The organism is Streptomyces roseoviridis (genome assembly GCF_039535235.1).
Lineage (GTDB): Bacteria > Actinomycetota > Actinomycetes > Streptomycetales > Streptomycetaceae > Streptomyces > Streptomyces roseoviridis.
Genome location: NZ_BAAAWU010000001.1, coordinates 6,976,672 through 7,207,357, shown reverse-complemented (window position 1 = coordinate 7,207,357; position 230,686 = coordinate 6,976,672). Strand labels below are relative to the sequence as shown.

Below are 230,686 nucleotides of genomic sequence, written 5' to 3'. Positions count from 1 at the left end.
GCGTCCTGGACTGGCTGAACGGTGGTGTGGAGCGGTTCGAGGTGGCCTACGAGGACGACCAGGTCGTGCTGTACAGCCAGGGCGAGGCGATCGCCCGGCTGAACAGCGGTCCGGTGGAGGCGGCCTCCCCTCAGCCTCAGCTGCGCCCGCGCTGGCTGGTCCACTTCCGGGTCCCGGACCTGGAGCGCGCGACCGCCGCGGTGCTCGCGCACGGCGGTTCGCTGGTCCCCGAGGCGGACCACGGCTGGCCGGTCGCGGCGGGCCGGCGTGCGTCGGTGCGCGATCCGCAGGGCGGGCTCTTCACGTTGGACGAGGCGGCGGACGAGCGGGCCTGAGGGGCCGTGCCGGCGGGTCGGTGACCGGGTGCGTGTCCGCCTCCTGTCCGCTCCCTCAGTGCTCCGGCGCCGTGAGGCCCAGTTCTCCGGTGGGCTGCGGGGCGAACCAGCGCTCCGTGGCCCGCTCCGTCACGCCGTCGAGGGTCGGCGGCGACCAGCGCGGGGCGCGGTCCTTGTCGACGACCTGGGCGCGGATGCCCTCGACCAGGTCCGGCGAGGAGAGGGCCGCGCAGGAGAGCCGGAATTCCATGTTCAGGGTCGCTTCGAGGGAGTCCAGGGCCCGGGCGCGGCGCAGCGCGGCCAGGGTGGCCTTCAGGGCCGTGGGCGAGCGGGTGAGCAGGTGGGTCGCCGTCTCCTTGGCCTCGGGGACGCCCGAGTCGGTGAGGCGCCCGATGATCTCCTCCACGGTGCCGGCGGCGTAGCAGGTGTCGATCCAGGACCGCCGGGCGGCCAGCTCGCCGGGCGGCGCGGGGCGGGCGTGGCGGGCGACCGCCTCGGCCGCGGGCAGCCGGGTGAGGTCGTCGGCGAGCGCCGGCAGGGCCGCGGAGGGCACGTAGTGGTCGGCGAGACCGGTGAGGAGGGCGTCGGCGGCGCCCGCCTGCGCGCCGGTGAGGGCGAGGTGGGTGCCGAGTTCGCCGGGGGCGTGGCTCAGCAGCCGGGTGCCGCCGACGTCGGGGACGAAGCCGATGCCGGTCTCGGGCATGGCGATCCGGGAGCGTTCGGTGACGATCCGGACGGAGCCGTGGCCGGAGACGCCGACGCCGCCGCCCATGACGATCCCGTCCATGAACGCCACGTACGGCTTGGGCCAGCGGGCGATCCGGGCGTTGAGCCGGTACTCGTCGCGCCAGAAGGCCACGGACGCGGTGCCGCCGGCGCGGGCGTCGTCGTGGATGGCCCGGATGTCGCCGCCCGCGCACAGGCCGCGCTCGCCCGCGCCGCGCAGGACCACGGTCGTCACCGCCGGGTCGTGCTCCCACCGCGTCAGGGCGTCGTCGATCCGGCGCACCATGGCGTGGGTGAGGGCGTTGATGGCGCGGGGCCGGTTCAGGGTGAGGAAGCCGGCGCGGCCCTCGGTGTGGACGAGGACCTCGGGCTCGTGGGGGCGGGCGGGTGCCGACATGTGCGTCCTTCTCCGATTCCGGGGCGCCTGCGCTTCCGGCGCCGTTCCGGGATGCCGAAACGATCTTCCGTCCACCGTAGCCGCCCGGGCGGTGCCCGCACAGGGCTTCAGGACCTCCGTCGGACGGGCGGGCGTCACCCGGACGGAGGGTCGCCGTCACGCGGGCTCCGTCCGCCTCGACCTCGCGGTCTGACGGCGCCTGCTCCCCGCCCCGTCGCTCTCCGTGGCGGTCCCCCGTTTTCCCTGTCGGTCGCACCGGGGGCAGCATGGAAGGAAGCCCCGGCGAGCAGGGCGGGAAGGAGCGCAGCGTGACGCCAGGCGCGGAGCGGCCCGCCCGTGGATCCGGGGGGGGCGGGCCAGCGGGTTGCGGAGCGTCGCGGGCCAGGTGTTCGCCCTGCAGGCGGTCATCGCGCTGCTGATCGTGGCCGCGGCGGCGCTCGCCCTCGTCCTGCAGGGCCGCTACGACAGCGAACGCAACGCCCGCAACCGCTCGCTGGCCGTCGCGGAGGCATTCGCCCACGCGCCCGGCCTGGTGGAGGCGCTGCGCTCCGACGACCCGACCGCGGTGCTCCAGCCCCGCGCGGAGGCGGCCCGGGTCGGCTCCGGGGTCGACTTCATCGCCGTGCTCGCCCCCAACGGCGCGCGCTACACCGACTCCGACCCGTCCCTCATCGGGCAGCGCGCCCACGGCGACATCGCGCGGGCCGCGGCCGGCGAGTCGTTCACCGAGATCTACCACGGCGCGCCGACCGACGCGGTGCGGGCGGTCGTCCCGGTCCGCGACGAGAACGGGACGGTCGTCGGCATGGTCAGCAGCGGCATCGAGGTCGAGACCGTCGGCAATGCCGTCGAGGGCCGGCTGCCGCTGCTGCTCGGCGCCGCGGCGGGCGGCCTGGCCCTCGCCGTGGGCGGCGCCGGCCTGGTGAGCCACCGGCTGCGGAGACAGACCCACGGCCTCGGCCCGGCGGAGATGACCCGCCTCAAGGAGCATCACGAGGCGGTCCTGCACTCGGTGAAGGAGGGCGTCGTCATCGTCGGCGGCGACGGGCTGCTGCTCCTCGCCAACGACGAGGCGCGCCGCCTGCTGAAGCTGCCGCCGGACGCCGAGCGCCGCCACGTCCGGGAGCTGGGTCTGGAGCCGCGGACGGCCGCGCTGCTGCTGTCCGGACGCCCCGCGACGGACGAGGTGCACCTCGCCGGTGACCGGCTGCTCGCCGTGAACGTGCGCCCCACCGGGGACCGTGCGGGCGGCTGCGTCATGACCTTGCGCGACACGACCGAGCTGTCCGCGCTGACCGGCCGGGCCGAGGTGGCGCGCGGCCGGCTGCGGCTGCTGTACGAGGCGGGCACGCGGATCGGGACGACGCTGGACGTGGTGCGCACGGCGGAGGAGCTGTCGGAGGTGGCGGTGCCGCGGTTCGCCGACTTCGTGACGGTGGAGCTCCTGGACCCGGTGATGCGCGGCGAGGAGCCCTCCGGCGTGCACACGGAGATGCGGCGCACGGCGCTGAGCGGGGTGCGCCCGGAGACGCCGCTGCAACCGGTGGGCGACCTGATCCGCTTCGTGGTGCCGACCACGCCCATGGCCTCGGCCCTCGACGAGGGGCGGGCCGTGCTCCAGGCCGACCTGGCCTCCGCGCAGGGCTGGCGGGCCCAGGACCCGGAGGGCGCGGCGCAGGCGCTGGCCTACGGTCTGCACTCGCTGCTCACCGTGCCGCTGCTGGCCCGCGGGGTGGTGCTCGGGATGGCCAACTTCTGGCGCGGCCGCGACACCCCCGAGCCCTTCGGGGAGGAGGACCTGTCGTTCGCCGAGGAGCTGGCGGCGCGGGCGGCGCTGGCGATCGACAACGCGCGGCGGTTCACGCGCGAGCACTCGATGGCGGTGGCGCTGCAGCGCAGCCTGCTGCCGCGGGTGCTGCCGGAGCAGAACGCGATGCGGGTCGCCTACCGGTACCTGCCCGCGAAGGCGGGGGTGGGCGGCGACTGGTTCGACGTCATCCCGCTGCCGGGGGCGCGCGTGGCGCTCGTCGTCGGGGACGTGGTGGGGCACGGGCTGCACGCGGCGGCCACGATGGGGCGGCTGCGCACGGCGGTGGCGAACTTCTCCACGCTCGATCTGCCGCCGGAGGAGCTCCTGACCCATCTGGACGAGCTGATCGACCGGATCGGCGAGGAGAACGAGCCGGGGAGGGAGGACGACGGGAGCGACGCGGACGGCGACGGCGGCGCGGAGGGCACCGCGGGAGCGACCTGTCTGTACGCGATCTACGATCCGACCACCGGTGTGTGCACGATGGCGAGCGCGGGCCATCCGGGGCCCGCGCTGGTGCGGCCCGACGGGAGCGTGGAGTTCCCCGCGCTGCCGCCCGGACTGCCGCTCGGTCTCGGCCTCGGCGACCGGCCGTTCGCGTCCGCGCGGCTGAAGCTGGAGCCGGACAGCACCCTGGTGCTCTTCACCGACGGCCTCCTGGAGGACCGTCACCGGGACTTCGACACCGGTCTCGGTCTGCTCCGCAGGACGCTGGCGCGGCCCGACCGGACGCCGGAGCAGATCTGCGCGGACGTGCTCGCCGCGCTGCTGTTCCCGGTGCCGTCCGACGACATCGCGCTGCTGGTGGCGAGCGCCCGCCGGATCCCGCAGGACCGGATCGCGGAGTGGGAGGTGCCGTCGGATCCGTCCGCCGTGGCACCGGTGCGCAACGCGGCGGCGGCGCGGCTCGCCGAATGGGGCCTGGAGGACGTCGGATTCACGGCGGAGCTGGTCCTGAGCGAGCTGATCACCAACGCGATCCGGTACGGTCGGCCGCCGGTCAGGGTCCGGCTGGTGTACGACCGGGTGCTGATCTGCGAGGTGTCCGACGGCAGCAGCACGTCGCCGCATCTGCGGCACGCGACGGACACCGACGAGGGCGGCCGGGGGCTGTTCCTGGTGGCCCAGTTCGCGCAGCGCTGGGGCACCCGGTACGCGCGCCGGGGCAAGACGATCTGGGCCGAGCTGCCCGTCTCCCAGGACGGGCCGGGCGCGGGCCCGGCGGTGCCGCTGCTCGATCCGGACGCCCTGGAGGACCTCGCCTGGTGAGTGCGGTGCACTCCGCTCGTAGTACTCTCCCCGGAGTAGTCGTGCCGGCTGACGGGAGTGGTGGACGGTGGCGCGCAGGAACCCGGAGCGCAGGGCGGCGCTGGTCGACGCCGCGATCGAGGTGCTGGCCCGGGAGGGTGCCCGGGGTCTGACCTTCCGGGCCGTGGACACCGAGGCGGGTGTGCCGCCCGGCACCGCCTCCAACTACTTCGCCAACCGGGACGACCTGCTGACCCAGGCGGGCGCCCGCGTCTACGAGCGGCTGCAGCCCGACGAGGAGACGCTGGCCGCGCACCGGACGGCGAGCGCGGACCGCGAGACGTACACGCGCCTGATGCGGGACCTCGTCGGCCGGGTCAGCTCCTTCCGCACCGGCTACCTGGCCCTGCTGGAACTGCGCCTGGAGGCCACCCGGCGCCCGGAGCTGCGCGCCGTCCTGACCGAGCGGGTGCGCGCGGACGTCGAGCAGAACGTGACGTACCACGAGTCGACCCGTCTGCCCGGTGACGCGACGGCGGTCAAGCTGCTGATGCTGACCCTCAACTGGCTGATCGTGGAGCAGCTGACGCTGCCGGAGGTCTTCTCGGAGGAGGAGCGGGACGCCCTGATCGGCGCTGCGGTCGACCGCATCGTCTTCGCCTGAGCCCGGATCGGACACCGAGGCCGACCGGACTCCTGAGCCCGGGTCGGAAACCTGAGCCCGACCGGACACCCGAGCCCGGTCGGACGCCTGGGCCCGGGTCGGACACCCAGGCCGACCGGACGCCCGAGCCCGGGTCGGACACCGAGGCCGACCTGACGCCTGAGCCTGGGTCGGACACCCAGGCCGACCGGGCACCGGAGGCCGACCGGACACCCGAGGCCGACCGGACACCTGAGCCTGGGTCGGACACCGAGGCCGACCGGACGCCCGAGCCCGGGTCGGACTACCGAGGCCGACCGGGCACCCGAGGCCGACCGGACACCTGAGCCCGGCCGGAAACCCGGCCCCTCGGCCGGAGCCCGACCCTTCGCCCGCGCCGGCCTCTTCACCGCGAGCCCGGCCCTTCGCCCGCGCCGGACCCCTTCACCCCGAGCCCGGCCCTTCGCCGTGCCCGGTCCGCGCGCTCACAGCCGTGCGGCGAACCAGTCGGCGGCGAGTTCGCCCACCCGTTCCAGGGCGCCCGGCTCCTCGAAGAGGTGTCCGGCGCCGGGGACGGTGACCAGCCGGTGCTCGCAGCGCAGCCGCCGTTCCGCCCGGCGGTTGAGGTCGAGGACGAGCGGGTCGGCGCCGCCGACGACGAGCAGGGTCGGCGCGGTGACCTCAGGAAGGCGCGCGTCGGCCAGGTCGGGCCGGCCGCCGCGGGAGACGACGGCGGCGACGGTGCTGCCGGGTTCGGCGGCGGCCCACAGCGCCGCGGCCGCGCCCGTACTGGCCCCGAAGTAGCCGGTCGGCAGGCCGCCGGCGCCGGGGCGGGCGGCGAGCCAGTCGGTGGCCCGGCGCAGGCGCGCGGCGAGCAGCGGGGTGTCGAAGACACGGGTCCGGTCGGCGGCCTCGTCGTCGGCGAGCAGGTCGAAGAGGAGCGTGCCGAGCCCGGCGCGGTGCAGGGCTGCGGCGACCGCGAGGTTGCGGGGGCTGTGCCGGCTGCTGCCGCTGCCGTGCGCGAAGAGGACGACGCCGGTCGCGTCAGCGGGGACAGTGAGCCGTCCGCCCGCCTCCGTGGCGCCGAGCGGGATGCGGACCTCGGTGTCCTCGCCGCCGCTGCCTCCCGCGGCGCTTCCGCCTCGCCGCCGTTCGAGCCGGGCCACGACCTCCTCGTCCGGGGTCTGCGAGAAGTCCTGGTAGAACTGGCCGATGGCGTAGAAGGTGACGGGTTCGCGCACGCAGTACGTCTCGTCGGCGAAGCCCGCGACCCGGGCGGTCCAGCCGCGGGGCGCGACCGGCACGGCGAGCGCGATCCGGGCGGCGCCCCGGGCCCGTACCACCTCGCAGGCGGCGAGCGCGGTGGCGCCGGTGGCGAAGCCGTCGTCGACCACGACGACGGTGCGGCCGGTGAGGTCGACCGGTGCGCGGGCGCCCCGGTAGCGGCGGGCCCGTTCCTCGAGCACGGCCCGTTCACGGCGCTCGGTCTCGGCGAGGTCGCGGCCGGACACGCCGGTCCGGGCGATCACCTCGTCGTTGAGGACGCGCACGCCGTCCTCGCCGATCGCTCCCATGGCGAGCTCGGGCTGGGACGGCACGCCCAGCTTCCGTACCAGACAGATGTCCAGGGGCGCGCCGAGCGCGTCGGCGACCTCGGCCGCCACGGGCACTCCCCCGCGCGGCAGCCCGAGGACGGCCGCGTCCCGGTCCCTGAGGCCGAAGAGGCGCTCGGCGAGCTGTCTGCCGGCGTCGGTGCGGTCGGTGAAGTACATGGGTGCGCCTTCCTGGCCCGTGTCCGCCGGACCGCCGCGGACGGGGTCACCCCCGGCTGCGGCACGGCCACGTCGTCGCGGACGTCGCGGGCGTAGCGGACGTACCGCTCGGGCGGGGCCGGGTCGAGGGGACGGGGAAGGATCCGGTCGGTTCCCCGGCCGGGCATGACGTCGCCGCGGAGGAACGGTCCGGTCGGACCGTCGCCGCCCATACACCCAGGCTAGCCCTCCGGGCGTCATGCGTACCGATGATCATGATCGTCCCGGGGAGGGACGCGGCGCGCGGTGCGGAGCGGTGAGGATGGCGGTCCGTGCGCCGGCCGCGCGCGGACGACCGACGAGACGACCGACCAAGGGGGAACCACCTCATGCACTCCACGCGCTCCCCGCGCCCCGAGCACTCCTCTCGCTCCTCTCGCTTAAGGGGCCCGCGCCCGGCCCGGACGACGGCCGTGGTCTCGGCCGCCCTGCTCGCCCTGTCCGTGGGCGTGCTCCCGGCCCAGGCCGCCGACGCCACGGGAGCGGCGCCGATGAGCGCGGTCGCGGAGCGGCACCGGCCCGCGCTGGACCGTGCGGCGCTGCGCGACACGCTCGACGCCTTCCACGCCGCCGGCATGTACGGGGCGTTCGCGGCGGTCCGGGACGGCTCGGCGCGGTGGCGGGGCGCCACGGGCCTCGCCGATCCGGCCGCCGGGCGCCCCATGGCACCGGACTTCGAGCACCGGGTCGGCAGCATCACCAAGACCTTCACGGCCGTGGCGGTGCTCCAGCAGGTGGAACGCGGCCGGATCGACCTGGACGCGCCCGTCGGCCGCTACCTCCCGGACCTCGTCACCGGCGAGCGCGGCGAGAAGGTGACGGTCCGGATGCTGCTCAACCACACGAGCGGCATCGCCGACTACATCCTGCCCGCCTTCCCCGGACTGCTCCAGGACCCGGGCCGGACGCTCGACGAGAACCGGCTCCGGCGCCTCGCTCCGGAGGAGCTGGCCCGGCTCGGTCTGGCCGCCCCGCCGGTGAAGGAGCGCGGGAAGCACTCCTACTCCAACACCAACTACATCCTCGCGGGGCTCATCCTGGAGCGGGTGACGGGCCAGGACCCCGAGGCGTACATCACCCGTCACGTCATACGCCGGGCGGGCCTGCGCCACACCTACTTCCCCGCCTCCCCCTCGATCAAGGGGCCGCACGCGGGGATGTACGAGTCGTTCTTCGGTCTGATCGACCCGCCGCGCGACTACAGCACGTACGACATGTCGTGGGGCGGCACGGCCGGCGCCCTGGTGTCGACGACGGACGACCTCAACACCTTCTACCGCAAGCTCCTGGGCGGCAGGCTGCTCGGGCCGGCCGCGCTGCGCGCGATGAAGACGACGGTCCCGGCGCACGAGACGGAGCCCGGCGAGGAGCCCGCGATGCGCTACGGGCTCGGCCTGTACACGCTGAAGATGCCGAGCGGCGGCTGGTACTGGGGCCATGACGGCGCGGTGTTCGGCGCGGGCACGTGGTCGCTCGCCACGGAGGACGGCCGCCGTCAGGTGACCGTGGCGTGGAACCTGATGAAGTACCAGCGCTTCGACGAGCAGGGCCGTCCGCTGCCCGATCCGGTCACACCGGCGCTGTACGCGTTCGTCGACGGCGCCCTGAGCGGCGGCGCCTCCGCGCCCGCCGAGGGCCTGCGCTCCGCCGTCCCGCCGGTCACGGCCGGCCTGCCGCCGCTGGTCGACCGTCTGCCGGGCGTCCGGCCGTAGGGTCCCGGCCTCCTAGCGACCGGCCCGGGCCGCGCGGCGGATCGTGGCGTCCACCAGGGCGAGCGCGTCCGCCGCGGTACGGCCCGGGGCCCGGTTCCAGGGGCCGATGAGCTCGGTCCAGCCGCGGGAGCGGAGCTCTTCGAGCATCCAGGCCCCGGCCTCGTTCATGGTGGCGGCGCTGCCGTAGCCGAGCCGGTGGGCGGCGAGCATCGCCCCGCAGACGCAGCGCGCGCCGCGCCGGTCGCGGAGCTTGTACGGGGTGTTCTGCCACCCCCAGGTGGTCAGGACCCGCCGGGCGTGGGCGAGGTGGACCGACGGACTCACGTCGGGGCTGCCGATGCGGCGCCAGGCGTGCAGCCGGTCGGGCAGGATCGCGCCGAGGCGTCCGGGCAGCGGCCGTTCGACGGGCTCGGGCGCGGGCCGGGCGTCGAGGGCGGCGAGGGCGTCGGCGACGAGCCGGTCCACCGGGACGGACAGCAGCCGCCGCCAGTCGGCCGCCTCCTCCCGAACGGGCGGGGCCTCGGCCCAGCGGGCCACGATCTCCTGCCAGGCCGCGGTGTCGAGCAGGGCGGCGGCTTCGCGGTCGAGCTCGTCCGGGGTGGTGGGCGTGGCGGCGGGGATGACGGCGGGGTTCGGCATGCGGGCGACTCCACGACTGATTCATACCTCTATCGGTAGAAATGTCGGCTTCGTCGCCCGCTGCCTTGAGCCTCAGGTCCTCAGCACTCCGCCCGCCGTGCCCGTGAGGTGCTCCGGCGTGAGCAGTTCGGCGAGCCGCTCGGGCGGGAGCAGGCCCTTCTCCAGGGTGAGCTCGGCGACCGAGCGGCCCGTGGCCAGGGCCTCCTGGGCGATGGCGGTCGCGGCCGTGTAGCCGAGGTACGGGTTGAGCGCGGTGGCCAGCCCGATGGAGTTCTCGACGCTTCGGCGCAGGGACTCGGTGTTGGCGGTGATGCCGGTGACACAGCGTTCGGCGAGGGTGAGGCAGGCCGCCCTGAGCGAGGTCAGGCTCTTCGACAGGGCGTGGAAGATGACCGGCTCGAAGGCGTTGAGCTGGAGCTGGCCGCCTTCCGCCGCCATCGTGATGGTCATGTCGTTGCCGATCACCTCGAAGGCGACCTGGTTGACGACCTCGGGGATGACCGGGTTGACCTTGCCGGGCATGATGCTCGAACCGGCCTGGACGGGCGGCAGGTTGATCTCGCCGAATCCCGCGCGCGGGCCGGAGGAGAGCAGCCGCAGGTCGTTGCAGGTCTTGGAGAGCTTCACGGCGATCCGCTTGAGGACGCCGGAGAGCTGCACGAAGGCGCCGCAGTCCTGGGTGGCCTCGACCAGGTTGGCGGAGGTCACCAGGGGCAGTCCGGTGATGCCGGCGAGGTGACGGCGGGCGGTCTCGGCGTAGCCGGGGGCGGCGTTGAGACCGGTGCCGATGGCGGTGGCGCCGAGGTTGATCTCGTGGATCAGCTCGATCGCCTCGGCCAGCCGCCCGCGGTCCTCCTCCAGCATCACGGCGTACGTGGAGAACTCCTGGCCCAGCGTCATGGGCACGGCGTCCTGGAGCTGGGTGCGGCCCATCTTGACGACGGTGCCGAACTCGACGGCCTTCTCGGCGAAGGCGTCCTGGAGGACGGCCATCGCGCGCAGCAGGTCGCGGGCGGCGCCGATGGCGGCGATGCGGATGGCGGTCGGGTAGACGTCATTGGTGGACTGGCCGAGGTTGACGTCCTCGTTGGGGTGCAGCAGGTGGTACTCGCCCTTGGCGTGGCCGAGGAGTTCCAGGGCCCGGTTGGCGACGACCTCGTTGGCGTTCATGTTGGTGGAGGTGCCGGCGCCGCCCTGGACGACGTCGACGACGAACTCGCCGTGCAGCGCGCCGCCCCGGATCTCCCGGCAGGCGGCGACGATGGCCGCCGTCTTGCCGGCGGGCAGCAGGCCGAGCTCCTCGTTGGCGAGGGCGGCGGCCTCCTTGACGGCGGCGAGCGCGTCGATCAGCTGCGGGTAGACGGAGATCGGGGTACCGGTGATGGCGAAGTTCTCGGTGGCGCGCAGGGTGTGGATGCCCCAATACGCGTGAGCGGGGACGTCCCGGTCGCCGAGCAGGTCGTGCTCGCGCCGGACGGCGCCCCGGCCGGCGGTGGCATCCGGCTCGACGTCCGGCTCGGGGGCGGCGGGCTCGGGGGCGGTGTGCTGTGGAGCGGGGATCACGGTGACGGTGCCTTACGCGGGGGGAGGAGGACGGCGGAAGGGATGCGGCCCGGAGCGCGGCCGCGAGGGGCCCCGGCGGGCGCACGGTCCGGGGCCCGGCCGCGAGGGGCCCCGGCGGCTCGCGAACGGCTCAGTGCGCGACGGCGAAGGCGGACTCGGCGCGGACCGGGCCTTCGAGGAGGGTGCGGAGCAGGGTGGTGCGGCGCTCGGGCGAGGGCACCTCGGCGAGGAGCGCGGTGAGCAGGGCTATCCGGGCCTGGCCGGGGCGCAGGGTCCCGGCGAGGACCGCGCCGGCGGCGGCCAGGTCGACGGCGCCGCCGCCCGTGTAGACCTCGGCGACGGGACCCGAGGCGACGCGGGTGGACAGGACGACGTGGACGCCCTGGTCGACGGCGCGGGCGACGGCCCCGGCGATCTCCGGGGTGGCGTTGCCGGCACCGGTGCCGACGAGGACGATGCCGCGGGCCCCGGCGGCGACGGCCGCCTCGAAGAGGACCGGGTCGGCGTCGGAGTGGTGCGTGACGATGTCGACGCGGGGCAGCGGCCGGCCCTCTGCGGGCAGCGGCAGCGGCGCGGGGCGCTCGGGCTCGCGCTCGATGTCGACCTGGCCGAAGCCGAGGCGGCCGACGCGCTCGCCGGAGGGGTCGGCGAACGGGTCGGAGGCGAGAGTCTTGGTCTTGACGGTGCCGCGGGCGGCGTGGACGAGACCGTCGAAGACGACGAGGACGCCGAGGCCGTGGACGGTGGCGGCGACCTGGAGCGCGTCGTAGAGGTTGCCGGGGCCGTCGCCGTCGCCCGTGCCGAAGGGGCGCTGGGCGCCGGTGAGGACGACCGGCCGGGGGTCGGCGTGGTGCAGGTCCAGGAAGAAGGCCGACTCCTCCAGGGTGTCGGTGCCGTGGGTGACGACGATGCCGTCGACGCCGGGGTCGGCGAGCGTCTCGTGGACGGTGCGCAGCAGCAGCAGCTGGCGTTCGGTGGTCATCCGGGAGCTGTTGACGTTGAAGAGGTCGATGACCTCCACGTCGACGTTGTCGGGGACCGCGGCCGTGGCCACGACGTCGTCACCCGAGGCGTCGGCGGCGTATCCGCTGCCGGTCCAGCGGCTGGCGATGGTGCCGCCGGTGCTGATGACCACGATGCGGCGCGGCCGGGCGTCGCGCGTCCACTTCATGAGCGTGCTGTCCTTCCCTGGAGGTGTGCGCGGCAACGATAGGCCAACCGTCACGCAATGCGATTGCGAAATGACCCTGGAATCATGAACTCCGTGGTGGATAATTGCGCCATGGACCGAATCGATCTCCATATCTTGCGCGAGCTCCAGCAGGACGGCCGGTTGAGCAACCAGGAGCTGGCCCAGCGGGTCGGCCTCAGCCCCTCCCCCTGCATGCGGCGGGTCCGGCAGCTGGAGCAGGACGGGGTGATCCAGGGCTATCGCGCGGTCATCGACCCGGAGGCGGTCGGGCGGGGCTTCGAGGTGCTGGTCTCGGTGGAGGTGAAGCGCGACCGCGAGACGGTGGAGGCGTTCGAGGAGGCGCTCCAGGACATCCCGGACGTGATCGAGGCGTACCGGCTCTTCGGCAGCCCCGGCTGCCTGCTGCGCATCGCGGTCGCCGACCTCGCGGCGTACGAGCGGCTGTGGATCGAGCGGCTGACGACCCTCGCCGGGGTCACGGAGGTCAATTCGCAGATCATCATGAAGCGGGTCAAGGAGCCCCGCGGACTTCCGGTCGAACGCTGACGCACCCGGCCGGCCGGGCACGCCACCGGCCGGCCCGTGCTACGGATAGGTCCGTACGTCGTCCCGGTAGGCGCGGGCGCGCTCCCGCACCAGATCGGGCAGCTCGCCGCCCGCCAGGTCCGCGAGGGTCGTCGACTCCAGGACCTGGCGCAGGCTGGTGCGCACCGCGCGCCACACGTCCGGCAGCGGGGCCGCCGCGCCCTGGTATTCGAGGCTCGTGAGTTTCAGGTCCCGCACGCTGACGAGCGGTCCGTCCATCGCCCGGATGACGTCGGCGAGGGTGATCGCGTCCGGCGCGCGGGTGAGCGAGTAGCCGCCTTCCGGGCCGCGGACGCTGGCCACCAGGCGGGCCTGGCGCAGTTCGCTGAGCACGACGAAGAGGAAGCGGACCGGGATGTCCTGGCGTCCGGCGATGTCCTCGGCCTTCAGCGGCCGTTCCGGGGAGCGGGCCAGCTCCGCCATGGCCCGGATGGCGTAGTCCGTTCGCGCAGAGATCCTCACCGGCTCAATGTCTCACGAGGGACGCTCCTCCGGCGCGCCTCCGCCGCTCATGAGCCGTCAGAGTCCCCGCTGCGGCGCGCTCTTGGCCAAAACCCGCGTTGCCCGTTCATTTTGTTCATCGACATAGTGAACAACGCTCGTGCCGTGCCCGTGCCGTAGCCGCTCCGACCCGGAGGTGCCCGTGGTGTCCGCCGCAGCCCCGCAGTCCGCCCCGTCCGCCTCCGCCCGACCGACCGTGGCCGTGGTCGGCGCGGGAGCGGCGGGCGCCCTCGTCGCCGTCCAGGTCTGCGAGACGGCGACCCGCCGGCGTACGCCGCTCGACCTGGTCCTCGTCGACCCGGCGCCCGAGGCGGGCCGCGGCACCGCGTACGCCACCGAGGTCCCCGAGCACCGGCTCAACGTGCCGGTCGGCGGGATGAGCTGCTATCCGGACGACCCCGGGCACTTCCGACGCTGGCTCTGCGCGCACGGCGAACCCACCGTCCGGGACGCGGACTTCGCCTCCCGCCACCGCTACGGCTCCTATCTCGCCGACACGCTGGGGCGTGCCATCATCGCGGCGCACGGCACGGTGTCCGTACGGCGGCTGCGGACCCGCGCGACGGGCCTCTCCGACGCGCCCGGAGGGCGGCTGGAGCTCCGCCTCGGGGACGGCGGCACGGTGACGGCGGACGGCGTGGTGCTCGCCACCGGGCCCGCGGCGGGCCGGGCCGACTGGGCCCCGGACGGGCTCACCGGCTCCGACCGGTTCGTCGCCCGCCCCTGGGCGCCCGGAGCGCTCGCCGGCGTGGGCCCCTTCGACGACGTCCTGCTCGTGGGCACCGGTCTGACCGCCGTCGACCTCGCCCTGGTGCTGGACCGGCCCGGCCGGACCGTGCACGCCGTCTCCCGCACCGGGCTGCTGCCGCAGGCGCACGCGCTGGCCCCGCTGCCCGCCGTACCGCCGCCCCCGGACCTGGCGGTGCTGCCGTTCCCGGCGCTGCGCCGGGCGGTGCTGCGGTACGTCGCCGGGACCCGCCGCGCGCACGGCGACTGGCGGCCCGCGTTCGACGGGCTGCGTCCGTGGATCGGGCAGCTCTGGCAGGGCCTCGCCGATGACGAACGGGCGGAGTTCCTGGGTCGGGACGCCACGCCGTGGAACGTCCACCGGCACCGGATGGCCCCCGCCACGGCCGAGGCGGTCGCCCGGGCGCGGGCGGCGCGCAGGCTGCGGGTGCACGCGGGCCGGGTCACCGGCGCGGTGCCGGACGGGGACGGCGGCCTCGCCGTCGCGCTGTCCGGGGGGCGCGAGCTGCGGGTGGCGTGGGTGGTGGACTGCACGGGCCCCGGGCTGCGGGCCGATGCCGACGGCGATCCGCTGTGGAGCGGTCTGCTCACCGGAGGGCTGGCCGTGCCCGGACCGCTGGGCATCGGCGTGGCCACCGACGCGGGGCGGTTGCGGGACGCGCGGGGCGGCACGGGCCGGCCGCTGTTCACCCTGGGCGCGCCGCGCCGGGGCGAGTTGTGGGAGACGACGGCGATCCCGGAGATCCGCGGCCAGGCCAAGGAGGTCGCCGAGGCCCTCCTGGCTCCCCTCGGCCGCAGCACGCGGCGGCCGGCACGGCGGCGGCCCACCGACCAGTTCGGCCTGCCGCTGTCCACGCACGCGGCCGCGGCGGCGGCCTTCCGCTCCGGGCTCGGCCGGGTGATCACCGTACGGGCGAAGGCGGCCGAGGCGTTCGCCCGGGCCACGGAGCTCGATCCCGGTTTCGCGCTCGGGCACGCCGCGCTGGCCCTGCTGGGGCACGAGGGCGGGGCGGACGTCGACGTCGCCCGGGCGCTCGCGGACGCCCGGCGCAGTGTGCGCGAGCGCGGGGACGAACGGGAGCGGTCGTTCGTCGATGTCGTCACGCGCCGCATCCGGGACCACGAGACGACGCCCGGGGCGGGCTGCTCCTCAAACGGCCCTTCGGGCGTCTCGGACGGGGACACGGCGCTGATCGCCCATCTGGAGCGTTTCCCGGGGGACGCGTTCGCGCTGGGGATCGCCGTTCCCACGATCGCCTTCGCCGGGGTGGGCGACCTCGACGGCACGCTGGCCCTGCGCCTGGTGGAGCGCACCGCGTCCGTCTACGACGGCCACTGGTTCCACACCTCGCTCCTGGCCTTCGTCCGCCAGGAGCAGGGCCGGATCGACGAGGCGGGCGAGCTCGCGCGTGCCGCGCTCGCCGAGGAGCCCGCTTCCGGCCACGCGGTGCACGCGCTGGCCCACGTGCACTACGAGTCCGGGGCGCACCGCGTGGGCCGGGAGTGGCTGGACGGCTGGATCGGCGGGCACGGGCGGGGCGCCGTGCACCGGGCGCACTTCTCCTGGCACGTGGCGCTGCACGAGCTGGCACTCGACGACGCCGAGGCCGTGCGCCGCCGCTGGTTCGCCCAGCTCGCCCCGGGCCAGGTGGGCGGGGTGCGGGCGCTCGTCGACTCCGGTTCCCTGCTGTGGCGGGCCCGGATGTGCCGGAACTGGAGCGGGCGGGTGCCCGTCGACGGCGTCCTCGACGCGGTCGAGCGCGACCTGGTCGAGCGCCCGTCGACCGCCTTCACCGCGCTCCACAGCGCCCTCGCCCTCACCGCCGCGGGCGACCTGGCGGCCCTGCGCCGGCTGCGCGGCCACGCGGCCGGGGCGGATGTGGTGCAGCGGGAGGTCGTCGTACCGCTGTGTGCTGCCCTGGAGGCGGTCCTGGAGGAGGAGTGGGCGACGGCGGCGGAGCGGCTGAACGCGCTGCTGCCCTCGCTGCGCCGGGTGGGCGGCAGCGCGGCCCAGCGGGAGGTCGTCGAGGAGACGCTGCTGTACGCGCTGGTCGAGGCGGGCCAGGGCGACCGGGCGCGGCGTCTCCTGGAGGAGCGTCTCGACCGCCGTGACTCGCCCCTCGACCTGCGGCGCCTTGCCGGGCTCGGTGCCTGACCCGGGGCCGTCCCGGTGCCCGGCACGGGGTTGTGCCGTATGTCAGAACGTCACGGAAAAGCCTTCTGACCGTTACACGACAAGCCACCCGCTCGTGCCACTCTCCCGGTGACACCGATTCAACACGCGTAGAACACCGTCCGCTTGAGCCCGGGCGGTGTTCCCGCGCGTGCCGTCCCCGGGAAAGGGCCCCCCATGTCCGTTGTGCAGAGGAGCAAGTGGAGGACCTGGGCGGCGATGTCCGCCGTCCTCGTCGGCCTCACCCTTCCTACGGTCACCGCGACTCCCGCCGGCGCCACGACCGACGCCTACGACAGCACGTACTACCGCAACGCCATCGGCAAGACCGGTTCGAGCCTCAAGTCCTCGCTGCACACCATCATCAGCAGCCAGAACAAGATCTCGTACGACGCGGTCTGGAACGCGCTGAAGGTCACCGACCAGGACCCCAACAACACGAGCAACGTGCTGCTGCTCTACAGCGGCTCCTCGCGCAGCAAGAGCCTCAGCGGCGGCGACGTCGGCGACTGGAACCGCGAGCACGTGTGGGCCCAGTCCCACGGCAGCTTCGGCACCTCCGCCGGCCCCGGCACCGACCTGCACCACCTGCGCGCCTGCGACGTCCAGGTCAACAGCACCCGGGGCAACAAGGACTGGGACAACGGCGGCAGCGCGGTCGGCGGGGCGCCGGGCAGCTACACCGACAGCAACTCCTTCGAGCCGCGCGACGCCGACAAGGGCGACGTGGCCCGCATGATCCTCTACATGGCCGTGCGCTACGAGGGCGACGACTCCTGGCCCGACCTGGAGACCAACGAGTCCAGCACCAACGGCAGCGTCCCCTTCCACGGCCGCCTCGCGATACTCAAGCAGTGGCACCAGCAGGACCCGCCGAGCGCCTTCGAGGAGCGGCGCAACGAGGTCATCTACAACAGCTACCAGCGCAACCGCAATCCGTTCATCGACCATCCGGAGTGGGTCGAGGCGATCTGGTAGCCCCGCCGTGAGCCGCGGGCCGGTCTCCCCCGGTCAGCCGGGGTGGCCCGGCCCGCGGCCCGCATACGGAGGGGGAGGCACGACGTGGGCGCGGAGGCCACGAGCGGCGGGGGTCACCGCACCCGGAGGCGGTGCGGGAGCGGCACGGGCAGCCGCGCCGCCGGACCGCGGCCGCCGGGATCACCGCCCACGACACCCTGTGGCGGGCGCCATCCCGGCGCACGGCGACCGGCGCCCGGCCCGGGACGCGCGCTGCCGCCCCGTCGCCGCCGGCCCCGAGCCCCGCCGATCCGGTCCCGCCCCCGGTCGGCCGCCCTCCCCTCAGCCTCCGAAGAGCAGCCGCAGCGCCACCTCGCGGTAGTACCGCACGTGGTGCAGGGCGAGTTCGGCGGCGGCGTCCGCGGCGCCCGCGCCGATCGCCTCGTACAGCAGGCGGTGTTCGTCCCAGAGCGGCTCCGGATCGTCCACCTGCTGGAACAGCCAGCGGAGCCGGCCCTCCAGGGACTCGAGGGAGGTGACGAGGAGCTCGTTGCGGGACATCCGGACGATCTGGGCGTGGAAGGCGGCGTTGGCGCGGGAGAGCCGTTCGGGACCGCCGGCGCCGGTGGCGGCGCGGGCCTCGTCGAGCAGCCGGGCCAGAGTGGACAGTTCGGCGGGCGTGCGCCGTTCGGCGGCGCGGCGGACGGCGAGGACCTCCAGGGCCTCGCGCATGTCGAAGAGGTTCTCCACGTCCTGCCGGGACATCTCGCGGACGACGATCCGGCGCTGGGAGACGGCCTGCAGGAAGCCCTCGCCGATGAGGATGCGGATCGCCTCGCGCACCGGGACCCGCGAGACGCCGAAGTCCTCGGCCACGTCCCGTTCGACCAGCCGGTCACCGGGCCTGAGGCGCCCGGTGATGATGCGGTCGCGCAGCCCCTCGCAGACCCGGTCGCGGAGCCAGCCTCCCGCGCGGGCGGGCGCGAGGGGGCCGGCCTCCCGTGTCCCGGTCATCTGTCCTCCCGGTGATCGGTCACCTCACGGTAAGCCACCGCGGCGGCCGCTCCCCGTCCCGGGAGGTGCGACCCCCGTCACGTCCGCCCCGCTCTCCGCTCCCCCGCCCCGACCCGTGCTCAGGAGGCGAGCACCCGCCCGGTTTTGGATTGCCGGACGATCATCCCTACGATCCTCCGATGATCACGAGAAAACGGCTGGCGACCGGGGCCTGCGCGCTGCTCGCCGCCCTGACCGTCGGGCTGTTCCCGACCAGCGCCTCCGCCGACGACGGACCGGCGGCCACGGACTCGCCGAAGGAGTCCCCCAAGGTCGAGCTGGTGCTCGACGTCAGCGGCTCGATGCGCGCCCGCGACATCGACGGACAGACCCGCATGGCCGCCGCCAAGCAGGCGTTCAACGAGGTCCTGGACGCGGTGCCGCAGGAGGTACGGCTCGGCATCCGCACCCTCGGCGCGGACTACCCGGGGCAGGACCGGCAACGCGGCTGCAAGGACACCCGGCAGCTGTACCCGGTCGGCCCGCTCGACCGCACCGAGGCCAAGGCCGCCGTCGCCACCCTCGCCCCCACCGGCTGGACCCCGATCGGCCCCGCCCTGCTGGGCGCCGCGGAGGACCTCAAGGGCGGTGAGGCCACCAAGCGGATCGTGCTCATCACGGACGGCGAGGACACCTGCGCCCCGCTCGACCCGTGCGAGGTGGCCCGTGACATCGCCGCCCGGGGCATCCACCTCGTCATCGACACCCTCGGTCTCGTCCCGGACGTCAAGACCCGCCGCCAGCTGATGTGCATCGCCGAGGCGACCGGCGGCACCTACACCTCCGTGCACCGCACCGAGGAGCTCTCCGGCCGGGTACGGCAGCTGGTCGACCGCGCCGCCGACCCGGTGGTCACGCCCGTGGCCACCCGGGGCGCCGAGCGCTGCGCCGACGCCCCGACGCTGGGCCCGGGCCTCTACACCGACCGTCAGGTCATCGGCCGGCACCGGTGGTACCGGGTCGACGTGCTGCCCGGCCAGGAGCTGCGCGCCTCCGTGAGCATCTCCGCCGACCGCGCCGTGAACGAGGACTACGGCGTGCTGCTGCGGGCCGTCACCGCGCACGGCCGGGAGATCGTCCGCGGCTCCGAGGCGGGCGACGGACGCACCGACGTCATCTCGACCGGTCTGCGCTATCCGAAGCGGGCCGACGAGGACGCCCTGGACGACGACACGAAGCCGGCCGCCGAGACGGTCTGTCTCCAGGTCAGCAACTCCTTCTCCGCTCCCCCGTCCGTCCGGACCACCCCCGGCATGCCGGTCGAGCTCGCCATCGACGTCGTCGACGGCCCGGGCTCCGCCTCCGACGTCGCCTCCTTCGGCCTCGGCCGCGGCTGGTGGCTGCTCGGCGTCCTGGTCCTGGCCGGCTTCCTCGGCGGGCTGGTCTGGGGCTGGCTGTCCCGCTGGCGCGTCGCCGTCTGGAGGACCCACTGATGCGCACCCTTTCGAAGCGGCCCCCGCTCGACCCGGCCGCGTCCGCGCGGCCCACGCCGCCGGCCGCGCCCGCACCGGGCACGCGTACGCCGGGCGCCCTCATACCCGGCCTGCGGCGCTCCGCGCGCCGGCTGACCGCGGGCCTCGTGCTCGCGGGTACCGTCCTGCTCGGCCCCGCCGCCCCGGCGGGTCTCGCCGACTCGGCGACGCCGACGCCGAGCGGCAGCGCGAGCGGTGCCGCCGCCGAGGCCGGGCCGACCGAGGCCGGCACGTCCTTCCGTACCGCCGCGTTCTTCCGGCAGGGACAGCAGGCCACCGCGCAGGCGTCCACGGGTGACTACCTGTACTGGGTGTTCCCCGCCGACGCCGGGCAGCGGCCCACGGTCACCGCGACCGTGACCCTGCCGGACACCGCGCTGCGGCACGGCTCCTCCGCCTGGCGGATCGACGTCTACGACGGGCTGCGCCGGCGGCAGCCGTGCACGTACGGCACCCAGTCCCGCGTCGCCGCCAAGGCGGCCGCGACGGTGGAGCTGGCCTGCGCCCTGCGTCCGGTCCGGGCGGCCGCGGACGCCTGGTCGAACGACCCGCTGCCGGGCAGCTACTTCGTCCGGCTGACCGTGACCGGGCTGCCCGAGGAGGACTCGGGCCAGCCGTTCTCGGCACGGGTGGCGGCGAGTTCGCACGACACGGGCGGGGCCTACGCCACGGACGGCGCGCTCGCCGTGCCGCTGGTGCCCGGCGCGACGAGGCCGGAGACGGCGGAGTCCCGGGCGCCCGAGGACGGCTGGGCGTCCGGCTGGTGGTCCGACCGCTGGATCTGGACGGCGGCGGGCGGGGTGCTCGCCGCCCTCGCGGGTGTCGGCGGCTACGTCCTGACGCGCGGCTCGGGCCGCCCGGCGCGGGTGCCGCCCGCGGCCTGACCTGCTTCGCCCGGCCCTCGGCCCCTGCCGTCCTGGACGGCGGGGGCCGTCGCCGCTCGCGGGCGGTGTCCATGGGTTCGGCGAGGGGAGGCGCACGCCGCGCTGGTGGCGGCGGTGGAGGCGGGCGACGCGGAGGAGGCGGCCGGGCTCGCGAGCGCCGAACCGGAGGGCCCGCGCGGGCTCCTGCTCTCCCCCGTCCGGGCCGGGTGACCGGACGAAAGGGCCCTGGAGCCATCGGCACGGTCCGGTCGACGCCGGCCGGATCAGCCGAGGCGGAGCGGAAGCCACGGGCCCGTACGTCCCGGGCGGCCCGGCCCGCATCGGCCTGGCCGCACGTCCGGCGCCGGCGAGCCGCGCCCGCCGTCGGGCGTCCCCGCGGGGAGCTATCGGCGCCGCTCGTAGCGCATCAGGACCACTCCGTTGCCGAAGGTCCGGGACCGTTCCAGGTGCAGGACGGTGGTGGGGGTGTCGAGGGGGCGCAGGAGCGGGGTGCCGCGGCCGACCACGACCGGGTGGACGTAGATCTGGTACGCGTCGATCAGGTCGTGCTCGCGGAAGGCATGGGTGAGCGTCGCGCCGCTGAGGGTCAGGTCGCCGTCCGCCGCGTCGGCGAGGGCCCGGACCTCGGCCGGGTCGACGCGGGGCACGACGGTGGTGTTCCAGTCGGCCTGCCGCAGGGTGGTGGAGTAGACCGTCTTCGGCTTGGTCCGCCAGATCTCGGCGAACTCGCGCATCGCGGGGCTCAGATCGGGGTCCTCGTCGGCGGTCGGCCAGAAGTCCGCCATCAGCTGGTGGGTGCGGCGCCCGCTGAGGAAGCCGCCCATGGCGGCGAGTTCCTCGTTGAAATGGGAGTGCAGCTCCTCGTCGACCTGGTGCCAGCCGATGTCATGGCCCTCTCCCTCGGTGTAGCCGTCGAGGGAGACGCCGGCGAACAGGACGATCTTTCCGGGCATGGCGGACACGCTTCCTCTCGTCACGGAGGCCGCCGCGGTGCGGTGGACGCGGTGCGGGTGCGGTGCGCGCGAAGGACGTACCGGCTCACACCATGCGGCGGGCGCCCTCCTTGATGGCCTCACGGATACGGTTATAGGTTCCGCAGCGGCAGATGTTGCGGATCTGGTCGAGGTCGGCCTCGTCGATCTCCCGTCCGGCTTCGTGGGCGCGCCGTACGGCCGCCACGGCGGTCATGATCTGCCCGGGCTGGCAGTAGCCGCACTGTGCGACGTCGATGTCGAGCCACGCCTCCTGCATCGGGTGCAGTTCCCGGCCGACGGTGGCGGGCAGTCCCTCGATGGTGGTGACCTCGTCGGTGGCGTCGAGGTCCCCGACCGGCACGGAACAGGGCGTGAACGCCCTGCCGTTGAGGTGGCTCGTACACGCCTGGCAGACGCCGACGCCGCAGCCGTACTTGGGTCCGGTGACGCCGAGGACGTCCCGGAGCACCCAGAGCAGCCGGACGTCGTCCTCGACCTCGGCGGTGACGGCCCTGCCGTTGAGGATGAAGGTGTGCTGGGGCACGGTGGCTCCTGTTCTCGATGTGTGCGGGGGGGGCGGTCCGCGCTCAGAGGGCGCGGTCGCGGCCGTCGGTCGGGGAGGCGGGGATCGGCGGGACGGCGGGCGCCGGGGTGAAGGGCAGCGGCGCGGTGTGGTTGACCGGGAAGCTGGTCGGCATGGTGCCGGTGGCCCGGCCGTAGGCGCAGGCGACGGCGGCGCTCGCGGCGGCGACGGCCAGTTCGCCCGCGCCGCCGGGCTCGTCGCCGGTCGACGGCATGACGACGATCTCCAGCTCGGGCGGGGTGTTCCACTGCCGGGTGTAGAAGTAGTTGTCCCAGCTGCTCTCCAGGAAGCGGCCGTCCCTCAGGTGCAGGCTGGAGGTGAGGGTGAGGGCGATGCCGTCCATGATGCCGCCCATCATCTGGGCCTCGAGGCCGCGCGGGTTGACCGCGAGGCCGACGTCGACGGCGCAGACGACCCTGGTGACGCGCGGTCCCGTGCAGGCGTCCCGGATCGTCCGGCCGGTGGTCTCCGGGCTGCAGTCGATCTCGGCGAGGACGGCGACGAAGGCGTGGTACTCGGAGTGGACGGCGATGCCCTGTGCCGTGCCGGGTGCCATGGGCCGTCCCCAGCGGCCGGTCTCGGCGACCTTGTCGAGGACGGCTCGGGCCCGCTCGTCCTTGAGGAAGCGGCGGCGGAAGGCGAGCGGGTCCCGGCTCGTCCGCCGGGCGAGTTCGTCGACGACGAGTTCCTGGGCGCAGCGCACGTTGGGCGAGTAGATGCCGCGCATGGAACCGGTGTTGAAGCCGTGGTCGACCTCGTTCAGGAGCTGGGTGGTCACGCCGAAGTGGTAGGGGCTCGACTGGGTGAGCTGGAACATCGTCTCGGAGAAGGTGAGGTCCGCGACCGGCAGCTGTGCCGCCCGGGAGGTGATGATCTCGCCGACGCCGTGGCCGAAGTCGGTGGCGACGGAGGTGTGCCGCTGCTCGTACGTGAGGACCTCGCCGAGCGCGTACGTGGCGCGGACCCGGGAGATCGCCATGGGATGCGTACGGCCCTGCCGGAAGTCGTCGGTGCGGTGCCACATCAGCCGGACCGGCTTGCCCATCGCCTGCGAGATCTCGGCCGCCTCGGCGGCGGCGTCGTGGAAGAGCTTGCGGCCGAACGAGCCGCCGCCCTCGGTGACGTGGACCTTCACGGCGCTCACCGGAAGCCCGAGCCGGAGCGCGATCTCCTCCTGGGCGACGATCGGGGACTTGAGGCCGGCCCAGATCTCGGCCGACCCGGGCCGTACGTCGGCGACGGCGCAGTTCGTCTCCAGGGCGCCGTTGCTGGCGAAGTGGAAGGTGAAGCGGGCGTCGACGGACTTGGTGAGCAGGTCGAGGGGCGGTACGGCCAGGGGGAGTTCGGCCTGGCGCAGCTTCTGCAGCACGGTCGCGTCGGAGGCGCCTTCGGCGGTGCCGGGCCCCCAGGTGACCTTCAGCGCGCGGACGGCGTCGATGCACTGGCCGAAGGTCCGGCCGCGGACGGCGACGCCGGTGGAGACGGTGACGACATCGGTGATGCCGGGCATGGCCGCGACCTCGGCCCGGTTGTCGACGGAGCGGACGGTGCCGTTGATCGTCGGGGGGCGGCAGACCATGGTGGGCAGCGCGCCGGGGACCTGGACGTCCATGGCGAAGGTCTTGCGTCCGGTGACGGCGGCGAGGGCGTCGATGCGGCGCTGTGCGGTGCCGATGATCCGGAAGTCCGCGCGGTCCTTGAGGGTGACGGCGACCGCGGTGTCGGAGACGGCGGCGGCCTTGACGGCGAGCTCGCCGTAGGTGAGGCGGATGCCGGCGGCGGAGGTGACGACCCCGGCCTTCGTGGTGAGGGTGTCGACGGCGGCGCCGAGTTCCAGGGCGGCGGCGCGCAGCAGCCGGCCGCGGGCGACGGCGGCGGCGACCCGGACGGGCGTGAAGGTGGAGACGGTGGTGTTGGAACCGCCGGTGAGCTGGTTGAAGAGCAGTTCGGGGCGGGCGTCGGCGAGGGTGACCCGGATCCGGTCCAGGGGGAGGTCGAGTTCCTCGGCGATGATCATCGCGGTGGAGGTGGTGATGCCCTGGCCGACCTCGGCTCGGGGCAGCGCGAAGTGGGCGGTGCCGTCGGGGTCGAGGCGGATGGTGATGAGGTTCGCCGTGGGCAGGGCGGCGGCGGTGAGCAGGTCGTTGAGGTCGAGGATCTCGGCCGGTCCCGGCAGGGACGGGACGACGCCCGGGGCCGCGGCGGGTACGGCCGCCGCCGCGGCCCCGGGCGCGAGGGCGTCCCCGCCGATGCGGGCGGCGACGGTGAGCGTCGGTGCCGCCAGCACGTAGCCGAGGAACCGGCGGCGGCCGATGCCGCGCGGCGGCGCGTCCTCCCGCTCGGGGTCTGCGGCGGGCTCGTGGGCTTCCATGGGCGCTGCCCTTTCGACGACGGAACCGAGGCGGGGCTCGGCGTGGCCGGGTGTGGTCAGTGGATCATCACCCGAACGGCCCTGTGCCGGGGCGGAAACGGCACAGCTTTCACGTCGGCCGCGCCGAGCCCTCACGTCGCCGGGAAGGGCCCGCGGTCGGCATCGGGAATGGCCTGCGGCCGGCGCCGGTTGGGCCAAGGGCGTGAACGGACGGCCTCACACCACCCGTTCGCGGACTCGACGACCCGGCAAGCTCGGCATGCGAAAGGCACGGTCATGAAGATCGGCATCATCGGGGCAGGCAACATCGGCGGAAACCTCACCCGTCGCCTCACGGCACTCGGTCACGAGGTGTCCGTCGCCAACTCCCGTGGCCCGCACACCCTCGAGGACCTGGCCGCGGAGACGGGCGCGAGGCCGGTCGCGGTGACGGAGGCCGCGCGGGGCGCGGAGGTCGTGGTGGTGACGGTTCCCCTGAGGGCGGTCCCCTACCTGCCGCCCGGTCTGTTCGACGGGGCGGCGGAGGGCTTCGTCGTCATCGACACCAACAACTACTACCCGCGGGAGCGCGACGGCCGTATCGCGGCCATCGAGGACGAGGGCCTGACCGAGAGCCGCTGGACGGAGCGCCAGCTCGGCCACCCCGTGGTCAAGGCGTTCAACGGCACCTACGCCCAGGACATCCTGGACCGCCCCCGCCCGGCCGGCGACCCCGAGCGGATCGCCCTGCCGGTCGCGGGCGACGACGAGGTGGCGAAGAAGACGGTGCGCGCCCTCATCGACGAGCTCGGCTTCGACACGGTCGACGCGGGCGGCATCGACGACTCCTGGCGCCAGCAGCCCGACACGCCCGTCTACGGCCTGCGGGCGGGCGTGGACGCGGTCCGCAAGGCCCTGTCGGACGCCTCTCCGGAACGCCCGGCGGCGTTCCGGGGCTGACGGGCTGCGGGGCGCCGGGGGCGGGGGGCGGGCGGAGTGCCGCCCGCTCTCGGCGCGGGGTGCGAGCGCCCGGGGGTTGGGGATTCGGCCGGAGGGGGCGGGCGGCGTGCCGCCCGGTTCCAGCCAGCGGCGGTCGATCGCCGGAGCGCCGGGGAATCCGGCCGGGGGTGGGCGGTGTCCCGCCGCCCGGTTCCGGCCGCCGAGAGCGAGCGCCGGTGCGTACCCGGACGGCCCCCATCCGGGTACGCCGTCCCATGCGGCGTCCCTTAGGCGACGCGGCGGCCCGTGAGGCGTACGAGGGGCCTGCGGGCGGCCGAGGAGTCGTGACCTGGCCACGGCGGCAGCCACCCGAGAGGCACCCGCATCACGGCGACCTGGCTCACCACGTGCCCGCTCCCCCTCAGCGCGGCGGCACCGTGCTCGGCGAGCAACTGCGCCCGCCGCTCGGCTACCGGTGGGCGGCCGGCTCGTGCAGGGCGTCAGCGGTCGTCGAGGCCGTCGTCTCGGCCGTCCGGCAGGACGGGGCGCCCACCCGCCGCGCGGAACGGCCCCAGACCCCGCGGGCCGTGGCGACGGCCCGGCCGCCGCAGCCGCGCAGCTGGGCGCGGGAGAGCTTGGCCCGCTGACCGCCGCCCGCGATGAGCGCGTTGACGGAGGCCATCGGGTCGCCGCCCACCGACCGCGCGAGGAGCGCGCCGACCACGACCGGCAGCAACACCACGACGAGCGCCGAACCGGTGGCGGTGGCCGTGGCGGTGACGTGGCGGAGCGGGCGGGCTGCGGTGCGCGGGGTGTCGTCGGTCATGACGACAGTTCATCAGCGGCACCGGGGGCGGGTCATGGGACGTGGTACTCAGTTCGCCGCGGACCCGGTACTCAGTGCCTTGGACGTGTCCGCGCCTACGCCGCGTCACGCGTGCGCGCCGCCGGTGTCCTGGCCCTGCTGACAGGGCGAGGCGACCGGCGGAGGCCGCCAGGTGTGCGGGACCACCCTCCAGGGCGGCGCGAAAAGCTACCCCCGGACCCCCGGAGGGGGATGGAAAGGCCATGGCGCACGCTTGGGGAGAGCCGCCGGAGGCGCGGGGCCCGTCGAGCAGGAGAGCGTGCCCGTGCGGGGCGGCACTGGGCAGGGTGATGGGATGGGGGCGTGTACGCGCCCGCGTGCCGCACGCCGTCCCCGTACCGAGGAGCAGTGCCGTCATGGCCGACTACCGGATCGAGACCCTCCGCACCGGATACCGCACCTGGACCGCCCGCAACGACCGTGGCGCGGAGGTGCGGATCGCGGCGGACGACGACGCGGCGGCGCAGCCGTCGTTCACGCCCGTGGAACTGCTGCTCGCGGCGATGGGTGGCTGCGGCGGGCTGGTCATCGACCGCACGGCGCGGGCCGTCGACCACGACGACCTGCGGATCGTGGTGGAGGGCGTCTCGGGGCCGGAGGACGACGGCCGGATCGGGCGGATCAGGGTGAGTTACGAGTTCGAGCTCCCGGACAACAACCCTCGGGCGGCGGACGTGTTCGCCCGTGGGGTGCGGCTCACGCACGAGAAGTACTGCACGGTGAGCCGCACCGTGGAGCACGGCGCCGAGGTCGAGGCGCTGCTCCCGGACGGGACGACGGGCTTCCGCGCGGGCTGAGCGGACCGCCGCCGAACGGGGGCGGGCCCGGCGACCGGGCAAGACCGGGAGCCGGTTCGGCCGATGCCCTGGCAAGACCGGGAGCCGGTTCGGCCGATGCCCGGACCGGGGGCAGGCCGGCGGCGAACCGGCAGCGGGGCCGGGCGGAGCGCGGACCTGGGCCGTCGGCGACGGCGGGCAGGCCGGACCGGGGCACAGCCGGGGCGCCCTTCCGGTCAGTCCCTACTCCTCGATGGCGCCACCGATCCGCCGCAGGTGTCGGCGGAAGGTGTACTCCGGGTCCTCCGCCCGCCGTCGGAGGTACTCGTCGAAACGCGTCTGCTCCCGCAGGGTCTCCCCCGCCCGGATCCGCGTGGCTTGGTTCCGCTCGGTGCGGAAAATGGTCTCGGCGATGTCGAGTACCGCCTCTGCCCGGTCGGCCGCCACGAACAGGACACCGTCATCGTCGGCGAGGACGACATCGTCGGCGCCGACCGTGTGCTCGCCGAAGCGGGCGGTGCGCAGGGCCTCCGGCCCGCGCGGGTCGAGCCGTACGGGACCGGGCGCGTGGGCCCCGTAGGAGTAGACCGGCATGTCGATCTCGACCAGGTCGGCGGTGTCGCGGTGCAGACCCCACACGACGACGCCCGCGAGGCCGGCCGCCTTGGCTTCCAGGACGGCGAGGTCGCCGATGCACGCCTCGTCCCTGCGGCCCTCGTTGTCGACGACGAGCACGTCACCGGGCACGGCGTGCGTGGTGAAGGCTTCCAGGAAGACGTCGACGCTGCCGTAGTGCCGTACGGGGAGCACCCGTCCGGCGACTCGCCGGCCGGGGACCACCGGCACGACGCCGGCGGGCGCGGCCCGCAGCGGCACCCCGAGCCGTACGCAGGCGTCGGCGACGAGCGGGGTGGAGAGTTCGGCGAACCTCTTGAGCATGGGGCCTGATCCCTTCGGAGGGGCGGTACGTGTCGAGGCTAGCCCGGCCGGTGCGGCAGAAAAGGGCCAATGCCCGGTAGTCGGCCCGGGCCGCGGGCACTTCGGGCGGGGTACGTTCCGCTCCGTGCGGTGAGACCGCCCAGGGGCTGGACCGAGGAGGGGAAGAGCCGTGATCGTGATCGCGCACCTCAGTGACATCCACGTCGACGACGGACCGCGCAGCAGGGAGCGGACGAGGGCCACCATGGAGTTCCTCGACTCGCTCGCGTACGACTTCGACGCGGTGGTCGTGACGGGTGATCTCGCCGACCACGGCACGGAGTCCGAGTACCGCTGGATCCGGGAGACCGTCCTGGCCTCCCGGCACCCGGTGCTCGCCTGCCCCGGCAACCATGACCGCAGGGACGCCTTCCGGCGGGTGCTGCTCGGCGCCGAGCCGCCGTCCCCGGAGGCGCCGGTGAACCAGGTGCTGCGCGCGGACGGTTTCGTCGTGGCGCTCTGCGACTCGTCGGTGCCGGGCAGGGACGAGGGGTTCCTGGAGGACGAGACGCTGGCCTGGCTGGAGGCGGAACTGGCGCGGACCCCGGACGGCACTCCGGTCTTCGTGGGTTTCCACCATCCGCCGGCGACGCTCGGCATTCCGTTCGTGGACGGCATCCGGCAGTTCGGCGAGGACCGTCTCGCCGCCCTGACCCTCCGCCACCCCTCCGTCACCGCCTTCCTCTGCGGCCACTCCCACACCGCCGCGGCCACGACGTTCGCGGGCCGCCCGCTCCTGGTGGCGCCGGGCGTGGTGTCCGCGTCGAAGCTGCCGTGGGAGCAGTCCGGCGGCCCGTCGGACTACGTGTTCCGGGACGAGATGGCCCCGTCGCTCGCCTTCCATCTCCTCTCCGACGACGGCCGCCTGACCACGCACTACCGGAGCGTGCCGCTCGGCGACCGCTCCGGCGCGCGCCGCACCACGGCGTAGGTGGCGGGCTGCTCAGAGCCAGATCTCCCGCACCGCGCGGAGGGGGTCGTCGGCCGTTCCGGGGGGCATGTTCCACAGCTTCGTGGTGCGGGTGGCGGCGGTGTACGCAGGCCAGTCCGCGCCCGGGTCCTGCTCGGTGACGAAGGCGACCCAGGCGCGGTGCACGGCGTCGGCGAGGGCCTGGGGCAGGGTGGTTCCGGCGGCGGCCGCCACGCCTTCGGCGCCGAGGAGGTCGAAGGCGAAGGGCAGGTCGAGACAGTGGAAGGCCCGGCCGCCGACGGGCGAGTTCCATTCGAACTGGTAGAGCCAGGTGGGCCGTCCGCGCTCGGCACGGGCGTCGGCGACGGCGAGGGAGGGGGCGCGGAAGGTCACGTCGGTGAGGGCCTTGCCGAAGAGGCCGGCGGGGGCGGTGTCGGCGTACGCCTCGGTGAAGGCGGCCATCCGGTTCCCGGCGAGGCCGAGTCCGCCGAGCAGGACGGGCAGGGGCGGGCCGTCCGGGCCCGGCGCGGGGGCCATGTCGAACTCGTGGGCGGTGAAGCCCAGCATCAGCGGAACGTCCGCGCCCGCGTCGCCGGTCGTCAGGGCGTCCAGAACCGGTGCGGGGATCAGCTCGCCGTCGGCGAAGGGCCCGAGGGACAGCAGCGGCGGCAGCCCCTCGCGGTCCGGTCCGGGGGCACCCAGCCGTTCCTGGAGGCCGAGGAGTTCGTCGTCGCCGAGGTCCCGGAGCGCGGCGGCGGTGGCCGGCAGGCCGGTGCGGGCGGTGAAGAGCCGCGAGACGGCGCGGGCGACATCGGGCCCGTCGGGCCGCATGACGGCGCCGGAGACGGAGAGGGCGCCGCGGAACAGTCCGCGCGCGGAGGGAACGGCCAGCAGGGTCTGGACGGCGCCGCCGCCCGCCGACTGCCCGGCGACGGTCACCTTGGCCGGGTCCCCGCCGAAGCGCGCGATGTTGTCCCGGACCCATGCGAGGGCGGCGATCCAGTCCCGTACGCCTCGGTTGTCGGGCGCGTCCCGCAGGTGGAGGAAGCCTTCGATGCCGAGCCGGTAGCCGAGGGAGACGAGGACGACGCCGTCGCGGTTGAACGCGGCCCCGTCGTACCAGGGGCTGGCCGCCGAGCCCGCGACGTAGCCGCCGCCGTGGATCCAGACCAGGACCGGACGCCCGGCCTCGGGGTCGGGTCCGGGCGTGAACACGTTGAGGTTGAGCACTCCCGCGCCCGGCACCGAGGGTTCCGGGATGGTGGTCACCTCGGCGAAGGGGCGTCGCTGGGCCGTCGGCCCGTACGCGGTGGCGTCCAGCGGCTCGGTCCACGGCCGGGGCGGGACGGGGGCGGCGAAGCGGAGGTCGCCGACGGGCGGTGCGGCGTAGGGGATGCCGAGGAAGCGGCAGCTTCCGTCGGCCCGCCGTTCGCCGCGCACCGGGCCGAGGGTGGTGGTCACGAGCGGGGACTCCGAGGGCATGGGGGCCTTCCTTACCTGGCCGGTGCGCGAGCGCGGCGGCGCGGTGCTGCGGGCAGCGGGACACACGTCAATTTACACGTGTCAACGAGCTCTCCCAAGGGCTGACGCACCGGGTCACCGCCGGGCCGGGCGCCGCGTCCGGTTCGGCGCGGCCCCGGCGGGGAAGGCAGGCCCTGTGAACGTGAGTCCCGACGCCGTCGGCGTCCTGGTGGTGGTGACCGGTGCCGTCCTCATGGCGGCCGGTGCGCGCTGGAGGGGCCGGGCGGCGCGCCCGCTCGCGCCGCGCCGGGCGCGGGCCCTCGCCTGGCAGGCGTACGTACGGGCGCTGACCCGCTGCGCGGACCTCGCGATCGACTCCGCGCGGGAGGCGGCGGGGCGGGGCGAGCCGACGATCGTCACCGTCGAGGACGTCGTACGGCTCGCCCGTGAGCGTTTCGGTTACGAGGAGGTCGTCCGCGAGCACGCGGCCGCGGCGCTGCGGAACGCCTACGAGCGCGGCCGGTGCGCGGCGGACTGTGTGACGGACGCCTACGGCTCCCTCCGCTAGCGCTCCTCGCACGCTCCTCCAGCGCTCCTCCAGCGCTCCTGGCCGGCCCGGCCGACGTCTTCGGCATACGGCAGCGCCGGCCCAGGCACTGCTCTTCGCGTACGTCGCGCGCGGTCGCCGAGCCCGCCCTCGCACACTGCCCCACGGCCTGCGGTCCCGCACGGACCACGAGGCGCGCGGTGCGGGCCGTGGTCGGGGCGGGCCGTCGACAGCCGGCGGAGGCGGGCGGCCGGTGTCCATCGTGGATCCGATGCGGACGCTGCCGGACGCCGTGGGTGAGGAAAGGCGTCCGAGGGCGCGCACGGTCGCCGGCCGGGCCCCGTGGTCGGCGGAGGCGGCGAACCGGGCCGGAGCTGCCCGGTGTTCGTGCGGCTCGGCGAGGACGTGGTGGATCGTGGGGTGTGCACGGACCGGTGGAGGTACGTGGCGACGGTACTCCCTCCGGGGCCCGACGCCGCGGCCCGACGCCGGGGCACGTGCGAGCGGGCGGGCGGCCTCCGGCGGGAGACGTCGTCGCACGACCGTCGGCCCGCTCGGGTCCTCCCGCTGGGGTCCTCCCGCTCGGGTCCTCCCGCCTCGTTCGGTCCGAGCCCGTCGCCGGCTCCGGTCCGTCCGGTCAGGAGCCGTCGGCCGGCACGGCGTAGGCGCCGAAGCCCATCCAGTCCAGGAGTTCGCAGGGTTCGTCCCCGACCACCCAGGCGTCGTGGCCGGGCTGGACCTCGTAGAAGTCCCCGGGGTTGAGGTCGCCTTCCTCGCCGCCGCCGTCCATGACGACATGGAGCCGGCCGCTGACGACGTATCCGACGTGGTGCGCCTGGCAGCTGTCGGTGCCGGCGATGGGCTTCACGTGCTCGGTCCACCGCCAGCCGGGCTCGAACACGGCCCTGCCGACCGCTCCCTTGTCCGTGTTGAGCAGGTCCAGCCTGCCCTTGCCGTCCTCGAAGGGACGTGTCTCGTCTGCCGAGTCGAAGCTCCTGGAAACGATTGCGGTCATCGTCGTCCGCCTCCCGGCGGTGGAACGTGCGGCCCCCGAGTCCACTTCCAAGGCTACGCCGCGAGGGTCCAGCCGCACCCTCGCCGGCCTTCCCCGCACACCGGCCCCGCCGTCGCACCGCTCCCGCCGTTCCCGAGGCAGCCGCAGCCCGCGCGGGTGCGAGCAAAATCCGTTGCTGCGGGCGATCGGGCGGCGGTAGCATGATCACATGACTGCCGGGTCGGCCATGGGCCGTGATCGAGAGAGGCGCCCGGCCGTGGCGTGAGCGCCCCGGGTCGCCGGGCGCGGGGTCCGCCGCGGTCGCCCGCCCCGTACCGCCGCCGTGCGTACGGGAAGCCGGACGACATCAGCGCCTGCCCCGCGAAAGGACCCCCTGTGGCCGTCGAGCTCAATCACACCGTCATCCACGCCCGCGACAAGCGGGTCTCCGCCGAGTTCCTGGCCGAGGTGCTCGGCCTGGAGGTCGGTGCGCCCTTCGGGCCGTTCCTGCCGGTCGACACCGGCAACGGCGTCACCCTCGACTACTACGACGCCGAGGACTCCTCGTTCACCCCCGGCCACTACGCGTTCCTCGTGCCCGACGAGGAGTTCGACGCGATGATCGACCGCCTGGAGCGGATGCGCGTGACGTACTACGCGGACCCGAGCCACACCGAACCGGGCCGGATCAACCGCCTTTTCGGCGGCCGCGGCGCCTACTTCGACGATCCGTCGGGGCACAACATGGAGATCATCACCCGCCCGTACGCGCGCCCCTGATGGTGCGCCCGGGGGCCGCCCGGGCCCGATCTGAACTTTTGTTGAACGCTCGGCGGATTTGGTGATTCCCCGCATATCCCGTAGGGGTTTTCTGTATGGATCCCTTATCGGACACATCTACACATAAAGGCCAGATAAGAGCACAATGAAACAGCGGTACCCGATGCCGCAAGAGCGGTCAGACGTACCAGACGCCAGAAGGAGGCGAGTCGTATGGCCGACGTCTCTCACCGTCACGGTGATATCAGGGGACACCCCGACGCCCCGGAAATGCGCGACCGTTATGCCCGCATGCTCCAGACACGGGGCGTGGCGGCCGTCGAGGAACTGGTGATCCTCGCCGGAATCTACGCCGCTGTCTCCGCGTGGACGGTCCACTTCTCCGCCGCGAAGCCGGAACTCGCCATCAGCAACCTGGTCGTCGGCATCACCATCGCCGCGCTCGGCCTGTGCATGTCGATGGCCCCGGAGCGGTCACAGGACCTGAACTTCGTGGTGCTGCTGCTCGGTGCGTGGCTGATCGTCTCCCCGTGGGTGGTCTCCCGGGACGCCGGTACCGGCGCGACCCTCAGCAATGTCATCACCGGCGCCTGCGTCTGCCTGTTCGCCCTCACCGCGGGCGGACTGCTGATGAGCAAGAGAAGGACGTAGCGGTCCGTTCCTCATCGGAAGCGGCGTCGCCCCCTCGCAAGAGGAGGCGACGCCGTTCACTTTCGTCCCGCCCAGGTCTGTGAACGGCCACCGCCAGGTAACGAATTGACCCACGCCGTTTCGGCCACATAAGTTCTGCGTAAGCCTTGCTCCACAGGGACAGGCTCCCGTTCTCAACCCAGTCCTTGGGGGGACAAAGTGAACTGGTACCTCGAAGCGTTCAAGAAGTACGCGGTGTTCAGCGGCCGGGCGCGCCGCAAGGAATTCTGGATGTTCCAGCTGTTCAACATCATCGTGTCGATCGTGCTGTCGATCATCGACGCCGCCCTCGGCATTCAGCTGCTCAGCCTGATCTACGTCCTCGTGGTCCTCATCCCGAACCTCGCGATCTCCGTGCGCCGTCTGCACGACACCGGCCGCAGCGGCTGGTGGATCCTCATCGGTCTGATCCCGCTGGTCGGTTTCATCATCCTGCTGGTCTTCTACTGCTCCGAGGGCGACCAGGCGCAGAACGAGCACGGCCCGAACCCGAAGCTGGCCCCGGCCTACTAGAGGCCGGCCGGCGGGTCCGTCTGACGGACCGTACGCCGGAAGCACACCCGCTCCGCCGAGGAGCCCACCGCATCACGCAGCGAAGCCCCCGGAAGGTCCGCCTTCCGGGGCTTTCGCGCGTGCGGGGCGGGCTGAGGGCACGGCGCGGCGCCCGCGGGCCCGGTCCGGGGTCCAGTCGCCCCGCCTGCCGGCCGCGGACCGGGAGCGAGTCGCCCCGCCTGCCCGCCGCGGACCGGGCCTGCGGGGTGCCCCGCCTGCCGGCCGCGGTCGGGAGCGAGTCACCGCGCCTGCCCGCCGGCCCCGCATAGAGCCGCTACGGCGCAATCGCCGCACTCCGCTTGTGCAGGGCGGCGCACGACCGGCCCCCTCCGCCCCGCCTAGCCTCACCGGAACGGAGCGCGACAGCACGAACGAGGGGCGGTACCACCGGTGAACTGGCTCATCCACGACTACCGCGAGAGCGATCTCGCCGCGGTCGTCCACCTGATCGACACCACGGCCGGGCTCGGCCAGGAATCGGTCTTCTCGCTGGCCGAGTGCATCGGCGCCCTCACCTCCCGGCAGCCGGCCGTCGTCGCCGTCCACCAGGGCGCCCCCATCGGTGCCGCGCTCGCCTGCGTCGCCGGCGAACGGGCCTGGGTGATGCGGATCGCGATCTCGTCGGCGTGGCGCGGCCGAGGGCTGGCGAGCGCCCTGCTGGTGGAACTGGAACGGCGGCTGGTGGCCGCGCGGGTCGCCCGGATCGCCTACGTGCTGCCCGAGGAGGAGCTCCTCGGCGAGGGCCTGCTCAACGCCGGATACACCCGGCAGCCGGCGGTCGCCTACTTCGAGAAGGTCGAGCCCCTCCACGGCCCGGCCGCGGGCCTCCTCGACGACCTCGGCGGGCGCGTCCTCCCCACCGACCTGTGGGCCAAGGTCGCCGGCATGGAACGCGAGAAGGACCTGATCGAACGGCGTGTCGTGCTGCCCCTCGCCGAACCCGAGCGCGCCGCACGGCACGGGGTGCGCCCGCCGCGCGCGATCGGCCTGTTCGGGCCGCCCGGCACCGGCAAGACGACGTTCGCCCGGGCCATCGCCTCCCGGCTCGGCTGGCCGTTCGTCGAGATCCTCCCGTCCCGACTCGCCGACGGCGGCAACCTGGCGGCCGCGCTCCGCTCGGCCTTCGCGCGGATCGCCGAGCTCGAGCGGGTGCTCGTCTTCATCGACGAGGTCGAGGAGATCGCGCCCGTACGGGCCGAGCCGGTGCAGCCGGGGGGCATGCACGGCGTGACCAACGAACTGCTCAAGCTCATCCCCCGGTTCAGGGAGCGGGACGAACGGCTCCTGGTCTGCGCCACCAACTCCATCCGGTCCCTCGACCCCGCGTTCCTTCGGCCCGGGCGCTTCGACTACCTCATTCCCATCGGTACGCCGGACAAGGGGGCGCGGGCCGCGATCTGGTCCCGGTACACCGACGCCCGGCCCGATGTCGACGTGGACGCGCTGGTCGCCGCCAGCGACCTTTTCACCCCGGCGGACATCGAGCACGCGGCACGGATCGCGGCCCAGAACTCCTTCGAACGGGACCTGGTGGCGGTCGGCGGCCGCGCCGCGGATCCGTCCGGCGCCGCGCCGGGCGCGACCACGGCGGACTACCTCGACGCGATCGGTCAGTGCCGGCCGACCGTGACTCCGGAACTGATCGAGCAGTTCGAGTCGGACATCACCACCCACGCCCGGCTCTGATCGGGCCCCGTCCGCCCGCCGCCTCTAGGGTGATCACAGGTGTCGGGTGGGCGGTCCGTCGGGTGGGTCAGTCCGTGGGGTGGGCCGGTCCGCCCGGCGAGCCGGTCTGCCGGGCTGTCCGGTGGGGCGGTCCGCCGCGTGAGGCGGTCCGTCGCGGGTGGTCCGCCGCGTGAGGCGGTCCGTCGCGTTGGGCGTCGGGAAGGATGTGCCGGGTGGAGACGATCGAGGGACTCGCGGTCATGGGGTTCGCCGACGGCAGCGAGCTGGAGGCCTGGCTCGAGGAGAACCACGGCGACACGCCGGGCATCTGGCTGCTGCTCGGCCGGCGCGGCTCCGGCCTGCCCTCCCCCACCGCGGAGGAGATCCTGGACGCCACGCTCGCCTTCGGCTGGATCACCGGCAAGCGCAAGGCGCGCAACGAGCGTTGCTACGTGCAGAAGATCACCCCGCGCCGGCCGCGCAGCCTGTGGTCGCAGGTCAACGTGCGCCAGGTCGAGTCGCTCCTCGCGGCGGGCCGGATGCGGGAGCCGGGGCTCGCCGAGGTGCGGGCGGCCCAGGCGGACGGGCGCTGGCAGCAGGCGTATCCCTCGCAGCAGGACGCGACCGTGCCGGACGACCTGGCGGCCGCGCTGGCGGCCCGGCCGCGGGCGGCGGCGGCCTTCGAGGCGCTGGGGAAGACGGACCGGTACCTGATCATCCTGAGCCTGTGGCAGGCCCGTACGGCGAAGACCCGGCAGGCACGGCTCGAACGGGCGGTGGCGGCCCTCGCGGCGGGTGACGGAACGGACTGAGAGCCGGGCGGTGCCGCCCCGTCGGGCCGTGAAGCCGCGGGCGGACGTGGTCGGCCGTGAGCCGGGTGTGCCGCGGTTCCCGTGTGCCGCGGACCAACGGGGTGTCAGCCCCGGTGCCCGCACCGCCGGTACAGCACCTGGTGCGCGTCCCACTCCACGAAGGACTCGGCCTGCCTCATGCCGACGGCCTCCAGGAGGCGCCGGGAGCGGAGGTTCGCCTCCTGCGTGACCGCGACGACCGCCGGCACGTCCTCCAGGGCCCTCTCGACGGCCGCGGCGACGGCCTCGCGGGCGTATCCGTGCCCCCAGTGTTCGGGCAGGAACTGGTACGAGACCTCCGTCTCCCCGTTCCGCGCCTCCCTCTCCACCGCGACCAGGCCGAGCAGCTCGCCGTCAGAGACCCGCTCCACGGCGTGGAAGCCGGGCGCGCCGACGATCCGACGCTGCCGGATGCGGACGACGGAGTCGACCACCGGGCCGCCCAGATGACGCCGCACCTCCGGGTCGGTCCACAGGCGCGTCACGGCCGGGACGTCCCGGGCGCGTACGGGACGGAGCACGAGCCGCTCGGTGACGAGCGGGGCGGCGGCCGGAGCCGCGGGGGCCGACCCGGCAGGGGAGAGCGCCGGGCCCGTCGGGGCGGTCGAAGGGGTGGGAGTGGTCGGCGTGGTCGGGGCCATGCGTCGATGATGTCAGGTGGCCGCGGGTCGACCCGGGCCCAGGGACCTACGACCGACGACGGGCCGGTCCCCGCCCTCCGGCCGAGGTGGCAGGGGGGCGACGCGCCATAGCGTCGGGCCCATGAGAATCGGAATCCTCGGAACGGGTCATGTCGGTCGGGCGCTCGCTGGTGCGTGGAGTGCGGCGGGGCACGAGGTGGTCCTCGGCTCGCGCAAGCCGGACGAGACGGCCGCACACGGCGGGGGCGTCCCCGTGGTGTCGACGGAGGCGGCGGTCGCCGCCGCGGACGTGGTGGTCAACGCGACCCCCGGCACGGCCTCCCTCGCCCTCCTCACCTCCGTCGGGGCTCCGGCCCTGGCGGGCAAGGTGCTGCTGGACGTCGCCGTCGGGTTCACCGACGCCGGCGACCTCTCCCATTTGGGCGAGAGCCTGGGCGAGGAGCTCCAGCGCGCCTTTCCCGAGACTCCCGTCGTCAAGACCCTCTGCACCGTCGACCGTCTCGTCATGATCGCCCCCGATTCCCTGGAGGGCCCCAGCCACGTCTTCCTCTCCGGCGACGACCCGGCCGCCAAGGACACGGTCCGACGTCTCCTGCGCGACCTGGGCTGGTCCTCGGACGCGGTCCTCGACCTGGGCGGCATCGCCACGGCCCGCGGCCAGGAGCACTTCAGTCTGCTGTTCATCCCCGTCGCGGAGGCCATCGGCTCGTACCGCTTCGGCCTGCGGGTGGTGAAGCTGTCCGAGGAGGCGACGCAGTCCTCCGAGTAACCCCCGGCCGGTGTGGAAGCCGAGGCGGGCGCGACGACGTCCTGACGGCGGGGGCGGTACGGGACGGGGCCCGGCCCCTCCCGCCCCCGGACGCAGGAGCTCCGAGGCGGCGGCCCTGCGGCAGCCGTCGGCCGGACACGGGAGGCCACGCCGGCGGACACGTACGAGGCCGACGATCACCCTCGCGGCGAGGAACGCCTCGGCGCGGCACCGCACTTCGGGGAAGTGCGGGACGCGGCGGTGCCGGTGGACCTGGCGGGTTCACCGGCCGTCGGCGGCGGCAGGGGGCGCACGGCCGGGTCGCGGAGAGAGCACTGGGCGGTGGCCAGGCGGTCACCGGCTCACGTTCACCGGCTCAACTTCCGCTGGAGCGCCGCGAGGGCGCCGGCGTGGCGGCCGGGCACGGCGCGGCGCAGTTCGACCAGTGCGGGTCCCAACGCCCGGGCTCTGGCCGGGTCCTGGATCTGCTCCCACTGGTGATGGGCCCGGTCCACCGCGCCCTCGACGTCCGGCTCGTCCGGTCCCTGCCGCATCCCCAGCCGGGCCTGCGCGGCGGCGATCCACAGCTCGCAGCTCCTCGCCGGCTCGCCCGCGAGCCGCGCCAGGTCCGCCCGCACCTCCACCCAGTGCACGGCCTCGCCGGACCGTGGGCCGTACCGCCGCAGCGCATCGCTCTCCCACGCGGCGGCCATCGCCGCCGCCTCCCCGTGCCGCCCGGCCATCGCCGCCGCGAGAATCGCCGGATGCGGATCCGCGTCCGCCGCGGGCCGCGTCTGCCCGGGCGCGTGCGTGGGGCGCGGCGGGATGGAGACGGCACCCTTGGCCGACGGCGCGGGACCGGCGGGCCGGGACCCGCTGGGCGCCACGCGGGGCGCGGCGGAGGCGGTGAGGCCGACCGACGGCGCCGGTGCGGGCGCAACCGGGGCGGCGCCGTTGTCCGACGGCGCGGGGCGGGACTCGGCGGGAGCGGCGGCGCTGCCCGACGGCGCGGGGCGGGACTCGGCGGGAACGATGGCGCTGCCCGACGGCGCGGGGCGGGACTCGGCGGGGCCAGCACCGTTGTCCGAGGGCGGAGGCAACGGTGACGGGCGGGAGCCCGTGGGCAACGGCCCGTCACCCGCGCCACGCGGCGCGGCCTGCGGCTCGACCTCTGCGCCCGCCCCGCCAGGAGCGGCGGCTACGGTGGCGCGGCCCGTCGACGCAGGCGCGGGCTCGACGGAAGCAGTGGCTCCGCCCGGCGAAGCCGGCACGGGGCGGGCTGCGGCCACGAACGAGCGGCCGTCCGCGCCATGTTGTGCGGCCCGCAGCTCGTCGGCTCCGTCCCTCTCGCGGGGCGGGACGGTGTCCGTCGCCCCGGCCGGGGTTGCTTCGGCGCGGGCTGCGGCCGGTGGCGCCGGCACTCCGGTCGCTCCGTCGGATCGCGGCCGTACGACCTCCGCACCCACAGCGGACGCGGCATCGGCCGCCTCGGTGAGTCGGCGGCCCGGTGCGCCGCCGACCGTACGGTCGGCCTGCACGGCGGCGGACGTCTGCGGGCTGCGGGACACCGACGAGTCGTCACCGTCGGCCCCAGCCCCAGCCTCAGCCGCAGTTGTAGTTGCAGTTGCAGTTGCAGTCCGAGTCGCAGTCCCAGCCGCAGTCGCAGTCGCAGTCACCGCTAGGCCGTCCGCCAGCGAAGTCGCCCCCGCCTCAAGTCCACCGAGCGGCGTGCCCGCCGGCGTGTCGGCCTCGGCCGAGTTCTCCGCCACCACCGCTCCGGCCGGGCCACGAACGCCTCCCCGCGACGACGCCTCGCGGTCGACGCCCGCGGACGGCGGGCCGCCGTCGACCCTCGACGCCGCACCCGCGCCGACCGCGGCCCCGGCCGCGACCGGCTCACTCACCGCCGCCCTCGAGCCGGCAGAAACGCCCGGTGAAGGCGGCACGGACAGCCAGCCGCCGTCCAGGTCACCCCGCGGAGTGCCGGCCCCAGCCACCGCGCCGGCCACAGCACCGGTCGCCACCGGCTCATCCGCCGTCGTCCCAACCGTGACCGACGCGTCCGCCCCGGACCCGGCAGCGGCCGTCGGAACGCCCCTGCCAGTCAAGCCAGACGGCGGGCCGTCGAGGACGCCCGGCGGCACCGCCGCCACCGCAGCGGCCGCGGCCGCCACAACCGGCTCACCCGCCGCCTTCCGCAGCACGGCGGCAGGCCGGGCGAGCCCCGCGCCGGTCGACGCGGCGCCGTCACCGTCGGCGGCAGTCTCCGTCGCTCCGCCGGCACGGGGCCCGGTGCTCAGCACAACCGGCTCAGCCACTGCCCCCGGGACGGCGCTCTCCGGAGGCGCGGCGGTGTGCGCCGCGGCGCGCGGAGCCGGCGTCGTGCTCGCGGGTTCCGGGGAACCGAGCGGCACCGGCGGCCCGTCGGCGAGCGGGCGGGAGGGCGCGGCGGTGCCCAGGCGGTGGGTGGGCGGGGACTCCAGGAGGGAGACGGGGGCGGCCTGGGCCGAGGGGGCCGACGGAGAGGGCGGGGCGGCGAAGGGCGGCTGGGGGGCGGGCGGGGACAGGAGGACCGTCTGCGTCTGCGGGGTCGCCTGCGCGGCCGCCGTGGCCGCTTCCGCGTGGAGGACGGGCAGCGGGGGGCGCGCGCCGGTGCGCCAGAGGGTGGCGAAGTGGCGGAGGTAGTCGGGCGTGGTGAGGGCGCCGCGGCGGGGGAAGGGGGTGACCCGGGCGAACAGCGGGACGGCCGGGCCGAGGCCGAGCGCGCCCGGGTCGGCGGCGAGCCGCTGCCAGAGCTCGGGGTCGGCCGCGAGGTCGGCGACGACGGTGGTGGTGCCGGGCCGGCGCGGTGCGAGTTCCGTGGCGAGCCAGTGCCAGGGAAGTCCCGTGTAGCGCAGGGTCGTCGGCGTGCTGCGGGCGAGCGCGAGGTGCGGCAGCCGCTGGCGCCGGTCGGTCTGGAGCTGGCCCGCGAGGTACAGGGCCAGGGGGCCGGGGGCCGCCGCGGCGGCGCGGAGCCGGGTGAGGACGGCCTGCGGGTCGAGGGGGTCCGCCAGTTCGACGACCGTGGCCGTGTCCGTACCGGTGAGCGCGCCGGCCGGCACCGCCGCGAGCGCGGGCAGCACCGACGCCGCGTCCATGGCGCGTCCCCGTCCGGCCGGTGCCGCGGCCAGCAGTAGCGCCGTACCCATTGAGTTCACCTCGTCGCTCACCACAGCAGCACCGTAACCCGTGGCCGTGTGGCCGAATGTCCACTGGTCCCCCTGTGGGCCTTTGACATATGCCAGAAGCACCACCGTATCGAGTGTTGCCAAATGGCTTACGAGGTGAACCGGGCTGTGCCAAAGTCGTACCCGGGCTTCACTTTCCAGACTTGGCCGCGCCACGTCGCCTGCATCGGAGTACGACATGCCGTCCCCTCTCTTCGCGGACCGTCCCGCCCAACCGCCCGAGCCCGGCGCGGTGGACGCGCTCATCTCGCAGACGCGCCGTCTGCGCGGCGAGGTGGACGCGGTGCGCAGGGACGCCGTCACGGACGAGGACGACCCGCAGGGCCGCTGGCAGCGCGCCCTGTGCGATCTGGCCGTCCATCAACTCGACGACCTGCGCGCCCACATGGGCCAGCTGAAGGCGGGGCTGCCCGCGGACCTCGCGGACGCCCCGGCGGCGCCCCAGGACTCCCCCGCGGCCTACGCCGAGCCCGCTCCCCGGCTCACGGGTTCGCTGCTGTCCCGGGTCGGCAGCGCCGAGTGGGACCTGCTCACCGACGACGTGCACTGGTCGGAGGAGCTGTTCCAGATCTTCGGCCGGCCGCAGGAGAGCGGACCGATGTCGCTCGACGAGCTGCCGTCCATGGTGTTCGCCGAGGACCAGCCCGTGCTCCAGGCGATGGTGACGGACTGCCTGATCGACGGGAAGCCGATCGACGGCGAGTTCCGGATCGTCCGCACCGACGGGCGGGTCCGCACGGTGCACATGACGGGCGAGCCGGTGCTGGACGCCGACGGCTGCACGGCTTCCATGTGGGCCGTCTTAAGGGACGTCAGCGAGCTGCGCCGCAGCGAGCGGGCGGTCCGCGAGAGCCGGGACAGCCTCCAGCGCCACCAGCACATCGAGCACACCGAGCGCCGGGTCGCCGTCGAGCTCCAGGAGGCCGTGCTGCCGCCCTGGCGCGGCTCCCTCCGGTTCGCCCACGACGGCCCCGCCCCGCTCGACGTGGCCGGCCACTACCTGCCCGCCGCGAGCACGGGTCTGATCGGCGGCGACTGGTACGACGCGCTGGCACTGCCGGACGGGGACGCGCTGCTGACCGTCGGCGATCTGACCGGTCACGGCGTCGCGGCGACCTCCTCGATGGCGATGCTGCTCGGCGCGCTGCGCGGCATGGCGGTGGCCGGGATCCGGCCGGGCGCCCTGATGGGCCACCTCAACCAGCTCCTGGAGACGTCCGTCCAGCCCGCCCTCGGCAGCGTGCTGTGCTGTCGTTACGATCCGGCCACCCAGACCCTCGCCTGGTCCCAGGCCGGCCATCCCGCCCCGCTGCTGTTCCGCGGCGGAGCGGGACGGGCGCTGACCCGGCCGGAAGGAGTGCTCCTCGGAGCGACGGCCGGTGCGGCGTACGAGGAGGCCGAGACCCGGCTGGTGCCCGGCGACCTGCTGCTGCTGCACACCGACGGCCTGACCCGGACCGACGCCGGCATGGACGACAGCGGTACGGAGCGCCTGCTGGCCCTCGCCCCGCGCCTGGCCGCCGCGCGCGACGCGCAGGAGTGCGTCCGGACGGTGCTGGAGGAGTTCGGCGAGGGGCCGCGCGAGGACGACGCCTGCGTGATGGTGGTCCGGGTCGGAGGCCGGACGACGACCCCGTGACCGGCCAGGCGGACGACCGCGTCACCACCCCGACGGGCGAGCACTGCGGTCGGACGGGCGGCGACGGGGGTCAACGGAGGTCGGGGAGCGACGGGCCGCGGTCCTCGTGGCACGTCGCGCCGTCATCCTGACCACGCCTGGCTCCTCTCACCACGTCTCTCCCGCTCCTCACGCCTCTCACGCCTCCCCGGTCCTGGGGCGGTTCGCTGGCGCCTTCGGGAGGGCGGTCTCGATCTCCTCGCGCAGGTCCTCGATCTTGCTGTAGCCCGCGTACTGCCCGGTCAGCCGGTACATCTCGCGCAGCCGGTCCCAGGTCCGGTGGGATGAGGTGTCGCTCATGGAGACCAGGGCGAGGCGGGCGTAACGGTCCGCCTGTTCCGGGTCGTCGGCGATGAAGAGGGCCGAGGCGAGCGAGATGTGGTCGAAGAGCTTGGAACGGTCGTGCCCGTTGTGGCGCAGGTCGATCGCCAGCTTGGCGTGGCGCTGGGCGGGGACGGCCGCGGCCGGATCGTGTTCGGCGAGGGTGCGGTAGGCGAGCGCCTGCATGCCGTGCAGGTCGGCCTCGTCGAAGTTCTGCATCCAGCTGGGCTTCTCGTCGCCCCGGTCGGACACGAAGAGCTCCTCGGCCTCGCCGAGGGTCCGGCGCATGGCCTGGCCCCGGCCCATCGACGCCTGCGCCCATGCCTCGATGGTGTGGAACATGGCCTGGGTGCGGGGCAGCAGCCGCTCCCCCGCGCCGGACTTGGCCAGCTTCATCAGGTCGAGGGCCTCGTCGGGCCGGCCGAGGTGCACCATCTGGCGGGCGGCGCGGGAGAGCGCCTCGCCGGCGCGGGGGCGGTCGCCGCCCTCGCGGGCCGCGTGCGCGGCGATCACGAAGTACTTCTGGGCGGTGGGCTCCAGGCCGACGTCGTGGGACATCCAGCCGGCCAGGACGGCCAGGTTGGCGGCCACGCCCCACAACCGGCGCTGGAGGTGGTCCGGGTGGTGGTAGGCGAGCATGCCGCCCACCTCGTTGAGCTGGCCGACCACGGCCTTGCGCTGGAGGCCGCCGCCGCGGGAGGCGTCCCAGGCGCGGAAGACCTCGACGGAGCGTTCCAGGGCCTCGATCTCCTCCGACCCGATGGGGGCGGCCTCGTAGCGGTCGTACCCGGCGGGGTCGGCGTGGAGGGGATCGACGGCGCGGGGGGTGGCGCCGGGGCGTGCGGGGTCGGTGTGGAGCCAGTCGTGCATGGCGTTGGTGATTACGGAGCCGGCGGCAAGCGCGGCACCCGCGCCCACCAGGCCGCGTCGGTTGAGCATGAGGTCCATTCCCGTGAATTCGGTGAGGACCGCTGCCGTACGTTCGGGCGCCCAGGGCAGCCCGTCAGGGTTGTCGGTGTTCCTGACGTCCCGCCGTTTGCCGGCGCGCCCGTGTCGTACGAACCCGAGGTCCTCGATGGTCACGACACGGCCGAGTCGCTCGGTGAACAGCGCTGCCAGCACCCGGGGCACGGGATCGCGCGGGGTCTCCCCCATGTCGATCCAGCGCCGCACCCGCGAGGTGTCGGTCGCCAGCTGGGGGTGGCCCATGGCCGCCGCCTGCCGGTTCACGAGTCTCGCGAGTTCGCCCTTGGACCAGCCGGCGAGGCCGAAGAGGTCCGCCAGGCGGGTGTTGGTCTGTCCGGTCACGTCTAAGCCCCCAGGTTCTCGGCTGACTTGACACTAACCCCCTGTCATAGGGCTGGCGACTATTCGCCAGGGTTCGCCAGGGTGCGCCCGATGTTCCGCCACCCGCGGCCGGGTGTCAGGTAGGAACGCGCCACCCCGCCCCGTCGACCGGCCCTCATTTTCCCCAGGGTGCGGATCGGTCGGGCGGGCGGGGCGACGCACGCAACTCGTCGGCGCACGAAGGGATCTGTCTCCTCCATGTACACAGCATCGTCCTCCGTGTCCGCCCCGCCCCGGCCGCTGCACCGCACCATTCCGGCCGGTTCCGGACCGTACCTCGCCCCCGCTCCGACGCAGGGAGCGGCGCGGCCGAGGCGCTGGGCGGGGAGCACCGTCCAGCCGCCCAGCGGGAGGATCGACCTGTCCGGTCCGCAGGGGGCGCAGCTGCGCATGGCCATCGCGTCCGTCCACCGGATCTGCCCGGAGTTCAACCCGGTTCAGGTGCTCCGGCGCAGCGGTCGTTCCGTGCTGATCGTCGGGACGACCGGAAGGACGACGGCGGTCGCGAAGTGTTTACTGGACCACTCCCCCGCGTGGGTCGAGCGGTTCCGTCACGAAATAGCGTCCTACCGCGCGTTCGTCCGGCACCGTCCCCCGGTGCGCGCGCCGCGGCTGATCGCCGCGGACCCGGAGAACTGCACGCTGGTCATCGAGCGGATGCCGGGGCGGGCGGCGGCGTTGAGCCGTCATCCGGTCGAGGCACCGCCCCGCGCGGACGTGCGGGCCGCGCTCGGCGCGATCGCCCGGCTGAACGCCTGGCGGCCGCCGGCCGGGACGTTCGACGCGCCGCTCGACTACGGGGCGCGGATCGCCCGCTACCACGAGCTCGGGCTGTTCACCGACCGGGACCGGGACGACCTGCAGAAGCTGCTGCACGGCCTCGCGCAGGCGGGGGGCCGGCAGGGCATGGGGCAGTTCTGTCACGGTGACGCGCTGTTGTCCAACATGCTGCTCTCGCCGGCCGGTCCGGTGCTCGTCGACTGGGAGCACGCCGGCTGGTACCTGCCGGGCTACGACCTGGCGACGCTGTGGGCGGTGCTCGGTGACGCTCCGCTGGCGCGGCGCCAGATCAGTCAGCTGGCACAGCAGGCGGGGACGGCCTCCAGGGACGCGTTCCTGGTGAACCTGATGATCGTGCTGACCCGGGAGATCCGTACGTACGAGACGGCGGTGCAGCGGACGATCAAGGAGGCGCCGCCGGCCGGTTCGGTCCCGGTGCCCGCCGGGGCGGTCTCGCCCGGCGAGGAGCAGCGGCTGCTGCTGCGGCGGTTGCACGACGACTGCGCCATGGCACGGCGGGCCGTGCGCGCGGCGGTCGGGACGCGCTGAGCGGCTCCGACACGGGACGGGGGTGGGCGCCGCGCGCCCGGTGCCGACACACCGGGCGTGCGGCGCCCTTCGTTCCGCTCCGCGAGGAACACCCCCACAGGTCCACTCCACTGACGCGCCGCAGGCGGGGGCGCCGCCCGCGCGAAACCGCTCTCCGGCCGCTCTGACGTGGGAAATCGCCCGGCATCGAGGGTGATTGACGGATGGTCCGCGAGCCGCTACCCCTGTACGGGTTCGGTTCCGCACGCCCCCGCTTCCCCATCCGTGCCTGGAGGCTGCCTTGCTCCGTTCCACCTCCCTCAGACGGGCCGCGCCCGTCCTGCTGATCCTTCCTCTCCTCTCCGGCGCGCCGTCCGCCGGCGCCGAGGGCCCCGTCGCGGGCTCGCTCCAGGACCAGTTCGCGGCGGCGGCCGAGCGGCACGGCGTCCCGGCCGGTGTGCTGCTGGCCGTGTCGTACCTCCAGTCGCGGTGGGACGCCCACGGCGGCGCGCCGAGCGTGACGGGCGGCTACGGGCCGATGCACCTGACGGACGCGGTGACCGCGCTCGCCGAGGCGCCGCACCACTCGGAGGGCGAGGAGGACGCGCGCGGGGACGAGGCGCGGCCCCCGCGCGTGGGGGCCGGGGCACCGCTGCCGTCGGCGGGTGCGCTGCCGGCGCGGCTGCGGACGCTGGAGCGGGCGGCGGCGCTCACGGGCCGGCCGGCCGAGGAGCTGCGGACCGGTACGGCGGCGAACATCGAGGGCGGCGCGGCGCTGCTGGCCGCGGCACAGCGTGAGGCGGGGCTGCCGGCGAGCGCGGATCCGGCCGACTGGTACGGGGCGGTGGCGCGCTACTCGGGTGCGGAGGACAGCGGCACGGCGGCGGTGTACGCGGACGAGGTGTTCGAGGTGATCCGGGGCGGCGAGTCGCGCCGGACGGACAGCGGGCAGGTGGTGACGCTTCCGGCCGATCCGGACGTGGCACCCGCCAGGGGCCAGCTGGCCGCGCTCGGGCTGCGGGCGCCGGCGAGGGGGCCGGTGGAATGTCCGCCGGAGGTGGCGTGCGAGTGGATCCCGGCGCCCTACGAGGAGTTGGGGGGCGGTGACTACGGCAACCACGACAAGGCGGACCGGCCGGTGTCGCAGTCGGTCGACTACATCGTGATCCACGACACCGAGGCGAGCTGGGACACCACGCTGAAGCTGGTGCAAGATCCGGCGTACGTGTCGTGGCAGTACTCGCTGCGGTCCTCGGACGGGCACATCGCGCAGCACGTGCCGCTGAAGGACGTGGGCTGGCACGCGGGCAACTGGTTCGTGAACGCCAAGTCGGTGGGTCTGGAGCACGAGGGCTTCCTGACGTCGCCGGACTCCTGGTACACGGAGGCGATGTACCGGACGTCGGCGCGTCTGGTGCGCTATCTGGCGAAACGGTACGGCATTCCGCTGGACCGGCAGCACGTGCTCGGCCACGACAACGTGCCGGGGACGGTCGCCTCGACCATCAGGGGCATGCACACCGACCCGGGCCCGTACTGGGACTGGGCGCACTACTTCAAGCTGCTCGGCCGGCCGATCACGCCGAGCGCGGGTCCGGACGCGGGGGTGGTGACCATCCGGCCGGACTACGTCTCGCACCGGCCCCTGTACACGGGGTGCGCGAAGGCGGGGGAGGCGTGCGCGCCGCACGGGAGCGGTGCGGTGCGGCTGCACACCGCTCCGAGCGCCGACGCGCCGCTGGTGAAGGACATCGGTCTGCGGCCGGGCGGGCAGGATTCGACGACCGGGGTCAACGACACGGGCGCGCGCGCCTCGACGGGCCAGAGCTACGCGGTGGCGGAGCGGCGGGGCGACTGGACGGCGGTCTGGTACCTCGGGCAGAAGGCGTGGTTCCACAATCCGCAGGACGGGCCGACGGCGGTGAACGGGCGCGGCCTGGTGCTGACGCCGAGGGAGGGTCTGGCGTCGGTGCCGGTGTACGGGCGGGCGTATCCGGAGGCCGCGGCCTATCCGGCGGGGGTCCCGGTGCAGCCGGTGTCCCCGTTGCCGTACCGGCTGCTCGCCGGTCAGCGGTACGTGGTGGGTGACCGCACCCCGGGCGAGTACTACTACGCACCGGTTTTCGATTCCTCGGGTCACCGGGTCGTCCGGGGCCGGGAGGAGTACTACGAGATCCAGTTCGGCCATCGGGTGGCCTTTGTGAAGGCCGCTGACGTGCGGGTTTCGCAGAGCTGAGGAAGGGGCGGCCGAAACCCGCCCTCCCGTGGGGAAGTGCCGGCGGATCGCGGTCCGGCCGGCACCTCCTCGCGCTCGTATGACTATTGCGGTGTTCGCGTGGGTGCGCGGGCCGAGGGGTAATGCTCGGCCGGACGACCGCACGCGCTCACCGAGAGGCCCCCCTGGCATGGCTCAGCCCTTCGTTCTGCCGGATTTCTACGTCCCGTATCCGGCGCGGCTCAATCCCCATGTCGAGGCGGCCCGCACGCACACGCGGGACTGGGCGCGGGAGATGGGCATGCTGGAGGGCTCCGGCGTCTGGGAGGAGGAGGACCTCCAGGCCCACGACTACGCCCTGTTGTGCTCCTACACCCACCCGGACTGCGACGAGGAGGCCCTGTCCCTCGTCACCGACTGGTACACGTGGGTGTTCTTCTTCGACGACCACTTCCTCGAGGTCTTCAAGCGCACCCAGGACCGGGCCGGCGGCAAGGCGTACCTCGACCGGCTGCCGTCGTTCATGCCCGCCGATCCGGCGGAGGGCATGCCGGAGCCGGCCAACCCGGTGGAGGCTGGTCTGGCGGACCTGTGGCGGCGGACGGTGCCGTCGATGTCGGCGGCCTGGCGCGTGCGCTTCGCGGAGGCGACGGAACACCTGCTGTACGAGTCGCTGTGGGAGCTCGACAACATCAACGAGGGGCGGATCGCCAACCCGGTCGAGTACATCGAGATGCGCCGCAAGGTGGGCGGCGCGCCCTGGTCGGCGGGGCTCGTCGAGTACGCGGCGGGCGCCGAGGTGCCCGAGCGGGTCGCGTACACCCGGCCGCTGCGGGTGCTGCGGGACGCGTTCTCCGACGCGGTCCACCTGCGCAACGACCTCTTCTCGTACCAGCGCGAGGTCGAGGACGAGGGCGAGAACAGCAATGGTGTCCTCGTCCTGGAGAAGTTCCTCGGCTGTACGACGCAGGAAGCGGCCGACGCCGTCAACGACCTGCTGACCTCCCGGCTCCAGCAGTTCGAGAACACCGCGCTGACCGAGGTGCCCGCGCTGTGCGCGGAACACGGGCTCGGGCCGGAGGAGGTGGCGGCCGTCGCCGCCTACACCAAGGGCCTTCAGGACTGGCAGTCCGGCGGTCACGAGTGGCACATGCGCTCCAGCCGGTACATGAACGACGGTATGGTGAGCGGCTCTTCGCGGGCGGACGGGGTGATCGGCACCTCCGCCCTCGACATCCGGAACCTGTTCGGCCGGCCCGCGGCGAGCCGGCTGCGCACGCTCACGCACGTCCCGCACCAGAGGGTGGGGCCGTCGCTGCTGCCGGAGTTCGACCTGCCGTACCCGCTGGCGCTCAGCCCGCACCACGAGGAGGCCAGACGCCGGTCCCTCGACTGGGCGGCGGAGACGGGGCTGCTCGACGACATCTGGGACCGGCCGATGGCCGAGGGCTTCGACCTGGCGCTGTGTTCGGCGGGGCTCGACCCGGACGCCACGGTGGAGGAGCTGGTGCTCAGCGCCGAGTGGCTGACCTGGGGCACCTACGGGGACGACCACTACCCCCTCGTCTTCGGCCGGCCGCGCAACCTGCCGGCCGCCAGGGAGCAGACCGAACGGCTGAAGTCCTGCATGCCGCTGGAGGATCCGGGCGCGGGAGCCGCACTCGCGGTGAACCCGATGGAGCGCTCCCTCGCCGACCTGTGGGCCCGCACGGCCGGCCCGATGGCCCCGGAGGCACGCGCGCAGCTGCGGGCCGCCGTCGACGCGATGCTGGACAGCTGGCTGTGGGAGCTGTACAACCAGGCACAGCACCGCGTCCCGGACCCGGTCGACTACATCGAGATGCGCCGGACCACCTTCGGCTCGGAGCTGACCATGCTGATGTGCCGGCTGCGGCACGCGGAGGCGCTGCCGCCCGAGCTCTACCGCACGGGCACCGTGCGGGCCCTGGAGGGCTCGGTGATGGACTACGCGACCCTGCTCAATGACCTCTTCTCGTACCAGAAGGAGGTCGAGGTCGAGGGCGAGGTGCACAACGGCGTGCTGGTGCTGCAGACGTTCTTCGACTGCGACTATCCGACGGCGGTGGCGATGGTCGACGACCTGATGCGGGGCCGGCTGCGCCAGTACGAGCACCTGAAGAAGCACGAAGTGCCGCTGCTGATCGCCGACTTCGGTCTCGACGAGGCGGGCCGGGCCGCCTTCGCCACGTATCTGCGGGAGTTGGAGGACTGGCTCGCGGGCATCCTCAACTGGCACCGGAGCGTGCGGCGTTACGGGGCCGAGGACGTCCACAGGGGCGCGGGGACGTCCCTGGCGCGGCGGGGGCCGACGGGCCTCGGGACGTCGGCGGCGCGGCTCGCGTCCGCGTACGGTTCGCCGGCGCCGTGACCTCGGCTCCGTGACACGCGAAGGCCGCCCCGTCCTGGACGGGGCGGCCTCGGTGCCGTGGGCCGGGGGGCCGCCGGGCTGTGGTCAGGGGCGCAGTCCGCGGAGCTGGTCGAGCTCGCGGCGGTCCCGCTTGGTGGGACGGCCCGCGCCGCGGTCGCGCACGCCCGCCACGGCGATCTCCTCGCGCGACGGCGGGGGCGGGCTGTTGTCCACGTACGCCTCGGCGGCGACGGACGGGCCGACCCGCTTGGTGAGCAGCTGGCGCACCTCGACGATCCGCTGCCGGCCGCCGTGGAAGACCCGGACCTCGTCGCCCGGCTTCACGGGCTGGGCGGGCTTGGCCCGCTCCCCGTTGACCTTGACGTGCCCGGCCCGGCAGGCCGCGGCGGCCTGGGAACGGGTCTTGGTGAGCCGGACGGCCCAGATCCAGCTGTCGACGCGTGCGCTCATCGGCCCCCGCCTCCCGGTCAGCCCTGCTGGAACAGTTCGGCGGGCAGCGGCTTGAGCAGCGCGTACAGGTCGTCGGTGATGGGGCGGTCCCAACTGGCGATGGTGACCAGGACGTTGTCGCTGCGGTCGAACTGCACGCAGGAGATCCGGCTCTCGGAGAGCTTGAGGCGGCGCACGATGAGCAGGTTGTCGCCCTGCATCACGGGCACGTCCTCCTTGTCGACGACCTCGACCGGCTCGTCGTTCTCCAGGGCGGCGAGCAGCTGCGCCACCTCGAAGGGGACCTGGCCCTCGGCGAGCTCGCGGGCCGGGGAGCCCTCCGGCAGGTTGCCGATGATCATCGCGGGTCCGCGGCCGCCGAACAGGTCGTAGCGGAGGAACACGCCCTGACAGCTGCCGTCGGGGGCCGGGAGCAGGCCGGCGCCGAGATTGCCGGGCCAGTCCCCGGGGTCCATGGCCAGGACGTCGAAGTCCGGGCCCGCGGGTGTGGCGGCGCTGCGGCGGCGGAGGAAGGACATACGGCCATGGTACGTGCCCCGGTGCGGGATGCGGCGCGCCGGGACCCCCCGGCTCGCCGCCTCACGCCGGCCACTGCGGTACGGGGCGGGGCCTGGCGGTGACGGGGAGCGCCTGGCCGGTCGCGGAGGGCGCACCGTACCGGCGGCTGCGGGCGCTGGAGCGGGTGTCGGCGCAGGTGACGACGACGGCGGAGGGTTCGGCGCGCGCGGTGGTGCCCTCCGGGCGCGCGGACGGTCACGGAGCGCCCGTGGAGGTCGGCGCGGGAGAGCCGGTCGGTGGGGCGGGCGAGGCGGCCGGGGGCTTCCCCTCCTGCCGAAGTCCGTGGGGGTGGGTCCGTTCCTCCGGGGTGACGGGGAGGTGGCTGACGGTGGTGGTGTGCTCCGAGAGCTGGGAGGCGTGCTCCAGTTCGACGAGGAGGGCGGCGCGTTCGTCGCGGTCGGGGGGTTCGCGCAGGGCGCGGGCGAGATAGCGGCGGGCGGTGTCGGGTGCGCCCGTCCGCAGGGCCTCCCGCGCGGCGGCGCGCAGATGCCGTACGACCCAGGGGTCGGCGTCCGGATGGGTCTCCACCAGGTGCCGGGCGGCGGCGGTGGAGCCGAGGCCGGTTTCGATGACGCACCAGGCGGCCTGGCCGTGCAGGGCGACGCGGGTGGCGGTGGGGATGGCGTCGTAGACCGCGTCGGCGACGAGCGGGTGGACGAAGGCGAGGGTGCCGGTCCCGTCCCGGCCGGCCCCGTCCTCCTCGCTGCCGTCCCCGTACTCCTCGCTGCCGTCCCCGTCGTGCTCGCTGCCGTCCCCGTCGTCCGCCGCCTCGGCGAGGACGCCGGCGCGGCGCAGCAGTGCCGCGCCCTGGGCGACTTCCTCGTCGGCGAGTCCTGCGACGGCGCCGGCGAGCCGGGGTGAGGTCCCGCTGCCGAGGACGGCGCAGGCCCAGGCGAGGCGGACGGTGGCGGCGCCGAGCCGTTCGATCTTCGTGAGCAGACCGCTGCCCTTGACGGCGGTGGCGAGGTCGGCGGTGGGGTCGAGGCCCCGGTCGCGGATCCGGGCGGCGAGCTGGACGGCATCGAAGGGGTTGCCGGAGGTGACGGCCCAGTACTCGCGGCAGAAGGCGTCGTCGGCGTGGACGCCGATCCGGTCGCGGACGAGCCGGGCGAGGGCGGCGGGGCTGAGCGGCTCCAGGGAGAGGGGCCTGCGGCCGAGTCGCCCGTCCGTGAACTCCGCGCCTTCGGCCGGGAGTTCGTCGGGCCGGTAGGCGACGACCAGCAGGACGGGGAGCTCTTCGGCGCGGGGTGCGAGGGCGGAGAGCCAGTCGAGCGACTCGGGGTCGGCCCTGTGGGCGTCGTCGAGGACGACCACGACGGGGGCGTGGTGCCGGGCGAGGTGGGCGAGGACCCGGTCGAGCCCGTCGCGCACGGCCTCCTGGTCGGGCGGTCCGCCCTCGGCGGGAGCGCCGAGGCCGAGTGCGGGGCCGACGACGTCGTACCGGTCGCCGAGGTGCTTGCGCAGCTCGGTGCGGGCGGCGGCGGAGAGGTGTGGCCGGAGGAGCTGCCGGGCGACGTGGAAGGCGACCCGCTGCTCCTCGTCGCCGCGCGCGGACAGCACCGTGCACCCCCTGGCGGCGGCGCGTCGGCGGATCTCGGCGAGGAGAGTGGTCTTGCCGAGCCCGGCGGGCGCGGCGACGGCGAGCACTCCTCCGCGACGGGCGTCCGTCACGAGGCGTGGGGGGCCGCCGCGCACCACGCGCAGGACCGGCGCCCCGGGCGTGCGCGGAGGCCGGAGGGCACGCACGCCGCCGGCGGCGGACGCATCGACCCGGTCCCGGCCGTGCACCGTCGCGGTCGCGGTCGCGGTCGCGGTCGCGGTCGCGGTCGCCGCAGCATCGCCCTCTCCGCCGCCCACGACGGACGCCGGCTCCGGGTCGAGGCCGGGCACGCTCCCCTGGCGGAGGGGACCGGCGGCGCTCTCGTCGGCCCCCGGCGCGAGACTCCGGCCGGCCGCGACCAGCCGGGCCGTGTACGCGTCCCCCGCGGTGTCTCCGTGTCCGCTCCGGCCCGTGTCCCGCGCGCCGTCCACGGGCGTGCCCGCCGGTGCCGGCCCGCCGCCGTCCGCCGGGCCCACGTCGGCGGCCCGTCCCGCGAGGAGGTTCAACGCCTCCTCGGCAGCCGCGAGTTCGGCCTCGCGCTCGAAGAGACGGAAGCCCTGGCCGGCCGGTCCGCCGGTGTGTGCTGCCATGGTCCACCCCACCCCCACACTGAGGGCGCACGCCCGGCGCACACGGGGGTGCGTCCGGGGCGGTCACCCCGTGAAGTCCCAGCGTACGCCGGGACACACCCCCATCACGAGGGATTGTGGGGGTTGTGTGAAGGGTCTCAGGACCGTCGGGCAAGCGCTTCCAGGACGCCCAAGGCATCGTCCGCTCGGGCGTGTTCGACGAAGAGGTGGTCGTGGTGGTGGCCCGCGACCACGTTGCAGCTCAGACCGGCATCGGCAAGGGCTCCCGCGACGGCGGCGGTCAGTCCTACGGCATCCAGTGCCGAGTGGACGCGCAGGGTGATCCAGCCGGCCACGTAGTCGTAGGCCAGCGAGGCCGCGTCCGCGTCCTCCTGGCGTACGACCATCGTCAGTCCCTCGCGTTCGGCGACGGTGACGACCGGGTCGAGGCCCGCCGGGGCGGGGCCGGCCACCGTGGTGAAGACGTAGCGGCCGGGGTGGAGTTCAGGCCGCATCCCGGCCAGGAGCCGGCCCAGATCGCGCTCAGGGTGCATGGTCGTCACCCTAGGGCCGTCCGGCCGATCGTGCCGGGCTCGCGGCGCCTGTGGCGCGGCCCCGTCCAGGTCGGACGACGTCAGGCCTGGCCTGACCCGGCCGGGTCAGGTCAGGTCAGGTCAGGTCAGGTCAGGTCGAACTCGCCCTCGCGGGCGTTCGCCACGAACGCCCGCCACTCCGCCGGGCCGAAGACGACGGACGGTGCTCCGGGCCTGCGCCCGTTGCGCATCGCGACGAAGCCCTCGACGAAGGCGATCTGCACGTCCCCCACCCCCTGGCTGCCGGGGCGCCAGTCGGCGCCCGTCAGGTCGAGGTCCGGCAGGTCGTGCCCCGGCCCGGCCTGCTGGGGCATGGTGCTGTCCGCCACGTCCGTTCTCCCCTCACGTCGCACGCGTCACGCTGCGCTGTCCGTCCGGGCCTCAGCGTAGCGACCGGTCCGCGGCACGGACAGACCTCAGCCGGTGGGCGGCCGGTCTCCGACCAGCCACATCGAGAAGAACTGCGCGCCCCCTCCGTACGCGTGCCCCAGCGCCGTGCGCGCCCCCTCGACCTGGTGCTCACCGGCCCGGCCGCGGACCTGGAGTGCCGCCTCCGCGAAGCGGATCATGCCGGAGGCCCCGATGGGGTTGCTGGACAGCACCCCGCCGGAGGGGTTCACGGGCAGGTCGCCGCCGAGCTCGGTGACCCCTGCCTCGGTGAGCTTCCAGCCCTCGCCCTCGTCCGCGAAGCCGAGGTTCTCCAGCCACATCGGCTCGTACCAGGAGAAGGGCACGTACATCTCGACCGCGTCGATCTGACGGCGCGGGTCGGTGATCCCGGCCTGCCGGTAGACGTCGGCGGCGCAGTCGCGGCCCGCCCTCGGGGAGACGAAGTCCTTCCCGGCGAAGAGGGTGGGTTCGCTGCGCATCGCGCCGCCGAGCATCCAGGCGGGCGGTCGGGGCGAACGGGCCGCGCCCGCCCGGTCGGTGAGGACCATGGCGCAGGCGCCGTCGGAGGACGGGCAGGTCTCGGAGTAGCGGATGGGGTCCCAGAGCATCGGGGAGGCCTGCACCTTCTCCAGGGTGATGTCGTGCTCGTGGAGATGGGCGTAGGGGTTCTTCAGCGCGTTGCGCCGGTCCTTGTACGCGACGAGGGAGCCGATCGTGTCGGGGGCTCCGGTGCGCCGCATGTAGGCCCGTACGTGCGGGGCGAAGAAGCCACCGGCGCCCGCGAGCAGGGGCTGCTGGAACGGCACGGGCAGCGACAGGCCCCACATGGCGTTGGACTCGGACTGCTTCTCGAAGGCGACGGTCAGGACGGTGCCGTGGATCCGGGCGGCCACCAGGTCGGCGGCCACCAGCGCCGTGGACCCGCCGACCGAGCCGGCGGTGTGGACGCGGAGCATCGGCTTGCCGACGGCGCCGAGGGCGTCGGCGAGGTAGAGCTCCGGCATCATCACGCCCTCGAAGAAGTCGGGGGCCTTGCCGATGACGACGGCGTCGACATCGGACCAGGTCAGCTCGGCGTCCGCCAGGGCGCGCCGGGCGGCCTCGCGGACGAGACCGGCGAGGGAGACGTCCCGGCGGGCGGCGACGTGCTTGGTCTGGCCGATGCCGACGACGGCCACGGGCTCCTTGTGCGTTGCTCGGCTCATCGCGGGTCCCCTTCCAGGACGGCGACCAGGTTCTGCTGGAGGCAGGGCCCGGAGGTGGCGTGGGCGAGGGCGCGGTCGGAGGCGCCGCGGTGGATGCGGGCGGCGGCCTCGCCGAGGCGGATCAGCCCCGCGGCCATCACGGGGTTGGCGGCGAGCGCTCCGCCGGAGGGGTTGACGCGGACGTCGTCGCCGAGGCGGAGCGCCCTGCGCAGGACGACCTCCTGGGCGGTGAAGGGCGCGTGCAGTTCGGCGGTGTCGACGGGCCGGCCGGCGGACGCGTCGAAGGCCCCGGACCGTTCGGCGGCCAAGCGGGTGGAGGGCGAGTCGGTGAGGTCGCGCACGCCGAGGGAGTGGGCCTCCACGCGATGGTCCATGCCGGTGATCCAGGCGGGCCTGGCGCACAGTGCGCGGGCCCGCTCGCCCGCGGCGAGGATCACGGCGGCCGCGCCGTCGCCGACGGGCGGACAGTCGCCGGTGCGCAGCGGGGCCACCACGTAGTCGCCCTGGGGGCGGGCGCCGCGCAGCTGGGCGTGCGGATGGGCGGCGGCGTCCCGGCGGCTGCGGGCGGCGATCGCCGCGAGCGCGGGCTCGTCGGTGTGCCCCGCGTCGATCAGGGCCCGTGCCTGGAGCGCCGCGAGGGCGACGGAATCGGGCCACAGGGGTGCCAGGTAGTAGGGGTCGAGCTGGCGGGTGAGGACGTCGCGTACGGAGCCGGGCGAGGACTTCCCGTAGGCGTACACGAGCGCCGTGTCGGCCTGGCCGGTCAGGAGCTTCACCCATGCCTCGTACAGCGCCCAGGCGCCGTCCGTCTCCACGTGGGACTCGGAGATGGGCGGCCAGGCGCCGACGCCGTCGAGGGCCATGGTGAAGGAGAAGGGCCGTCCGGCGAGGTAGTCGGAGGACCCCGAGCAGGTGAAGCCGATGTCGGAGGCGGTCAGCCCGGTCTCGCTCAGCACCGCGTGGAGGACCGGCATCAGCATCTCGACCTCGGAGAGCTCGTCGGTGCGCCGGGTGTGGTCGGTCTGCGCGAAGGCGACGACGGCGACGTCCCGGCGTGCGGAGGCGGTCACAGGAGCTCCTTGTACGTGTCGTAGTCGGCGTCCGGCTCTCCGCTGGGGCGGTAGTGGTCGGGGTAGCGTCCGTCCTCGCTCCATACGGGTTCCACCCGCAGGCCCATACGTACCTGGTCGTAGGGGATGCCGGCGATCCGGCCGTGGAGGGCGAGCGCGGCACCGTCGAGGGCGATGTGGGCGTAGACGTACGGGACCTCGATGTCGAGGTTCTTGGCCTTGATGTTGACGATGCAGAAGGTGGTGACGGTGCCGCGGGGCCCGACCTCGACCTGCTCGGTGGTGGCGACGCCGCAGGTCGGGCAGGCGCCGCGGGGCGGGACGTAGACCTTGGCGCAGGAGGGGCAGCGTTCGCCGACGGTGCGACGTTCGGCGAGGGCGTGGAGGTAGGCGGTCTGGGCGCGGCCGGGGCTGTAGGTGTAGTCGAGGCGGGCGGGGGCGACGATGCCGGTGACGGGGGCGTCGAACCGGCCGTCGTGGGGGCGGGGCCGAGTCCGCGGCGCGGTGCTCTCGTACGGTTCGAAGCAGGCGATGTCGGTGATGGCGCCGTGCCGTTCGGCGGCCCAGCGGACGCGGACCCGCAGGCCGGTGCGCACGGCGTCGGGGCCGGGTGCGTCGAGGGCGTGCAGCAGGGCGGTGTCGGCGCCGTCGAGGCGGACGAGGACCCAGGCGAAGGGGGTCGCCAGCGGCTGGCCGGGGCGGGGTTCCGGATTCCAGGCCCAGGTGGTGACGGTGCCGGTCGCGTCGACCTCGACGAGGTCGCGGAGCTCGGCGGCGGTCTCGGGGTCGTACTCGACGGGCGGGACGAGCACCCGCCCGGCCTCGGTGCGGACCCCGAGGAGGGTGCGTTCGCGCAGGCCGGTGAGGAAGGCGGACTGGACGGGGCCGAGGGAGCGGGTGAAGGGGAACTCGACGACGAGGGGGGCGCGGAGGGTTTTGGGGACGGCGGTCATGGGAGCTCCAGGGGCGGAGAGGGGCGGGCGGCCGGGGCGGGGCGGCGGGCCGGGGTGGCAGGCCGGACCGGGGTGGCAGGCCGGACCCGGGCGAAGGACCATCGCCGGGGCCCGGCCTACGGGGGGCGGTCGGTGGGCCCGCGCGGGAAGGCCGGGCGGGAAAGCGGGGCGGCCGGTCGGTGGGCCCGCGCGGGAAGGCCGCGCGGGAAGGCAGGGCGGCCGGTCGGTGGGCCCGCGCGGGAGGGCGGGGCGGCCGGTCCCGAGATCCCGGGGCGGCCGGGACGCCGGGGTCACTCCCGGCGGTACACCGGCGGGCGCTTCTCCGCGAAGGCCCTCGCGCCCTCTTTCGCGTCCGCCGTGGCGAAGACCGGCCAGCCGCGCTTCAGTTCCGCGGCCAGACCCTCCTCCTCGGTCATCCCGGCCGTCTCGTAGACGGACGCCTTGACCGCCTCCACGGCGAGCGGACCGCAGGCGTTGACCCGCTCGGCGATCTCCAGGGCGGCCTCCAGGGCGGTCCCGGCCGGGACGACGCGGCCCACGAGGCCGATGCGGGCGGCCTCGTCGGCGGTGTAGGGGCGGCCGGTCAGGAGCATTTCGAGGGCGTGCGTCCGGGCGATCTGGCGGGGCAGGCGGACCGTGGAGCCGCCGATCGGGAAGAGGCCGCGGCGGACCTCGAAGAGACCGAAGGTGGCGGTGTCGCCCGCGACGCGGATGTCGGTGCCCTGGAGGATCTCGGTGCCGCCGGCCACGCACGGTCCCTCGACGGCGGCGATGACGGGTTTGCGGGGCCGGTGGTGGCGCAGCATCGCCTTCCAGTGCAGGTCGGGGTCGGCGGTCATGCGGTCCCGGTACCGCTCGCCCTCCATGCCCTTGCCGGCCAGCGCCTTGAGGTCCATGCCCGCGCAGAAGGATCCGCCGGCGCCGGTGAGGACGACCGAGCGGACGGTGTCGTCGGCGTCGGCGGCGAGCCAGCCGTCGTAGAGGCCGACGAGCATCGGCAGCGAGAGCGCGTTCCTGGCCTCGGGCCGGTTCAGGGTGAGGACGAGTGTGGCACCCTCGCGCCGCACGTCGAGGTGCTCGGTGCTGCCGCCCATGGGCGTCTCCCTCTCCGGTGCCGTCTCCATGTCCGGAACAGGTTGCAGGAGCGGGGAGTTCACTTCAATAGTTTTCTGACGCTCAGTCAGATTATTTTGTGCCTCCCCTTCCCACCTCCGCCCGTCGGCGCTCTAATGACCGCGCCGGTGACCGACGTGCCGGCCCGGGGCAGGATCAGGAGGAACGGTGGAGTACAACCTTGCCGACCTGTTCGAATCGGTCGTCGACGTGGTCCCCGACCGCGAGGCGCTGGTCTACGTCGACCACCCCGGCAGCGGTGCCGAGCGCCGCCTGACCTACGCCGGGATGGACGCCGCGGCCAACCGGCTCGCCCACCACCTCCTGGACGCGGGACTGCGGCCGGGCGAGCACCTCGGCCTGCACCTGTACAACGGCGTCGAGTACCTCCAGACCGTGCTGGCCTGCCTGAAGGCCCGGCTCGTACCGGTGAACGTCAACTACCGGTACGTGGAGGAGGAGCTCGTGTACCTCTACCGGGACGCCGACCTCGCGGCGCTCGTCTTCGACGCCGAGTTCACGGACCGGGTCGCCGGCGCGCTGCCGCGGACGGAGAAGCTGCGGCACCTCGTGCGGGTGGGGACCCCGCCCGGGTCTGCGGCCGGTCCCGTCCCCGGCGGTCCGGCCGGAACCGCGCCGGGAGCCCTGCGCGGGGTCGTGCCCGCGCTCGACTGCGTGGAGTTCGCGGCGGCGGAGGCGGCCGGGTCGCCCGAGCGCGGCTTCGGACCCCGGTCGCCCGACGACCTCTTCATCATCTACACCGGCGGCACCACGGGCATGCCCAAGGGCGTCATGTGGCGCCAGGAGGACCTCTTCTTCGCCGGACTGTTCGGCGGCGACCCGAGCGGGGAGCCGGTGAAGCGCCCCGAGGAGCTGGCCGAACGGGTCGCGGCGGGCGGCGCGGGCATCACCTTCTTCCCCACTCCCCCGCTGATGCACGGCACGTCCACCCTCACCTCGTTCATCGCCTTCAACTACGGGCAGCGGGTGGTGATCCACCGCAAGTACGTGCCCGAGGAGGTGCTGCGCACCATCGAGAAGGAGAAGGTGTCGAGTGTCTCGCTGGTCGGCGACGCGATGCTGCGGCCACTGGTCGACGCCCTCCACGGACCGCTCAAGGGCACGGATCTGTCCTCGCTGTTCAGCCTGTCCTCCTCCGGGGCGATGATGTCGGACACGGTGCGCGACCAGTTCCGGGCGCTCGCGCCGCACGTACTGCTGCTCGACAACTTCGGCTCGTCGGAGTCCGGTTCCAACGGCCGGGCGACGGCCGACTCGGGCCCCGCGAAGGGCTTCCGGCTGCACGTCAACGAACGCACCCGGGTGGTCGACCCGGTCACCCGGGAACCGGTCGCGGCCGGCGAGACCGGCCGGCTCGCCCAGCGCGGCCACGTACCCCTCGGCTACTACAACGACCCGGCGAAGACGGCCGAGACCTTCTTCCGCAAGGGCGACGAGCGCTGGGTGCTCCTCGGCGACATGGCCACGGTCGACGAGGAGGGCGTCGTCACGGTCCTCGGCCGCGGCTCGCAGTGCATCAACACGGGCGGCGAGAAGGTCTACCCCGAGGAGGTCGAGCAGGCCCTGAAGTCCCATCCGGACGTGTACGACGCCCTGGTGACCGGAGTGCCGGACCCGAAGTGGGGAAGTCGCGTGACCGCGGTGGTGCAACTGCGCGCCGGGGCACCGACCTTGGATCTGGCGGCGGTCCAGTCGCACTGCCGCACCCGGCTCGCCGGCTACAAGGTGCCGCGCCGGCTCGTCCTCACCGACCGGATCCAGCGCTCCCCCAGCGGCAAGGCGGACTACCGCTGGGCGAGGAGCGTGGCCGCGCGGGCCGACACCGCCTGACCGTCCGGATCAGACGCCGAACTTCCGCAGCGCCGCCAGGAACTTCTCCGGCCGGTTCTGGTGAACGAGATGTCCGCCCTTGATCGTGACCAGCGCGGTGTCCTGGATCCGCTCCGCCATCCAGGCCTGCTGCTCCTGCGGCAGGTGGCTGCTCCTGCCGCCGGAGACGATCAGGGTGGGCGCGGTGATCCGGGAGAGGTCCGCGCGCCAGGCCGGGTCGGGATCGTTCAGCTCCGCGTCCGTGGCGCCCACCACCGCCCAGTCGAGCCCGACCGGGCCGCTCGGCGGCTCGGCGGGCACACGCGGCGGGTCGAGCGGGAAGAAGACCGGAGCCTCCTCGAGCACCAGCCGGCCGATCAGCTCCGGCTCGCGCTGGGCGAGGAGATACGCCGCCGCGCCGCCCATGGAGTGCCCGATCACGGTCGCACCGGCCAGCCCCAGGGCCTTGATGAAGCCGCCCAGTTCGTCGCGGAACACCCCGAAGCCGTACGTGCCCGGCCAGTCGCTGAGCCCGTGCCCGCGCAGGTCGAGCGCGTACACCCGGCGGTCGGCGGCCAGCTCCCTCGCGAGGTCGGCCCAGCCGGCGCTGTTCTCGCCGCGGCCGTGCACCAGCACCACGGGCGGGGCGTGCTCCGGGCCGTCGACCCGGTAGGCGAGGCGCACGCCGTCGACGGTGACGGTGCGGACCCGCGGGTCCAGGAAGGCGGCGACCGTGCGCCTGAACGCCCCCGGGTCGTCGACCCACGGGAAGTGCCCGGCGGCCGGCTGGACGACGAGTTCGGCGTGCGGGAAGCAGGCGGCGATCTCGGCGGCCCTGGCGGGCGTGGGCCCCCCGTCGTACCCGCCCGCGAGGACGAGGACCGGGGCGGTCAGCTCCCGCAGGGCGCGCCGGGTGGCCGCGGGGTCGAAGGCGCCCTCGCCGTAGAAGGCCTGGGCGGCGGTCCAGTTGGTCTGTTCGTCGAGACCGGCGGCGTGCGCCTGCGCGGCCTCGTCCCAGCGGCCGTACGAGAAGGGCATCGCGAGGGCCGCGAGCCGCGGCATGGGCGTGTCGGGACCCGCCGCCTCCAGGGCGGCCCACGCCTCGGGGTACCAGGGCCGGTCGGCGAAGACCGCGGCGGCCTCGTCCCACTCCTCGTCGCTGGTGCCCAGCCCGACCGCCCGGCCGCGCGTCGTGACCAGGACGAGGGAGCGCACCCGCTCGGGGTGGGCCGCGGCGTAGAGGAGGGCGAGGTTGCCGCCCGCGGAGTGGCCGAGGAGGTCGATCCGGTCGAGACCGAGGTGGGTGCGCAGGGCCTCGACGTCGGCGATCTGGCGGTCGCAGCGGTAGGTCGCGGGGTCGGCGGGGACGTCGCTGCCGCCGGTGCCGCGCGGGTCGAGCACGATCAGGGTGCGGTGGGCGTTCAGTCCCCCGAGGTCACCGAGGTAGGAGGCGTCGCGCATGGGGCCGCCGGGCAGGACGAGTAGGGGTTCTCCCGTCCCGAGGGTGCGGTAGGAGAGGCGGGTTCCGTCGTACGTCCTGAACTGAGGCATGCCGTCGATCATGGACGTCGGCGGAACGGCGCGGCAACGCAGTTCGCGCGGAGCGCGATACGGTGGGACGTCCGCCACCCCTCCTCCCGCCGACGAAGGAACCCGTTTCACCGTGTCCGAGACCCGTCAGACCGAGACCCGTCAGGCCGAGAACCTCCCGGTCGAGATCCTCCCGGTCGAGCTGCGGGGTGACTGCGCGAACTGCTTCGGACTGTGCTGCGTGGCCCTGCCCTTCGCCAAGTCCCACGACTTCGCGGTGGACAAGTCCTCCGGCCAGGCGTGCCGGAACCTCCAGGACGACTTCCGCTGCGGCATCCACACCCGGCTGCGCGACAGCGGCTTTCCCGGCTGCACCGTGTACGACTGCTTCGGCGCCGGCCAGCAGGTCTCCCAGGTCACCTTCGGCGGCGTGTCCTGGCGGGAGGCTCCGGGCAGCGCACGGCAGATGTACGAGGTGTTCCCGGTGATGCGCCAGCTGTACGAGCTGCTGCGCTACCTCGCCGAGGCGCGTGCCCACGCCGCCACCCGCCCGCTGCACCGCGACCTCGACGGGGCCCTGGCCCGGGTGACGGAGCTGACCGGCGGCAGCCCGGCCGACCTGGAGAAGCTGGACGTCGGCCCGGTGCGGGCCGAGGTGAACACGCTGCTCCTCGAAAGCAGCTCCCTGGTCCGCGCGGCGGCCGGCGGCAAGCCGAAGAGCCGGCGGGGCGCCGACCTGATCGGGGCGCGCCTGCGCGGGGCGAAGCTGCGGGGCGCCGACCTGCGCGGCGCCCTCCTCATCGCGGCCGACCTCACCGGCGCGGACCTCTCCCTGACCGACCTGATCGGCGCGGACCTGCGCGACGCCGACCTCTCGGGCGCGGACCTGACCGGCGCCCTCTTCCTCACCCAGCCGCAGCTGAACTCCGCCCGCGGCGACGCGTCCACCCGCCTGCCGGAGGGCTTCGACCGCCCGGGGCACTGGACCCGCTAGCGGCCGGCCCGGGGGCGTGACGGGCCGGAAGGCCCGTCACGACGGTGCGACGCGCCCGCGGCACCGAGGGCGTGGGGACGCGTCCGTGTCCCTCACTCCGTGACCGCACCGACCTCGTACACGTACGGCGTCGTCGTCGTCAGTTCCTCGAACCCCAGCCGCGCCAGGATCGGGCGGCTGGTCGGGGCCGCGTCGACCTGGAGGTAGGGGTAGCCGCGGGCGGCGGCGAGGTGGGCGCGGTGGGTGACGAGGGCGCGGTAGAGGCCGCGGCCGCGCCAGGGTGCGACGGTGCCGCCGCCGTAGAGTCCGGCGAAGTCGGTGCCGGGCTGGAGGTCGAGGCGGGCGGCGCTGACCGGTTCGCCGTGGGCGAGGGCGAGGACGGCGGCGACGGTGCCGGGGGCGTCGGCGAGCTGGTCGAGGAGGCGGTGGCCGATGTGGGAGGAGTCCGTGCCGAAGGCCCGCTCGTGCACCTCGACCACCATCCGTACGCCGGCCTCGTCGGTGACCGGTCGTATCTCCACCCCCTCGGGGAGGCCCTCGTGCGCGGGCAGGGCGGTCGCGTCGGCGACCATCACGGTCTCCTCCTCCTCGGCGGTGAAGCCGGCGGCGAGGAGACGGGCGGCGAGGTCGGCGGGGCCGTCGTGGCCGTACAGCTTCCATTCGAAGGTGCGGCCGGCGGCCCGGAAGTGGCGGATCTGGGCGGCGATGGCCGCGTCGGCGTCGTCGGGGCCGAGCCGGGACCACAGGACGCCGTTCCAGCCGTGCGCGGGCCCGGTCTGGCGGACGACGGGGCCGTCGCGTTCGACCCGGGCGCCGGGGCCGTCGGGGCGGGCGCCGATGCGGAGCTGACGGTCGTAGCGGGTGCGCAGGGAGGTGAGGTCCATGGCGCCCACCCCAGCACCGGCCGGGGCCGTGGCGCCACCGGATTTACCAGGTGACGGGCAGGGTCTCCGGGCCGCGGTTGACCGAGCCGGTCCGCCAGAGGAGCCGTTCGGGCGGGACGGCGAGCGCGAGTTTGGGGAAGCGGGCGAGCAGGGTGGCGAGCATGACCTCGGCCTCCATGCGGGCGAGCCGGGCGCCGGCGCAGTAGTGGGCGCCGTGGCCGAAGGCGAGGTGGGGTGCCTCGTCTCGGGTGAGGTCGAGGCGGTCGGGGTCGGTGTAGACGGCGGGGTCGCGGTTGGCGGCCGGGTAGAAGACGTAGACCGCCTCGCCCTCGCGGATGGTGGCCCCTCCGACGTCCAGGTCGGCGGTGGCGACCCTGGGCAGGCCGACGCCGTCGCGCTGCGGGATGTAGCGGAGCAGTTCGTCGACGGCCCGGGGCAGGCCGTCGGGGGCGGCACGGAGCTTGGCCGTCTGGTCGGGGTGGACGAGGAGCACGTACACCATGGTGGAGACGATGTTCCGGACGGCGTCGAGGCCGTTGAGGGTGAGCATCACCGCCATGGAGACCAGTTCGGCGGTGCTGATCCCGCCGGCGGCGCGGGCGGCGGCGAGTTCGCTGATCAGGTCGTCGGCGGGGTGTGCGGCGCGGTGGCGGGCGAGGTCGGCGAAGTAGCCGGCGATGTCCTTCTTGACGCCGTCGCCGTCGGCTGCGGTGGTGTCGTGGCGCAGGAGGCGGGCGCGCCAGTCCTGGACGCGGTCGAGGTCGGCGGCGGGTACGCCGAGGAGTTCGGCGACCACGCCGGCCGACAGCGGCCCGATGTAGGTCTCGGTGAGGTCGGCGGGCGGGCCGGCTTCGAGGGTGCGCAGGGCGAGGGCGTCGGCGATGCGGGTGGTGCGGGCGCGCAGGGCCTCCGTGCGGCGGCGGCCGAAGGTGGGCGCGATCAGCTTGCGCAGCCGGGTGTGGTCGGGCGGGTCGGCGCGGCCGACGCCGCCGGCCGGGGCGAGGGTGTGCGGGGTCGTGCTGGTGATCGGCCGGCCGACGGTGAGCGCGCGGCTCAGCCGCGGGTCGGAGGCGACCCGCCGGACGTCCTCGTGGCGGGTGACGAGCCAGGCGTGGCCCTCGCCGTGCGGCAGCCGGACGCGGGCGACCGGCTCTTCGTGCAGGAGCCGGTACGGCACGGGGTCGAACTCCGTGGCGGGCAGCGGCACCGCGGCCCAGTCGTGGACGACGGGGCCGGGCCGCTCGGGCGGGGTCATGGGGCGGGTGTCGTCTCCTGGCGTGCTCCGGCGTCGTGCCGGAGGGGGGTGATCTGTTCGATGTCGTAGCGGCGGCGGAGCCGCTCGATGGCGTCGTGGTCGACGGGGCCGCCCGAGCCGAGGATCTCCATGAGCTCCTCGAAGTACCGCTCGTGGTCGGGCGGCGGTGATGCCTGGAAGAGCATGCGGACGGGGTCGCCGGTGGGGTTGGCGAAGGCGTGCGGGCAGCCGGGCGGCACCAGCATGAGGGTGCCGGCGGTGGCGCGGACGGCCCGCTGCCCGGAGGCGGACTCCCACTCGCGCCAGCTGTCGCGGGTGCGGACCAGCGGCTCGAAGGCGAGGACGTCGAGCTCGCCCTCGAGGACGTAGAAGAGCTCCTCGCTGTGCCCGTGGGCGTGGGCGCCGACGTCGAATCCGGGCGGGACGACCACCTCGAAGGTGGAGGCGGTACGGGTGTGCTCGCCGGTCACCTTGAAGGTGACGTGCTGGGCGGCGGTGGTCAGGGTCTTGCCGTGTCCGGGCGGCACGATGAGGCCGCCGCCCGGTCCGATGGCGGTGGCGGTCACGGGGTCGCGGGTCCTCTCACCAGGTGACGGGCAGGGTCTCGGGGCCGCGGATGAGGGCGCCGCGCTGCCAGCGGATCTCCTCCTCGGGGACGGCCAGCCTGAGGTCGGGGAAGCGGGTCCACAGGGAGTCGAGGAGGATCTCGGACTCGATGCGGGCGAGGGCGGAGCCGGGGCAGTAGTGCGGGCCGTGCCCGAAGGCGACGTGCGGGTTGTGGCCGCGGTCGAAGTCGAGCTTCTCCGGGTCGGGGAAGACCGAGGGGTCCCGGTTGGCGGTGAGGTAGGAGACGTAGACCGGGTCGCCCTCGGGGATGGTGACGCCGCCGACCTCGACGTCCTCCAACGCGATCCGGGAGAGGCCGACGGCGTTGCGGTGGGGGATGTAGCGGAGCAGTTCGTCGACGGCCTGCGGGAGGAGTCCGGGTTCGGCGCGCAGTCGGGCCAGGTGCTCGGGGTGGGTGAGCAGGGCGTAGACCATGTTGGCGCTGTTGTTGCGGACGGCGTGGGCGCCGCCGATCTGGATGAGGACGGCGAGCCCGACGGCCTCCTGCTCGTCGAGGGTGGTGTCGTCGACGGCGTCGGCGAGGACGGCGGCGAGGAACTCCTTGCCGGTGCCGTGGCTGCGTCCGATGAGTTCGGTGAAGTAGCGGGCCATCTCGGCCTTGGCCTTCTCGCTGGCCTCGCGTCCGGCGGCGGCGGAGATGATGGTGTCGGACCACCGGGCCATGAGCGGCTGGTCGCCCTCGGGGACGCCCATGAGCTCGCTGACCATGGCGAGCGGGAAGGGCCGGTTGACCATGTCCATGAGGTCGGCGGGCGGGCCGTGTTCCTCCAGCCGGTCGAGGAGCCGGTCCATGACGTCCTGGGCGTGGTCGCGCAGGGAGCGCAGGGCGCGGGCGCTGAAGGCGCGGGCGACGACACGGCGCATCCGGGTGTGGTCGGGCGGGTCGGCGAAGCCCACGGCTCCTTCCATCGGGATGAAGTGGGGCGCGAGCCGGGTGATGGAGCGTCCGTAGACGGCCTGGCGGCTGAACCGGGGGTCGACGGAGACGAACTTGACGTCCTCGTAGCGGGTGACGAGCCAGGCGTGGCCGTCGCCGTGCGGGAGGCGGACGCGGGTGACGGGGTCCTCGTGGAGGAGTCTGGCGAGGAACGGGTCGAAGTCCAGGCCGGTGAGGTCGGGGACGGCCCAGAAGTGGACCTCGGGGTCGGCCGCGTCGCCGGGGGTCTCGGGGTTCGTGGTCGTGGTCATCGGGCCACCGCCGCTGTCGTGCGGAGCGCGCTGTCGGACATGACGGTCCATTCGTCCGGGGGCGGGCAGGGGAAGCCGGACGGCCTCATCGTCGTCCTCTTCCCTGCCCCGGTGCGGGTCGCGCGCTCGGGCGGGCAATGGCACCCGAAGGGATCAGTGCGCCGTGGCGCCGTCTCGCCGCCCCTGCCCGTGTCGAGAAATCCCGCGCCGCCCTCTTGCCAGGACCGGGGGCGTCCCGGTTTAACTGGGCCGGAAAGGATCAACCGAATGATCGGTCGCCTGGACGGGGCCGACGGCGGGACGGAGCGGAGCGGCCATGGACGACCTGCTGGACGCGGGTGAACGGCTCGGGCGCGACGAGCTGGAGGCCCTCCAGCTGGAGCGGCTGCGCGCGACCCTGCGGCACGCGTACGAGAACGTGGCGTTCTACCGGCGCTCCTTCGACGAGGCGGGGGTCCGCCCGGAGGACTGCGGCTCGCTGGCCGACCTGGCCCGCTTCCCCTTCACCGCCAAGGCCGATCTGCGCGAGCACTACCCGTTCGGGATGTTCGCCGTCGACCCGTCACGGATCCGCCGCATCCACGCCTCCAGCGGGACGACCGGGCTGCCGACCGTCGTCGGCTACACCGATCGGGACCTCGACACCTGGGCGGACGTGGTGGCCCGCTCGCTGCGCGCGGCCGGCGTCCGTCCCGGCCACAAGGTCCACGTGGCGTACGGGTACGGGCTCTTCACCGGCGGCCTCGGCGCGCACTACGGCGCCGAGCGGCTCGGCTGCACCGTGATCCCGGCCTCCGGCGGCATGACCGCCCGGCAGGTGCGGCTGATCCAGGACTTCCGGCCCGAGGTCATCATGGTCACGCCCTCCTACATGCTGACCCTGCTCGACGAGTTCGAGCGCCAGGGCATCGATCCGCGCGGCACTTCCCTCGAGGTCGGCGTGTTCGGCGCCGAGCCGTGGACGGAGGAGATGCGCCGGGAGATCGAGGAGCGCTTCGGGATCGACGCCGTCGACATCTACGGACTCTCGGAGGTGATCGGCCCCGGCGTGGCCCAGGAGTGCGTGGAGACCAAGGACGGGCTGCACGTCTGGGAGGACCACTTCTATCCGGAGGTCGTGGACCCGGTCACCGGCGAGGTGCTGCCGGGCGGGCAGGAGGGCGAGCTGGTCCTCACCTCCCTGACCAAGGAGGCCATGCCGGTGGTGCGCTACCGCACCCGGGACCTGACCCGGCTGCTGCCGGGGACGGCGCGGGTGTTCCGGCGCATGGAGAAGGTCACGGGCCGCAGCGACGACATGGTGATCCTGCGCGGGGTGAACCTCTTCCCCACCCAGATCGAGGAGATCGTCCTGCGCACGCCGGCCGTGGCGCCGCACTTCCAGCTGCGGCTGACCCGCGAGGGCCGTCTCGACGCCCTGACGGTACGGGCGGAGGCGCGCCCGGGGGCGACGCCCGAGGAGCGGGCGGCGGCGGCCGGGGCGATCGCGGCTGCGGTGAAGGACGGGATCGGCGTCTCGGTCGCGGTCGAGGTGGTCGACCCGGAGAGCCTGGAGCGGAGCGTGGGCAAGATCCGGCGGATCGTGGACCTGCGGGGCGAGCACTGAGGGGGCGGGCTGCGTAGCCTGGAGACAGGAGGTGGTTGCGATGCTGGCGGACTCCCCCATAGCCGCGATCATTCCGGTCAACGACATGGCGCGCGCCAAGCGCTTCTACACCGAGACCCTCGGTCTCACCCTGACGAAGGAGTCGCCCGAGGACACCAGGCTGGAGACCGGCGGCACGACGATCGGTCTCTACGAGACGCCCTACGGCGGCCAGGCCCAGCACACGCTGGCGAGCTGGAAGGTCGGTGATCTCGACGCCGAGATGTCGGAGCTGCGGTCCAAGGGCGTGACCTTCGAGGACTACGACCTGCCGGACATCAAGACGGTCGACGGTGTCGTGGAGACGGACACGATGCGGGGCTGCTGGTTCAAGGACAGCGAGGGAAACATCCTGTGCATGACGGAGGAGCGCGAGGGCTGAGCGCGTTCATGAGGCGGAACGGCGGTCCCGCAGCTCCCGCTTGAGGATCTTGCCGCTGGCGTTGCGGGGCAGCGACTCCACCAGGAACACCCGCTTCGGCGCCTTGAAGTGGGCGAGGCCGGCGCGGGCGTGGGCGAGGAGTTCGGCCTCCGTGACCTCGCCGCGGGGGACGACGAAGGCGGTGACCGCCTCGATCCAGCGTTCGTCGGGGAGGCCGACGACGGCCGCCTCGGCGACGGCGGGGTGGGTGTAAAGCGCGTCCTCGACCTGCCGGGAGGCGACGAGGACGCCGCCGGAGTTGATGACGTCCTTGACCCGGTCGACGACGGTGAAGTAGCCCTCCGGGTCGCGCACCGCCAGGTCGCCCGAGCGGAACCATCCGTCCCGGAAGGCCGCCTTGGTCTCTTCCGGCTTGTCCCAGTAGCCGGCGCACAACTGCGGGGACCGGTACACGACTTCTCCGGGGGTGCCGTCGGGGACGTCCCGGCCGTCCTCGTCCACGACCTTCGCCTGGACGTGCCGGACGGGACGTCCGCAGGAGTCCAGCCGGCCCTCGTGTTCGTCGGGCCGGAGGACGGTGGCGAGCGGGCCGATCTCCGACTGGCCGAAGCAGTTGTAGAAGCGCAGGCCGGGCAGGCGGGACCGCAGCCCCTCCAGGACCGGTACGGGCATGATCGAGGCACCGTAGTAGGCCTTGCGCAGGGCGGAGAGGTCGCGGGCGGCGAACCCGGGGTGGTTCGCCAGCCCGATCCACACGGTGGGCGGGGCGAACAGGCTGTCGCAACGGCCGGACTCGACCAGGTCGAGGAGGAGCCCGGGGTCGGGCCCGTCGACGAGGGTGTTCTCGGCTCCGACCGCCAGATACGGCAGCAGGAAGACGTGCGTCTGCGCCGAGTGGTACAGCGGCAGCGCGTGCACCGGCCGGTCGTCCTCGTGCAGGTCGAGGGCCTCGATCGCGCTCGCGTACTCGTGGACCAGCGCCCGGTGGGTCATCATCGCGCCCTTGGGCAGGGCGGTGGTGCCCGAGGTGTAGAGGAGCTGGACCAGATCGCGGGCGTCACGGTCGGTGTCGTAGGTGTCGGGGCGGGTGGTGACCTCCGTGAGGAGCGAGCCGGGGGCGTCCCGCAGCGGCTTCACGGTGAAGCGGTCCGGGACCTGCTCCGCGAGGGCCGGGTCGGCGAGGACGAGCGCGCTGCCCGACTGCTCCAGGACGTACGTGAGGTCGTCGCCGGTGAGGTGGTGGTTGACCGGCACGTGGATCAGGCCCGCGCGGGAGCAGGCCAGGAAGGCGAGGAGGTAGGCGTCGGAGTTGTGCCCGTACGTCGCCACGCGGGCGTACTCCTCGAGGCCCCAGCGCTCGCGCAGGACGGCCGCGGCGGTCGTGACGGCGGCGTCGAGTTCGGCGTAGGTCCAGGTCCGGTCCGCATACCGCACGGCGATCCGGTCAGGGACGCGCTGGGCGCTCATGCGCAGCACGCCGTCGACGGTACGGGTGAGCAGTCTGCGCGGTACGCGGTCCATGGCTGGTGATCCTCCGCGGGGCCGGGCGGGCGGTCAAGTACCCGGCCCGTGCCGGGCCGACGCGCGCCGGATCCCGTGCGGGCCCCACGCCGGATCCCGTGCGGGCACCGCGCCGGATCCGTGCGGGCCCCGGATACCGAACGGCATGTTGACAAAGCAAGCGCTCAGCTGAGTGCATGACCCCAACCCGCATGACAGGCTTGCTCGTTGGGAGGCACGTTGCACTTCCGCACCTTCTTCCCCGCCCGGCTGAGGCGGCCGGCGCTCGTCGGCGCCGTCCTCGCCGCGGTCGCCGCCTCGCTGCCGGCCGCGGCCGTGGCGGACCCGGCCGACCGGACCCACCGCCCCTCGGACCGGGGCCTGTCGGCCGTCATCCGGTACACCGAGTACGGCATCCCGCACATCGTCGGCAAGGACTACGCGAGCCTCGGCTTCGGCACCGGCTGGGCGCAGGCCGCCGACCAGGTCTGTGTCCTCGCCGACGGTTTCGTGACGGTGAACGGCGAGCGCTCCCGGCACTTCGGGCCGGACGCGGCACCCGACGGTTCGCTGTCGTCGGCGACGAGGAACCTGTCCAGCGACCTGTTCTTCCGCGGGGTGAAGGAGGCGGGGACGGTCGAGGCGGTGCTCGACCTGCCCGCCCCGGCCGGGCCGAGCCGGCAGCTGAAGGAGCTGATGCGGGGCTGGGCCGCCGGTTACAACGCCTGGCTGCGCAAGAACCGGGTCACCGATCCGGCGTGCCAGGGCGCCGACTGGGTGCGGCCGGTGACGGCGCTGGACGTGGCGCGGCGCGGCTGGGCGGTCTCCGTCCTCGGCGGCCAGGGCCGGGCGGTGGACGGCATCGTCGCGGCCCGTCCGCCGGCCCCCGCCAACCCGGCGGCCCCGGCGGACAGGTCCGGAGCGACCGGCTCCGGAACGGCAGGGTCCGGAGCGGCCGGCTCGGGAGCGGCAGGGTCCGGAGCGGCCGGCTCGGAAACGGCCGGGTCCGGCGGGCCCGACCCGGCCCGTACGGCGGAGGCGGCCCGTGCGCTGCTCGCCGCCGAGAACGCCACCATGGGTTCCAACGCGGTCGCGTTCCAAGGCTCCACCACCGCCAACGGAAGGGGGCTGCTGCTCGGCAACCCGCACTACCCTTGGCACGGCGGCCGGCGCTTCTGGCAGTCGCAGCAGACCATCCCCGGCGAGCTGAACGCCTCTGGTGCCTCGCTGCTCGGCACCACCGTCGTCAACATCGGCTTCAACGACAAGGTCGCCTGGAGCCACACCGTCGCCACCGGCGTCCCGTTCAACCTGCACCAGCTCACCCTCGACCCGGCCGATCCCACCGCGTACCTGGTCGACGGCAGGCCCGAGCGGATGACCCCGCGCACGGTCACGGTCCCGGTCAAGGACGGCGCCCCCGTCACCCGTACCCAGTGGTGGACCCGGTACGGGCCGGTCGTCACCGGGCTCGGCGCGCAGCTGCCGCTGCCGTGGACCGCGACGACGGCCTTCGCGCTGGGCGACCCGAACGCGGTGAACCTGCGCGGCTCCGACACCGCGCTCGGCTTCGCGAAGTCCCGCTCGGTGCGCGACATGGCCGACGCGCTGCGCCGCACCCAGGGCCTGCCGTGGGTGAACACCATCGCCGCCGACTCCACCGGGCACACCCTGTTCACCCAGGCGCAGGTGCTGCCGAGGATCACCGACGAACTGGACCGGCGCTGCTCCACCCCGCTCGGCCGCGCCACCTACCCGGCGTCGGGCATCGCGGTGCTCGACGGCTCGCGCGGCGACTGCGCGCTCGGCTCCGACCCGGACGCCGTGCAGCCGGGGGTGTTCGGGCCCGCGCGGATGCCGGTGCTGCGGGACGCCCCGTACGTGGCGAACTCCAACGACAGCGCCTGGCTCACCCACGCGGACCGGCCGGTCACCGGCTACGAGCGGATCTTCGGCACCATCGGCACCCCGCGGTCGCTGCGCACCCGCGGCGGCATCGAGGACGTGGCGGCCCTGGCCGGGCGGGGCGGGCTGACGGTGGCCGACCTGCAGCGCCAGCAGTTCGCGAACCGCGCGCCGGCCGGTGACATGGCGGCCGCCGACACGGCCCGCGCCTGCGCGGCCGTGCTCGCCGACGACCCGGAGGCGTGCCGGGCCATCGGGGCCTGGGACCGCACGATGGACACCGGCAGCCGGGGCGCGCTGCTCTTCGACCGGTTCTGGCGGAAGTTCACGGCGTCCGTGAAGCCGGCCGACCAGTGGAAGGTGCCGTTCTCCGCGGCCGACCCGGTGCGCACCCCGCGCACCCTGGACACGGGCTCGCCCGCCTTCGCCACGGCCCTGAGGGCCGCGGTGGCGGAGCTCCGGGCGGCCGGGATCGCCCTGGACGCCCCGCTCGGGGAGCACCAGTTCGTGGTGCGGAACGGGGAGCGGATCCCGGTGGGCGGCGGCACCGAGGCGCTGGGCGTCTGGAACAAGACCGAGCCCGTGTGGAACCCGGCGGGCGGCGGCTACACGGAGGTGGCGCACGGCACCAGCCATGTGCAGGCGGTGGGCTGGGACGGCGGCCGCTGCCCGGTGGCCCGCACCCTGCTGACGTACTCCCAGTCCTCGAACCCGAACTCGCCGCACCACGCCGACCAGACGCGTCTGTACGCGGGCGAGCGCTGGGTGACCTCCCGGTTCTGCGAGAAGGACATCCTGCGCTCGCCGGAGCTGCGGGTCGTGGTGGTCCGCGACGGGAACTGACCGCGTACGGGACCGGTCCGTCAGGGACTGAACGACAGGAACACGAAGGCGGCGAAGATCGAGAGGTGGACGCCGCCCTGGAGGAGCGTGGCCCGCCCGGGCACCACGGTCAGGGCGCTCACCGCGGCGGTGAGCACGAGCAGCACCATGTGGAGGGCGCCCAGACCGAGGACCAGGGGGCCGGAGAGCCAGATAGAGGCGAGGGCGATCGAGGGGATCGTGAGGCCGATGCTGGCGATGGCGGAACCGTAGGCCAGGTTCATGCTGGTCTGCATCCGGTCCCTGCGGGCCGCGCGGACGGCGGCGAGGGTCTCGGGCAGCAGCACCATGAGGGCGATGACGACGCCGACGACGGCGTTGGGCAGTCCGGCGGACTCGACGCCGTTCTCGATGGTGGGCGAGACCAGCTTGGCGTTGCCGACGACGGCGACGAGGGCGAGCACGAGCAGGCCGAGGCTGATCCAGGTCTCGCGGGCGGTCGGCGGCTCGGCGTGCTCGTCCTCGGACTCCGCCAGGTTGCCGTCCGCCGCGGCAGGCCGGGGCACCGGCAGGAAGTAGTCGCGGTGGCGGACCGTCTGGACGGCGACGAAGACCCCGTAGAGGCAGAGCGAGGCGACGGCGGCGAAGGCCAGCTGGGCCGGGGAGAACTCGGGGCCGGAGTGGCTGGTGGTGAACGTCGGCAGGACCAGGGTCATGGTCGCGAGGGTGCAGACCGTGGCGAGCGCGCCGCCGGAGCCTTCGGCGTTGAAGACGGCGACGCGGTTGCGCAGCGCGGCGACGAGGAGGGAGAGGCCGACGATGCCGTTGCAGGTGATCATGACGGCGGCGAAGACGGTGTCCCGGGCGTAGGTGGCGACCTTGTCGCCGCCGCCGGCCATCAGGGTGACGATGAGTCCGACCTCGATGACGGTGACGGCCACGGCGAGCACGAGGGATCCGTAGGGTTCGCCGACGCGGTGGGCGACGACCTCGGCGTGGTGGACGGCGGCCAGCACGGCGGCGAAGAGGCAGACCGCGATGAGGCCGACGGCGAAGCCCGGCAGATCGCGGCCCCAGCCGAACGCGAGGCCGACGGCCGCGACGACCGGTCCCCAGGTGGTCCACTGTCGTGTCAGTCCTGCCGCACTCGAACTCATGCCCTGAATCCTGCCATATCGGGAGCAACACCCTTGGTGTGCCGGGCACCGCGTGTGCGCGCCCGCGCCGTCGGAGCGCGGGTGACGGTGCGTCACAGCGGCCGTTCGCGGCCCTCCCAGTACGGGTCGCGCAGGCGGCGCTTGTAGAGCTTGCCGTTGGGGTCGCGGGGCATGTGGGGGACGAAGTCGACGGATCTGGGGCGCTTGTACGAGGCCAGCCGGCCGGCGCAGTGGGCCAGGACGGCGGCGGCGAGCTCGGGGCCGGGCTCGTGGCCCTCGGCCGGTTCGACGACGGCCTTGACCTCCTCGCCCCGGTCGGGGTGCGGGATGCCGAAGGCGGCGGCGTCGGCGACGGCGGGGTGGGCGAGCAGGGCGGCCTCGATCTCGGCGGGGTAGATGTTGACCCCGCCGGAGATGATCATGTCGATCTTGCGGTCGCGGAGGAAGAGGTAGCCGTCCTCGTCGAGGAGGCCGAGGTCGCCGACGGTGAAGAAGTCGCCGATGCGGTTCGAGGCGGTCTTGGCCTCGTCCTTGTGGTAGCGGAACCCTCCGGTGCTCATCTTCATGTAGACGGTGCCGAGGCGGCCGGGCGGCAGCCGGTTGCCGTCGTCGTCGAAGACGGCGAGCTCGCTGATGGGCCAGGCGCGGCCGACGGTGCCGGGCTTCTTCAGCCAGTCCTCGGCGGTGGCGAACGCGCCGCCGCCCTCGCTGGCCGCGTAGTACTCCTCCACACAGTGGCCCCACCACTCGATCATGGCCCGCTTGACGTGCTCGGGGCAGGGCGCGGCGCCGTGGATGGCGTGGCGCAGGGAGGAGACGTCGTAGCGGTTCCTGGTCTCCTCGGGCAGGGCGAGCAGCCGGTGGAACTGGGTGGGCACCATGTGCGTGTGGGTGCAGCGGTGGGTGTCGATGAGCCGCAGCATCTCCTCGGGCGTCCACCTGTCCATGACGACGAGCGGATGCCCGATGTGCAGGGCGGCGGCGGCGAACTGGAGGACGGCCGTGTGGTAGAGCGGCGAGCAGACCAGGTGGACGTTGCCGTCGAAGGGGCGGATGCCGAAGATGCCGAGGAAACCGCCGAGGGGGGTCTCCTCGGGGAGCCTGCCGGGCAGGGGGCGGCGGATGCCGCGGGGCCGGCCGGTGGTGCCGGAGGTGTAGTTCATGACCCAGCCGAGGGTGCGGCCGTCGGGGGCCGAGTCGGGGCGGCCGTCGAGGAGTTCGTCGTACGGGCGGAAGCCGGGGACCCGGGAGCCGGGGAGCTCGCCGACGGCGTAGCGCCGGCTGGGGGCGAGGCCCGCCTCGTCGGCGGCGGCCGTCGCGGCCGCCGCGAAGCGCTCGTGGGCGAGGAGGACCTTGGCGCCGGAGTCGGTCACGATCCAGGCGATCTCGGGGCCCACGAGGTGGTGGTTGACGGGGACGAGGTAGAAGCCGGCCTGGACGGCGGCGAGATAGGCGGTGAGGAAGGCGGTGCCGTTCGGCAGGACGACGGCGAAGGCGTCGCCGCGCTCCAGGCCGGCGGCGCGCAGGCCGTGGACGAGGCGGTTGGCGTCGGCGAGCAGGCGTCCGGCGGTCCACTCCTCGCCGTCGGGTGCGATCAGGACGGTGCGGTTCGGGTCGGCGGCGGCCTGGGCCCAGAAGCCCGTGAGCGCCCCGGTCACCGCGCGCTCCTTCCGGCGATGCGGTTGATCCGGGTGACCGCCCTCTCGAAACCGCGCGTGAGCTCGTCGAAGACCTGCTGGACGCTGCGTTCGGAGTTCATCCGGCCGACGATCTGGCCGACGGGGGTGCCGAGCAGGGGCGCCACCTCGTACTTCTGGATCCGGGAGACGGCCTCGGCGACGAGCAGGCCCTGGAGCGGCATGGGCAGGGGTCCGGGTCCGGCCGGGTCGTCCCAGGCGTCGGTCCACTCGGTGCGCAGTTGGCGGGCGGGTTTGCCGGTCAGGGCGCGGGAGCGGACGGTGTCGCCCGAGCCGGCGGCGAGCAGCTTCTCGGTGAGCGCGCGGGAGTGGAGTTCGGCCTCCGTGGTGGTGAGCCAGAGGGAGCCGAGCCAGACGCCCTGGGCGCCGAGGGCGAGTCCGGCGGCGATCTGCTCGCCGCTGCCGATGCCGCCGGCGGCGAGGACGGGCAGCGGGGAGACGGCCTCGACGACCTCGGGCGTGAGGACCATGGAGGCGATCTCGCCGGTGTGGCCGCCGGCCTCGTAGCCCTGGGCGACGACGACGTCGATTCCGGCGTCGGCGTGGTGGCGGGCGTGCCGGGCGCTTCCGGCGAGGGCGGCGACGAGGACGCCGTGGTCGTGGGCGCGGGCGACGACGTCGGCGGGCGGGGAGCCGAGTGCGTTGGCGAGCAGCTTGACGGGGTAGTCGAAGGCGACGTCGAGCTGGCCGCGGGCGACCTGTTCCATCCAGCCGGTGATGCGCCAGCCGGAGGCCTCGCCGTCGGCGAGTGCGGGGACGTGGTGCTTGGCGAGGGTGGCCCGGACGAACTCGCGGTGTTCCTCGGGGATCATGGCCTCGACGTCGGCCTCGGTCACCCCTTCGACCTTCCTGGCCGGCATGACGACGTCGAGGCCGTAGGGCAGCCCGTCGGTGTGGTCCTGCATCCAGTCGAGGTCGCGGGCGAGGTCGTCGGGGGCGGTGTAGCGCACCGCGCCGAGCACGCCGAACCCGCCGGCCCTGGTGATGGCGGCGGCCACCGCGGGGAAGGGCGTGAAGCCGAAGATGGCGTGTTCGATCCCCAGGGTGCGACTCAGCTCCGTCTTCATGGGCGGCAGGATGCCGCAGCGGTCGTGCCGAGGGAAGAGAATTTCTGATGCAGTGTCAGATTCTTTGCCGTGCCGCGCGCTTCCGCGATCCGCCCCCCTCCAGTAGGAAAGTTTCAGATCTTGCCGGAGCGGCCGAAGTTTTCTTTCAGGGAGCGGTGAGAGGGTGGACATGACGGAGGAGTCGAGGAGCGACGGACGGGGTCTGAGCCGCAGGGTGTTCGGCGGCGGTGTCCTCGCCCTGGGAGGTGCGCTGATGATCGGTGCGGTGCCGGGAGCGAGCGCCCACGGCCCCGGGGAGGGCGGCGCGGACGGCGGCGGTGCGGGCGCGGGTGCCGGTCAGGGCGGCGGGGTGCGGCGGACGACGCTGCGGCACGGCTCGGCCGAGCGGGCCGGACTGCTGCCCGAGCACCTGGACCGCCTTGTCGCCGACGCCGAATCCTTCCTGCGCCCGTCCCCCGTCCATCCCTGGTACGCGGGCGCCGTGCTGCTCGCCGGACGCGGCGGGACCGTGGCGCTGCACCGGCCGATCGGCATGGCCGTGCGCTACGCGGCGTACGACGAGAAGACCGACACCGGCGTCGAACTTCCCGAGGACGAGCGGATCCCGATGCGCGAGGACACCGTCTTCGACCTCGCGTCGGTGTCCAAGCTCTTCACCTCGATCCTGGCGGTGCAGCAGATCGAGCGCGGGGCGCTGGCCCTGGAGGAACGGGTCACGGCGTATCTGCCGGAGTTCGGGGGCGGCGGCAAGCAGGACATCACGGTCCGTCAGCTGCTCACCCACACCTCCGGGTTCCGTTCCTGGATCCCGCTCTACAAGGAGCCGACCCGGGAGGGGCAGCTGCGGCTGCTGTGGAACGAGGTGCCGGCGCACCCGCCCGGCACCGTCTACCTCTACTCCGACCTCAACCTCATCACCCTCCAGCTGATCCTGGAGGAGATCACCGGTCGCACTCTGGATCAGCTACTCCGGACCGAGATCACCGCTCCGCTCGGGATGCACCGCACGCGTTTCAATCCCCCGCTCTCCTGGCGGCCGGACATCGCCGCCACGGAGGACGCCCGCAAGCCGTGGTCGGGCCTTGACCGCGGCATGGTGTGGGGAGAAGTGCACGACGAGAACGCCTACGGCATGGGCGGGGTCGCCGGACACGCCGGGGTGTTCTCCTGCGCCTGGGACCTGGCCGTCCTCGCCCGCACCCTGCTCAACGGCGGGGCGTACGGTGCCGCCCGCATCCTCTCCCCCGCCTCCGTGGAGCTGATGTTCACCGACTTCAACACCGCCTTCCCCGGTGACGAGCACGGCCTCGGCTTCGAGCTCTACCAGCACTGGTACATGGGCGCCCTGGCCACCCCCCGCACCGCCGGGCACACCGGCTTCACCGGCACCAGCCTCGTCCTCGACCCCGGCACCGACGCCTTCCTCGTCGTCCTCGGCAACTCCGTGCACCCCGTGCGAAGCTGGCGCTCCGGCTCCGCGCCCCGCGTCGCCGCCGCCGACGCCCTGGCCCGCGCCGTGCCCGTCCGCCCGGCCCGGGGACGCACCGCCTGGTTCTCCGGCATGGCGAGCGCCACCACCGCCACGCTCACCCTGCCGGACCTCACCGGGGCGGCCCGCCTGGAGTGCGCCCTGTGGTGGGACACCGAACCGGGCGCGGACGGCGCGGCCCTGGAGGTGTCGACGGACGGCGGGGCGAGCTGGACGGCGGTGCCGTTCACGGCCGCCCGCCCCGGCCAGGAGCCCCGGGCGCACCCCTCGGGCACGGCGAGCGGCTGGTCCGGCCGGGCCTGGCACACCGTCCGGGCCGCCCTGCCCCCCGGTCCGGCCGCCGGGCCCGTACGGCTGCGCTGGCGGTACGCGACCGACCGGCGGTACGTGGGCCGGGGCGTGTACGTGGACGCGCTGCGGGTCCTCGACGCGACGGGACGGCCGCTGTTCGACGAGGTGCGGCCCGCGGACGGGGCGCGCGTGGAGGCCAGGGGCTGGGTCCGGTCGGCCGACTGACGCCACGGTGGGAGGTCGGGCCGCACCGCGCGCGGGATGACCCCATGAGGCACGCCCGCCGGGGAGATCTCACCGGGGCTGCGACGGACGCGAAGGCGGGCGTCCGGCACGTCGCCCGTGCGCGGTGACCTTGCCGGCGCCGTCGCCGCTGCCGTATCCGTCGCCGTCACCGTCGCCGCTGCTGTATCCGTCGCCGTCACCGTCGCCGTCGCCGTCACCGTCGCCGTCGAGAACGTGCCTCACCGTGGCGGAGGGCGACGGGAAGCCCCGGCTCGGGTCGATCACGATGGGGCGAGACCGGGGCCGCCGGGATCCGGCGGCCTCAGGCCCCCGACGCGGCCGCGTCCCGCAGCGCGTCGAGGACCGGCCGGATCAGCGGATGGTCCTCGGCTCCGCGCCGGACCGCCGCGAAGACCCGGCGGGTGGGGGCGACGCCGTCCACCGGGCGGACGAACACCCCGGTGAGATCGGTGCCCCGCAGCGCGGAGCGGGGCACCAGGGCCACCCCGGCGCCGGCCGACGCGAGGGCGACGACGGCGCGGAAGTCGTCGGACGCGTGCTCGAGGCGCGGCGCGAAACCGGCGTACTCGCAGGCCAGGACGGTCACGTCGTGGCAGGGGTTGCCGGCGGACTGGCCGATCCACGGGTCCTTGGCGAGGTCCGCGAGCGCGATCCGCTCCCGGGCGGCGAGCGTGTGGTCCGGCGGGAGGACGGCGTCGAAGGGCTCCGCGTAGAGCGGGACCCGGGTGAGCCGGGCGTCGTCCTCGCCGGGCGCACCCCGGTACTCGACGGCGACGGCCATGTCGACCTGCCGGTCCAGCACCATCAGGAGGCTCTCGTCGCCCTCGGCGTCCCGCACGCGGACCCGGATGCCGGGCGCGGTGCGGGCGAGGGCACCGATGGCGGGCGCGACGACGAGGCCGATGCCGGTGGCGAAGGCCGCCACCGTGACCGTGCCGGCCTCGCCCGAGCCGTACGCGGCGAGCTCGGCCTCCGCGCGCTCCAGCTGGGCCAGGACGGCGTTGGCGTGGCTCAGCAGGATCTCGCCCGCGGGGGTGAGCCGGGCCCCGCGCGCGCCGCGCTCCACCAGGCGGTGGCCGGTCTCCTGCTCCAGGGCGGCGAGCTGCTGGGAGACGGCGGACGGGGTGAGATAGAGCGCGGCGGCAGCCGCCGTGACGGTGCGGTGGTCGGCCACCGCCCGGAGGATGTGCAGCCGCCGCGCTTCGATCATGCCCCTAGTCTCGCAGGGCGGCGCGCGCGTCGACGAACGCGTCCACCGCCCGGTTGACGTCGTCCGTGGAGTGCGCGGCGGACAGCTGCACGCGGATGCGGGCCTGGCCCTGCGGCACGACCGGGTACGAGAAGCCGATCACGTACACGCCGCGCTCCAGGAGCAGCTCGGCCATCCGGCCCGCCTCGGCGGCGTCGCCGATCATCACGGGGGCGATGGCGTGGTCGCCGGGGAGGATGTCGAAGCCCTCGTCGGTCATCCGGCGGCGGAACAGCGCCGTGTTGGCGTTCAGCCGCTCGCGCAGGTCACCGGCGGACTCCAGCAGGTCGAGGACCTTGAGGGAGGCGGCGGCGATCACCGGGGCGAGGGTGTTGGAGAAGAGGTACGGGCGCGAGCGCTGGCGCAGCAGGGCGACGATCTCGGCGCGGGCGGCGACGTAGCCGCCGGAGGCGCCGCCGAGGGCCTTGCCGAGGGTGCCGGTGATGATGTCGACGCGGTCCATGACGCCGTGCAGCTCGGGGGTGCCGCGGCCGCCGGGGCCGACGAATCCGACGGCGTGCGAGTCGTCGACCATCACCATGGCGTCGTAGCGCTCGGCCAGGTCGCAGATCTCGTCGAGCGGGGCGACGTAGCCGTCCATGGAGAACACGCCGTCGGTGACGATCAGCTTGCGCCGGGCGCCGCCCTCGGTCGCCTCCTTGAGCTGCTGCTCCAGGTCGGCCATGTCGCGGTTGGCGTAGCGGAAGCGGCGGGCCTTGGAGAGGCGGATGCCGTCGATGATGGAGGCGTGGTTGAGGGCGTCGGAGACGACCGCGTCCTCGGGGCCGAGGAGGGTCTCGAAGACGCCGCCGTTGGCGTCGAAGCAGGAGGAGTAGAGGATCGTGTCCTCCTGGCCGAGGAAGGCCGACAGGCGCGCCTCGAGCTCCTTGTGGACCTCCTGGGTGCCGCAGATGAAGCGGACGGACGCCATGCCGTAGCCCCAGCGGTCCAGGGCCTCGTGGGCGGCGGCGACGACCTCGGGGTGGTCGGCGAGGCCCAGGTAGTTGTTGGCGCAGAAGTTCAGCACCTCGCCGGGACGGCCGCCGGAGGTGACGGCCACGGTCGCGGACTGGGGGGTGCCGATGACCCTCTCGGGCTTGTGCAGCCCGGCCTGCCGGATGTCTTCGAGCGTGGCGCGCAGGTCGTCGCGTACGGAGTCGAACATGAGAGGGGTTCCTTCGGAAGTCGGGCGGGCAGCAGGGCGAGTGAGCCGAAGGGCGCCGCGGGCGTCGAAAGGGAGAACGCGCAAAGGTCCCGAGGAACGGGGGGACCGAGCACGATCGGCCGTCGACGCACGCTGAAGGCGCCCGGAGGGGAACCGAGCCCCTATGCGGCGGTCCAGTCGAGGATGATCTTGCCGCTCTTGCCGGAAGCGGCGTCGTCGAAGGCCGCGTCGAAGTCGCGGTAGTCGTAGCGGCCGGTGATCACCGGGGCGAGGTCGAGGCCGCCTTCCAGGAGCACCGACATGGCGTACCAGGTCTCGAACATCTCGCGGCCGTAGATGCCCTTGATGGTGATCATGGAGGTGACGATCTTCGCCCAGTCGACGGAGAAGTCCTCGCTGGGCAGGCCGAGCATGGCGATCTTGCCGCCGTTGGTCATGTTGGCGACCATGTCGCGCATCGCGTGCGGGTTGCCGGACATCTCCAGGCCGACGTCGAAGCCCTCCTTGAGGCCGAGGATGCGCTGGCCGTCGGCGATGGTCTGCTCGGCGACGTTGAGCGCGAGCGAGACGCCGGTCTTGCGGGCCAGGTCGAGGCGCTCCTCACTGACGTCGGTGATGACGACGTGGCGGGCGCCGGCGTGCTTGGCGACGGCCGCGGCCATGATGCCGATCGGGCCCGCGCCGGTGACGAGGACGTCCTCGCCGACGAGCGGGAAGGAGAGCGCGGTGTGGACGGCGTTGCCGAAGGGGTCGAAGATCGCGGCGACGTCGAGGTCGACGGGGACGCGGTGGACCCACACGTTGGAGGCGGGCAGCACGACGTACTCGGCGAAGGCGCCGTCGCGGCCCACGCCCAGGCCGATGGTGGCGCGGCACAGGTGGCGCCGGCCGGCCAGACAGTTGCGGCACTTGCCGCAGACGAGGTGGCCCTCTCCGCTGACCAGGTCGCCGACGGAGACGTCGGTGACGTCGCGGCCGGTCTCGACGACCTCGCCGACGAACTCGTGGCCGATGGTCAGCGGGGTGCCGATGGTCTTCTGGGCCCAGCCGTCCCAGGAGCGGATGTGCAGGTCGGTGCCGCAGATCCCGGTCCGCTTGACCTTGATCAGGACGTCACCGGGGCCGGTCTCCGGCTCGGGCACGTCCGTGAGCCAGAGTCCCGGCTCCGCCTTCTGCTTGACCAGTGCCTTCAATGTCACGGCTCCCGACGTACGCGTCCTTGTGATGTACGGGTCAGGGCACGGCGAAGCGCCCAAGATCCCTGGAGGAGAATCTTCCGTACGTCGGGCTCCCGGTCCATCGAGGTTTTCTTAAGCGGCCTCGCAGATCAGCTTCACGCCGCTGGCGGGGGGCGGGCGGGGCGTCAACCCGCCGCCCGTTCCAGCACCGACATGGCCGCGTTGTGGCCGGGCACGCCGCTCACCCCGCCGCCCCGTACGGCGCCGGCCCCGCACAGCAGGACGTTGGCGTGCGCGGTCTCGACGCCCCACCGGCCGCCCCCTTCCTCCGCGTAGGGGAAGGAGAGGTCGCGGTGGAAGATGTGGCCGCCGGGCAGACGCAGTTCGCGTTCGAGGTCGAGCGGGCTCTTCGCCTCGACGCAGGGCCGGCCGTCGGCGTCGAGGGCCAGACAGTCGGCGATCGGCTCGGCGAGGCAGGCGTCGAGCTGGGCGAGGGTCGCCTCCAGGAGGGCGTCGCGGGTGCCGTCGGGGTCGGTGGCGAACAGCCGGGCGGGGGCGTGCAGCCCGAAGAGGGTGAGGGTCTGGTAGCCGCGGGCGGCGGCGTCGGGGCCGAGGATGCTCGGGTCGGTGAGGGTGTGGCAGTAGATCTCGGAGGGCGGCGCGGTGGGCAGCCGTCCGGCGGCGGCCTCGGCGTGTGCCGCGGCCAGCTGCCCGTATCCCTCGGCGATGTGGAAGGTGCCGGAGAACGCCTCGCGCGGGTCGACGGCGCGGTCGCGGAGCGCCGGCAGCCGGGTGAGGACCATGTTCACCTTGAGCTGGGCGCCCTCGGCGGCCGGCGGGGCAGCTTCGCCGAGGAGGCCGGCGAGGGCCTGCGGGGAGGCGTTCACGAGGACGTGCTCCGCCGCGACGACGCCCTCGCGGTCGGCGGTGCGGTACGCGACCTCGGCGCGGGTGCCGTCGGTGTCGATCCGGGTGGCCTCGTGGCCGGTGAGGATCGTGGCGCCGGCGGTGCGCGCGGCGTCGGCGAGGGCGTCGGTGAGGGCGCCCATGCCGCCGACGGGGACGTCCCAGTCGCCGGTGCCGCCGCCGATGACGTGGTAGAGGAAGCAGCGGTTCTGGAGCAGGGAGGGGTCGTGGGCGTCGGCGAAGGTGCCGATGAGGGCATCGGTCAGGACGACGCCGCGGACCAGGTCGTCGGCGAAGTGCTTCTCGACGGCGACGCCGAGGGGCTGCTCGAACAGCATCCGCCAGGTCTCGTCGTCGTCGACCCGGGCGCGCAGTCCGGCACGGCTCGGCAGCGGCGCGGTGAGGGTGGGGAAGATGCGGCGCGCGGCCCGCGCGGTGCGGCCGTAGAAGGACTGCCACGCCTCGTACTCGCGGTCGGAGCCGGTGAGCGCGGCGAAGGAGGCGCGGGTGCGGCCGGCGTCGCCGCCGACGAGCAGACCGGAGTCGCCGGAGGGGGCGTGGTAGGGCGTGTACGAGGAGACGGACCGTTTCCGCACGGCGAAGCGCAGCCCGAGGTCGCGGACGATCTTCTCCGGGAGGAGCGAGACGAGGTACGAGTAGCGGGACAGGCGGACGTCCACACCGGCGAAGGGCCGGGTGGAGACGGCCGCCCCGCCGGTGGTGCCGAGCCGTTCGAGGACGAGGACCCGGCGCCCGGCGCGGGCGAGGTAGGCGGCGGCGACGAGGCCGTTGTGTCCGCCGCCGACGATGACGGCGTCGTAGGAGCTCTCCGGTGCGGTCATGCCTCTTGCTAGCACCCCGGCGCCGGTCCCACCAGAGGGCCGGGCGGGCGGGTCGGATGCCTGCGGCGGTGTCGATGGCGCGCGTCCGCGGCGGTGTCGGTGGCGCGCGTCCGCGGTGGTGCCGGTGGGCGCGCCTGAAGGAGTGTCAGTGGTGTGCCCTACCGTCGGGACATGGGGAACCACTACCGGACGCTGGTCGTCCCGGACGTCACGGCGGAGGAGGCGGAGGGGCTCGCCGCGCGCGGCCTCGGCTGGCTCGTCTCGGAGGGGATCGTGCGCGCCGGGCGCAGCGAGGACTGCGTCTTCTTCGCCGCGTACGGGCATCTGCCGGGACCGCGGTGGTCGCGGGCGGCGGAGGATCCGCGCCACGAGGCGGCCGGCGGGGTCGCGGTCCACGTCGGACGGACGGTGTTCCACGGCTGCACGTTCTTCTGCGCGTACGCGGTCTGCCCGCACTGTGCGGCACGGACCCGCTTCTTCGGTGACGACGGGACGGCGGTCGAGGGCGCCTTCGATCCGTTCGCCGCCTCCATCCGGGCATGGGAGCGCACGGGCGCGGCCACGGCCGACTGCGGCACGTGCGGCCGGGCGGGCGACCTGACCGCCTGGGAGTGGGACGAGGACTTCTTCGCCTTCGGCCACCTGGGCTTCGCGTTCTGGGACTGGCCGGCCCCGGCGCCCGGCTTCCTGGCCGCGTTCGCGCGGGTGCTCGGCGGGCGCCGGTTCGTCCAGGTGGCCGGGAAGCTCTGACCGTACGGTGCCCCGGCGTGCGCTACCCGCCGCCGAGGCGTTCGCGGCAGTGGGCCTCGTCGGCGCGGGCGGACCGGGTGTCCGGGTGGTCGGGTCCCAGCAGGCGGGTGCGGGCCTCGGTCACCCTGCCGTACTCGGCGAGGGCCTCCTCCCAACGGCCGAGCCAGCCCAGCGCGATGGCGGTCTCGCGGCGGCTGACCAGGGTGTCGGAGTGGTCGGCGCCGAGCACGCGGGTGCGGGCGGCGCAGACCGCGCGCGCCTCGGCGAGGGCCTCGTCCCAGCGGCCGAGGCGGCCGAGGTTCACGCCGAGGCCGTGACGGGCGCGCAGGGTCTCGGGGTCCTCCGGCCCCGCGGTCCTGGTGCGGGCCGCGACGAGCTCCCGGTAGAGCGCGGCGGCCTCCTCGGCGCGGCCGAGGCGGCCCAGGCAGATGCCCGCCTCGTAACGGGCCGCGAGCGTGTCGGGGTGGTCGGGTCCGAGGACGGTGCCGCGGATCCCGGCGATCTCCCGGTAGTGCCCGAGCGCGTCGGACCAGCGCCCGAGCCGGCCGAGCGCGTGCCCCACCTCGTGACGGGTGGCCAGCGTGTCGGGGTGCTCGGCACCGAGCACCCGGGCGCGGGCGTCCGCGACCTCGCAGGCGGTCGCGTACGCCTCCGCGAGCCGGCCGATCCGCCCCAGCGTGAAGGCGAGATTGTGGCGGCAGCGCAGGGTGTCGGGGTGCTCCTGGCCCATGGTCCGTTCGCGGGCCGCGAGCACCGCCTCGTACACCGCGTGGGCCTCGGCGTGACGGCCGAGGCCACCGAGCACGTACGCCGTCTCCTGGCGTGCGGCGAGGGTCTCGGGGTGGTCGGTGCCCAACGTCCTGGCCCGTCCCTCGGCGACCGTGCCGAACTGGCGCAGGGCCTCGGCAGGCCGGCCGAGCCGGGCCAGGGCGAAGGCGAGTTCGTAGCCGCTGGCGAGGGTGTCGGGGTGGTCGGCGCCGAGGACGTGCGCGCGCTCCCGCGCCACCGTACGCAGCAGCTCGGCCGCCTCCTCCCACCGCCCGAGCCGTCCGAGCCCGAGCCCGGCCCGGTGCCGCCCGGCCAGCACGGCGACGAGCTCGGTGGCGGAGGCGGCCGGCTCGGACGGCCGGTGAGGCCGGTGCGAGTGGTGGGGCTCGTGGTGCCCGGGGGCCTGGGGGTGGCGCGGGCCGAGGGTCTGGCCGGACGACGGATCCTGGCCGGACGGCGGGGCCTGGGGGGACGGCGGGGCCTGGGCGTCGCCAGGGCCGGTCGCCAGGGCCTGCGCGGGGCCGTGGCCCTGGAGCAGGGCGCCGGCCTGGAGCGGGGCGCCGGTCTGGAGCGGGGCGCCGGTCTGGAGCGGGGGGCCGGCCTCGTCGGGTCGCCCGCCGGCGGTTGTGGGGCGCGCCGCGCGTGTCCACTCGCCCGTCAGGACCGTGGTCGGGTCGTACGGCGGCGTCGCGCGCCCCGCGAAGGTGGTCGCGGCGGCGCGGCCGGTGCCCATGGCACGGGCCCAGGCGGGGAGCGGGGGCAGGGCGGCCGGCGCGACCGGCGTCACCTGGACCGGGAGGACGGCGGATGCCGTGGCGCGGCCCGAGGCGAGGCGGTCGCGGAGCACGGCCGCGTCGGCGGGGCGGCCGTCGGGGGTCTTGGCCAGCAGGTCGAGGACGACCAGGTCGAGGTAGTCGGGGAGTTCGGCGCGGTGGCTGCGCAGCGGAAGGGGCGTGGTGTCGCGGTGGCCGATGAGGATGGACCAGGTGTCGCCCAGGTCGAACGGCGGGACGCCGGTGGCCAGCTCGTACAGCACGCAGCCCAGGGAGTACAGGTCGCTGCGGTGGTCGACCTCGCCGCCACCGATCTGTTCCGGGCTCATGTAGTGCGGGGTGCCCATGGCGATGCCGGTGCCGGTGAGGCGGGAGGTGAACCCGATGTCGGCGCCGAGTCGCGCTATCCCGAAGTCGCAGATCTTCACGGGCCCGTCGGCGAGCCGCACGATGTTCGCCGGCTTGAGGTCGCGGTGCACCACGCCCTGGCGGTGGGTGTAGGCGAGGGCGTCGGCGACCTGCTCGGCGATGTCGACGACCTCGGCGACGGGGAGGGGCCGCTTGCGGTTGTCGGCGAGCAGCTGGCTTAGGTTGCGGCCGTCGAGGAGCTCCATGACGAGGAAGAGCACGCCGTCGGACTCGCCGAAGTCGTGGACGACGGTGATGCCGCGGTGCTGCAGGGAGGCGGCGACGCGGGCCTCGCGCCGGAAGCGTTCGCGCAGCACGGCCAGATTGGCCGGGTCCCGTTGCTGGCCGAGCGGCCGCAGGCACTTGACGGCGACGCGCCGGCCGAGCGACTCGTCGGTGGCCCGCCACACCTCACCCATGCCGCCGCGGCCGATCACCTCGTGCAGCCGGTACCGGCCCTGGACCAGCCTGGTGTCCGTGTCCGCCATCGCGTGCTGTCGCCCCCGTCTGCCCTGGTCCCGTGCCGCTCCCTCCCCGGCCCGTCCAGTATGGCGGCCGTGGCGCGCGGTCCGTACGGCCCGGGTCGGGTCCGGGCCGATCCGTGTCCTCGCGCGCGGGCCGGAGGGCCGGCCGTACGGGAGCGTGGGCGGGAGCGCGTCACCGGCCGGGAGGCGACCGGCCCGGACGGCTCGTACCGGATCGGGTGGCGCCGGAGCGGCGTCCCCCGGTCCGGCCGCGCCGTCACCGGGTCAGTGCCAGACCGTCTGCACCGAGTCGAACTGGATCCAGGTGATCGGGTTCCCGGCGTTGCCGCCGTAGACGCTCACCGACCCGGACGGGTTGATCTCCAGGCGGCAGGCGTTGACGCCCTGGCTGTTGTTGCGGGGCGCGACGGCCCGTACGAAGGCCGTCGGCGCGGTGAAGCCGTCCGGCAGCCTGCCGATCTTCGCGTCGGAGGCCAGGCTGCACGTGACCAGACCCCGGGCCTGGAGGAACGAGGTGCCGGCGATGGTGACGAGCCGGACCTCGGGGGTCGCGCCCGCGGCCGGGGTGATCCCGGGCTCCAGGACGAGCGGGGTCCAGGCACCGGCGTCGACTCCGGCGGCCGCGGCCGGGGCGGCGGTGACGAGGCCGCCGACGGTGAGGGCGGCGGGCAGGGCGAGGGCCGCGCCGAGGACGCTGCGGCGGTTGTGGGACATGGGTGTTCGGCTCCTTGGGGGGCGGGAGGGTTGGCGTCAGCGCCAGACGGCGCTGAAGGCGTCGAGCTGGGCCCAGGTGATCGGGTCGGTGGAACGTCCGCCGTAGAGGCGCAGTGCGCGGTCCGTCCCGGCTTCGACCCGGGCGACGCCGGGGCCGCCGGCGGTGTTGTCGCGCGGCACGGTGGCGCGGGCGACCACGCTCGGGGTGAGGGAGTCGGGCAGGGTGCCGATGACCGTGTCGGTGGTGAAGCTGCCCCTGACTCCGCCGGAGAGCTGGAGGGTCGTGGTGCCGGCGAGGCTGATGAGGCGGCCGCGGGGCGCGTGCTGATCGGCCGTCACTCCGGCGGCGAGGGCGATCGGCCGCCAGTCCGTGAGGACCTTCACGCCGTCGGTCTCGGGGGTCGCGGACAGGGACATGATCGTGCAGGTGCGCGGGCCGGGGTCCTCGCAGGCGAAGCCGAAGTGGAGGTGCGGGACGCCGTCGTGGACGGCGACGGTCATGCCCTCGGCCTCGCGCCAGACCAGGCCGGGGCCGGCGGTGATGTGCTGGTGGTCGAGCTGGTTGCCGGAGGCCCACTCGAAGGCGGTGATGTGCGTGTTGCCGGGCAGCGGCGCGGCTTCGAGGCTCTGGCCCTTGAGCGTGTAGAGCACGCCCGCGTGGGAGGCGTATCCCTGGAAGTCGGTGCCGGCCGCGGGGACGACCGGGCTGAGCGTCTGGAGGGCCTGCCACTCCCCCGCCGCCGCCCGGGCCAGGTCGTAGCGCGCGTAGGACGTGACGCCGCCGAGGGCGTAGCGCACCACGAGCTCGCTGGCGCTGTGGTCGATGGTGGGGGTGACGAAGCGGGCGGCCGGGTCGGGGGTGTACGGCGGGGTGTGGCGCGCGGTGCCGTGGTCGACGACGTCGCCGTTGCGGTAGGCGAAGCTGGTGACGGCGGTGCCGTAGCCCTCGTTCTTGCTGTTGGGCACGGACGCGGTCTCGGTCCACAGCCAGACCGTTCCGCCGCGGTTCTCCACGCCGAGGTTGACGCCGTGTCCGAATCCCCGCAGGTACATGTGGCCGGTGAGGGCGCCGCCTCGGGTGAGCCGGCTCAGGCACAGGTCGCCGCGGGCCTTGCGGGTGGGGTAGTCGACGGCGGCGGCCTCGTCGGACAGCCGGATCCCGCCCTCCATGATCTGGAGCACGAAGATGTCGCCGGAGACGGGGTCGATGCCGAACGACTGCATGACGGTGTCGTTCTGCAGCCGGCGCCGGTGGAGCAGCTTGCCCACCGGGCCGGCGATGTCTATCTGTCCTGGGATGGTGATGCTCAACGGCGGGGCTCCTCGGGAGGATGACGGCTTCCCTGATGATCGAACCGCGCCAGTGTGCCACTCCCCTTCGCCCGTGGGGACACGGGCCTCGGGCCGTTCGCGCGCGGGAGCCGGCGGCAGGACGGAGCGACCGGCGACCTCCACCCGTTCGACTGCATCGGGTAAGGGTTCTGTGACGGAAAGTCACTACGGACTTCCTGCGCCACCCGGCGCTCGTGGACCGCTCGGGCGTGCTGTTCCAGCGCCGGCCGCCGTCGTGGGTGCAGGAGCTCCTGGACCTGTTCGGCTCGCGGCCCTGGCACGCCGGCTCCAACATCGACGCCGCCGCCGCGCTGGAGCCCCTCCTGGTGGTGGGCCGGCGCATCCTCGTCTTCGGCGAGCCGTTCACCGACGACGCCGAGGGCGACCTCGGCATGCACAACGTGCACCAGAACCAGGGCGATCCGGCCGGCTCCCCGTGGTGGCAGGAGAACGGGATCTGGCAGGACGGCGCCACCCTCACCCAGCGGCCCGACGGGCGGTACGACGTCTTCCTGAACAAGTTCTCCAGCCAGGCGTCCCACACGGACCCGGCGGGCCACCCGCTCGCCTGACCCGCGCGGGGGCCGCGACGAGGACGGTGACGAGGGCGGCGGCAAGGGCGGTGCCGAGGACGGTGACGAGGACGAGCACGATCAGCGGCGGACCCGGGGCATGCCGAGGCCGATCCAGGAGATGATCTCGCGCTGGATCTCGTTGTTGCCGCCGCCGAAGGTGAAGATGACGGCCGAGCGGTAGCCGCGTTCGAGTTCGCCGTGCAGGACGGCACCGGCCGAGCCCTCCTTGAGGGCACCCGCCGAGCCGGTGACCTCCATGAGCCAGGCATACGCGTCGCGGCGGGCCTCGGATCCGTACACCTTGACGGCGGAGGCGTCCTGGGGCGTGAGGGTGCCGTTCTGGACGGCGTTCACCATCTGCCAGTTGAGGAGTTTCATGGCGTCGAGCCGGGCGTGGGTGCGGGCCAGGGTGCGGCGGACCCAGCCGAGGTCGAGGACGCGGCGGCCGTCGGCCAGTTTGGTGCCGGCGGCCCAGCGCTGGACGTCGTGCAGGGCGCGGATGGCCATGGTGCCGTGGGCGGCGAGGGTGACGCGTTCGTGGTTGAGCTGGTTGGTGATCAGCCGCCAGCCCTCGTTCTCGTCGCCGACGCGGTGGGAGCAGGGCACGCGGACGTTCTCGTAGTGGCTCGCGGTGGTGTCGTGGGAGGCGAGGGTGTGGATGAGGGTGCAGGAGTAGCCGGGGTCGTCGGTCGGCACGAGCAGCATGGTGATGCCCTTGTGCGGCGGGGCGGCGGGGTCCGTGCGGACGGCGAGCCACACCCAGTCGGCGGTGTCGCCGTTGGTGGTCCAGATCTTCTGTCCGTTCACCGTGTAGTGGCCGGTGGTCTCGTCGCCCTCGCGGACGGCGCGGGTCTTCAGGGCGGCGAGGTCGGTGCCGGCGTCGGGCTCGCTGTAGCCGATGGCGAAGTCGATCTCGCCGGAGAGGATCTTCGGCAGGAAGTACGCCTTCTGCTCCTCGGTACCGAACCGCATGATCGTCGGTCCGACGGTGTTGAGGGCCATCAGCGGCAGCGGTACGCCGGCCTGGGCGGCCTCGTCGAAGAAGATGAACTGTTCCATGGGGGTCAGCCCGCGCCCGCCGTACTCGGTGGGCCAGCCCACGCCCAGCCAGCCGTCGGCGCCGAGCCGGCGCACGGTCTCGCGGTAGAAGCCCTTCTGGGCGGCGGGGTCGGCGGAGCGCGCGTGGACGTCCTCGGGGGCGAGGCCGGTGAGCCCGGCGAAGTAGGCGCGCAGTTCGGCGCGCAGTCGGTGCTGGGCGGGCGTGTACTGGAGGTGCATGGCGTCTCCCGTGGCTCGGCGCTCCGATGCTGCGCGCGGTGCGGCGCCACGGTAGAACGTGTTCCATAAATGCGGAAGGCCCGTGCGCCGACCGGTGGCGTACGGGCCCGTCCGCGCCGCCCGCGAGGGCGGACCGTCCCTCGGGAGGGAGCGGCTTCGCCGCTCAGGGCAGCAGTTCGTCGAGGGAGGCTCGGCCCTTCTCCGCCATGCGCCGCTCGGCCCAGGCGAGATTCTTCGGATTCACGTCGCGACCGGACGCGAGGACCAGGTCCTCGGCCGTGAACTCACCCTCCGACCCGGCGTGCAGCAGCCTGTCGGGCGTCGGGATGTCCCCCCGGGACGTCTTGTCGGTGTCACCGTTCATGCCGCCTCCTCGTGTTTCGCAGGCACTGGCCATTCTCGTGGCCCGCTCCCCGTCCCGCATCCGGGCGACGGTCAGGCGACGGCGCGCAGGGCGCGGACCGCGCGGTGGGCGGGGCGTGGGGTGCGGGGTGGGCGGGGTGCGGGGCGTGGGGTGCGGGGTGCGGGGTGCGGGGCGCGGGGTGCGGGGCGCCGCCAGGTCGGCGCGGTGTCCGCAGGCCGCGTGGCGGGCGGCGCCGCCGGGTCGGTGCGTGTCGGAGCGGTGTCGGTGGCGTGTCGACGCGGCCGGGGAGGCTGGCGGACGCATCAGACATCCGCCGGTGAACCAGGAGCCCGCCCGATGACCCCTCCGTCCCAGCCCCAGCCCCAGATCGAGCCCCAGCCCTTGCCCCTGCGCCGTGTCCGCGTCACGGCTGTCCGGCGCCTCACCCCGCGCATGGTCCGGGTCACCCTCGGCGACCCGTCGCCGAACGGCGCGGCCCTCGCCCGGCCCGACGCGCAGGTGAAGCTGTTCTTCCCCCGGCCCGGACAGGACGAGCCCGTCCTGCCCGACCCGGGCCGGGACGGCGACGTGATGCGCTGGTACGCGGCGTACGGGGCGATCCCGGAGGAGCGGCGCCCCTGGATGCGCAGCTACACCGTGCGGGCGCACGACCCGGCCGCCGGGACCGTCGACATCGACTTCCTGCTGCACGGCGGCGAGGAAGGGCCGGCGACGCGGTGGGCGCGCGGGGCGCGCCCCGGGGACGTGCTGGGGATGTTCGGTCCGTCGGACCACTTCGCCGTGCCCGTCGACCCGGGCGCGGGCGACCGGGCGCTCCTCGTGGCGGACGCCTGCGCGCTGCCCGCCCTGGCCACGGTCGCCGAGGCGCTGCCGACGGGGCGGCCCGCGGTCGCTGTCGTCCTGGTCGCCGACGCGGCGGAACGACAGCCGCTGCCGACGGCCGGGGACCTGAGGGTGCGCTGGGTGTACGGGGAGGGAGCGGCCGGCGAGGAAGCCCTGATCGCGGCCGTGCGGGCCGAGGCGGGCCGGTTCGCGGCCGGTGCGCCGTACGTGTGGCTGGCCGGGGAGGCCGCAACGGTGCGCGCCCTGCGCCGTCACCTCGTGGAGGAGCGGGCGGTCGACCGCCGGTCCGTCGACTTCGCCGGCTACTGGCGCCGCAGCCTCACCCAGGACGACGCCCCGACGGCGGAGGACCTGGCGGAGGCACACGAGCGGCTGGAGCTGCGGAAGGGGTCAGGGTGACGCGGGCCCCGAGTGACCGGAGGTCACGCCGGGCCACGGCGCGGCCCGAGTGACCCGAGGCCACGCCGGGCCACGGCGCGGCTCGGCTCGGTGACAGCCGGACCCCGGTGCTCGAAAGGCCGGCCTGCGCCCGGAGGCCGGTGACCGCGCCACGGCACGACGGCGCAGAAGGGCACCGCGGCCAGGAGCCCAGGGTCCGCACACCCGGGCCCGGCCCGGAGGCCGGTGACCCCGCCACGGCACAACGGCACAGAAGGCCACGGCGACCACGAGCCCAAGGTCCGCACACCCGAGCCCCCGCCCGGAGACCGGTGACCCCGCCACGGCACAACGGCACAGAAGGCCACGGCGACCACGAGCCCAGACTCCGCACACCCGAGCCCCCGCCCGGAGACCGGTGCCCCAGCCACGGCACGACGGCACAGGAAGCCAGAGCCGACCAGCCCGAGGTCCGCAACGGCGGCCCGCGACCACAAGCCGGTGACGTGTCACCGCGCCGCCGCGTTGCCGCGTCACCGGTTCCGGAACGGAGGCCGCCGAAGGTGCCGGGTCACTCCGGCCGGCCCGCCACCGCCTCCCGGACGAGGGTGGCGGCCTGCCGCACGCTGAGGGTCGCGCCTTCCTCGTAGCGGGCGGTGAAGGTCTCCGGGGCGAGGGCCGCGCGCAGGGCCCGTTCGGCGTGGGCGCGCAGGGCGGTTTCGGTCGGGGCGGCGAGGGGGCGGATGCCGGCGCCGGTGGGAGTGCCGCGATGGGCGTCGTACGCGCCGAGCAGCCGTGCGCCCTCCGCCGCCGCGCCGGTCCCCGCGCGGGCCCACGCGGCGGTGGCGAACTGCGTGACGATCAGGTGGGGGGCGACGAGGTGGGCGAGGGTCTCCATGTCCCGGACCGCGCGGGCGACCCGGGCGGCGGCGTCGTCGAAGGCGCCGTCCAGGCAGTCGAGCCAGGCGTGGAGCCCGGCGAGCATGCCGTGGAAGAGGCCGGGGGTGAGCTCGCCGCACTCGTCCTCCATGAGGCGGACCTGCGTGCGGGCCAGGGAGGTGCGGCCGGTGTTCCCGTAGTGCTGGGTGAGCAGCAGACGGGGTGTGCTCACGGCCTCGGTGCCGGATGCGCCGGACTCCGCGGCGGCCTCGGCGAGGAGGCGTTCGGCGTCGGCGCGGGCCGCCGGGTCGTCGGCGACCGCCGGGGTGCGCAGCCGCAGGGCGGCGAGCAGCGCCTTGAAGACCGGGACCTGGGAGCGGGCGCCGAGCCGGGCGGCGGCGGTCATGGCCCGTGCGAAGTCGGCGGCGGCCTCGGCCGTGCGGCCGGCCCGCTCGTACGTCTCGCCGCGCGCGGCGAGGGCCTCGGCGGTCCCCCACGAGTCCTGGAGTGCCTCGAACCGTTCCAGCGCCTCCTCCGCGTCCCGCGCCTGCCCGCCGAGGAGCCTGGCGCGGAGCAGCAGGGCGAAGGCGAGGTCCCAGTCGTCCCCGTGGTCGCGGGCGGCGGCCACGAGGGCGGCGAGGGTCTCGTCGAGGTCGGCGAACCGGCCGGTCATCAACTGGGCGAAGAACCACATCGTGCCGGGGTGCCGGGCGGTCTGCGGCAGTCCGGGCCGGTACGCGGCGATGACGGCGTCGAGGCGGGCGCGGGTCTCGGGCCGCTCCAGCGCGGTGGCACCGTCCCCGCCCTCGGCCGCGAGGGCCAGCAGGCGTCCGCCGCGCCGGGCCTCCCGGAGCCTCTCGCCGGTCCAGGGCGGCGGCACGTCCCCGCACCGCCCCGCGAACGGCTCCGCCCTCGGCGCCGCCCCGGCGAAGGGGTCCGGTCCGAGCAGGGTCGCCTCGCGCAGCCAGGTCCGCGCGTCGTGCAGGTGGTTGCGCAGTTGCCAGAACCAGCTCATGGCGTGCACGAGACACAACGTCTCCTGCTCGTCCCGCACCCGCACGGCGGTCCGCAGCGCACCGCGCACGTTGTCGTGCTCGGTCTCCAGGCGGGCCATCGCCGCCGCCTGCCCCGGCCCGCGGAGTTCCGCGTCGCCGAGCCGGGCGAGCTCGCGGTAGTACGTCAGGTGCCGCCGCTCGACCTCCGCCCGCTCCCCCGCCTCGTCCAGCCGCTCCCCCGCGTACTCGGCGACCGTCTCCAGCAGCCGATAACGCATCCCCGACTCCGTCGGAGCGGCCACCACCAGCGACTTGTCCACCAGCGCCCCGAGCAGGTCCAGCACCTCCGGCCCCTGCCCCGGCCCCCCGCACACCGCCTCCGCCGCCTCCAGACCGCACCCGCCCGCGAACACCGACAGACGCCGCAGCACCGCCCGCTCGCCCTCCGTCAACAACTCCCAGGACCAGTCCACCACCGCCCGCAACGTCTGCTGACGCGGCAACACCGTACGAGCACCCGAGGTCAGCAGCCGAAACCGGTCGTCGAGCCGGTCGGCGATCTGCCGAGGCGTCAGCATCCGCAACCGCGCCGCCGCCAGCTCGATCGCCAGCGGCAGACCGTCCAGCCGCCGCGCGATCTCCTCCGCCGCACCCGGATCGTCCGCCACCCGGAACCCCGGCCGCACCGCCGCACCCCGCTCCCCGAACAACCGCACCGCCGTCCCCAGCGGCAACGGCCCCACCGGACGCACCACCTCCCCCGGCACCCCCAACGGCTCACGGCTCGTCGCCAGCACCGTCACCCCCGGACACCGCGCCAGCAACACCTCCACCAACCCGGCCGCCGCCCCCACCACATGCTCACAGTTGTCCAGCACCACCAGGAGCGTGCGGCGCGCGCAGTGGTCGACGAGGGTGGCGAGGGGGTCGCGGGCGGGGCCGCCGCGCCAGAGGTGGGTCTCGCGGGCGCCGAGGGCGGTGAGGACGGCGGCGGGGACGTCGGACGGGTCGCGCACGGCGGCGAGTTCGGCGAGCCGGGTCTCGGTGCGGGCGGACGCGGCCGCCAGGGCGAGGCGGGTCTTGCCCACGCCGCCGGGGCCGGTCAGGGTGACGAGCCGGCCGTTCTCCAAGGCGCTTTCGAGGTCCCGCAGTTCGCCGTCACGGCCCAGGAACGAGGTCAGCGGGGCGGGCAGCGTACGGCGGAGGGCCGCGGGTGGCTCCTCGGCGGTCAGCAACTCCTCGTACAGCTGCTTGAGTTCGGGCCCCGGGTCGGTGCCGAGGCGGTCGGCGAGGGCGCGGCGGGCGGCCTCGTAGGCGGCGAGGGCTTCGGCGGGGCGCCCGGCGGCGCGCAGGGCGCGGAGGTGGAGGGCACGGAGGGGTTCGTCGAGGGGGTGCTCGGCGGTGAGGGCGGCGAGCGGGACGAGGGTGTCCTCGGCGCGGCCGAGGGCGAGGTCGGCGGCGAGCCGGTCGCGGCGGGCCCGGGTGCGGCGCTGGCCGGCCCGTACGGCGAGCGGGTCGTGGTCGTGGCCGGGCAGGTCCGCGAGGGCGGCGCCGCGCCACAGGCCCAGGGCCTCGTCCAGCAGCCGCGCGGCTCGTTCGGGCCGGCCGGCGTCCAGCTCCCGTGCGCCTTCGTCGGCGAGCTCCTCGAAGCGGAACAGGTCGATCCCGTCGGGTGCGGTGACCAGCCGGTAGCCGCCGGGCACCGATGCGACGGCTTCGTGCCCGACGGCCCGGCGCAGCCGGCCCACCAGCGCCTGGAGCGCGGCGACCCGGTCCCGGCCCCGCCCCTCGGCGGCGTCCTCGGCCCACAGCTGGGCGATCAGGGCCTCCGTACCGGTCGGCCGGCCGCCGGCCGCGGCGAGCGCCGTGAACAGGGCCCTGAGCCGGGCGCCGGCCAGTACGGCGTCCGAGCCGTCGGCGCGGCGGGCCTGGGCGGGTCCGAGGATGCGGTAGGGCGGCTGCACCGGCCCATTCTGCCGAATCCGCCCGTGTGGCCGTGTCGCCGCCATGGCGTGCGGGGTGTGCGGGTTCGACAATAAGGAAGATGACCGATGACGAGCGGAACACGCGCGGCGGCGAGATCGGGCCGACCGAGCGCCTCGCCATGAACCGCACCGGCAGCTTCGACTGGGACCTCGACACCGGCACCATCGACGTCGACGACGCGGGCCTGCTGGTCTTCGGGCTCGCCCCGGCCGAGTTCGACGGACGGCCGGCGACGCTCGTACGCGATCTGGACCCCGACGAGCGGACCCGGCTCGAACGGGTGATCCGGGACGCGATCACCGGCGGCAGTTCCTCCTACACGGCGCACGTCCGGTTCGAACGGGCCGACGGTACACCCCAATGGACGCATGTGCAGGCGCGGATCCTGCGCCGGGGCGGCGGCATGGCGCACCGGATCGTGGGCATCGTGCGGGACGCGACGACCGAGGTCACGCACTCGGAGTTCGTGCTCGACCTGGAGAAGCGCCGCGAGGTGCAGACGACGATCGTGGAGCGGACGACGCACGCCCTGTCGCGGGCGGTGACCGTGGACGACGTGACGGCGGCGCTGACCGGCCCCGGGGGTCTGGCGCGGCTCGGCGCCGAGGGCCTGGCCCTCGGTCTGGTGGAGAACGGCTCCCTCAACCTCATCGCGCTGAGCGGCGAGTCCCTGGAGATCTTCGACGACTTCCGCAGCCGCCGTCTGGACCGGGGGCTGCCCCTGGCCGAGACGGTGCTGAGCGGGCGGCCGCGTTTCGTGCCGTCGTTTCCGACGCTGGGCCAGGACTTTCCCGAGCTCGCTCCGTACGTGGGCCGGATGCCGTTCCGCTCGGCCTGTTACCTGCCGCTGGTGGCGCAGGCCCGCTCGCTGGGCGGGATGGCGCTCTTCTACCGGCGGCGCAGCACCTTCAACACCGACGAGCGCAATCTGCTGCTCGGCCTCGCGGCGATCGTGGCGCAGTCGCTGCAACGGGCGATCCTCTTCGACGAGGAGCGGGAGCTGGCGACCGGGCTGCAGGCCACGATGCTGCCGCGGCGGATCCCGGAGATCACCGGTGGCGAGATCGCGGTGCGCTACCACGCGGCGTGGAGCGGGCGGCAGGTCGGCGGTGACTGGTACGACGTGATCCCGCTGCCGCGCGGGCGGGTCGGGGTGGTCGTGGGCGACGTGCAGGGCCACGACACGCACGCCGCGGCGATCATGGGCCAGCTGCGGATCGCGCTCCGGGCGTACGCGGGTGAGGGGCACGCCCCCTCGACGGTCCTCGCCCGCGCCTCCCGCTTTCTCGCGGAGCTCGACACCAACCGCTTCGCGACCTGCACCTACGCCCAGGTCGACCTGACCGGCGGCACGGTGCGCGTGGTGCGGGCGGGGCATCTGGGGCCGTTGATCCGGCACACGGACGGGCGGGTGGGCCGGCCGAAGCTGCGGGGCGGTCTGCCGTTGGGTCTGGCGACGGTCTTCGGGGACGAGGAGTTCCCCGAGACGCGGCTCGACCTGGTGCCGGGCGAGACGCTGGTGCTGTACACGGACGGTCTGGTGGAGCAGCCGGACACGGACATCGAGACGGGACTGGACGCGCTCGCGGAGGCGGTGAGCAGCGGCCCTCCGCAGGCGGAGGCGCTCGCGGACCACCTGTCGGAGCGGCTGTGGGAGCGGTGGGGTTCCGGCGACGACGTGGCGCTGCTGGTGCTGCGGCGCAGCCCCGACCCGGGCACCCCGAAGGCGCCGCGCATCCACCAGTACATCCACCAGGCCGATCCGCAGGGCCTGTCGGACGCGCGGGCGGCGGTGGGGCAGGCGCTCGTGGATTGGGGCATGCCGGAACTCGCCGACGACGCCGAGCTGTTGACGGGCGAGTTGCTGGTCAACGTGCTGTTGCACACCGAGGGCGGTGCGGTGCTGACCCTGGAGGTGCTGCCGGAGCCGGTGCGGCGGGTGCGTCTGTCGGTGCAGGACCGTTCGAGCGCGTGGCCGCGGCGGCGCACTCCGGGCGAGGCGGCGACCTCGGGGCGCGGGCTGCTCCTGATGGACGCGATCGCCTCGCGGTGGGGCGTGGAGCCGCGCGGCGAGGGCAAGGCGGTGTGGTGCGAGATCGGACCGCCCGGGGCGCAGACCTCACCGGGCGGGACGGCGAGGGCGTCGGCGGCGGGCGGGGCCGCTGCGTCAGGCGCTGCCGCGTCGGGGAACGGGCGCGGCGGGCGGGACGCGCGGGAGGGGGGCGCCGACGGCCCGGCGAAGCCGGCTTCCGGTTCCGGGACGGGGTCCGATGCCGGTTCCGGTCTCGGCTCCGGTCTCGGCTTCGGAACCGAGGTCGGCTCCGGTTCCGGGGCGGGGACCGATTCCGGGACGGGGACCGATTCCGGTTCCGAGGCCGGCTCCGGTTCCGGTGGTACGAGCTCCGGGCGTACGGGCCCGGAGGAGTGAACGAAGGGCGGTACGGCCGATGGACCCGGTGGCGGCGCTGGAGCGGATCGCCTTCCTGCTGGAACGCTCGCAGGCGCCCGCGTACCGGGCCCGCGCGTTCCGTACCGCCTCGGCGGCGGTGACCGCGCTGGGCGCCGAGGAGGTGGCGCGGCGGGCGAAGGCGGGCACGCTGGAGTCGGTGAAGGGGATCGGCCCGAAGACGGCGGCGGTGGTGCGGGAGGCGCTGGCCGGGCGGGTGCCGGAGTACCTGGAGCGCCTGGAGAAGGAGATCCCGGTGCCCGAGGCGCGCGGGGGCGAGGCGCTGCGGGCGGCGCTGCGCGGCGACTGCCACGTCCACTCGGACTGGTCGGACGGCGGCAGCACCATCGAGGACATGGGCCGGGCGGCGGCCCGGCTCGGCCACGAGTGGGTGGTCCTGACGGACCATTCGCCGACGCTGAAGGTGGCGCGCGGGCTCTCCCCCGACCGGCTGCGGGAGCAACTGGACGTGGTGGCGCGGCTGAACGAGGAATGGGCGCCGTTCCGGATGCTCACCGGGATCGAGTGCGACATCCTGCCGGACGGCTCGCTGGACCAGGAACCCGAACTCCTCGACCGGCTGGACGTGGTGGTCGGCTCGGTCCACTCGAAGCTGCGGATGGACGCGGCGGCGATGACCCGCCGCATGGAGCGGGCGGTGCGCAATCCGCTGATGGACGTGCTCGGTCACTGCACCGGGCGGCTGGTGAGCGGCGGGCGGCTGCGTCCGGAGTCCGAGTTCGACGCCGAGCGGGTGTTCGCGGCCTGCGCCGAGTCGGGCACGGCGGTGGAGATCAACAGCCGTCCCGAACGCCTCGATCCGCCCCTCAGGCTGCTGCGGCTCGCGGTGGAGGCCGGCGTGTACTTCGCGGTGGACACGGACGCGCACGCCCCGGGCCAGCTGGAATGGCAGATCCACGGCTGCGCGCGGGCCGAGGAGTGCGGGGTGCCCGCGGAGCGGGTCATCAACACCTGGCCGGTGGACGAGCTGTCCCGGTGGACGAGGGGTGAGCGGCGGGAGAGCGCCTGAGGGGTGCCCGGGGTCCCGTGGACGCCCGGGGTTCCATGGACGCCCGGGGTCCCGTGGACGCCCGGGGTCCCGTGGACGCCCGGGGCGCCGCCCCCTTCGGAGGCGCGCGTCAGGCGCGCTGCCAGACCGTGGTGGCGTTGCAGAACTCGCGGATGCCGTGGCCCGAGAGCTCGCGCCCGTACCCCGAACGCTTCACTCCGCCGAAGGGCAGGGCGGGGTGGGAGGCGGTCATGCCGTTGACGAAGACGCCGCCGGCCTCCAGGTCCCGTACGAAGAAGGCGATGTCCTCGTCGCTCCGGGTCCAGACGTTCGAACTGAGGCCGAACGGCGAGTCGTTGGCGACGGCGACGGCCTCCTCGATGTCGGCGACCGGGTAGAGGGTGGCGACGGGGCCGAAGGTCTCCTCGCGGTGGACGCGCATCTCGGGGGTGATGCCGGTCAGGACGGTGGGCCGGTAGAACCAGCCGCGCGACAGCCCGTCGGGGCGGCTCCCGCCGCACAGGACGGTGGCACCGGCGGCCACGGCGTCGTCGACGAGGGCCTCCAGGTCGGCACGGCCCTGTTCGGTGGCCAGCGGGCCGACGTCGGTGTCGTCGTCGAGGGGGTCGCCGACGGAGAGGGAGTTCATGGCGGCGGTGAAGCGTTCGGCGAAGTCGTCGTAGACGTCCTGGTGGACGATGAACCGCTTGGCGGCGATGCAGGACTGGCCGTTGTTCTGCACGCGCGCGGTGACGGCCGTCTTCACGGCCCGGGGGAGGTCGGCGGAGGGCATGACGATGTACGGGTCGCTGCCGCCGAGCTCCAGGACGGTCTTCTTGACCTCGTCACCGGCGATCGCGGCCACGGAACGGCCGGCCGGCTCGCTGCCGGTGAGGGTCGCGGCGGCGACGCGGGGGTCGCGCAGGATGCCCTCGACGGCACCCGAGCCGATCAGCAGGGTCTGGAAGCAGCCCTCGGGGAAACCGGCGCGGCGGAACAGGTCGCCGAGGTAGAGGGCGGTCTGGGGCACGTTGGAGGCGTGCTTGAGGAGTCCGGTGTTGCCGGCCATGAGCGCGGGCGCGGCGAAGCGGATCACCTGCCACAGCGGGAAGTTCCACGGCATCACGGCGAGGATCGTGCCGAGCGGACGGTAGTGGACCCGGGCGAGGTCGGCGCCGGAGTCGAGGACGTCGTGCTCGGAGGGGTGCTCGTCGGCGAGCAGCGCCTCGGCGTGGTCGGCGTACCAGCGCATCGCCTTGGCGCACTTGGCGGCCTCGGCGCGGGCGGCGACGATCGGCTTGCCCATCTCGGTGGTCATGGTCCGCGCGATGTCCTCGGCGTCCTCGTCGAGCAGTGACGCGGCGGCCCGCATGAGCCGGGCGCGCTCGGCGAAGGGGGTGGCGCGGTACTGACGGTACGCCTCGTGCGCGGCGGAGACCCGCCGCTCGACCTCCGCGGGGCCGTGAGCCTCGTAGGTGCGCAGTGTCTCGCCGGTCGCCGGGTTGACCGTGGCGATGCCCATGTCGTCTCCTCCTGGCCTCCTCCCCCACGGGCAACCTTTCCCGACGGGGCCACGGGCGCAATCGGGGCGGGTGCGGTGGGGTGACGGGGCGGCGGGAAACGCGGGCGGAGGGGCGACGGGCCGGAGGCGCGACGGGCCGGAGGGGCAACGGGCCGGAGGGGCAACGCGGGCAGACAGGGGACGTGGGGCGTGGGCAGACAGGGGACGTGGGCGGGGTCAGCCGCCCGTGACCCAGCGCAGGGCGCCCGCCAGGTGGGTGCGGAAGGCCGGGTCGGCGTAGGACTCCGCGGCGTGGCCGAGGGCGGTGAAGAGGACGCGGCCGTGGCCGGGGGCGGCGTCGCGGCACCAGACCAGGGGGTGGTCGGCGCCCATGGTGCCGCCGCTGTAGCGGGTCTCGTCGGCGCGGGCGAGGACGCGGACGCCGGTGGCCCGGGGGTTGGCCGTGAAGTTGTACCACTCGTCGGTCCACTCCCAGCACTCCGGCAGGGAGGCCGTCGCCGGGTGGTCGTGGGCGTCGACGCGGACGGTGCCCGGCTGGATCTCGGGGTGGCCGTCGAAGCGGGTGCCGAGGAGTTCACCGTAGAACGGCCAGTCGGGCTCGGCGTTGGCCGCGGCGTGCACGGCGAGGAGGCCGCCCCCGCCGCGTACGTACGTCTCGAAGGCGGCGCGGCCCGCATCGGTGAGCACGGTCCCGGTGGTCGAGACGAGGACGACGGCGGCGCAGCGGGCGAGACGGTCCGCGGTGAAGGCGGCGGGATCCTCGGTGGTCTGGGCCGACAGCCCGGCGTCGGCGGCGAGTTCGGTGAGGGCGGTCGCCGCGGCGGGGATCGAGTCGTGGCGGTAGCCAGCGGTGCGGGTGTAGACGAGCACGCTCCGCGGCCCGACCGGCCCGACCGGCCCGGCCGGCCTGCTCCGGCCATCCGACCCGCTGGACCCATCCGGACCGCCCGGCCCGTCCGGCCCGTCCGGCCCGTCCGGCCTGGTCGCCCCGCTCCTGGACACGTGGTGCACTCCCTGGTCCCGCTCTCGTCCGGCTCCGTCGAGCAAGCGCTTTCCATGCGCTGCCGCACCGACCGTAACCACCGAAAACCACGGGCCGCAAGGCCCGGCGCTCGGGCAGACTGCCCCGATGGATCTTCTGCCACGACCGCGCCGCGCCCTCGCCCACGTCGCCGCCCTCGCCACGGGCGAACCCCTCGACCCCACGCTGAGGGTGACGCTCAACTTCCATCCCACCTTCTTCGAACGCCTCGCCGAGGAAGGGGTCTACCGCTCTCAGTTCGTCACCGGCACCAGCAACGGCGGGCTCACCGCGCGTCCCGACGGCGACCGGTGGCGCTGGGAGAGCCGGATCTTCGGGGGCGCGTACGACGACGCCCCGGCGCACGAGCGGCCCGTGTACGGCGCGCTCGACCACCGTCGCCGCCCTTACGGCGCCGCGCCGCGCTTCGGCTCCGCGCACCTGCGGCTGACCGGTGCCACGCTCGCCCGCACCACCTTCTGCTATCCGGACAGCGTCCTGGAGCCGAAGGACTTCGGCGTGGCGGAGCGTGCGGGCCTGGTGGCGCTCGCCCTCGCCGACGCCGAGGCGGACGCCCTCGACGACTACGTCGAGGCGCAGGTCCACGGACCGGTGGAGATCGGCCGGGACGTGGAGGCGCTGGTCCTCGACCCGTCCTTCCGCGGTACGGAGGTGGAGGCCGCGGCCCGCGCGCTGCCCTGTCCGGTGGAATGGCACGAGGGCTTCCGGCTCTCGGTCGCGGAACTGCGACGGCATCCGGAGTACCGGGGGCCCGAGTTCGTGGAGCTGGGCGCCGAGCTGGCCGTGGACGGCCGGCTGGATCCGCGGATCGTCCAGGAGGCGGCCGAATCAGGACGCTACGACCGGCAGCACGTCAAGCGGGTGTGGCACCTGCTGGCGCGCTTCGGGGCCCCGGCCGCCACCCCGGTCGTCCGAGGCTGATCCTCGGCAACCTGCTCTCCGCCCGCCGGCCGGCGGAACACCGGCCGACCGCTCCGGCCGCCTCCCGCGCCCTCGCCCCGCCCTCCCGGCTTCCCCGCCCTCCCGGCTCACCCCGTTCTCCCGGCCCGCCCCGTTCTCCCGGCCCGCGTCGCCTGGCTCAGTCGACCGGGCGGGTGGCCGCCTCCAGCAGCGGCGCCAGGAAGTCGCGTTCGAGGCTGCCCGGGGGCAAGGCGTCCGGTTCGACGTAGCTCTGGGCCAGACCACCCTCGCGCAGGGCGACGACGAGGCGGGCGAACCGGTCGGCGTCCACGGTCAGTTCGCGCCCGGCGCGGCGGAGGACCAGCTCCAGGCCGCGGGCGATCTCGGCGCGCAGCCGGGCGTCGTGCCGGGCCAGCACCCAGGCGGCCTGCGGGTCGCGGATGGCGTGCAGGGTGAACTCGGTGCTCACCAGGTACCAGTCCCGCTCCTCCGGCTCGATGCGCGAGGCCAGGTCGGCGAGCCGCTCCAGGGTGTAGTCCTCGGGCCCGAGCGCGTCGATCGCCTCGGCGAGGCGGCGCACGATCCGTTCGCCGTGTTCGTCGAAGAGGGCCAGGAAGAGCTCCTCCTTGCCGGCGAAGTTCGAGTAGTACGCGCCGCGCGTGAATCCGGCGCGTTCGCAGATCTGCTCGATGGAGGCGGCGTGGAACCCGTGCTCGGCGAAGACCTCCAGGGCCGCCTTCAGCAGGGCCGCGCGGGTACGGGGTCGGCGCCCGGTGACACCTTTCGGCACGGGTGGCTCCTCCTTCGCGTCCATCGCCGGGGAGGCGTTTCCGGGTGGGTCGGCGGCCCACGATACCGGCGGCCATCCCGGGCGCGGGCGGGCCATCGACGTTAGGATTCACGCATGGGAGAGCGGCCCCTCGCGCCCGCCGCGCCCGAGCTGGTGCTCGAGCTCGACGGAGACGCGACCGTGATGAACCCGAGCCGCGTCTATCGCATCGGACGCGACCCCACCAGCGATTTCGTCCTGTCCGACGCCCGGGTGTCCTGGCACCACGCCGTGCTGCGGGCGGTGGGGGACCACTGGACGCTCGAGGACGAGGGCAGCACGAACGGGACCTTCGCCGACGACCGCCGCGTCGCCCTCGGCCCCGTCGGCCCCGGCACCGTGCTCCGTTTCGGCCACCCCACCGAAGGGCCGATGGCGGTGCTGCTTCCGGCCCGTGCGCCGACCCCGTCCGCCGCTCCCGGCCGGTCCGCCCCGGCGGAGCCCGTACGCCCCGGGTCGGCGCCCCAGGACCGGGCGTCCCCCGGCCCCGTACGACCCGAGCAGGCGTCCCCCGGCCCCGTACGACCGGAGCAGGCGTCCCCCGCGCCCGTACGACCCGAGTCGGCCCCTGCCGCACCCGCACCGCCCGCGCCCGAGCCCCCGCCGTCCGCGCGGCCCCGGCCCGTACGACCGGAGCCCGCCCCCTCGCCCCTGCCGGACGAGGCCCCCGCGGCACCCCCGGCGGCGGCACCTCCGCCGCGTCCGTCGTCCGTCGCGCATCCCGCCCGCACCGGCACGTTCCGGCAGCCGACGTCCGTGCGGCCGCTGCCCGCCCATGCCGTCCGGATCGGCCGCGCGCCCGACAACGACCTCGTCGTCGACGACCTCACCGTCTCGCGCCGCCACGCCGAGCTGCGGGCCCACCCCGACGGCACCTACTGGATCCACGACCTCGGCAGCCACAACGGCACCTTCCTCAACGGCCGTCCCGTCGTCGAGGCGCGAGTCACCGGTGAGGACATCGTCGGCATCGGCCACTGCGCGTTCTGCCTGATCGGCGGGAACCTGGTCGAGTTCACCGACACCGGCGAGGTCTCCCTCGACGTGCAGGAGCTGGCCGTCACCGTGGACCACGGGCGCAAGACCCTCCTCGACGGCGTGTCCTTCCCCGTGGGGCAGAAGTGCCTGCTCGCCGTCGTCGGCCCGTCCGGCGCCGGCAAGTCCACCCTGCTCGGTGCCCTCACCGGCCAGCGGCCCGCGGACCGGGGCACGGTCCTGTACGACGGCCGGGACCTCTACCGGGACTACGCGGAACTGCGCCAGCGCATCGGGCTCGTCCCGCAGGACGACATCCTGCACCTCCAGCTCACCGTCCGCCGGGCCCTCGGCTATGCCGCCGAGCTGCGCTTCCCCGAGGACACCGCGGCCGACGAACGGCGCGCCCGGGTGGACGAGGTGATCGGCGAACTCGGGCTGGAGGAACGGGCCGCCCAGCCGATCCACAGCCTCTCCGGCGGGCAGCGCAAGCGGGTCAGCGTGGCGCTCGAACTGCTCACCAAGCCGTCGCTGCTCTTCCTCGACGAGCCGACGTCCGGGCTCGACCCGGGCATGGACCGCTCGGTGATGCACATGCTGCGCGGGCTCGCCGACGACGGCCGCACGGTCATCGTCGTCACCCACAGCGTGCTCAGTCTCGACGTGTGCGACCGGCTCCTCGTCCTCGCGCCGGGCGGCCGGGTGGCGTACTACGGTCCGCCCGCCGACGCCCTGGACTTCTTCGGCTTCGCCCAGTGGCCGGAGGCGTTCGAGTCCTTCGAGAACGACCGCGACCGCGACTGGGCGGGCCGCTACCGGGGCTCTCCCTTCCACCGCCGGTACATCGAGGAGGCGACCGTCCGGCCGGGCCTCGCCGCCGTTCCCGGAGCGCCGCCGGAGGCGGCCCCGCCGCCACCGCCGAAGGCGCAGAGCTGGGGGTCCCAGCTCCGTACCCTCGTCCGGCGGTACGCGGCGGCCCTCGCCGCCGACCGGACGTTCCTTGCCATCATGATCGCGCTGCCGTTCGTCATGGGCGCGATGGCGCGCGCCCTGTCCGAGGGACGGCTCGGTCCGGAGTCCACCCTGAACGTGCTGCTGATCCTCTGCGTCGGCGGGGTGCTGACCGGGGCGGCGAACGCGGTGCGGGAGCTGGTCAAGGAGCGCACCATCTACCGCCGGGAGAGAGCCGTCGGCCTGTCGCGTTCGGCGTATCTGATGTCCAAGGTGGTGGTCCTCGGTCTGATCACGGTCGTCCAGTCGGTCGTGCTGACCCTGGTCGCGCTGATCGGCGTCCCGCTCGGCGCGCCCGGCGGCAAGGGCGTGCTGATGCCCCCGCTCGTGGAGCTGACCCTCGCCGTCGCCCTGCTGGCCTTCACCGCGATGATGCTCGGCCTGTTCGTCTCCGCCCTGGTGCGCAAGGAGGAGGTGACGATGCCGCTGCTGGTGCTCCTCGCGATCGTCCAGGTCGTGTTCTGCGGCGCGCTGCTCAACGTGAGCGGCACGCCCGTCCTGGAGCAGCTGGCCTGGCTGGTGCCGTCGCGGTGGGCGTTCGCGGCGATGGGCGCGACCGTCGACATCGGCGCGACCGTTCCGGGCGAGAAGACCGCCGATCCGCTGATGGACCACACGCTCGGCGCCTGGCTCTTCGACATGGGGATGCTGCTCGCGCTCTGCGTCGTGCTGGGCCTCGTCGTGGCCAGGCTGCTGCGGCGGCACGAGCCCGTCGTGATGCGGAAGTGAGCGGCGGGCGAGCGGGCCGGCGAGAGCGGAGGGAGGCACCCATGGCCACCGAGTACGTGTCGGCGTACCTGCCGGACTTCCGGCCCACGCACGTCGTGCCGCGCGAGGGGCTGCCCGCGTGGGAGGCACCGGATCCCGCGCTGCCGACGGAGCCGCTGGACGCCTTCCTTCCGGTGCAGCTGGTGGAGCGGGTCGGCGACTGGGGCCAGGTGCTGTGCTCCAACGGCTGGTCCGCGTGGGTCGACGCCCGGCTGCTCGTCTCCGTACCGGCCGATCCGCCCGCCGCGGGCCGGCCGTCCTCCCGCACCGCCGACCCGCGTCCGCTGATCGCCCGGGTGGAGGACGCCCTCGGCCGCTACCGGCGCGCCGCGGAGGAGCTGGCGGCGGGGCGGACGGACGGCGAGACGTTCCGGCGGCGCACCCGGGGACTGCGGGTCGGGATGGTCGTCGACGGCGAGTCGCTGTGGCTGTACGACGCCGAGCACGAGCGGTGGGTGTACTGCGACGGCACGGGCCTGAGCACGTACGCGGCCTCCCTGCGCCCCTCGGCGGTGGCCGCGGCGCCGCCGGGCGAGGTGCCGCACGAGCCCACGCAGCTGGTGTCCCGGCCGCCGGAGGAGGACGGTGCCGGGGAGACGCAGGTGGTGGAGTGGGGCGCGGACGGCCGGGGTGAGGGCCGGTGACGGGACCGGGCGAGCGGGTGAGGACCGATGACCGGGCCGGGTGAGCCGGCGGAGTCGGGGACGGGTCCTGGGCCTGGGCCGGGGCCTGGGCCTGAGCCGGGGCCTGGGCCTGACCGCGGTCCTGACGGCGGGCCTGGCCGCAGGCCCGGCTCGGGCCCGGCCCACGGCTCCGGCCCTGGGCCCGGCGTCGACCACGGCCTCGACCACGGCCTTCCGGCCGGCCGGGACGCCGGGCTGATCGGTCAGCGGATCGCCGGCTACCTGGTGGAGGACGAGGTCGGGCGCGGCGGCATGGCGGTCGTCTACCGGGCGCGTGACCTGCGGCTGGACCGGGTCGTGGCGCTGAAGCTGCTCGCCCCCGAGCTGGCCCGCAACGACACCTTCCGCCGGCGTTTCGCGCACGAGTCGCGGGTGGCGGCGGCCATCGACCACCCGCACATCGTGCCGGTGTTCGAGGCCGGCGAGACGGAGGGCGTGCTCTACATCGCGATGCGGTACGTGCCGGGTCAGGATCTGCGGGCGCTGCTGGACCGGGAGGGCGCCCTGGAACCGGTGGCGGCGGGGCGGATCGCGGTGCAGGTGGCGTCCGCGCTGGACGCGGCGCACGCGCACGACCTGGTGCACCGGGACGTGAAGCCCGGCAACATCCTGGTGGCGGAGGGCACCGACCGGGACCATCCGGAGCACGTGTACCTCACGGACTTCGGCCTGACGAAGAAGTCGCTGTCGCTGACCGGGTTCACGACGGTGGGGCAGTTCGTGGGAACCCTCGACTACGTGGCGCCCGAGCAGATCTCGGGCAAGCCGGTGGACGGCCGGTGCGACGTCTACAGCCTGGCGTGCGTGGTCTTCGAGACGCTGACCGGGGTGCCGCCGTTCCGCAGGGACGACGACATGGCACTGCTGTGGGCGCACCAGTACGATCCGCCGCCCCCGCTGTCGCAGGAGCGCGCGGGACTGCCGGAGGCGGCGGACGCGGTGCTGGCCAAGGCCCTGGCGAAGGTGCCGGAGGAGCGCTACGGGACGTGCCTGGAGTTCGTCGCCGAGCTGCGGGCGGCCCTGGAGCGGGGCGTACGCGGCGCACGGGCGGCCGAGGTTCCGGGCAGCGGCAGCGGCCCCTGGCCGACTGGGCCACCGCCCGAACCGCCGTCATGGGCGCGGCCGGTCTTCCGCGGGATGGCGTAGTTCCGGGTGCCGGGTGCGGTCGGGGGTTCCGCCCCCGCCGCCCGTGGTCCCGGGCCGGGCTCGGTCGCGTCGAAGCCGCCGGTGTCGCGGTGGCTCGGGCCCACGCGGTCGGCCGCGCAGTCGGCCCGTGCCGTCGGCCCGTGCCGTCGGCGTCGTTCCGGACGGCGTCGTTCCGGACGGCGTGGGGAGCTCGGGCGGCACCCGGATCGCGCTGGGGCGAGGAGACGGTGTCCGCGGTCGCCGGCGAGCGGCGTCGCCGAGCCGTCGGACCGCCGGGCAGCCGGGCAGCCGGGCAGCCGTCGCACTCGCCCCGCTCCGAGGACCGGGAGGCCCGGGTCCCTCGTCAGTCGTCCCTGCCGGGGCCGGTCCCGGGGCCGGTCCCGGGACCGGCTTCGGTCCGGTCGGCGGGTGCGCCGTTGTCCGGCACCTCGCCGCGGCGGTGCACGCGGGTGGCGAGCAGGGCTCCGAGGAGGCCGGCCACGAGGCCCCAGAGGAGGCCGAGGCCGACGGTCCGCCAGATGTGGGGGCGCAGGAACACGTCGGCGCCGAGCGCCTCCAGGTCGCCGATGCCGAGGATCGACAGGCCGAAGCGGGCCTCGACGAGGGTGAGGGGGGTGACGACCAGCAGGGTGACGGCGAGGGCGATGCCAAGGTGGAGGGCGTGCCGCCAGGGCGGGACGCGGGCGGGCGAGCGGGCGGCCATGACGAAGGCGGCGGCGAGGACGAGCACGGCGGCGATCGGGAGGAGCCACCAGGCGCGTCCGTCCTGCGCGGCGAGGGAGGAGAGGTCGACCCGCGACAGTTCGCGGCCGCCGTCGCCGCCGCGCAGTACGGCGTCGAGGATCTGGGGCATGGGGAGGCCGAAGGGGCCCTCGGCCCTGCCCTCCCAGGAACCGCCGATGCCGATGCCGAGGGCGAGCCAGCTGACGTTGGGCAGGCCGAGCAGCAGCACGGCGAGGGTTTCCGCGGCGTGCCCCTTGGTGGCGGCGACGACCAGGCCGATGACGAGGCCGACGGCCACGTACGCGAGGAGCAGGAGCAGCATCGCGGAGGCGGCGGGCCGGACGGCCTGGTGGTGGCGGACGAGGCGGGGCGGCAGCGGTGTGCGCCGGGAGACGAGCAGGGCGACGACGAGGACGCCGAGGATCCACAGCAGGCCGTAGAAGAGCGTGGGGCCGACGTCGGGGCGGAAGCCGACGCTGGGGTTCGCCGCGTCGAGGAGGTCCCCGAACAGGTCGCCGAGATCGCCGGTCTCCTCGGTGGTGCCGCCGCCGAGGGTGAGCGGGAAGTCGCGGCGGGCCAGGGCGCAGACGCCGCCGAGCGCGGCCAGCCAGAGGACGACGGTGGGCACGGCCAGGGTGAGGAGGTCTCCGGCGCGGGCGACGGCGTGGTGGCGCAGGGGGCGCAGGAACACGCTTCCGGTGACCATGGCGCCCACCAGGGTGACGGTGAGCGGCATGGCGGTGAGTTCGGCCTGGGTGCCGGCGAGGGCCCCGGCGTCGCCGGAGAGCCCGATCTGCCCGCCCGTGGCCATGACGACGACGGCCGCGAGGACGGCGACGAAGGCACCGGCGCCGCCCGGCAGGTCGGTCGCGCCCGCGGCCCACAGGCCGAGGGCGGCGGTGACGCCCATCGCGAGGAAGCCCGCGACGACGGCGGCGAGGGCCGCCGCCAGATGGCGGGCGAGCCGGACGTGGTCCTCGGTGGGAACGGCCCGGCCGGGCCGGGTGGGGAGCCGGTTGCTCACCCTGCCCACGCTAGTACCGGCGGGTGCGGTCCGCTTGCGGACGGCACCTGGTCGGAGCACACAATGGGCGCGGAACGGAAGAAAGGGAAAAACGTGACTTCCCACCCGCCGTCCGACCGGCCCTCGGTCCCTCCCACCGGACCCCCTTCGGGGCCCCTCTCGGGCCCGTCCACGCGCCCCGGCCCGTCCGGCCCCCCGCCGCCTCCCGGCCCGCCGCGCGGCGGTTCGGGCGGGGGCGGAGGCGCCGGCGGGGGTGGCGGCGGCTCCACCCGGAGCGACGGCCCCGGGGGCGGGGGCGGCGGCCCGTGGTGGCGCTCGGTCCCCAAGGTGGCCTCGCTGACCGCGATCATCGTGGCGGCCGTCGCGCTCGTCGTGGTCCTCACCCAGCGGGGCGGCGACGGGGACGGGAACCAGGCGGGCGCCGGCGGCGGCGAGGTCTTCCTCCAGAACGCCTCGGCGAGCGGCCCCGATCCCTTCACCCGGTCCACGGCCCGCGCCGAGGGCGCGTCCGCCTCCCCTCCGCCGCTGCCCGAGCGGTCGGGCGCGGACGCCAACGCCACGCGGGGCGTGTCGGGCGCGACGCCCGGCCTGTACGGGGGCACGCACCGGATCGCGAGCTGTGACGTCGAGCAGCAGATCCGCTTCCTGTCCGACGAGCCCGCCAAGAACGCCGCCTTCGCGTCGGTGCTCGGCATCCGGGCGACCGAAGTCCCCGGTTACCTGCGGTCGTTGACGCCGGTCCAGCTGCGCGTGGACACCCGGGTGACCAACCACGGCTTCCGCGACGGCTCCCCGGTCCCGTACCAGGCGGTGCTCCAGGGCGGTACGGCGGTGATGGTGGACGACCACGGCGTGCCGCGGGTGCGCTGCGCGTGCGGCAACCCGCTGACGCCGCCGATCGCCCAGAAGGAGCCGAAGCAGGTCGGACCGGCCTGGCCCGGTTACCGGACGAGCAACGTCGTGGTCGTCCAGCCGTCCGTGACGGTGATCAAGGTCTTCGTGATCCACGACCCGCGCACGGACCGCTGGATCGCGCGCGAGCCGGGCGACACGGGCCACCGGGACAAGCACACCACTCCCCCGCCGCGTCCGACGACCTCCCCGCCGACGTCGCCCTCGACCTCCCCGCCCACGTCGCCGTCCTCGCCGGTGCCGTGCGTGTCGGTCACCGGTCCGGAGGCGCCGGCGCCCGTCGACGGCGTCACGCCCTCGCCGTGCCCTTCGCCGCTCGTGCCCAAGACCCCCACGACGCCGTCCGATTCCCCTTCCCCGCCCACGGAGCCGGAGTCACCGCCGGCACCGGCGACGACGACCTCGGGACCCGAGTCCCAGCCGGCCACGGACCTGACGCCGAACGGGTCCTCACAGCCCGCCGCGTCCACGGACACGTCGACGGACACCGCCCCGGGCGCGGCCCCCTTGCGGCCGTCCGCACCGGGCCGGCCCGACGGTCAGCCGCTGATCTGAGAAGGCGGCGCGCAGAGCGACGCGGGGCGTGCGGCGGTACGGGCGTGCCGCCGCAGCACCCGGGCCTCGGCGAGGAAGCCGCTGACGCCGACGGCGATCCCGCTCACGCAGGCGCTCCTCGGCGCCGCCGGGCCGGCCGGACCGGCGGGACCGGCGGGGCCGGCTGAGCGGGCCGCGTGCGCGAGGGCTGTGGCGCCTGTGAGGTGCGGGGAGTGTGCCGCGGCGACCGCAGCGACCGGATCCAATATCCGATCCGCAGGGCCCGGCTTTCTTGGCGGGACCTCGGCGTCTCGACAGGGGATCCAGCCCTCAACGTCCGGATCCAATATCCGATATCCAACGGCGCGGCGACCCTCTCCTCGGCGCGCCGCTGCCACATCCTCTCGTCACGATCAGTCAGGTATCCGGACATCTCCCTGCTCCTCTCCCCTGGCCACCAGGCCAATGTCCGCAGTCTGTAGCCTTATTGGCCTGGTCGGCACAGCCAATAAGGAGTGATTGGCATGGCAGAGGGTCGAGTGGTCCGTACCGTGGTCTCCGTGTCGGACCGCATGCTGAGCGGCCGACAGCTGGCGGCGCTGCTGACGCCCCCGGCCGAGGGCCGCTTCGGCTACCGCGAACTGGCCCGGGCGGTGCGGGAGACGCTGCTCGACGGCCGGGTCGCGCTCAGGATGCGGCTGCCCGCCGAGCGCGAACTGGCCATGGCGCTCGGCGTCAGCCGGACGACCGTCACCTCCGCCTACGACCTGCTGCGGGAGAGCGGCTACGCGCACAGCCGGCAGGGCGCCGGCACCTGGACGGCGCTGCCCGAGGGCCAGCCGGCGGCCGGACCCGCCGCGATCCACGGGGACACGGACTCGGTCATCGACCTCGCGCTCGCCGCGCCCGAGGCACCCGCCGACGTCCTGGCCCTGGCGCTGACCGAGGCCGCCGCCGAACTGCCCCGCTACGCGGCCGCCCAGGGCTACCACCCGTACGGGCTCCCGGAACTGCGCGCGGGCATCGCGCACCGGTACACGGCCCGTGGGCTGCCCACCCGGCCCGAGCAGATCCTCGTGACGACGGGCGCGCAGCAGGCCCTCGCGCTGGCTCTCGCCCTGCTCGGCGGGCCCGGTGACCGGGTGCTCGCCGAGAGCCCCTCGTACACCAATGCCCTGGACGCCATGCGCGGACAGCGGCTGCGGATCACGCCCGTGCCGGTGACGGAGACCGGCTGGGACACCGGACTCATCGACGCGGCACTGCGGCAGACCGCGCCGCGCCTCGCCTATCTCATCCCCGACTTCCATAATCCGACCGGGCGCCTGATGCCCGAGGAGCAGCGGGGCGAGGTGGCACGGGCGGCGCGGGCCACGGGGACGTGGCTGGTGGTGGACGAGACCCTGTCCGACATCGCCCTGGACGTGCCGGCACCCCGTCCCTTCGCGGCCTCGGCCGGCCCCGGCACCGGGGAGCAGATCATCAGCGTCGGCTCGCTCAGCAAGAGCTGCTGGGGCGGGCTGCGGGTCGGCTGGGTGCGCGCGTCCTCGCGGGTGGTGACCGAGCTCGCCCGGGTCCGGATCACCCACGACCTGGCCGGGTCGGTGCTCGACCAGTTGGTCGCCGTCGCCCTGATGGGCCGGATCGACCCGTTGCTGCCGGGGCGTGCGGCGGAGCTGCGGCGGCGCCGCGAGGCCCTCGTGACGGCGCTCGCCCGGCACCTGCCGGAGTGGCACTGGACACTGCCGCCGGGCGGGCTGTGCCTGTGGATCGACCTGGGCCGGCCCGTCGCCTCCCAGCTCGCGGCCCGCGCCCTGCGGCACGGGGTGCGGGTGGAGGGCGGGGCCCGCTTCGGGGTGGACCCGGGCACGCACGAGCACCGGCTGCGCATCCCGTACGCCCTGCCGGCCGAGGTGTACGAGACGGCGGCCGAGCGGCTCGCCGCCGCCCTGGAAGGGGCTCCCGCGCGGATCTCCGACCCCGGCCTGCCCGACTGGGTCGCCTGAGCACGGACGGGGGGGCCTCGGTCACGGCCCCGCCGGGACGACGCGCACCGATAATCGGATGCCCCGGGCAACGGTGCTGTGTACGGTCGGAACAGTGGAACCATTGACCGACAAACAGATCCGCGCGTCCTTCGTCAACTGCTCGAAGGGTGACGCGTCCCGCATGAAGCTTCCGCTCGACTTCGCCGAGCTGCCCTGGGAGGACCTGGACTTCCTGGGCTGGGTCGACCCGGGCGCGCCGCTGCGGGCCCATCTCGTCGTCCCGCGCCCGCAGGGCCCGGTGGGCATCACCCTGCGGGTGCCCGCGGTCGGCCGCACCAGCGCCGTGAAGTCCAGCATGTGCCAGATCTGCCTGACCTCCCACGCCTCCTCGGGCGTGACCCTCCTGGCGGCGCCGCTGGCCGGCGCGCGCGGCCGCGAGGGCAACACGGTCGGCACGTACGTGTGCGCCGACCTCGCCTGCCCGCTGTACGTCCGCGGCAAGCGGCAGCCCAAGCTGCGCGGCCCGCGCCACCAGGAGTCGCTGAGCCCGGACGAGCAGATCGACCGGATGATGGGCAACCTGAACGCCTTCGTGGACCGGGTGACCGCCGGGTGAAGACGGTACGACGGTCGGCCGCCGGCCCTGCGGTCGGCGGCCCTTCCGTCGCCGGCCGTGCGGTCGACGGCCGTGCGGTCGGCCGTTCCGTCGGCGGTCGTGCGGTCGACGACCGTCAGCCGAGGCGGGTCAGCGGAAGGCCTGCTCGCCGGTGAGCGCCTTGCCGATGACCAGGGAGTGCACCTCGCTGGTGCCCTCGTACGTGAGGACCGACTCCAGGTTGTTGGCGTGGCGCATCACCGGGTACTCCAGGGTGATGCCGTTGGCCCCCAGGACGGTGCGGCACTCGCGGGCGACGGCGATGGCCTCGCGCACGTTGTTGAGCTTGCCCACGCTGATCTGTTCGGGGGTCAGGGTGCCGGCGTCCTTGAGGCGGCCGAGGTGGAGCGCGAGCAGCATGCCCTTGCCGAGTTCCAGGGCCATGTCGGCGAGCTTCTGCTGCGTCAGCTGGTAGGAGGACAGCGGCCGGGCGAAGACCGTGCGGTCGGCGGCGTAGGAGATCGCCGTCTCCAGGCAGTCGCGGGCGGCGCCGAGGGCGCCGAAGACGATGCCGAAGCGGGCCTCGTTGAGGCAGCCGAGCGGGCCGGACAGGCCGCGGGCCTCCGGGAGCATCGCGTCGGCGGGCAGCCGGACGTCCTCCAGGACGAGTTCGCTGGTGACGCTGGCGCGCAGGGAGAGCTTCTGCTTGATCTCCGGCGCGCTGAAGCCGGGGGTGTCCGTCGGCACGACGAAGCCGCGGACGCCGTCCTCGGTGCGGGCCCAGACGACGGCCACGTCGGCGACGGAGCCGTTGGTGATCCACATCTTGGTGCCGTTGAGGATCCAGTCGGAGCCGTCGCGCTTGGCGTGGGTGCGCATGGCGCCGGGGTCGGATCCGGCGTCCGGCTCGGTCAGGCCGAAGCAGCCGATGTACTCGCCGGCCGCCATCTTGGGCAGCCAGCGCTGCTTCTGCTCCTCGGAGCCGAACTTCCAGATCGCGTACATGGCGAGCGAGCCCTGCACCGACACCAGGGAGCGCAGGCCGGAGTCGACGGCCTCCAGTTCCATGCAGGCCAGGCCGTACGCCACGGAGCCGGTGCCGGCGCAGCCGTAGCCCTCCAGGTGCATGCCGAGGACCCCGAGGCCGCCCAGGGTGCGGGCGAGCTCGCGGGCGGGGATGGCGCCGCGCTCGAACCACTCGGCGACGTGCGGGCGCAGTTCGCGGTCGGCCAGGGCACGGACGGTGCGGCGGATCTCCCGCTCCTCGTCGGTGAGCAGCCCGTCGATCGCGAGCAGATCGAGCGGGTGGACGGGCGCGGACTGCGACGAACGCGACGGCTGCGGCGACGACTTCACGAACGGCCTCCTGGCGACTGTGGCAACGCGGCGAGCCGAAGCGTAGCCCCAGATTGGATATTGGATCCAGTATTGAATATCCGATCTCCGGTGCGTACGGTCCGCTTGGATCCGATCGCCGACGCGCCCCCGGCGCCCCGCGGTCGACGCCCCTCGATCGCCGTGTCGCGGTCGACGCCTCACCACGAAGGAGAGCGGCATGGACGCGCAGCAGCCGGAGGCGGGCCCGGCCGGCGCCCTGTCCGGGATCGTCGTCGCGGACTTCGGCCGGGTGCTGGCCGGGCCGTACATGACGATGCTCCTCGCCGACCTCGGCGCCGAGGTCGTGAAGATCGAGCGCCCCGGCTCGGGCGACGACACCCGCGCGTGGGGGCCGCCGTTCGCCGACGGGCAGGCCACCTACTTCCTGGGCGTGAACCGCAACAAGCGTTCGGTGGCTCTCGATCTGGCCGACCCGGCCGACCTGGAGACGGCCCGGGCGATCGTGGACCGGGCCGACGTGCTCGTGGAGAACTTCCGGCCCGGCACCATGGACCGGCTCGGCCTCGGCTACGAGCGGGTGCGGGCCACCAATCCGGGTCTCGTCTACTGCTCCGTGACCGGCTTCGGCTCGGCCGAGGGCGCCGCGCTGCCCGGCTACGACCTGCTCGTGCAGGCCATGGGCGGCCTCATGAGCGTCACCGGTGAGCCCGGGGGGCCGGGCACCAAGGCGGGCGTCGCCCTGGTCGACGTCATCACCGGCCTCCATGCGGGCATGGGCGTGCTCGCCGCGCTCCGCCACCGCGAACGCACCGGCGAGGGCCAGCGTCTGGAGGTGTCCCTCCTCGGCTCGCTGCTGTCCGCGCTGACCAACCAGGCGGCGGCCCACCTCGCCGCGGGCGTCATCCCGCGCGCCCTCGGCAACCGGCACCCCAGCATCACCCCGTACGAGGTGTTCGAGGCGAGCGACCGTCCCCTGGTGCTCGCCGTCGGCAACGACCGTCAGTTCCGCGCCCTGTGCGAGCGGATCGGCAGCCCCGGGCTCGCCGACGACCCCCGCTTCGCCACCAACACCGCCCGGGTCGCGCACCGGGAGGAACTGGTCGCGGAACTGTCCGGGCCCCTCGCGCGGCGCACCGCCGACGCCTGGTTCGACGACCTGACCGCGGCCGGGGTGCCCTGCGGCCCCATCAACGACCTCGCCGGCGCCTTCGCGCTCGCCGACCGCCTGGGCCTGCGGCCGCGCGTCCCGGCCGAGGACGCCGGCCCCGGGCAGGTCGCCCACCCGATCGCCTTCGGCACCACCCCGGCGGTCTACCGCGCCGCGCCGCCGCGCCTGGGCGAGCACACCGCCGAGGTCCTGGCGGAACTCGGGTTGTCCACAGGCCGCGACCGCCCGTCACCGGTGCGTAGGAAGATGAACGGCACGCAGTCGAGGGAAGGGGCACAGCCATGAGCGGCACGGTGGAGCGTCGGCGGCCACGGACGGCCCAGCAGTTCGTCCTGGAGGAGTTGCGCCGCTCCATCACCACCGGGGAGTTGCGGCCGGGCGACCCGATCCGGCAGGACACCCTGGCGGCCCGCCTCGACGTGAGCCGGGTCCCGCTGCGCGAGGCTCTGAAGACGCTGGAGGCCGACGGCCTGGTGGTGCACCACGTCCACCGGGGCTACTACGTCGCCGAGTTGTCCCTGGCGGACCTGGAGGAGATCTACCGCATCCGGCGGCTCCTGGAGACGGAGGCGGTCCGCGCGGCCCTGCGGCGCATGCCGGACGGTCTGATCGACGCGCTGGAGCGAAGCCAGGCGGACGTGGAGCGGGCCGCCGGGGCGGGCGACGTGACGGCCATGGCCGAGGCCAACCGCCGCTTCCACTTCGCGCTGGTGGAGGCCTCCGGCATGCCTCGCCTGGTGCGGCTGATCGCCACGCTGTGGGACGCGACCGACGCCTACCGCGCCCTGTACTACGCCCAGGACCCCCACCGGGAGGCGGCCGTCCACGAGCACCGGGCGGTCATCTCGGCCGTGACCGAGGCGGACGAGGCCGCGGCGGTGCGCTGGCTCGACGAGCACCGCGACCACGCGGTGGCCGCGCTGCGCGAGGTCCTCGGCCCGGAGTGACCCGAACCGGCGCCCGTACGGGGGCGCGGCGCGGGTGCTGCTGCCCCGCGCGTGCCGCGGTGGCACGACGGTGCGAGCCGTGTCGCCCGGCTCCTGGTGGCCCTGACGGCGGGCCCCGCCGACGGGGTACGGGGTCGTGCCCGACGCCACGGCCCGCCAAGGCGCCGCCCCGCCGAGCACACCCCGGGCCCGCAGGGCGAGACCCCCGCCCGTACGCCTCGCGGGAGCCGTGTGGTCGGCCGCTTGGCCGTCGACGGCGGGCTCCGGCCCGTACCTCCTGCGGGAGCCGCACCCCTCCTCGTACGGGCCCCTCCTCGTGCGGCCCCTCCTCGTACGGTCGGGCAGCCGTCTCCGGGCGCGGCGGCGCTCGACGCGCGTACCTCGTGCGGGTCTTCCGGGATCGACGACGCCACAAGGCGCCCGGTGCGCCGTACGGGGGCGCGCGGCGGGGGTGAGGGTGCCTGACCTGGTGGATCCCCGCCCGCGCGGCGTGCCCGCCCGCCGGTGCCGGCCACGTCCGCGCCGCTGGACCGGGCCTCACCGGCGCCCTGCCCCGCGGTCCTCGGGTCCCCGGCCCTCCCGCGTGAGGGATCATGAACGAAGGAGCCGAGAAGGGACGGACCAACGATGAGGCACCGCAGTGTCGCCGACCTCATGACACCGACCGCGGTCGCGGTCCAGCCGGGCACTCCGTTCAAGGAGATCGCGCGGCTGCTCGACGAGTACGGCATCACCGCCGTGCCCGTGGTCGACGAGGACAACCGGCCGGTGGGCGTCGTCTCCGAGGCGGACCTGCTGCGGCGGCACACCGACAAGGACGGCCCCAGCACCGCGGAGGCCATGATGTCGAGTCCGGTGGTCGTCGCCCGCCCGTCCTGGACGGCGGTGGAGGCGGCGCGGCTCATGGAGCGGCACCGGGTGAAGCGGCTGCCCGTGGTGGACGCGGACGGACGTCTGATCGGTGTCCTCAGCCGCAGCGATCTGATCCAGCTCTTCCTGCGCCGTGACCGCGCCATCCAGGAGGAGATCCTGGAGGACGTCGTCACCCGCATCCTGGGCCTCTCCCCCGCCTCCCTCCACATCGACGTGGCCGAGGGCCGGGTGACGCTGAGCGGCAGGCTGCCGCGCCGCGGTCTCGCGCCGATCTTCGTACGGCTCTGCGAGGACGTGGACGGCGTGGTGGAGGTCGTCGACCGGCTGGTGTACGAGGACGAGGAGCCGGGCGAGGAGAAGGCCGGGGAACCGTCCCGGCCCCAGGGCGGGGACCGGGACGCGGGCGGGGCCGGCCACCGGCCCGACGGCGAGGAGCGGCCCGAGGGCCCCGACGCCCCCGCGCGAGCGCCCGTCCGGTGACGCGCGGCGAACGGGCCGGACCCTGACGGCCGGCGGACGGACCGCGACGGCTCGCGACGGCCCGCGGACGCGCCGGACCCACCGGGCGCGAGCGGCACCGACGGGCCCTGCGGCCGGACGGAACGGGTCGCGCCCTGCGGGCCGGACGGAACGGGTCGCGCCCTGCGGGCCGGACGCGCCGGGCCCGCCCCGCGGGCCGCCCGTCGGCCGGGTGATCAGACAGCGGCCGGGCGCACCTCTTCCCGCCCCGGCGGCGGGTCGAGGGGAGGGGCGGCCGGCTACTCGACCGCCTCCGGCCAGCCGTATCCGGGTCCGGTGCGCCGCGGCACGGTGTCGGCGCCGGCGGCCTCCATCTCCCGGTTGGCCTCCCTCATCAGCTGTCCGGCCAGATCCTTCATGGCCCTGCCCGCGGCGAGTTCGTCACCGATCACCGGCACGTCCGCGTCCGCCGGGTTGCAGCGCGCGGTGCCGTGACCGGTGAGGGTCGACGTACCGGTGTCCAGGCGCGCCTCCGCCCTGGTCCTGCCGCCCTCCTCGACCAGGTCCACGCCGACCTTCCACTCCAGGTGTCGTGTCATGGTCCGCCTCCTCGTGCCCGCGGCCACGCGGAACCGCCGCGCGGCCCCTCTCCCTTCAGGATCCCGCCGCCGCCGCGGTGGCGCCACGCGGTGATCGCCGCCGTCTGGGCGGGCGGCCGGTTCGCCACCGATACTGCTGGGGCGGCCGCGCCCGGCCGGGCCGGCCGTGCCGCACGACCTCACCTGGAGGTGCTCATGCGCATGTTGATCAATGTTCCGGAGACCGTGGTCGCCGACGCGCTGCGCGGGATGGCCGCCGTGCATCCCGAGCTGACGGTGGACGTGGAGAACCGGGTCGTGCTGCGGCGGGACGCGCCGGTGGCCGGTCAGGTGGCCCTGGTGTCGGGCGGCGGTTCGGGCCACGAGCCGCTGCACGCCGGTTTCGTCGGCCCGGGGATGCTCGCGGCGGCCTGCCCCGGCGAGGTGTTCACCTCTCCGGTCCCGGACCAGATGGTGCGGGCGGCGGCCGCGGTGGACAGCGGTGCGGGTGTGCTGTTCGTGGTGAAGAACTACACGGGCGACGTGCTCAACTTCGAGATGGCCGCCGAGCTGGCGGAGGACGAGGGCATCCAGGTGGCGAAGGTGCTCGTCGACGACGACGTGGCCGTGACCGACAGCCTGTACACGGCGGGGCGGCGCGGCACCGGGGCCACCCTGTTCGTGGAGAAGATCGCGGGGGCGGCGGCCGAGGAGGGCGCGCCGCTGGAGCGGGTCGAGGCGGTCGCCCGGCGGGTGAACGAGCGGTCCCGGAGCTTCGGGGTGGCGCTGAGTGCCTGCACCACTCCCGCGAAGGGCTCGCCCACCTTCGCACTGCCGGACGGTGAACTGGAGTTGGGCATCGGCATCCACGGCGAGCCGGGCCGGGAGCGGCGCCCGATGATGACCTCCGGGGAGATCGCGGACTTCGCCGTCGACGCGGTCCTGGACGATCTACGTCCGAGGGGTCCGGTGCTCGCCCTGGTGAACGGGATGGGGGCGACACCGCTGCTCGAACTGTACGGGTTCACCGCCGAGGTGCAGAGGGTCCTCGGCGAGCGCGGGGTGCCGGTCGCCCGGACCCTGGTCGGCAACTACGTGACCTCGCTGGACATGGCGGGCTGCTCGGTGACGCTGTGCGAGGCGGACGAGGAGCTGCTGCGCCTGTGGGACGCGCCGGTGCGGACGCCGGCCCTGCGCTGGGGCCGGTGAGCGGCGCGTGGGCGACAGCGCACCGGACCGGAATCGACCGGGTGAGGCCGGGCCGGGTGAGGCCGGGCCGGAGGAGGCCGGAGTGGGCGAGGCCGGAGTGGGCGAGAGCGGAGTGGGCGAGAGCGGAGTGGGCGACGTGACGACGGAGACGGACGCGACGGAGTACGGGGCCGAGGTCTTCCGGGACTGGATGGCCGCGGCGGCCGCCGCCGTGGACCGGGAGGCGGACCGGCTGACGGAACTGGACTCGGCGATCGGGGACGCCGACCACGGCGCCAATCTGAAGCGGGGCTTCGCGGCCGTCACGGCGGCCCTGGAGAAGGACCCGCAGGCGACGCCGGGCGCGGTGCTCACCGCCGCCGGACGACAGCTGATCTCCACGGTGGGCGGGGCGTCCGGGCCCTTGTACGGAACGCTGCTGCGGCGCACCGGGAAGGCGCTGGGCGACGCGGAGCGGGTGTCCCGCGCGGCCCTCGCCGAGGCCCTGACGGCGGGGGTGGCGGCGGTGGCGCAGCTGGGCGGGGCGCAGCCGGGCGACAAGACGATGCTGGACGCGCTGGTGCCGGCGGCAGAGGGGCTGGCCACCTCGTTCGCGGCGGCCCGCGAGGCCGCGGAGGCCGGTGCGCTCGGGACCGTACCGCTGCGGGCGCGCAAGGGCCGGGCGAGCTATCTGGGCGAGCGGTCCGTCGGCCACCAGGATCCCGGTGCGACGTCGTCGGCGCTGCTCGTCGCGGCGCTCGCGGAGGTGACGGCATGACGGCCCGGGTGGGGATCGTGCTGGTCTCGCACAGCGCGGCGGTGGCCACGGCGGTGGCCGAGCTGGCCCGGGGTCTGGCGGGCGGCGGGGACACCGCGCCGGTGCGGGCGGCGGGCGGCACCCCGGACGGCGGCCTGGGCACCAGTGCCGAGCTGATCGCCGAGGCGGCGAGGGCGGTCGACGGGGGCGCCGGCGTGGCGCTCCTGGTGGATCTCGGCAGCGCGGTGCTGACGGTGAAGGCCCTCCTCGCGGAGGGCGACGAGCTGCCGGAGGGCGCACGTCTGGTGGACGCCCCGTTCGTGGAGGGGGCGGTGGCGGCGCTGGTGACGGCGTCGGCCGGCGGCGATCTCGACGCGGTGGCGGCGGCGGCCGCGGAGGCGTACGCGTACCGCAAGGAGTGAGGTCGGCGCTCCCGCCACGTCGAGGGGCCGCCCGGGGGCACCGGGCGGCCCCTGGTTGTGGTGTCCGGCACATCGCACCCACCACGTTGTGCAACTTGTTGCACAAACCGTGGCGCGTCGTCTACAACAAACGGTGACGACCCCCGCGCGAGGAGGCGCCCCGATGGCCCCGCACACCCCGTACCCGCACCTGCTCAGCCCGCTGGACCTCGGGTTCACCACCCTGCCCAACCGGGTGCTCATGGGTTCCATGCACGTCGGTCTCGAGGAGGCCGAGCACGGATTCGAGCGGATGGCCGCCTTCTACGCGGAGCGCGCCCGCGGCGGCGTCGGGCTGATCGTGACTGGCGGCATCTCGCCCAACGAGGCGGGCCGCCCTTGGGACGGCGGGGCGAAGCTGACCTGCGCCGAGGAGGTGGCCGAGCACCGCGTGATCACCGACGCCGTGCACGCCGAGGGCGGCCGGATCGCGATGCAGATCCTGCACTTCGGCCGCTACGCCTACCACCCGGCGCTGGTCGCCCCGAGCCCGATCCAGGCGCCGATCAGTCCGTTCCCGCCGAACGAGCTCACCGACGCCGAGGTGGAGCAGACGGTCGAGGACTACGCCCGGTGCGCCGAGCTCGCCAAGGAGGCCGGCTACGACGGCGTCGAGGTGATGGGGTCCGAGGGCTACCTGATCAACGAGTTCATCGCCTCGGCCACGAACCAGCGCACCGACCGCTGGGGCGGCAGCTACGAGAACCGGGTGCGCTTCCCGCTGGAGATCGTCCGCCGGATCCGCGAGCGGGTCGGCGAGGACTTCATCCTGATCTACCGGCTCTCCATGCTCGACCTGGTCCCGGGCGGATCCACCCTGGAGGAGGTCGTCGCCCTCGCCAAGGAGATCGAGGCGGCCGGCGCCACGATCATCAACACCGGCATCGGCTGGCACGAGGCCCGCATCCCCACCATCGCCACCTCCGTGCCGCGCGGCGCCTACACCTGGGTGACGAAGCGGCTGATGGGCGCGGTGTCGGTGCCGCTGGTCACCAGCAACCGCATCAACACCCCCGAGGTCGCCGAGGCGATCCTCGCCGAGGGCCGCGCCGACATGGTCTCCATGGCCCGCCCCTTCCTCGCCGACCCCGCGTTCGTGGCGAAGGCCGCCGCCGGCCGCGCCGAGACCATCAACACCTGCATCGGCTGCAACCAGGCGTGCCTCGACCACACTTTCAGCCTGAAGATCACCTCCTGTCTCGTGAACCCCAGGGCCTGCCACGAGACCGAACTGGTCCTCTCCCCCACCCGTCTGGCCAAGCGCGTCGCGGTCGTCGGCGCCGGCCCGGCCGGGCTCGCCTGCGCCGTCGCGGCGGCCGAACGCGGCCACACCGTCACCCTCTTCGACGCCGGGTCGGAGATCGGCGGCCAGCTCAACGTCGCCAAGCAGGTGCCGGGCAAGGAGGAGTTCGACGAGACGCTGCGCTACTTCCGTGTCCAGCTGGCCGAGCGCGGGGTCGAGGTCCGCCTGAACATCCTGGTCACGCCGGCCGATCTGGAGGGCTACGACGAGGTCGTCGTCGCCACCGGAGTGACCCCCCGCACCCCCGCCATCGAGGGCGTCGACCACCCGAGCGTGGTCGGCTACCTGGACGTGCTGCGCGACCGCGTCCACGTCGGCGAGCGGGTCGCCATCCTCGGCGCGGGCGGCATCGGCTTCGACGTGGCCGAGTTCCTCACGGACGGAGGCGAGGGCGCGAGCCAGGATCCGGAGACGTACTTCCGGCAGTGGGGCGTCGACACCTCCTACGCCTCCCGGGGCGGTCTGCGCACCCCGGAGCGGCCCCGGCCGCCGCGCCAGGTCCACCTGCTCCAGCGCAAGACCACCAAGGTGGGCGCGGGCCTCGGCAAGACGACCGGCTGGATCCACCGCACCGAGCTGAAGCACCGCGGCGTCACCATGGTGGCGGGAGCCTCCTACGAGCGCATCGACGACGAGGGCCTGCACCTGACCGTCGACGGCGAGCCGCAGCTGCTCCCGGTGGACACGGTGGTGCTGTGCACCGGCCAGGAGCCGCGCCGCGGCCTGTACGAGGAGCTGGTCGCCGCGGGCCGCACGGCGCACCTGATCGGCGGGGCGGACGTGGCCGCCGAGCTGGACGCCAAGCGGGCCATCGACCAGGGCACGCGGCTCGCCGCCGCCCTGTGAGCCGGCGGACCCCATGAGCGCCCCGGCCGGCCGAACCTAGGATGCGTCCATGTCCCTCTCGCACGCGATCCTCACGGCGCTGCTCGAGAAGCCGTCCTCCGGTCTCGAACTGACCCGCCGGTTCGACCGGTCGATCGGCTACTTCTGGTCGTCGACGCACCAGCAGATCTACCGCGAGCTCGGGAAGCTGGAGCAGGCGGGGCACATCCGTGCCCTGCCCGCTCCCGTCCCCGCACGCGGGCAGAAGAAGGAGTACGAGGTGCTCCCGGCCGGCCGCGCCGAGCTGGCGGCCTGGGTGGGAACCAGCGAGGATCCCAAGCCGATGCGTTCGGCCCTGCTGCTGCGGATGCGCGCCGCGGCCGTGGTGGGCGGCCGGGGCCTGCGGGCCGAACTCGAGCGCCACCTCGGGTTGCACCGGCGACAGTTGGACGAGTACCTGGAGATCGAGGAGCGGGACTTCCCGCCGGAGCGCCGCGCGACGGAACCGGACCGGCTGCGGCACCTCGTCCTGCGCGGCGGTATCGATCTGGAGCGGTTCTGGGTGCAGTGGCTGACGCACGCGCTGGAGGAGCTGGGCGGCCAGGAGGAGCCGGCCGGACCCTGATCCGCCGCTGTCCCAGCCTCCCCCGCCGCCCCGATCCGCCCCCTCCCCCGCCGCGCTGATCCGCGGCCCTCCGCCGCCGCCCGGCCCCCACTCATCCGCCGCCCTACTCCGCCGCCGCCCGGCGCCAGGCCGCGTCCCGCAGGAGGCGCAGCCCGTTGAGGCCGACGAGGACGGTGGAGCCCTCGTGCCCGGCGACGCCGAGGGGCAGGGGCAGGTGGCCGGCCAGGTCCCAGACGACCAGGGCGCCGATGCACGTGCCGGCGATCACCAGGTTCTGGACGACGAGGCGGCGGGCCCGGCGGGAGAGCGCCACGACGGCGGGCAGGGCGGCGAGTTCGTCGCGGACGACGACGGCGTCCGCCGTCTCCAGGGCGAGGTCGGAGCCCGCCCGTCCCATGGCCACGCCCGTGTGGGCGGCGGCGAGGGCGGGCGCGTCGTTGACGCCGTCGCCGACCATCAGGACCCGGCGGCCGGCGGCCTCCCACTCCCGTACGGCGTCCACCTTGTCCTGCGGGAGAAGGCCGCCGCGTACGTCGGCGATGCCGGTCTCGTGCGCCACCCGGGCGGCCGCGCCCGTGTTGTCGCCGGTCAGCAGGGCGGGAGCGCTGCCGGTGAGGCGGGTCAGGGCGGCGACGGCTTCCGGGGCGCCGTCGCGCAGCCGGTCGGAGAACTCGAGCACGGCGGCCCGTTCCCCGTCCACCAAGACCTCGACCGCGGTGTCGGTGTGCTCGCCGGCCGCCCGGCGGACCGTCACCTCCCGGCCGAGGACCCGCGCCCGTACGCCCGTACCCGGCACCGAGGCGAAGTCGGTCACCTCCGGGATGACGAGGCCGCGGGCGCGGGCCTCGGCCACGACGGCGTGGGCGAGCGGGTGTTCGCTCGGGAGCTCCGCCGCGGCGGCCAGGGCGAGGGTGCCGGGGTCGCCGTGCACGGCGGTGACGCGCGGCGTGCCCTCGGTGAGGGTGCCGGTCTTGTCGAGGGCGACGCGGTCGACGGTCCCGAGGCGTTCCATGACGACGGCGGACTTGACGAGCACGCCGTGGCGTCCGGCGGTGGCGATGGCGGACAGTAGCGGCGGCATGGTGGCGAGCACGACCGCGCAGGGCGAGGCCACGATCATGAAGGTCATGGCCCGCAGGAGGGTCTCGGTGAAGTCGGCGCCGAAGGCGAGGGGGACGGTGAAGAGGGCGAGGGTGGCCGCCACCACGCCGACCGAGTAGCGCTGTTCGATCTTCTCGATGAAGAGCTGGGTGGGTGCCTTGGTGGCGCTCGCCTCCTCGACGAGGGCGACGATGCGGGCCAGGACGGTGGCGCCGGGTTCCTTGTCGACGCGTACGCGGAGCGCTCCGGCGCCGTTGAGGGTGCCGGCCCACACCTCGTCGCCGGGCGCCTTGGGGGCGGGCAGCGCTTCGCCGGTGATGGTGGCCTGGTCGACGTCGCTCGTGCCGGCCAGGACGGTGCCGTCGGCGGGCAGCCGTTCCCCGGGGCGTACGAGGACGGTGTCGCCGACCGCGAGGGTGGCCGCCGCCACGGTCTGCTCGCCGGTCGCGGTGAGGCGGACGGCGCTCGCCGGGGCGAGGTCCATCAGTCCGCGGACGGAGTCGGCGGTGCGGCGGGTGGCGAGGGCTTCGAGGGCGCCGGAGACGGCGAAGATGACGATGAGCAGGCCGCCGTCGAGGAACTGGCCGATGGCGGCGGCGCCCAGGGCGGCGACGACCATGAGGAGGTCGACGTCGAGGGTCCGCTCGCGCAGCGCCTTCAGCCCGGCGAGTCCGGGTTCCCAGCCGCCGGCGGCATAGCAGACGGCATAGAGCGGCCCCCAGGCCCAGCCGGGGGCGCCGGCCAGGTCGAGCGGGAAGGCGCACAGGAAGGCGAGGGCGGCGAGGGCGGCCCAGCGGACCTCGGGCAGGTCGCTGACGCGGGCCCGGCGCGCCGGGGGCGGCGGGGCCGGGCGCGAGGGCGCCGCGGGGGTGCGGAGTGCCGGGGAAGCCATGGGGCACAGCCTTTCGGGACAGGGGACGGAGGCGCGGGCATGCGGGGGCCGCGCCTCCCATCACCATAGCGGAATACATGAAGAGCTCTTCATTCATTGACCGGCAGTCGCCGCTACGATGAGCACATGGGACACGGAGTGACAGGCCAGGCGACCGCGGCGGCGCACCTCGACGCGGAGTCCGCGGCCACCATCGCCGAGACCCTCCAGGCACTCGCCACCCCGTCCCGGCTGATGATCCTCACCCGCCTCCGCCAGGGCCCCTGCGGCGTGACCGAACTCGCCGCCGCCGTCGAGATGGAACAGTCCGCGGTCTCCCACCAGCTGCGCCTGCTGCGCGCCCTGGGCCTGGTGACCGGCGTCCGCCAGGGCCGCCGGATCGAGTACAGCCTCTACGACAACCACGTCGCCCAGCTCCTCGACGAAGCCGTGTACCACATCGAGCACCTGCGCCTCGGCGCCCGCGACGTGCCGCGCCCCGGCGTGGATACTGGTCAGTCCTAGACCACGAGGATCCACGGGGGTGTGGGTCCGCCACGCGAAAGGGCGAGCATGGCCGACGAGTTGGGGCCCCGCAGGACACGTCATGCGGTGGTCGTCGGGGGGAGTCTCGCGGGCCTGCTGGCCGCGCGGGTGCTGAGCGAGCACGCCGAACGGGTCACGGTCGTCGAGCGCGACCGCTACCCCGAGGAGGCGGACGCCCGCCCGGGCGTCCCGCAGGGGCGGCACCTCCACGTACTGATCGAGGGCGGACAGCGGGCGCTCGACGACCTGCTGCCCGGCTTCACGGACGAGCTGCACGCGCTCGGCGCACCCAAGGTCGGCGTGCCGCAGGACATGGTCCAGTGGCAGAGCGGCAAGTGGTTCGCCCGCACGCCGGCCACGGCGCACTTCTACACCGGCCCGCGCGACCAGCTCGAATGGCTGGTGCGCAAGCGGGTCTTCGCCGATCCGCGGATCGAACTCGTCGGGGGGCACGAGGCGGTGGGGCTGCTCGGCGACTCCTCCCGCGTGCGCGGGGTGCTGCTGCGCGAGCGCGGCGCCGGCGCGCCCAAGGAGCCCCGCGCCCTGGAGGCCGACCTGGTCGTGGACGCCTCCGGCCGCTCGACCCGGGCCTCCGACTGGCTGGCCGGGATCGGCGCGGAGCCCCCGCACGAGGAGACCCTCGACACCGGCCTGGCCTACGCCACGCGGGTCTACCGCTCCCCCGCCGACGACCCGGCCGTCGACGCCCTCGGCTACTACGTGGTGCCCAACCCCTCGCAGGTGTACGCCGGAGTGGTCCTGCCGCTCGGCGACGGCCGCCACCTGGTCACGCTCTCCGGGCTCCGGGACGACCAGCCGCCCACCGACGAGGCGCTGTTCGAGAAGTACGCGCGCAAGCTGCCGCACCCGGTGATCGGCGACTGGATCGCGAAGGCCGAGCCGATGTCGCCGGTCTACGGCTTCCGCAAGACCGCCAACATCCGGCGGCGGTACGACCGTCCGGGCCGCCGCCCGGCCGGCTTCCTCGCCACCGGTGACGCCCTGTGCGCCTTCAACCCGATCTACGGGCAGGGCATGGCGGTCGCGGCGATGAGCGCCGTGGCGCTGCGCGAGGCCCTGGCGGACCCGAAGCGCACCCCGACCACCCGGCGGGTGCAGCGGGCGCTGCTGGACGCCTCGAAGCAGGCCTGGGACATCTCGGCCGGCGCCGACAAGAAGATGCCGGGCGCCGAGGGGGACGCGGCCCGGGCCGGGGCCCTCGACAAGGTGACGGGCTGGTATCTGCGCCGGGTGCAGGAGCGGGCCGCGGGCGATCCGGTGGTGGGGGCGCCGTTCCGTGCGGCGCTGACCCTGACGGCGCCGCTGACGGCGCTGTTCGCGCCGCGGGTGGCCCGCGCGGTCCTCTTCGGCCCGGTCCGGGAGACACCGGCCGGGCCTCCGCTGCGGCGTCACGGGGCGTAGCCCCGGAGCGGTGGGGGTCGGGGGCCCGCAGGCGCGGGCCCCGGGCCGAGGCGGCGGCGGAAGCGGCAGGAGGTGGACGCTTCCGGCGCGGCTCCCGGACGGGCGCCGGGCCCGAGTGCCCCGGTTCGGGGTCGGGCGCGTCCCCGAACCGGGTGCCGGGCACAGCTCCGTCCCGGGCACAGCTCCGTCCGCCGTGCGGGTGCCGGGCGCAACACCGCCCCCCCGTACGGGTGCCGGGCTCAACACCGCCCCCCGTACGGGTGCCGGGCACAGCTCCGTCCGCCGTGCGGGTGCGGGCCCAACTCCGCCCCCCCGTACGGGTGCCGGGCGCAACACCGCCCCCCCGTACGGGTGCCGGGCTCAACACCTTCCGCCGTGCGGCGCAACTCCGCCCCCGTGCGGGTGCGGGCGCCACTCCGCCCCCCCGTACGGGTGCCGAGCGCAGCTCCGCCCCCCTACGGCGACGGGGCGCGGGTCCCCGTACGGGGGGGCGGGTTCAGACGCCGGGGTCCGCCGGGACCATCCCGGCCGCGATGGCCGCCGTCAGCGCCGCGTAGTCGTCCGCGTTCTGGGCCGCGTAGCGCAGGGCGAAGTCGGCGATCGCCCGGTCGAAGACGTCGGAGGACCCGAGGTAGCCGGCGATGGCGATGCGGTCGCCGGAGCGGGCGTGGGCCCGGGCGAGGGCCCGCCCGCACAGGCGGGCGTATGCGCGGAGCATCGCCGGGGACATGGTCTCGACGTCGGCCGAGCCCTTCATGTCGCGCAACTGGCGCCAGTAGAAGTGACGTTGTTCGGGTCCGGTCATCCAGCCGAGGAAGATGTCGCCGGCGGCCTGGACGAGCCGCTGGCCGCAGACCACCCGGCGGCCCTGGTGGGTGTACGGGCTGGGTGCGAGGTACGGCTCCAGCACCGAGGGCCGGGCCTCCTTGACCTGGAGGAAGAGCGGGTCGCCGTCGTCACGGCCCTCCAGGAGGACGACGAAGCAGCGGGTGCCGACGCTGCCGACGCCGACGACCTTGCGGGCGGCGTCGACGAAGCGGAAGCGGTCGAGCAGCAGCCTGCGTTCCTCGGCGAGCGAGCTGCGGTAGTCGCTGAAGATCTTGCCGAGCGTGACCCGGTCGACCTCCGGGGGCCGTACGAGCAGCGGCGGGTCGTCGACGATGCGCCGGCCCGAGGCGTCCTTGACGGTGAGCTTGCCGAGGGCCTGGAGACTGGTGCGCCGGCGGGCCCGGTCGAGCCGGTCCTGGAAGCGGGCCCGGTGCGCGCCGCGCAGCAGGCCGGCCACGTCGTCGGCGGCGATCCGCTCGTACCAGACGTCCAGTTCCCCGAGCCCGGCCAGCCGGCGCATGGCCACGCGGTACGACTCGGTGGCGACCAGGGCGACGCGGTGCGCCTTGGCCCTCGCGGCGCCGTTCTGCAGGGCGGCGACGGCGACGGAGGCGGCGAGCCGCTTGACGTCCCACTCGAAGGGCCCGGGGAGGGTCTCGTCGAAGTCGTTGACGTCGAAGAGCAGCGTCCGTTCGGGTGACGCGTAGACGCCGAAGTTGAGCAGATGGGCGTCGCCGCAGAGCTGGACGGTGAGGCCCGTGTGGCGCTGGGCGCCGAGGTCGGCGGCCATGACGGCGGCGGCACCGCGCAGGAAGGCGAAGGGCGAGAGGGCCATCCGGCCGTAGCGGACGGGCACGAGTTCGGGCACCCGGTCGGCGGCCTGCCGCTCCAGGACGCCGATCGGGTCGGGGCGCTGCGAGGAGGGTATCCAGCGGCCGTGCGAGGAGCGGGGGGCGCGCTTGCGGGCGGCCTTGCCCTTGTCGGCCCGTTCCGACGGCGTCGTCATCCGGCCTCACCCGCCTCTTCCACCGTCACTGCCAGCACCGTTCCGGTGCGATCCATTACAAGGGGCGCTGCGTGTTTCGGCCACTCTCACCGACGGGACTTCCGTAATGGTTTAGACCAATGATAGGAATTGGTCACGCACACGGCTCGGGCGGTCACGCCCAGCAACGGTTGAACCATGCGCGACTGAGCATGCACGACAGAGAGGGTCCGAGACATGGCCGAGTCCGTTCCCGAGTACGGTCCGAAGGCGACGCTCCCGCTCTATCTGCGGGTCGCCTGCGCACTGCGGGACGACCTCACCCAGCGCCGCATCTCCCCCGGCAGCCGGCTGCCCTCCGAACGGCATCTGGCGCTGCGCTACCACGTGAACCGGCAGACCGTCCGCAGCGCGCTCCAACTCCTGCGCGAGCAACGCCTGGTCGTCACCGACCGGCGCGGCACCTTCGCCGCCGCCGCAGAACCGGAGCCGTCCGTCCCGGCGCCGGTGCCGGTGCGGCGGACCTTCCCCGGCGGGCCGAGGGCCGCCGACTCCCTGGTCCGCGCCCAGCTCTCCTGGGAGGCGCCGCCGGCCGCCCTGGCCGGCCGGCTCTCCCTGGCCCCCGGCGAGCCGACCCTCGTGCACCGCCATGTGGTGCTCACCCCGGCCGGCGCCGGCCTGCAGCGCTCGGTCACCTGGTTCTCCCGGCCCGCGCTGACCGAGATACCGCAGCTCGCCCGCTACCGGCCGAGCACCGAGCGGTACCGGCAGCCCGACCTGCGCCTGCTCTACCACTGGATGCACCAGGCGGGCCTGCGCACCACCCACCGGGAGACCATCGGCGTTCCGGCCCGTCCCGCCGAGCCCGCTCCCGGCTTCCCGGGGGACGGAGCGGCAGCGGCCGCCGAACCGGCCGGTGCCGGTGCCCGGCTGAGCGTGCACCGTGTGGTGAGCGACCAGCACGGGCACGCCCTGGAGGTCACGGACATCGACTTCGCGGCCCGCGCGGCCGCCTGGACCTACGAGTTCGGCGACTGAGAGCGGGCCCCGCCGCCGGGGCCCTCGCCCGCAGGGCGTCCCGGTGCCCCGGCGTTCCGGCGTTCCGGCGTTCCGGTGCCCTGGTGCCCCCCGCGCCCCGGTGCCCCGGTGGGTGCCCTGCGGCAGGGTCCCCGCCCCGTACTAGACGATCCCCTCCGAAAGCTCCGCCTCCTCGCGGGCGTTCCCGTACGACTGGGGCGTGCCGTACGAGCGGCGGGCGACGTACCACCAGACACTGGCGAGGAGCAGCACCACGGCCAGCGCGATCACCGCGTAGTTCATGGTGTCGACCGTGACCGGCGCGCGCTGCGGCAGGCAGAACAGCACGGTGACGACGGCCACCCAGCCGACGGCGATCCAGCCGATCGGCCGGCTCCAGCGGCCCAGGTTCCAGGGGCCGGGGACGAAGTTCCGGCCCGCGCGCAGTCGCAGCAGGATCGGGATGGCGTAGGCGGGGGTGATGCCGATGACGTTGATGGCGGTGACGGCCCCGTAGGCGGTGGCCGAGTACAGCGACGGCACGGCGAGCAGGGCGGCGACGGCCACGGACAGCCAGACGGCCGGGACCGGGGTGTGGGTGCGGCTGCTGACCCGGCGCCACAGGGCGGAACCGGGCAGGGCGTTGTCGCGGCTGAAGGCGAAGACCATCCGGCTGGCGGCGGCCACCTCGGCGTTGCCGCAGAAGAGCTGGGCCACGATCACCACGAGCAGCAGGGCCTTGGCGCCACCGGCGCCCAGCGCGTCCAGGAGGATCTGGGCGGGCGGCACGCCGGTGGCGCTGGCCTGGGTGCCCGCGTAGTCCTGGATGGCGAAGGTGAGCCCGGCGAGCAGCGCGAAGCCCGCGATCCAGGAGACCCAGATGGAACGGACGATGCCCTTGGCGGCGGCGACGGAGGCGTTGGCGGTCTCCTCCGACAGGTGGGCGGAGGCGTCGTACCCGGAGAAGGTGTACTGCGCGAGCAGCAGGCCGATCGCCGCCACGTAGAGGGGGTTGCTCCAGCCGGTGTCGTTGACGAACTCCGTGAAGACGAAGCTCGCCGACTGGTGGTGGTCGGGGATGAGGGTCAGGGCGCCGACGATGACGGCCACGCCGCCCAGGTGCCACCAGACGCTGACGGAGTTGAGCACGCTCACCAGGCGGACGCCGTTCAGGTTGAGCACGGCGTGCAGCAGCAGGATCGCCAGGAAGATCAGGAAGGTGGACCCCGGCGTGGGGACGATGCCCCACTGCAGGTTGAGGAAGGCTCCGGTGAACAGGGCGGCGCCGTAGTCGATGCCGGCGATGGCGCCGAGCAGTCCGAGGAGGTTCAGCCAGCCGGTGTACCACCCCCAGCGGCGGCCGCCGAGCCGGTCGGCCATGTAGTAGAGCGCCCCGGAGGTCGGGTAGGCGCTGGTGACCTCGGCGAGCGCCAGGCCGACGCACAGGACGAAGAGACCGACGCCGGCCCAACCCCAGAGCATGACGGCGGGTCCGCCGGTGCCCAGGCCGAAGCCGTAGAGCGTCATGCACCCGGAGAGGATGGAGATGACGGAGAAGCTGATGGCGAAGTTGCCGAAGCCGCCCATCCGGCGGGCGAGGACGGGCTGGTAGCCCAGCTCTCTGAGCCGGGCCTCCTCGTCCCGGGGTGCCGGTGGCGGCTTGCGTATCGCGTCGGTGGGAGCGGTGCGGGACATCGGTCGTTCCTCCGGGGGAAGGGGGACGGGACGTACGGGATCGGGGACGTACGGGATCGGGGACGTACGGATCAGGGCGCAGGGGGTCCGGGCCCGAGGGATCCTGGGGGGGTTGGTTCGGGGCGGGACGGGGTGCGGGGAGGCGAGCCCGGCGTGGCGGGGGGGGCGGTCAGGGACCGGTACGGGTGTCCGCGCCGCCCAGGCTGCGGGCGCGCGCCCGCAGGAAGACCTCCTCGGCGGGTCCCCGCTCGTCGGGATGGGCGGTGCGGTAGGACCAGGGCTGCGGGGTCCAGTACGGGCCGAGCGCCTCGAAGACCCGGGCCGCGTCGGCGAACCTGAGGGCGCCGTGCAGGGCGTGGGCCAGATGGTTGAGGTCGAGCAGGCTGGCCTCGTCGGTGGCGCAGAAGAGGAACCAGCCGTCCATGGCGCGGACGGCGTCGCGCACCGCGTCCTCGGCCACCCAGTGGAGGTCCAGGGCCCGCTCGTGGCCCCGCTCCCGCCGGTAGCGCTCGACGCGGACGTAGAGCGGCAGGACGTGCAGGGCGGATCCGACGGACGCGGACGTGGCCGCCCACTGGGCGTAGTTGACGGCCTCGGAGAGCGGTCCGGGGCGCCGGGCGTAGAGGAACTGCAGCATCCGGTGGTGCGCCTCGCGGTTCTGCGGGTCCCGCTTGTCGGCCTCGGCGAGCAGCCCCCACGGGCCGGGCGGCAGCATGGGCGCGGGCGGGGCCAGGCGGTGCTCCTCCATGCGCTGCTGGGCGTCGAGCACGGAGAGGGCCAGCCGGCACACCCACGGCACGGGGTCGGCGGGTGCGTGGTCGGCGGCCTGGAGGCAGGCGGTCCACGCCTCCTGCCAGAGTTCCCGGGTGCGCGGGTGGGCGGTGCGGTGGGCGCGTACGGCCCGTTCGACGGCGACCCGCGCGTGCATCACGGCGGCGGCGGAGGAGTCCGGCTGCTCGGCGCGCCAGGTCTCGACGACGTCGGTGCCGGCGGCGACGGCCGCGAGCACCTGGGTGCGGCGGGTCCAGGCGGTCCAGCCGGAGGTCTCCTCGAGCAATCGGGCCATGACCACCCAGCGGCCGGTGCGCAGCTCCTGGACGGCGCCGCGCAGGGCGTGGTCGTGTCCCGCCGGATGGTAGACGGGCCGGAAACCGTGCCCGGCCATCAGGTCGCGGTGCGGGAGGTGGGCGACGCGGGGTGGAGGGTGGGAGACATCGTTCCTCGGTGAGATGGAGGGAGGGGGTGGTCAGTCCCCTTGGCCGTCCCGGCCGTTGATCGGCGATCACTATAGAGGTTGCCGGACGTGACCGATCCACTTTTCTCCGTGACCGTAACTATTCAGCCAGCGACCGAATTTGAATGAATGTCAGCAAGTCGCCCTCATCTGACGGCTTCCCCTTCACCGTCTTGACGGAGCGCCGCGGCTGCATCAGGCTGACCGGTTCCACGATCGCAAGCGATCAAGGACCTCGGACCACCCCACGACCGGCAGGGAGACGCACACATGACGGGCCCGGTACTCGCCGTCGACCAGGGCACCTCGGGCACCAAGGCCCTCGTGGTGTGCCCCCGGCGCGGGGTGATCGGCAGCGGCTTCGCGCCGGTGCGCCCGCGCGCGCTGCCCGGCGGGCTGGTCGAGGTCGACCCCCGTGAGCTGTACGACTCCGTGGTCACGGCCGGCCGGGCGGCCCTCGCCGAGGCCGGGGAGCCGGCCGCCCTGGTGGGCCTCGCCAACCAGGGCGAGACGGTCCTCGCCTGGGACCCCTCGACGGGTGACCCGCTCACCGACGCCCTCGTCTGGCAGGACCGCCGGTCCGCCGCGCTGTGCGAGGAACTCGCGCCACACGCCGCCGAGTTGACACGAATCACCGGCTTGCCCCTCGATCCCTACTTCGCCGCGCCCAAGATGGCCTGGATCCGTCGCAACCTCACCGGCGCGGGGGTCGTCACGACGAGCGACGCCTGGCTCGTGCACCGGCTGACGGGCGCGTACGTCACCGACGCGGCCACCGCGGGCCGTACCGGGCTGCTCGATCTGGACACCGTCGCCTGGTCCGACACGGCCCTCGACGTCTACGGCCTCGCGGGCGAGCGGCTGCCCCGCGTGGTGGACTGCGACACGCCCGTCGGCACCACCACCGCCTTCGGCCCGCCGCTCCCCCTGACCGGCCTCCTCGTCGACCAGCAGGCCGCGCTCCTCGCCCAGGACGTCACCGCCCCGGGCGCCGCGAAGTGCACGTACGGCACCGGGGCGTTCCTGCTCGCCCAGACCGGTTCCGCCCCGCGCCGCGGCGACTCCGGCCTGGTGGCCTGCGTCGCCTGGCGGCTCGCCGGCCGCACGAGCTACTGCCTGGACGGGCAGGTGTACACCGCGGCGTCCGCCGTGCGCTGGCTCACCGACCTCGGGGTGATCGCGGGCGCCGAAGAGCTCGACTCCGTCGGGGGTGCCGTCCCCGACGCGGGCGGCGTCACCTTCGTACCGTCCCTCGCCGGACTCGCCGCCCCCTGGTGGCGCGGCGACGTGCGCGGCGCGCTCACCGGGCTCGGTCTCGACACCGGTCCCGGACAGCTGGTCCGGGCGCTCTGCGAGGGCATCGCCGCCCAGGTCGCGGAGCTCGCCGGTGCCGCCGCGGCCGACCTGGGCGGGCCGCTGACCACACTGCGGGTGGACGGCGGCCTGACCCGGTCGGCGCTGCTCATGCAGACCCAGGCCGATCTGCTCCAGCGCCCCGTGGAGGTCTCCGCCCTCCCCGACGCCACCGCCCTCGGCGTGGCCGCGGTCGCGCGGCTCGGCCACGAACCGGGCCTCGCCGTCCACGAGGCCGTGCCGCCGTGGAAGCCGTCGGCCGTCTACGAGCCCCGCATCGGCGCGGCCGAGGCCGCCGAGCGCCGAGACCGCTTCCGCGCGGCCGTGGCGACGCTGCTGGCCGGCCGGGACGAGGGGAACGGGGGCACGGGCACCCCGGACAGCACGGAGGGCTCGGGGGGCTCGGACCCGGACGGCCCGCACGCTTCCCCCGCATCGCCCGGGTCCGACCTGGGGCGCGGGGCGTGAGCGTCACCCGGTGCGGGGTGCTGCCGGACACGTCGGCGCCCGGGGACGCGTACGACGTGACCGTCGTCGGCGCGGGCGTCGTGGGGTGCGCCATCGCGCGGGAACTGGCCCGGTACCGGCTGCGCGTGGCGCTCGTGGAGGCGAGCGGTGACGTCGGGGAGGGCAGCTCCAAGGCCAACACGGCGATCCTGCACACCGGTTTCGACGCGGTGCCCGGCTCCCTGGAGGCCCGCCTCGTGCGGGAGGGCGGGCGGATGCTCGCCGCGTACGCCGACGAGGCCGGGATCGCCGTCGAGCCCGTCGGCGCCCTGCTCGTCGCCTGGGACGAGGAACAGCTCGCCGCGCTCCCCCGCCTCGCCGACAAGGCCGCGCGCAACGGGCACCACGGGACCCGCCCGGTGTCCGCGGCCGAGCTGCGGGCCCGCGAACCGCACCTGGGGCCCGGCGCGCTCGGCGCGCTGGACGTGCCGGGCGAGTCGGTCGTCGACCCCTGGTCCACTCCGCTCGCGTACGCCACCCAGGCCGTCCGCTCCGGTGTGGACCTGCACCTGGACTGCCGGGTGGAGAAGGTCCGCCCCGGCGGTCCCGGCGTCCCGCACCGGCTGATCACCCGGCGCGGGGTGCTGCGCACCCGCTTCCTGGTCAACGCCTGCGGCCTGTACGCGGACGCCTTCGACGCGCTGGTCGGGCGCCACGACTTCACCGTCACCCCGCGGCGGGGCCAGCTGGTCGTCTTCGACCCGTTCGCGCGGGCGCTGGTCCGGCACATCCTGCTGCCGGTGCCCGGCCCGCTCGGCAAGGGCGTGCTGATCGCGCCGACGGTGTTCGGGAACGTGCTGCTCGGACCGACCGCCGAGGACCTGGACGACCGGACGGCCACGGGTTCGACGGCGGAGGGGCTCGCCGCGCTGCGCGCGCAGGGCCGGCGGATCCTGCCCGCGCTCCTCGACGAGGAGGTCACCGCCGTCTACGCGGGCCTGCGGGCCGCCACCGGCACCGAGGACTACCGGATCGCCGCCCATCCCGAGCTGCGGTACGTCACGGTCGGCGGGATCCGCTCCACCGGGCTGACCGCCTCGCTCGCCCTCGGCCGGCACACCGTCGAACTCCTCGCCGACGCGGGCCTGGAGCTCGGCGCCGAGCGGCCGCTCGCCCCCGTGCGGATGCCGAACCTCGGGGAGGCGTCCCCCCGCCCGTACCAGGACGCCGAGCGGATCGCCCGCGACCCGGCGTACGGACGGGTGGTCTGCCACTGCGAGCGCGTCACGCGCGGCGAGATCCGCGACGCGCTCGCCTCCACGGTGCCGCCCGCCTCCCTGGACGGGCTGCGGCGCAGGACCCGGGCCAGGGCGGGGCGCTGCCAGGGCTTCTCGTGCGGGGCGGCGGTGCGGGCGCTGTTCGAGGAGGGGACGCGGTGAACCGTACGGTCGACGTCCTGGTGGTCGGGGGCGGCCCTGCCGGTCTCGCCGCCGCGGCTCGCCTCGCGGCGGCGGGCGCGGGCCGGGTCGAGGTCCTGGAACGCGAGGAAGCGGCGGGCGGAGCGCCCCGGCACTGCGGGCGGGCCGGCTTCGGGCCGTACACCGGCCCCGAGTACGCCCGGCGGGCGGTGGCCGAGGCCGTGCGGGCCGGGGCGGTCGTACGGACCGGGGCCGGCGCGACCGGCTGGGCCGGAGCGCTCGGGGGTGCCCTGCCGCTGGGGCCGGGCCGGGGGCAGCCCGGCGCGGGCGACGGCGCGGTGCGGGAGCGTACGACGGAGGGTCCCCTGGCGGGACCGGCCGGGGGGCACCGGCCGCCGACGACCGAGCGGCGCGGCACGGCGCGGGGCGCCACGGGTCCGGCGGGACCGGCGGGACCGGCGGGACACCCCCTGGTGCTGGAGGTCACCGCGCCGACGGGCCTGGAACGGATCACGGCGCGGGCGGTCGTGCTGGCCACCGGGGCGCGCGAGCGGCCGCGCAGCGCCCGCCTGGTGCCGGGCTCCCGCCCGGCCGGTGTGCTGAGCACGGGCGAACTCCAGCAGTCGGTCGAGCTGTTCGGGCTGCGCGGGGAGCGGATCGGCCGGCGGGCGGTGGTGGTCGGCTCCGAGCCGGTCGCGCGCCACGCGGTCGGCACGCTGCGCCGGGCCGGCGTCGCGGTGGTGGCGGTGGTCTCCGACCGTGCGGACGGGCCGCGCCTGCCGTGCCCGGTGCTGCGCGGGGCGACGGTGCGCGAACTCGTGGGCCGGGGACGGCTCTCGGGGGTCGTGGTGCGTGCCGCCGACGGCCGCGCGGGGCTGCTGCGCTGCGACACCGTGGTGTTCACCGGCGACTGGCTGCCCGACCACGAGCTGGCCCGCTCGGGAGGCGTCCCGCTCGACGCGGCCACCCGAGGTCCGTCGGTCGACCCGGCCCTGCGCACCCGCGTGCCGGGGGTCTTCGCGGCCGGCAACCTGCTGCGGGGCGTCGAACCGGCGGTCGTGGCCGCGGCGGAGGGCCGGGCCGTCGCCTCCGCCGTCCTCGCGCACCTCGCGGGCGCCGCCTGGCCCGATCCCGGCCCCGCGCTGCTGCCCGCGGGTTCCCTGCGCTGGGTCACCCCCGGCCGCCTGTCCCCGAGCGGCGCGTCCGGTCCCGCGCCCGTCCTGTCGCTGCGGCCCGCCACCCGCCTGGTCCACCCCACCCTGACGGTGACCCAGGACGACCGCCTGCTCCACCGGCAGCGGATTCCCGCGTTCCTCGCACCACACCGTTCCCTCCGTCACCCGGCCACCTGGGCCGGGGCGGCGGACCCGGCGGGCGGGGCGGTGACGGTGCGTCTGGAGGCGGGTCGGACGGAGTCCCGGGGCGGGTCCCGGGGCGGGCGGGGCTCCTGAACCGGTCGGGCCGGCCGGGCCGGTCTGTCGGCCTGCCGGACTGTGGGCCTGCCGGACTGTGGGCCTGCCCGGTCTGTGGGCCTGCCGGTCTGATGGCTGGCTGTCCGCCGGTCGGCCGGTCTGCCGCTCCCGGGGCCGCCGTCCGGGTGTGGCGCGGAGGTGTGGCGGTGTGGGGTGGCGGTGTGGGGTGGCTCGGCATCGGCCACACTGGGCGGCATGTCCGAGAAGCGCAGTGCTGGTCTCCTCCTCTTCCGCCGGACGCCCGACGGGCCCCCGGAGGTGCTCATCGGTCACATGGGCGGCCCCTTCTGGTCGTCGCGTTCTCAGGCGGCGTGGTCGATCCCCAAGGGTGAGTACGAGCCCGACGAGGAGCCCGAGGCCGCCGCGCGGCGGGAGTTCGAGGAGGAACTCGGGCTTCCGGCCCCGGAGGGCGAGTGGTGGGCGTTGGGCGAGGCCCGGCAGACGAACGGAAAGCGCGTCACCGTCTGGGCGGTGGAGGCGGACCTGGACCCGGAGCTCGTGGTGCCGGGGACGTTCACCCTGGAGTGGCCGAGGGGTTCCGGCGTCCTGAGGGAGTTCCCGGAGATCGACCGGGTCGGCTGGTTCCCGCTGCCGGAGGCCCTGCCGCTCCTGGTGGCGGGTCAGCGCGTGTTCCTGGAGCGGCTCGCCGCGCGGATGGACGGCGGGGGCGGTGCCGCGGGGCCGGCCGGGGCTTGAAACGGGCCCGCCCCGAGGCGGGATCACCCCCGTTGTCAGACCCGTGCGAGAGGGTGGGTGAGCCAAGCTCACATCGTCGAGAGGGAGCCCGACATGACGACGACCACCGGCCGCGAGCGCGCCGCGGCCCAGGCGTATCTGCGCCTGCTGGAATCCACCCAGGCCGTTCTCGCCGACCCGAGGCTCGAACCGTACGCGGCGGCGATGCTGACGCATCCGATGGCGGAGGCGGACGCGGCGCTGCGGGCGGCGGGGCTCGCGGGGAACGAGGCGCATCTGCTGCGCCTCGTGGCGTCGCTGCGGGCCTCCCCCGCCGCCGAGCGGGGAAGGGCCGGGTGAGGCGGCGCCCGGCCCGCGGCGCCCGGCCCACGGCGACGCCCCGCTGCCCGGCCCGCGGAGGGTCAGGCGCCCGGACGGACGGGAAGGCGGGGGTCAGGCGCCCAGACGGACGGGAAGGGCGCGGACGCTGTTGCCGACGAACCCGGAGTGCCGGGGCAGTTCGGCTTCCGGGACCGCGAGGTCGAGCTCCGGGAAGCGGGTGAAGAGGGCCTCCAGGGCGAGCGTGGCCTCCAGCCGGGCGAGCGGGGCGCCCAGACAGTAGTGGGGGCCGTGGCCGAGCGAGAGGTGCTGGGCGGCCGGGGTGCGCGTCACGTCGAAGCGGTCGGCGTCCGGGCCGTGGACCGTGGTGTCGCGGCCCGCCGCCGAGTAGCCCGCGAGCACGGGGGTGCCCTTGGGGATGAGCGTGCCGTCGACGGTGAGATCCCGGACGGGGTAGCGGAACGGGAAGTAGCTGACCGGGCTGTCCCAGCGCAACGTCTCCTCCACCACGTCCGCCCAGTCGGCACGCCCTTCCCTGACGTGGGCGAGCTGGTCCCGGTGCGTGCACAGGGCGCGTACGGCGTTGGTGACGAGGTTCAGGGTGGTCTCGTGGCCCGCGACGATCAGCAGGAGCAGGGTGCCGAGGAGTTCCGCCCGGCTGAGCCGGTCGCCGCCCTCGTCGCAGGCGGCGATGAGGGCGCTGGTGAGGTCGTCTCCGGGGTCGCGGGCCTTGTCGGCGGCGAGGGTGCCGAGGAGTTCGAGCAGCTCGCGGTTGGCGGCGACGGCTTCTTCCGGGCCGGTGTCGGTGGCGACGACCCGGCTGGAGAGGTCGTGGAGTCGGTCCTGGTGCCGGTCGGCGACGCCGAGGAGTTCGCAGATGACTCCGAGCGGCAGGGGCAGGGCGTAGTGGCGGCGCAGGTCGGCGACGCCGCCGCCCGCGCGGGCGGCGTCGGCGAGGCCGTCGAGGAGGGTGGCGGCGAGGGCGGCGACACGGGGGCGGAGCCGCTCGATCCGGCGGGGGGTGAAGGTCCTGCCGACGAGGGAGCGCAGCCGCCGGTGGTCGGCGTCGTCGGCGGTGGTCATGCCCGGCACGGTAGCGAAGGTCCGCAGCGGCCAGCCCTCGGGTATCCGGCCCTCGGCGAGGGCGGTGAAGTGCCGGGCGCTCTTGGCGACTTCCGGATGACCGAGGAAGTCGCGCAGGGCGTCGTGGCCGAGCACCACCATGCCCGGCACATCGCCGGGGAGCAGCACGGGGGCCACCGCGCCCCGGGCGAGCAGCCGGGCGTTGTCCTCGTGCGGGCAGCCACCGGCCGGATCCAGCCGGTGCGGCGCCCGGGCCTGGCCGCCGACTGGAGGGATCGACGGGGGGACGCTCGGAGGGGCGGTGTGCGGTGTGTTCAAGGGAGGGCACTCCTCACTACGGAAGCAGGCCGAATCGGGTCCCGAACGAACGCGAACGTGCACCAACGGTCAGATCCTACGGTCGTCCGGTCGCGCCGCCGGAGACCTCGGACACGTCCGAACCTCCCGTCGGCGCGCCCGCGGGGCCACCCGCCCGGCTGGCGTCCGGCCGCCGTCCTGCTGCTCCGCGAGGCCGCGGGCTCCCGCGCCGACGGACGGGCGGGGGCGACGCTCCGTCACCCCGCACGGCGGCTACGCCGGTCGGCGCGGGGCGCTACGCCGGTCGGCGCGGAGGCTACGCCGGTCGGCGCACTTCGATCTGCGCCCGGGTGACCGCGTTCCTACGGTGGCTGAATGATCGTCATGCCTGCCGTCCGCCACGCAGCCGCCGGTGCCGCGGCTCTGCTGCTCGCCCTGCCGGCGCCCACGGCCACGGCCGCCGCCGTCGCGGAGCCGACCCCGCCCGCCCGGCACTTCGTCGATCCCGCCCGGCTCGACCGTGCCGGAACCCAGGTGCAGCCGCTGCGGGGCGCTCCGGAGCTGCCGTCCGTGACGGCCCTGTCCTGGGTGGTGGCCGACGTGGCCACGGGAGAGGTCCTCGCGGCCCGCAACGCCCACCGACGGCTGCCGCCGGCCAGCACCCTGAAGGCGCTGTTCGCGCTCACGGCGCTGCCCCGCCACGACCCGGGCGTACGCCACACCGTCACCGACGACGAGCTCACCGGCATCGGGGCGGGCAGCAGCCTCGTCGGGGTGAAGGAGGGCTACACGTACAAGGTGTCGGACCTGTGGAACGGAGTCTTCCTCAGTTCCGGGAACGACGCGGTACGGGTGCTGGCGGCGATGAACGGCGGCTGGGAGGCGACGGCCCGGCAGATGCAGCAGAAGGCGCGCGCCCTGGGCGCCCGCGACACGCGGGTGGTCTCCCCCGACGGCTACGACGCGCCCGGCCAGGTGTCCTCCGCGTACGACCTGGCGGTCTTCGGGCGGGCCGGGGTGCGCGATCCGCACTTCACGCGCTACTGCTCGACCCCGTACGCGGACTTTCCGGCCGGCTCGTGGTCGTACGGCATCGCCAACACCAACCGGCTGCTGACCGGCGCGGGCGGCGTGGCGCCCTACCCCGGGCTGATCGGCGTGAAGAACGGCTACACCAGCGGGGCCGGCAACACCCTGATCGCGGCGGCCCGGCGGGGCGCCCGCACCCTGGTGGTGTCGGTGATGAACCCGCAGCGGGGCGGCGGCCGCGCCGTGTACGAGGAGGCCCGGGCGCTGCTCGACTGGGGCTTCGACGCCGGGCACATGGTCCAGCCGGTCGGCTCGCTCGAACCCCGCCGCGACCACCGGAGATCCCAGGACACGGCACCGGCCGGCGCCCGTGCCACGTCCCCCGTACGGGCCCAGGCCCCCGCGCAGGCCGGCCCCGAGGCGGGCGAGGAAGGGGGTCCGAAGGCGGGCGCCAGGGCGACCACGCGTGCGGGCGCGGGTGCCACGGCTTCGGTCACGGCCGGTCCGGGCACGGTGGCCGGCACGGGGGCCGCCGCCCGTGCCGGTACCGGTGCCGCCCCCGGTGGACCGGTGGCGCGCGACACCCCGAAGGGCGCCGCGCCGTCGGGCACCGCCGCCGGGCTGCCGCTCGCCCTGGTCGGCTCGGCCCTCGGCGCGGCCCTGTCGCTGTGGCTCTGGCGTCGGTTCGGCGCGCGCGGCAACTGAGGCGGCCGTCTGTCCGGCACGGTTCGGCGGGCACCGCAGGGTCCGGTGCCTCACCTGCCCGGACACCGCCCGGGAGGTCCCCGGGCGGTGTCCGGAGGGAGTGGTCATGAGCAGGGGTCCGTACGCGGAAGAGCTCGCGCGTCGTTTCCGGGAGGTCAACGGCGACCATCCGATGACGGCCGCGGACGACACCTATGTCAGCGCGCGGTTCACGCCGTTGGAGGACCTGTGCGCCGCGCGGGGCCGGGGCGTCGCCCGCGTGCGGCGGCGGATGCTGGAGGGCTTTCTGCCGCTGCCGGGATACCTGCGCTCGAACGGCACGGAGTTGGTCCCGCACGACCTCTTCGACCTGGGAGACACGGCCGACGGGATCGACGGCGTCCACGGCGCCGGGGGAGTCGAGTCGGCGGCGGGCGGGGAGGGACCGGAACGGCTGCGGGCGTGGTTCACGGCGCACTGGGCGGATCCGGTCGAGGGCGCCGAGGAGTGGGGGGCGTGTCTCAGCGGCCGCTACGTCTGTCTCCCCCGGGTCACCCCGGAGACGATCCGCCGCAAGGCCGAACTGACCGGGGCGATCACCGCGGCCGTCCGGGATCCTCGGCCGGACTCGCCCCTGTGGTCGGTGGCGCTGCACGCCCTGGTCGACGAACTGGACGCCCTGGTACCGGACTTCGCGCCCTACGACCGGCTGCGCTTCGGCGGGCCGACCTCCCGGGACCTCTGCGTCGATGCCGTACGGGCCCGCTTTCCGCGCCCCGGACCGGCACCCGCCGGGCAGGACGGCCTCAGGTGACGTCCCCGTGACCGGCTTCGTCGAACGCGTGGTGCCCGCCCTGCCGGGCCCGCGCCAGCCGACGGCCGGACCAGCGCAGCAGCAGGTGCAGCGCTCCGACCGCGGTCAGCACCCAGGCGGCCGCGAAGGACCAGAGCAGGGCGGGCGAACCGGTGGCGACGGCGGCCACGAGGAGGACCGCCGTCGCGGGGCCGAGGACGGCCACGGCGACCGGGACGGCACGCCGTCCGGTCTCCGCCCGTGGCCGGCCGGCGACGAGAGTGCGGGCGAGGGATCCGTCCGCGCCCAGGTCGTGTTCGATCTCCGCGAGGATCCGCCGCTCGCGCGGCGAGAGCCGCGCCCCGCCGTCCATGTCCGGCACCTCCCGGCCCACCTTCCCGCCACGGCCCGCGCCTCGGGGCTCCGCCCTCGGCATCGGCCTCGGCCGCCGTTCCGGCTTCCGTGTCCCGGTTCCCACCGCGGGGCGGCGGCCTTCCCGGCACCGCCCGCGGAGGGTCGTCGGGGACCCTATTCGGCGGGTACCCCGCCGGTGCGCGACGAACCGCACACCTGGACGCGGGCGCCGGCCGGTTCGGCGGTGTAGCGTTCGGCGGCCAGGACGGCCTGGCGGGCCGTCCGCTCCCCCATGAGGACGCACAGCGTGTACGCGGTGTCCTCGAACCTCCTGCGGGCCGCCAGATCGTGCGGCCTGGCCAGGACGTGTCGTTCCTGGGCGCGGAAGTTCCGCAGCAGGCGGGCGATCGTGTTGCGGTCGGGGAGCAGCATGCGTTCCTCCTGGTCATGGCCTGGCCCCCCGGTGCCACCATGGTGGGTGCACATGCTCACAAGCGCGACCCACAGCGCTACGCTCCGTGTCCGGCCCGGCTCTCCCCGCGTGCGGCAGGGGCGGTGATGGCGGATCGTCGAGACATGAACCCCAGTGAGCGGATGCGCGTCGTCGTCACCGGTGCCACGGGCAACGTCGGGACGAGCCTGGTCCGCGCCCTGGCGCGGGAGCCCAGGGTCGCGTCCGTGCTCGGCCTGGCGCGTCGCAGGCCCGGTCTGACCCTGGAGAAGACCGAGTGGGCGGAGGTGGACCTGTCGCTGGACGGCGACGAGGCGCGGCTCGCCCAGTACGTGGCGGACGCCGACGCGGTGGTCCACCTGGCGTGGCGCTTCCAGCCGACACACGATCCGGTGACGACCTGGCGGAGCAATGTGCTCGGCTCGGTGCGGCTCTTCGAGGCGGTCGGGGCGGCGCGGGTCCCGGTCCTGGTGTACGGCTCGTCGGTCGGTGCCTACTCCCCCGGGCCGGGGAACGGCGCGCCGGTGTCGGAGTCCTGGCCGACCCACGGCTGGCCGGGTGCCGCGTACACCCGTGAGAAGGCGTACGTGGAACGGCTGCTGGACACGTTCGAGCGCGACCACCCGACGACCAGGGTGGTGCGGATGCGGCCGGGCTTCATGTTCAAGGAGGAGTCGGCGAGCGAGCAGCGGCGGATCTTCGCGGGTCGCTGGCTGCCCGGTCAGCTGTTCCGTCCGGAGTTGATTCCGCTCGTCCCCGAACTCGCGGGGCTGCGTTTCCAGGCCCTGCACACGGACGACGCGGTGGAGGCCTACCGGTCGGCGCTGCTGCGGGAGGTGCGCGGAGCGTTCAATCTGGCGGCGGACCCGGTGGTGGACGTGGGCACGCTGGCCGCGCTGCTCGACGCGCGGCCGGTGAAGGTGCCCGCCGCCGCTGTCCGCGGGGTGCTCTCGGCGGCCTGGCGGATGCGGGTGGCTCCGGCGTCGCCGGATCTCTTCGACGCGGTGCTCCGGCTGCCGGTGATGGCCACGGAGCGGGCGCGGCGGGAGCTGGAATGGACGCCGTCCAGGTCCTCGGTGGAGGCCCTGGAGGCGTTTCTGCGCGGCGTCCGCGCGGGTGGCGGGGACGCCACGGATCCGCTGACGGGCCGCCGGTTCGGCTGAACCGTGACCCGAGCGGTGGCCGTCACCTGAGCCGTGGTCACGTCCGGCCCTGCGGTCGGGTCGGGGGCGCCGGCCGTCCCCGGTCAGCCGCGTGCGGCGGACCAGTCCACGATCCGCATGGCGGCACCCGCGGCCTCCCGGCCCCGGCAGTGGGCCCGGTGCCGGGCGAGCAGGGCGTCGACGTCGAGGTGGCGGCCGAACGCGGGGTGCGCGGCGAGCCGTCCGGCGTAGGCCCACAGCGCGGTGTACCCGGCGACCCGCTCCATGGCGGCGGCGTCCAGGTGCCAGCGGTGGACGGTGTCCAGCTGGACGAGGGTGACCCAGACGGTGACGTCGGCGGGCCGTGGGCGCGTCGCCGAGGACGTACGGACGACGGTCGAGACGCCGCTCCAAGGAGCCGAGCGCCGCGAAGAGCACCGTGAGCGGGTCCTCGTGGGCGGCGGTGTCGTCGAGGCCGAGCTCGCCGGCACGCTGGGCGGCGCCGTTGACGCTGCGTTCACACAGGTCGGCGAGGGCCCGGATCTCGTCCTGCCGGTCCTCGGGGAGGAGTTCGGGCCCGTCGCCGCCGAAGCGCAGGGCCAGGTCGCGCAGGATGTCGGGCACGTGGGTGGAGACGATCCGGCCGGTCCAGCCGTCGCTGAGGACGGGTGCGGCGGCCGGGCCCCGGTAGAGGTGGGCGCTGGCCTCGTACAGCGGACGCAAGCGGGCGTAGCCGCCGTCGGGCGTGTCGGGGAGGGCGGGCAGGACGGCCAGCGGGAGCGTGTCGTCGAGGCCGAGCAGGCTGTGGGTCACGGCCACGGCCAGACATCCGGGGTCGGCGGGTGCCAGATGGAGGCGGTACCGGTGCGGGACGGGGTAGTGGCCGCTGCGCACGTCACGGCCGATGCGGCCGCGGAACGCGGGGGCGGCGCCGACGGCGGCCGGGACGACGGAGGTGACGACGGACATGGTTCTCCCTGGGTGCTCGGTGCCGGCTCGCGGATCGGTACGGTGGCGAGACGCCGTACGCCCGGAGGCAGCAGAGGTATGGGAAGAGTGCGGGTGGAGCCGCGGGGCGGGGGCTCGTCCGGACGGAGCCGTACGAGAGGCTGGTCGGGACGGGACGGGTCGCGCGGCTCGCCCCACCCGCAGGACGGGAGCGTGGCGCACGGCGGAGCCGGACGGCTGGATCGTCGCCGGAGCCGTACGCCGAGCCGGACGGCGGGACGGTCGCCGGAGCCGTACGACGTGCCGGACGGCCGGATCGTCGCCCGAGCCGTACGACGGCGGGACGCGGCGTCAGGCCGCGCTGCAGACCCGCAGCAGGTCGATGTGGCGGCGGGAGGTGAGCGGCAGGGAGCGCGGCAGCCGGAGGGCGGGGGCCGTGTCCGGTGCGGCGGTGATGGCGGCTCCCATGGTTCCCTACCTGTTCGCTCGGTTTCCCGTCCCCGAGTGTGGGATCGGCGGCGCCCCTCGTCAAGGGCGCGGACGGGGCGCGAATGCATAATGCGCGTATGCGCATTTCAGCCAGGGCCGACTACGCGGTGCGGGCCGCCCTCCAGCTCGCGTCGGCCCGGGAGTCCGGGCCGGTGAAGGCCGAGGTCATCGCCGACTGCCAGGGGATCTCCCACAAGTTCCTGGAGGGCATCCTGGGCGACATGCGCAAGGGCGGCCTGGTGCAGAGCCAGCGCGGCGGGAACGGCGGGTACTGGCTGGCGAGGCCGGCCGAGGAGATCTCGGTGGCCGACGTGATCCGCTGCGTGGAGGGGCCGTTGGTGTCGGTCCGGGGCGTCCGGCCGCCGGAGCTGTCGTACACCGGCCCGGCCGAGTCCCTGCTCACCCTGTGGGTCGCGCTGCGGGCGAACGTACGCCATGTGCTCGACGGGGTCTCGCTGGCCGAGGTGGCCACGGCGAAGCTGCCGCCGGAGATCGTGGCGCTCGCCGAGGACCCGGAGGCCTGGACCAACCCCTGACCGGCGGCGCCCATCCGTCGGTCCCGTCCCCTCCCCCGGCTTCCCGTTCCGCCTGTCGGGCACTCAAGGTCCGCCATGTGGACGCCCCTTGGGGAGGCCCGCACCCCTCTGCCACTATCCCTACTATTCCAATGGGGATACTGGGAAAGATGCGAGGTGCCGTGAGAACGCCGAAGAAGCCAGCTCAGCGCCCCACCTCCGGCCAGGTCCGAGGCCCGGTCGGCCGGTCGGCGGACCGCCCGGCCGACGACGAGATGTGGCCCCGCGTCGTACGCGAGCTCGCGGACGACCTCGCCGTGGACGCCCTGGTCCGGGACCGGGCAGGCAAGGCCCCGCTCGACGAGGTCGCCCGGCTCCAGGAGGCCGGACTGCCCGCCCTGCTCACCCCGCCGGGCCCCGGCGGGCGCGGCGCCGGCTGGCGCACCGCCTGCGGGGTGATCCGGGAGATCTCCGCGGCCGACGGCTCGATCGGCGAACTCCTCGCCCACCACTGCGTCCTGGCGTGGACGACGCGCTTCCTCGGCCCCGCGGCCGGCCCGTTCGACCTCGGGACCCGCGCCGCCGAGGAGCGGTGGCTGCTCGCGGGCGCGATCGAGCCGCCGGGCACGCGGACCGACGCCACCGGCCCCGCCGCCCCGAACGGGCGGAGCGGGTCGAGTGAGTCGAGCGGGTCGAGCACGTCGAACCGACACAACCGACAGAACCGACGCAGCGAATCGATTCTCCCGCCGTCCGGGCCGGTCGTGGCGCCGTCCGGGCCGGTCGTGGCGACGTCCGGGCCGGTTCTCACGCCGGCCGGCGGCGGCGCCTACGTCCTCGACGGGCGCCGCGCCTTCGCCTCCGGCGTGACGGTCGCCGACCGGCTGGTCGTCCCCGCCCGCTGTACGCAGACGGGCGAACCCCTGCTCGTCCTCGTGGACCCGGCGCATCCGGCCGTGTTCACGGAGCCGCACGCCGAACGGGTGGGCCAGCGCCTCTCCGGCGCGGGCACCGTCACGTTCGACCAGGTGCCGATAGCCGCCGGCGACGTCCTCGGCGCGCTCCCCCAGGACGAGCTCGCTCTCGCCCCGTGTCCGACCGCCCCGGCGCCGATCGCCCTGCGGTTACTGCTGGTCCACGTCGCGCTCGGCATCGCCGAGGGAGCGTTGGCCGAGGCCCGTGACGTCAGCCGGGCCACCCGGGCCGCGAGCGGCGACGATCCGTTCCTCCTGCTCGCGTACGGGGAGTCGGCCACGGCCGCGCACGCCGCCGCCGCGGTCGTCGACCGCGCCACGGCCGCCCTGGAAGACCGCCTGCTCGCGGGACGGGCCCTCGACGTCGAGGACGGGACCGACATCGCCGTCCTCGTCGCCGCGGCGGAGACGGTCGTCGGCCGGGCGGCACTGGACATCACCACCCGCGTCCTGGAGCTGACGGACCCCGCGGCGGTGCCCGGCCCCCACGGCAGCGGTCCCGGTCTCGACCGCTTCTGGCGCAACGCCCGGACCCTGACCGCGCCGGTGGCGCCCGACCACCGGCTCCGCGACATCGGCGACCACTACCTCAACGGCACCCGCGCCGGACTCACCCTGCCGGTCTAGTCGGAGCCTCCGTGCCCTGCGGCGACTCGGCCCGTACGGCTACGGTGGAAGGGCCGTCCGGGCCTGCCCCGCGACGGCCCCAGCGCCACCGGCGGGAGGCGAGGCACTCCAGAGGGCCTGCCGCCCGGCGGGCCCGGCACCGGGTCCCGGCACCGAAGGCCCGACGCCCGGCAGGGGCGACACCCGGGTCCGGCCGACACCCGGGGCGCCGCCACCCGGCCCGGCCGACACCCGGCGGGGCCGACGTCCGAGGCCCGCATCCCGGCAGGGCGACGCCCGGCGGGGCCGGCACACCGGGCCCGATGCCGCACCGACGGAGGCAGTCTGATGAGTCGTGAGATCGTCGCGGGAGTGGACGGTTCCCCGGAGAGCCTCGCGGCGGCCGACTGGGCCGCACGCGAGGCGGGGCACCGCGGGCTGCCGCTGCGCCTGGTGCACGCCTGGCGCTGGGAACCGCTCGACCTGCCGCTGCTCCAGGACCCCACGGCCCAGCAGCAGGCCGCCCGCGACGTGCTGCGCGAGGCCGAGTCGACGCTCGCCGACCGCTATCCGGAAGTCGGCCTGAGCGCCGAGGTCATCGGCGACACACCGGTGGCCGCCCTCCTCGGCACCGTACGCCGGGCCGAGTTGCTCGCGGTCGGGTCACGCGGTCACGGCGCCGTGACCGGCTTCCTGCTCGGCTCCTACGGACAGCAGGTCATCGCCGGGTCCACCGTGCCGGTGGTGGCGGTCCGCGCCCGCGACGGCGCACCGGCCGAACCGCCCGTCGGAGAGGTCCTCGTGGGCCAGCACGGCAGCCCCGAGGACAGCGCGCCCGCCCTGCGCTTCGCCTTCGAGACGGCCGTGGCCCGCGGGGCGCCGGTCCGGGCCGTGCGGGCCTGGAGCCTGCCGCCGCTCTTCGCGTACAGCCCGGCCTCCCTGCGCCTCGCGGACGAGGCCGGCGGGCTCGTCCCGTACGAGGAGAAGGCGCTGCGCGAGGCGCTCGCCCCGTGGCGGGAGCGCTACCCGGAGGTCCCGGTGACCGAGCACGTGGAGCTGGGCAGCGCCGGGCAGGTGCTGCTCTCCGGGGCCGGTGGCGCGCAACTGCTCGTGGTGGGCCGGCGGGCGCAGCGCGGCGCACTCGGCGCGCGGATCGGTTCGGTGGCGCACGCGGCACTGCACCTGGCGCCCTGCCCGGTCGCGGTGGTGCCGCACGAGGTTGACGCACAGGATTGACGAGGAGTGTCGCGCTCTCCGGGGCCGGATAGTCATCTCGCCGCGCCGGAGGGCCGGCGGCCCCGAGGAGAGGAGCTCCATGCAGCACGAGGCGTACGAAGCGAATCGGCGGAAGCGGCCCTGGGCGAGGCCCCGCGGAGGAGGCGGTGACGACCGGCGGAGGCCGTCGTTCCGCACGGCGCTCACCGTGGCCGGCACGGTGGCGGCGGCGGTCACGGTGATAACCGGGGTGTACGTGGTCACCTCCGGCACGCCGGCCGGCGCGGGCACCCCTCCGGCGGAGCCACGGGCCGCCGACACGGTGGCGCGGTACGTCGGCCAGGTGGTCACGCTCGCCAACATCGAGCGGAGGCGGGCGGGATGCGATCCGCTGCGGTCCGATCCGAGACTCCGGGAGGCGGCTCAGGGCCACGCCGACGACATGGCGGCCCGGGGCCACTACGCCCACGACAGCCAGAACGGGCAGAACGCGGGCGACCGGATCACCGCGGCCGGCTACAGGTGGTCGTCGTGGGGCGAGAACATCCACCGCGGGCCGCGGACGCCCGCCGAGGCGGTGGCGGAGTGGATGGACAGCGACGCCCACCGCAAGAACATCCTCAACTGCGCGTTCGAGGACGTGGGCGTGGGCGTGAACCTCTCCGGGGGCGGCCCCTGGTGGGTGCAGGACTTCGCGACGAGACGCTGAGGCGCCGGACGCGGAAGCACCGGCGGCCGGCCGCCGGATCCGGCCTCGCCCCGCCCGGTCAGCCGAGCGGGGCGGCGAGTTCCTGCACCCAGACCGTGCCGCCGGGCCCGCGCACGGCGGCGACGCCGGTGTCCCGGAACCGGCAGTCCAGCAGGTTGGCCCGGTGCGGCGGGTCGGCCATCCAGTCCGCCACGACGGACTCGGGCTCGGACTGCCCGCGGGCCAGGTTCTCCGCCCAGGCGCTCCAGGCGTAGCCGCCGTCCGCCATCCGGGTGCCGGGGTCCGTCCCGTCGGGGCCGTGGTGCCCGTAGTGGTCCCGCTCCACCATGACCGCGCCGTACGCGCGGGCCACCGCGACGAGCTCCGGGTCGGAGCGCAGCGGGCCGCATCCCGCCTCGGCGCGGTGCCGGTTGACCAGGAGGGTCACCCGTTCCTCGCGGCTCGGCTCCGGAGTCCGGCTCCGGGCGGGCCGCGGCGAGGGTGTCGGCGCCGGCGCGGGCGCGGTGGTGGGCGCGGTGGTGGACGGTGCCGCGCCGGTGGGCGCGGTGGCGACGCGCTCGCGCAGCCGGCTCCGCTCGACCGGGTCCTCCGGCACCAGCAGGACGAGCGCCCCGAGCACCCCGACGACCACCGCTGCGGCTCCCCACACCCGTGCCGCGCCATAGGGTGTGGCGGCGGTGCCGGCGGCGGCCCCGCCGTCAGGCGGCCCGTCGGAGCCGCCGTGCCCCGGCCAGGTGTCGGGCGGGAGCGTCGCCGCCTCGTCCTGCCCGGCCCCGCCCGTGGGCGCCTGCGGGCCGCCAGGCCATGCCTGGGTCCCCGGCTCGCCCGCCCACGCGACCGTCTCCACGGCCGCTCCCCCGGCTCCCTGCCCCGCCCACGCCATGAGCGGGGGAACGAGGGCCAGGCCCGCGAGGAGGCCCTCGGGCGGGGTCAGGTCGGTGCGGGCGGTGGTGCAGCGGGGGCAGGTGTCCAGATGGCGGGCCAGGCGTTTGCGCCAGAGCGGGGAGGGGCGGCCGTTCCAGGCGGTGGTCGTCGCGGCGAGTCCGGGGCAGCGCGGGAGGGCGGCGAGGGCCCGCACGACGGCGCGGCCGGTCTCCAGGCGGGCCTTCATGCGCTGGACGCGGACGGCGGCGTGCCGCGGCGGCACGCCGAGGGCGGCGGCGAGTTCGGCACGGGTGAGTTCGCCGGCGGCCTCCAGCCACCACAGGGAGAGCAGTTCCCGGTCGTCCTCGTCGAGCCAACGGGTGGCCTCGGCCACCTCGCGCCGCTGCCCGGTGAGTCCGAGGCGCAGGATGGTGAGGCCGGTGAAGTCGCCGGCCGGGTCCGGGAGCGCGGCGGCGTGGTCGAGGCCGGGCCGCGGCGCGTGCCGGCGTTGCTGCCAGCGGTGCCGTATCCGGTTCATGGCGATGGCGACGAGCCAGGAGCGGAACCGGGCCGGGTCGCGCAGTCCGGTGAGGCCGTCGAGGGCGCGGACCATCGTGTCCTGGACGACGTCGTCGACGTCGGCGTGGCCGTCGAGGGCGCGGCCGACGATGTTGTAGACGAGCGGCAGGCAGCCGCGTACGAGCGCGTCCCGGGCGCGCGCGTCACCCGCCCGAGCCGCCTCGACCAGATCGGCGGTGCGCTGCTCGTCGTCGTGCATGGTCCGGCTCTCCTCGGGTCCGTCCTGGGGCGTCGAGGAGACCCGCGGGAGCAGCCGGGAGGCCTAGCCCGAGAGGTAGGGCACGCTCGGCACGGTGGCCCCGCCCCCCACGCGCACGGCCTCCACGACGGCGTCGTGCAGGTCGCGGCTCTCCTCCTCCGATCCGCAGGGAACCGGACTTCCCGACATGGTGAACCAGTCGGAGGCGCCGCTGTACTGCACGGCCACACGTGCCTCGCCGTCGGCATAGGTGGTGTGCACGGTCAGATCGCCCGTGACGACACCGGCCTCTTGGGTCAGCACCCCGCCACGCCCGGTGTACACACCGGCGGTCGTCCATGATGCCCAGCTCATCCATCCAGACTCACACCCGGACGGCGGATGCGCCACCGACAGGTCCGCCCCGGCCGGACGGGTGTCCGGCCGGGGCGGTGCGGGGGCCCCTCGGGAGGGGCCCCCGTCGCGTCAGGCGAGGGACGCGATGGCCTCGTTGAACGTGGCGGACGGGCGCATCACGGCCGCGGCCTTGGCCGGGTCGGGCTGGTAGTAGCCGCCGATCTCGGCCGGGGAGCCCTGGACGGCGATCAGCTCGTCGACGATCTTCTGCTCGTCGGCGGTCAGCTTCTCGGCGAGCGGGGCGAAGGACTTGGCCAGCTCCGCGTCGTCGGTCTGCTTCGCCAGCTCCTGGGCCCAGTAGAGGGCCAGGTAGAAGTGGCTGCCGCGGTTGTCGATGCCGCCGAGGCGACGGGTCGGCGACTTGTCCTCGTTGAGGAACGTGCCGGTGGCGCGGTCGAGCGTGTCGGCGAGGACCTGGGCGCGGGCGTTGCCGGTGGTGGTGGCCAGGTGCTCGAAGGAGGCGGCCAGGGCGAAGAACTCGCCGAGGCTGTCCCAGCGGAGGTAGTTCTCCTTGACGAGCTGCTGGACGTGCTTCGGGGCGGAGCCGCCGGCGCCGGTCTCGAACAGGCCGCCACCCGCCATCAGCGGGACGACGGAGAGCATCTTGGCGCTGGTGCCCAGCTCCAGGATCGGGAAGAGGTCGGTCAGGTAGTCGCGCAGGACGTTGCCGGTGACCGAGATGGTGTCCTCGCCGCGACGGAGGCGCTCCAGGGAGAACTTGGTCGCCTCGACCGGGGACAGGATCTTGATCTCCAGGCCCTCGGTGTCGTGCTGCGGGAGGTACTCGTTGACCTTGGCGATCAGCTGGGCGTCGTGGGCGCGGGTCTCGTCCAGCCAGAAGACGGCCGGGGCGCCGGTGGCGCGGGCGCGGGTGACGGCGAGCTTGACCCAGTCCTGGATGGGGAGGTCCTTGGTCTGGCAGGCGCGGAAGATGTCGCCCTCGGCGACCTCCTGCTCCAGGACGACGTTGCCGTCGGCGTCGACGAGGCGGACGGTGCCGGCCGCCGCGATCTCGAAGGTCTTGTCGTGGGAGCCGTACTCCTCGGCCTTCTGCGCCATGAGGCCGACGTTCGGGACGGAGCCCATGGTCGACGGGTCGAAGACGCCGTGGGCGCGGCAGTCGTCGATGACGGCCTGGTAGACGCCGGAGTAGGAGCTGTCCGGGAGGACGGCGAGGGTGTCGGCCTCCTGGCCGTCCGGGCCCCACATGTGGCCGGAGGTACGGATCATGGCCGGCATGGAGGCGTCGACGATGACGTCGGACGGCACGTGCAGGTTGGTGATGCCCTTGTCGGAGTCGACCATGGCGAGGGCCGGGCCCTCGGCGAGCTCGGCGTCGAAGGAGGCCTTGATCTCCTCGCCGAGGCCGTGCGGGATGGACTCCAGGCCCTTGAGGACGGCGCCGAGGCCGTCGTTCGGGGACAGGCCCGCGCCGGCCAGCACCTCGCCGTACTTGGCGAAGGTCTGCGGGAAGAAGGCGCGCACGACGTGGCCGAAGATGATCGGGTCGGAGACCTTCATCATCGTGGCCTTGAGGTGCACGGAGAACAGGACGCCCTCGGCCTTGGCGCGGGCGACCTGCTCGGAGAGGAAGGTGCGCAGGGCGGCGGCGCGCATGACGGAGGCGTCGACGACCTCGCCGGCGAGGACCGGGACGGAGTCGCGGAGCACCGTGGTGGTGCCGTCGGCGGCGACGTGCTCGATGCGCAGGGAGCCGTTCTCGGCCATGACGGCGGACTTCTCGGTGGAGCGGAAGTCGTTCTGGCCCATGGTGGCGACGTTGGTCTTGGACTCGGGGGTCCAGGCGCCCATGCGGTGCGGGTGGGCCTTGGCGTAGTTCTTGACCGAGGCCGGGGCGCGGCGGTCGGAGTTGCCCTCGCGCAGGACCGGGTTGACGGCGGAGCCCTTGACCTTGTCGTAGCGGGCGCGGATGTCGCGCTCCTCGTCGGTGCGCGGGTCGTCCGGGTAGTCCGGCAGGGCGTAGCCCTGGGCCTGCAGCTCGGCAACGGCGGCCTTCAGCTGCGGGATCGAGGCCGAGATGTTCGGCAGCTTGATGATGTTGGCCTGCGGCGTCTTGGCCAGCTCGCCCAGCTCGGCGAGGGCGTCGGCGATGCGCTGGCCCTCTTCGAGACGCTCGGGGAAGCTGGCGATGATGCGCCCGGCCAGGGAGATGTCACGCGTCTCGACGTTGATCCCGGCGGTCGAGGCGTAGGCCTGGATCACGGGCAGGAACGAGTACGTCGCCAGGGCGGGCGCCTCGTCAGTGTGCGTGTAGATGATGGTCGAGTCAGTCACCGGGTGTGCTCCGCTCCACGTCTGCGTCTGCGTCTGCAAGATTGCTCGACATCAAGATATCTCGTGATCGCGCTCCGCGGGAAAGGGGTCCTCGGGAAAGCTCTCCTCGGGACGGGTCTCCTCGGGGTCCGCGCGGGCCGGGCGGTACGGGACCGGCCTCGGGTCGAGGTCGACGCGGCGGAACAGGGCGAGCAGGACGAGGGCGACGGCGGCGCCGGTGCCGGCGGCGAGGGCCTGGCCGCAGCGGTGCGCGGTGCGCGGCAGCTCGACCGGGAGCGGGCCGGTGCCGGGGGGCAGGCACTCGCCGAGGAGGTGGCCGCCCGCTGCGAGCCCGCCGATGGCGAGGGCGGCGAGCGGGAGGAGGACGAGCAGCCGCTGCGGGGGCAGGGCGCCGCCGCGGGAGGCGGGCCGGACCTTCCCCTGGCGGGCGAGCAGGGCGAGCAGCGCGGCGAAGGCGGCGAGCACGAGCAGGTCGGCGGCGATGACGTCGCCGGGGCGGTGGCGGCCGGAGGCGATGCCGTACGCGCCGAGGGCAGCGGCCCACAGGGCGGCGAGGCCGACGGTGGCGCTGCGCAGCCGGTGCGGGACGACGAGGACGAGGCCGAGGGCGGCGCCGGTGGCGATCACCGTGGGGCTGCTGGGGAAACCGCTGTCGACGGCGGTGCCCGAGGCGTCGACGAGGTGGGGGCCGGGCGCGTACCGCTGGAGGAGTTCCGCGAGGGCCACGGTCGCGGCCAGGGTGCCGAGGGCGGCGCCGGTGCGCCCGTACCGCCTGCGCACGATGCCGACGGCGGCGAGCAGCAGGACGGCGAGGACGAGGGAGAGGGTGGCGAGGCCCTGGATCGAGGGATGTTCCCTCAGGACGCGGGCCACGGCCGGATCGGTGAGCCGCCCGGCGGTGACGGCGTCGCCCCAGCGCCGGCCGGTGGCGGTGAGCACGAGTCCGGCGTAGGCGACGGTGAACAGGAGGACGGCGGCGAGGCTGATGCGCCGCATCCGTATGCGGACCCGGGCGGTGAAGGAACCCGGGGCCTCGGCGGCGATGGCGGCGTACCACCAGGTGCCGCCGGCGGCGCTGCTCCGCGGGGAGCCGCCGGTACGGGGCCTGTCGAAGAGTGCCATGGCTCGATTCGACCCCGCCGCCGCCCCGGGCGCCCGCTGGAGGCACCCGAACGACGCAGGTCAACGGCGGGGCTGCGGCCCCGGCCAGGGCGAGGGCGGCACGGCGTCCGGGGTGCGGGCCGTCGGCGGGTGCGGTCCAGGGGGAAGGCGGGTCCAGAGGGAAGGCGGGTCCAGGGGGAAGACGGACGTGATGAGGCGACGTGACTGAGGGCCGGGGGTGTCGCCGAGCCGGCGGTCCGTGGCCGGACCCCGCTCCTCGGCGAGCACCCGAGGTCATTGCGGACGGCCAGGACGCGTTCGAGGACGGTACGGGCCTCCGCCGGGCGGCCGGTCAGGGCCGGGCCGGGCAGCTGGTCAGGGCCGGGCCGGGCCGTCGGTCAGGGCCGGGCCGGGCCATCGGCGTACCAGAAGGTGCAGGCCAGGAAGGCGCCTCGGCGCCGTCGAGGCCGTCGACCTCGTGCACCTCGCCGTCGGTGGCCTCGCCGTCGCGTCGCAGGAACCCGTGGTCCTGGAGTCCGGCCGTGGCGCGGACGGTGCCGAGGACGCTGGGGGTCGTGCGGCGGCAGGAAGTGCGAGGCGCGGGATGAGCAGGGCGGTGGCGTCGACGCGGCGGCTGCCGTCTGCTCCTCAGTACTGCGTGAAGGACTGCTGCTCCTCGCGCCAGCCGAGCCGGCACACCTCTTCGGCGTTCCGCGCGCAGGGCCTGCCTGCGGCGGACGGAGCCGAGCGGTCCGGCGACGCGGACGAGCCGCAGGCGCGGTCGGTGGCGATCCAGGCCCTGGCCCCGGAGCGGATGAACCGGCGGCGCGGGCCGTCGAAGCGCGGCACGCGCCACCAGTCGGCCGAGCCGTTCCGTCCGATGAGCGCGGCCGTCTCCAGGCCACCGATGAGCGCAGTCTCCCGGGTGCGCCGGGGCCGTGCATCTCACGGCCCCGTCGCGGTGGGCGGACCGGCAGGGCCGGTGGGGGGTGGGGGCCGGTGGGGCGGTGGGGGCCGGTGTGGCGGTTCAGCGGGCGAGTTCCGCCATGGCGTCCCAGCCCTGCCGCGGCACCTCGACGTTGATGATCTCGGGGGTGGCGGCGATGGCGGCGCCCATGGCCTCCAGACCGGCCCGGAAGTGCTCGGACGCCACGTGGGCGGCGCCGGCCTCGGCGTCGGCGAACGCCTCCAGGAGGACGTACCGGTTCGGGTCCTCGACGCTCCGGGACCAGTCGAAGAAGAGGTTGCCGGGCTCCTCGCGCGTGGCATGGGTGAAGTCGGCGACCCGGTCGAGCCAGGTGTCGGCGTACTCGGGACGGACGGTGAAACGTACGGCGATGAAGATCATGCCCCTACGCTGCTCCGCCGCGCGCGGACCGGTCCAGCGGCGGGGGCGGGGATTCCGGCAGGGCCGGAAAACGGGAGCGGGGGGGCAACCGGGCGACGACGGGGCGGGAGGGGACGCGGCCGGTGGGGTCAGCCTTCGGTCGGGCGGTCGGTCGCACGGCGACGGGCGGGAGGGGCCGGGCGGTCGGTCGAGCGGTGGCCGGACGGCACGGGACAGCCGGCCCGCCAGTCGAGAGGACGGTCGAACGGCCGTGGGACGGCACGGGTCCGTCGGGCGATCAGCGGCGGCGGCGGGCGGCACGGGTCGGTCGGTCGAACAGCGGCGGGCGGGAGGGGCCGGCCGACCGGCGGTCCGGGCACGGGTCAGCCGGTTGGCCAACCGGTCGGCCAACCGGGCGGTGGCGGGGCGACGGGCGGCGGGTCACCGGCCGTGAACAGCGGCACGGCCCGGGCCAGGGCGGTGCGTACCTCGCCGTGACGGCGCCGGAAGTCGGCGGTGGGGAGCGACACCGACAGCGCGTGCAGGACGCCGTCGGCCCGGCCGGGACCCGGCAGGACCGTGGCCAGACAGGTGTACGCGGGATCCGCCTCGCCCACGGAGACGGCGAAGCCCCGGTCGCGCACCCGGGCCAGCTCCGCCTCGAAGCGCTCGGGGCTGGTGATGGTGCGCTCGGTGAAGCGGGCCATGCCGTGTTCGTCCAGGTAGCGCCGGCGCAGCGGCCGGGGCAGCCCGGCGAGCAGCGCCTTGCCGTGGGCGGTCGCGTGGGCGCGGGCCTCGGGTCCGGGCGCGAAGGGGTGGGCGGTGTCGGTCAGGGGCGCGGTGGTGTCGACGACGGTGATCCGGCCGCCCTGGTAGGCGGTGAAGTACGCCTCGGCGCCGCAGGCGCGGCGCAGCCGGCCGAGGAGTTCGGCGACACCGCCCTCGAGGCCGTGATGTCGCTGGTAGGAGCGGTGGAGCGCCGGGATGCGCGGGCCGGGGGCGTACCCCTCGGGTGTGCGGACGAGGTGCCCGCGGGCGACCAGCGGCCCGGTGAGGTGGTAGACGGTCGACAGGGCGCAGCCGAGTGTCCGGGCCAGGGCCTTCGCTGCGACGGGCCGGTCGGCGTCAGCGACGGCGTCGAGGAGGGCGAGGGCCCGCTCGACGGACTGGGGGCCGGTCGTGCCGGAGGGGGTCGGGTGCACCGATCCACCTTAGAGCGCCGTTCGGCGGGGTGATCCGGGCGGGATGAGAGGAGAGTCACCGCCCGGTAAATCGGATCATATGGATCTTTTGCCCCCATTCGGCGTACCGTCGAGGGATACCCCTGACTCCATACCGCACCGGGAGGGTGTGTGCGCCGCTCCACGACCGACCACGCCGCCGCGGGCCCCGACGGGCGCCGCGGCCACATACGCAAGGCGGCGATCGCGACCGGCGTGGTCGCGGCCGTCGCCGGCGGACTGTACGTGGCGGGCCTCGTCGCCACCGGGGACGACATCTCCGAGGGAACCCGGGTGAGCGGGGTCGACATCGGCGGCCTGAGCCGCTCGGAGGCAGCCGTCCGCCTGACCTCCGCGGCCCCCGCCGCCTGGAAGGACCCGATGCGGGTGAAGGTCGGTGACGCGACCACGGCCCTCGATCCCGCCCGGGCGGGGCTCACCGTCGACGTCGCGGCCACCGCGGAGCGGGCGGCCGACCCCTCGCGCGACCCGGTCACCGTGATCGGCCGGCTCTTCTCCTCCGGCAGCAGGGACATCGAGCCCGTCGTCTCCTTCGATGCCACGAAGGCGCGGGAGGCGGTCCGCCACGTCGCCGAGAAGCACGACCGGACCGTGCGCGAGGGCGCCGTGGCCTTCAAGAAGGGCAGGACGGTGGTGACCCCGGCGCAGGACGGCCGGAAGCTGGACGTCGACCGGGCCGTGGACGCCCTGCGCGCCGCGTATCCCGGTGCCGGAACCGCCGCCGGGATCGGAAGCGGCCTGGGCACCGGCGCGGGTGTCGGGGCGGGCTCCGGCGGCTCGGCGCCCGTGGCGCTGCCCGTCGCCGTCACCAAGCCGACGGTGGGGCAGGCCGAGGTCGACCGCTTCGTGAAGGAGTTCGCGACGCCCGCGCTGTCGGGCCCGGTCACGCTGACCGCGGCCGGCAACCGGCTGACGATCCCGGCGGTCACCCTCGCCGACCACCTGAAGGTGACGACCGAGGGCGGCCGGCTCACTCCGTCGCTCGACTCGCGGGGGCTGCTGCGCGACCCCGACGTGGCCCGTCCGCTGCACACGTTCACCGGTGGCCCGGTCGAGGCGAGCCTCGGCGTGCGGGACGGCAAGGTCGTCGTGGAGCGGGACGGCCGGCCGGGCCGCGAGGTGTCGGCCGACGCCCTCGGCCGGGCGGTGGAACCGCTGCTCACCGAGGTGGGCGACGCCGCCCGTACCGGCCCGGTCGCCACCACGGAGACCGAGCCGGAGCTGACGGCGAAGAACGTGGCGGCGCTCGGGATCACGGAGCAGATGTCCACGTTCACCGTGAACTTCCCGAAAGCACCGTACCGCACCACCAACATCGGCCGGGCGGTCGAGCTGATCAACGGCTCGCTGGTCAAGCCGGGCGAGGTGTGGAGCTTCAACCGGACGGTGGGCGAGCGCACCGAGGCCAACGGCTTCGTCGACGGCACGATGATCATGGACGGGCAGTACCAGAAGGCGCCGGGCGGCGGTGTGTCGGCGGTCGCGACCACCGTCTACAACGCGCTGTTCTTCGCCGGGGTCAAGCCCGTCGAGCACGGCGCCCACTCCTTCTACATCGAGCGCTACCCGGCCGGCCGTGAGGCGACGGTGGCCTGGGGCACGCTGGACCTGAGGTTCCGCAACGACTCGGGCAAGCCGATCTACATCAAGGCGAGTTCGACGGACTCGTCGGTCACGGTGAGCTTCCTCGGCACGAAGAAGTACGACTCGGTCGAGGCGGTCGCGGGCCCGCGCACGAACATCACGCCACCGGCGGAGCGCAAGGGCACCGGCGACAAGTGCGAGGTGCAGGAGCCGCTGGAGGGCTTCGACATCAAGGTCGACCGGGTCTTCAAGAACGGCGGCACCGAGGTGAAGCGCGAGACCTTCGGCACGCACTACACGCCGCGGGACAAGGTCACCTGCGAGAAGCAGTCCCGTTGACGCATGCATGCGAAGGGCCCCTCCCGGTTCGGGAGGGGCCCTTCGCATGCGTCAACGGGACGGGGTGGCGGCGGGCGCCTCCCGGCCGGCGCCGTCGGCTCCGGCCGCGTCGCCGGAGTCGTCGAGGTCGGTCAGGTCGCGGTTGCGGGTCTCGCGGGCACAGGCGACGGCGACGACCGTGAGCAGCGCGGCGGCGATCACGTACAGGGCGATGGGGGTCGAGCTGCCGTAGTCGTCGAGCAGCGCGGTGGCGATCAGGGGGGCGGGGGCGCCGGCGGCGACGGAGGAGAACTGGGCGCCGATGGAGGCCCCGGAGTAACGCATCCGGGTCGCGAACATCTCGGAGAAGAAGGCGGCCTGGGGGGCGTACATGGCGCCGTGCAGGACGAGGCCGACGGTGACGGCGAGCAGCAGGCTGCCGAAGGTGCCCCGGTCGATCAGGGCGAAGAAGGGGAACATCCACAGTCCGACGCCGACGGCCCCGACGAGATAGACGGGGCGGCGCCCGAGCCGGTCGGAGAGGGCGCCCCAGAGCGGGATGACGGCGAAGTGGACGGCGGAGCCGATGAGGACCGCGTTGAGGGCGTTCTGCTTGCTGAGCCCGACCTGGGTGGTCGCGTAGACCAGGATGAACGCGGTGATGACGTAGTACGAGATGTTCTCGGCCATACGGGCGCCCATGGCGACGAGCACGTCACGCCAGTGGTGCCGGAGCACGGCCACCAGCGGCATCTTCTCGACCTGGCCGGCGGTGGCGGCCTTGCGTTCCTCGGCGGCGGCGAGCGCGGCCTTGAAGACGGGCGACTCGTCGACGGAGAGCCGGATCCACAGGCCGACGATCACCAGCACGCCGGAGAGCAGGAACGGGATCCGCCAGCCCCACGAGAGGAAGGCGGACTCGGACAGCAGCGCGGTCAGCGCGGAGAGCACCCCGGTCGCGAGCAACTGCCCGGCGGGCGCCCCGGTCTGCGGCCACGAGGCCCAGAACCCGCGCCGTCTGGCGTCCCCGTGCTCCGAGACGAGCAGCACGGCCCCGCCCCACTCCCCGCCGAGCGCGAACCCCTGCACCAGCCGCAGCGCGGTCAGCAGCAGCGGCGCGGCGGACCCCACGGTGGCGTGGGTCGGCAGCAGCCCGATGGCGAAGGTCGCCCCGCCCATCAGCAGCAGGCTCAGCACCAGCAGCTTCTTGCGCCCGAGCCGGTCACCGTAGTGCCCGAACACCAGCGCCCCGAGCGGCCGCGCGGCGAACCCGACGGCATAGGTCAGGAAGGACAGGAGCGTCCCGACCAGCGGATCCGACTCGGGAAAGAACAGCTTGTTGAAGACCAGCGCGGCGGCCGAACCGTACAGGAAGAAGTCGTACCACTCGATGGTGGTGCCGATCAGACTTGCGGCGACGATCCGCTTGAGGGGTCCGGGAGGCGTGGGAGCGTGTGTTGCGGCGGCCATGTGCACCACTTCCGAGCGGGTGACGGGGACGTGTTCGTGTCGCCACACCGTAGGAAGGTGCAGGTCACCGGCGTATGTGGTGGGACACCATAGTTCGGGGTGCGGGGGTGCGGGCGGGCACCATGAGGGGCGGGATGGAGGCGGTCGTAGGCACTCCGGATAGCGGTTTACGCCGCCACAGGCGGCTGTCAGATGCGGCAGTTTGTGCCCTGTTTGACGGTGGCGTTCTGGCTCCCGTGCTGGTTTGGTGCTGACCCAAAACCCCACGTCAGCACCCCTGCCGACCCGTCCCGTGCTGGTTTGCTGCTGACTACGGAGCGTTGAACTCGGGCATTCGGGCACGGATCGGATAGCGATGGTGATGGCGATGGGATCAGACGCGTGAGGCCGGCAGCCCTCATGAGGGCTGCCGGCCTCACGTCTCTCGGCTGATGTCATGCGGCTGTGACGAGTGCGTCGAACTCCAAGAGCAGGGTCAGCTCGGCCTGTCGGGTGAAGAGAGAGTCCATGAGGTTCCTCAGCCGTTCCGGCGCGTCGGGCATGACGTGCGCAAACGTCTCGAGCGTGATGCGCGGGTCGCGGTGGCCCAGCCACTCGGCCATGTCCGACACGGGCACGCCCTTGGAAAGGCCGGCGGAGGCGAAGAAGTGCCGCAGCCAGTGCGGCGTGATCTTCCTGACGATGCCAGCGGCCTTCCTAGCTGCACGCCAGAGCCGGTTCGGCCCTTCCTCCACCCGGAAGGCGCCGTACACCCTGATGTGTTCCTTCACCTTGTCGGCTATGTAGGCGGGCAGCGGGACGGCCCGCCCCTCGTCCATGTCGCGCTACTTCAGGTGCCGGACACGGTGAGCCCGCCCCCGCCCCTTGGTGATCGCCTTCTGCCGAGCCGTCCTCGGCTTCTCGCTCTCACCGTCCTGCGTGACCTGCCGGTCCACGTAGAGCACACCCGCCTCGAAGTCGAACTGCTGCAGCGTCACGGCACTCGCCCCGCCGATCCACAGTCCACAGCCGGCCATCAGCCACACCAGCAGCTTGTACGGCCCGGGCAGGTTCCGCTCGATCGCCTCGATGTCCGCCAGCGCAGTCAGCGGGATCCTCTTCTTCGCCCTGCGCTTCGCCCGCCGCCTGCTCGTGCGCACGTGCTGGCACGGGTTCTTGGTTATGTACTCATTGGCGACGGCGAAGCTGAAGACGCTGGCGAGGGTCTCCTACCGGTTGATCGCAGTCGACTCCGCGTAGCCACGGTCTTCGACCATTCACTTCAGCCGCGCCTGCAGGTCCTTCGGCCGCACCGACCCGATGAGGGATGGCCCCGAGCTGCGGCAGGGTCCCCGCAGGCGGCGTGACTGCTCCCCGCACGCGCGGGGATGCTCTGCCGAGGACCGTCCAGCGGTCGTACGGCCAGCGCCCGCCGCTGCGCGGCCGCGCCGGTGTAGCCGACGACGCGCTCCGCTCTACTCCAGCATGCGTTCAGCGTCATTCGGGACCCACGGGAAGGGGACACTGGGCCATCGCGCGGCGGTCCATGCGTCGAGATCGACGGCGAGAACGGCGTCGACGAAGACCTGCGGCGGTCGGTAACCGTGATCAGTGACGTAGTGCGTGATCAGGAACGGAGCGGCGTAAGCGACCCCAGGCTCGCCCGGTATCCTAACCTCCCCGGTCCCTTCCGGAGCCCCTTCCTCGGGACACAGGTCGCACTCGTGCACCCCAAGGCAGACATTCATCCACTGGACCTCCTGAAGAGCCTTCAGCTTCTCCACGAACACCGCGGGGACCGTTCCAGTCGAGTACGGCTTGCCGGCTTCCAGCCACCCGATGCTCAGACGGGTGTACGCCGGGCGATACCAGAGCGCGTAGAAGCCCGACTCCCTGTCCGTGAACGTATCCTCGTCCTGGTATTCGTACTCGCTGAGATCTTCGAAGAACACCCGCACATCATCGCCGCGTCGCTTCTTTCACACCGACGCAGGCTACGACCCATCCCACACCACTACAGGGTCTGCCAAAAGCAGGCGGTCGGTGACGGCGAAGCTGTCCAGGCTCAGCAGGCTGATGTCCATCATCAGGTCTCGCCAGGGCTCCAACTTGGTGTCCACGGTCAGGGCGTGGAATTTCACGTACGCGAGGACGAGTGCGTGCCGAGCAGTGCACTGCGGCTGGATGGAGGGCGCAGGATTACGCACTCCTCCAGCAGGACAGCGGCCCGCCAGAAGGCGCCGGGCAGTCCTTCGTAGCGACGGGTCGACCCTGTGCTGGGCGCCACGCCGACGAGGATCGACCTCCGGCGGCAACACCGGCGCCGATTCCTGCGACCGCCTCCCCCGCGGCCTGACGCAGACCACCGCCGTCGGCGCCACCGACCGCACCGACGCCCGCGCCTCCTACTCCTCCATCGGCGCGTGCGTCGACCTCTACGCCGCCGGCTCGGCGATCCTCTCCACCCAGCCGAACAACACCACGGCCACCTTCAACGGCACCACCATGGCCACCCCACCCCGCACGTCGCCGGCATCGCCGCCCTCTACAAGAGCGCCAACGGCGACACCACCCAGGCCGCCCTCGGCACCTGGCTCAGCTCGAACGCCACGCCCGGCGTCGTGAAGGGCGACCTGGCCGGTACGCCCAACTGATCGTGTCACCGGCGGACTGTGATCCGACCCGGACGCGACAGCTCCGCCCCGGCCGCGTACCGCGACGGCCAGGGCGGGGCGGTGGCCCAGCCACTCCGCCACGTCCGACACAGGCACACCCATCGACAGACCAACGGAGGCGAAGAAGTGCCGCAGCCAGTGCGGCGTGATCTTCCGCGTGATGCCGGCATTCCTCTTGGCGCCACGCCAGAGACGATCGATGAGCGCGTACATGAATCGCCCCTAGGCGGTGTCTTCAAATGATCACCGTTGGTGGATCATGGTGTCGTGATACGTCGCCATGAACTGTCGGATGCCGAGTGGGAGTTCGTCCGGCCGTTGCTGCCCGAGTCGTTGCGGGGGCGGAAGCGGCTGGACGACCGCAGGATCCTGAACGGGATCGTGTGGAAGTTCCGCACCGGTGTCGCCTGGCGGGATGTGCCCGAGCGCTATGGTCCGTGGGCGACGCTGCACACCCGTTTCCGCAGGTGGGCGATGGACGGGACGTTCGACCGGATGCTGCGGGCCGCGCAGGCGAAAGCGGACGCGGCGGGCGACGTCGAGTGGCTGGTGTCGGTCGACTCCACGGTCGTCCGGGCCCACCAGCACGCGGCCGGGGCCCGAAAAGGGGGCTCCGCGACCTGGCCCTCGGGCGGTCCAGGGGCGGGCTGACCAGCAAGATCCACCTGGCCTGTGACGGCCGCGGCCGCCCACTCGGCTTCGTCGTCACGGGCGGCAACACCAACGACTGCACCCGGTTCACCGCGGTGATGGAGGCGATCCGGGTGCCCCGCACCGGACCGGGGCGGCCCCGCGTCCGGCCCGATCACGTCCTGGGCGACAAGGGCTACAGCTCGAAGGCGATCCGGACCTGGCTGCGGCGCCGCGGCATCCCGCACACGATTCCCGAGCGAGCCGACCAGGTCCGCAACCGGGCCAGGCGCGGCAGCCGGGGTGGCCGCCCGCCGGCCTTCGACCGCGAGATCTACAAGCACCGCAACGTAGTGGAAAGGTGCTTCAACCGCCTCAAGCAGTGGCGCGGCATCGCCACCCGCTACGACAAGACCGCCGAATCCTACAAAGCAGCCGTCGCCCTCGCGTCACTCCTGATGTGGGCGTGACATTTGACGACAGAACCTAGAGCCGGTTCGGCCCTCTTCCCCGCGCAAGGTGCCGTGCAGCCTGATGTGCTCCCCTGACCTTGGCTGCGATGTAGGCGGGCAGCGGGACGGCCCGGCCTTCGTCCAGTCGCGCCCCTGGTCGCCGGCGCCTCTCGCCCGGATGGGCCTCTAGACGGAGCGCAGCGCGAGCTGGCCACCCGTTACGACGAACCACCTCGCCCGGTGGGGGGGCACCTGGGGCGACTCTGTGACCTGCGTGGAGACCTCGTGAAGAAAATGATCTTGAGGGCTCGCGCTGGTTAACTGAAAGAATGAAACTCATGTTCGGACGAAGAGGTCGGCTCGCCCAGCTCGCGCTCGGTGCGGCCGTGGCTGCCTCCGTCCTGATTCCGACCCAGCCCGCCCAGGCCGCCTCCGGCCTTGACCCGTTCGCCGCGAACTTCAAGCTCACCCGCGTGGACGGGGACAAGACGGGTCTCATCAACTCCGCCGAGGCCGCCGGTGTCGCCACGGCGTCCGTCACCGATGTCCTGGGTACACGTACGGGGCGTCCGGGCCTGTGTCACGCCACCGCTCTGAACGGCGCCCTCAAGCCCGACGGGTTCTGCTGGGACGACGCCGACGACCGGTCCAACTACGCTGACGGCGGCGGTGGCTGGATGCCGCAGGGCTTCTCGGGGTCGCATGCCGCCACCGCCGACGGGCTGTATGCGGGCCGCTCCCTCACCGTCACCTCCTGGTACCACGGCACCTACATGGAGAGCCGCGATCCGAAGACCGTCGAGGACTACGCGAGGGTCACGATCGCGGAGTCGGCCGGCGGCCAGGTCAAGTACGGGCACATCGCGCTCGTGGAGCCGGTCAATGGCAACTTCAAGCCGCTCGAGTACACCTCGCACTCGGACGGCGTCGCCTGGTACGGCAACCGGCTGTTCGTCGCCAACGGCGCGGAACTCCAGGTCTTCGACCTGACGCGCATGTGGCGCATGAACGACACCACGACCGCCTTCACCCGCCTGGAAGCGGGCAAGACCTCCGCCCGCTTCCACCTCTGGGCGATGCCGCTCGTCGCCCGCTACAGCACCGTCAGCACCGCCGCGGTCGACAACGTCTCCACGGCCTGGGTCAACAATACCCCCCGCGCCTGCGGTCCGTCCGTCAACAACGAGCTGTGCCTCAGCAGTCTGAGCGTCGACCGCTCCGGCGCGACGCCGGCCCTGGTCTCGGTGGAGAACAGGAACGGCGCGGGCGCCCGCATCGTCCGCTGGCCGCTGTCGTCCCTCGGCACCGGCCTTCCCACCACGGTCGCCTCGGAGACCACGGGCTACACCTCCCCCGTGTGGGGTATCCAGGGCACGGCCACGGACGGCACCACCTACTACATGAGCGGCACCTGCCCCACGTACTGGCCGGGCGGCTACTCCTGCATCCACGTGGCCAAGCCCGGCGAGGCGCCGCACGTCCTCACCCAGGCGCCGTGGCTGACCCAGGGCCTGTCCTGGGACCCCCTCGCCAAGCGGCTCTGGGGCGCCAACGAGGCACTGGTGGACTCCAGCGGACCGCGCAGGGTCGTGTTCAACGTCCAGCCTGACGCCGGCAAGCCCGTCGACGGCTGGAGCTGGCTCACCAACTTCCACGTGGCGGGCTCCGTCTGCGCGACGCCCCAGGGCAACGGCACCGCCAACGGCACCCCGATCACGGTGTGGAGCTGCACGGGGTCGGACGCCCAGCGGTGGAAGTACGAGAACGGCCTGATCGTCCACAAGACCAGCGGCAAGTGCATCACTCCCGAGGCCAACGGCGCGAACACCAACGGTGCGCTGCTGACCCTGTGGACATGCAATCCCGCCAGTGACGTCCAGCGGTTCTCCCCGTCGGCCGACGGCAGCGCCGTCAACGCCTACGGCAAGGCCATCACACCGAAGGGCAACTCCCTGGGCAACGGCGTCTGGCTGACCCTGTGGACCCAGGGCAGCCCCACCCCGAACGTCCAGGACTGGGTGGTGAAGGGCTTCTAGTCCGCAACCGCTCCCCGGACACCGACAAGGGGCCGGCCCGCACTGGGGCCGGCCCCTTGCCGTCTTGTCGTCGTCACGACCTCCGTCCTCGCGGGTCGCCAGCGGCGCGGACGCGTCGTACGCCCTGAACTGCGCCCGTACACAGGTCCGTCGGTCGCGGACGATTCCCTGGGTGGGCTCGACGCGCGTGCTACCGTCCCAAGCCGGCCTCCAGCGCCACTCATGTCCCGTGCTGGTTCGGTGCTGACTTCACCTCGCTGTTTCCCGAGAAAGAGCAGAGTCAGAAGCCGGCCGTCCCTCGTCGGCGGCTGTCGGCCTCACGTCTCGTCGACCGGCGTCAGGCAACCGCGGCACGCGCGTCGAACCCCAGGGGCAGGGTCAGCTCGGTCTCCCTGGTGAAGACGGAGTCCCCGACGCTCCGCAGCCTCTCCGGTGCGTCGGGCATGATGTGCGCGTACGTCTCGAGCGTGACGCGGTGGTCGCAATGCCCCGGCCACTCGGCCATGGGACTCCGCAGGCATCCGCTGCGCCAGCCGCGGCAAGCCGGCCGGACGCGCGGCGTGACGTCCAGCCCCTCCCGCGGCCCGCAGACGGCACGCGCGGCCTGCTGCCGGGTCGGAGACGGTCGAGGAAGGCGACCCGGTCGGCCGGAGCGGCACGGAAGCGTGTAGAGGTCCTCGAACTGGTCGACGTTCGGCCAGGTGACGGTGCGGGCACCAGCGCCGGCTGGTCGGCGTGTGCGCGCAGCGGTGAGCGCCGCCGGGCGTGAGGACCTGTCCAGCCGCGGACGCGGTGACCTGGTGGGAGGTGCTGCTGCTCGTGCGCAAGGCACGGGTGCCGTCCACGAGCGGTTGCGCCGAGCCGTGTCAGGGCATGCGGTTCCAGAAACCGAGGTTGTGCGTGCGGTGGTAGTCGACAGGGCCGATACGCTGCGGCGCCAGCGACTGGGTGTACGGCCGGCCCACACCCTCCAGGCGGTGGGGGTGCCAGAGGGGCAGCCCGGGACCGCGAGGTGCGCCGGTGCGGGCGAAAGCGGCCCAGTAGCCGGTCATCGTCGCTGACAGGCGCCGCTGTGCCGGGGTGAAGAGCGGCTCGGCCGCCTCGTCCTCGAACAGGTACGGGATGTCCCCCGAGTGGAAGGCGCCGAAGTCGAAGTCACCTGGCAGCGGCAGGAACATCGGCGCCTTCCGGTCGGCGAACTCGTACGCGTACAGCGGCACGTGCCGACTCAAGGTGTCGTGCATGGCCTGGGTGCCGCGCGCCCACATGCGGTCGGTGATCACGGTGGCCCACGCCAGTGCGGGGGACGGGAAGGCCGTCGTGGGGTACTCATCCCGTACCCGCCGGGCGAGCGGCGCACCGAAGGCGGTGTTCAGCGCGCGGTCGTAGTCGGCCTCGGTGAACGGTCTGCCCACCGCGTCGTACGTCATCCCGACGAAGACGCGGTGCTCGTCGAGGGTCGCCCCCGACAGCACGGGTACATGGTGGAAGCGTCCCGCGCGCAGGGCCGTGGGTGGCAGCTGGGGCAGCGTGCCGTTGCCGTAACCGAATGCCTGGAAGGCGTTCATGATGTACGGCACCTTGAGGATCGTCTTCACCGGCAGGGCGCGCAGGCAGGCGAGGGTGCGGGCCGGTCGGTCGTCGTGGCAGCCCAGGGACGAGGTCATCTCGGTCGTGATGTCCTCCATCTCACGCCCCGTGCGCCAGACGTACCACGGGTATCCCGGCACATCAGGGCCCATCGCACCGGCCGGCATGTCCATCATGCCCTCACCGCTCGCCATGATGGCCCGGTGGAAGAGGCCCTTGGACGCGGGAGACGTCAGGTGGCCGGCGATGGCGGACGCACCGAAGGACACCCCCGCCACGGTGACATTGCCGGGGTCACCGCCGAAGGCTCGCGCATTGTCCCGTACCCACCTCAGCGCCGCCTGCTGGTCCTGGAGGCCGAAGGTGCCGGCCCCTTCCAGTCCGGGCAGGGCCAGGCCGCCGAAGACGCCGAGACGGTAGTTGAGGCTGACGACCACCAGTCCCCGCTCGGCCAGCCGGCGCCCGTCGAAGAAGGAGCCGCCGCCCACGGCACCGTCCCCGTGGATCCATACGAGCACGGGCGCGGGCCGCCGCCTGTCGGCTGCCGGTGGTGTGGTGACGTCGAGGACCAGGCAGTCCTCCTCCGTGCTGGAGATCGGCGCGTACGGGGAGGGTACCTGCGGGCACAGCGGGCCGGGCTTCGTCGCGTCCCGGACCCCCTTCCAAGGCTGCACGGGGCGAGGCGGGGCCCACCGGTGAGGTCCCGTGGGGGCGCCCGCGTAGGGGATGCCCCGGAAGATCCGGTGCTCGCCCGACCGGGTCCCGCGCACCAGCCCTGCCCCTGTGCGCACCGTCTCGCCGACTGCGGCGCCGACCGGAGCGGTGTGCCGGGCGTCGGCAGCCGAAGAGGCGGGGCGCGCGGCGGAGGCGAAGGGGGCGGACATCATCGGGGAGAGCGTCAGGGCGGCGCACACCGTCATCACGGCGTACGCCCGACGGGAGGTTCTGAGGTTCGTCACGACGGAAGCCTTCCTCGTGGCCGTGGGCCCGGCGCGCGGACGCGCCGGTGGTGACCTGATCGGCTGTAGCTCGCGCCCCAGCCGCACGGTCCGGTCGTGGAAGAGGCGCGTGATCGCGTCTGACGGTCCGCGCGTTGCGATCACGCGCACCAGGGGTACGGACCCTCGCAGCGGGCGAGGGAACCAGCCCGAAGGAGACCGACATGGCGCCGACGACACCCGATTTCGGCCCCGACATCGACCCCTACGCGCCCTACGACCCACAACGCGACTGCGACCCCGGCGCGAAACCCGGTCTGCTCGCCTTCCGCGACCTGGTGCTCGCCGCCTACCCCGGCACGACCAGCATGGGGATCAGCAGGGCCTGCGGCAGCGGAGGCCAGAGCGAACACAAGGAGGGCCGCGCCTGGGACTGGGGCGTGAACGTCAACGGTCAGGGTCACATGGCCGACGACCTGATCGACTGGCTCCACGCCACCGACCGGTACGGCAATCCCCACGCCCTCGCCCGCCGCTTCGGCATCATGTACATGATCTGGAACCGGCGCATCTGGATGGCCAACCGGCCCGACGCCGGCTGGCAGCCCTACCGCGGCGCCAACCCCCACACCGACCACATCCACTTCAGCTTCTCCTGGGCAGGTGCCCGCAAAGAAACCAGCTGGTGGAACGCTCCCGAGGTGCCGGATCGGCGGCAGCGGCTGGCGGTGGGCCTGTCGGCGGACGGTCGCGCGGAGGTGTTCCACGCGGCGGTCGACCAGATCTACCACACCTTCCAGGTAGAGGTGGGTGGCGCCTGGTCGGGCTGGCGGCCGTTCGGGGGCCCGGCGTCGGCGACGATCACGCTGTCCGCGGCGCCGGACGGCCGACTGGAGCTGTTCGCCATGAACCGAGAGACGTTCGTGCACCGCTACCAGGCCAAAGCGTCGGGAGAGTGGGCCGACTGGTACACCTTCGGCGGCGGGGGCGAGCACCTGGCCGTGGGCCGCAACCACGACGGCCGACTGGAAGTGTTCGCCACCAACTCCTCCGGCGTACACCACCGCTGGCACAACACACCGGGCGGCACCTGGCACGACTGGAGTCCCCTCGGCGGCCCCGCGGATGCACGGCTGGCGGTGGCGCCGGCGTCGGACGGACGCCTTGAGGTGTTCGCCATGAACGACGACATCTTCCGGCACACCTGCCAGACCGACCTGTCCGGGACGTGGCGGCAGTGGGTCGACTTCGGCCTCGGCGGCGAACATCTCGCCCTGGGCAAGAACCACGACGGCCGACTGGAGGTGTTCGCCACCAACTCCTCCGGTGTGCACCACCGCTGGCAGAACACGCCGGGCGGGGACTGGCACGAGTGGCAGCCACTCGGCGGCCCCGCCGGGGCACGACTCGCCGTGGTGGAATCCCACGACGGGCGGATCGAGGTGTTCGCCATGAACGACGACCTCCTCCAGCACAACTACCAGGTTGACCAGTCCGGAACCTGGCGCACCTGGCAGGACTTCGGAGGCGGCGGCTACTTCATCCAGGCCCTGCGCAACCGCGACGGCCGCCTGGAAATCGTCGCCAACAACCCCGGCGGCGTCCATCACCGCTGGCAACACCAGCCCGGCAGCACCTGGCACGACTGGCAACCGCTGTGAGGCCCTTCTTCACAGGTGCCAGCGGATCTCCTGGTCGGGGGTGTAGCGGCACAGCGTGCCGGTGGAGATCGTGCGGCGCAGGTGAGCGGCGAGGGCCGGGTGCTGGTCGTCCAGTCTGCGCAGGGTGTCGCGGATGCGGGCGGTGACGTTCTTGCGGGCGCGTTCACGCGGGTCTCCCAGTCGGCGTGGGCGGCCTGCGAGGCCCGCGTGACGACGTAGTTCGTCCAGCAGGGCGGCGCGTTCCCGGTCGTACGCGGCCGCGCGTGCGTCGTCGCCCCGCTCCACGGCGCGGTCGATCTCCGTCTCCAGCCGCTCCAGGTGACGGCGGTAGCACCGTCGGGCCTCCTCGTCCAGGACCTCGTCGGCGCCCAGTCCGTGTGCGGTGGCCACGGAGTCGTCGTCCGGGTTCAGCAGGCGGACGGCGGCGATGTCCTGGCCGGGGAGGCTCAGCAGGACGTGCAGGTCCCGCAGGCCCTTCGCGTCGGGCAGGTGCACGGTGCGGCCCTCGAACGTCAGGCGCCACACCTCACCGTTGCGGCGGAACTCGCACGACGGGACGGCCGGGCGGCTCTGGGACGGGAGCGCGGTGAGATGCTCGATCCGCGTGAGCAGGTGGGGCATGGCCAGGCGCTGCGCCTGCGACGTCGCCTCCCTGATGAGAGCGGCGAGATCATGGTCACCGTCGGTGCCCCGCTCCGCGAGCGCGCAGGCCAGTTCGATCCGAGCCCGCAGCGCCCAGGGCGGTGCGTGCAGCCGCTCGGCCGATTCCAGGGCCGCGGTGAGCCGGCGGATCGCGCAGTCCCACCGTCGGCGGGCGGCGTCGAGCATGCCCAGCCACAGCGTCGCCGGGCCGCCGATGTCCCATCCCAGAAGGGAAACCAGCCACTGGCCTTCATACGGGGCAAGCGCGGCGCGGGCGTCGTCGCACCACGCCGGATCACCAGAGGCGACGGCCGCCTGCGCCTGGTAGCGCAGCCACAACGGGGTCAGGGCGCGGTGCAGCGCCGTGTCGCCGTCGGCTCCGGAGCCGGGCCGGGAAGCAGGTTCGCGCAGGTGTTCCCCGGCCTCCAGCTCGGTAAGGGCCTCCAGGAGGTCCACGTACGGGTGCTGACGGCCGCGTAAGGCGTCAAGTGACAGCCTCGCCTGGGCGAAGTCACCCCGCAGGACGAGCAGGGCCCACCGGTGGTGGGCGAGGAAGTGCCGGTGGTAGTTGGGGCCGGTCGCGCTCAGGGACTCGGACTCCTCCAGCAACTCCTCCGCCTCGTCGAACCGACCCGCCATGGCGAGCACGACGCTGCGGTCGATGACAGAGGTCAGCCGCAAGCGGGGGGAGCCATCGGATGCGGCCACGGCCACCATGGCGTGGAAGTCGTCGAGGAACCGCGGGTCACCCGCCTCGAGCCCCGCGACCCACCGCATGGACATCGCCACATGCTCGGTCCAACGGTCGCCACGGCGCCGGGACACCGCAACGAGCTCGGCAGCCAGCTCGCGCCGGCCGCCCGCGGCCTGTGGACCCCACTCCGCCTGCATGCGTGCCCACAGTCCGACGTGCAGAGCGTCGTCGTCACCCGCCTCGCGGGCCGTGGCGACCACCGCCGCCGCGACGCTGCGAGCCAAGAGGGACTCCGAGAGCTGGAGTTCCGTGCGGTTCGACACCGGCAGGACGTCGTCGTCCCCAGCGCCACATCGTCCTTCGGCCATCGTGGCCGTCGAAGCCGTCGTCATGTCCGAAGCGATGAGCTGCTCGTGCGCCCAGTGAAGGGCGCGCGGCTTCAGCGACGTCGTGTCGCCGCGTCCGTCGGCGCCGTAGAGCGTCAGCGCGACGCGTCCCATCAGCAGCGGCCGACCGAGACCTCTCGCCAGCGCGGCGGCGTCCGCGAACACCCGCCACGAGCGCTCCTGCTCGCCGGTCAGCTGGAGGGCGAGCCCGAGGTCGAGGCCGATCAGCACGCGCCGGGCGGGGTCCGCGTCGGCGAGGCGGTCCAGGGCGCGCCCGTAGTGGCCCACCGCCTCCTCGTGTGCCAAACGGTGCTCCGCGTGCCGCGCCGCGGACAGCATCAGGTCCACCGCCTCATCCCGGTCCAGTTCCTCGAAGGCGAGGTGGGCGTGGCGGGCCAGCTCCCCGGGGAGCATCACCTCCATCGAGGCGGCCGCCGTGTCGCGCAGCGCGTGTACGGCGGCGGCGTGGAGCCTGCGGGCCCGCTGTGCGTCCAGGTCTCCGTACAGGGTCTCGCGGACCAGGTCGTGCTTGAAGACGACCTCTCCCGAGCACTCCCGCTCGACCAGCTGGGCGTCGGTGGCCTGGGCCAGCCAACGGCGTACTTCCGTCGGCGGAGTGCCCAGGACGCGGGCCAGGATGTCGGTGCGGAAGCGTCGCCCCAGTACGGACGCGGCGCCGAGGCAGGTGGCTACCGGTTGGTCCAGCAGCCGTAGCCGCTGCTGGAGCGAGGCGTGCAGACCTGGCGAGACCGCCGTCACCTCGTGGCCACCGGCCCACAGGCGAGCGGTCTCCTGGACGAAGAAGGGGTTGCCTCCGGTGCGGCGCAGGACCTCGGTGACCAGGGCGTCGTCCGGTGTCCTCCCCGCAGTGCGGTGCATCAGTTCGGCGACGTCCGCCGCTCCCAGACCCGGGAGCGTGAGCGTCGTGGCCCGGGTCATGAGCGAGCGCAGCCGATCGCGCGACGGGTGGTCTGGTCGCTCGATCTCCACGTCCCTGCACGTGGCCAGGATCAGGACCCGTTCCAGCGACAGGTGCTGGGCGGCGAATTCCAGCAACGCCACCGACGCCGGGTCGGCCCAGTGCACGTCCTCCAGCGCAACCAGCACGGGCTGGTGCTGAGCGGCGGTGACCAGCAGGGTGGTGACCGCGTCGAACAGCTGGAACTGATCCGCGTCCTCGGCTCCGCTGCCCCCGAGCAGGACCTCCCAGGCCGCGCCGGCCGCTTCCGATGCGGCCTCCCACGTTTCCGTCCGCGCGGATCGGCGCAGGCTGCGGACTACCTGCGTCCACGGCCAGTACCCGGGAGTGCCGTCGGCGTCCCAGCACGCTCCGCGCAGGACGGCCAGGCCCACGCCCCGCGCCTCCTGGACCGCGCGGCCGGCGAGCGACGTCTTGCCGATGCCCGCCTCGCCGGTGATCAGCAGCACGCCACCGTGTCCGGCGACCGCGCGCTCGATACGGGCCCGTACCGCACGCAGGGAGTCGTCGCGCCCCAGCAGTCGTCCGGACGGCAGTGCGCTCATGTCCGGCACCGGCCACAGCACCAGCTCCCCGAGGCCCCCATGCCACCACCCCCGCAGCGTCCACGGTCCTACCGGCCGTAGCCGTGTTCCTGATCGGGAGCGTAGTGGCTGTTCGAAAAGTGGATCAACTTCGTCAACCGGGCGTCTGCATCGAAAGGACTACGCGAGTATCGACCCTGGCGGTGATTCGCTGCCCACGGGCCTCGGCGCACGCTGGAGGGAACCGATGAAGGGTGGTGGCACCATGCCGCACCGAGGACTCGAACTCGATTTCCTCCTGGAGGAGCTGACGCGCCTGGCGGCACTCCCGCTGGAGCGCGGCGAGACGCTTCCGGCACGGGCCTACACCAGCGAGGACTTCTACCGCCTGGAGAGGGAGCACGTCTTCCGCTCCGACTGGGTGTGCGCCGGGCACGTGAGCCAGGTCGCACGGCCCGGTGACTACCTGCGCACCGACGTGCTGGGCGAACCCGTGGTCATCACACGGGACGAGGACGGGGGGCTGCACGCGCTGTCCCGGGTGTGCCGGCACCGCTTCATGGATGTCCTCCCCCCGGAAACCGCACCCGAGCAGGGGTCCCTGAAGCGGCTGACGTGCCCGTATCACACCTGGACGTACCGGCTGAACGGCGAGTACGCCGGGCAGCTGGCCGGGGCGCCCCTGATGAGCAGGGTCGATTTCGACCGTGCGGCGTGCCGGCTGCCCCGCTACCGCCTGGAGGTGTGGAACGGACTGATCATGATCTGTGCCGATCCCGACGCTTCGGCGCTGGGCCCGCAGCTCGAGGAGCTGACGGCCAAGCTGTCCGCCTACCGGCTGCCGGACCTCGTCGTGGCCTACACCGCCGTGTGGGAGGGCGTGGCGGCGAACTGGAAGGTGGCGCTGGAGAACGGCTCGGAGAACTACCACCACATGGGGAGCCACGTGGCGACCCTCGATCCGGTCCTGCCGGGCAAGGACACCCTCGTCGACGACTGCGACGGACGCTGGTTCACCACGTACACGCCCTTCGCCGCTGACGCTCTGAAGGTCGCGACCGGTGCGGCGGGTACCTTGATCCCCGGCCTCGGGGAGCGGGAACTGTCCGGCATGACGATCGCAGGCGTCTTCCCGCACCTGGTGCTGGCCCTCCTGCCGGACAGTGTGACGTTCGCGCGGTGGATTCCCACCGGACCGGAAACGCATGACGCCCATTTCACGGTGCTCGTGCCGCCGGAGGCCCGGGCGAATCCGGGATTCGACGCCTACGTCATCGCCTCACGTCAGCAGCTGGAAACGATCCAGAGTGAGGACGCGGTGGCCATCCGGGGCGTGCAACGAGGGCTCGCCACCGATCCGGGGCCATCGGGCGGACGCTTCTCACACCTGGAGCGCCCCCTGTGGCAGTTCCAGCACTATCTCGCCGACCGCCTCGCACAGCCCAGCCGCCTCCCCTGACCGACCGGCGGACCGGCCGGCGAAGTCTTACGGGCAGGTGCTGAGCTGCCGACGTCGGGTGGCCGCTCCCTTCACCGCGCTCGCTATGCCGCCCAGTGGGCCGTGCCCACCCGCCGCGTCGCACGGCGGCAGCGCACGCTGGTCTTCTTCGCCGCGTCGAGCACCGTCTCCCCGGTGCCGATGGACCCGCCGTCTTCCCGCATGATCCCGCGAGCCGTCGCCATCACGGCAGAAGAGGGCATGCCATGTGATTGACCTGTTCACCCATAAGCACAGGACGAATGAGATTCACCACGGATACGAGCGTGCCTGGCCCTCCCCTCTGCCACACGGCTTCCTGACCACTCTCCGGCCCGACGGTTCCCCGCACACCACTCCTGTCGGCGTGACGTACGACCACGAGACGCGGATCGCCCGGGTCATCACCGACAGCGGCAACAAGAAGGTCCGTACATCCGCGCCGCCCCGGCCGCTGGCACCGAAGCCCGCGTCACCATCAGTCAGGCCGAAGGTCGGCGCTGGTCCATCCTCGAAGGGACCGCCTTGGTCAAGGACGACCCGGCCTCCGTCGCCGACGCCGAGCGCCGGCACCGAGCGGTACGAGACCCCACGGGTCAACTCCCACCGGGTCGTCATCGAGGTCACCGTCACCCGCGTCCTGGGCCCCACCAAGCCCTCCGGCTGGTGATCGCCCGCCCCGGCGCGGGCGAAATGAGGGTCCGAGGGGCGTGGGAGCGTGTGTTGCGGCGGCCGTGTGCACCACTTCCGAGCGGGTGACGGGGACTGTTTCGTGTCGCCACACCGTAGGAAGACACAGGTCAGACGCGTATGTGGTGGGACACCATAGTTCGGGGGCGGAGGTGCGGGCCGCCACCATGCCAGGTCGGACTGCGCCACGGGATCGGTCGAGCGGTCTCGATACGGGGGGTGCCTGGTCTGACCAGTGCGCCCGGTTCTGGCGGTGAGGTTCTGGCTCCCGTGCTGGTTCGGTGCTCACCCGAAACCCCAGGTCAGCACCCGTGCCGACACCCCGCGTCCTGGTTGAGCCCGGCAAGCCATGGGTGATCGCGGATCAGTGGCGGTTGTTGGCCGTCAGCTGGCTGACCTCCAGGGGCGACCACTGAGGTAGCCGACCCCTTCCGCCCGGCGGGGGCGGCGCCGGCCCGCCGGCAGTCGCCGGAAGCGGGGCCGGCGGGACGGGCCGGGCGGAGGGTGGTCGAGGGACCGGCGTATCAGCTCCTTGATCACCTCCGTGGCCCCGATCGCCCGCTTGGTTGGTCGGCGCGGACCGTGGTCGGCACGCTCACGGCGTTGCGGGCGGGGTGGGGCCGTGCCAGTCCAGGCACAGGACGGTGGCGTCGTCCCGGGGCGGACGGCCTTCATAGGCGTCGCTGACCGCGCCGACCAGCGTGCGTACCACTTCGCGGGGGTGTTCGTCGGCGGTCTTGCGCAGGAGGCCGGGCAGGTCGACGGTTTCCGCGTCGCGTTCCTGCATGCCGTCCGTGTGGAGCAGCAGGCGGTCACCGGGTCGCAGGTCGAGGTGCTGGACCTGGTAGGCGCCTTGGGTGACGACGCCGAAGGGCAGGTTCACGGCCAGGCTGAGTTCGCTGACGGCGCCGTCACGCAGCCGCAGCGGCCAGGGGTGGCCGGCGTTGACGAGCTGGGCGCCGGTGCCGTCGAGGGCGATGCGCAGGAGCTGGCCGGTGGCGATGCTGTGGTGGCCGTGGGCGAGGAGTGCCTGGTGGACTCGGCGGGCCTGTTCGGCGAGGTCCTCGCCGGCGCGGCGGGCGCCGCGGGAGGCGTTGACCAGGAGGGTGGCCATCAGGGATGCGCTGACGTCGTGCCCCATCGCGTCGGTGATCGACAGATGCAGGGTGTGGGCGTCGAGGCTGTAGTCGTAGGTGTCACCGGCGATGTCGGAGGCGGGCACCAGGGCGCCGGCGAGGGTGAACTGGGGAGCTTCGCAGGCGGAGGCGGTGGGCAGGAGCTGGCGCTGGATCTCCGCGGACAGGCTCACTTTGGTGGTGCGGTTGCCCCAGTGGTAGAGGTCGGTGAAGCGCCGGTCGGTGACGATGACGTACGCCAGCGCGTGTGCGGCCTCCTGGATCTGGTCCAGCACGTCCGGGGTGGCGTCGGTGAGGAAGAGTTCCAGGACGCCGATGGCGTCGCCGCGGTTGGTGACCGGTGCGAGCACCCGCTGCCTCTCCGCGCCGTCCGGTGCCCGGAGCAGGCGCTGGCTGCGCAGGACCTCGTCGTAGACGCCGCTGCCGGCCAGGGGGACCTGCTCAGCACGGTCCTCCTGCTGCTGGGTGGCGGTGTCGTGCACCCGCAGCAGGCGTCGGCCGACGACGTCGACGAACAGGAACGACACGTACCGGGCGCCGAACCGCTCCCGCAGATTGCGCGCCACCACGTCCAGCGAGTCCACCGGAGCGGCGGCCTCGGCGGCCGCCAGCACCTGCGCCAGCCCCATCCGGTCACCAGCCACGTCAGCCTCCAAAGGGTTGTGAGCTCTCCTTCCCCCTCGACCGGCACATGCACCACCCCGTCACCCCCGGGGGGACCTCATGTCGAACCGGCGGTCGGAGGCAGCCCGCCGAGGAGGGTGCGGATCTCGTCCGCCTCGGGGACGGCGAGGGCGGTGTACAGGTCGAGGGCCTGTCGGGCGTGGACATGGGCGAGGTCGACGTGCCCGAGATCGCGGTGGACGTGGGCCAGGCCGTCGTGTGCCCGGGCCTGCTCGGAGCGGTAGCCGCATTCGCGGGCGAGGACGAGCGCGGCGTCGTGTTCGACCACTGCCCGGGGGAGGTCACCCAGGGACCGGGATGCTTCGGCCAGGGCGTTGAGCGACTCGGCCTCGTCTCCCGGGAAGGAGAACACGCGGCTCAGCTCCAGGGCTCGGTGGTGGTGTCGCCGGGCCTCGTCGAAGCGGCCCTGCCGTTGGTAGAGCAGCCCGATGTTGTTCAGCACGATGGTCTCGCCGATGCGGGATCCCGCCTCGCGGTACACGCGCAGTGCCTGCCGGTGGTGGTCGTCGGCGTCGTCGAGCCGTCCCCGGCGTCCGTGGACGATGCCGAGGTCGGTCAGGCATCCGGCTTCACCTGCGCGGTCGCCGAGGGCGCGGAAGAGTGCGAGGGACCGCGTGCAGAGGTCCTGGGCCCGTTCGTACGCGCGCCGCCGCGTGGCGACGAAGCCGAGGTTGCGCAGCGCTCGGGCCTCGGGTTCCCGGTCGCCGGCGGCGCGCGCCAGCTCCAGGGCCCGCTCGTAGTGCTCGACCGCCCGCTCGTGGGCGCCGTGCCACCAGAAGTGCACCTCACCGAGATCGATGAGGGTGCGCGCTTCGGCGGCGGTGTCACCGGTGTGGTGCGCGGCTCGCAGCGCCAGCTCGTGGAGGGCCAGGGCGTCGGCCTGGTGGCCGTGGCCGAGCAGGTAGCGGTGCAGTGTGGCGGACAGCCGGCTGGTGTGCGCGGGCCGGCCGTGTTCGGCTGCGTACCGGCCGGCCGCCACGAGGTTCTCGCGTTCGCCGTCCAGCCAGGTGGTCGCCTCGCTCTCGTCCCGTGGGGTCGGGCCCGGGTTCTTCGGCGCCGGGACGCGGGGCCTGCGGTTCCTTCCCTCGGGGTAGAGGTGGTCGACGGCCTCGCTCGCCGTGTGGAGATGGTGGTGGAACAGCCGGTCGAGGGCCTCCCGCCGGCTTTCGGGGGTCTCTTCGGTGGCGGCGGTGGCGAGGGCATGTCCGCGCAGGAGGTCGTGGAAGGTGTAGCGGCCGGGCCGGTGCTGGGTGAGGACGTGGGCGTCCAGGAGGTCTTCCAGGAGCGTCTCGGCCCGGTCGGGCGGGAGACCGGCCAGCGCGGCCGCCGCCTCGGGACCGATGTCGCGGCCCGGCTGCAGTCCCAGGAGCCGGAACATGCGTTGCTGGTCCGCGGCCAGCTGCTGGTAGGACAGCGCGAACGCGGCGGCCACTCCCCGCTCCGGGGTGGCCAGTTCGGAGAGTCTGCGACGGTGGTCGCGGAGCCGGTCGGCGAGGTGGGCGACGGTCCAGCGGGGGCGGTGGCTCAGGCGGGCCGCGGCAATGCGGACGGCCAGCGGGAGGAACCCGCAGGACCGCAGGACGTCCAGGACGGCGCCGGGTTCGCGGGCCGCCCGTTCCCCGACGATCGCCACGAACAGCTCCTCGGCGTCGGCGGCGGGCAGCACGTCGAGCGCGAGCGTGTGCGCCCCGTCCAGGTCGGTCAGGCGCCGGCGGCTGGTGATGAGGACGAGGGAGCGGGAGGATCCGGGCAGCAGGGGGCGTATCCACTCGGCGCCGGGGGCGTTGTCGAGCACCAGGAGCACACGGCGGCCGGAGAGTTCGGATCGCCACAGCGCGGCGCGCTCGGGGACCGGCGCGGGTATGTTCCGGGGCGGGACACCGAGTTGCCCGAGGAGCGCCGCCAGTGCGTCCGCGGCGTCGAGCGGTGCGCGGCCGGCGGTGTGCGCCTGGAGGTCGAGGAAGAGCCGGCCGTCCGGGTAGCGGTGCGCGAGGCGGTGCGCCGCGCGCACCGCCAGCGTGGTCTTGCCGACGCCGGCCATCCCGTTGATCGCCACCATCGTCACCGCGGCTCCGCGCTCGTCCGGGCACAGGCGGACCAGCCCGTCGAGCTCGTCCTCGCGTCCCGTGAAGTCCGGGAGGTCGTACGGGAGGAAGTCACCGGCTCGCGGCCGCGCGGGTGCGGGGGCCGGCGGCCGCAGGGCCGGGTCGTTCCGCAGGATGTCCCGTTCGAGCCTGTCGAACGCGGGGCCGGGGTCGAGTCCCTGCTGTTCGGCCAGGGCGGCCCGGTAGGTGCGTGCCGCCTCCAGGGCGTCGGTCTGGCGGCCTGCGCGGTGCAGGGCGAGCATGAGCTGGCGACGGAGACGCTCCCGCAGGGGGTGGGCCGCCGCGTGGGCGGAGAGTTCGTCGATGAGTGCCTCGTGCCGCCCCCGGGCCAGTTCCAGCTCGGCGAGGCGTTCGACGGCCGACAGCAGCTGTCCGACCAGCCGTGCGCGGGCGCCGGGGACGTAATGGGCGGTGATGCCGCCCAGGGGCTCTCCCCGCCAGAGCGCCAGGGCGGCACGGATGCGGTCCGCGGTGTCGTCCGCGTCCTGCGGGGCGTCGGACGCGCGGGCGAGCAGGCCGGTGAACACGTCCAGGTCGAGTTGTCCGGACGCCGGGGTGAGCACGTACCCGCTCGGCCGCGTCACCAGCATCCCGTCGGCCCCCGAGGCGCGCAGCGTCCGCCGGATCGCGGCGATCGTGGTCTGGATCTGGGCGCGGGCGGAATCCGGCGGCAACGGCCCCCACACCGCCTCGACCAGGCGGTCGGTGCCGACCGGGACGCCGGCGTGCAGCAAGAGGTAGGCCAGCACGGCACGGTGGCGGGGCGCCAGGCGAGGCGCACCGCCGTCCGGAGCGACCTCCACCGGGCCGAGGATCGTGAACCGCATGCCGTCACTCCTGTGGTCGCCCCCGCACGCATCGAAGAAGCATCGGGAATGTATCAAGATCGACCGGCAGGGTTGCCGGCATGCGAACACTCCACACCGCCGGACCGCCGGCGGGACGGGACACCACGTCGCCGTCCCCATCGGTCCACGTCCGCCCGCTGCACCGCGTCTCGGACGCCGAAGTCCACGCGTGGCACGAGGTCGTCGCGGCCTCGACCGCCCACGACCTGCCCGGTGCACCGGTCCCCGACCCCGCGCAGACCCGGGCCCGGCTGACCGGGGCCGCTCTGAGCAGCCGCCGCCTGACCTGGCTGGCCACCGGCCGGGACGGTGCCGCGGTCGGCATCGCGGGTCTGCGGCTGTTCACCGACCCCGGGCAACGGCACCTGGCCGAGCTGGAGCTGCGGGTCCACCCCGCGCACCGGCGCCGCGGCACCGGATCCCTCCTGCTGGCGGCGGCCACGGCCGCCTGCCGTGCCGAGGAGCGGCGGCGCCTGATCGCCGAGGCGGCGGCCGACGGTCCGGGCGATGCCTTCGCCGCGGGGCGGGGGTTCCGCCCCGTGCTGACCCTGGACCACCTGGTCCTGCGCCTGGACGGCGTCGACGAGGCCGCCCTCGGCCGGATCGCCGAGGCCGCGCACCCCGGTTACCGGCTGACCGGCTGGACGGGAACGGTTCCCGACGGTCTCGCCACGGCCTTCGCCGCGGCCAAGAACGCGATGAACGACATGCCCGTCGGAGATCTGGACTACGGCAGGGTCGCGTGGGACGCCGAACGCGTCCGCGCCATGGCCGCGGTGGTCGCGGAGCGGGGGGACACCCTGCTGACCGTCGCCGCCGTCCACGACGACGGCACGATGGCCGGTTACACGGAGGTCCTGGTGCCCCGGGGGGTGCCGCCGCGGGTCCAGCAGTACGACACCGCCGTCGTGCCCGTGCACCGTGGACACGGCCTGGGGCTGTGGCTCAAGGCGGCCATGGCGCGCCGGCTGCGCGCCGCGTACCCCGAAGTGACCGAGATCGAGACGGACAACGCCGAGGACAACGTCCACATGCTGGCCGTCAACCGCACGCTGGGCTTCCGCTCGTACCGGCGCACGCGGGAGTTCCAGCTCGATGTACCCGCGGCCTGATCCGTACCGCGCCCGGTCCGCTCCGTACCGCGCCCCCGTCCTCTCCGTACCGGCGGGACGGGGCGCTCCCGACTCGTCCACGGGAGGTCGTGCGTCGTCCCGGCGCCGTCTCCGGTCCGGTCCGGCGGTTCCTCGTCGGGGCGGCCCGTCCCGCCGGCCGGGGCCCCGAGGGGCCCGGACGGCACCGGCAGCGACCGGGGACGGCGGCACGACTCCCCCGCCCACCCGGACCAGCGGGCCCCGACGGAGCCGTCGGTCCCGCCACCTCACTCGTCATCCTTCGTCCAGGAGCATCCGTGCACGTCCTCACCGCCACCCTCACCCTGACCGTCGCCGACGCGGACGCGGACGCGTCCCGGGACTTCCTCCGCACCCGCCTCGGCCACCGGACGACCGCGGCCGACGACGAATCGGCCTTCCTGATCGGCCAGGACGCCACCGTCGACATCGTCCTGCGCGGACCGGACAACGGCCGGCCCGCCGTCGCGCGGACGGACGGGGAGGCGGTGGAGCCGGCGCTCGTGTTCACGGTCACCGGCCCGGCCTCCGGAGAGGCCCGTCCGGCGGCGGTCGCCGGCGCCGCGCTCCCGGACGGCGAGGGCCGGGGCGAGCGCCCCGACCGGTCGACCGGACCCCGCGGGCTGCTCGTGCGGCTCGTCACGCGGGCTGACGAGGACCACCGCACCGACGGAGACGGGGCCGTCGTGGCACGGGTGATCACTCCCTCGGCCGACCACGTCACCGTCTCCCCGAACGCCACCATGACCGGCCTGGCGGCCCCAGCCGGGGCAGCACGCAACTCAGCACCTGGACCGTCGCCATGACGGCCGGAGCCACCGGCCCCGAGCACTCCGTCAGCCGCGAACAGGTGTGGACGGTCACCGCGGGCACGCTGGAGGTGACCTGCGGCGGCCGCACCGAGCGGGTCACCGCCGGCCGGACCGTGATCCTGCCGCCCGGCCCGGTCCGCCGGGTCCACGCCCCAACGGACGCCGAGGCCCACGTCGCGATGCGTGCCGACGGCGTCGCCTCCGTGCCGGGCACGGAGGGAACCCGCGCACTGCCCTGGGCCCGGTGACCCGCCCCGCCGGGAGCGCCCCGGCGGCGCCCCGTGCCGACACCCGAACGACCCCCGTCCAGCACCCCCGACAAGGAGCAGATCACATGTACCAGCCGACCGCCGAAGAACTGCGCAGCGTCCACGCCTGGTTCGCCGACTACGACGCCCTGGCCGAACGCGGCGCGATCGAGGACCTGGCGGACCTGGCGGTGTTCCCCATGAACCTGGCCACCGACGTGCCCGGCGGGCGCGCCGCGGTACGGCAGTGGACGCGCGAGGAGTACGTGGAGGCGATGCGGCAGGCCATCGGCGCGGGCACGGCCAGCCTCGGCCTCACGTCCACGCGCACCCCCCGCTTCATCAGCGAGAACCTCGTGGTCGTCGAGACCGAGGCGTCCCTGACCTACGAGGGCCGCGAGCAGCGCATGCACTATGCCGACCTCCTGGTCCGCACCGGGGAAGGATGGGCCTTCCAGACGATGGTGCAGGGCGGCTGGGGACACGGCTGGCCGCCCGCGACGCGCGGATAGGAGACGCGCGGATAGGAACGGTACGGGGGCGGGCCGTCGCCCCCGTACCGGCGCAACCTCGGGCCCGACCGCCGGCCGCCGGACGCCGGACGCCGTCCGGTGATCGGCGGTCGGCGGTCGGCGGTCGGCGGTCGGTCACGCGATCCCGGCCTTCACCTGGGCGAGAGCGCCGAAGAAGGGCCGGCCCGGATCACGAGTCGCGGCGGGACGCGTAGGCGCGGACGTCGGCGTCCGGGTCGGAGGTGGCCGTGGCGAGGGCCGCGCGGGCCCCGGGTGCGTCGCGGTGGGGAAGGAGGGAGAGGACGGCGGCCTTGCGGACGTCCGCGTTGGGGTCGGCCAGGGCACCGGTGAGGGGGGCGACGGCCTGTCCGGGCGGGGCCGCGCGGAGGGCGGTCGCGGCGCCCGCCCGGACCTGCCAGGCCGGGTCGTCCAGGGCGGCCGCGGCCAGCGCGGCGTACCGGGGCGGGCAGCCGGTGGCGGCCAGCGCGGCCAGCGCGGCGCCCCGGACGAGCGGGTCCGGGTCCTTCAGCAGCGGGTCGAGCGGGTCGGGAGCCGGGGTGCGCACGGCCGCGAGACCCCGGGCGACCGCCACGCGGACCTCGCGGGCGGGGTCGGCGGCGGCCACCGCGAGCTCCGCGACCGCGTCCACCGAGACCAGGGCCCGGACGGCGGAGATGCGCACCTCGATGTCGGTGTCGTCGAGCGCGGCGGCGTACACCCCGGCGTCACCAAGGCGCAAGGAGCGCAGCACGTCGAGCGCGGCCGCCCGGACGGTTCCGTCGGCGACGTCCAGCGCCTCGCGCAGCCCGGCCCCCAGTCCGGCCTCCGCGGGCAGGACCTCGACGAGTTCGCGCAGCGCGGCCGCGGCGGCTCCCCGGACCCGCGGCGCGGTGTCCCGCAGGCGCTCGGCGAGCGCGGGTCCGGCACCGGCCGGCACCGTCTCCCCGAGCGCGGCCACGGCGGCCGCCCGTACGGCCGGGTCCGTGTCGCCGAGGTAGGGGCGGAGCGCCTCCAGGTCGGGGGACTCCTCGGCCAGGGACAGCAGGCGGAGGAGTGCGGGGCTGGGCGCCGACGCCCCGGCCGGCGCCTCGGGCGTCTCCAGGGTCCCGGCCGGTGCCCCGGACGCCGTCGGCGTCGCGGGCGCGGCCGGCCGGGCGCTGGGAGCGGCGTCCCGCGGGCCGCCCGTGGTCACCGGCACCAGCGTGACCTCGCCCAGGTGCCGCTCCGGCCCCGCGGCGGGCGCGTACTCCGGCACGGGGACCGCATACGGCTCGACGGGCCGCGCGGTGAACTCCATCGCCCCCGACGCGGACTTGCGCAGGTCGAGGTGGTGCAGCCAGCCCTCGTCGTCCCGCCCCGGGTGGTCGAGCCGCTCGTGGTACAGGCCCCACCGGGACTCGGTGCGGGCCAGCGAGGCCCGGGCGGCCATCTCCGCGCAGTCCCGGATGAAGGTGACCTCCGCGCACCGCATCAGCTCGTGCGGGGTGCGCGCCCCCATCCCGGCGATCTCCTCGGACATCCGGGTGAACGCCTCCACCGCCAGCGACAGCTTCGCCCCGCTCTTGGGCGGCGCCACGTAGTCGTTGACGAACCGCCGCAGCTTGTACTCCACCTGTGGCTGCGGGGGGCCGTCCGGACTGCGCAGCGGCCGGTAGACGAGGTCGTGGGCCGCGGCCAGCTGGTCCCGGGGCAACTCCCCCTCGTAGGCACGGTATTGCGCGGCGTCCTCGCCGGCCAGGTCACCGAAGACGAATGCCCCGATCATGTAGTTGTGCGGTACGCAGGCCAGGTCGCCGGCCGCGTACAGCCGGGGCACGGTGGTGCGGGCGTGCGCGTCCACCCGTACTCCGGAGGCGGAGTGCCCGCCGCACAGCCCGATCTCGGAGATGTGCATCTCGATGTCGTGGGTGCGGTAGTCATGGCCGCGGCCCTGGTGGAAGGTGCCGCGGGTGGGCCGTTCCGTCGTGTGCAGGATCGACTCGACGGCGGTGATGGTCTCCTCGGGCAGGTGGCTGAGCTTGAGGTAGACCGGGCCGCGGTCGGAGGCGAGTTCGGCCGCGAACTCGGACATCATCTGCCCCGACCAGTAGTCCGACTCCACGAACCGCTCGCCGTGCCGGTTCACCTGGTAGCCGCCGAACGGATTGGCGACGTACGCGCAGGCGGGCCCGTTGTAGTCCTTGATCAGCGGGTTGATCTGGAAGCACTCGATGCCGGTGAGCGCGGCCCCCGCGTGGTAGGCCATGGCGTAGCCGTCACCCGCGTTGGTGGGGTTCTCGTACGTCCCGTACAGATAACCGGAGGCGGGCAGCCCCAGCCGGCCGCACGCGCCGGTGGCGAGGATCACCGCCCCCGCGCGCACGGTGACGAACGCGCCGGTGCGGGTGTGGAACCCGGCGGCGCCGATGGCGCGGCCGTCGTCCGGGTGGGTGAGCACCCGGACCGGCATGACGCGGTTCTCGATACGGATGCGCTCGCGCATCTCGCGCCGTCGCAGCTGCCGGTAGAGCACCTTCTTGACGTCCTTGCCCTCCGGCATCGGCAGGACGTACGAGCCGGACCGGTGCACCTGGCGGACCGCGTACTCGCCGTGCTCGTCCTTCTCGAACTTCACCCCGTACGACTCCAGGCGCTGGACCATCGCGAAGCCGCGGGTCGCGGTCTGCCGGACGGTGGACTGGTCGACGACGCCGTCGTTGGCGCGGGTGATCTCGGCGACGTACTCGTCGGGCTCGGCCCGGCCCGGGATGATGGCGTTGTTGACCCCGTCCATTCCCATGGCGAGCGCGCCGGAGTGCCTGACGTGCGCCTTCTCCAGCAGCAGCACGTCGGCGCCGAGCCCGGCCGCGGTCAGCGCGGCCATGGTGCCGGCGGTGCCGCCGCCGATGACGAGGACGTCGCAGGTCAGTTCGGTGGCCTCGGCGAGGTCGGGGATGGCCAGGGGGGTGTCCACCAGGGTGTCCACGTCGGATGCCTTTCGGATGGCTGTCAGCTTTCGGACGGCTGTCAGAGGGATGCGAGGACGCGGCGGCGCACAGCGGCGGTCTCGGGGGCGTGCTGGGCGTCGCGGCGGCGCGGGTGCGGTACGTCCAGCACCCGGCCGGAGCCCAGGAGCAGGACGCGGTCGCCCAGGTGGAGGGCCTCGTCCACGTCATGGGTGACGAACACGACGGTCGCGCCGGTGCCCCGCAGGATGTCGACCAGCAGGTCCTGCATCCCGGCGCGGGTGTGCGCGTCGAGCGCGCCGAAGGGTTCGTCCATCAGGACGGCGCGGGGCCGTCCGGCCAGGGCGCGCGCCAGCTGCACCCGCTGGCGCTGTCCGCCGGACAGCTGGTACGGCAGCTTGTGGGCGTGCCCGGCCAGGCCGACCCGCTCCAGCCAGTCGGCCGCCACCCGCCGCCGCTCGCCCCGGGGGACCCGGCGGATCGCCAGCGGCAGTTCCACGTTCGCGCGGACGGTACGCCACGGCAGCAGGGCGTCGTGCTGGAAGACGAGCGCCCGGTCGGCGCCGGGCCGGACGACCGGCTCGCCGTCCTGGGTCACCCGCCCGCCCAGCGGGGGCAGGAGCCCGGCGAGCGTGCGCAGCAGCGTGGACTTGCCGCAGCCGGAGGGCCCTACGACGGCCAGCAGTTCCCCCGGAGCGATCCGCAGCGTGACGGTGCCGGGGACGGCGGCGCCGTCCGGGTGGCCGAGCCGTACGTCGGTCAGGGCGAGTGCGGCACCCGCCGGTACGGTCACGGGGGACGTGGTCGCGGTGCTCATCGGACCGGCTCCTTCCGGCCGGCGGCGTGGTTCGCCGCCGGGTAGGGGGCGGAGGGCTCTGCGCTGGCGTCCACGCCGGTGGCCGTACCGGTGGCGGTATCGGTGGCCGTACCGGCGGGGGCGGGCGCAGGGAGTTCTGCGCCGGCGCCCACCCCGGTGGCCGTATCGGCGGCGGTACCGGCGGACGTACCGCCCGCGCCGGTGGCCGAGGGGGCGCGGCCGGACCCGCGCGGGGCGCCGCGCGGGGCGGTGGGCTGCCCCGAGGCGGGCCGGGGCAGCCAGGAGGTCGCGCGGCGGCCCAGCAGTTCGACCGCGGTCGAGGTGAGCCAGCCGAGGGCGCCGATGGTGGCCATCCCGACGAACACCCCGGGATAGTCGACGATGGTGTAGTCCTGCCAGGTGCGGTAGCCACCCCGTACTCACCGGAGATCATCTCGGCGGAGATCACACAGATCCACGAGACGCCGATGCCCACCGACAGGCCGCCGAAGATCCCCGGCAGGGCGCCCGGGAGCACCACCGAGAACAGCACCCGCGCCCGGCCGGCGCCCATGGTGAGCACGGCCTCCTCCCAGACCGGTGTGAGCGCGCGGACCGCGTGCCGGGTCGACACCACGACGGGGAAGAAGGCGGCGGTGAAGGTGATGAACACGATGCCCTGTTCGTTGGTGGGCAGCAGCAGGATGGCGACGGGCACCAGCGCGATGGCCGGCACCGGCCGCACCACCTCCACCAGCGGCCCCAGCAGGTCGGCGGCCCACCGGGACCGGGCGACGGCCGTGCCCACCGCCACCCCCATCACCGCGGCCAGCGCGAAGCCGACCAGGATCCGGCGCAGGCTGTGGCCCAGGTCCTGCCAGTAGGCGCCGGTGCCGACCCGGTCGGTGAAGGCGGACGCCACCTCACCGACCGTGGGGAACAGCTCGAACCGCAGCCACAGCGTGGCGTCCAGAGTCGTCAGCACCTGCCACAGTCCCAGGGCGGCGGCCAGCGAGGCCACGCGCACCAGCCAGCGGCCCGCCCTCATGACGCCAGCTCCAGGGCCTCCGCGTATCCGATGACCCTGGCCCCGGGGCGCCCGCCGGCGTACTTCTCGGCGCTGGCCCGGGTGACGAACGCGCGCAGCCGAGCCCCGTCGGCGACCCACACCGCCCTGTCGGCGAACCAGCGGGTGCCGGTCAGCGCGTCCGGGACGTAGGCGGCCCGCACGTCCGTTCCCTTGACGGCCTTCAACAGCTCCTCGGGGCTCTCGAAGACCCGGGTGGTGTTCGCGCCCTTCAGCCACAGCTCGGGCTTGGCGGCGGCGCTCACCGGATACGCGGGGGACGTGACGGCCCGCTTCAGTGGCGCCGGGTCGACGAAGCCGTCCACGTCGACGTCACGCACCAGTCCGGCGGCCTTCAGCACCGGCACGTCCGCCTTCAGCGCGGCGATCAGCTCCGGTCGGAGCTCCGGATCGAAGGTCGCGATGCCGTGTGCGCCGTTGTACAGGTAGACCACCTCCGCCGGCAGCCCGGTGGCCTTCGCCACCGACTCGGCGGCGGCGACCGGGTGGGCGCGCAGATGGTCGGTGGCCCGCCGCTGCGCCCGGAGGAAGTCGTCCAGGATCCCGGCCCGCTCCTTGGCGAACTCCTCCCGGACGGTGACCCCGTGGAAGGTCGGCAGGTTCAGCTGCGCCCCGTCGTACAGGGCCGTGGCCTTGCCCTCGAAGGCGAGCTTCCCCGGCCAGGCGACGAACTGGGAGAGTGCGTCGACGCTGCCCGACGCCAGTGCCGAGGCCCCCACGCTGGGCTGCTGGTTGAGCTTGCGTACGTCCTTGTCCGGATCGACGCCCGCCTGCTGGAGGGCCCTCACCAAAGTGCCGTCCGCGGCGGAGCCGACGCTGGTGGACACCTTCTTGCCGCGCAGGTCGGCCAGCGACCGCAGGGGCGAGCCGGGGCGGGTGACCACGGTGTTCAGGCCGCCGCGGAGGTTGTAGCCGGTGACCGCGACCAGCCGCGTGGGCTGCTTGAGCTCCTTGCCGCGGGCCGCGTTGATCAGCAGCGGGAAGTCGCCCATCGACCCGATGTCGATCTTCCCGGCCGTCATCTGGGCGGTGATGGGGGCACCGGTGGCGTAGTCCTGCCACTCGACCCGGTAGGTGACGCCGTCCTTCTTCCCCCGGGCCGCGAGCTCTTCCTCGAAGTAGCCGAGGGACCGCAGCAGGGTGCCGGCGGTGACGGTGTTGATGGTCTTGGACTGGTACCCGACGGTCACCGTGACGGTCGACGGGTCGCCGTCGCCGTCGGCGCCCGCCGCGCCCCCGCAGGCGGTGGTCAGCGAGAGCAGCAGCGCGGTCGGGAGCAGGGGCAGGAGGCGGTTCTTCCTGGTGGTCATGGGGATGCGGCCTTTCACCGGAGCAAGTAGGGCATGTTGACGGTCACCGCGCCGGTGGGGCAGCGTGCCGCGCACGGGCCGCAGTACCAGCACTCGTCCACGTGCATGTACGCCTTGCCGTTGTCCTCGCGGATCGCGAGCGAGTCGAGCGGGCACATGTCGACGCAGAGCGTGCAGCCGTCGATGCACTTGGACTCGTCGATGGTCACGGGTACGTCCGCGCGCTGCGGAACAAGAGGCATGGCTGTCTCCAAGGCCCGGGAGGGGAAGGGGAAACGGGGACACGGGGGAAGGACGCGGGGTCCGCCACGTCCCCGGGGGAAGGGTCAGGGCGAGCGGCGCAGCACGCCGCTCATGGTGATGCGATCACCGCGGAAGCGGATGAACTCCAGGTCCACCGGACGTCCGTCGGGCAGATGGGTCAGCCGCTCCAGCATCAGTACGGCCGCTCCGCGAGGGGCTTGGAGCACCGCCGCGGAGTGCGCGTCGGCGTTCACGGCCTCCAGGGTGATCTCGGCATGTCCCAGCGGGCCGCCGGTCAGCGACTCCAGGAGCCGGAAGACGTCCGTGTTCTCGAGGTCGCAGCCGAGCAGTTCACCGCCCACGTCCATGGGCAGGTAGGACAGGTCGAGGGACAGCGGCAGGCCGTTCAGGCGGCGCAGCCGCTCGATGCACAGCACGTCGGTGTGCTCGGGCAGGCCGAGCCGGTGGGCCACCGGGCCGGGAGCCGTGACCGGCCCGACGGTGCGGACCTCGTTGGTGACCCGGCCGTGCTCGTGGAGCGTCTCGGCCAGGCCCTGGAGCCGGTCCAAGCCGTGCGGGTACTTCTCGCACACCACCACGGTGCCGACGCCGGGCTGGCGGTCGACGATGCGCTCCCCTCGCAGCAGGTCCAGGGCCTGCCGCACGGTGTTGCGGCTGACCCGGTAGTCGGCGGCGAGGGCGTCCTCGAGCGGCAGGATCCCGCCGGGGAAGCCGCCCGCGAGGATCTGGTGGCGGAGTACGTCGGCGAGCTGCCGGGCCCGGTCCGCACGCAGCCGTCGACGGCGCGCGGCGGCGACCGGGCGGGCTGCGGGGGTGGGTTCGGCTGGCATGGCAGGGAACGTACCGGGAGACCCCCTCCGGTGGTGTTGCCGCAGTATTGCGCCATCCGACGCCCCGTGGAAACCGCTCTGACCTGCGACTTCGATGACCGTGGCACCGAGATCCGCCACCTGGGCGCCCACCACGTGGACCGAGGGCGGCTCACTATCCGGTCAGTGGGGCCCAGGAGGCCCAGCGCCGAGCCGCCAGGCGGGCGGCCGCCGGCCGCCGTACGGGGCGTCGGTGTCCAGCGCCGGGCCGCCGCGGCCGCGTCAAGGAGGCGGTGCGGGACGGGAATCGGGACTCCAGGAAACGTCGGAGGCGAAGCACCTGGTCCTCAGCCTCCTCGAAGCTCAGCAGTCTTCCGCGGATCGTCTGCCAGAACGCGGGCTGCAAGTTGCCGCACCTGCTCGTCCAGGGGCTGATCGTGGGTGATGAAGAACTCGTACGCGTAGGAAGACGCACGCTCTCCCCGTGCCTCGAGGTGGTCGAACTCGACATCGACCCCCTGGGGACTGGTGAGTTCCTCGGGGGCGTCGGGCTCCTCGCGTCGTGGCCAGACGCCCGTGAGGACGCAGCCCCACCGTTCGAACCAGCCGCTGGCTGCAAGGGTCTGCTCGAGTAGCCGGGCGATAGTGTCTACCGGTTCTTCCCAGCTACGGTCCGCCGCGGCCCGCGCGAGTTCGGCTTCGTACTGGGCGGCGTCAAAGGTGATGTCCGCGGGCAGGGCGGTGATGTCGCTGGTGTTCTCCCAGGCGTCCCAGACCACCCGATCGCCCTCGCGGCGCACGGTGACGTACAAGGCGCCGCAGCAGCTGGCGGTGCACGTCGGTTCGGTGATCATGATCCTGCGCGGTTCCCGCGTGATCGCCAGCGGCCAGGTTTCGGCCGGGCCTGTCCAGTGCCGACAGCTGGGTGCCAGCCCTTCCGGGTGGACTTCTCTCAGGACGTCCACGCCGTCGATCAGGGGCCGCACTTCGGCCCAGGGGTCCGCCGCCCAGTCCTCCGGGATCCTGTGCCGCAAGGTCAAGGTGCTGATCGTCAGCTGATCGCTCATGCTCACATGATCGGCTCATGCCACGCGGCCACATACTCATTTCCTGGGCGTGAGCGGCCTCAGCTGGTCACGTCAGGGCAGCCATCACTCGCGATCGAGAGGCTTATTGCCTCACCACGTGAGGCACCCTCCAAGAGGTCATCTCATGTGGTGGCTACGCGTGGGGAGCCCGCGACAAGTCGAGCCACCTCGTACAGGCGGTGCCAGTACTCGGGCGCGTCCGCTTCACCGAGTACCGGCATGACCTGGTCCAGGCGGGCGATGCAGCGAAGCAGAATGCTTCGTCCTCCGTGGCCGGCCACTTGGCAGCCTGGTGCCCCGTCGAGCTGTCACTCGACGGGGCACGGCGACGGCCGGATCGACGAACGGCTTCCGTGACGGGCCGGTCCCCGGCTCGCCTATGCGCCGTTCCGCGCGTAGCGGTTGGCCGGACGCGGCAGGCCGTAGTTCTCGCGGAGCGTGCGCCCGGTGTACTCAGTGCGGAAGAGGCCACGGCGCTGGAGGATCGGCACGACGTGGTCGACGAAGTCGGTCAGGCCGGCCGGAAGGACGGGGGGCATGATGTTGAAGCCGTCGGCGGCCCCCCGCGTGAACCACTCCTCCAGCTGGTCAGCGATCTGCTCGGGGGTGCCGGCGAAGGTGCGGTGACCGCGGCCGGCCCCGAGGCGGGCGATCAGTTCGCGCAGGCTGAGCCCGTCGCGGCGGGCGAGCTCGGCGACGAGGGTGAAGCGGCTCTTGTTGCCGTTGATGTCCCGCTCCTCGGGGAGGTCGGGCAGCGGGCCGTCCAGAGGCAGGCCGGTGAGGTCCACGTTCAGCATGCCGGAGAGCTGGGCGAGGCCGTACTCGGGGACCTGGAGGTCGGTGAGCTGCTGTTCGAGGGCCTTCGCCTCGGCCTCGGTGGACCCGATGACGGGGGCGATGCCGGGCAGGACGAGCAGGTCGCCCTCGGCCCGGCCGTACCGGGCGAGCCGGGACTTGAGGTCCTTGTAGAAGGTCTGGCCGTCGGCGAGGGTCTGCTGGGCGGTGAAGACGGCCTCGGCGTACTGGGCGGCGAACTCCTTGCCGTCCTCGGAGGACCCGGCCTGCACGAGCAGCGGGTACCCCTGCGGGGAGCGCGGTACGTTGAGCGGCCCGGCGACTCCGAAGTGCTCCCCGCGGTGGGCGGCGGGGTGGAGCCTGTCGGTGTCGGCGTAGATGCCGCGTTCCTTGTCGAGGACGATCGCGTCGTCCTCCCAGCTGTCCCAGAGCTTGGTGGCGACGTCGAGGAACTCGCGGGCCCGTTCGTAGCGGCGTGCGTGCTCCAGGTGATCGTCGCGGTTGAAGTTGCGGGCCTCGTCGACGGTCCCGGAGGTGACGATGTTCCAGCCGGCACGGCCGCCGCTGATGTGGTCGAGGGAGGCGAACTTCCGGGCCAGGTTGTAGGGCTCGTTGAAGGTGGTGGAGACGGTGGCGATCAGTCCGATGTGCTCGGTGACGGTGGCGATCGCGGAGAGCAGGGTGAGCGGCTCGAAGCCGCCGAGGGCGTTGTGGCGGGCCTTGCCCCACAGCGCGACCCCGTCGGCGAAGAAGATCGAGTCGAGCTTTCCGCGCTCGGCGGTGCGGGCCAGCTCCTGGAAGTACCGCACGTCGGTGATGCGTTCGGGGCTGCTGTCGGGGTGGCGCCAGGCGGCGTCGTGGTGTCCGGCGTTCATGAGGAACGCGTTGAGGTGGAGGGTGCGGGATGCGGTCATGTCCGGTCCTGGGGTCTCGGTGGCGGGACGGTGGCGGGACGGTGGCTGCCGGGGCGAGTCCGGGCGTGCGCCCGGGGCGTGGCTGTCCGGCGGGCGCGGTGCGGTGCGACGCGGTGCGACGCGATGCGGCGATGCGGCGTTTGATGCGGCGCGGTGCGGCGGGCGGCTCAGGCGGGGACCCGCCAGAGGCTGAGACGGCGCTCGACCGTGACCAGCAACTGGTTGAAGGCCACCCCGACGGCGGAGATCGTGATGATGCCCGCGTACATCTGCGGGATCGCGAAGTTGAACTGCGAGGCGTTGATCAGGTAGCCGAGGCCCGCCTTGGCGCCGATCATCTCGGCGGCGACGAGGACGAGGATGGACACGGCCCCGGCGAGCCGGATGCCGGTGAAGACGGCCGGCACCGAGGCCGGGAGGATCACCTTCTGGAAGAGCCTCGGGGTCGACAGGTTCATCGAGCGCCCACTGCATCTGTTTCTTCTATCTCGTTCTATCTTTACACTCATTAACTTCCACACTCATGTCTATCCTCACTATTTATAAACTATTCACCCCTATATCTCTACTTCCTATCTACAAACATGACTCTTCAGCAGTGCTCTATGTCGCGGCGGTTTTAACGTAACACTCGATTAGCGCGTCCTCTATCTCCTGTCCGCGTACTAGCCTCGTATCCTGTGTAGGCGGTGCGGGGACGGCGACGGCGACGGCGATCCGAATGCGCCGAAGGATCGGGTCAGGCTGGCCGAGCCGTGTGGCGAGCTGCCGTTGCCAGCAGCTCCACCAGGCCCGCCGACCGCGCTGACGGGCGGCAGGAAGGTGGCGTCGACGAGGCCGAGCGGGGTGCGACATCCCACACAGCGAGCAGGGCGAGCAGGGCGGCCGAGCGCAGTCCGACGGCCTTCAGCCCCCGCGCCAGTGCCCTGACGAGCCGCCGCGCCACCGGGGCCGAGGAAAGAGCCGGGGCCGTGGGAGCAACCGGGGCCGCGAGAGGAACCGAGGCCGCGAGAGGAGCCGGGGCCGCGGGTGAGGTCGTGCCCGGGTCGCCGGCCGTCGGGTCGCCCACCGTCGGGGCGGCGGCACCCCGGCCGGCGGCCGGGACCGCGGGCGCGGCGGGAGTGCGAGCGTCCTCCTCGGGCCGGCCCAGGACGTCTGCGCCGGGGGTGCTCGCGACGCTGGTGGTGTCGGTGGTCATACGGCGGCCTCCTCCTTCTCCAGTTGCTGAGCGCGCGCCACCTCGTCGTGGAGCAGGGTCCAGATCTCGTGGCGGTAGCGGGCGAACTCCGGGCTGGACCGCAGGTCCTCGCCCTGGAGTCCGGCGGTGCGGGCCTCCCCGAAAGAGATGGGGACGACCTCCTTCACGCGCCCGGGGCGGGAGGTCATGACGGCCACCTTCTGGCCGAGGTAGACCGCCTCCTCGATGCCGTGCGTGATGAAGACGACCGTCTTGCCCGTGCGCTGCCAGATGCGGCGCAGCTCGTCCTGGAGGGACTCCCTGGTCTGGGCGTCGAGCGCGGCGAACGGCTCGTCCATCAGCAGGACGTCCGGGTCGTACGCCAGGGAGCGGGCGATCGCGACGCGCTGGCGCATGCCGCCGGAGAGCTCGTGCGGGTGCCGGTCCTCGAATCCGGCGAGGCCGACCAGTGCGAGGAACTCCCGCGCTCGGTCGCTTCGTTGACGTCTCGGTACACCGGTCGCCTCCAGGCCGAATTCGACGTTGCCGAGCGCCGTCCGCCAGGGCAGCAGCGCGTACTGCTGGAAGACGATGCCCCGGTCGAGGCCGGGCCCGGTGACCGGTTCGCCGTCGAGCAGGATCCGGCCGGACGTGGGCCGGGACAGGCCGCCGAGGAGGTCCAGAAGAGTGGACTTTCCGCAGCCGCTGGGGCCCACCACGACCACGAACTCGCCGGCGGGGATCTCCAGGTCGATGCCGTCGAGTGCGGTGAACTCCTCCTTGCTCCTCCTTCCCTTCGCCGGGAAGGTCTTCGTCACCGCCTCGAACACGATCTTCGCCATGACGGTCAGCCCCTTCCGAAACCGTTGAACTCGTTGGTGTAGAGGTCGGACGGCTTGAGGCGCCCCTTCTCGATCTCGCCCCGCTCACCGAGCCAGTCGAGCCAGAGCTGGAACGCCTTGTCGGGTATCCGGCCCCCCGGCTCGGCGATCCCGTAGGAGCGCCAGTACCGCAGGGCGGCGGTGTCCTCGTTGCGGCCGCGCTTCTCGACGATCTGCGTCATCCGCGCGACGACCTTGTCGCGCGGGGTGGTGCGGGACCACTCGATGGCCTTGGCCACGCCGGTCGTGAAGGTCCGTACGGTGTCCGGATTCTGCTTGATGAAGCGCTCGGTCATGATGTACGTGCCCGCGCTGAACGGCCCGAGGAGCTCGACGTCCGTGAACAGCGGGCGGATGCCGCCGCCGGCGACGGCCTTGTCGCGCAGGATTCCGGTGAGCACGCCGACCTCGATCTGCTTCTGGCGGAGCGCCTGCTCGGTGTTGACCGGCGGCACCACCAGGGGCTCGACCTGCTCCGCGTCGGCCTTGGAGAGGCCGTTGCGGCTCAGGTAGAGATCCAGCAGCGCCTGGTAGTGCGCGCCCAGGGTGTTCATCCCGACCTTCTTGCCGATCAGGTCGCGGGCCGAGCGGATCGGGCTGTCCTCCAGGACGTAGTAGCCGGCGTAGGACTGCCGGTCGGAGCCGTAGGACGAGATGACGGCCTTGATGGGCGCGTTGCCCGCGGCGAGCTTGATGACCGCGCCGTTGAAGGCACTGCCGAAGTGCGTCTGACCGGTGGCGGCGGACTGGATGTCCTGCGGACCGCTGGTGGTGTTGCCGACCCATTCGAGGCGGACGTCACCGAAGTACCCGAGGTCCGCGGCGAGTTCCGGAAGCGTGACCGCGCCGACCGCTCCCTGGTACTTCAGGGTCTTGATCTGCGAGCCGGAGCCCGGTCCGCCGCCGGTGGTGGCTGTGCCGCAGCTCACCGCGGCCGCCGAGATGCCGAGCAGGGTGAGGAACTGGCGACGTGAGGTGGGGGTCGAGGTGAAGGCTGCGGCCATGACGGTTCCTTGTCGGTACGGGGTTACGGGGTGGCGGTGAGCGCTGCGGCGGGGGCGGAGCGCAGCGCGGCGGCGAACTCGTCGACGGCCTGGTAGAGGTTCAGTTCCGTCTCCGGGCGCAGCCGGTCGGGGCCGTCGCCGCGCTCGACGGAGGAGTCCAGGACGAACCGGCCCGCCGTGACGTGCCGGGCGCCGAGCGCGGCGAGCACGGGGCGCAGGGCGTAGTCGATGGTCAGGACGTGGGCGAGGCTGCCGCCGGTGGCCAGGGGAAGGATCGTCTTCCCGGCGAGCCCGTCCTGCGGGAGCAGGTCGAGGAAGACCTTGAGCAGGCCGGTGTACGAGGCCTTGTAGACGGGGGTCGCGATGACCAGGCCGTCGGCCTCGGCGACGGCTTCGAGCGCCCGGCGGACGGCCGGCTCGTCGCGGCGGGCGGCGAGCAGGTCGGCGGCGGGCAGGTCGCGTACGGAGAGGTGCGCGGTCTCGAAACCGGAGTGCGCCAGGCGGCGCAGCACGTGGTCGGAGACGACGGCGGTTCGGGAGTGGGCGGAGGGGCTGCCGGTGATGGCGAGCAGGCTGGGCACGGGGGCTCCTTGGGGGGACGGTCAGGCGGCGGTCGAGGCTCCGGAGGCGATGCCGAAGGCAGGGGCCGGCACGGTCTCGGGGCTGATCAGTCGGGACGGCGCCCCGTCGGGCCCGACCGGGACGTCCCCGTCGACCGTGACGCGGCGCAGGGTGCGCTCGTGCTCGTCGGAGTCGTCCACGCCGTAGTGCTGGGTGGCGCGGTTGTCCCAGATCGCGACGTCACCGGCCCGCCACTGCCAGCGCACGGTGTTCTCGGGGCGCTCGATGTGCGCCTGGAAGAGGTCCAGCAGGGCGCGCGAGTCGCGGCCGGTGAGCCCGGCGATGCGCTGCACGAAGTTGCCGAGCAGCAGGGAGCGTTCCCCGGTCTCGGGGTGCACCCGGACCACCGGGTGCTCGGTGAGGAACGAGGTGGAGGTGAACACCTCGCGGTACTGCGCCAGCGCTTCGGGCAGCGCGTCGGGACGGACGGCGGCGTAGTCGTACTCGTTGGAGTGAAGCGCGCGCAGGCTGTCGGCGAGGGCGCGCAGGGGCTCGGGGAGACCGGCGTAGGCGGTGGCCGTGTTGGCCCAGAGGGTGTTGCCGCCGTACGGGGGGACGGTGACGGCGCGGAGGATGGAGAAGGCGGGGTAGGCGGGGACGAAGGTGACGTCGGTGTGCCACTGGTTGGCACGGGCACCGTGGTGGGAGTCGATGCCGAGGGCGTAACGCCCGTCGACGGAGGGGACGGTGGGGTGCGCGACGGGCGTGCCGAGCAGCTGGGCGAAGGCCTCGTGCGCGGCCTCGTCGAGGTGGTCCTGGCCGCGGAAGAAGATGACCTTGTGGGCGAGCAGCGCGGCCCGGACCTCGGCGACGGTCTCCTCGGGGAGGTCGCCGCCGAGGCGGACGCCGCCGATTTCGGCGCCGATGCGGCCGCCGATCTTGGTGATCGTGGGCAGGGTGGTGGTAGCGGTGGTCATGGGAGCTCCCTGGGAGGGCGAAGGGGGACAGTGCTACGGGTGAGCGGCCCGCCGCGGTGCGCGGGCGGACGGGTGGTGCAGGAAGGGGGTGCGGAGGTCGCCCCGTGCGGCGGATGCGTCGCGACGCCGCCTCGGGTACGGCGCGGCCTGTCGGCCGTGGCCCCGGTAGCCGGGACGAGCGCCCGGATCAGGCCGTGCTCAGGCCTGACAGCGGCCCGGACACGCGCCCGGCGCGTCACAGGGGCCGGGGGTGTGGAGCCGCGGTACGAGAAGTTCGTTCGCGGACATGTCCCGGAGCGTGGCAGTGCCCCCACCCCCGGTCAACCCCTGCCCCCTCCCGGCCCCGAACCTGGGCGGTCCCGCACACGGCCCCGACGACCTGGCCTTTTGCTGTCCTTCGTGTCCCCGTCAGCTGACCTGCGGTGGCCGAAACCCGTGGCTGGATTTCATGACCCCGCAACGCCGTCGACACGCTCCCCGCTACCGCCGCGCGGAGCCTCTCGCCCACTCACCGTCCCGGACTGCCGCGGCCTGAGCCCTCGGCCGGGGCGCCACCGACAGCCCGCGCGACCGTCTTGCGCCGGCGGCGGCCTGAAGCCCTTCCCACCCGGGGGCACAGCGCTGGAGGCGTCGCGACACCGCCCCTCCCGGTGGCACGCCGAAAGCCGGGTCATGACCGAGCGCTCCTCGATCGAGGCTCGGACCTGACGCGATGAGCCCAGGTCAGCGCACCCGTCGCGTCTTCAGCCGCAGCGACGGAAACGGCTCGTCGACGAACTCGTCAGGTGCCCGCGGCGGTCAGTTCTCCCACCCAGCGCCGGGCTTCCCAGAGGGGTGTGTCGGCGCGGAGGAGGGGCCCGGAGGACGGCTTCCGTCTTCCCTCCTCCTCGCTCGCCCGGAACGTCAGGGAGGGGGTGCTTCTGGAGCAGCCCGGCGGCTGCTTGCTGTCGGCGAGCTCCGCGGGCGCGGTGCCTCGTGGATGCCTTGCAGGGCGAGCGCGAGCCGGTTGCCCAAGGCCCGCACCGAGTGCTCGGGCAACGGCCCGTGCTGCTCGGCCACGACGGCGTGCAGGTCGGGTCCGGGAACGCCCTGGGTCGCGATCCAGGGCGTCTCCGCGTCCGTGTCCGCGTCGAGCACGGCCGCGGTCCAGGCCCCGCCGACCCGCTTCGCGGCCCTCCCCTGCATCGCCCACCACTCGCGGAACGTGCCGACGACGCGGATCGCGCCACGGCTCGGAAAGCGGTCCCTGCCGCGGGGGCGTCCGGCCGCCGAGGGCGCCGTCACCGGTCTCCTCGCGTTTCGGCAGCCGCTCGGGCGCGGCCGTGCGGGCTCGGCCGTCCGCCGAGCCCGCACGCCGGCTCGACATCGGAGCCGGATCCGTGTCACGCCGTCAGCGCCGCAGGGTCAGCAGTCCCGGCCGGTAGGGCAGGAGGCCGTAGTCGACGCCGTCGGAGCTGGGGCTGCGTCCTTGGTAGAGGAACTGCAGGTTGCAGGGATCGACGGTCATGGTCTGGTCGGGGCCGGTGCGGAGCAGTTCGCCGTGGCTGATGTCGTCGGTCCAGGTGGCGCCGCTGTTGGCCTTGCCCGCGAAGGGGTTGGTCTCGGTCGCGGCCTGGGGCGTCCACGAGCCGTTCAGAGCGGTGGCCGTGAACGAGCGGAAGTAGCGGCCCTGCGAGCCGATCGCCTCGACGATCATGAGGTAGCGGTTCCGGTCCTTGAGCTTGTACACCTGCGGGGCTTCGAACAGGTTGTTCGTCGTGTCGCTCATGACCACCGTGGAGCTCGTGCCGAACGTGCCGGGGAAGTTCCCGATCGGCATGCTCGCCCGGTAGATCTTGCCGTTGTCACCGGCGAAGAACAGGTACATGTTCGTCCCGTCGGCGATGAGCGTCTGGTCGATGGGGCCCGTCGAGGAGCCGGTGATCGTTCCGTTGAAGAGCTCCTTCGGCGCCGACCAGCCGTTCGGGTTGGTGGGGTCGCTCGACGTCCGGTAGGAGAAGGCGGTTCCGCCCCACTGGTACGCGAGCACCCAGACGTTCTTCGGAGCGAAGTAGAAGAGCGTGGGCGCGACCGCGGAATGCGGCATCGCGTTCTGACCGGCCGAGGCCATCTCCGACCAGTTGGTGAAGGGGGTGAAGTTCATCGAACCCCAGCTCGTCCCGGTGTCGTGCGTGGTCGCGTACACGAGCTGCTTGCCGTTGAAGGGGACGACGGTGAAGTCCTTGAGCGAGACCCACCCCGGCCTGGGCTGCGCCAGCACGCCCGTCGAGGTCCAGCGGTACGTCGACGGAAGGTCGCACGCGCCAGGGCCGCCGGTGCCGACCGGGACGAGCTGCCACTGCTGGTTGCCGCCGCCCCAGTCGTCGTACTGGACGATGTTCGCGCCGTCGGCGGTGGAGCCGCCCTGGACTTCGAGGGCCTTGCCGCTGTGGCGGGCGATCAGCCTCACGTAGCCGCCGGGACTGTCGGCCAGCCGCCACTGCTGGTGGGTGGCGTTCAGGTCGGTCCACTGGACGACCGGCCCGCCGTTGGCGGTGGACCCGTTCTGGACGTTCAGCACCTTTCCGGAGTGCCGGGACGTGATGCGGTAGTAGCCGCCGCCGGCGTCGACGAACTGCCACAGCTGCTGGTTCTGGTCGTTCCTGGTCCACTGGGTGATGCGGGCGCCGTCGGAGGTGGCCAGGTTGTAGACGTCCAGGGCCTTGCCGCTGGTGCGGTTGACCAGCACATAGGAGGTCTGGGGGTCCACGGTCGCCGCGGCGGCGGGCGGGGCACCGACGAGGGCGGCCCCGAGCAGTAAGGACGACAGGACCGCGAGGACGAGACTCAGGGCCAGGGGTGGATGACGAAACCGCGTCACAGGAGCTCCTTCGGGGGACGGAGGTGGGGGTCGGGTACGGGATAGGGGTCGAGCAGGCCGCACATGCCGAAGACGGGGTGCCGCGGACGCTCCAGGCGCGACACTGCGCCGTGGCCGAGGTGGGACAGGTCTCCGGCCTTCAGCCGGTCCAGCAGACGGCCGGTCTCTTCGGCCGCGGCCAGCGGGCCGGCACGCCAGCGGGTCCGCCAGTCGTCCAGGAGCCCGCTCTTCAGGCGGTGGGCCGCGCTGTGGAATTGCCGCAGCCCGCCGTCGCGCAGGTCCAGGAAGCCGTCGAGGGCCAGATCGCGGCGGCGGCGCGCTGCCGAGGCCCGGTCTCCGGTCAGGGTGGCCGCGGCCTGATAGGCGTGGGGATCGGCCAGCACGGGAGCGGGGAAGGTGAAGACGGCGTCACCGGCCTCGGGGAGGCCGCCGTTCTGCATGAGCACCACGAGCCGCAGGCCGCCGTCGTTGACGAGGCGGTGGATCGTGCCGGGGGTGAACCAGACGACGTCGCCGGGCCGCAGCGGGGTGTCGGCGAAACCGGAGGCGGTGAGGGTCTGGACGCTGCCCGTTCCGCCGGTGACGACGTACGCCTCGGAGCAGACGAGGTGCATGTGGGGCGTGCCGCCGCACAGGCCGTCGGCGGCCTCCCAGTCGTACACGGTCAGCCCGGAGATCCCCACGCCGCCGGGGAGCGGGGTCACCACGGGTGGTCCGCGACATGGCGGGCCAGGCGCCCGGAGGTCCACGCCCCGTCGGCGACGACGATCCGGTACCGGCGCGACAGGGTCTCGCCCGGGGCCAGCGGCAGCTCCTCGTCGAAGGCCAGGGACGGGTTGACGGCGGGGATGGGCTCGGTGCGGACGAACCAGTGGCAGGGTGCGTCCGGATCGTCCAGGAACAGCAGTGTGGAAGAGCGGTCGACCTCGTCGTGCGCGCCGATGAAGGCCAGCCAGTCGCCCTTCTCGCCCATCGCGGGACCGATCACGTCGCCGCCGGTGAAGTCGCGCGGACCGCGCCAGAACAGACCGGAGTACCCGGCGAGTTCCCTGCCCTGGGTGCCGGGGCTGCCGAAGACCAGATCGGTGTCGTGGACGTTGGTCAGCGCGGTGGTGACGTCCAGGGTCCAGGAGTCGGCCTCGACGTCGTGGGCGGTCAGCGTGCGACGCTCGTCGATCCAGTGCTCCCCCGCCATCGTGTACCAGGCCAGGTCCTGGGTGATGGCGGCCCGGCCCCGGCCCGTGCCGGCGGATACGGAGAGGCTGCGCATCGTGCCGAGGTTCGGCAGGTCCACGTAGCCCCGGCCGCGCAGATAGGTGCCGCCGCCCCAGAAGTTCTGCCCCGAGAGCCACGACGCCGTCATCTGGAGGCCCTTGTGCCAGCGGTGGTCGTGCGGCCGGTATCCGGTGACCACGTCGCCGGCGAGGGTGCGCACCGGATGGAGGTACGGTTTCGGCGCCTCGAAGGGGTCCATGACCGGCCGGTGTACGTACCGGAAGAGGTCGACGCCGCGCGTGCGGACGATCAGCGAGTCCTCGTCCTCGAGGAGTTCGAAGGTCATCGGAAGACCTCCGGGCGCCCTCCGTGGAGCGAGCCGTAGAACGGGTCGGCCGGGTCGATCTCTCCGCGCCGGACCGGCAGTCCGGTGATCGCGGCCTTGTACAGGGCGGTCACCAGTTCCATGGTGGATCTGCCGAGGTCGGGCCGGATCCCCGCTTCGTAGTCGTCCAGGAACGCCGCGAGCTGGGCGGTGTGCGAGCTGGGCAGATCGTCCGGGGGGTCCCACGTCACGCCGGCCGACCTGGTGGTGAACGTCCAGTCCGCGTTGGAGTAGCCGTACAGGTGACGCAGCTCGACGGTGGCATCGGTGAGGTCGAACCGCAGGTAGCTCTCCTCGCGCGGGGACAGGACGCTGTTGACGACCGTGGCGATGGCTCCGTTCTCGAACCGGACCAGGGCCGCGGACACGTCCTCGGTCTGGACGGCGCGCTCCAGGCGGCCGGCCATCGCGCGTACCTCGGCCCATGCGCCGAGCACCGCGAGCATCAGGTCCATCTGGTGGATGCCGTGGCCCAGCGTCGGGCCGCCGCCCTCGTTCTCCCACGTGCCGCGCCACGGCACGCCGTAGTAGGCGTCGTCGCGGTACCACGCCGTGACGCACTGCGCGACCAGGGGACGGCCCAGCGTCCCGGCCGCGATCCTCTCGCGCAGGTACCGGACCCCCGTGCCGTACCTGTGCTGGAAGACCGCGCCCGCAACGGCGGGCCCCTCGGCGGCACGGATCCGGTCGAGCTCGGCCAGCGACAGCGCCACCGGCTTCTCGCACCACACCCACGCCTCCGACTCCAGGCAGGCCACCGCCTGGTCGGCGTGCAGGAACGGCGGTGTGCACAGGTGCACGACGTCCGGCCGCTGCTCCGCGAGCATCGTGCGCAGGTCGGTGTAGACGGCGGGAATGCCGTGTTCGGCCGCGAACGCCTCGGCGCGCGCGGCGTCCACGTCGACGGCCGCCACGAGCACGGCCCGGTGCGCCTGGGCCCGGACGGCGGGGACGTGGCAGACGCCCGCTATCCCGCCCGTACCGACGATCGCCGTCCTGATCATCCGCCCAGCACCGCCTTGATCGCGTGGTAGGCGGGCTTGGGCCGCAGGTCCTCGTCGTACGGCAGCGCCGCGCCCTCGCCGGGGAAGACGGAGGGGATCCACGAGTACTTGTCCGTGTAGTCCCAGAGGGTGATGCCGACGCACTTCTCGACCGCCAGGCAGGCCCTGACGTAGTCCGCGTACCAGGTGGCCTGGGTGGCGAGCTTCTCCTGGGTCGCGGGGAGGTTCATCCGAATGTCGAGTTCGGTGATCGCCACCTCGACCCCGAGGTCCGCGAAGCGCTGGATGTTCTGCCGGACGTCGGCGGGGAAGCCGTACTGGAGCGCCAGATGGCCCTGGATGCCGAAGCCCTCCACCGGGACGCCGTCCGCCTTCAGCTGCTTGATCAGGGCGTGGTAGGCGTCGCTCTTGGGGCCGATCCCGTCGACGTTGTAGTCGTTGAGGTACAGCTTGGCGTGCCGGTCGGCCTCGTGGGCCCAGCGCAGGGCGTCGGCGATGTAGCCGGGGCCGAGTGTCTTGTAAAAGAGCGTCTCTCGGTAGGTGCCGTCCTCGTTGAGGGCCTCGTTGACGACGTCCCAGTGGATGACCTTGCCCTTGTAGTGCCGGACCACGGTCTGGATGTGGTGCTTGAGGACGGCGCGCAGCTCGTCGGCGGTCCAGGTGCGCTCGGTGAGCCAGGCGGGGAGCTGGCTGTGCCAGACGAGGGTGTGGCCGCGGACCTTCTGGCGGTGGGCCTTGGCGAAGGCGACGACCTCGTCGGCGGCGGTGAAGTCGAAGACGCCGCGCTCGGGTTCGGTGGCGTACCACTTCATGGCGTTGCCGGGGGTGGTCTGCCCGAATTCGCTGCCGAGGAGCTTCAGATAGGCCGCGTCGGTGAATTCGGGGTTGTCGGTGGCGGAGCCGAAGTACTTGTGGTGCTTCTTGGCCAGTTCGCCGAGCGTGCGGGGGCGGGGCTCCGCGGCCGCGGGCGCCGGTGCGGCGGCGAGGCCGGCCGTGAGGCAGGCGGCGGCGGCCAGGGCGGTGAGGATGCGCGACGCGGCGGGAATCCGCGACGCGGTCGGAAAGCGGGAGGCGGTCGGAATGCGGGAGGCGTTGGGAATGCGGGTCCTGGGCATGACTGACTCCTCGTGGGGTGGGCGTTTCAGTCGAGGACGATCGTGGTGAGCGCGCGCGGGGCGAGCTTCGCCGTGAGGGTCGTGCCGTGCGTGGAGACGATGTCGGCCGGGGCGATCGAGCGGGTCTCGTCGGTGACGTAGCCGTCGGGGTGCCGGTCGTGCCCGCCGCGGAGCGAGAACGCGGCGGACCGTTCGGTGGTCGCGGTGTTGAGGACCTCGATCACGCGGCTGCCGTCGGTGTTGCGGAAGGCCGTGACCCGCAGGGCCGGGTCGGGGTGCGTGGCCGGCACGCGGACGGCGCCGGGGCGGATGAACCGGCTGAAGGCGGCCAGCGCCCAGTAGCGCTTCGACACCCGGTAGTCGTCACCGGGGTCGGCGAGCTGGATGAGCCCCCTGGTCGCGCCGAGGGACGCGCCGGTCCAGTAGACGTAGGCGCTGGCGTTGCCCGTGGTGAGCGTGTGGTGGATGTCGGCCGCGACGGCGAGACCGTCGTAGCCGCTGCCGTCGTCCCAGTGCTCGTTCCAGGTGGAGCCGTCCGGCGACCATTCCGACATCCACACGCGCTTGTCGGTCGGCTGCGGGAGATCGGTGGGACCGCTGTAGCGGTGTCCGGTGATGGTCCGCACGGCCGCGTCGGCCCCGGGGTCCGCCTCGACGGCCTCGGTGTAGGCGACCTGCCGGTCCCAGCCCGCGGCGTCGCAGCAGACGATCCCGGTCTTCAGTCCGGACGCGCGGACGGTCGGCCCGAGCACCTTGAGGAAGTCGACGGCCTGCCGGGGGCTGAACCGCATGGAGGCGTACGTCGCCGTCCAGTCGGGTTCGTTGGTGAACCCCAGGTCGGTGATCGCGATGCCTTCCTGGCGGTAGAACTTCGCGTACTGGACGAGGTAGTTCGCGTACGCCTGTCGCCATTCGGGGAGGAGCTCGCCGCCGTCGTTCTCGCTTCCGTTGGTCTTCATGAAGGCCGGGGCGCTCCAGGCGTCGGCGAAGAAGCGTTTCACGCCGTATGCCTTGGCCTCTTTGGCGAGCCAGACCTGGCCGCCGTCCCAGCCGTCCCAGACGTACGCCGGTGTGGCGTCCGGCCCGCCGGGGTCGGCCGGCAGGATCGTCGGCATGTGGTCGTAGACCCTGTCGGTCGACGATCCGATGCCCAGGCGCAGGATCGAGAGGCCCGCCCCCTTGTCCTTGCTGAGCAGCAGGTCGAGCACCTCCCGCCGCTTGGCCGGGCTGAGGCCGCGCGCGCCGTGCAGCAGGTCGGCCCGCTGGAAGGCCATCGAGAAGCCGAATCCGTCGATGGGCTGGAGGTCGGTGCGGAAGTCGACGGCGGGTCGCGCGGGGGCGGCGACCGGCCGTGCGGCGGCGGTTCGCGCGGGTTCGGCCGCGGGTGGCGCGGGGATGGCCGCGGCCTGCGGGGTGAGTGCTGACACAAGGACGACGGCCAGTGCGGTCAGGCGTTTCACGACGTACGTCTCCTCGGGGGTGGAGGTCACGCGGAACGGGTCAGCCCTTGGTGGCGCCCGCGGTGAGGCCGCCGATCAGCTGCCGTTCGGCGACCGCGTAGAAGGCGAGGGCGGGGACCATGGCGAGCACGATGTAGGCGAGGACGAGCGCGTAGTCGGTCGAGTACTGGCCCTGGAACTGCTGGACGCCGACCGGGATCGTCTGCCATGTCGGGTCGTTGAACACCAGCAGCGGCAGGAAGAAGTTGTTCCAGCTCGCGACGATCGCGAGCACCGAGACCGTGCCGAGCGCCGGGCGGGCCATCGGCAGCAGGATCTTCCAGAAGAAGCGGAACTTGCCGCAGCCGTCCATGACGGCGGCCTCCTCGACCTCCGCCGGGACGGTCCGGAAGAAGCCGCGCAGAATGATGATCGTCATGGGGAGCCCGAAAGCGGCCTGCGGGAGGATCACTCCGAGCGGGTTGTCGAGCAGGCCGAAGGTGCGCAGCAGCAGGAACAGCGGCAGGACGGCCACCGCGAACGGGAACATCAGCCCGATGGTGAACAGCGTGTAGAACAGCTCCCTGCCCCGGAAGGCGTAGCGGGCCAGTACGTACGCCGCCATGGCGGAGGCGGCCACCGTGCAGAAGGCCGTGCCGATCGCGATGCCCGCGCTGTTGGCGATCTGCCGCCAGAACATCTCCTCGCCGAGGATGCCGGTGTAGTTGGCGGTCTTCCAGTGCCGCGGAAGCCCGAACGGATTGGTCGTCAGCTCGCCGGTGCTCTTGAACCCGGAGATCACCGCGTAGATCAGCGGTACGGCGACGAACGCGCCGATCAGCCAGATCACGGCGTGCAGCGACAGGCCGCGTGCCGCCTTGCGGGCGTTCATCGGGCACCTCCCGTGGTGACGGCCCCGTTCAGGTCACGGCGCAGCACGTAACGCTGGTAGAAGAGGGAGAAGACCAGGCTGATCATGAACAGCACCACGCTGATCGCACTGGCGTAGCCGACCTGGTAGCGCTTGAACCCGAACTGGAACATCGAGATCGCCATCGTCTCGGAGGAGTGGTTGGGCCCGCCCGCGGTCATGACCCAGACGAGGTCGAAGAGCTGGATGGCCCCGATGATCGAGAGGAAGACGCTGATCCGGACCGTCGGTCCGAGCAGCGGCAGCGTCACGTGCCGGAAGCGCTGCCAGGCGCCGGCGCCGTCGATGGAGGCGGCGTCGAGGACCTCGCGCGGGATGCTCTGCAGCCCGGCGAGGAAGAGCATCATGTGGAAGCCGAAGTACTTCCAGGTCATGACCACGAAGAGGGTCGGCATGACCGTCGACGGGTCGGCGAGCCACTTGCCCTGGAGGCCCTCCAGGCCGAGGGCGGCGGCGAGGTGGTCGGCCATGCCGGCGCCGGGCAGGAAGATCATCGTGAAGAGGACCGCCGTGACCACCTCGGACAGGATGTACGGCGCGAAGAACAGCATCCGGTAGACGGCCCGGCCGCGCAGCTTCTGGTTGAGCAGGACCGCGGTGAACAGCGCGAACGGCAGCTGCACCGTGACCGAAAGGACGATCAGGTACAGCCCGCGCCCCATGTCGCCGAGGAAGACCTGATCGGCGAACAGCCTGGCGTAGTTCTCGAGGCCGACGAAGTCGCCGAGGGGGCCGATCCCGCCCCATTTGTAGAAGCTGGTGTGGACGGCCACGGCGATCGGGGCGAGGACGAAGACGAGGAAGAGGACCAGCGCCGGGGCGAGGAACCAGGCGACCGACGCCCAGCTTCCGAGCCCGCGCGGGAGCGACCGGGCCGGGGCGGGCGAGCGGCGCACCGGTACGGTGTGCTCCGTCCGCTCCTCGGTCGGGTCCTCGGTCGGGTCCTGGGTCGGGGTGGCCACGGAGCTAGGCACCCTTCGCAGCCTCGGTGATCGACCGGGTGACCTGCTCGGGCGTCTTCTTTCCCGCGATGAGGTCGGCGACGCTGTCGTTGACCTCCTGGCCGACCGCCGGCGGGTACGCCTGGTCGAGGAAGAGCTGGAAGCCCGTCGCCTTGACCAGGCTGTCGGCCACCACCTTCTTGTTGGCGTCGGTGAGCCGGCGTTCCGCTCCCTTGACCACCGGCAGGTACCCGTTCGAGGCCAGCAGCTTGGACTGGTTGTCCAGGACGAAGAACCTCAGGAAGTCCAGCGCCTCCTTCGGGGCGCCCTTGCGCAGTGCGAAACCGCCGCCGCCGCCGAACACTTCGGTGGCCCGGCCCACTCCGCCGTCGACCGTCGGGAAGGGGAAGAAGCCCAGGTCCGCTCCGAGGCCGGCGCCCGCGTCCTGCTGCACCGACGGTGCCCACTGCCCCATCAGCTCCATGGCGGCCTTGCCGTTGCCCATGGTGGCGGCCTGGCCGCCGGGGCTGCCGTAGCCGGCGCCGAGGAAGGCCGTCTGGAACGGCTGGAGGTCGACCAGCTCCTTGAGGTGGGTACCGGCCCGGACGAAGCCGGGACCGGTGAAGTCCTTGGTGGTCGCGGCTCGTTGCAGGGCGGGGAGGCCGGCGACGCGCATCGCGAGGTAGGCCCAGTAGTAGTGGCCGGGCCATTTCTCCTTGCCCGCGAGGGCGATCGGCGTGACGCCCGCCGCCTTGAGCTTCCTGACGACGTCGAGGAACGCGGCCCAGGTGGCCGGCGGCGCCGTGATCCCGGCCCGGGCGAAGAGCTTCTTGTTGTACCAGAAGCCGACCATGCCGATGTCGTAGGGAACCGCGTAGGTCCGGCCCTCGACCTGATACGGCTGCAAGGACACCGGGGTCAGCTCGGACGACCAGCCCAACGCGTCGGTGAGGTCCTCGACGAGACCCGCGTCGACCTGCTGCCGCAGCACGCCGCCGCCCCAGGTCTGGAAGACGTCGGGGAGCTGGCCGGACGCGGTGGTGGCGGTCAGTTTGGACTTGAACGCCTCGTTCTCCAGCGAGGTCGTCTCGATCCCGATGTTCGGGTGGGCGGCCATGAACGCCGAGGCGATCTGCGGGAAGAGGGACTTGCCCGGTTCGGTGGTGGCGATGTTCCACCACGCGAAGGTCACCTTGCCGTCGGCCGCCGGATCGCCGTCGGAGTCGTCAGCGCCGCAGGCCGCGGCCAGCGGGACGGACAGTGCGGTCAGGGCCGAGAGCGCCAGGAAGCGCCGTCGGCTCGGGAGGGTGCTGGCCATGGGACCTCCGAGGTGGGGGATGCCGGTGCGTTCTCGAAAACATTTCGCAACTCTCTCGATTTCTGCGCTGCCACAAACTAGGAACGCGGGGCTGCCCGGTCAAGACTTCTCACCGAACCAACTAAAAAGCGCAGCCCTGTTGGGGGTTGACAAGCCGATCGGGACGACCGGAAACTCTTCGAAAAGTTTGCGGTACCTGTCACCGGACCACGCCGTCCGGGCAGAGGAGAGAAGTTGAGCGAGCAGCGTCCGACCCTGGCCGTCATCGCCGCGGAGGCAGGGGTCTCGCAGGCCACCGTGTCCAAGGTGATCAACGGCCGCTCCGACGTCGCACCCGCGACACGCGAACGGATCGAGACCCTGCTGCGGTCCCACAACTACCTGTCCCCCGGCCGGCAGGGCCGGGCCCGCAGGTCGGGCCTCGTCGACCTGATCATCGGCGGCCTGGACAGCGCGTGGGCGGTGGAGATCCTGCGCGGCGTCGAGGCCGAGTGCGCCCAGCGGAGCGTCGGCACCGTCGTGTCGCTCGTCCCGCCGGGCGAGGCCACGCCGTCGAGCTGGGCCGCGCTGCCCGTCCTGCACCACAGCGACGGCGTCATCCTCGTCACCGCCTCGGTCACCCAGGCCCAGCGCGACCAGGTCGAACGGGCCGGGGTGGCACTCGTCGTCATCGACCCGATCGACCTGCCGGGCAACGGAGTTCCGAGCATCGGCGCGACCAACTGGGCGGGCGGCCTCGCCGCCACCGAACACCTGCTGGAGCTCGGACACCGCCGGATCGCCGTGATCGGCGGGCGCAAGGAGATGCTCTGCAGCCAGGCCCGCATCGACGGGTACCGGGCCGCGCTGGAGCGGGCCGGGATCGAATTCGACCGCGACCTGGTCCGGTTCGGCGACTTCCAGCACGAGGGCGGGTTCCGGCGCGCCCAGGAACTGCTCGCCCTCCCCGAGCCGCCGACCGCCGTCTTCGCCAGTAGCGACCAGCAGGCGATGGGCGTCTACGAGGCCGCTCGTCAGGTCGGCCTGCGCATCCCGCAGGACCTCAGCGTGGTCGGCTTCGACGACCTGCCGATGGGTGAATGGCTGTCACCTCCCCTGACGACGGTCCGCCAGCCGCTGGAGGAGATGGGCCGGCTCGCCGCCCGCACCCTGTTCCAGCTTCTGGAGGACCAGCCCCTGGTCAGCCCCCGGATGGAGCTCTCGACCGAGCTCAAGGTCCGGCTCTCCACCGCCCCGCCCCGTCACTAGGAGAACCCCTTGACCGAGCCCTGGCGTGACCCCCTCCTCCCCGCGTCCGAGAGAGTGGCCGATCTGCTGGAACGGATGACGGTGGAGGAGAAGGCGGGGCAACTGACCGGCTTCTGGGCCCTTCCCTCGGATCCGGGAGCGCCTGTCGCGCCGATGGAGGACGATTCCGGCGAGCCCTCGCCCGGATTCGACGACGTCGTCGCCCACGGGCTCGGCCAGCTCACCCGCGTGTACGGCACCGCGCCGATCACCGCGGAGGCGGGGATGGAGCGGCTGGCCTCGCTCCAGCGTCAGGTGACCGCGTCCGGCCGGTTCGGCATCCCGGCGGTCGCCCACGAGGAGTGCCTGACCGGGTTCATGACTTTCGGGGCGACGGTCTTCCCCGGGCCGCTCGCCTGGGGCGCGTCCTTCGATCCCGGGCTGGTGCGGCAGATGGCCGCCGCCATCGGCGCCGGGATGCGGCGGGTCGGCGTCCACCAGGGGCTGGCTCCGGTCCTCGACGTGGTCCGCGACTACCGGTGGGGCAGGACCGAGGAGTGCATCGGCGAGGACCCGTATCTCGTCGGAGCGATCGGCACCGCCTATGTGCAGGGGTTGGAAGGCGCCGGGATCGTGGCCACGCTCAAGCACTTCGCCGGGTACTCGGCCTCGCGCGGCGGCCGGAACATGGCCCCGGTGGCCTCGGGGCCGCGCGAGTTCGCCGACGTGCTGGTCGAACCCTTCGTACGGGCGCTGCGGGAGGGAGGGGCCCGGTCGGTGATGAACAGTTACACCGACGTGGACGGCGTCCCGGTCGCCGCCGACGCAACGGTTCTGACCGACCTGCTCAGAGGTGAACTCGGGTTCGGCGGTGTGGTGGTCGCCGACTACTACGCCGTCTCCTTCCTGCAGACGCGGCACGGGGTCGCCGGATCGCGTGGCGCGGCCGGCGCGCTCGCGCTCACCGCCGGGATCGACGTCGAGCTGCCCACGGCCCGCTGCTACGGGGAGCCGCTGACCGCGCTCGTGCGGTCGGGAGCCCTGGCCGAGGAGGTCGTCGACCGGGCCGCGGAACGGGTCCTGCTGCAGAAGGCCGAGCTCGGTCTGCTCGACCCCGACTGGGAACCGGTCAGACCCGAGCCCGTCCCCCTGGACCCGCCGGAGAACCGGGCCCTCGCCCGGCTCCTGGCCGAGCGGTCCACCGTGCTGCTCGCCAACGACGGCACCCTGCCGCTGCGGCCGTGCCGGGTCGCGATCAGCGGGCCGTACGCCGACGACCCCCAGGTCTTCCTCGGCTGCTACTCCTTCCCCAACCACGTCGCGCTGCCCGGTGACCTCGGGCTGGACATCCCGACGCTGGGAGAGGCGCTCACCGCTGCCGGGTTCACGGTCACACCGGACGACCCGGACGTGAACGTGCTGGTGCTCGGGGACCGGGCCGGCATGTTCGGCCGGGGCACCTCCGGAGAGGGCTGCGACGCCGAGACCCTCGACCTGCCCGGTGACCAGGCCGCGCTCGCCGCCGCCGTCCTGGACTCCGGGGTGCCCACCGTCCTCGTCCTCGTCTCGGGGCGGCCCTATGCGCTCGGTGCGCTGGCCGAACGGGCGTCGGCGGTGGTGCAGACCTTCTTCCCCGGCGAGGAGGGCGGGACGGCGCTCGCCCGGATCATCAGCGGGGCCGCGGAACCGTCCGGGCGGCTGCCCGTCTCCGTCCCCCGCCACACCGGCGGCCAGCCCGGCACCTATCTGCGCCCCCGGCTCGGCGGACACACCGACTGGAGCTCGGTGGACCCGACCCCGCTGTTCCCCTTCGGACACGGGCTGAGCTGGACCAGCTTCGACTACTCGGAGCTCTCGGTGGACCCCGTCGCGGCGACGGACGGGACGGTCGCCGTCTCGGCCACCGTCCGCAACGTCGGCGAGGTGACCGGGACCGAGGTGGTCCAGCTGTACCTCTCGGACCCGGTGGCGTCCGTCGTCCGGCCGCAGCGGTGGCTCGCCGGATTCGGCAGGGTCGAGCTGGAGCCGGGGACGGCCGCCCGGGTCACCTTCTCCGTCCACGCCGACCGGACCTCCTTCACCGGGATCGACCTGCGCAGAAGAGTGGAGCCCGGGGAGATCCGCGTGGCCGTCGGACGGTCCAGCGGCGACCTTCCGCTCCAGGGGTCCTTCACCCTGCACGGCCCCGTACGCCACCCGGGGACCGACCGGGTGCTGTCCGTGCCGGTCGAGATCGTTCCCGTGTCATGACGGCCCGCAGCGGCGCTTCGTTCGGTGATCCCGTGCTGCCGGGCTTCCGGCCCGACCCGTCCGTCTGCCGGGTGGGGGCGGACTACTACCTGGTCACGTCCAGCTTCGAATGGTTCCCGGGCCTTCCCGTGTTCCACAGCCGCGACCTGGTGAACTGGCGGCGCCTCGGCTCCGCGCTCGACCGGCCGTCCCAGCTCGACCTCGACGGGTGCGCGCCCTCACGGGGCCTGTTCGCGCCGACGATCCGCCACCATGACGGGGTCTTCCATCTCGTCTGCACGCTGATGGACGGCCCCGGCCATTTCGTCGTCACGGCCACCGACCCGGCGGGGCCGTGGTCGGAACCGCACTGGCTGGAGGGCGAGGGCTTCGACCCGTCGCTGTTCTTCGACGACGAGGTCGACGGCGGTGACGGCCGGGCCTGGTTCACCGCCACCCGCGTACGGGACGAGGCCGCCGGCCACACCGAGATCTGGATGCGCGAATACCTTCCCCGCGAACGACGGCTCACGGGACCCGAGCACGTCCTGTGGTCGGGAAGCCACCCCGGCGCCCGATGGGCGGAGGCCCCGCACCTGTACAAGATCGACGGCAGCTATCTCCTCCTCACCGCGGAGGGCGGCACCGACGTCGACCACAGCGTCGTGGCAGCCCGAGCCGACCGCGTGACCGGCCCCTACGAGGGCGCCCCCGGCAACCCGCTGCTCCCGCCCGCCACGGGCCCTGTCACCTGCACCGGTCACGCCGACCTCGTCCAGACCCCGTACGGCGACTGGCGGGCCGTCCTCCTGGGCGTCCGCCCGGGTTCGGCCCTCGGCCGCGAGACCTTCCTCAGCCGGGTCTCCTGGGACGACGGCTGGCCGGTCTTCTCCCCCGTCGTCCACACCGGCCCTCGCCGGCCCCTCCACGACGACTTCGCCACCCTCTCGGCCGACTGGAGCACCCTGCGCACTCCCCGCGCGGCGTTCTGGGCCACCGGCGACGGGCTCCGTCTCCGGCTCCGTCCCGAACGCCTCGGCGAGCGCACCGTCCCCTCCCTGCTGGTCCGCCCCCAGGAACAGCCCGACTGCGACGTCTCCACCGAACTGCACTTCACCCCCGCCGCACCGGACGAAGAGGCCGGCCTCGCCGTGGTCCGAGACGACGACGCCCATCTGCTCTTCCTCCGCACCGCGGAAGGGCTCAGCCTCCGCCGCGGGAACGAAGTGCTGGCCGGCTGTCCCGTCCCCGCGGGCCCGGTGCGCCTGGGCGTGCGCGTCCGCGGCTTCAGCCACACCTTCGCCCACGCGACGCCCGACGGTGCCTGGCAGGACCTCACGACCGTCGACGCCGCCTTCCTCGCCCCGCTGTTCACCAGCGTCCAGCTCGGGCTCTACGCCACCTCCAACGGCCGCCCGTCGACCGGTCAAGCCCACTTCACGAGGTTCGACATCACGTACCCGAGCCGGCCGGAATGACCTACCTGTCGATGGCGGTGCCTCTCCCCGGAGGGACCGCCGTTCCCATCGACGGCCCACTCGGCTGCGAAAATCTTTCGATTCCCCCGCACGGACACAAAGCCACTTCCCGAATCCCTTGAAAGGGACGGATTTCCGAAAGCCTTTCGAAAGCATTGACATGCCTCCGCCAGGTTTTCACACTGAATCCGAGCGTCCTCCATCCAGGGACGCGTGCGCCGTTCACGCGGATTCCATTCCGCCGCGCTTTCATCCTTCCGTGAATTCCGCCCCACCCCGGAGGCTCCGTCATGCGCTTAAACGCAATTCCCCCCACCGCCCTCCGCCGGAAAATCGGCGGTCTCTGTACGGCCCTGATCGTCGGCGTCCTCGGTCCGGCCGCCGTACTGGTGGCGCCGCCGGCCTCGCACGCCGCCGAAAGCACGCTCGGCCGTGCGGCGGCCCAGAGCGGCCGCTACTTCGGCACCGCCATCGCCTCCGGCAGGCTCGGCGACTCGGCGTACACGACGATCGCCAACCGCGAGTTCAACTCGGTGACGGCCGAGAACGAGATGAAGATCGACGCGACCGAGCCCCAGCAGGGCCGCTTCGACTTCACCGCCGCCGACCGCGTCTACAACTGGGCCGTGCAGAACGGCAAGCAGGTGCGCGGTCACACCCTGGCCTGGCACTCACAGCAGCCCGGCTGGATGCAGAACCTCAGCGGCAGCGCCCTGCGCCAGGCGATGACGAACCACATCAACGGCGTGATGGCCCACTACAAGGGCAAGATCGCCCAGTGGGACGTCGTGAACGAGGCCTTCGCCGACGGCAGCTCGGGAGCCCGGCGCGACTCCAACCTGCAGCGCACCGGCAACGACTGGATCGAGGTCGCCTTCCGCACCGCGCGCGCCGCCGACCCGGCCGCCAAGCTCTGCTACAACGACTACAACGTGGAGAACTGGACCTGGGCCAAGACCCAGGCCATGTACGCCATGGTCCGGGACTTCAAGCAGCGCGGCGTCCCGATCGACTGCGTCGGCTTCCAGGCGCACTTCAACAGCGGCAGCCCCTACAACAGCAACTTCCGCACCACCCTGCAGAACTTCGCCGCACTCGGCGTCGACGTGGCCGTCACGGAACTCGACATCCAGGGCGCCTCGGCCTCGACCTACGCCGCCGTGACCAACGACTGCCTGGCCGTCCCGCGCTGCCTCGGCATCACCGTCTGGGGCGTGCGCGACATGGACTCCTGGCGGGCGGGCGACACGCCGCTGCTCTTCAACAACGACGGCAGCAAGAAGCCCGCGTACACCGCCGTCCTCAACGCCCTCAACGGCGGCTCCACCACCCCGCCCCCCACCGGCGGCGGACAGATCAAGGGCGTCGCCTCCGGCCGCTGCCTGGACGTGCCGAACAGCAGCACCACCGACGGCACCCAGCTCCAGCTGTGGGACTGCCACAGCGCCACCAACCAGCAGTGGACGTACACCGCCGCCGGTGAGCTCAGGGTCTACGGCGACAAGTGCCTGGACGCCGCCGGCACCGGCAACGGCACCAAGGTCCAGATCTACGGCTGCTGGGGTGGCGACAACCAGAAGTGGCGCTTCAACTCCGACGGTTCCCTCGTCGGAGTCCAGTCCGGCCTCTGCCTCGACGCCGCCGCCAACGGCACCGCCAACGGCACCCCGATCCAGCTCTACTCCTGCTCGGGCGGCGGCAACCAGCGTTGGACCCGCGGCTGACCCGCCGCGGCACAGGGAGCCTCCACCACCGAGGGCGGCGACGTCGTCGGTGACGCCGAGGCGGCGCCGACCGACCGCGCCGCTCGCGGAGGTCCCCACCTGAAGTGCGCCCGTGTGGGAGCACTTGACAGGGCGACAGGCGGGTCACACGATACCGGCCATCGCCCGAGAACCAGAGAGTGCCCGCTGGGAGCGCCTTCCGATGGGAGCGCTCCCAGCGCCTCCGTGGACCCCTCCGAGAAACCGAGGTACAGCCATGCGCCGCCGCATCCGCGCCCTCGCCGCAGCCTTCCTCGCGCTGCCGCTGGCGCTCACCGCCGCGCCGTCCGCCCACGCGGCCGACCCGACCACCATGACGAGCGGGTTCTACGTGGACCCGAACTCCGGCGCCAAGCAGTGGGTCGCCGCCCATCCCGGTGACGGCCGGGCGCCCGCGATCAACGCGTCCATCGCCAACACCCCGACGGCGCGCTGGTTCGGCGCCTGGAGCGGCACCATCGGCACCGCCACCGGCGCCTACGCGGGAGCGGCGGACCGCTCGGACAAGCTGCCGGTCCTGGTCGCCTACAACATCTACCTCCGCGACTCCTGCGGCGGGCACTCCGGAGGCGGCGCGGCCTCGCCGTCCGCCTACGCGACCTGGATAGCGCAGTTCGCCGGCGGTATCGCGGGCCGCCCGGCCGTGGTCATCCTCGAGCCCGACGCCCTCGCGGATTACGGGTGCCTGAACCAGACCCAGATCCGCGAGCGCCAGGGCATGATCAGCGGCGCCCTCGCCGAGTTCAACCGCCAGGCGCCCCACACGTGGGTCTACCTCGACGCGGGCAACCCCGGCTGGATCGGCGCGGCGGCGATGGCCCAGCGCCTCCACGAAGCGGGCCTGCGACAGGCCCACGGCTTCTCCCTCAACGTCTCCAACTACTACACCACCGCCCAGAACACCGCGTACGGCAACGCCGTCAACAGCGAGCTGGCCGCCCGCTACGGCTACACCAAGCCGTTCGTCGTCGACACCAGCCGGAACGGCAACGGCTCCAACGGCGAGTGGTGCAACGCCGCCGGCCGCCGCATCGGCACCCCCACCCAGCTGGGCGGCGGCGCCGAGATGCTCCTGTGGATCAAGGCACCGGGTGAGTCCGACGGCAACTGCGGCGTCGGGGCCGGGTCTTCGGCGGGACAGTTCCTCCCCGAGGTCGCCTACAAGATGATCTACGGCTACTGACCTCGCACTCCCCCGCCCCATGCCGCGTCCAGCCCCCTCCTCGACGGGGTTCTGGGCGGTGCGGCCGCCTCCCGGGACGGCCCCGAGTGTTCCAGGACCGGGCCGCCGCCGTCTCCGGAGGCGGTCGTCACGGTCTTCTCCGCGGCGACCGGAGGCTCCGGCACCCCTTAGCTCGCCGCCCTCGGATCGTCCGTCGACGAGGCGGCCGGAGGCCGCAGGCGGGCTGCCTTGGTGCGGGCGTACAGCAGGTGAGCGATGGCCTCGGCCGCGAGCAGCAGGACCACCAGCCAGGGCGCGAGGACCTGGTGGGCGAGGGCCACCGCCACCGGTACGCCGATGCCCGGCACCGCCCAGACCGCCACGGCGACCGGGCTCCTGCCGAAGCGCAGCGCGATGGCCGCGTGGGCGGCGTGGTACAGGGCCAGACCTCCGGCCAGGGCCCATGCGGGGCCCCCGGCCAGGTGGGCGTGGCCCGACTCCTCGACGGCGGTGGCCAGTCCGGCGGCCATGCACAGGATGCCGGCGGTGACGAAGTAGTGCAGGAAGCCACCGATGTCCCGGGCCATCAGGTAGGCCCGCACCCCTTCGGCACGGCCGAGCACCTGCTCGGCCGCGGTCGAGCCGAAGTCGAAGTACGACCACCAGAGCGCGGCCAGCAGGACGAACCCCAGCACCGCCACGACTCCGGCGTCGGCCGTCCACACGTGGTCCGTCGAGGTGATCAGGGACAGCACCGACTCGCCGAACACGATGATGACGAACAGCCCGATCCGCTCCACGAGGTGCCCGGCGTTCAGCCGGCCGGGAACGCCGCGACCGCGAGCGGTGAGCAGCAGCGCCATCTCGGCGGCGATCAGCACGGCCCAGACGACGTACTGCCAGGGGGACGGGACGGCCGCCGACGCGGCCCACAGCAGCCCGGACGCCAGGCAGTAGCTCAAAGGCCGCCAGCGCGGGACCCGATGCGGCTCGGGGAAGCGGGTCGCGGGCCACCAGAGCCCGAGCAGGACCAGTCGCGTGCCCGCGTACCCGAGGGCGTACACCGCTCCACGGGTGCTGTCGGCCTCGGGCACCGCGGCGGCCATCGCGGCCAGGCACAGCATCGCGAAGAGCATCAGGAAACGGCGGCGGGCGCTGTCGTCCTCGAAGAGGTTCGCCGAGACCATCAGGTTGCACCACATCCACCACGGCGGGAAGTACAGCCCGAGGAAGACGGCGAACTCCGGCAGCCCGGGGTCGCCGTGCAGCCCGTGCGAGAGCTGCGCCGCGAAGGCCACGAACACGAGGTCGAAGAACAGCTCCAGCCAGGCCGCGTGCCGGCCCTCCCGCGCGCGCGGGGCTGCCGCGTCCAAGGCACTCATCAGGCATCCGTCCGGGGCTCGTGTACCACGGCCCCCGAGCCTGCCCCTCGGTCGGCAGCCGCCCTTGAGCGGCACACCGTCCGGTCACCCGAACGGGCCAGGTGGTCGCACCTCGCCGCCCGGGTCATGGCGGCTTTCGCCGTGCCGCGGTCGCCCAAGGGGGACGCGACGCCCCTGCGGGCGATGCGGTGACAAACGCCCCGGTGCTCGGTCGCCCGGTGGGCGCACACCCCGCGCGGCCTGTCGTTTCGAGGGATTTCGAAAGGCTGGGACGGGCCGGCCCGCCCGGACAGAGTGGTCGTACCGGCCGGTGCTCCGGGCCGGGGAGCCGGTGCGGCGTCGCATGCGTCGTCGTGCGGGGGCCTCGTCGAGAAGGCCCGGCACCGGCCGTCGTCGGATCCGGATGCGGGGGCATCCGGGCAGAAGAAAGGTATGTGACCTTGTCACGAAGGAATTCGGTCCGGGCCGCGGGTGCCCTGGCGGCGGGTCTGCTGTCGATCGCCGGGCTCGCCGGCACGGCGGCGGCGCAGACGTCGGCCCCGCCCACGGCCGTCGGCGCCGCCACCGGCGCCGCGGGCTCCACCAGCGCCACGGGCTCCGCGACGAACGGGGCCTCGGCCGCCGCGTACAACCTGGTGTACCACCGCACCTTCCACGGCTACACCCGCGACATCGCGTGGTACCAGTGCAACAACGCGGGCCAGAACGGGGTCCGCAACAAGTACTGGTTCGTCTACGAGTGCAGGAGCGCGGGCGAGATCACCTACGACCTGTACGTGGCGTGGACGGGCAGCCCGTGACCTGAGCCGCCCTGACCGCACGGCACGACGGGGGGCTTCGGCGGCGTGTCGAAGCCCCCTGCCGTGCGCCGCCTCCTCCCGCACACGGATACGATCGCGACCTCGAAGCGGGTACGGCGGTGCGGCGGGGGGCTGTATGTCGAGGACGGCGAGCGTTCCGATCGGACGTCTCGAGCATGTGCATCTGTCGGTCAGCCGGCATCCGGGGACGACGCTGTTCTCCGTTCTCGCCGGTGCCTTCGGCGACCGTCCTCAGGGCATGCCGCAGTCATGGAACCGGATCGTCCGCCAGTCGGCGCGGCCCGATGACGGGGCCGAGCTGCGGGCCGTGTTCACCTCGGGCGTCCCGTGGCTGCCCGACAGCCTCTCCCTGACACGGGGCGTGCGCGACGCCGCGCCCGGTCCGCACCCGAGGGGCGTCGAGGAGGAGCTGGACGCCCTCGACGCCGAGGTGCTGCAACAGGAGATCGCCCGCCGGTTCGGCGACGCCGTCCCGGAACACTGGCGGCGGATCGCCGACCGGCCCCGCCGCTTCCTCGACGCCTACCGGCGGCTCGCGCACTCGGTGTGGTCCGCCTTCTGCCCCTTGTGGCGACGGGCGGACGGGCTGCTCCTGCGCGAGGCGGAACGCGTCGGGGTCGCCTCCGTGACGGGCGGTCTCGCCCCGCTGCTCAACACCCTGGGCGCGTCGGTCCGTTACGCCGACGGCCTCCTGGAACTCCCCCACGCCTGCCCCTCGCATCTCTCGGACCGCGGCCGCCGCCTGGTCCTGGCGCCGCTCGCCTCGGGGTTCTCCGCCTGCGCCTACAGCGCCGAGGACCCGGACCTGATCTGGATCGGCTACCCCCTTCCCGGGCTGGGGCAGCTCACCGAGGGCGCGGACACGCAGCCGCGGAGGGTCTCCGATCCGCTGGAGACGGTGCTCGGTCCGGTCCGGGCCGCGATCCTCCGGGCCGCCCGCCGCGGGCCGTCCGTCTCGGAGACGGCCCGGCAGGCCCACGTCACGGTGAGCACGGCCACGTACCACTGCGGTCAGCTCGCCCGTGCGGGCCTGCTGCGCCGTACCCGCCACGGGCGCGAGGTCCGCCTCCGGCTCACGGACACCGGCGCCGCGCTGCTGGACCTGCTGTCCTGAGACCCCGTGCCCGCGCGGGAGGGGCGTGCGCGGGACCCTTGTTACCCGTGCGTTCCGCACATGCGGAAGGTGACAGCGGCGACTGTCGGGGCCGGTGGGGGACATGACAGCGTCGTGTCCGTCACCGACCGAGGGAGTGCGCAGTGAACAAGGGGTACGCGGTGTTCTGCGACGCCGACCGTCACTTCTACGACGCGCCGCACCGCCTCGTCTTCGGCGAGGCCGAGACCGGCTCCCTCTACCGGGCCGCCACCCTCCCCGTACCCGAGGGCTGGACCTCGCACCGGACGGGCGACTGGCTCGCTCTGCGTCCGCTGGACCGCCCGCTCCCTTCGCAGGGCTGGAAGATCCACGTCTCGGCCGGTCTCGGCAACGCGGAGGCGGTCCTCGCCACGGTCCGGGAGTACTGCCTGGAGCGGGACGTCGCCTTCAAGTTCGTCCCCAGCCGCTATCTGCTCCACCAGCGCAACGCCAAGTACGCGGACCGCTCGGCCAGCGGCAAGTTCATCACCGTCTACCCGGCCGACGACCACGCGTGCGAGCGCGTGGCCACCGACCTGGCCGCACTGCTGGACGGCGAGGCCGGTCCGTACATCCTGAGCGACCTGCGGTGGGGCCGGGGCCCCGTGCACCTGCGGTACGGAAGCTTCACCCGCCGCCACTGCTACGACGAGCACGGGGAGTTGCGGCCGGCCCTGGAGGACGGATCCGGCACGCTCGTACCCGATCGGCGCGGTCCCGTCTTCCACGTGCCCGACTGGGTGACCCCGCCCGCCTTCCTGCTCCCGCACCTCGCGGCGCGGGCCGCGGTGACGGTGGAGGACATGCCCTACGAGATCGAGAAGGCGCTGCACTTCTCCAACGGCGGCGGCGTGTACGAGGCCCGGCACCGGTCGACGGGCCGACGGGTCGTCCTGAAGGAGGCGCGTCCGTACGCCGGCCTCGCCGCGGACGGGGCGGACGCCGTCACCCGGCTGCGCCGCGAGCGCGAAGCGCTGGAGAAGCTCTCCGGGCTCGCCTGCACGCCGGAGGTCCTCGACAGCTTCACGGTCGGTGACCACCACTTCCTCGCGCTGGAGTTCGTGGAGGGCAAGCCGCTCAACACCTTCTTCGCCCGGCGGCATCCGCTGATGGAGGCCGATCCGCCGGCGGAGAGGCTCGCCGCGTACACGGAGTGGGCGCTGCGGATCCACGGGCTCGTCGAGCGGGCCGTGGCCGAGGTCCACGCACGGGGAGTCGTCTTCAACGACCTGCACCTGTTCAACATCATGGTGTCCGAGGACGAGTCGTCGGTGGTGCTGCTGGACTTCGAAGCGGCCAAGCCCGCTGCCGAGGGCGGCCGTCAGACCGTCGCCAACCCGGCGTTCGTGGCACCGGCCGACCGGCGGGGCTTCGACGTGGACCGGTACGCCCTCGCGTGCCTCCGGATCGCCCTGTTCATCCCCCTCACGAGTCTGCTGGCCGTGGACCGGGGCAAGGCCGCGCACCTGGCGGAGGCCGCCGCGGCGCGGTTCCCGGTGCCCCCCGGGTTCCTGGACGAGGCGGTGCGGGAGATCACCCGCGAGCCGTCCGGGAACCCGCCCGGCGGCGGCGCGCAGGCGCCCGACCGGCGCCCGGACGGCTCCCGGGTCCGGCCCGGCGACGGCGCCCGAGTGCCCGACCGGCGCCCAGACAGCTCCCGGGTCCGGCCCGGCGACGGCGCCCGAGTGCCCGACCGGCGCCCGGACGGCCCCCGGTTCCTGCCCGTGGAGCCCGGGGACTGGCCTGCCGCCCGTGACTCCCTGGTGCGCGCCGTCCTCGCGTCGGCGACGCCCGATCGGGAGGACCGGTTCTTTCCCGGCGACATCGCCCAGTTCGCCACCGCCGGCGGGGGCATGTCCGTGGGGTACGGCACCGCCGGAGTGCTCCACGCCCTGCGCGAGAGCGGGGGCCCCCGATGTCCGGAGGCCGAGGAGAGACTGCTGCGGTACGCCAAGCGACCCGACTCCGGTACGCCGCTCGGCTTCTACGACGGGCTCACCGGCGTCGCGTGGACCCTCGACCGGCTCGGGCACACGGATGCCGCGCTCGAACTGGCCTCGCTCGTCCTCGAACAGGACCACGAGGCCCTCGCCCCCGACCTGCACGGAGGGACGGCCGGCATCGGCCTCGCCCTGGACGCCCTGGCGACCGCCACCGGTGAGAGCGGCCTGCACGCGGCGGCCCTGCGATGCGCCGAGCTGACGGCCCGCCCGCCGCGGACGTCCCCCCGGACGACGGCGGCGGGGGCGGCGCCGGGGACGGTGCGCACGGGGCTGTTGCACGGCGGTGCCGGACGGGCCCTGCTGTTCGTACGGCTCTACGAACGCACTCGGGACACCGCGCTGCTCGACCTCGCCGCCGAGGCGCTCCACGACGACCTCTCCCGCTGCGTCCGCGGGGCGTCGGGAACCCTGCAGGTCGACGAGGGCTGGCGCACGATGCCCTACCTCGGCGCGGGCAGCGTCGGCATCGGCACGGTGATCGACGACTATCTGCTCCACCGGCGCGACGACGACCTGGACCGGGCCCGCCGCGACATCGTACGGGCGGCGCAGGCCACCTTCTACGCCCAGCCGGGCCTCTTCCGCGGCGTCGCCGGGATGGTGCTCCACCTCTCCCGCACGAACGCCGGCGGACCCGGTACGACGCGGCAGGACGTGCGCCGCCAGGTCGGATGCCTCACCTGGCACGCCATGACCTACCGAGGCCACCTCGCCTTCCCCGGAGAGCAGATGATGCGCCTCTCCATGGACCTCTCCACCGGCAGTGCCGGCGTCCTGCTGGCCCTCGCGGCGGCGCTGGACGACCGCCCGGCGCACCTGCCGTTCCTCCCGCCGCTTCCGCGGCCCCACGAACCGGCCCCATGACGGGGTCGTCCACGCACCACCGTCCCCATACGAAAGGAAACGATCATGAACCTGTTCGACCTTCAGTCGCTGGAGACCCCCAAGGACGAGGCCATCGGCGACGTCGAGAGCGGCAGCCGCGCCAGCCTCCTGCTCTGCGGCGACAGCAGCCTCAGCGTGACGACCTGTAACTGACCCGACGCGGCTTCCCGCCCGGCCCCCTGAACGCCGGTGCGGGGTCACGGTGCCCCTGGAGCTCTGCTCCCGGGGCACCGGCCGTCGGGGCGGACCTCGTCGGCGGCCTCGCCGGGGGCTTCCGTCGAGCGGGGAAGCTCCCCGTACGAGAAGAGAAGAGAGAGGGGATCGGATGGCCTCGCCGACCGGTTCCGACCGGCTGCTCATCGGCGCCGTACGGCACACCGCGGGCTTCACCGCGGCCCTGCTGCTCTGCTCCGTCGCCGGCGCCGCCTGCTCGCTCGCCGTCCCCGCGTTCGCCGGCAGAACCCTGGACCTGCTGCTGCGCCACGGGCCCGGCGCGGAGACGTGGCTCGCGTGGACCGCCGCACTGCTCGCCGCGGAGATCCTCGCGGAGACCGGCGCCGTGCTCCTGACACAGCTCGCCAACGCCCGCGCCACCGCCTGGATCCGACTGCGCGCACTGACCGGCCTGCTCGGCACCGCCCCCCACCGGGCGGCGCCCCACTCCGGCGGCGACGTCGCCGCCCGGCTGTGCGTCAACGCCACCGACAGCGGCACCGCCCCGGCGGCCCTCGCGACCCTGGTGTCCTCCGTCCTCGTGCCGGCCGGAGCGCTCGTCGCCCTGGCGCTCATCCACCCGTGGACCGCGGTGGTCTTCGCCGCCGGTCTGCCGCTGCTCCTGTTGCTCCTGCGCGCGTTCGCCAGCCAGTCCTCCGACTCGGTCGGCCGGTACCAGCAGGCGCAGGGCGCCATGGCCGCCCGGCTGGCCGAAGCGCTGGGCGGCGCCCGGACCATCGCCGCCGCCCACACGGCCCGCCGCGAGGAGGAACGCATCCTCGCCCCGCTGCCGGAACTGGCCCTGCACGGCTCGCGCATGTGGCTCGTCCACGGCCGTGCCGTGGCCCGGAGCGGAGTCCTGCTCCCGCTGCTCACCACGGCCGTCGTCGCAGTGGCGGGGGCCGGTCTCGCCGCCGGCGACGTCAGCGTGGGCGAACTGCTCGCCGCGTCCCGGTACGCGGCGCTCGCCGCCGGGATCGGAGGCGTCGCGGCGCCCCTCGGCACCCTGGTCCGGGCCCGCGGCGCGTGCCGCCGCACCGCCGAACTCGCCCGTCTGGAGCCGATGGCCCACGGCTGCGCCGTCCTGCCGGCCGACGGGCCCGGCGATCTGGAGCTGCGGGGGGTGCGGGTGGTGCGCGGGGGCGTCCCCCTGATCGAGGACGTGACGCTCGCCGTCGACGGCGGGTCGACGGTGGCCGTCGTGGGCCGCTCGGGTGCGGGCAAGTCCACTCTGGCGGCCGTCGCGGGCAGGCTGACCGATCCCGATGCCGGACGCGTCCTGCTGGACGGCGTCGACCTGGCCGACCTGACCGCCGCGGAGCTGCGCGGAGCCACCGCGTACGCCTTCGCACGTCCCGTCTTCGACGGCGGCGCCACCGTCACGATCGGCGCGGCGCTGGCCGCCGGGACCGGGCCCGCGCAGGGCCCCGCCACGCCGGAGAGGGTCGAAGAGGCCGCGAGGGCCGTCTGCGCCGACGCCTTCGTCCGGCTGTTGCCCCGGGGCTACGAGACCCCGGTGGACGAGGCCCCGCTGTCCGGCGGAGAGGCCCAACGCCTCGGCCTGGCACGGGCGTTCGTCAGCGACGGGCGTCTGATGATCCTCGACGACGCGACGTCCAGCCTCGACACGGCCACCGAACGGCAGGTGGAACGGGCCCTCGCCGCGTCACCACGACCGTGCACCAGACTGATCGTCGCCCACCGGGTGTCCACCGCCGCCCGGGCGGACCGGGTGGTCTGGATGGAGGCGGGCCGCGTGCGGAGGACCGGACCTCACCGGCTGTTGTGGGAGGACCCGGAGTACCGCGCGGTGTTCACGGCGGAGGCGTCGACGCCTGCGGGCGAGGGGGACGCCGTGGCGCCCGAGGCGGAAGCGGTGGCAGCGGAAGCCGACGCTGCGACCTCCGAAGCGGAAGGGGAAGCGGCGACGGCGGAAGTCGGCGCCGGCGTACGGGAGCCGGAAGCGGTGACGGTGGAAGTCCGCGCCGTCGTACGAGGGTCGGAAGCGGCGACGGCGGAATGTGGCTCTGCCGTAGGCGAGTCGGAAGCGGTGACGGCGGAAGGGGCAGCGGTGAAGCCCGAAGCGGTCGCCTTGGCACCTGAGGGGGAAGCGGGGGCAGCCGAGGGGAAGACGTCGGCGCCGCCGACGGGAGCGGAGGTGCGCACATGACCGCGGCGCCGCGCACGGGGCGGGCCAAGGATCCGGCCGGGCCGTCCTCGGCAGTCGCTCCGGCGTCGGATTCGGCAACGGCCGACGGGGAGACGGCCGACGGGGAGGCGGTCGGCGGAGAGACGGCCGTCGGGGAGGCGGCCACGGCCCGGCGCGCCACGGCGCCGATCCGGTCCCTCCTGCTCCGCCGCAAGGGTGTCCTCGTGAGACTGGCGGCGTGGTCGGCCGCCGAATCCGCGAAGACGTTCCTCGGCGGCTACTGCGTGGCCCGCTCCCTCGACGACGGCTTCCTGAAGGGCTCTCCCGCCACCGGACTGCTCTGGCTGGCAGGGGCCGCCGTGGCCATCCTCCTCGGCGCTCCCGTCGTCCGGGGCGTCTTCGCTCAACTCCCCCACCTCACGGAGACCTTGCGTGACGACCTCGTACGGGGGTCGGTCGTACGGGCCCTGCACTCGGCCACCGCCGCGGGCCGTGGCGCGGACGCCACCGCGGTGTCCCGGCTGACGAGCCAGACCGAGATCGCCCGGGACAGCTTCGCCGGACTCGTGCTCGCGGCCCGCTCCTTCGTCTTCGTCGCCGTGGGAGCCCTCGCCGGCCTGCTGTCGCTCGCGCCGCAGTTCCTGCTCGTCGTGCTCCCTCCCCTGGTGCTGGGCCTCGCCCTGTTCACGGCGTCGCTACGGCCCATGGCACGGGCCCAGCACCGCTACCTCGACGCCGACGAGGCCGTCGGCCGGCGCGCCGGGACGACCCGTACCGCCCTGCGCGACGTCGTCGCCTGCGGCGCCCAGGAGGCGACCGCCGCCGAGAACCGCCGTGCCGTCGAGGAGGCCGCGGCCGCCCAGCGTGCCCTGGCCCGCTGGGCGGCCGTCCGCACGCTCTCGGTCGCGACGGCCGGGCAGCTTCCGGTGTTCCTGCTGCTCGCCGCGGCCCCGTGGCTGCTGCGCCAGGGCGTCACGGCGGGCGCCATGGTGGGCGCGCTCACCTACGTCCTCCAGGCGCTGCTCCCGGCCCTGCACACGCTGGTGGCCGTGCTGGGCGCGGCGGGCGCGCGGTTGTTCGTCATCCTGGACCGGCTCACCCGGCCGTTGCCCGCCGCGCCTCCCGCGGCCCCTCCCCCGGCCGCCCCCACGACCGGTCCCCGCCGTACGGGCCGGGCGAGCGCGGCGCTGGAGCTGCACCGTGTGCGGGCCGCGTACGGACCCGGGGCCCGCGCCGTACTGGACGATCTGGAACTGACCGTCGAACGGGGGGAACACCTCGCGGTCGTCGGTCCGAGCGGCATCGGCAAGTCGACCCTCCTGCACGCGATGGCGGGTCTGCTGACGCCCGAGCGGGGGGAGGTACGGCTCTTCGGCCGCGCGATCGGCGGCTGCCGGCCGCAGGAGCTCGCGTCCCTGCGCGTGCTGCTCCCGCAGGAGGCGTACGTCTTCACGGGAACCCTGCGGGACAACCTGCGCTATCTGCGGCCCGGCGCCGGCCGGTCCGACGTCGACGGCGCGGTGGACGCGCTGGCCCTGGGGCCGCTCGTCGACCGGGTCGGCGGTCTCGACGGCACGCTGACGCCCGAGACGCTGTCCCTGGGCGAACGCCAGCTGATCGCCCTGGCACGGGCCCATCTGGCGTCCGCTCCGCTGTTGTTGCTGGACGAGGCGACCTGCCACCTGGATCCCGTCGCGGAGGCCACGGCCGAGCACGCCTTGCGGGCCCGGCCCGGGACCCTGGTCGTCGTCGCCCACCGGCTGTCGTCCGCGCTCCGGGCCGACC

The 230,686-nt window shown here is 74.0% G+C and carries 186 protein-coding genes and 5 pseudogenes (2 of these 191 running past the window's edge); 86 read left to right on the top strand and 105 right to left on the bottom strand.

Features of this window, described 5'->3' with window-relative positions; genetic code table 11:
• Positions 1-335, top strand: partial view of a VOC family protein gene (locus ABD954_RS32475; RefSeq protein ID WP_345491503.1) — the final stretch only. 514 nt of this gene lie to the left of the window's left edge; 335 of the gene's 849 nt are visible here — the last part of the coding sequence; the start codon falls outside the window, past its left edge; it ends in the stop codon at positions 333-335.
• 55 nt (positions 336-390) lie between these two features.
• On the opposite strand, the gene ABD954_RS32470 is transcribed toward ABD954_RS32475, so the two are convergent.
• Positions 391-1,458, bottom strand: a complete 1,068-nt coding sequence (locus tag ABD954_RS32470) for an enoyl-CoA hydratase/isomerase family protein (protein WP_345491501.1) — start codon at positions 1,456-1,458, stop codon at positions 391-393.
• A 385-nt stretch (positions 1,459-1,843) separates the two neighbouring features.
• On the opposite strand from ABD954_RS32470, the gene ABD954_RS32465 reads away from it, so the two are divergent.
• Positions 1,844-4,537 (top strand): SpoIIE family protein phosphatase, encoded by a 2,694-nt coding sequence (locus tag ABD954_RS32465; protein WP_345491499.1) that lies wholly within the window; start codon positions 1,844-1,846, stop codon positions 4,535-4,537.
• Positions 4,538-4,604: 67 nt separating this feature from the next.
• On the top strand, positions 4,605-5,180 hold the full coding sequence (locus ABD954_RS32460; RefSeq protein ID WP_345491496.1) for a TetR/AcrR family transcriptional regulator: 576 nt from the start codon (positions 4,605-4,607) through the stop codon (positions 5,178-5,180).
• Positions 5,181-5,644: 464 nt separating this feature from the next.
• Here ABD954_RS32460 and ABD954_RS32455 read toward each other — a convergent pair whose 3' ends face one another.
• Positions 5,645-6,931, bottom strand: a complete 1,287-nt coding sequence (locus tag ABD954_RS32455) for a phosphoribosyltransferase family protein (protein WP_345491494.1) — start codon at positions 6,929-6,931, stop codon at positions 5,645-5,647.
• A 452-nt stretch (positions 6,932-7,383) separates the two neighbouring features.
• Between ABD954_RS32455 and ABD954_RS32450 the strand changes: the two genes are divergently transcribed.
• Positions 7,384-8,682 (top strand): serine hydrolase domain-containing protein, encoded by a 1,299-nt coding sequence (locus tag ABD954_RS32450; RefSeq protein WP_345491492.1) that lies wholly within the window; start codon positions 7,384-7,386, stop codon positions 8,680-8,682.
• Between the two features lie 12 nt (positions 8,683-8,694).
• On the opposite strand, the gene ABD954_RS32445 is transcribed toward ABD954_RS32450, so the two are convergent.
• The 3 genes from ABD954_RS32445 to ABD954_RS32435 all read right to left on the bottom strand — a co-directional run bounded on the left by ABD954_RS32445 (position 8,695) and on the right by ABD954_RS32435 (position 12,055).
• Positions 8,695-9,321, bottom strand: a complete 627-nt coding sequence (locus ABD954_RS32445; RefSeq protein ID WP_345491490.1) for a DUF6197 family protein — start codon at positions 9,319-9,321, stop codon at positions 8,695-8,697.
• A gap of 72 nt (positions 9,322-9,393) precedes the next feature.
• Entirely contained in the window at positions 9,394-10,884 is a 1,491-nt protein-coding gene (locus tag ABD954_RS32440) for an aspartate ammonia-lyase (protein WP_345491488.1), read from the bottom strand.
• 130 nt (positions 10,885-11,014) lie between these two features.
• Positions 11,015-12,055: an asparaginase gene (locus ABD954_RS32435; RefSeq protein ID WP_345491486.1), complete on the bottom strand. Its 1,041-nt coding sequence runs from the start codon at positions 12,053-12,055 to the stop codon at positions 11,015-11,017.
• Positions 12,056-12,166: 111 nt separating this feature from the next.
• On the opposite strand from ABD954_RS32435, the gene ABD954_RS32430 reads away from it, so the two are divergent.
• Positions 12,167-12,622, top strand: coding sequence for an Lrp/AsnC family transcriptional regulator (locus ABD954_RS32430; protein WP_345491484.1), 456 nt, complete (start codon positions 12,167-12,169; stop codon positions 12,620-12,622).
• 39 nt (positions 12,623-12,661) lie between these two features.
• On the opposite strand, the gene ABD954_RS32425 is transcribed toward ABD954_RS32430, so the two are convergent.
• Positions 12,662-13,123, bottom strand: coding sequence for an RrF2 family transcriptional regulator (locus tag ABD954_RS32425; RefSeq protein ID WP_345491482.1), 462 nt, complete (start codon positions 13,121-13,123; stop codon positions 12,662-12,664).
• A gap of 235 nt (positions 13,124-13,358) precedes the next feature.
• On the opposite strand from ABD954_RS32425, the gene ABD954_RS32420 reads away from it, so the two are divergent.
• On the top strand, positions 13,359-16,064 hold the full coding sequence (locus ABD954_RS32420; protein ID WP_345492618.1) for an FAD/NAD(P)-binding protein: 2,706 nt from the start codon (positions 13,359-13,361) through the stop codon (positions 16,062-16,064).
• A 195-nt stretch (positions 16,065-16,259) separates the two neighbouring features.
• Positions 16,260-17,060: an endonuclease I family protein gene (locus ABD954_RS32415; RefSeq protein ID WP_345491480.1), complete on the top strand. Its 801-nt coding sequence runs from the start codon at positions 16,260-16,262 to the stop codon at positions 17,058-17,060.
• Between the two features lie 321 nt (positions 17,061-17,381).
• Here ABD954_RS32415 and ABD954_RS32410 read toward each other — a convergent pair whose 3' ends face one another.
• Entirely contained in the window at positions 17,382-18,053 is a 672-nt protein-coding gene (locus ABD954_RS32410) for a GntR family transcriptional regulator (protein ID WP_345491478.1), read from the bottom strand.
• Positions 18,054-18,232: 179 nt separating this feature from the next.
• Between ABD954_RS32410 and ABD954_RS32405 the strand changes: the two genes are divergently transcribed.
• Both ABD954_RS32405 and ABD954_RS32400 read left to right on the top strand, forming a co-directional pair.
• Positions 18,233-19,525 (top strand): VWA domain-containing protein, encoded by a 1,293-nt coding sequence (locus ABD954_RS32405; RefSeq protein ID WP_345491477.1) that lies wholly within the window; start codon positions 18,233-18,235, stop codon positions 19,523-19,525.
• Positions 19,525-20,448, top strand: coding sequence for a hypothetical protein (locus ABD954_RS32400; protein WP_345491475.1), 924 nt, complete (start codon positions 19,525-19,527; stop codon positions 20,446-20,448). Before ABD954_RS32405 ends, ABD954_RS32400 begins: the two co-directional genes overlap by 1 nt.
• Before the next feature lie 383 nt (positions 20,449-20,831).
• Here ABD954_RS32400 and ABD954_RS32395 read toward each other — a convergent pair whose 3' ends face one another.
• From ABD954_RS32395 to ABD954_RS32385, 3 genes are all read right to left on the bottom strand, one after another.
• Positions 20,832-21,401, bottom strand: a complete 570-nt coding sequence (locus tag ABD954_RS32395; protein WP_345491473.1) for a dihydrofolate reductase family protein — start codon at positions 21,399-21,401, stop codon at positions 20,832-20,834.
• A gap of 85 nt (positions 21,402-21,486) precedes the next feature.
• The gene (locus tag ABD954_RS32390; RefSeq protein ID WP_345491471.1) at positions 21,487-21,966 is read right to left on the bottom strand and encodes a (2Fe-2S)-binding protein; all 480 of its coding nucleotides are present in this window, start codon (positions 21,964-21,966) and stop codon (positions 21,487-21,489) included.
• A 43-nt stretch (positions 21,967-22,009) separates the two neighbouring features.
• Entirely contained in the window at positions 22,010-24,376 is a 2,367-nt protein-coding gene (locus ABD954_RS32385; RefSeq protein ID WP_345491469.1) for a molybdopterin cofactor-binding domain-containing protein, read from the bottom strand.
• Between the two features lie 168 nt (positions 24,377-24,544).
• Between ABD954_RS32385 and ABD954_RS32380 the strand changes: the two genes are divergently transcribed.
• Complete coding sequence (locus ABD954_RS32380; protein ID WP_345491467.1) at positions 24,545-25,315, top strand: NADPH-dependent F420 reductase; 771 nt, start codon at positions 24,545-24,547, stop codon at positions 25,313-25,315.
• Positions 25,316-25,763: 448 nt separating this feature from the next.
• Here ABD954_RS32380 and ABD954_RS32375 read toward each other — a convergent pair whose 3' ends face one another.
• Complete coding sequence (locus tag ABD954_RS32375; protein WP_345491465.1) at positions 25,764-26,120, bottom strand: hypothetical protein; 357 nt, start codon at positions 26,118-26,120, stop codon at positions 25,764-25,766.
• Between the two features lie 395 nt (positions 26,121-26,515).
• Here ABD954_RS32375 and ABD954_RS32370 point away from each other — a divergent pair, with 395 nt between their 5' ends.
• Positions 26,516-26,956 (top strand): OsmC family protein, encoded by a 441-nt coding sequence (locus tag ABD954_RS32370; RefSeq protein WP_345491463.1) that lies wholly within the window; start codon positions 26,516-26,518, stop codon positions 26,954-26,956.
• A 222-nt stretch (positions 26,957-27,178) separates the two neighbouring features.
• Here ABD954_RS32370 and ABD954_RS32365 read toward each other — a convergent pair whose 3' ends face one another.
• Positions 27,179-27,874 (bottom strand): RraA family protein, encoded by a 696-nt coding sequence (locus tag ABD954_RS32365; RefSeq protein WP_345491461.1) that lies wholly within the window; start codon positions 27,872-27,874, stop codon positions 27,179-27,181.
• Between the two features lie 169 nt (positions 27,875-28,043).
• On the opposite strand from ABD954_RS32365, the gene ABD954_RS32360 reads away from it, so the two are divergent.
• Complete coding sequence (locus ABD954_RS32360; protein ID WP_345491459.1) at positions 28,044-28,844, top strand: metallophosphoesterase; 801 nt, start codon at positions 28,044-28,046, stop codon at positions 28,842-28,844.
• Positions 28,845-28,856: 12 nt separating this feature from the next.
• Here the strand turns inward: ABD954_RS32360 and ABD954_RS32355 are convergent, their stop codons facing one another.
• Positions 28,857-30,305 carry a carboxylesterase/lipase family protein gene (locus ABD954_RS32355; protein WP_345491457.1) on the bottom strand — a complete coding sequence of 483 codons (1,449 nt, stop codon included), beginning with the start codon at positions 30,303-30,305 and terminating at the stop codon, positions 28,857-28,859.
• A 175-nt stretch (positions 30,306-30,480) separates the two neighbouring features.
• Here ABD954_RS32355 and ABD954_RS32350 point away from each other — a divergent pair, with 175 nt between their 5' ends.
• Positions 30,481-30,852 (top strand): hypothetical protein, encoded by a 372-nt coding sequence (locus tag ABD954_RS32350; RefSeq protein WP_345491455.1) that lies wholly within the window; start codon positions 30,481-30,483, stop codon positions 30,850-30,852.
• Between the two features lie 616 nt (positions 30,853-31,468).
• On the opposite strand, the gene ABD954_RS32345 is transcribed toward ABD954_RS32350, so the two are convergent.
• A complete protein-coding gene (locus tag ABD954_RS32345; protein ID WP_345491453.1) occupies positions 31,469-31,846 on the bottom strand; it encodes a cupin domain-containing protein in 378 nt (125 codons plus the stop codon).
• 345 nt (positions 31,847-32,191) lie between these two features.
• Here ABD954_RS32345 and ABD954_RS32340 point away from each other — a divergent pair, with 345 nt between their 5' ends.
• From ABD954_RS32340 to ABD954_RS32320, 5 genes are all read left to right on the top strand, one after another.
• A complete protein-coding gene (locus tag ABD954_RS32340; protein ID WP_425584117.1) occupies positions 32,192-32,605 on the top strand; it encodes a VOC family protein in 414 nt (137 codons plus the stop codon).
• A 291-nt stretch (positions 32,606-32,896) separates the two neighbouring features.
• Positions 32,897-33,256, top strand: a complete 360-nt coding sequence (locus ABD954_RS32335) for an SPW repeat protein (RefSeq protein WP_345491449.1) — start codon at positions 32,897-32,899, stop codon at positions 33,254-33,256.
• Positions 33,257-33,454: 198 nt separating this feature from the next.
• On the top strand, positions 33,455-33,808 hold the full coding sequence (locus ABD954_RS32330) for a DUF805 domain-containing protein (protein WP_345491447.1): 354 nt from the start codon (positions 33,455-33,457) through the stop codon (positions 33,806-33,808).
• 429 nt (positions 33,809-34,237) lie between these two features.
• Positions 34,238-35,533: an ATP-binding protein gene (locus tag ABD954_RS32325; RefSeq protein WP_345491445.1), complete on the top strand. Its 1,296-nt coding sequence runs from the start codon at positions 34,238-34,240 to the stop codon at positions 35,531-35,533.
• 239 nt (positions 35,534-35,772) lie between these two features.
• Positions 35,773-36,324 carry a YdeI/OmpD-associated family protein gene (locus ABD954_RS32320; protein ID WP_345492616.1) on the top strand — a complete coding sequence of 184 codons (552 nt, stop codon included), beginning with the start codon at positions 35,773-35,775 and terminating at the stop codon, positions 36,322-36,324.
• A gap of 104 nt (positions 36,325-36,428) precedes the next feature.
• Here ABD954_RS32320 and ABD954_RS32315 read toward each other — a convergent pair whose 3' ends face one another.
• Positions 36,429-37,004, bottom strand: a complete 576-nt coding sequence (locus tag ABD954_RS32315) for a GNAT family N-acetyltransferase (RefSeq protein WP_345491443.1) — start codon at positions 37,002-37,004, stop codon at positions 36,429-36,431.
• A 16-nt stretch (positions 37,005-37,020) separates the two neighbouring features.
• On the opposite strand from ABD954_RS32315, the gene ABD954_RS32310 reads away from it, so the two are divergent.
• On the top strand, positions 37,021-37,773 hold the full coding sequence (locus ABD954_RS32310; protein ID WP_345491441.1) for an NADPH-dependent F420 reductase: 753 nt from the start codon (positions 37,021-37,023) through the stop codon (positions 37,771-37,773).
• Positions 37,774-38,120: 347 nt separating this feature from the next.
• Here the strand turns inward: ABD954_RS32310 and ABD954_RS32305 are convergent, their stop codons facing one another.
• Complete coding sequence (locus ABD954_RS32305) at positions 38,121-40,940, bottom strand: hypothetical protein (protein ID WP_345491439.1); 2,820 nt, start codon at positions 40,938-40,940, stop codon at positions 38,121-38,123.
• A 217-nt stretch (positions 40,941-41,157) separates the two neighbouring features.
• Between ABD954_RS32305 and ABD954_RS32300 the strand changes: the two genes are divergently transcribed.
• Positions 41,158-42,618 carry a PP2C family protein-serine/threonine phosphatase gene (locus tag ABD954_RS32300; protein ID WP_345491437.1) on the top strand — a complete coding sequence of 487 codons (1,461 nt, stop codon included), beginning with the start codon at positions 41,158-41,160 and terminating at the stop codon, positions 42,616-42,618.
• 177 nt (positions 42,619-42,795) lie between these two features.
• Here ABD954_RS32300 and ABD954_RS32295 read toward each other — a convergent pair whose 3' ends face one another.
• Entirely contained in the window at positions 42,796-44,286 is a 1,491-nt protein-coding gene (locus ABD954_RS32295; protein ID WP_345491435.1) for a DNA-binding protein NsdB, read from the bottom strand.
• 237 nt (positions 44,287-44,523) lie between these two features.
• Here ABD954_RS32295 and ABD954_RS32290 point away from each other — a divergent pair, with 237 nt between their 5' ends.
• The 3 genes from ABD954_RS32290 to ABD954_RS32280 all read left to right on the top strand — a co-directional run bounded on the left by ABD954_RS32290 (position 44,524) and on the right by ABD954_RS32280 (position 50,237).
• A complete protein-coding gene (locus tag ABD954_RS32290; RefSeq protein WP_345491433.1) occupies positions 44,524-45,654 on the top strand; it encodes an aminoglycoside phosphotransferase family protein in 1,131 nt (376 codons plus the stop codon).
• Positions 45,655-45,934: 280 nt separating this feature from the next.
• Entirely contained in the window at positions 45,935-47,869 is a 1,935-nt protein-coding gene (locus ABD954_RS32285; RefSeq protein WP_345491431.1) for an N-acetylmuramoyl-L-alanine amidase, read from the top strand.
• Between the two features lie 169 nt (positions 47,870-48,038).
• Complete coding sequence (locus ABD954_RS32280) at positions 48,039-50,237, top strand: terpene synthase family protein (RefSeq protein WP_345491429.1); 2,199 nt, start codon at positions 48,039-48,041, stop codon at positions 50,235-50,237.
• An 84-nt stretch (positions 50,238-50,321) separates the two neighbouring features.
• Here ABD954_RS32280 and ABD954_RS32275 read toward each other — a convergent pair whose 3' ends face one another.
• The 9 genes from ABD954_RS32275 to ABD954_RS32235 all read right to left on the bottom strand — a co-directional run bounded on the left by ABD954_RS32275 (position 50,322) and on the right by ABD954_RS32235 (position 58,719).
• Entirely contained in the window at positions 50,322-50,687 is a 366-nt protein-coding gene (locus tag ABD954_RS32275; protein ID WP_345491427.1) for an RNA-binding S4 domain-containing protein, read from the bottom strand.
• A gap of 17 nt (positions 50,688-50,704) precedes the next feature.
• Positions 50,705-51,205 carry a hypothetical protein gene (locus tag ABD954_RS32270; protein ID WP_345491425.1) on the bottom strand — a complete coding sequence of 167 codons (501 nt, stop codon included), beginning with the start codon at positions 51,203-51,205 and terminating at the stop codon, positions 50,705-50,707.
• A 235-nt stretch (positions 51,206-51,440) separates the two neighbouring features.
• Entirely contained in the window at positions 51,441-53,435 is a 1,995-nt protein-coding gene (locus ABD954_RS32265) for an ATP-binding protein (protein ID WP_345491423.1), read from the bottom strand.
• 137 nt (positions 53,436-53,572) lie between these two features.
• A complete protein-coding gene (locus ABD954_RS32260; protein ID WP_345491421.1) occupies positions 53,573-53,968 on the bottom strand; it encodes an ACT domain-containing protein in 396 nt (131 codons plus the stop codon).
• Between the two features lie 125 nt (positions 53,969-54,093).
• Positions 54,094-54,336 (bottom strand): DUF397 domain-containing protein, encoded by a 243-nt coding sequence (locus ABD954_RS32255; protein WP_345491419.1) that lies wholly within the window; start codon positions 54,334-54,336, stop codon positions 54,094-54,096.
• 87 nt (positions 54,337-54,423) lie between these two features.
• The gene (locus ABD954_RS32250) at positions 54,424-55,602 is read right to left on the bottom strand and encodes a thiolase domain-containing protein (protein ID WP_345491417.1); all 1,179 of its coding nucleotides are present in this window, start codon (positions 55,600-55,602) and stop codon (positions 54,424-54,426) included.
• Entirely contained in the window at positions 55,599-56,672 is a 1,074-nt protein-coding gene (locus ABD954_RS32245) for a thiolase domain-containing protein (protein ID WP_345491416.1), read from the bottom strand. The genes ABD954_RS32250 and ABD954_RS32245 overlap by 4 nt, the downstream gene beginning before the upstream one ends.
• Entirely contained in the window at positions 56,669-57,625 is a 957-nt protein-coding gene (locus ABD954_RS32240) for a Zn-ribbon domain-containing OB-fold protein (RefSeq protein WP_345491414.1), read from the bottom strand. The genes ABD954_RS32245 and ABD954_RS32240 overlap by 4 nt, the downstream gene beginning before the upstream one ends.
• A 290-nt stretch (positions 57,626-57,915) precedes the next feature.
• Positions 57,916-58,719 (bottom strand): crotonase/enoyl-CoA hydratase family protein, encoded by an 804-nt coding sequence (locus ABD954_RS32235; RefSeq protein ID WP_345491412.1) that lies wholly within the window; start codon positions 58,717-58,719, stop codon positions 57,916-57,918.
• Between the two features lie 187 nt (positions 58,720-58,906).
• On the opposite strand from ABD954_RS32235, the gene ABD954_RS32230 reads away from it, so the two are divergent.
• Positions 58,907-60,589 carry an acyl-CoA synthetase gene (locus tag ABD954_RS32230; protein WP_345491410.1) on the top strand — a complete coding sequence of 561 codons (1,683 nt, stop codon included), beginning with the start codon at positions 58,907-58,909 and terminating at the stop codon, positions 60,587-60,589.
• Positions 60,590-60,598: 9 nt separating this feature from the next.
• Here the strand turns inward: ABD954_RS32230 and ABD954_RS32225 are convergent, their stop codons facing one another.
• Positions 60,599-62,119 carry an alpha/beta fold hydrolase gene (locus ABD954_RS32225; protein WP_345491408.1) on the bottom strand — a complete coding sequence of 507 codons (1,521 nt, stop codon included), beginning with the start codon at positions 62,117-62,119 and terminating at the stop codon, positions 60,599-60,601.
• Between the two features lie 166 nt (positions 62,120-62,285).
• On the opposite strand from ABD954_RS32225, the gene ABD954_RS32220 reads away from it, so the two are divergent.
• Positions 62,286-63,092 carry a pentapeptide repeat-containing protein gene (locus tag ABD954_RS32220; protein WP_345492615.1) on the top strand — a complete coding sequence of 269 codons (807 nt, stop codon included), beginning with the start codon at positions 62,286-62,288 and terminating at the stop codon, positions 63,090-63,092.
• Between the two features lie 92 nt (positions 63,093-63,184).
• On the opposite strand, the gene ABD954_RS32215 is transcribed toward ABD954_RS32220, so the two are convergent.
• Genes ABD954_RS32215 through ABD954_RS32200 form a run of 4 tightly spaced genes read right to left on the bottom strand, consistent with a single transcriptional unit; the run spans position 63,185 to position 67,046 of the window.
• On the bottom strand, positions 63,185-63,976 hold the full coding sequence (locus ABD954_RS32215; protein ID WP_345491406.1) for a GNAT family N-acetyltransferase: 792 nt from the start codon (positions 63,974-63,976) through the stop codon (positions 63,185-63,187).
• A gap of 43 nt (positions 63,977-64,019) precedes the next feature.
• A complete protein-coding gene (locus ABD954_RS32210) occupies positions 64,020-65,231 on the bottom strand; it encodes a cytochrome P450 (RefSeq protein WP_345491404.1) in 1,212 nt (403 codons plus the stop codon).
• Complete coding sequence (locus ABD954_RS32205) at positions 65,228-65,797, bottom strand: cupin domain-containing protein (RefSeq protein ID WP_345491402.1); 570 nt, start codon at positions 65,795-65,797, stop codon at positions 65,228-65,230. Before ABD954_RS32205 ends, ABD954_RS32210 begins: the two co-directional genes overlap by 4 nt.
• 16 nt (positions 65,798-65,813) lie before the next feature.
• A complete protein-coding gene (locus ABD954_RS32200; RefSeq protein WP_345491400.1) occupies positions 65,814-67,046 on the bottom strand; it encodes a cytochrome P450 in 1,233 nt (410 codons plus the stop codon).
• Positions 67,047-67,362: 316 nt separating this feature from the next.
• On the opposite strand from ABD954_RS32200, the gene paaK reads away from it, so the two are divergent.
• Positions 67,363-68,652, top strand: coding sequence for a phenylacetate--CoA ligase PaaK (gene paaK / locus ABD954_RS32195; protein ID WP_345491398.1), 1,290 nt, complete (start codon positions 67,363-67,365; stop codon positions 68,650-68,652).
• Between the two features lie 40 nt (positions 68,653-68,692).
• Positions 68,693-69,073: a VOC family protein gene (locus ABD954_RS32190; protein WP_345491396.1), complete on the top strand. Its 381-nt coding sequence runs from the start codon at positions 68,693-68,695 to the stop codon at positions 69,071-69,073.
• Positions 69,074-69,079: 6 nt separating this feature from the next.
• Here ABD954_RS32190 and ABD954_RS32185 read toward each other — a convergent pair whose 3' ends face one another.
• Positions 69,080-70,594 (bottom strand): fatty acyl-CoA synthetase, encoded by a 1,515-nt coding sequence (locus tag ABD954_RS32185; protein ID WP_345491395.1) that lies wholly within the window; start codon positions 70,592-70,594, stop codon positions 69,080-69,082.
• Between the two features lie 207 nt (positions 70,595-70,801).
• On the opposite strand from ABD954_RS32185, the gene ABD954_RS32180 reads away from it, so the two are divergent.
• Positions 70,802-73,321, top strand: a complete 2,520-nt coding sequence (locus tag ABD954_RS32180; RefSeq protein ID WP_425584087.1) for a penicillin acylase family protein — start codon at positions 70,802-70,804, stop codon at positions 73,319-73,321.
• Positions 73,322-73,341: 20 nt separating this feature from the next.
• Here the strand turns inward: ABD954_RS32180 and ABD954_RS32175 are convergent, their stop codons facing one another.
• From ABD954_RS32175 to ABD954_RS32165, 3 genes are all read right to left on the bottom strand, one after another.
• Entirely contained in the window at positions 73,342-74,457 is a 1,116-nt protein-coding gene (locus ABD954_RS32175) for a calcium:cation antiporter (RefSeq protein WP_345491394.1), read from the bottom strand.
• A gap of 92 nt (positions 74,458-74,549) precedes the next feature.
• Entirely contained in the window at positions 74,550-76,115 is a 1,566-nt protein-coding gene (locus tag ABD954_RS32170) for an acyl-CoA synthetase (RefSeq protein ID WP_345491392.1), read from the bottom strand.
• Positions 76,112-77,221, bottom strand: coding sequence for an NAD(P)H-dependent flavin oxidoreductase (locus tag ABD954_RS32165; RefSeq protein ID WP_345491390.1), 1,110 nt, complete (start codon positions 77,219-77,221; stop codon positions 76,112-76,114). The genes ABD954_RS32170 and ABD954_RS32165 overlap by 4 nt, the downstream gene beginning before the upstream one ends.
• A 169-nt stretch (positions 77,222-77,390) precedes the next feature.
• Here ABD954_RS32165 and ABD954_RS32160 point away from each other — a divergent pair, with 169 nt between their 5' ends.
• Positions 77,391-79,226, top strand: a complete 1,836-nt coding sequence (locus ABD954_RS32160) for a serine hydrolase domain-containing protein (RefSeq protein WP_345492611.1) — start codon at positions 77,391-77,393, stop codon at positions 79,224-79,226.
• 69 nt (positions 79,227-79,295) lie between these two features.
• Here the strand turns inward: ABD954_RS32160 and ABD954_RS32155 are convergent, their stop codons facing one another.
• The 5 genes from ABD954_RS32155 to ABD954_RS32135 form a co-directional block, all read right to left on the bottom strand.
• The gene (locus tag ABD954_RS32155) at positions 79,296-79,469 is read right to left on the bottom strand and encodes a hypothetical protein (protein WP_345491388.1); all 174 of its coding nucleotides are present in this window, start codon (positions 79,467-79,469) and stop codon (positions 79,296-79,298) included.
• Positions 79,470-79,548: 79 nt separating this feature from the next.
• Entirely contained in the window at positions 79,549-80,457 is a 909-nt protein-coding gene (locus ABD954_RS32150; protein WP_345491386.1) for a LysR family transcriptional regulator, read from the bottom strand.
• A gap of 4 nt (positions 80,458-80,461) precedes the next feature.
• Positions 80,462-81,661, bottom strand: a complete 1,200-nt coding sequence (locus ABD954_RS32145) for a glycine C-acetyltransferase (RefSeq protein ID WP_345491384.1) — start codon at positions 81,659-81,661, stop codon at positions 80,462-80,464.
• 161 nt (positions 81,662-81,822) lie between these two features.
• Complete coding sequence (tdh, locus tag ABD954_RS32140) at positions 81,823-82,854, bottom strand: L-threonine 3-dehydrogenase (protein WP_345492609.1); 1,032 nt, start codon at positions 82,852-82,854, stop codon at positions 81,823-81,825.
• A gap of 170 nt (positions 82,855-83,024) precedes the next feature.
• Positions 83,025-84,587 (bottom strand): phytoene desaturase family protein, encoded by a 1,563-nt coding sequence (locus ABD954_RS32135; protein ID WP_345491382.1) that lies wholly within the window; start codon positions 84,585-84,587, stop codon positions 83,025-83,027.
• Positions 84,588-84,758: 171 nt separating this feature from the next.
• Here ABD954_RS32135 and ABD954_RS32130 point away from each other — a divergent pair, with 171 nt between their 5' ends.
• Positions 84,759-85,337: a hypothetical protein gene (locus ABD954_RS32130; protein ID WP_345491380.1), complete on the top strand. Its 579-nt coding sequence runs from the start codon at positions 84,759-84,761 to the stop codon at positions 85,335-85,337.
• A gap of 22 nt (positions 85,338-85,359) precedes the next feature.
• On the opposite strand, the gene ABD954_RS32125 is transcribed toward ABD954_RS32130, so the two are convergent.
• The 3 genes from ABD954_RS32125 to ABD954_RS32115 form a co-directional block, all read right to left on the bottom strand.
• Positions 85,360-87,774 (bottom strand): serine/threonine-protein kinase, encoded by a 2,415-nt coding sequence (locus ABD954_RS32125; RefSeq protein ID WP_345491378.1) that lies wholly within the window; start codon positions 87,772-87,774, stop codon positions 85,360-85,362.
• A 261-nt stretch (positions 87,775-88,035) separates the two neighbouring features.
• A complete protein-coding gene (locus ABD954_RS32120; RefSeq protein ID WP_345491377.1) occupies positions 88,036-88,485 on the bottom strand; it encodes a hypothetical protein in 450 nt (149 codons plus the stop codon).
• Positions 88,486-88,521: 36 nt separating this feature from the next.
• Positions 88,522-89,796, bottom strand: coding sequence for a phage baseplate protein (locus tag ABD954_RS32115; RefSeq protein WP_345491375.1), 1,275 nt, complete (start codon positions 89,794-89,796; stop codon positions 88,522-88,524).
• A 197-nt stretch (positions 89,797-89,993) separates the two neighbouring features.
• Here ABD954_RS32115 and ABD954_RS32110 point away from each other — a divergent pair, with 197 nt between their 5' ends.
• On the top strand, positions 89,994-90,389 hold the full coding sequence (locus ABD954_RS32110) for a DUF2278 family protein (RefSeq protein WP_345492607.1): 396 nt from the start codon (positions 89,994-89,996) through the stop codon (positions 90,387-90,389).
• 81 nt (positions 90,390-90,470) lie between these two features.
• Here the strand turns inward: ABD954_RS32110 and ABD954_RS32105 are convergent, their stop codons facing one another.
• Together ABD954_RS32105 and ABD954_RS32100 are read right to left on the bottom strand one after the other, a co-directional pair.
• Positions 90,471-91,670: an acyl-CoA dehydrogenase family protein gene (locus ABD954_RS32105; RefSeq protein ID WP_345491373.1), complete on the bottom strand. Its 1,200-nt coding sequence runs from the start codon at positions 91,668-91,670 to the stop codon at positions 90,471-90,473.
• Positions 91,671-91,833: 163 nt separating this feature from the next.
• Entirely contained in the window at positions 91,834-92,034 is a 201-nt protein-coding gene (locus ABD954_RS32100) for a hypothetical protein (protein WP_345491372.1), read from the bottom strand.
• Between the two features lie 336 nt (positions 92,035-92,370).
• Here ABD954_RS32100 and ABD954_RS32095 point away from each other — a divergent pair, with 336 nt between their 5' ends.
• Positions 92,371-93,276, top strand: a complete 906-nt coding sequence (locus tag ABD954_RS32095) for a siderophore-interacting protein (RefSeq protein ID WP_345491370.1) — start codon at positions 92,371-92,373, stop codon at positions 93,274-93,276.
• A 550-nt stretch (positions 93,277-93,826) separates the two neighbouring features.
• On the opposite strand, the gene ABD954_RS32090 is transcribed toward ABD954_RS32095, so the two are convergent.
• Positions 93,827-97,138, bottom strand: coding sequence for an ATP-binding protein (locus ABD954_RS32090; RefSeq protein WP_345491369.1), 3,312 nt, complete (start codon positions 97,136-97,138; stop codon positions 93,827-93,829).
• Between the two features lie 35 nt (positions 97,139-97,173).
• On the opposite strand from ABD954_RS32090, the gene ABD954_RS32085 reads away from it, so the two are divergent.
• A complete protein-coding gene (locus ABD954_RS32085; RefSeq protein ID WP_345491368.1) occupies positions 97,174-99,543 on the top strand; it encodes a SpoIIE family protein phosphatase in 2,370 nt (789 codons plus the stop codon).
• A 19-nt stretch (positions 99,544-99,562) separates the two neighbouring features.
• Entirely contained in the window at positions 99,563-100,591 is a 1,029-nt protein-coding gene (locus tag ABD954_RS32080) for a PHP domain-containing protein (protein WP_345491366.1), read from the top strand.
• Positions 100,592-100,700: 109 nt separating this feature from the next.
• Here the strand turns inward: ABD954_RS32080 and ABD954_RS32075 are convergent, their stop codons facing one another.
• Both ABD954_RS32075 and ABD954_RS32070 read right to left on the bottom strand, forming a co-directional pair.
• Positions 100,701-102,092 carry an NADP-dependent succinic semialdehyde dehydrogenase gene (locus tag ABD954_RS32075; RefSeq protein ID WP_345491365.1) on the bottom strand — a complete coding sequence of 464 codons (1,392 nt, stop codon included), beginning with the start codon at positions 102,090-102,092 and terminating at the stop codon, positions 100,701-100,703.
• A gap of 216 nt (positions 102,093-102,308) precedes the next feature.
• Positions 102,309-102,962 carry a ThuA domain-containing protein gene (locus ABD954_RS32070; RefSeq protein WP_345491363.1) on the bottom strand — a complete coding sequence of 218 codons (654 nt, stop codon included), beginning with the start codon at positions 102,960-102,962 and terminating at the stop codon, positions 102,309-102,311.
• Positions 102,963-103,221: 259 nt separating this feature from the next.
• Here ABD954_RS32070 and ABD954_RS32065 point away from each other — a divergent pair, with 259 nt between their 5' ends.
• On the top strand, positions 103,222-104,055 hold the full coding sequence (locus tag ABD954_RS32065) for a DUF3626 domain-containing protein (RefSeq protein WP_345491361.1): 834 nt from the start codon (positions 103,222-103,224) through the stop codon (positions 104,053-104,055).
• Positions 104,056-104,212: 157 nt separating this feature from the next.
• Here the strand turns inward: ABD954_RS32065 and ABD954_RS32060 are convergent, their stop codons facing one another.
• Entirely contained in the window at positions 104,213-104,824 is a 612-nt protein-coding gene (locus ABD954_RS32060; RefSeq protein ID WP_345491359.1) for a TetR/AcrR family transcriptional regulator, read from the bottom strand.
• A 114-nt stretch (positions 104,825-104,938) separates the two neighbouring features.
• Between ABD954_RS32060 and ABD954_RS32055 the strand changes: the two genes are divergently transcribed.
• The 3 genes from ABD954_RS32055 (at position 104,939) to ABD954_RS32045 (ending at position 109,446) form a co-directional block, all read left to right on the top strand.
• Positions 104,939-107,578, top strand: coding sequence for an FHA domain-containing protein (locus tag ABD954_RS32055; RefSeq protein WP_345491357.1), 2,640 nt, complete (start codon positions 104,939-104,941; stop codon positions 107,576-107,578).
• Positions 107,579-107,619: 41 nt separating this feature from the next.
• Complete coding sequence (locus ABD954_RS32050) at positions 107,620-108,261, top strand: hypothetical protein (protein WP_345491355.1); 642 nt, start codon at positions 107,620-107,622, stop codon at positions 108,259-108,261.
• Positions 108,262-108,525: 264 nt separating this feature from the next.
• The gene (locus ABD954_RS32045) at positions 108,526-109,446 is read left to right on the top strand and encodes a serine/threonine-protein kinase (protein WP_345491353.1); all 921 of its coding nucleotides are present in this window, start codon (positions 108,526-108,528) and stop codon (positions 109,444-109,446) included.
• A gap of 343 nt (positions 109,447-109,789) precedes the next feature.
• Here ABD954_RS32045 and ABD954_RS32040 read toward each other — a convergent pair whose 3' ends face one another.
• Positions 109,790-111,202, bottom strand: a complete 1,413-nt coding sequence (locus tag ABD954_RS32040; protein ID WP_425584086.1) for a streptophobe family protein — start codon at positions 111,200-111,202, stop codon at positions 109,790-109,792.
• Between the two features lie 84 nt (positions 111,203-111,286).
• Here ABD954_RS32040 and ABD954_RS32035 point away from each other — a divergent pair, with 84 nt between their 5' ends.
• Positions 111,287-112,660 carry a DUF6777 domain-containing protein gene (locus tag ABD954_RS32035; protein ID WP_345491351.1) on the top strand — a complete coding sequence of 458 codons (1,374 nt, stop codon included), beginning with the start codon at positions 111,287-111,289 and terminating at the stop codon, positions 112,658-112,660.
• On the opposite strand, the gene ABD954_RS32030 is transcribed toward ABD954_RS32035, so the two are convergent.
• On the bottom strand, positions 112,645-112,767 hold the full coding sequence (locus ABD954_RS32030; RefSeq protein ID WP_345491349.1) for a hypothetical protein: 123 nt from the start codon (positions 112,765-112,767) through the stop codon (positions 112,645-112,647). The two genes, ABD954_RS32035 and ABD954_RS32030, sit on opposite strands and share 16 nt — an antisense overlap.
• Before the next feature lie 396 nt (positions 112,768-113,163).
• Here ABD954_RS32030 and yczR point away from each other — a divergent pair, with 396 nt between their 5' ends.
• The gene (gene yczR, locus ABD954_RS32025; RefSeq protein ID WP_345491347.1) at positions 113,164-114,645 is read left to right on the top strand and encodes a MocR-like transcription factor YczR; all 1,482 of its coding nucleotides are present in this window, start codon (positions 113,164-113,166) and stop codon (positions 114,643-114,645) included.
• A 94-nt stretch (positions 114,646-114,739) separates the two neighbouring features.
• On the top strand, positions 114,740-115,243 hold the full coding sequence (locus tag ABD954_RS32020; protein WP_345491345.1) for an FBP domain-containing protein: 504 nt from the start codon (positions 114,740-114,742) through the stop codon (positions 115,241-115,243).
• A 129-nt stretch (positions 115,244-115,372) separates the two neighbouring features.
• Here the strand turns inward: ABD954_RS32020 and ABD954_RS32015 are convergent, their stop codons facing one another.
• Positions 115,373-116,578 carry an acyl-CoA dehydrogenase family protein gene (locus ABD954_RS32015; protein ID WP_345491343.1) on the bottom strand — a complete coding sequence of 402 codons (1,206 nt, stop codon included), beginning with the start codon at positions 116,576-116,578 and terminating at the stop codon, positions 115,373-115,375.
• Positions 116,579-116,777: 199 nt separating this feature from the next.
• Here ABD954_RS32015 and ABD954_RS32010 point away from each other — a divergent pair, with 199 nt between their 5' ends.
• The 3 genes from ABD954_RS32010 (at position 116,778) to ABD954_RS32000 (ending at position 120,028) form a co-directional block, all read left to right on the top strand.
• Entirely contained in the window at positions 116,778-118,013 is a 1,236-nt protein-coding gene (locus ABD954_RS32010; protein ID WP_345491341.1) for a CaiB/BaiF CoA transferase family protein, read from the top strand.
• Complete coding sequence (locus tag ABD954_RS32005; RefSeq protein WP_345491339.1) at positions 118,010-118,675, top strand: GntR family transcriptional regulator; 666 nt, start codon at positions 118,010-118,012, stop codon at positions 118,673-118,675. The genes ABD954_RS32010 and ABD954_RS32005 overlap by 4 nt, the downstream gene beginning before the upstream one ends.
• 627 nt (positions 118,676-119,302) lie before the next feature.
• Positions 119,303-120,028 carry a CBS domain-containing protein gene (locus tag ABD954_RS32000; protein ID WP_345491337.1) on the top strand — a complete coding sequence of 242 codons (726 nt, stop codon included), beginning with the start codon at positions 119,303-119,305 and terminating at the stop codon, positions 120,026-120,028.
• Between the two features lie 278 nt (positions 120,029-120,306).
• Here the strand turns inward: ABD954_RS32000 and ABD954_RS31995 are convergent, their stop codons facing one another.
• Positions 120,307-120,606: a DUF1876 domain-containing protein gene (locus tag ABD954_RS31995; RefSeq protein WP_345491335.1), complete on the bottom strand. Its 300-nt coding sequence runs from the start codon at positions 120,604-120,606 to the stop codon at positions 120,307-120,309.
• Positions 120,607-120,801: 195 nt separating this feature from the next.
• Between ABD954_RS31995 and dhaK the strand changes: the two genes are divergently transcribed.
• The 5 genes from dhaK (at position 120,802) to ABD954_RS31970 (ending at position 125,744) form a co-directional block, all read left to right on the top strand.
• On the top strand, positions 120,802-121,794 hold the full coding sequence (gene dhaK / locus ABD954_RS31990; protein WP_345491333.1) for a dihydroxyacetone kinase subunit DhaK: 993 nt from the start codon (positions 120,802-120,804) through the stop codon (positions 121,792-121,794).
• 190 nt (positions 121,795-121,984) lie between these two features.
• A complete protein-coding gene (dhaL, locus tag ABD954_RS31985) occupies positions 121,985-122,551 on the top strand; it encodes a dihydroxyacetone kinase subunit DhaL (RefSeq protein WP_345492603.1) in 567 nt (188 codons plus the stop codon).
• The gene (locus ABD954_RS31980) at positions 122,548-122,952 is read left to right on the top strand and encodes a PTS-dependent dihydroxyacetone kinase phosphotransferase subunit DhaM (RefSeq protein WP_345491331.1); all 405 of its coding nucleotides are present in this window, start codon (positions 122,548-122,550) and stop codon (positions 122,950-122,952) included. Before dhaL ends, ABD954_RS31980 begins: the two co-directional genes overlap by 4 nt.
• Positions 122,953-123,115: 163 nt before the next feature.
• Positions 123,116-125,140, top strand: coding sequence for an FAD-dependent oxidoreductase (locus ABD954_RS31975; protein ID WP_345491329.1), 2,025 nt, complete (start codon positions 123,116-123,118; stop codon positions 125,138-125,140).
• A 49-nt stretch (positions 125,141-125,189) separates the two neighbouring features.
• Positions 125,190-125,744, top strand: coding sequence for a PadR family transcriptional regulator (locus ABD954_RS31970; protein WP_345491327.1), 555 nt, complete (start codon positions 125,190-125,192; stop codon positions 125,742-125,744).
• 103 nt (positions 125,745-125,847) lie between these two features.
• Here ABD954_RS31970 and ABD954_RS31965 read toward each other — a convergent pair whose 3' ends face one another.
• Positions 125,848-127,737 carry a heavy metal translocating P-type ATPase gene (locus ABD954_RS31965; protein ID WP_345491325.1) on the bottom strand — a complete coding sequence of 630 codons (1,890 nt, stop codon included), beginning with the start codon at positions 127,735-127,737 and terminating at the stop codon, positions 125,848-125,850.
• A 126-nt stretch (positions 127,738-127,863) separates the two neighbouring features.
• Between ABD954_RS31965 and ABD954_RS31960 the strand changes: the two genes are divergently transcribed.
• Together ABD954_RS31960 and ABD954_RS31955 are read left to right on the top strand one after the other, a co-directional pair.
• On the top strand, positions 127,864-128,241 hold the full coding sequence (locus ABD954_RS31960; RefSeq protein ID WP_345491323.1) for an ArsR/SmtB family transcription factor: 378 nt from the start codon (positions 127,864-127,866) through the stop codon (positions 128,239-128,241).
• Between the two features lie 48 nt (positions 128,242-128,289).
• Entirely contained in the window at positions 128,290-129,684 is a 1,395-nt protein-coding gene (locus tag ABD954_RS31955; protein WP_345491321.1) for an FAD-dependent oxidoreductase, read from the top strand.
• A 496-nt stretch (positions 129,685-130,180) separates the two neighbouring features.
• On the opposite strand, the gene ABD954_RS31950 is transcribed toward ABD954_RS31955, so the two are convergent.
• On the bottom strand, positions 130,181-131,518 hold the full coding sequence (locus ABD954_RS31950; RefSeq protein WP_345491319.1) for a DUF2252 domain-containing protein: 1,338 nt from the start codon (positions 131,516-131,518) through the stop codon (positions 130,181-130,183).
• A 216-nt stretch (positions 131,519-131,734) separates the two neighbouring features.
• Here ABD954_RS31950 and ABD954_RS31945 point away from each other — a divergent pair, with 216 nt between their 5' ends.
• Positions 131,735-132,535, top strand: coding sequence for a GntR family transcriptional regulator (locus ABD954_RS31945; RefSeq protein ID WP_345491317.1), 801 nt, complete (start codon positions 131,735-131,737; stop codon positions 132,533-132,535).
• Between the two features lie 141 nt (positions 132,536-132,676).
• Here the strand turns inward: ABD954_RS31945 and ABD954_RS31940 are convergent, their stop codons facing one another.
• Both ABD954_RS31940 and ABD954_RS31935 read right to left on the bottom strand, forming a co-directional pair.
• The gene (locus ABD954_RS31940; protein WP_345491315.1) at positions 132,677-134,209 is read right to left on the bottom strand and encodes an amino acid permease; all 1,533 of its coding nucleotides are present in this window, start codon (positions 134,207-134,209) and stop codon (positions 132,677-132,679) included.
• A gap of 169 nt (positions 134,210-134,378) precedes the next feature.
• Entirely contained in the window at positions 134,379-135,374 is a 996-nt protein-coding gene (locus ABD954_RS31935; RefSeq protein ID WP_345491313.1) for a hypothetical protein, read from the bottom strand.
• Positions 135,375-135,713: 339 nt separating this feature from the next.
• Here ABD954_RS31935 and ABD954_RS31930 point away from each other — a divergent pair, with 339 nt between their 5' ends.
• From ABD954_RS31930 to ABD954_RS31910, 5 genes are all read left to right on the top strand, one after another.
• Complete coding sequence (locus ABD954_RS31930) at positions 135,714-137,264, top strand: FGGY family carbohydrate kinase (protein WP_345491311.1); 1,551 nt, start codon at positions 135,714-135,716, stop codon at positions 137,262-137,264.
• Positions 137,261-138,682, top strand: a complete 1,422-nt coding sequence (locus tag ABD954_RS31925; protein ID WP_345491309.1) for an FAD-dependent oxidoreductase — start codon at positions 137,261-137,263, stop codon at positions 138,680-138,682. The genes ABD954_RS31930 and ABD954_RS31925 overlap by 4 nt, the downstream gene beginning before the upstream one ends.
• Complete coding sequence (locus ABD954_RS31920) at positions 138,679-140,112, top strand: FAD-dependent oxidoreductase (protein ID WP_345491307.1); 1,434 nt, start codon at positions 138,679-138,681, stop codon at positions 140,110-140,112. Before ABD954_RS31925 ends, ABD954_RS31920 begins: the two co-directional genes overlap by 4 nt.
• Before the next feature lie 216 nt (positions 140,113-140,328).
• On the top strand, positions 140,329-140,829 hold the full coding sequence (locus ABD954_RS31915; protein ID WP_345491305.1) for an NUDIX hydrolase: 501 nt from the start codon (positions 140,329-140,331) through the stop codon (positions 140,827-140,829).
• Positions 140,830-140,922: 93 nt separating this feature from the next.
• Positions 140,923-141,168 (top strand): hypothetical protein, encoded by a 246-nt coding sequence (locus ABD954_RS31910; protein ID WP_345491303.1) that lies wholly within the window; start codon positions 140,923-140,925, stop codon positions 141,166-141,168.
• 93 nt (positions 141,169-141,261) lie between these two features.
• Here the strand turns inward: ABD954_RS31910 and ABD954_RS31905 are convergent, their stop codons facing one another.
• Positions 141,262-142,506, bottom strand: coding sequence for a cytochrome P450 family protein (locus ABD954_RS31905; protein WP_345492601.1), 1,245 nt, complete (start codon positions 142,504-142,506; stop codon positions 141,262-141,264).
• A 396-nt stretch (positions 142,507-142,902) separates the two neighbouring features.
• Between ABD954_RS31905 and ABD954_RS31900 the strand changes: the two genes are divergently transcribed.
• Together ABD954_RS31900 and ABD954_RS31895 are read left to right on the top strand one after the other, a co-directional pair.
• A complete protein-coding gene (locus ABD954_RS31900) occupies positions 142,903-144,261 on the top strand; it encodes a D-alanyl-D-alanine carboxypeptidase family protein (protein ID WP_345491301.1) in 1,359 nt (452 codons plus the stop codon).
• 106 nt (positions 144,262-144,367) lie between these two features.
• Positions 144,368-145,054, top strand: coding sequence for a DUF6058 family natural product biosynthesis protein (locus ABD954_RS31895; RefSeq protein ID WP_345491299.1), 687 nt, complete (start codon positions 144,368-144,370; stop codon positions 145,052-145,054).
• Here ABD954_RS31895 and ABD954_RS31890 read toward each other — a convergent pair.
• Together ABD954_RS31890 and ABD954_RS31885 are read right to left on the bottom strand one after the other, a co-directional pair.
• The gene (locus tag ABD954_RS31890; protein WP_345492599.1) at positions 145,047-145,406 is read right to left on the bottom strand and encodes a DUF3040 domain-containing protein; all 360 of its coding nucleotides are present in this window, start codon (positions 145,404-145,406) and stop codon (positions 145,047-145,049) included. The genes ABD954_RS31895 and ABD954_RS31890 overlap by 8 nt on opposite strands.
• A 155-nt stretch (positions 145,407-145,561) precedes the next feature.
• The gene (locus tag ABD954_RS31885; protein ID WP_345491297.1) at positions 145,562-145,819 is read right to left on the bottom strand and encodes a DUF5133 domain-containing protein; all 258 of its coding nucleotides are present in this window, start codon (positions 145,817-145,819) and stop codon (positions 145,562-145,564) included.
• Between the two features lie 144 nt (positions 145,820-145,963).
• On the opposite strand from ABD954_RS31885, the gene ABD954_RS31880 reads away from it, so the two are divergent.
• A complete protein-coding gene (locus tag ABD954_RS31880) occupies positions 145,964-147,001 on the top strand; it encodes an NAD-dependent epimerase/dehydratase family protein (RefSeq protein ID WP_345491295.1) in 1,038 nt (345 codons plus the stop codon).
• 83 nt (positions 147,002-147,084) lie between these two features.
• On the opposite strand, the pseudogene ABD954_RS31875 reads toward ABD954_RS31880, so the two are convergent.
• Positions 147,085-147,949 (bottom strand): annotated as a pseudogene (locus ABD954_RS31875) (glutathione S-transferase C-terminal domain-containing protein).
• Positions 147,950-148,494: 545 nt separating this feature from the next.
• On the opposite strand from ABD954_RS31875, the gene ABD954_RS31870 reads away from it, so the two are divergent.
• The 4 genes from ABD954_RS31870 to ABD954_RS31855 all read left to right on the top strand — a co-directional run bounded on the left by ABD954_RS31870 (position 148,495) and on the right by ABD954_RS31855 (position 152,436).
• A complete protein-coding gene (locus ABD954_RS31870; protein ID WP_345491293.1) occupies positions 148,495-148,953 on the top strand; it encodes an RrF2 family transcriptional regulator in 459 nt (152 codons plus the stop codon).
• Positions 148,954-149,114: 161 nt separating this feature from the next.
• Positions 149,115-150,533, top strand: a complete 1,419-nt coding sequence (locus ABD954_RS31865) for an acyl-CoA dehydrogenase family protein (RefSeq protein ID WP_345491291.1) — start codon at positions 149,115-149,117, stop codon at positions 150,531-150,533.
• A 327-nt stretch (positions 150,534-150,860) separates the two neighbouring features.
• On the top strand, positions 150,861-151,748 hold the full coding sequence (locus ABD954_RS31860) for a universal stress protein (protein WP_345491289.1): 888 nt from the start codon (positions 150,861-150,863) through the stop codon (positions 151,746-151,748).
• Between the two features lie 187 nt (positions 151,749-151,935).
• Complete coding sequence (locus ABD954_RS31855) at positions 151,936-152,436, top strand: CAP domain-containing protein (protein WP_345491287.1); 501 nt, start codon at positions 151,936-151,938, stop codon at positions 152,434-152,436.
• 58 nt (positions 152,437-152,494) lie between these two features.
• Here the strand turns inward: ABD954_RS31855 and ABD954_RS31850 are convergent, their stop codons facing one another.
• The 7 genes from ABD954_RS31850 to ABD954_RS31820 all read right to left on the bottom strand — a co-directional run bounded on the left by ABD954_RS31850 (position 152,495) and on the right by ABD954_RS31820 (position 160,399).
• A complete protein-coding gene (locus ABD954_RS31850) occupies positions 152,495-154,078 on the bottom strand; it encodes a sigma-70 family RNA polymerase sigma factor (protein WP_345491285.1) in 1,584 nt (527 codons plus the stop codon).
• Between the two features lie 63 nt (positions 154,079-154,141).
• Positions 154,142-154,432 carry a hypothetical protein gene (locus ABD954_RS31845; RefSeq protein ID WP_345491283.1) on the bottom strand — a complete coding sequence of 97 codons (291 nt, stop codon included), beginning with the start codon at positions 154,430-154,432 and terminating at the stop codon, positions 154,142-154,144.
• Positions 154,433-154,543: 111 nt separating this feature from the next.
• On the bottom strand, positions 154,544-156,769 hold the full coding sequence (locus ABD954_RS31840; RefSeq protein WP_345491282.1) for an NADP-dependent isocitrate dehydrogenase: 2,226 nt from the start codon (positions 156,767-156,769) through the stop codon (positions 154,544-154,546).
• A 51-nt stretch (positions 156,770-156,820) separates the two neighbouring features.
• Positions 156,821-157,891 carry a phosphoesterase gene (locus ABD954_RS31835; protein WP_345491281.1) on the bottom strand — a complete coding sequence of 357 codons (1,071 nt, stop codon included), beginning with the start codon at positions 157,889-157,891 and terminating at the stop codon, positions 156,821-156,823.
• A 627-nt stretch (positions 157,892-158,518) separates the two neighbouring features.
• Positions 158,519-158,719 (bottom strand): hypothetical protein, encoded by a 201-nt coding sequence (locus ABD954_RS31830; RefSeq protein ID WP_345491280.1) that lies wholly within the window; start codon positions 158,717-158,719, stop codon positions 158,519-158,521.
• 178 nt (positions 158,720-158,897) lie between these two features.
• Positions 158,898-159,218, bottom strand: coding sequence for a putative quinol monooxygenase (locus ABD954_RS31825; RefSeq protein ID WP_345491279.1), 321 nt, complete (start codon positions 159,216-159,218; stop codon positions 158,898-158,900).
• A gap of 362 nt (positions 159,219-159,580) precedes the next feature.
• The gene (locus ABD954_RS31820) at positions 159,581-160,399 is read right to left on the bottom strand and encodes an IclR family transcriptional regulator (RefSeq protein ID WP_345491278.1); all 819 of its coding nucleotides are present in this window, start codon (positions 160,397-160,399) and stop codon (positions 159,581-159,583) included.
• Between the two features lie 150 nt (positions 160,400-160,549).
• Here ABD954_RS31820 and ABD954_RS31815 point away from each other — a divergent pair, with 150 nt between their 5' ends.
• The gene (locus ABD954_RS31815; RefSeq protein WP_345491277.1) at positions 160,550-162,361 is read left to right on the top strand and encodes a VanW family protein; all 1,812 of its coding nucleotides are present in this window, start codon (positions 160,550-160,552) and stop codon (positions 162,359-162,361) included.
• 51 nt (positions 162,362-162,412) lie between these two features.
• On the opposite strand, the gene ABD954_RS31810 is transcribed toward ABD954_RS31815, so the two are convergent.
• From ABD954_RS31810 to ABD954_RS31790, 5 genes are all read right to left on the bottom strand, one after another.
• Complete coding sequence (locus tag ABD954_RS31810; protein ID WP_345491276.1) at positions 162,413-163,810, bottom strand: MFS transporter; 1,398 nt, start codon at positions 163,808-163,810, stop codon at positions 162,413-162,415.
• 434 nt (positions 163,811-164,244) lie between these two features.
• Positions 164,245-164,628, bottom strand: a complete 384-nt coding sequence (locus ABD954_RS31805; RefSeq protein ID WP_345491275.1) for a tyrosine-type recombinase/integrase — start codon at positions 164,626-164,628, stop codon at positions 164,245-164,247.
• Positions 164,629-164,634: 6 nt separating this feature from the next.
• Entirely contained in the window at positions 164,635-164,949 is a 315-nt protein-coding gene (locus tag ABD954_RS31800; protein ID WP_345491274.1) for a site-specific integrase, read from the bottom strand.
• 315 nt (positions 164,950-165,264) lie between these two features.
• Positions 165,265-165,741 (bottom strand): DUF7919 family protein, encoded by a 477-nt coding sequence (locus tag ABD954_RS31795; RefSeq protein ID WP_345491273.1) that lies wholly within the window; start codon positions 165,739-165,741, stop codon positions 165,265-165,267.
• A gap of 42 nt (positions 165,742-165,783) precedes the next feature.
• Positions 165,784-165,909, bottom strand: a complete 126-nt coding sequence (locus ABD954_RS31790) for a hypothetical protein (RefSeq protein ID WP_345492658.1) — start codon at positions 165,907-165,909, stop codon at positions 165,784-165,786.
• On the opposite strand from ABD954_RS31790, the pseudogene ABD954_RS31785 reads away from it, so the two are divergent.
• Positions 165,866-166,246, top strand: a pseudogene (locus ABD954_RS31785) (hypothetical protein); the annotation flags it as partial. The gene ABD954_RS31790 and the pseudogene ABD954_RS31785 sit on opposite strands and share 44 nt — an antisense overlap.
• Here the strand turns inward: ABD954_RS31785 and ABD954_RS31780 are convergent.
• Positions 166,225-166,677 (bottom strand): tyrosine-type recombinase/integrase, encoded by a 453-nt coding sequence (locus tag ABD954_RS31780; RefSeq protein WP_345491271.1) that lies wholly within the window; start codon positions 166,675-166,677, stop codon positions 166,225-166,227. The pseudogene ABD954_RS31785 and the gene ABD954_RS31780 sit on opposite strands and share 22 nt — an antisense overlap.
• 57 nt (positions 166,678-166,734) lie before the next feature.
• Here ABD954_RS31780 and ABD954_RS31775 point away from each other — a divergent pair.
• Positions 166,735-167,564, top strand: a pseudogene (locus ABD954_RS31775) (IS5 family transposase).
• Positions 167,565-167,884: 320 nt separating this feature from the next.
• The gene (locus ABD954_RS31770; RefSeq protein ID WP_345491270.1) at positions 167,885-169,582 is read left to right on the top strand and encodes an RICIN domain-containing protein; all 1,698 of its coding nucleotides are present in this window, start codon (positions 167,885-167,887) and stop codon (positions 169,580-169,582) included.
• Positions 169,583-169,919: 337 nt separating this feature from the next.
• Here the strand turns inward: ABD954_RS31770 and ABD954_RS31765 are convergent, their stop codons facing one another.
• Both ABD954_RS31765 and ABD954_RS31760 read right to left on the bottom strand, forming a co-directional pair.
• On the bottom strand, positions 169,920-170,087 hold the full coding sequence (locus tag ABD954_RS31765; protein ID WP_345491269.1) for a hypothetical protein: 168 nt from the start codon (positions 170,085-170,087) through the stop codon (positions 169,920-169,922).
• Positions 170,088-170,448: 361 nt separating this feature from the next.
• The gene (locus ABD954_RS31760) at positions 170,449-172,131 is read right to left on the bottom strand and encodes a carboxylesterase/lipase family protein (protein WP_345491268.1); all 1,683 of its coding nucleotides are present in this window, start codon (positions 172,129-172,131) and stop codon (positions 170,449-170,451) included.
• Between the two features lie 203 nt (positions 172,132-172,334).
• Here ABD954_RS31760 and ABD954_RS31755 point away from each other — a divergent pair, with 203 nt between their 5' ends.
• Complete coding sequence (locus ABD954_RS31755; RefSeq protein WP_345491267.1) at positions 172,335-173,771, top strand: PLL family lectin; 1,437 nt, start codon at positions 172,335-172,337, stop codon at positions 173,769-173,771.
• Between the two features lie 9 nt (positions 173,772-173,780).
• On the opposite strand, the gene ABD954_RS31750 is transcribed toward ABD954_RS31755, so the two are convergent.
• Entirely contained in the window at positions 173,781-177,017 is a 3,237-nt protein-coding gene (locus ABD954_RS31750) for an ATP-binding protein (protein WP_345491266.1), read from the bottom strand.
• Between the two features lie 244 nt (positions 177,018-177,261).
• Here ABD954_RS31750 and ABD954_RS31745 point away from each other — a divergent pair, with 244 nt between their 5' ends.
• Positions 177,262-178,455, top strand: coding sequence for an aromatic ring-hydroxylating oxygenase subunit alpha (locus tag ABD954_RS31745; protein ID WP_345491265.1), 1,194 nt, complete (start codon positions 177,262-177,264; stop codon positions 178,453-178,455).
• Between the two features lie 83 nt (positions 178,456-178,538).
• Here ABD954_RS31745 and ABD954_RS31740 read toward each other — a convergent pair whose 3' ends face one another.
• The gene (locus ABD954_RS31740) at positions 178,539-178,697 is read right to left on the bottom strand and encodes a hypothetical protein (RefSeq protein WP_345491264.1); all 159 of its coding nucleotides are present in this window, start codon (positions 178,695-178,697) and stop codon (positions 178,539-178,541) included.
• Positions 178,698-178,840: 143 nt separating this feature from the next.
• Here ABD954_RS31740 and ABD954_RS31735 point away from each other — a divergent pair, with 143 nt between their 5' ends.
• Complete coding sequence (locus ABD954_RS31735) at positions 178,841-179,143, top strand: pyridoxamine 5'-phosphate oxidase (RefSeq protein WP_446696956.1); 303 nt, start codon at positions 178,841-178,843, stop codon at positions 179,141-179,143.
• 615 nt (positions 179,144-179,758) lie between these two features.
• Here ABD954_RS31735 and ABD954_RS31730 read toward each other — a convergent pair.
• Together ABD954_RS31730 and ABD954_RS31725 are read right to left on the bottom strand one after the other, a co-directional pair.
• Positions 179,759-180,943, bottom strand: a complete 1,185-nt coding sequence (locus ABD954_RS31730) for a PP2C family protein-serine/threonine phosphatase (protein WP_345491262.1) — start codon at positions 180,941-180,943, stop codon at positions 179,759-179,761.
• A gap of 77 nt (positions 180,944-181,020) precedes the next feature.
• Positions 181,021-183,915 (bottom strand): AfsR/SARP family transcriptional regulator, encoded by a 2,895-nt coding sequence (locus ABD954_RS31725; RefSeq protein ID WP_345491261.1) that lies wholly within the window; start codon positions 183,913-183,915, stop codon positions 181,021-181,023.
• Positions 183,916-183,995: 80 nt separating this feature from the next.
• Between ABD954_RS31725 and ABD954_RS31720 the strand changes: the two genes are divergently transcribed.
• The 4 genes from ABD954_RS31720 (at position 183,996) to ABD954_RS31705 (ending at position 186,638) form a co-directional block, all read left to right on the top strand.
• On the top strand, positions 183,996-185,048 hold the full coding sequence (locus ABD954_RS31720) for a GNAT family N-acetyltransferase (protein ID WP_345491260.1): 1,053 nt from the start codon (positions 183,996-183,998) through the stop codon (positions 185,046-185,048).
• A gap of 296 nt (positions 185,049-185,344) precedes the next feature.
• Positions 185,345-185,872, top strand: a complete 528-nt coding sequence (locus ABD954_RS31715) for a hypothetical protein (RefSeq protein WP_345491259.1) — start codon at positions 185,345-185,347, stop codon at positions 185,870-185,872.
• Entirely contained in the window at positions 185,869-186,126 is a 258-nt protein-coding gene (locus tag ABD954_RS31710) for a cupin domain-containing protein (RefSeq protein WP_345491258.1), read from the top strand. Before ABD954_RS31715 ends, ABD954_RS31710 begins: the two co-directional genes overlap by 4 nt.
• A gap of 86 nt (positions 186,127-186,212) precedes the next feature.
• A complete protein-coding gene (locus ABD954_RS31705; RefSeq protein WP_345491257.1) occupies positions 186,213-186,638 on the top strand; it encodes a nuclear transport factor 2 family protein in 426 nt (141 codons plus the stop codon).
• 190 nt (positions 186,639-186,828) lie between these two features.
• Here ABD954_RS31705 and ABD954_RS31700 read toward each other — a convergent pair whose 3' ends face one another.
• The 24 genes and pseudogenes from ABD954_RS31700 to ABD954_RS31585 all read right to left on the bottom strand — a co-directional run bounded on the left by ABD954_RS31700 (position 186,829) and on the right by ABD954_RS31585 (position 212,454).
• On the bottom strand, positions 186,829-189,603 hold the full coding sequence (locus ABD954_RS31700; protein ID WP_345491256.1) for a fumarate reductase/succinate dehydrogenase flavoprotein subunit: 2,775 nt from the start codon (positions 189,601-189,603) through the stop codon (positions 186,829-186,831).
• Between the two features lie 41 nt (positions 189,604-189,644).
• The gene (locus tag ABD954_RS31695) at positions 189,645-190,400 is read right to left on the bottom strand and encodes an ABC transporter ATP-binding protein (protein ID WP_345491255.1); all 756 of its coding nucleotides are present in this window, start codon (positions 190,398-190,400) and stop codon (positions 189,645-189,647) included.
• A gap of 239 nt (positions 190,401-190,639) precedes the next feature.
• Positions 190,640-191,427 (bottom strand): annotated as a pseudogene (locus tag ABD954_RS31690) (ABC transporter permease); the annotation flags it as partial.
• Positions 191,424-192,776, bottom strand: coding sequence for an ABC transporter substrate-binding protein (locus ABD954_RS31685; protein ID WP_345491254.1), 1,353 nt, complete (start codon positions 192,774-192,776; stop codon positions 191,424-191,426). The gene ABD954_RS31685 and the pseudogene ABD954_RS31690, both read right to left, overlap by 4 nt.
• Before the next feature lie 14 nt (positions 192,777-192,790).
• Positions 192,791-193,018, bottom strand: a complete 228-nt coding sequence (locus tag ABD954_RS31680; protein WP_125741086.1) for a 4Fe-4S dicluster domain-containing protein — start codon at positions 193,016-193,018, stop codon at positions 192,791-192,793.
• 84 nt (positions 193,019-193,102) lie between these two features.
• Entirely contained in the window at positions 193,103-193,870 is a 768-nt protein-coding gene (locus ABD954_RS31675) for a GntR family transcriptional regulator (protein WP_345491245.1), read from the bottom strand.
• A gap of 326 nt (positions 193,871-194,196) precedes the next feature.
• Positions 194,197-194,916 (bottom strand): hypothetical protein, encoded by a 720-nt coding sequence (locus ABD954_RS31670; RefSeq protein ID WP_345491243.1) that lies wholly within the window; start codon positions 194,914-194,916, stop codon positions 194,197-194,199.
• 398 nt (positions 194,917-195,314) lie between these two features.
• Positions 195,315-196,646, bottom strand: a complete 1,332-nt coding sequence (locus tag ABD954_RS31665) for an LLM class flavin-dependent oxidoreductase (RefSeq protein ID WP_345491240.1) — start codon at positions 196,644-196,646, stop codon at positions 195,315-195,317.
• 167 nt (positions 196,647-196,813) lie between these two features.
• Positions 196,814-197,104: an ABC transporter permease gene (locus tag ABD954_RS31660; protein ID WP_425584084.1), complete on the bottom strand. Its 291-nt coding sequence runs from the start codon at positions 197,102-197,104 to the stop codon at positions 196,814-196,816.
• Positions 197,105-197,385: 281 nt separating this feature from the next.
• The gene (locus ABD954_RS31655; RefSeq protein WP_345491238.1) at positions 197,386-197,844 is read right to left on the bottom strand and encodes a hypothetical protein; all 459 of its coding nucleotides are present in this window, start codon (positions 197,842-197,844) and stop codon (positions 197,386-197,388) included.
• Entirely contained in the window at positions 197,841-198,665 is an 825-nt protein-coding gene (locus tag ABD954_RS31650; RefSeq protein ID WP_345491236.1) for an ABC transporter ATP-binding protein, read from the bottom strand. The genes ABD954_RS31655 and ABD954_RS31650 overlap by 4 nt, the downstream gene beginning before the upstream one ends.
• A gap of 5 nt (positions 198,666-198,670) precedes the next feature.
• Positions 198,671-199,708 carry an ABC transporter substrate-binding protein gene (locus tag ABD954_RS31645; protein WP_345491235.1) on the bottom strand — a complete coding sequence of 346 codons (1,038 nt, stop codon included), beginning with the start codon at positions 199,706-199,708 and terminating at the stop codon, positions 198,671-198,673.
• Positions 199,709-199,731: 23 nt separating this feature from the next.
• Positions 199,732-200,289, bottom strand: coding sequence for an NADPH-dependent FMN reductase (gene ssuE / locus ABD954_RS31640; RefSeq protein WP_345491233.1), 558 nt, complete (start codon positions 200,287-200,289; stop codon positions 199,732-199,734).
• A gap of 21 nt (positions 200,290-200,310) precedes the next feature.
• Positions 200,311-201,246 (bottom strand): TauD/TfdA dioxygenase family protein, encoded by a 936-nt coding sequence (locus tag ABD954_RS31635; RefSeq protein WP_345491231.1) that lies wholly within the window; start codon positions 201,244-201,246, stop codon positions 200,311-200,313.
• Between the two features lie 969 nt (positions 201,247-202,215).
• A pseudogene (locus tag ABD954_RS31630) lies at positions 202,216-202,419 on the bottom strand (hypothetical protein); the annotation flags it as partial.
• A gap of 217 nt (positions 202,420-202,636) precedes the next feature.
• The gene (locus tag ABD954_RS31625) at positions 202,637-204,106 is read right to left on the bottom strand and encodes a non-reducing end alpha-L-arabinofuranosidase family hydrolase (protein ID WP_345491230.1); all 1,470 of its coding nucleotides are present in this window, start codon (positions 204,104-204,106) and stop codon (positions 202,637-202,639) included.
• Entirely contained in the window at positions 204,103-204,813 is a 711-nt protein-coding gene (locus tag ABD954_RS31620; protein WP_382745948.1) for a cupin domain-containing protein, read from the bottom strand. Before ABD954_RS31620 ends, ABD954_RS31625 begins: the two co-directional genes overlap by 4 nt.
• The gene (locus ABD954_RS31615) at positions 204,807-205,667 is read right to left on the bottom strand and encodes a DUF6807 domain-containing protein (protein WP_345491229.1); all 861 of its coding nucleotides are present in this window, start codon (positions 205,665-205,667) and stop codon (positions 204,807-204,809) included. The genes ABD954_RS31620 and ABD954_RS31615 overlap by 7 nt, the downstream gene beginning before the upstream one ends.
• Complete coding sequence (locus tag ABD954_RS31610) at positions 205,664-206,710, bottom strand: Gfo/Idh/MocA family protein (RefSeq protein ID WP_345491227.1); 1,047 nt, start codon at positions 206,708-206,710, stop codon at positions 205,664-205,666. Before ABD954_RS31610 ends, ABD954_RS31615 begins: the two co-directional genes overlap by 4 nt.
• Positions 206,707-207,825 (bottom strand): endo-1,4-beta-xylanase, encoded by a 1,119-nt coding sequence (locus ABD954_RS31605; protein ID WP_345491224.1) that lies wholly within the window; start codon positions 207,823-207,825, stop codon positions 206,707-206,709. Before ABD954_RS31605 ends, ABD954_RS31610 begins: the two co-directional genes overlap by 4 nt.
• 26 nt (positions 207,826-207,851) lie before the next feature.
• Positions 207,852-209,315 carry a glycoside hydrolase family 30 protein gene (locus ABD954_RS31600; protein ID WP_345491222.1) on the bottom strand — a complete coding sequence of 488 codons (1,464 nt, stop codon included), beginning with the start codon at positions 209,313-209,315 and terminating at the stop codon, positions 207,852-207,854.
• A gap of 10 nt (positions 209,316-209,325) precedes the next feature.
• Positions 209,326-210,156: a carbohydrate ABC transporter permease gene (locus ABD954_RS31595; RefSeq protein WP_345491220.1), complete on the bottom strand. Its 831-nt coding sequence runs from the start codon at positions 210,154-210,156 to the stop codon at positions 209,326-209,328.
• Positions 210,153-211,091, bottom strand: a complete 939-nt coding sequence (locus ABD954_RS31590; RefSeq protein WP_382745961.1) for a carbohydrate ABC transporter permease — start codon at positions 211,089-211,091, stop codon at positions 210,153-210,155. Before ABD954_RS31590 ends, ABD954_RS31595 begins: the two co-directional genes overlap by 4 nt.
• A 70-nt stretch (positions 211,092-211,161) precedes the next feature.
• Positions 211,162-212,454, bottom strand: coding sequence for an extracellular solute-binding protein (locus tag ABD954_RS31585; protein ID WP_345491219.1), 1,293 nt, complete (start codon positions 212,452-212,454; stop codon positions 211,162-211,164).
• Positions 212,455-212,688: 234 nt separating this feature from the next.
• Here ABD954_RS31585 and ABD954_RS31580 point away from each other — a divergent pair, with 234 nt between their 5' ends.
• The 5 genes from ABD954_RS31580 (at position 212,689) to ABD954_RS31560 (ending at position 220,334) form a co-directional block, all read left to right on the top strand.
• Positions 212,689-213,702 carry a LacI family DNA-binding transcriptional regulator gene (locus ABD954_RS31580; RefSeq protein WP_345491218.1) on the top strand — a complete coding sequence of 338 codons (1,014 nt, stop codon included), beginning with the start codon at positions 212,689-212,691 and terminating at the stop codon, positions 213,700-213,702.
• Between the two features lie 9 nt (positions 213,703-213,711).
• On the top strand, positions 213,712-215,931 hold the full coding sequence (locus tag ABD954_RS31575; RefSeq protein WP_345491216.1) for a glycoside hydrolase family 3 N-terminal domain-containing protein: 2,220 nt from the start codon (positions 213,712-213,714) through the stop codon (positions 215,929-215,931).
• Positions 215,928-217,388: a glycoside hydrolase family 43 protein gene (locus ABD954_RS31570; protein ID WP_345491215.1), complete on the top strand. Its 1,461-nt coding sequence runs from the start codon at positions 215,928-215,930 to the stop codon at positions 217,386-217,388. The genes ABD954_RS31575 and ABD954_RS31570 overlap by 4 nt, the downstream gene beginning before the upstream one ends.
• A gap of 290 nt (positions 217,389-217,678) precedes the next feature.
• On the top strand, positions 217,679-219,112 hold the full coding sequence (locus tag ABD954_RS31565; protein WP_345491214.1) for an endo-1,4-beta-xylanase: 1,434 nt from the start codon (positions 217,679-217,681) through the stop codon (positions 219,110-219,112).
• 256 nt (positions 219,113-219,368) lie between these two features.
• A complete protein-coding gene (locus ABD954_RS31560; protein ID WP_345491213.1) occupies positions 219,369-220,334 on the top strand; it encodes a glycoside hydrolase family 6 protein in 966 nt (321 codons plus the stop codon).
• A gap of 167 nt (positions 220,335-220,501) precedes the next feature.
• Here the strand turns inward: ABD954_RS31560 and ABD954_RS31555 are convergent, their stop codons facing one another.
• Positions 220,502-221,695, bottom strand: a complete 1,194-nt coding sequence (locus ABD954_RS31555; RefSeq protein WP_345491212.1) for a low temperature requirement protein A — start codon at positions 221,693-221,695, stop codon at positions 220,502-220,504.
• Positions 221,696-222,135: 440 nt separating this feature from the next.
• On the opposite strand from ABD954_RS31555, the gene ABD954_RS31550 reads away from it, so the two are divergent.
• The 6 genes from ABD954_RS31550 to ABD954_RS31525 form a co-directional block, all read left to right on the top strand.
• Entirely contained in the window at positions 222,136-222,495 is a 360-nt protein-coding gene (locus ABD954_RS31550) for a hypothetical protein (protein WP_345491211.1), read from the top strand.
• Between the two features lie 178 nt (positions 222,496-222,673).
• Complete coding sequence (locus ABD954_RS31545; RefSeq protein ID WP_345491210.1) at positions 222,674-223,630, top strand: helix-turn-helix domain-containing protein; 957 nt, start codon at positions 222,674-222,676, stop codon at positions 223,628-223,630.
• A gap of 143 nt (positions 223,631-223,773) precedes the next feature.
• On the top strand, positions 223,774-226,518 hold the full coding sequence (gene lanKC, locus ABD954_RS31540; protein ID WP_345491209.1) for a class III lanthionine synthetase LanKC: 2,745 nt from the start codon (positions 223,774-223,776) through the stop codon (positions 226,516-226,518).
• Between the two features lie 45 nt (positions 226,519-226,563).
• Positions 226,564-226,692, top strand: a complete 129-nt coding sequence (gene ramS / locus ABD954_RS31535; protein WP_345491208.1) for a mycelium formation morphogenetic lantipeptide SapB — start codon at positions 226,564-226,566, stop codon at positions 226,690-226,692.
• Between the two features lie 172 nt (positions 226,693-226,864).
• Positions 226,865-228,922: an ATP-binding cassette domain-containing protein gene (locus ABD954_RS31530; protein WP_345491207.1), complete on the top strand. Its 2,058-nt coding sequence runs from the start codon at positions 226,865-226,867 to the stop codon at positions 228,920-228,922.
• On the top strand, positions 228,919-230,686 hold the 5' portion of the coding sequence (locus tag ABD954_RS31525; protein ID WP_345491206.1) for an ATP-binding cassette domain-containing protein. 113 nt of this gene lie beyond the right edge of the window; the window shows 1,768 of its 1,881 coding nt (coding positions 1-1,768); the start codon lies at positions 228,919-228,921; its stop codon lies off the right edge, out of view. Before ABD954_RS31530 ends, ABD954_RS31525 begins: the two co-directional genes overlap by 4 nt.

Bases quoted from the DNA above. Each gene is read 5' to 3' on its own strand.
- ABD954_RS31635 (WP_345491231.1), bottom strand. From the start codon at position 201,246: ATGACCACCGCTACCACCACCCTGCCCACGATCACCAAGATCGGCGGC.
- ABD954_RS31825 (WP_345491279.1), bottom strand. From the start codon at position 159,218: ATGATCTTCATCGCCGTACGTTTCACCGTCCGTCCCGAGTACGCCGAC.
- ABD954_RS31595 (WP_345491220.1), bottom strand. From the start codon at position 210,156: ATGAACGCCCGCAAGGCGGCACGCGGCCTGTCGCTGCACGCCGTGATC.
- ABD954_RS32165 (WP_345491390.1), bottom strand. From the start codon at position 77,221: ATGAAGACGGAGCTGAGTCGCACCCTGGGGATCGAACACGCCATCTTC.
- ABD954_RS32210 (WP_345491404.1), bottom strand. From the start codon at position 65,231: ATGACCCCGCCCGAGCGGCCCGGCCCCGTCGTCCACGACTGGGCCGCG.
- ABD954_RS31950 (WP_345491319.1), bottom strand. From the start codon at position 131,518: ATGACGACGCCGTCGGAACGGGCCGACAAGGGCAAGGCCGCCCGCAAG.
- ABD954_RS31845 (WP_345491283.1), bottom strand. From the start codon at position 154,432: ATGAGCTGGGCATCATGGACGACCGCCGGTGTGTACACCGGGCGTGGC.
- ABD954_RS31810 (WP_345491276.1), bottom strand. From the start codon at position 163,810: ATGGCCGCCGCAACACACGCTCCCACGCCTCCCGGACCCCTCAAGCGG.
- ABD954_RS32130 (WP_345491380.1), top strand. From the start codon at position 84,759: ATGGGGAACCACTACCGGACGCTGGTCGTCCCGGACGTCACGGCGGAG.
- ABD954_RS32105 (WP_345491373.1), bottom strand. From the start codon at position 91,670: ATGCACCTCCAGTACACGCCCGCCCAGCACCGACTGCGCGCCGAACTG.
- ABD954_RS31980 (WP_345491331.1), top strand. From the start codon at position 122,548: ATGACGGCCCGGGTGGGGATCGTGCTGGTCTCGCACAGCGCGGCGGTG.
- ABD954_RS32150 (WP_345491386.1), bottom strand. From the start codon at position 80,457: ATGATCGAAGCGCGGCGGCTGCACATCCTCCGGGCGGTGGCCGACCAC.
- ABD954_RS32090 (WP_345491369.1), bottom strand. From the start codon at position 97,138: ATGGCGGCGACACGGCCACACGGGCGGATTCGGCAGAATGGGCCGGTG.
- ABD954_RS31720 (WP_345491260.1), top strand. From the start codon at position 183,996: ATGCGAACACTCCACACCGCCGGACCGCCGGCGGGACGGGACACCACG.
- ABD954_RS31965 (WP_345491325.1), bottom strand. From the start codon at position 127,737: ATGGCTTCCCCGGCACTCCGCACCCCCGCGGCGCCCTCGCGCCCGGCC.
- ABD954_RS32085 (WP_345491368.1), top strand. From the start codon at position 97,174: ATGACCGATGACGAGCGGAACACGCGCGGCGGCGAGATCGGGCCGACC.
- ABD954_RS31645 (WP_345491235.1), bottom strand. From the start codon at position 199,708: ATGGCCGCAGCCTTCACCTCGACCCCCACCTCACGTCGCCAGTTCCTC.
- ABD954_RS31530 (WP_345491207.1), top strand. From the start codon at position 226,865: ATGGCCTCGCCGACCGGTTCCGACCGGCTGCTCATCGGCGCCGTACGG.
- ABD954_RS31570 (WP_345491215.1), top strand. From the start codon at position 215,928: ATGACGGCCCGCAGCGGCGCTTCGTTCGGTGATCCCGTGCTGCCGGGC.
- ABD954_RS32300 (WP_345491437.1), top strand. From the start codon at position 41,158: ATGCCGTCCCCTCTCTTCGCGGACCGTCCCGCCCAACCGCCCGAGCCC.
- ABD954_RS32125 (WP_345491378.1), bottom strand. From the start codon at position 87,774: ATGGCGGACACGGACACCAGGCTGGTCCAGGGCCGGTACCGGCTGCAC.
- ABD954_RS31930 (WP_345491311.1), top strand. From the start codon at position 135,714: ATGACGGGCCCGGTACTCGCCGTCGACCAGGGCACCTCGGGCACCAAG.
- ABD954_RS31995 (WP_345491335.1), bottom strand. From the start codon at position 120,606: ATGACACGACACCTGGAGTGGAAGGTCGGCGTGGACCTGGTCGAGGAG.
- ABD954_RS31860 (WP_345491289.1), top strand. From the start codon at position 150,861: ATGAGTCGTGAGATCGTCGCGGGAGTGGACGGTTCCCCGGAGAGCCTC.
- ABD954_RS31615 (WP_345491229.1), bottom strand. From the start codon at position 205,667: ATGACCTTCGAACTCCTCGAGGACGAGGACTCGCTGATCGTCCGCACG.
- ABD954_RS31655 (WP_345491238.1), bottom strand. From the start codon at position 197,844: ATGACCACCGACACCACCAGCGTCGCGAGCACCCCCGGCGCAGACGTC.
- ABD954_RS32445 (WP_345491490.1), bottom strand. From the start codon at position 9,321: ATGCCGAACCCCGCCGTCATCCCCGCCGCCACGCCCACCACCCCGGAC.
- ABD954_RS32250 (WP_345491417.1), bottom strand. From the start codon at position 55,602: ATGAGCCGAGCAACGCACAAGGAGCCCGTGGCCGTCGTCGGCATCGGC.
- ABD954_RS31975 (WP_345491329.1), top strand. From the start codon at position 123,116: ATGGCCCCGCACACCCCGTACCCGCACCTGCTCAGCCCGCTGGACCTC.
- ABD954_RS32000 (WP_345491337.1), top strand. From the start codon at position 119,303: ATGAGGCACCGCAGTGTCGCCGACCTCATGACACCGACCGCGGTCGCG.
- ABD954_RS32080 (WP_345491366.1), top strand. From the start codon at position 99,563: ATGGACCCGGTGGCGGCGCTGGAGCGGATCGCCTTCCTGCTGGAACGC.
- ABD954_RS31650 (WP_345491236.1), bottom strand. From the start codon at position 198,665: ATGGCGAAGATCGTGTTCGAGGCGGTGACGAAGACCTTCCCGGCGAAG.
- ABD954_RS31725 (WP_345491261.1), bottom strand. From the start codon at position 183,915: ATGCGGTTCACGATCCTCGGCCCGGTGGAGGTCGCTCCGGACGGCGGT.
- ABD954_RS32225 (WP_345491408.1), bottom strand. From the start codon at position 62,119: ATGCCTCAGTTCAGGACGTACGACGGAACCCGCCTCTCCTACCGCACC.
- ABD954_RS31685 (WP_345491254.1), bottom strand. From the start codon at position 192,776: ATGACCACCAGGAAGAACCGCCTCCTGCCCCTGCTCCCGACCGCGCTG.
- ABD954_RS32365 (WP_345491461.1), bottom strand. From the start codon at position 27,874: ATGCTCAAGAGGTTCGCCGAACTCTCCACCCCGCTCGTCGCCGACGCC.
- ABD954_RS32160 (WP_345492611.1), top strand. From the start codon at position 77,391: ATGACGGAGGAGTCGAGGAGCGACGGACGGGGTCTGAGCCGCAGGGTG.
- ABD954_RS32470 (WP_345491501.1), bottom strand. From the start codon at position 1,458: ATGTCGGCACCCGCCCGCCCCCACGAGCCCGAGGTCCTCGTCCACACC.
- ABD954_RS31895 (WP_345491299.1), top strand. From the start codon at position 144,368: ATGAGCAGGGGTCCGTACGCGGAAGAGCTCGCGCGTCGTTTCCGGGAG.
- ABD954_RS32370 (WP_345491463.1), top strand. From the start codon at position 26,516: ATGGCCGACTACCGGATCGAGACCCTCCGCACCGGATACCGCACCTGG.
- ABD954_RS32050 (WP_345491355.1), top strand. From the start codon at position 107,620: ATGGCCACCGAGTACGTGTCGGCGTACCTGCCGGACTTCCGGCCCACG.
- ABD954_RS32200 (WP_345491400.1), bottom strand. From the start codon at position 67,046: ATGACCACGACCACGAACCCCGAGACCCCCGGCGACGCGGCCGACCCC.
- ABD954_RS32240 (WP_345491414.1), bottom strand. From the start codon at position 57,625: ATGACCGCCGTCCCCAAAACCCTCCGCGCCCCCCTCGTCGTCGAGTTC.
- ABD954_RS31835 (WP_345491281.1), bottom strand. From the start codon at position 157,891: ATGGCACTCTTCGACAGGCCCCGTACCGGCGGCTCCCCGCGGAGCAGC.
- ABD954_RS32005 (WP_345491339.1), top strand. From the start codon at position 118,010: ATGAGCGGCACGGTGGAGCGTCGGCGGCCACGGACGGCCCAGCAGTTC.
- ABD954_RS31660 (WP_425584084.1), bottom strand. From the start codon at position 197,104: ATGAACCTGTCGACCCCGAGGCTCTTCCAGAAGGTGATCCTCCCGGCC.
- ABD954_RS32190 (WP_345491396.1), top strand. From the start codon at position 68,693: ATGCTGGCGGACTCCCCCATAGCCGCGATCATTCCGGTCAACGACATG.
- ABD954_RS32175 (WP_345491394.1), bottom strand. From the start codon at position 74,457: ATGAGTTCGAGTGCGGCAGGACTGACACGACAGTGGACCACCTGGGGA.
- ABD954_RS32275 (WP_345491427.1), bottom strand. From the start codon at position 50,687: ATGAGCGCACGCGTCGACAGCTGGATCTGGGCCGTCCGGCTCACCAAG.
- ramS (WP_345491208.1), top strand. From the start codon at position 226,564: ATGAACCTGTTCGACCTTCAGTCGCTGGAGACCCCCAAGGACGAGGCC.
- ABD954_RS32100 (WP_345491372.1), bottom strand. From the start codon at position 92,034: ATGAACGGTGACACCGACAAGACGTCCCGGGGGGACATCCCGACGCCC.
- ABD954_RS31885 (WP_345491297.1), bottom strand. From the start codon at position 145,819: ATGCTGCTCCCCGACCGCAACACGATCGCCCGCCTGCTGCGGAACTTC.
- ABD954_RS31755 (WP_345491267.1), top strand. From the start codon at position 172,335: ATGGCGCCGACGACACCCGATTTCGGCCCCGACATCGACCCCTACGCG.
- ABD954_RS32410 (WP_345491478.1), bottom strand. From the start codon at position 18,053: ATGACCGGGACACGGGAGGCCGGCCCCCTCGCGCCCGCCCGCGCGGGA.
- ABD954_RS31705 (WP_345491257.1), top strand. From the start codon at position 186,213: ATGTACCAGCCGACCGCCGAAGAACTGCGCAGCGTCCACGCCTGGTTC.
- paaK (WP_345491398.1), top strand. From the start codon at position 67,363: ATGGACGACCTGCTGGACGCGGGTGAACGGCTCGGGCGCGACGAGCTG.
- ABD954_RS31565 (WP_345491214.1), top strand. From the start codon at position 217,679: ATGCGCTTAAACGCAATTCCCCCCACCGCCCTCCGCCGGAAAATCGGC.
- ABD954_RS32385 (WP_345491469.1), bottom strand. From the start codon at position 24,376: ATGGAAGCCCACGAGCCCGCCGCAGACCCCGAGCGGGAGGACGCGCCG.
- ABD954_RS32355 (WP_345491457.1), bottom strand. From the start codon at position 30,305: ATGCCCTCGGAGTCCCCGCTCGTGACCACCACCCTCGGCCCGGTGCGC.
- ABD954_RS31750 (WP_345491266.1), bottom strand. From the start codon at position 177,017: ATGAGCGCACTGCCGTCCGGACGACTGCTGGGGCGCGACGACTCCCTG.
- ABD954_RS32345 (WP_345491453.1), bottom strand. From the start codon at position 31,846: ATGACCGCAATCGTTTCCAGGAGCTTCGACTCGGCAGACGAGACACGT.
- ABD954_RS31780 (WP_345491271.1), bottom strand. From the start codon at position 166,677: ATGTACGCGCTCATCGATCGTCTCTGGCGTGGCGCCAAGAGGAATGCC.
- ABD954_RS32270 (WP_345491425.1), bottom strand. From the start codon at position 51,205: ATGTCCTTCCTCCGCCGCCGCAGCGCCGCCACACCCGCGGGCCCGGAC.
- ABD954_RS31945 (WP_345491317.1), top strand. From the start codon at position 131,735: ATGGCCGAGTCCGTTCCCGAGTACGGTCCGAAGGCGACGCTCCCGCTC.
- ABD954_RS31740 (WP_345491264.1), bottom strand. From the start codon at position 178,697: ATGCCCTCTTCTGCCGTGATGGCGACGGCTCGCGGGATCATGCGGGAA.
- ABD954_RS31745 (WP_345491265.1), top strand. From the start codon at position 177,262: ATGCCGCACCGAGGACTCGAACTCGATTTCCTCCTGGAGGAGCTGACG.
- ABD954_RS31955 (WP_345491321.1), top strand. From the start codon at position 128,290: ATGGCCGACGAGTTGGGGCCCCGCAGGACACGTCATGCGGTGGTCGTC.
- ABD954_RS32265 (WP_345491423.1), bottom strand. From the start codon at position 53,435: ATGGCAGCACACACCGGCGGACCGGCCGGCCAGGGCTTCCGTCTCTTC.
- ABD954_RS32235 (WP_345491412.1), bottom strand. From the start codon at position 58,719: ATGGGCGGCAGCACCGAGCACCTCGACGTGCGGCGCGAGGGTGCCACA.
- ABD954_RS32335 (WP_345491449.1), top strand. From the start codon at position 32,897: ATGCTCCAGACACGGGGCGTGGCGGCCGTCGAGGAACTGGTGATCCTC.
- dhaK (WP_345491333.1), top strand. From the start codon at position 120,802: ATGCGCATGTTGATCAATGTTCCGGAGACCGTGGTCGCCGACGCGCTG.
- ABD954_RS31585 (WP_345491219.1), bottom strand. From the start codon at position 212,454: ATGGCCAGCACCCTCCCGAGCCGACGGCGCTTCCTGGCGCTCTCGGCC.
- ABD954_RS31765 (WP_345491269.1), bottom strand. From the start codon at position 170,087: ATGGCCGAGTGGCCGGGGCATTGCGACCACCGCGTCACGCTCGAGACG.
- ABD954_RS31880 (WP_345491295.1), top strand. From the start codon at position 145,964: ATGAACCCCAGTGAGCGGATGCGCGTCGTCGTCACCGGTGCCACGGGC.
- ABD954_RS32415 (WP_345491480.1), top strand. From the start codon at position 16,260: ATGTCCGTTGTGCAGAGGAGCAAGTGGAGGACCTGGGCGGCGATGTCC.
- ABD954_RS32395 (WP_345491473.1), bottom strand. From the start codon at position 21,401: ATGCCCGGAAAGATCGTCCTGTTCGCCGGCGTCTCCCTCGACGGCTAC.
- ABD954_RS31910 (WP_345491303.1), top strand. From the start codon at position 140,923: ATGACGACGACCACCGGCCGCGAGCGCGCCGCGGCCCAGGCGTATCTG.
- ABD954_RS32135 (WP_345491382.1), bottom strand. From the start codon at position 84,587: ATGACCGCACCGGAGAGCTCCTACGACGCCGTCATCGTCGGCGGCGGA.
- ABD954_RS32305 (WP_345491439.1), bottom strand. From the start codon at position 40,940: ATGGGTACGGCGCTACTGCTGGCCGCGGCACCGGCCGGACGGGGACGC.
- ABD954_RS32120 (WP_345491377.1), bottom strand. From the start codon at position 88,485: ATGTCCCACAACCGCCGCAGCGTCCTCGGCGCGGCCCTCGCCCTGCCC.
- dhaL (WP_345492603.1), top strand. From the start codon at position 121,985: ATGGCCGCGGCGGCCGCCGCCGTGGACCGGGAGGCGGACCGGCTGACG.
- ABD954_RS32095 (WP_345491370.1), top strand. From the start codon at position 92,371: ATGACCCCTCCGTCCCAGCCCCAGCCCCAGATCGAGCCCCAGCCCTTG.
- ABD954_RS31555 (WP_345491212.1), bottom strand. From the start codon at position 221,695: ATGAGTGCCTTGGACGCGGCAGCCCCGCGCGCGCGGGAGGGCCGGCAC.
- yczR (WP_345491347.1), top strand. From the start codon at position 113,164: ATGGCAGAGGGTCGAGTGGTCCGTACCGTGGTCTCCGTGTCGGACCGC.
- ABD954_RS32320 (WP_345492616.1), top strand. From the start codon at position 35,773: ATGGGGTTCGCCGACGGCAGCGAGCTGGAGGCCTGGCTCGAGGAGAAC.
- ABD954_RS31870 (WP_345491293.1), top strand. From the start codon at position 148,495: ATGCGCATTTCAGCCAGGGCCGACTACGCGGTGCGGGCCGCCCTCCAG.
- ABD954_RS31610 (WP_345491227.1), bottom strand. From the start codon at position 206,710: ATGATCAGGACGGCGATCGTCGGTACGGGCGGGATAGCGGGCGTCTGC.
- ABD954_RS32430 (WP_345491484.1), top strand. From the start codon at position 12,167: ATGGACCGAATCGATCTCCATATCTTGCGCGAGCTCCAGCAGGACGGC.
- ABD954_RS32375 (WP_345491465.1), bottom strand. From the start codon at position 26,120: ATGACCGACGACACCCCGCGCACCGCAGCCCGCCCGCTCCGCCACGTC.
- ABD954_RS32380 (WP_345491467.1), top strand. From the start codon at position 24,545: ATGGCCTGCGGCCGGCGCCGGTTGGGCCAAGGGCGTGAACGGACGGCC.
- ABD954_RS31680 (WP_125741086.1), bottom strand. From the start codon at position 193,018: ATGCCTCTTGTTCCGCAGCGCGCGGACGTACCCGTGACCATCGACGAG.
- ABD954_RS32405 (WP_345491477.1), top strand. From the start codon at position 18,233: ATGATCACGAGAAAACGGCTGGCGACCGGGGCCTGCGCGCTGCTCGCC.
- ABD954_RS31670 (WP_345491243.1), bottom strand. From the start codon at position 194,916: ATGAGCGATCAGCTGACGATCAGCACCTTGACCTTGCGGCACAGGATC.
- ABD954_RS31970 (WP_345491327.1), top strand. From the start codon at position 125,190: ATGTCCCTCTCGCACGCGATCCTCACGGCGCTGCTCGAGAAGCCGTCC.
- ABD954_RS31695 (WP_345491255.1), bottom strand. From the start codon at position 190,400: ATGAGCACCGCGACCACGTCCCCCGTGACCGTACCGGCGGGTGCCGCA.
- ABD954_RS31665 (WP_345491240.1), bottom strand. From the start codon at position 196,646: ATGACCGCATCCCGCACCCTCCACCTCAACGCGTTCCTCATGAACGCC.
- ABD954_RS31915 (WP_345491305.1), top strand. From the start codon at position 140,329: ATGTCCGAGAAGCGCAGTGCTGGTCTCCTCCTCTTCCGCCGGACGCCC.
- ABD954_RS31935 (WP_345491313.1), bottom strand. From the start codon at position 135,374: ATGGCCGGGCACGGTTTCCGGCCCGTCTACCATCCGGCGGGACACGAC.
- ABD954_RS31805 (WP_345491275.1), bottom strand. From the start codon at position 164,628: ATGGACGAGGGGCGGGCCGTCCCGCTGCCCGCCTACATAGCCGACAAG.
- ABD954_RS32215 (WP_345491406.1), bottom strand. From the start codon at position 63,976: ATGGACCTCACCTCCCTGCGCACCCGCTACGACCGTCAGCTCCGCATC.
- ABD954_RS31675 (WP_345491245.1), bottom strand. From the start codon at position 193,870: ATGCCAGCCGAACCCACCCCCGCAGCCCGCCCGGTCGCCGCCGCGCGC.
- ABD954_RS32315 (WP_345491443.1), bottom strand. From the start codon at position 37,004: ATGGCCCCGACCACGCCGACCACTCCCACCCCTTCGACCGCCCCGACG.
- ABD954_RS32145 (WP_345491384.1), bottom strand. From the start codon at position 81,661: ATGTTCGACTCCGTACGCGACGACCTGCGCGCCACGCTCGAAGACATC.
- ABD954_RS32055 (WP_345491357.1), top strand. From the start codon at position 104,939: ATGGGAGAGCGGCCCCTCGCGCCCGCCGCGCCCGAGCTGGTGCTCGAG.
- ABD954_RS31560 (WP_345491213.1), top strand. From the start codon at position 219,369: ATGCGCCGCCGCATCCGCGCCCTCGCCGCAGCCTTCCTCGCGCTGCCG.
- ABD954_RS31960 (WP_345491323.1), top strand. From the start codon at position 127,864: ATGGGACACGGAGTGACAGGCCAGGCGACCGCGGCGGCGCACCTCGAC.
- ABD954_RS32280 (WP_345491429.1), top strand. From the start codon at position 48,039: ATGGCTCAGCCCTTCGTTCTGCCGGATTTCTACGTCCCGTATCCGGCG.
- ABD954_RS32290 (WP_345491433.1), top strand. From the start codon at position 44,524: ATGTACACAGCATCGTCCTCCGTGTCCGCCCCGCCCCGGCCGCTGCAC.
- ABD954_RS32455 (WP_345491494.1), bottom strand. From the start codon at position 6,931: ATGTACTTCACCGACCGCACCGACGCCGGCAGACAGCTCGCCGAGCGC.
- ABD954_RS31605 (WP_345491224.1), bottom strand. From the start codon at position 207,825: ATGCCCAGGACCCGCATTCCCAACGCCTCCCGCATTCCGACCGCCTCC.
- ABD954_RS32185 (WP_345491395.1), bottom strand. From the start codon at position 70,594: ATGGACCGCGTACCGCGCAGACTGCTCACCCGTACCGTCGACGGCGTG.
- ABD954_RS31710 (WP_345491258.1), top strand. From the start codon at position 185,869: ATGACGGCCGGAGCCACCGGCCCCGAGCACTCCGTCAGCCGCGAACAG.
- ABD954_RS31940 (WP_345491315.1), bottom strand. From the start codon at position 134,209: ATGTCCCGCACCGCTCCCACCGACGCGATACGCAAGCCGCCACCGGCA.
- ABD954_RS32260 (WP_345491421.1), bottom strand. From the start codon at position 53,968: ATGCACCCTGAGCGCGATCTGGGCCGGCTCCTGGCCGGGATGCGGCCT.
- ABD954_RS31890 (WP_345492599.1), bottom strand. From the start codon at position 145,406: ATGGACGGCGGGGCGCGGCTCTCGCCGCGCGAGCGGCGGATCCTCGCG.
- ABD954_RS32065 (WP_345491361.1), top strand. From the start codon at position 103,222: ATGGATCTTCTGCCACGACCGCGCCGCGCCCTCGCCCACGTCGCCGCC.
- ABD954_RS31850 (WP_345491285.1), bottom strand. From the start codon at position 154,078: ATGCACGACGACGAGCAGCGCACCGCCGATCTGGTCGAGGCGGCTCGG.
- ABD954_RS32400 (WP_345491475.1), top strand. From the start codon at position 19,525: ATGCGCACCCTTTCGAAGCGGCCCCCGCTCGACCCGGCCGCGTCCGCG.
- ABD954_RS32435 (WP_345491486.1), bottom strand. From the start codon at position 12,055: ATGAAGTGGACGCGCGACGCCCGGCCGCGCCGCATCGTGGTCATCAGC.
- ABD954_RS31900 (WP_345491301.1), top strand. From the start codon at position 142,903: ATGATCGTCATGCCTGCCGTCCGCCACGCAGCCGCCGGTGCCGCGGCT.
- ABD954_RS32010 (WP_345491341.1), top strand. From the start codon at position 116,778: ATGGACGCGCAGCAGCCGGAGGCGGGCCCGGCCGGCGCCCTGTCCGGG.
- ABD954_RS31770 (WP_345491270.1), top strand. From the start codon at position 167,885: ATGTTCGGACGAAGAGGTCGGCTCGCCCAGCTCGCGCTCGGTGCGGCC.
- ABD954_RS32075 (WP_345491365.1), bottom strand. From the start codon at position 102,092: ATGGGCATCGCCACGGTCAACCCGGCGACCGGCGAGACACTGCGCACC.